Genomic DNA, 230686 nt, shown 5'->3' with positions numbered 1-230686 from the left:
GAAGTGATTTTTGATATTCACTTGTTTCTAGTGATTTAAGTTTTGTCATCAAAGGGAATTGCCCTAGACCTAATTCTATTGCAATTTCTAACTTGGCCAATATTTTTTTTACGATCGTCTCATTCTTATCCACGAATATATTTTCATATAGCTCTTCAATAGTGAGAGATAAACATTCTCCATATGAATTTATATTCTGTAAATTTCCACGGTGATGAAGTGCACTTGGGGAAACCCTTCTACCTTCACATAAGTGACAACACTTTTCACTCTGAAGTGATCTCAAAAAGATTCTAGCAGAACGCTTGTATCTTTTTTCTTCAAGGCCATAAAGAAAGTTTAAAACACCATAAAAGCGTCCACTTCCTTTCATTAAAATATCTTCGATCTCCTCTTTAACATCGCAAAAACGACTGTCAGGAGAGACGCCTACTTTTTTAATTTCTGCTACAAAGTATTTATAATGATCATTATATTTTGAGTATTCTAAGAAAGTTATTGCACCATCTGATATTTTTTTCTTTGGATATTTAACAATTTTATTAATGTCATAACTTAGTGTCGATCCATAACCCTTACACTCAGAGCAAGCACCAACACCATTGTAAGGAAGCAAGTCACTAATCTGACGTGCACTTCTCAATTCTTCTTGCGAACATTTAGGGCAATAAGCGCTAGTGTTTAAATTGAAGTGTTTTAACAAATCTTGACCTGCAAGAAAAACACTTAACTGAGATACAGCATTATTTTTTATAAGCTCAGCCCACTTTTTACGAAATTGATTCATACTCTTCGGTTTAATTCTAAAAATTTCCCATTGAGAGTCTTCTTTATCAAATTCTCGAATAGTTGAAGTTTTAGAATCAAAACTTCTAGCAGGCATACCATTAATATTCTCAAGATAATGGTCTTTGCCAATAAGAACATGAATGACTTTACAGTCATCACTCACGGATTCATTAATTTCAGTCTCAACTTGTGAAAGTCCATCAACAAACTCATCACCATGGATCAAGCATTTCGTGGAAAAAGGCTCAAAATATAATTGGGCCAATTCGTAACTAATCTCTAACTGGTCGGCCATATTTAATCGCGAACCAACTATTGGATTATTTTGTGCCAAACTCCAAACAGGAAGAACTGGTGAAATACTATCGACTTCTGCACTTGTTGGAACTCTTTCAAAAAAATTCATTGAAGAAGGAAGTGAATTTAAAAATCTTCTCTTAGACTCATTTGCCAATGTATTAAAAACTAAAGATGACTTTCCTGAACCGGATACACCTGAAACACAAGTGATCTTATTAATTGGAAATTCAACATCAATATTTTTTAAATTATTAGTTCTTACGCCTTTAAGCTGAATGGATTTTGCCATAAGGATTTATAGCATAGAAGAAAAGTTTTTGGTAGGCCCATGAATAAACAAGGCCCACAAAAGTGGGCCCCGCATATATTCGAAAATATTGTAAGATAAATCTTAACGCTTCGAGAATTGGTACTTTGCTCTTGCACCTTTCTGACCAGCTTTTTGTCTTTCAACTTTTCTTGGATCTCTTGTAAGGAATCCAGCTGATTTAAGCTCGCCTCTAAGTGCAGCATCAATCTTAAGAATTGCTCTTGCAACACCAAGACGAACAGCACCCGCTTGACCAGTAGTTCCACCACCAGTTACGTTGATTTTTAGATCATATTTGTCTGCAAGCTTAAGTAGGTTTAGAGGTTGGTTAACAACGTATCTATCTGTACCTTTTGTGAAGTACTCTTTGATATCTCTATTATTAACAACAACTTTACCAGTCCCTGCAGCCATGTAAACTCTAGCAACTGAAGATTTTCTTCTACCAACTGCCTGTGAATCCCAAGTTTTTCCTTTAGCCATAATAATAACCTCTTACTAGAATTTGTATTCTACTGGTTTTTGAGCTTCATGTGCATGCTCAGATCCAGCAAAAACCTTAAGTTTTGTTAATTGTTTTCTACCTAGAGAATTCTTAGGAAGCATACCTTTAACAGCGCTCATAAGAATCGCTTCTGGCTTTCTTTCTAATTGTTCTTTAGCAGTTCTTTCTTTAAGTCCACCAGCATACCCTGTGTGTCTGTAGTAAACTTTATCGTTCCACTTATTCCCAGTAAATCTAACTTTTTCTGCGTTAATAACAACAACAAAATCACCAGAATCTGTATGAGGAGTGTACTTTGGTGAGTTCTTCCCTCTTAATACATTAGCGATTTCAGTTGCTAAACGTCCAACTACCATATCAGTAGCATCAATTAAGTGCCATTTTTTGTCAGCGTCTGCTGGCTTCAACACAAATGATTTCTCAGTGTACATAGTAACCTTCCACTTTAATAATGTTAAAAATCAATAAAACGTAAACGCATCATCAGAATAAAATGATTTGTTTACAACACTTAAGGACCTAAAGGCCCATAATTCCGTTGTTTGTGGGGTAACGGGTTTCGGCAGATATTAAACAATTTGTCCCAATAAAACAATGGGAAATTGTTATTTTTTTGGCCATGCGTAATATTTTCTTCGGCCATAAGGCACTGAAAATACGTTTTTTATTAGAATTGGCCAATTGTGATGTGAAAACGGCCAAAAGAGTCGCCCCCGATGCGATCTAATTTCACTCCGTAGTCAAAATCTAGAGAGCCAATTGGTGTAAAAAACTTGAAGCTCATACCAACAGATTTCAGTAAGTCAAAATTATCAATTTTATCAACAAATACTCGCCCTGCATCAAAAAATACAGCAATAGCAGAATAGTCACCAATATAATATCTTGGCTCCAGTCTGAAGTTTACAAAATATGCCTCACCTCTAACTGTTGTGTCATTAATATAACTACCGTCATTAAGTCTTCCACTCTCTAGATCGCTATACCCACGCAAATAATCACGTCCAATTAAACGAAATACCTTTAATGGAGGAATATAGCCTGTAGTCATTGGTTTTCCATCTGAATCAATAATTACATTACCGCTACTATCTTTAACGATGTCACTAGAAAAGTTATGTTCATATCCAAGTGCTATTGAAGTCGCTAAAGTAATATCACCCATAGGAATATAGTTAAAATTTCTAACAACTGCCTTATGGTAATCAATCGTTAAATCTTCACTTTCTTGAGAACCTAAATAAGGATTAGCAAATTCCCAAGAAAAGTTAAACCATGAGCCCTTTTTTGGAAGTGTTTTATTGTCTCTAAAATCTAAAGTCAGCTCAGGTCTAATTGCACCAATAATATACTTATCTTCATCAATAGCATCCGTTGCATCAAATTGCCTGATATTATCAAATTCATATGTAAGACTCATCGATAAGACATCAGAGAATGTCTTTATAAGTTGAGGTGAAAAACTAATAATATCAGCGTCAAAGTCAGAATATCTTTTCCTTTCATATCGTGCAGTGGCCTTAAAAGTTACCTTCGAATTAAATAGATCGTAAAATAAATAAGGCTCTACATATTGAAACTGTACTAGCCCTTCTAAAAGCTTTCTAGAATCCTGTTTTCTACGGTCATCAAGATATGAAAAGTCAGTTCTCCAGTTAGTCTGCGCCTTGAAGATAAAAGAACGGTTCATTCCATTAAAGTTGTTATACGAAATAGTTGAAGAAAACTTTAGACCAAGATCAGTACGAAAACCTGGGGCAATTTCAGCAAGCCCAAAATCCTTTTCAGTAACTTTGATAACAAAGTTCAAATACTTTTCAGTAGGAGAAATTTCCTCTCCAACAAATGAAGAGATATTTACGTTCGAAAATAAGCCTAACTCTCTTAATCGTGCAATAAAATCATTCATCGCCTTTGGTGTAACGAGATCACCACGAACAAGAGGAAGCTCTCGTCTAATTACGACGTCCTTAGTTGCTGAATTACCTGTTACAATGACATTCCCTAAGTAAGTTTTTACACCTAGGCCAAACTTGAGATTAAGTTCAATTTCATTAGTTGCTGAGTTAACATTTACAATTTTCTTAGGTCGCTTTTCACTATAAGAACTAAAATAATAACCTCTTGTCTTTAGAGAGATTAGCGCATTTTTCAAATCTTCATCTATATGTACAACGTTGAATGGCTTACCTATTTTATTTTTTAAAACATCTTCTATAAAATATTTAGCCTCTTCATCCTCAATGCCCTCGATATTTATCTTACTTAAAATATACTGTGCACCTTCCGAGATTGAAAAAGATACTACTGCAGCATCGCCACCATCTATAAAGTCAACTTTAGGTTTTTCTATATTTACAAAAATATATCCATCTTTAACGTATAACTCTTTTATTTTTTCAGAAGCATTTTCTAGTCCTCTTTCATGAAGATAGTCTGCTTTGAGTAAGTCAGAGTCTGTTTTATAATAAATATTTCTTAGTCGTTTATTGTCTTTATAGTGATTTCCGTTAAAGTTTACTTGTGAAACTGTAACCTTTCGACCTTCATTAATCGTGAAGTATAGATTTAAAATATTATTTCCATTTAAATCAAATCCCTTCGCTTCCGTAAGTTTAGACTTTGCATAATAGTAACCATTTTCACGATAGAAATTTACAATATGTCGATTGAGAGAAATATCATCAAATCTTCCCTTATTGTTTTGTATATACTTCTTAACATGAGAAAGTAGATCATTATGATTGAGTCGGTAATTATTATGAAAATTAACACCAAATCTAGAACCAAGTTCGATATTAAAAATTAACTCATAATTCCCATTGTTCAAAACTTTAAGTTCTTCTTTTACACGCGATAACCAAAAGCCATCCCTAATAAGCAGGGTACGGTACTCCTGCAGCATTTTTTTATAATTAGTAAAATCTAGAGAAGTACCTCTTATACGATGCCAGAACTTTTCTGACTCTTTAAGCTTCACGCCAAATAAACCATTAAGCCTAATTTCTTCTAATCTTCTAATTTCATTCTTCAAAAGATTTAAAGTAAGCTTCACCCCTTCTTGATTTAACTCTTTAGTAATGGTGCCTACTTTAGAACCTTTTTTAAAGTATTCCTTACCGATTGCCTTAAGTCCCTCTTGTGCAGTAGTCTCATCATAATAGTCACCCTCTTTCAAATTAAAATCATTTTTTATACGACGATTAAGAACAGAGTCTGTTCCCTTAACATATACTGATAAAATTCGAGGCTTAGTCTCTACAACAATATTAAGTCGCCCTTTTTTAACTTCATAAAAGAATGTTTTATAGTATGGCTTTGCTAGTTCAAATTGAATCACTCTATTTAACTCCTCACGAGTTAAATCTTTGCCTTCATACTTTTTGAAGCTTTCGATAATATATAAACACTCCTCACGTCCAGTACAATCAATATCAACATTTTTGATATTAATTGATTCGGCTCCAAAAACTGGAGTGATTAGAAGAAAGAATGTGGCTATCAATCTTAGAATGACCATTTGTATTTTATATCGGCTCCTACAGAGCCATCTGTCCCTTCTTTATTGTTTGTATCATCTTCACTTTCAAAAATTCCTTCAATCGAAAGTTTGTCACTTATGCTGTAATCAACATTAATTGACTGCTTATTACTTTCACTATCAAAGGTATTGGAAAACTTTAAATTAATATTGTCATTCACTTTTTTCGTTATCTGTAGTTTAGTAGCAGTTTTAACTGATTGCTCAGATTTTGTAGCTTCTTCAATAGGACTATCCGAACTTTCAGTAAATTCAGGTAATACACTCAATTTCAACCCGAGTGCAGCATCTAAACCTTCGTTGATATTAAGTTGATCAACTAAAAAGGTTCCAATCCCAATTGTTGTTAAGTTTGTTCTTTGACTATCTTCTAAGTTCTGTGAGAAGTCTGAAGTTACACCTAAAGTTAATAATGAGAAGATATTATCTCTTGAAAGAGAAGGGGTTGATTCTAGATTAATAGAGATATCATCTACTGAACCAGTTATTCCCATTTCAATGTCATACTGACCAATTGTTGAATTCGCTAAAAGGTTTAATGTAATTGGATCCATATTCTCTTCTTTAGTAAAGTACACAACTCCTTCAGAAAGAATAAAATCATTTCCTCTAAATTTAAACTTACTAAGACCTGGAACAATGATAAGTTGACCTTGCATAGCCGGGTTTGTGAACTGGCCATCAATATGTAAGTCTCCCGCAATTAGTAAATCAGCTAAGCGGTTTCTTAAACGGACAGTTTCCTTTACACTTAAATCAATATCGAGATTAATAAGATCTGGAATTCCTCTTTGATTTTGAGTGATATACTTACTTAAACTTTTATTGAATTCAGAGGAAGATTTAAAATCATTAAATTCGTTTTCAATAAGTCCACCATTAACAAATACACTTCCTTTAATTAAATAAGGAAAACCTCTTCCACTCAGAGTTAAGTTCCCATCTGTATTAACGATAGATCGAGATTCAACTTGATAACCTACATTTGTATAATTTGAAGTTATATATACTTCAGGAAACGGAAAATTAGCCTTAATGTAACCAGAAAGATTAAAATCTCCTGAACCAATTTCGCCACTTAAATTATTTATTAGGATTTTTTGATCACGGTATGCACCAACTCCATTAGCATTTGATATTTCTAACGGAACACTTTTAAGCTTTAATCCAAAATTAGAAGTGCTAAGAGAATGTGATAGGTCATATTTTTTTCGATTACCAACAATAATCCCCTTTCCTTTGATTGATCCTAAAATCCTTTCAATCTCACTAGTAAGTAATGTTAGATAACTTAGATTAATATCTAACTCTTGAACTAATTGAAAGTTAGTATCGACATTACCACTTCCTGACAATTGATAGTATCCTCCGGATCCACTGAGAGAGAGACCTAATTGTTTAATTTCAGATTGTTCTATCTCTATTGAAGTTGGCCTTCTTAAAGTTAAGGATCTTCCATAATTACTTATATGAAACTGAGTTAAATTCATGATAGAGCTGACGGGTTTATCAGGATTGAAGTCATAAGACAGTTGACCGCTCATTTGTACAAAACCATTAAGCTCGTTGTTAAAAGAATTGTGCTCAGAAATAAATGCAAGAGATGGTTTAATATCAGGCATATCAACTGCATAATTCAAAATAACTTTAGGTTGTGATTTACTAAAATCTAGCTCACCATCAATATGTATTCCTTGATTAAGAATATTAGTATTAAAATTAATGATCTTATCAATGAATTCAAATTCTAACTCAGAAGCTCCAATTTCTTGGTTTCCGATCTTGGTTTCCGTTAAATATGCGTTACCTTTTCCTTTTAAAACACCATTTCTTTTTGCATCAATACTTGCAGAGAAATAACCATTATACCCAAGGCCAAGATCACGATATCGATATAAATCCCCTAATTTAATTGGAGTCGTAATGAATGAAATTTTTTCGAATCCATTTTTGAAATTGTAAACAAAGTCAGCGGATGCACTAGAACGATTCTTCTTTATTATTGCATCTTTTACTTCGACTTCCCTATTCGAGACAATTAGTTCTAAAGATATATTATCAATAGGCTCTTTATAGGCACTTACTTTATCTGAATCTATTTTCAACTTAGTTACTAAATTTGAAAAATTTCCAGATAGATTTACATCAGCATTAAAAACACCTTCAAGTGGTGTGGTATATACCTTAACATCTTCCCATATAGGTTTAATATTTCTATGTAGAAGACTTAGGTCAACACTCTTCATTTTAATATTTAAATCGACATTTTCTTTTTCTAAATTTACGACACCATAAATATTAGACTGTCCATTTGTTGTATTATTTAAACTATCAACATAAATGATATTTTCGTTAATTGAATACTTAAGATTTGCTTTGGATTTCTTCTCAAGCAAGAAACCAAAAACATCAACATACTCAACATCTGATGAGTTCACATCAATTACAACATTATCAGTTCCCTTTATTGTAATATCAAAGTCGCCATGTCCTTTTGCAACCCCAGCAATTTCACCACCAAGATCTGATATCGAGAAGTTCTTTGCTTTAATATCAAAGTCAACAAGATTACCTATTACTGAACCTTTCCCCATTAACAATGAATTATTAGTTTTAGCATTAACACTTATATTAAAATCACTTCCTGCTACTATATTTAAGTTCTCTAGGCTAATGTTAGAAAATTTTATAATGTTATCAGTACTTGGTTTTAAAGCTAAGTTAGTGATTGAGATAGGACTATTCTTAAAGGTATCGACTAAGACTTCACCAGAATTATTCATTCTCAATAAAACCTTTCCATTAGCTCGGCCCTTTAAAAGGACAAAATCCTCGCCTAGAAAATATAAAATATCATTGAGATGAAGATTAGTTGTTTCAACAACGACATCATTATCTATAACTTTGTCAGAATTAAAATTTAACACTAATTCATCAGCTACTTTAACTTTTCCACTATTCACTTCACCAGTGAAATTTCTAATCGTTAACTTGTTATTATGAAAAGAGTGTTTCGTTTTAAAAGAATCAAGATTTACATAATCAGAATGTATATTACTACCATTAGTAAAACCACTAACGTATATATCCTTCTTATCAACAGCACCTGTGATAGTCGATTTCCCTTCTATAACGCCATCAATATTTATATTGTATTTTCTTTTTATGTCCTCAAAACTATCAAAGTTTATTTTGTAATCGATATCGGAATGAACTTTCTTACTACTAAATTCATATTTTCCTGATCCGCTAATTTTAGAATCTTTAATGAATATATATCCATTTCTGACACGAATATTGTTTTCAACAATTTCAGCGTCAAGATAAAGATTATCGACTACAGCACCTTCCCACTTAACATTTTCAATATCAAGAAGGATGTCATAACTATACTCAAATGGACTAAGTGCTAGGTACTTGATCGGTATATTTAATTTATTTTCAGCAATATAAAAATCAGAGTTTTTAATTTCAATCTTGTTAATTTTAAAAGGTAATTGGTTAGTAACATTGGAAAGAGTATTAAAAATACTTACTTGAGAATTATCATCTTCACTCTTTTCTAATTTCTCTAGAACAACATAACCATCACTAAATTCAACAGAGTTAAATCTTATATTTGATGAGAAAAGACTTAAAAGAGAAAATGCTGCTGAAACATCCTTTACCTGTACTTCAAGTTCATCTCTTACTTTGAAATTAACATCCTCTAAAATAGTTCGAGGAGGGAAAAATCCACCCGAAACTCTAGTGAAAGAAAGAGACATATTTGAATCAATGATTACATTTTTATTAATATACTCTGTTAGTAATGTTGATACATATTTTGACTGTATAAAACGCCAGGCTCCTACCGTGAGAAGTCCAAAGACAAGAGTAAATATAATCAGAAATTTATTTACAAATCTCATCTCTTTAACATTACCTCAACATTCCTATAGCCTGGACTTAAACGATTAACAATAACTGCCATAAAGAAAGCTCGTTCATTATTTCCAAGTCGCTTATAAGCTGCAGCCATTTCAAATAGAGTATTTACATATTCAGTTTTAGACTCACAGCCATCAATTAGTTTTTCTCTTAATTCTACTAACGATAGCAACTCATCTTTCCTATTTGGAGGTAGATACAACGCCTCAACATAATCCCTGTTAAATACGTGCTCTTTCGTATTCTTAGTATGTTCTTCTATACCTGTATAATCTTTCAAATAATGATTAATCGCTCTAATCAAATCATTATCGTCTGAACGTTTAACATAGTTGTATAAAACATCTTGAAATTCTTCAGACTCAAAAAATAGAGGAATGATCTTGAATAGGGATTCAATAAACATCAAAGGATCTATTAAGTTAATATCATTCACTAACCTTTTTCTAATGGCCGATATTTGAAAATATATTTCAGGGTTTTTAACAGCAGTAATTGTTGTGATGATATTAGAGATATCTTCCTTTAACTCTTGGCCACTTATTAATTTAATGTACGATAATAAATCATTTGAATATGTAATATCAAAGTGCGTGAATATTTTTGTTAATTCATTTAAGCGATTAATTTTTTTTCTTTTTATCAAGTAAGTAGTGAGGCTACTAATTTCTAAAAATAATTTTTGAACTTTTCCAGTGGAGTGAAAAAATAAAATTTTTGAGAGTGAGTCTAGATAAAAAACATCAATTGAAGATTGCTCTTCATTATCAATACGATTTGATTCTAAAAAAATAATAAGCTCTTGAGTATTACTCATTACTTTTTCAAATTCATATTTTGTCATTTCGGTTGTGTTATTTGACACATTTCCTCTGGTATATAAATACAACTAACTATCTAAAATTATTATATCAAATAATTATTTTAATTAATGTTAAGCGTACTTTTTACCACAGAAAGACATGGATTAGAGATAAGAAAAAGGCCCTTTTAAAGGGCCTTTATATTTAAGAAATTATTTGTTTACACGCTCGACGTAATCACCAGTTCTTGTATCAATTTTTAGGATTTCCCCTTCTTTGATAAATAGTGGAACGTTTACTTGAAGACCTGTTTCCATAATTGCCTTCTTTAATCCACCTTGAGCTGTATCACCCTTAAGACCTGGGTCTGTTTCAGTTACTGATAACTCAACAAAGTTAGGAAGTTCAATCGAAATTGGTTTACCTTTATAATATAATAGTCCTACTTTAATACCTTCTTGTAGGTAGTTAGCAGCATCATCAATGTATTCAGTTGCAACGTGAATTGTTTCAAAAGACGATTGGTCCATGAAGTTAAATCCATCAGGATCATTGTATAAATACTCTACTTCTTTTTCTTCTAGATCTGGCTTAAGAGCACCAGTTGCTACACCAGACTTGAAAGTTCTTTCAATAACTGCACCTGTTTCTAGGTTTTTGATTCTTAACTTATAAAAAGCTGAACCTTTACCTGGGTTAGTGAAGTCACATTTAATACAAACATATGGTTTGCCATCGATTTCTAGTTTTAAACCTTTCCTAAAGTCGTTTGTCGATATTTCCATAAAAACCCTTTAAATTAATTGCGATAATATTGCTAGGAAGTAACCTTTTTCTTTTAAACCTTCTATCACAGCTGTTGAAGATTTTGCAGTAATTTTATTCTTTCTAAACTCCTCTCTTAGGTTTGTGTTTGAAAGATGTACTTCAATTACTGGGCATTTCATCACGCGCAAGGCGTCTAAAATAGCAATACTAGTATGAGAGAAAGCTGCTGGGTTGATAATCAGCGCTTTAATATCACTTTCTGACGCAGCATGTATTTTTTCAATGATCTCTTGCTCACCATTAGATTGGAACCATTCAACATCAACTTTATGCCCGAACTGCCCGAGTTTTTCATTGGTGTACTTTTCAATGGCATCAAGATCAAGTGTGCCATAGATAGATGGTTCTCTTTTACCTAATAAATTTAAATTAGGACCATTAATGACTAAGAATTTATCCATTTAAAACTTCGCTGCTTCTTTTCTTTAAGTATGATTCGAATAGCTCAAAGGCCATTGTCAGTTTTTCCAGTTCTACTTTTGGTTTTTGCTCTAATTTCTTAGCTGTCGATTCAAAAGCGGCCATTAAGTCTTCACGGCCCTTACTCTCACTGATCTCGTCTTGTCCCTCAAGCTCAAGTAGTCTATCTTGGATACGTTGATCTTCAGGATTTTCAGCTAGCGCACTGTTAAGAACTTCTATCGCCTTTTGTTTTGCGCCTTGTTTTAGATAAAGGTCAACTAGAGTATGGCTAAAGATTTGTCCTGGTTCACTCTTAGGTTTATCTTCAACGACTGGCTCTTCTTTAACTTGTGGAACTAAACTTAAGGTACTCCAACTTTCTATTTCATCATCTAAATTCGATATATCAAAAGTTTTTTGAGTTAGATCTTCATTTTCAATACTGTCAAAATTATCATATTTTACAATAAACTCAGTTGCTTCAGTATCCTTAGGTGAAATAAAAAGAACTCTTTTATATGTATTTAGGGCCTCAAGGATCAAATTCTGTTTAAAACAAGAATGAGCAAAAAGTTTAAGAAACTTAATATTATCGCCATTAATAGAAAGTTGTGGCTTTAATACAGTGTAAGCTTCTTCAATCTCTTCCCTCTCTAATAATAGCTGGCCATAAACAATAATAGCAGCAGAGAAGTTAGGATGATGAATTAGTCCTCTTTTAAGTAAAGCTAATGCTTCATCATTCATTCCAACTTTTCTGTATATTTCGGCCAAAGGAGCAAAGACCTTCGATCGAGGGTCTTTCTCCAATTGACTTTTATATTTTGTGATTAGATTATTGTAATTTTTCATCTACAAGCTACTTGTTAAACCTGCACGTTCTTGATTAATAACTCTCGGTGTAATGAAAATAACAAGTTCTGTTTTACTTACCTGTGGATTATACGGAGTTCTAAATAGCCAACCGACAATAGGTACATCCTTTAAATAAGGAACACCAGAATGCGATTCAATTTTAGAATAACTATAAAGTCCACCTAGAACAATTGTTGATCCATTTTCAACAAGTACATTTGTCTTTACCTGTCTTTTAGTTTTATCAGGTGGTGCTCCCGCTGCTGGTGCAGTACCAAATTGCTCTTTAGATAGTTCGACAATTAAATCAATTGCCCCATCATTAGCAACCTGAGGAGTAACGGCCAAACTTAGCTCGGCAGTTGTCTCTTTGAATGTAATTGTAATATCTTCACCAGTCCCTTCTCTTTCTTCAAAAGAAGTTGTGTCTGTCGAAATAATTTCTGCTTTTACGTTATGTTTAGTTACAACTCGAGGAGAAGCAATGATCTTACCTTTTGATTCACTTTCTAAAAGTTGTAACTGAAAATTTAAATCAAATAAGCGTCCAAATCTTGAGATTGTAACACCAAGTAAGTTCCTTGTGTTCTCACCAGTTGTTGGAGCACTTGAAAAGCTTAGCCCTGGACCAGAAATACTAGTCGAACTGGCCGAACCTGTTAAATCTGTAGAAGTTGGTATTTGTCCAATTGGGTCATATCCAAAATTGAGTCCATTCTGCAGACCAATTTGTTTTTGATAACCTTCGTTAACTTCAACAATTTTTGATTCAATAAGAACCTGTGGAGTTTGACGATCTAGAATATCAACGATCTTTGCAATTTTTTCTGTCGTCTCAAGAGTATCATTAATGATTAAATTATTAGTTCTTTCATCAGCAATTAAAGAACCTCTTGCAGGAGTAACATAGTCCTTTAAAAGAGTCGTTAAGTCTTTAGCTTTAGAATAAGAGATAGGAAGAACTTTAGTTACGAGAGGTTCTGCTACTTCTTTAATTTGCGTAGCTTCTCTTTCTTTTCTTTTCTCTTCTGTTGCTTGAGCAAGTGTCTTAATCGTTAGAATTGCACCATTTTTTTCTGCTACTAACTTATTAATAGATAAAACTGTATCGAGTGCCTGATCCCATGGAACATTTACTAAGTTAAGTGATAATGGTTTTAACTCAGCAACATCATTTGTCATAATAACGTTGAAACCTGAGGCATCCGCAATAAGATCAAGAATGTCATTGATCTTCATATCCTTAACATTCAAGGAAATCTTATTACCAACATACTTTTTTTGCCCTGAAAGAGTTAAGTTTTCTAAGATATCTTCCATGCTTTTAGATTTTGGCTTTAGAAGTCTTTGACTCTTCTTTTCTTCAGCTGTTGTTAAAGCACCTTCTTCCTCTTTAGAACTAGCAAATGCTCCGTAACGATTTTCAAATATGATACTTGCAAGGTTTCCTGAAGTTTGAAGTTTAGAGCGAACATTATCTCTTAATTGTACGACGACTCTAATATCTTGCGACTTCCCTGGAGCCTTAAAAGCAGAAACAAATACTACCGAACCTGAAAATTCAGAAGTATCAAAAGCTCTAAGAACTCTTTGAGTGGATACTGTATTTTCAATATCAATAATGACTTGTTTGTCTTTAACGACTTGGAACTTTTTAATTTTGAAATCGTTCTTATCAAAGTTGAAATTCAAATAACTTAAATCGTCTTTCTGTTGAAAATCAATTTTTGTTAAATTTGCTGATAGTGCAAGAAATGAGTATAGAATTGATACTGCAATAACTATTTTTTTCATTTTTACTCTTCCTAAGTAAAATTATTATATTTTTATGATATCACAAATTGAATTTTATAAAAGTATTATGAACTACTCTGATAAAGGAAGTATTGTTTCCAAGTACTCTTCTTCATCGTATACATTAATAATTTTCTCAACTAATACTACCCCACCAGGTAGAATTGCTTTAACCTCAACTTGATCTGGGCCGATTTTCATACCTTCTTTTATGATTACAGCTTGAGATAATCCTTCTTCTTCAACTTGTTTTATAATCGCTCGTGGATCTTTACCTAAAAAGATACCTGTAACTCTTAATCGATCAATACGAAGATGATCTGTAGTAAGCTTATTAGAGAAACCAGTAAACTTTTCTCTTCTCGCTTTTTTGTTTCCCATTTTTTTCTTATATTTAACTTTAAACGGGTCTCTAATATTTCTTCCGGAACCTAGTTCAACAGGCGCTTGTCCTATTGCTAAGAAACAAAATAAGCATGCTAATATTAATTTGCTCTGATTTTTCAATTCTTATTCCTAGTTCTTTTCTTTCTCGCAGGTTTTTTAGATTGTTCTTGTTTAAGTTTCTGCTCAATTTCTTCAATACCACGCTTTTCTCTATGGTTTTGATTATAAATATAACTCTCAATCGTAGCGTATAGATTAATTATTTCGTAACGAGACTTATTTGTTTTTGTAATTTTACTTAAATTAATATCTCTAACATTTAAAATTCTTTCTTGTTTAGAAATATTTTCTAGTAAAAGCAAGAATTGTAGATATGTCCCTTTCCCTGAAAATGTATAATATTTCGTAATATAGAATCCATTTTCTTCTTGTCCGCTTGGATTAATTTGTACATCTTTGATCTTTAAGCTTTCTCCGAGCTTTTTGATTAAGTTAATACTTTCATTATCACTAATATCTTTAGGTAGACGTCTTTGTGTCTCTTCAAGTTTTTGAGCAACTATTTCAATCTCTTCTTTCTTTTGCTCAACGTCTCTTTCGTAATCCTTAAGTTTTTTTAATTCTTTTTTCTTCTTACTAATTCTACCGTTTACAATATTAACTTCTTCTTGAAGACTTGCTCTTTCAATTTCAACTTCGTTGTACGCTTCATAAGCCTGGAATGCGCCCCAAACGATTAAGATTAAATATAGCTTATTAATTAGAGATAGCATTACTCAAGATCTCCATATGATTGGATTTTCCCTTCAATTGAAAAACTTTGTAATGTAACACTTTCACCGTAAAGCTGATCTGAAGTTTCTTTAAGTTCTTTCATACCAAATGTTTCAGAAGAGTAGCCATTTCTTGGTATGAAATACTCAAGTTCTTTAACGTTGTTAATAAAGTCCCCGACCGATGAAAAAGATATTGATTCCCCATCAATCTTGATAACTTTTTTGTCGTCAATTGTTAAAGAGTTAAACCAAATATCATCATTCAATGATCCCGAAAGTCCTCTTAGTACTTTATATGGGTTAGATTTATTAGACATAACTTGCGCTACAAGTGCTTCTCTACTTTTTAACTCTTCAATTCTTTTTGTAAAAGCATCCATAACTTCAGTTAAAGAACCAAATGAATCAACTTCTTTTTTTAGTCTGTTAAAGACTGCCTTTTGCTGAACAATCTCATCACGTACATCTTGATTTTTATTTTTAAAACCTGGAATTAGAACAGATGTAAGTCCGTAATAAACAGCATAACCAATAAGAAGCGATTTCTTATTTACCTTATTAAAATCAACACCAAGAATTACTGGTAGCTCTAAAGGTTTCTTTTTTTCTAATAAGTTTATTTCTATCATTTTGGAAACTCCCTAAGGGCCAATCCAAATGAAACAACACCTTCGTGGGCCATATCATTTAATTCATCATCATCGAAATCATTTTCATTAAATTCGATTTCATTAAATGGATTCAATACATTAACATCAACACCAAAAGATGATCGGATTTCCTCAAGTAAATTAGGTAATCGCACTGAACCGCCAGTTACTGTAATATTCTTTAAAGAATCATCAGAAGTTGCATTAATATAAAAGTCATGAGCTTTTTTTAGTTCGTTAACAAGAGTTCCATTAATCTCATTAATAATCATTAACACATCATCAGGAACACCTTCACCAGATGACATCTTCTTTAAGTCTTCCGCTTCTTGAAATGTTACCCCTAATTGTCTCTGAATCTCTTCTGTAATACTCGCGCCACCAATAATGATTTCTTTAACAAAGACTGGAATACCTTTTTTAAGGACGATAAAAACAGTTGCCTGAGAACCAATATCAATTAGCAATGTCGATGGAATTAGAATTTTATTTATATCTGTACTTGAAGTATTTTCAAATATTTCATCTTCTGACTCATCATCAATATCTGATGATAAATCCTCTTCAGAAGCTAGCTCGTAGATATTAGTAATCGCAATAGAGCACAAATCAACGACTTTTACGATCTTACCTAAGGATTCAATTATTGTTTTGAATGATTCAAGGACATCTTTCTTTACCGCACAAACAATAACATCAAGACCACCACCCATGTTTTCACCGATGACATACCAATCGATATTACAGTCCTCAACCGGAAATGGGAGGTATTGCTCTGCTTCCCAAATTACTTGATCTTCAAGTTCTTCATCATCTCCACCGGCTAATTGTAATTTTTTAATTACTGTATTAGGCCCAGATAGACCAAGGCAAATATAGGGCTCTGTGACTTTCGCTTCTTTAAAAGCTTCTTTTAAAGCTTCTTTTAGAGCTTCTTCATCTTGAATTTCATCTTCTATGATTGCAGCTTCCGGAAGTGGAACAGATGCATACTTAACTAATTTATAAGTATCATTCTTGGTAACTATTTTAGAGACTTTTACTGAGCTTTGACCAATGTCAACACCAATAAGTTCTTTAGGAACTAAACCTAAAGCTTCCCTAATTTTAAATATAACATCCTGTATATCAATATTCTTCTTCATCCGTGACCTATCAAAGTATTATTTTATTATACTCTGCACAGTCCAGTCATTTCAAGAAGTTATTTAAAACAACAATGCGCCCAGCATCATTTTAAAGGTACTTGGAAAGTAGATTTGAATAACGGCCACAATAATAATAAATGGCCCAAATGCTATTGCCTGGTCTCTTTTAATAACTTTGAAAAGTAATAAAGGCATCATTAGCAAACTTCCTAGTATACATGAAAAGAGCATATTATGAATAATTCCTAATGGACCAAGATAAATTCCGAGAACACCAAACAGCTTTATATCACCTCCACCCAGGCCGATGACACCTTTAATTTTATAAAATAGGTAAGTAATTAAGTAAGGTACTAAAAATCCAATTAATCCACCTAGAACCCAGTGCTTCCAATTATAAAAAAATACGACATGGATAAAAAAGATTATTCCCAAATATACATTAATTACATCTGGTAATATTTGATGACGTACATCAATGACAAAATGAACAAGGAGGCAACAAGCAACAGTAAAAAAGAATAAATAAGAAGTTAATCCATGAAGACTTATTTCGCCTCCAAATAGAAATAACGATATAGTTGCCGTAAGTAACTCGATAACTGGATATTGAAAACTAATATTCGTCTTACAGTTAGCACACTTCCCTCTTAAGCCAATGAAGCTTAAAATTGGAATATTGTGAAACCACTTAAGTTGAAAGCCACATTTTGGACAACGTGACCGATCGATAAAAAACTTTTCATTAGTAGGTAGTCTCAAAATGAGAACATTTAGAAAACTTCCTATCATTGCTCCAAAGATAAACGCATATATTTTAAATAGTAATATCATTAGCTAAGCTCTTTATTTTTGAATACGTATGCATTTATAAAAGAAAGCACTAAAATATAAGCAAGCCCATATAAATAACTATTCATGATATTTTGATTTGACACAAGATTTGAATTAAATACGAATGGCTTATAATTTAATAAGTTTAAATCTGGGAGTACTGCTTTATATATTCGCAGTATTAGTTCAAGTCCTTCTCTATCCTTTACAAAAGATAAACTTGAAATATGAGTTATTGCATGTCCAACAAAATAAATAACGACAGTATTGATAACACTTAGTGCACGTGAAGTTATTAAACTAAAGAAAAGCACAATCAAGAAAAGTAAAATTGACTCTAATATTCCTAGGAATAGTGAATTAATTATAACTCCATCAAGAGCACCACCACGTAATAAGTAAACTATTAACGAAGTTCCAAATATTACAAATGAGCTTAAAACAAGAATAGACGAGACTCCTAAGATTTTACCAAGTAAAAACTTAACTCTCGAAATAGGTCGAGACAAGGTTATATATATAGTTCGCGATTCAATTTCATCTGACAAAACATTTACACCAACAAAAATTGCAAGAATATTTGCTGCCAATGAAGCTCCCCCTAAACCAAAGTCTATTGAAATTCTTAAAACGTTTCCATAAGAGAATTCTGAAGTTATATAACTTAAAGTTAAGATAAAAAGAGCAATCCAAAAAGTAAGATAGAGCACTCTACTCTTAACAATATCTTTAAATGTAAACTTTGCGATTGTTAATATATTCTTCATTTGTTTAACCGATACACTATTTCTTCTAACGACGAGCTTTCTCTATTTAGTTTTGAAACATTTAATCCTGCTTCAATTAATTCTAAGATTTTTTGATCTTTCAGATCTTCATCTACCACTAATTCATGATCCTTATCTCCATCATTGTACTTAATGATAAATTTATTACTTGTATTTTGTGATACTAATTCTTTAATCGGCCCGTTATAAATGATCTTGCCACTCTCTAGAACAACAACATCGTGGCAAACTTCTTCGACATCATTCACAATATGTGAAGAAAAGAATACACCAACACCCTCTTCATTAACCTCTTTAATAACGTCTTTAAATTCTTTACGTCCGATTGGATCTAAGCCTGAAAGTGGCTCATCTAATATAATAAGTCTTGGATTATGTAAAAGTACTGAGACAAAACCTAGTCGTTGTAACATCCCTTTAGAATAGCCTTTAATCTTCCTGTCTAAAGCGAATTTAATCTCTAACTTAGTCGCCCATTTTTCAATATTTTTCTCAATCTCTTCGTTCTCAATTTCTTGTAGTTCTCCACAATAGGTTAAGAACTCATAACCTGTTAAATTCTGATAATAGTATGGTCGCTCTGGCATATAACCAATTAACTTTCTTACCTCATCTTCAGTCCAATCAATATTCAAGATTTTAACCGAACCAGTGTTCGGCTTAATGAATCCAAGAATAATTTTGATTAGAGTTGTTTTTCCTGCACCATTAGCACCAAGAAAGCCAACGATTCGTCCAGCATTCAGTTCAAAAGTTACATCTTGTAATGCTAAAAAATCTTTATTCCAAAAATCTTTCTTAAATGATTTTGATATATTTTCACAAATTAACATAGAAGCCTTTTTATTTTTTTTAATATTAGTATAATCAGATATGCTCATGAAGAAAACACAACTTACAAATAAATTGATTCCTTTGATCCTATTCATACTTTTAATAGGAATTAACTATAATCTCTCATTTAAAAAACCAGTTAATCCTGAGTTATTTACTACTTTAAATAGTGATTTTATAAAAATTGTTTCATTTGGAAACTACCGTTTTATTTCAAGCTACTATTGGACAAAAACGCTTCTTGACGCAGATATTGAACACGTAAAGAATCAAGAGAAGTCATGGCTATATTATAGGTTTAAACTAATTGCTGATTTAGATAGAGAGTTTTACGAAAATTATCTTCATGGTGGTATCTACTTATCAATCATTAAAGATGATATTTTGGGAGCGGAGATAATATTCAATAGAGGTTTAGAGGTTTTTCCTAACGATTACAGACTTATGTACAATGCCGCCTTTAACTATCACTTTCAACTCAAAGATTACGACAATTCCCTATTAATGTATCAAAAGATTCAAAAGACACCTTATGCTCTAAACTTTGTAATTCTCCCAAGATTAATTGAAGAGGCTAAGAATAAACGTAAGTCTAAACAGTCTCACCTCCAACTCCTTCAATTACAATTGAATAGAACTAAAGATATAAAAGAACGAGAAGTTTTAATTAAGAAAATAGAAGAAATAAAAAAGGCCTCAAATCAATGAGGCCTTCTATTTTCAAGATTATTAAATTAAAGATTAGTAACCTTTATTAATCTCTCTAAGTACTTTGTCTTGGTCAATTGCCCATTTACTAGCTTTAGCAGTTGTAATGTTATCTGTATCAATATAGCCGATTGCTCCAGCTACAAAGTAACCACCTTGAGCATCAACACCTGGAGCAGTTTGTGAACCATTCCCCATGTTTGAAACAGCGATCGTAGAAATGTTAGCAACAGTTGTTCTCTGTCCACCAACCTTCTTAAATGCAGGTGCCCCAAATTCGATATTCTGACAAGTTCCGCCGTTATCTCTAACAATTTGGTTTGGTGTCGAGTTAGCAGCACTAAATCCGATTGAATAATAGTTACTTCCACTAGTTGGAGTAGATGAATCCCATGCACCATTTGGAGATACATAACCAGCATCACCTAAACATGTACCGAAGGCATCATAATCAGTTTGGATAGCTGTCATCGCTGAGTAAATTGAAGCTAGCTGAAGTTTCGCTTCAGAAGTTTTCGTTTTCGCTTGATACTTTTTAAAGTTTGGAATTGCTACCGCAGATAGAATCCCGATGATGGCAACAACGACCATCAACTCAACTAGGGTAAACCCTTTTGAGTTTTTCAACTCGTTCGTAAATTTCATGTCTTTTCTCCTCGTTAATCTAATTTAGATAGATTAATTTAAATAACTTTAAGAACTTAGCTAAAATTAAGATTTAACCAGCCCTATAACTACTTTACGGCATATTTAAGTTAAAAATTAAATCCCAATAATATCAATGCCTTATCTTAAAACAATAAATAATTTTAACTACTTTTTTGCCTCTAATCTTTGTCAATTTAAGTATTTATGCCCCCGCTGACATGAACATTGGTAAGTAAATTGCTATAAGAACACCACCAATAATTCCACCAAGAACGACAAGAACTAAAGGTTCTAGCATTTTTGTTGCTGCAGTAATTGCATCATTAACTTCATCTTCAAAAACAACAGAGATCTTTGCCAGCATTTGATCAATTGCCCCTGTTGACTCACCAACCTTAATCATCTGAGCAACCATTTCTGGAAAGTAGTCAATCTTAGTTAATGGTTCAGTAAGAGTTTTACCTTCAATAACTTTCTTTCTTACTTCTTTGATATCACCAGAGATAACACTATTATCAATTGTTTCAACACAAATTTCTAAGGCATCGATGAGTGCTACACCTGAACCAAGCAGTGTTGAAAGTGTTCTTGAAAACTGTGCTAAACTCCCCTTAATAATAACAATACCAAAGCCTGGTACACTCATTGAAAACTTATCAAATACAATTTTTCCTTGAGGTGTTTTTATGAAGTAAGTTAGAAAAATTAATAAAGCTATTCCACCTAGGATCATCTTGCCAGAGTATTCACCAAAAAATTCTGAAGTATCAATTACAAATTGAGTAATCCAAGGGAGCTCTTGTCCAGTGTCCGCAAGCATTCCAGTAAACTGAGGCACAACATAAGTAATTAGTCCCCAAACTACTAAAGCACCAATACCTGAAACAATTAATGGATAACTCATAGCTGATTTAATTTGTTTTTTAATCTTCTCTTGCTTTTCTAAGTGCTCTGTTAGTTTAGAAAGAATCTCATCTAGAATCCCTCCAACCTCTCCGGCCTTAACAAGGTTACAGTAAAGGTTATCAAAGCCTTGTTGCTTACGCATACTTTCGGCTAGAGTATTACCTTCTGAAACATCAGTCGCAATATTTTTAACAGCATTCTTTAAAGAAGGATTTTTCTCTGATTTATAAATAATCTCAAGCGCCAAAATAATAGGTACACCTGCATTGATCATAATAGACAATTGCTTTGTAAAGTTCATAAGCTCGGCTGCACCGAAAGCAGAACCAATACCTTTTTCAATTAACCATGTGTTAATATCAAATTCTAAGATCGAAGGTGGAATAATTTTACGTACACGATTTCCTTGGGCGCGAAGTCTTTTCTTAGCGTCGTTTTCATCATTGGCCTGTATTTGACCGTTGGTCTTCTTTCCGTTTTTATCTAGTCCTTCCCATTTATAAATTGGCATATCTTACTCTATCTCTCCTTAAGACCTAGTTGCGGCCCAAGTTCTTCCGGATTCGTTGAATACGACATTGCTGTCTCTGCATCAATTGCCCCTGAATCAACATGTTTTTTAATTGACTGATTCATTGTCGTCATACCAGTCTTATCTTGACCAATCTGCATCTGAGAATAAATTTGATGCATCTTATCTTCACGAATTAGATTTCTAATTGCCGGTGTAGGTCTTAGAATTTCTAAACAAGCGACACGTCCTGGTTCATATGTCTTAGGTAAAAGCTGTTGTGAAACAACACCTTGTAAAACAAATGAAAGTAGCGTTCTAACTTGATCCTGTTGATCTGAAGGGAATACGTTAACGAGACGGTTAATTGTTTGCACACATGAGTTAGTGTGTAGTGTTCCAAAAACCAAGTGTCCTGTTTCCGCAATCGTTAGAGCGGCTTCAATTGTCTCAACGTCTCTCATCTCCCCGACAAGAACAATATCCGGATCTTGTCTTAAGAGACCTTTTAAAGCATTTTCAAATGAATGAGTATCTCGTCCAATTTCACGTTGGTTTACAATACTCGTTTTGTGAGGATGGACGAATTCAACAGGATCTTCCAGTGTCACAATATGCGCAGGCTCCATTTCATTTAATCGATTTATAAGAGCTGCAAGAGTCGTCGACTTACCAGAACCAGTAGGCCCAGTAACTAGAAATAAACCATTTGAAACATCAGTCATTTCCATTAAAACATTTGGTAAGTTAAGTGCTTTAAAGTCAGGAACAGCACTTGGAATCAAACGAAATACTGCCGCAACTCCACCTTTAGAATAAAAAATATTTGCTCTAAAACGTGCAAGGCCTTTTATCCCAAATGCAAGATCTAGCTCTAAATTCTTTTCAAACTCATTTCTCTGTTCTTCAGAAAGAATTTGATAGATAAGTGACTTACTTGAGGATGCATCAAGGGCCGGTAGTTTAACTCTTACAATATCCCCGTTGACTCTCATTGCAGGAGCTGTACCAGGAGTTAAGTGTAAATCGGATCCACCATTATCAACCATCAGCTTAAATAACTGTTGAATCTTCAAAGACTCCGCACTCGTGATAGCACCTGTTTTTGTTTCGGTTTTAGTTTTTGTTTGCGTATTATCGCTACTCATCTATATCACCCATTTATATTTTTATAATTTATCAACACTTGAGTTTTTAATTGCTTCCGCTAAAGTTGTGACACCCTCTGCAACCTTGGTTAATGCAGACATTCTTAGAGTTTTCATACCGTCAGCGATAGCCTGTTTTTTCAAATCATCAGAAGAACAATGCTTTAAAACGAGGTCCCTTGCAGCAGGAGTCATTTCTAGAACTTCATAGATTGCGACACGGCCCTTATATCCAGACCCATCACAAAACTCACAACCTGTACCATGATAGACTTTTAAGTTCTTTGCAGAATTAGGAGTAACTCCACATGCAACAATCTGATCAACAGTTACGCTTTCATCTATAGTCTTACAATTTTCACAAATCTTTCTACATAACCTTTGTGCAACAACAACATTCAACGCACCAGTTACAAGAAATGGTTCAATTCCCATATTTAACAATCGAGTTACCGTTGAAGGCGCATCATTGGTGTGAAGCGTAGAAAGAACCATGTGGCCAGTAAGAGCGGCCTCAATAGCAATCTCTCCAACTTCTTGATCTCTAATCTCCCCAACCATGATGATATCAGGGTCTTGTCTAAGAAAGGCCTTAAGGGCCCTTGCAAAGTCTAAACCAATATCTTTTCTAACGTTAACCTGATTGATACCTTCCAAGTTGAATTCACAAGGATCTTCTGCAGTGGAAATATTTTTTTCTATATTATTAAGTTCTGATAGTGCTGAATAAAGAGTCGTCGTTTTTCCAGACCCTGTTGGTCCAGTTACAAGACACATTCCATATGGCTGCTTAATCCCTTCTAAGAAAACTTCTAGCTGTTTCTTTTCAAAACCTAACTTAGTCATATCAAGCTGTAGATTTGATTGATCTAGCAGTCGCATTACAACCTTTTCTCCAAACAATGTTGGAAGTGTTGAAACACGGTAGTCAATTGGATTACCATCAATTTCAAGCTTAATACGCCCATCTTGTGGGATTCTTCTTTCAGAAATATCTAACTGTGAAAGAATTTTCATTCTAGAGACAAGTGGTAAAAGCATCGATTTTGGAGGTGCTGCATATTCATGTAAGGATCCATCTAAACGAAACCTAATTCTAAAATTATTTTCATAAGGTTCAACATGAATATCTGAAACCTTTTTAATATACGCTTCAGCGAGTACCTTATTTACGTAAGAAATAATATCTTCTCCGATATCTTCTTCTTTAACATTATCGTCACCAGTAGCTTGATCAGTTCTAACTTCTCTAACCGTCTCAAGTATTTCATCAATAGAGGCTTGAATATTTTGATATAAAGTTTTCCAAGCTGATAATGAAGTAAGAACAAACTCAACGTTTGATTGAATTTCTTTTTGAATCTCTGCTCTAATTTCCACAAGAGAGGGATCAAAGATTGCTAAAGATAAAGTACCGGACTGTCTTTTTAAAGGTACGATTCGAAATTTTGTTGCGACACCTTTTTTTACCAACTGAAGTGTAGAGCCAGGAACACGAGTTTCAGAGAGATCAACATATGTAAGCCCACTTAACTCTGCAATTGCTTTTGCAAATTTAATATCATCGAAGAAATTAAACTTTAACAAATCGAGTTCTGAAACAACACCTGGGTTTTTATTTGCGGCCAAAGGCACCAAATCTTTTCTTGGTACCATACCCGTTTTTGAAATGACTTCTAGAAATTCTTTTCTTATCACCTTACGTTATCCTAAGATTAGTTTCTTTAAATATTGAATACTTAGATACACTAACTATTTACTATTTATTTACTATTATAACGTAAAGTTCCAAAATTTTTTTGCTGCTACGGCTTGTAGGTAAAGAAGTTCACTTCCATCTATATAAGTGAGTTTATTGCTCAGAAAAGAGTGATGAAATGGATGGGAATAGTTCATATCCCAGAAAATAGACTTAGTTGATAACGATAAATTAAATTGAAATTGACGAGCACAACAGTTGATAATCAATAGATTATCTAGTTCTACATATTGTTCGTATTTAACTGCATTAAGGTCACCATCTTTTCGCCTAGAAAATTGATGATAGCTAATATTTAGCTCTTCAAATAAGACCTTAAACATATCCGTCATTGCGCCATCACCAAGCATGACGATATCTTTCTTATGATATGCATTATTTAATATGATCTCCTTGGCCGCTAAGAAGTCCGTATTTGTGCCATAAAATTGTGTACCATCAAATTTAATACAATTTATCGCCCCTATTTTTCGAACACTCTCTTCTAGAATTACATCATTTAAAAAGTGTTTCTTGTATGGTGCTGTAATCGAAAGGCCTTGTAACGTTTTAAATATATCTTTAAGGCAAGGAATCTTATCTTCAGAAGAGACATCTAAAAGACTATATTCTACCTGACCACTATATAATTCATCATAGATTTGTGGTGACTTTGAGTGTTGAATATCTTTTCCCAGTAAACCAAGCTTAAGCATTAAAATATTCTCGAGTCTTTTCTACATCAAGCTTTATTTGTTCAATAAGCTCATTAACTGAAGAGAATTTTTTTTCATCTCTTAGCCTCTTTACAAAAGAAACTTCTAATTCATTTCCATAGATATCATTATCGAAATCTAAAATATGTGTTTCCACAAAAACGTTATTACCGTTAGTAAATGTAGGATTGTGGCCAATATTTGTCACAGAAAACCAAGTTGATTCACCAAATTTCGTTTTAGTTATATAAACACCATTTTTAGGGTAGCGACGATAGCGATCAAGTGCTAAATTTGCAGTTGGAATTCCAATCTGACGACCTCGACCTGCTCCTTTGATTACTCGTCCGCGAATAAAGTATTCGCGCCCTAAATATTTAGCAACGCTTTCAACATCACCGATAGATAGTGCATCTCGTACGATCGTACTTGATACTTTATCCCCTTCAACATCGTAAGAGCATAGAACATTAACATCTGTTACTTTATCAGCACAAAATTTCTTAACAAACTCATGGTTCCCTTTTTTCTGAGCACCAAAGGCAAAATCATGTCCTAAGTATATTCTTTGTGGTTCAACGTGATTGAAAATATATTCGTTTAAAAAATCATCTGGTTCTTTCATTGAAAGATCTCGATTAAATTCAATTTCAAGAAGATAATCAATACTTAATTCAGATAGAAGTTCTCTTCTTTCCTCATAACTATTGATAAGATAGTGTTCTTTAGGGTTAAGAATTTCTACAGGATGTGGAGTGAAAGTGATAACAACGAGCTTTAAATTAGCTTCGCTACACTCACTATAAATTTGCTTAATAATTCTTTGATGTCCTCGATGTACACCATCAAAGTTTCCTATGGTTATAGCAAAGTTATCACATTCAATATCTTTTAAACTTTTAATTATTTTCATTATTTGCTCTAGCTAATTCTTGCCAATATTCTTTTTTATACTTAAGAGGTAACTTGGCTCCCTTGTATTCATTTTTTCCAGCATTATCAACCAAGTCATTAAAGTACTTTCGTGCCTCAGGAGAGACTCTCATCCCCTTAATACGATCATTTAAACTATCACCATGCACATCTGGTGTAAATGTCGTGATATGGTGAAAAATATTAGAATAGTTAAATTCTCTTTTAAGATTCTTAAATGGGTCTCTATCAAAGAAGCGAATGTAAGGAAATGCTGTTAGTGCAATTACAAAAGCGGCGATCCCGATTAAAGAGTAATTAATAATGTCCCACAGATTCCTCTTCTTAGAATTCGTAAAAACAGGAGCCATAATATTTCCAGAAACAACAGTCTTCACTTCGGCAGGAGCTGTCTGCTGAACTTTCTTAACAACGTCTTTAGTCTCATCAGAAGCTATATTTGAAGCCGCAGAACCGGAACCTATGATAATCAATGGATCAATTGTTAATTCTGTCGTTTCAAAATTCCCTGTTAGTGGGTTAAATGTAGATAGTTCTATTTTCCTTTCCGATACGAACTCTGCCCTCTTCGCTAGAAACGTATAATCAAAAACTTTATTTTTAACTAAAGCTGTTTGTTCAATCATTTCTGCTCTTGTTTCGAAAACTTCAAACGCATCTGATGTTATCAAGCGAGGAGCATCAAACTTCTCTAAAGCGCCATCACCACGAATTTCTAAACGTGCCTCAAGTACGTCATTTACGACAATCTTACTTTTATTCAGGCTTAGGTTGAAAGTATGTTTACCAACTAGACCAGTAAATGATTTAGGCATATTTTCAACAGGTATAGGCAATGCCTTAATCTTAACTCGATCACTCCTTAACACTTTAGTTTTTTCGGAACCAGTACTAAAGGTAAAGGACATACCAAAGGCATTTCCACGTCTACTTGTATAATCGGGATGTTGAAAACGTATTTCAACTGGATCTATCGATAAGTCACCTGCTTTTTCAGGATATAGTACACTTTTATACAAAGCGGCTCGTTTATAAATTTCTCCCTGAATACTTACACTTTCAACCGAAGATCTTGGTAATTCAAATCTTTTTAAAAAGTTCTTTTGAACAGGGAATTTTACAAATTCAGGATTTGAAATCTGCCCTTTAAAGTAAATGTAATAAACCAAGTCGATCTTTTCACCTACATATGCCTGTGTCTTATCAACTTCAGCACGTACAAAATAATCTTGCAATCTTGCTCTTTGACTAAGAACTCTAACAGTTAATGATCTGTGTTTCACAACTTGGGCACCGAAATCAACTTTAATATCTCTAATAACTGCAGAACCTGTTTTAATGGCCCTCAGCTCATAAACATAGTTATAAACTTTCTTTTGAACCATCTTACCGCCAGCAAAGTAACCCTTTATCATAAGACGGCTTGCATCGTTCGTATTATCAGATACGATTTCAGCATTATTCAATTTGAAATTAACATATGGTTCAGTCTCTCCTTGATATTCAAAATTTATTATCAACTTAAAAGAGTCTTCTAACGATACTTCTGATGAACTTACCTTAGCTGTTATCGTTTGTGCTAGCGAAGAAAATGTTAACAAAAATAAAACTATATACTTAAACATTACCAATCCTTACGATTATTACCATCTGAGGTTGAATCAAAAAGTTTCTTTTGCAACTGAGAGTCATCATTCATGATTTGTTTGAAGACACCATTTGCCTTTCTCATACGCTTCTTTTTCTTAGCTTGATCTTCAAGTTCTTTCCATTGTTGCTGCTGAGTTTTTTGTTTCTTCTTCTCATTTTTATTTTGATCACCTTCAGACTGTTGTTTATCTTTATTTTTATCTGAAGAGTCTGATTTCTTATTGTCCTTATTATTTTTAGAGTCCTTTCCTTTTTGACCCTTGTCTTTTTGATCTTTATTGTCTTGTTGACCTTCTTTTTTCTGTTGGTCATCATTATTATCTTTATTCTCGTTATTTTCCTGATTATCCTTATTTTCTTTATCTTTCTTTTCTTGTTGCTTCTTTTTTTCTTCTTCTTTCTTCTTCTGCTTGTCTTGTTTTTGCTTTTGTAGGGCAAACTTAATTTGCTCCTTAATGACTTGCTCTAATTCTTTATTGTTTGAGTTCTTCTCCAATATGTACTTATACAAATTAATAGAGTCTACGAATTGATTATCTTTCAAAAGTGCAGTTGCATAATTAAATAGATCTGCCGGTGCTTCATCTTCATAATTCTTTAATGTTTCATTATAAATTTCTGCAGCTTGCTTTTGCCCCTCTTTTTGCCTAAGAAAAAGCTCGGCCAGTTTCAACTTCTCTTCTTTAGAAATATTACCGGCCCTCATTTTATCTACAAGTTCCTGCTGTAAGGGATCAACTGGAGTTTCTTCATCGTCCTGAGCAAAAGTATTAACTTCAGGCAAAATAAAAAGACACATAAGTAAAACTAAGACAGCTGGTTTAAAAGTTCTAAAGCGCCCAAGTAATACAGAAAACACATACAACAAGATACTTGAAACAATAAGCCAATATCCTAAAACCGGCCTAGACCTCAAAGTTCCTTTTGTAAAAGAATTTAAATGTACATCCTTAAAGAAAGCCAATATTTCTTGCGTCGGTAAACTATATGATTCAACAAACCATACTTTTGCATATTTTGACTTACCGACTAAATCTTCAAAAAATTGCTTATTCATTTTTGATATAATTTCAACACCATTAAACTTTTTATATCCGAAGAAGTTTCCACGTTTTCCACGCATTGGAATTTTTCCACCTTCTTCAGTTCCTACGCCAATAATAGCAAGGCTGATTTCGTCTGGTATTTCAACATCAACACTTCCATGCTCTTCACCATCAGTGATTAAGAGGATATTTCCTTTAGAAAAACCTTCACTCGTTTTAAAAAACTGAAAAGCTTCTTTAAGAGCAAGACTCACATTAGATCCACCTTCTGGTGTTGCGCTCAGCATACTTCCTAGACGTGACTCTAAAATATCAACATCATCAGTAAAGGGTACAATTTTTCTTTGTATGTCAGAAAAGACACTTAATGCAATCTGGTGCCCATATGCATTTTTCACAAGATGTTTAGCAATAATTGCAGCTTTAGCTATACGATTAGGTCTGATATCTTCAACTAACATACTTTGCGAGTTATCAATTAGAATAAGTGTACGTTGATTAGGTATATTAGATTCAACAAGTTCCTCCGGCCCTCTTAAATCACCTAAAGATAAGGCAAAACCTAAAAATGCTAACGCATATAAGAACATAGATAGCTTAGAAATAAAACGCGAATCAAAATTCCATACTTGTTTAACAATCTTGAAAAATTTCTTTCTTAATAAGGTAAGAAAAAATATAAATATAGCGACTACTATAATAGATATAATCAATAGCTTTGTATTAACGAAATCCATTATGCTACTTCCCTTAAATATAATCTACGAGTACTTTCAATTAATATCAAAAGTAAAACGCCAGCAAGTAAGAACTTGTAATAGTCCTCTTGATAAATAATTCGCCCTTTAATTTCAAGGCCCTTTCTTTCCAATTTATTAATTTCAGAAAGTACCTCATTCAAAGATTCATTATCAGAGGCAACAAAATCTTTTCCTCCAGACATCTCAGCTATTTTTTGCAAAGTTTCAAAGTCCATACTTTGACCAGGCATATTTTGATATCTCATTCTACCAAATGCATCACGACCAACTGGTAGTTTAGCATCAGGATCACCACCAATACCAATTGTGTATATTTTAATGCCAAGCTCTTTAGCTTTTTCTGCTGCCTGCATCGGTGACATTAATCCGGCATTGGCACTACCATCAGTTAGTAAAATTATAGATTTGTTTTCAGCAACACTGGTTTCAGATCGTGCTAGTGCAAGCCCTAAGGCATCCCCAATATTTGTGCCTGAGCCTAGAAAACCAATATTAATTTGTTCTACCGATTGTTCGACTAATTTCAAATCAGTAGTCACAGGAATTAGTGTAAAAACTTTATCTCCAAACATAATAATACCGATGCGATCAACAGGAGATAGTTCAATGAACTTTCTTATTTGCCCTTTTGCCGCTTCCAAGCGGTTTGGCGGAAAGTCCTCTGCCAACATAGATCTAGAGACGTCGACTACAAAATAAATGTCATTAATCTCTTTCTTCACATTGCTTTTACCCATTGGAGTTTTTGGGCCCATTAATGAAAAGCTTATTAATGCCCAAGCACCAATGGCCATTAGAAACAGCAACCCTCTTAGAAATGACGGCTTTTTCTTTAAGCTATATTTAGGAGGTAAGATAAGTTCACCTTTTTTAAAAATGGCAAAAAAATCAGCGCACCAAAAAAGAAAGCCAATAACTCCAAAGATGAATAAGTACTTATTATGAAAGATATAGTTACTTAACAACGATATTCTCCTTTGCTTTTTCATGGAGAGCTACAATTGCTACATCATCTTCAGGTGTCCAAGCTCTTTTATATTGAACTTCATTTACTTTATTCAAATAATTTTTAAAGGCTTCACGGTTTTCAAATAATTCAAAAAAAGAATCCTTCTCACTATATATAAGTTCATGCTTTTCACGTGTATCAGCACTTTTAAAAGTTAAAACTCTTTTTTGCCAATTTTGATGCACTCTTCTTTTTTTTGAAAATTGTAGATAACCATATATAGCCAATCCAAGAAGCATAAGAACGATAAGAAGATAAATTGAATAATCTAAAATCGATTTATTTTCGTTTAGCTTTTTGTTAAATACAAAAAAATCCTGTTGTTTAATTGTAGTATCTTGAAAACCAATGTCTGAAAATGTAACCCCTAGGGCCATTCCTCGATAATCCCAGATTTTTGGAAACGAATCTTTTGGTGTAGCAATAAGTACACCACTGGCTTCAATAATATAATATTCTGGATTAGCAGCTAAGAAATACTGCTTATTAACTTTTGATATTTTAATAATATCAGCAAAATCACGTGATAATAAATGAGCCTTTATATCTTCATCTACTATGTCATTTATTGGATAAATAGTTAGCTTAAAGTCTTTAATTTCACCAACACTCCAAACATTATTCTCACTATCAATACTTATCTCAATTTTGGTGTCTAAAGCTAAGGAGCTAAATGACATACAAATTAATAAAATTGAAAAGAATGCATAAAAGAAACGTGCTTTCACTACAACATCTCCTTAACAAAGTCTTCTAAATAGCGATCCCCTACATTTATATCTTTCAAACGAAATCCAAAATCTAAAACTTCCGCCTTTCCTTTTAATCTCGTATCAACCTTACCACTACCTTTACCAGCGATACGTCCAACAATAGAGAATCGAAACTCATTAGAAGTATCGAGGGGACAGAGCAAACGAAAAGCATGAACATGTTTACGTGCAGTTAATCTCTTTAGGGTTTCTGGAGATAAGAATTCATAAAAGTCACTTAGAATAACGACTTCTCTTTTCTTATAAAATTCACGAACTAGTTCGGCATCAAATTTAGCGAAATTTCTTTCTTTTTGAGAAACCAGATATTCAACATCAATCTCTCCTGCTTGATTAATAACATTCGTTTTCCTCAAGGCGTCAACAAACGCAACGAGCCCTGCCTCTCCTCTCTTTTTTTGAACTCTTAAGACTCGATCATTCAAACAAATAATTGTTTCTATATAGTCATGTGTTTTTTCTGAGAGTAAATAAAGTAACGATATAATTTCAAAAGCTGCTGCAAGCTTAGACTTTCCGTTGTGTCCGATAACCATACCGGGACTACAATCTAAAAGGATTGTAATCTCAACATTTCTCTCTTCTTCAAAAGTCTTAATATATGGAGTATTTGTTTTTGCGACCATCTTCCAGTCAATAAAACGAACATCATCACCATGAACATACACCTGATGTTCCTTAAACTTTAATCCCGTTCCTCTGAAGTGAGATTTAAGCATACCAATAGAAAATGAGTTTGATCGTTTGAACAAACTATTTTTCATATTTTGAACAATTTGATGTACTTCAAGTGTCTTCATATTAAATCATTTTCTGAGCAATCTTAACTGCTAAGTCTCTCGGATTAATTCCATCAATGGATGCTTCATAAGTTAAAATAATTCTATGTCCTAACACTGAGGCAACGACTTTCATTACATCATCTGGTGTAACGAAATCACGTTGGGCCATAAAGGCATTAAAACGACCTAGTTTCTGTAGCCAGATTGCTGCACGCGGAGAAGCTCCTGCTTGTACAAGTCCTTTAAAATCAGGAGAAAAATGCTTATCTCCAGGTCTGGTTGCTCTAACAATTTTAATAATTAAATCTTTCATCTTATCATCGACGTATACTTTATCGATCTCTTGGCGAATCGATAGGATATCGTCGGTTGAAAGAAAAGAGCCTAGGTCTTGCTTTACATTTTCTAAATCTAAAATAGATTTTTCAGCTTCGAAGTCAGGATAATTTACACTAACTTTCATCATAAAACGGTCTAACTGCGCTTCTGGAAGCGGATAAGTTCCTTCCTGCTCAATTGGGTTTTGTGTTGCTAGTACAACAAATGGGCTCGATAACTTATGAGTAGAGTCACCAATTGTAACTTGTTTTTCGGCCATGGCCTCAAGTAAAGCTGATTGTACCTTGGCAGGAGATCGATTGATCTCATCCGCAAGTAAAAGTTGTGTAAAGATTGGACCAAACTTTGTAGAAAACTCTTCCTTTTGTTGAGAGTAGACCATCGTTCCAACTAAGTCAGAGGGAAGTAGGTCAGGCGTAAACTGAACTCTTTTGAAAGTTAAGTCACATAGCTTACTCATTGTAGAAACAGATAAAGTTTTACCCAGTCCAGGCATCCCCTCAATTAAGAGATGTCCTTCGCAGACTAAAGCCGCAATGATACTATCAAGCATTTCATCTTGACCATAAACAATACGTTTGGCCCTATCTAAAACACTATTAACCTTCTGTCTTGAACTATCAGTCATTTCTTTCCACCTTATATGCTAAATATTTTATGTAATTTGATTTTGATTCTAACTTGCTAATTGGATGATCTAGTCCTTGTATTCCTGTGTCAATTAAGCGGATTGATAAATTATTCTTCTGCGCACTACGAGCTACACATTGATCTAGTTCATTCATTGAAATATTTTGAGTACAAGATGCAGCAGCAAGAATTCCACCCTTGTTTATCATTTTGAATATTTTTGTATATAATTTTTCATAGCCACTTATAGCAGCCTTTTTGTCTTTATAACTCTTACTAAAAGCAGGAGGGTCACAGACAATTACATCGTAACTTTTCCCTTCACTTACTTTTTCATCTAAGAATTTAAATACATCATTACGAGTAAAGTTTCCTCTGCCACTGAAATTATTAATTTCAAGATGATTATGTACAACTTCACTCATATTAGCTTGGTCAACAAACTCAACACTTTCAACACCAGCTCTGAGAAGGTGTAATCCCCATGATCCCACATAGGTAAAGAGGTCTAAACCAGTCTTATAATTCTGTCCTGTTCTTTTAATTAGATCTTCAAATTTTCTTCTATTTTCTCGGTGGTCGTAATAATAACCAACCTTCTGCATTAGATCTTTCTTGATTTGATATTGAAATTCTGTTTCTTCAATTTTAATAACATCTGGTAATTCATCACTTTCAAAAACAGGGAGCTCTTCTATATCTCTATATTTCTTATTATCAAGAAGAATCACTTCTTTATCTAATAAGCTTTGGATATGTGATTTTATCTCGTTACGAAAGCCATCCATTCCAGCTGTATTGATTTGTAGAATTGCACAGTTCTGATATCCATCGAGAATAAGTCCAGGCAGTCCATCCTCATCTCCATAAATTAACCTAGCATTTTTACCATAACCAATTTCATTTCGATAACGAATCGCCTTTTCAATTGTTTTAGAGATGTAATCCCATGGCCCTAAAGTTGAATTCAAGACAACGACATTCTTTTTTCTTGTCGAGTTTGGATTCACAAAGCCAATATACTTATTTTTCAAATGATTGAAACTACACCATTCCCCCGGACGAAAAGAGCGTAGAGAATCCTCAATATCAATTTCCGATAAATGGATAACTTTACTTTCAAAGTAAAGTCTAACTTTTTTATTAATTTCTATTTGTCTCATTTATAGGCCTATAATCTTTTTGGCTTGCCCAGTATTAATTTGATAATTTTGAATCTTCAAATCTATCTTACCTAGCTCAACCTTTTTATCGCCAGTTATGGCATACGATATTGCTTCGATATTACTTGGTAATCCGAAAGTACCAAATTTTTCATATTCAATTTCAATTTCTTTGAGAATTGAAGAAGCACCTCTTCCTTCAGAAATTGATATCTGTGAAATAACACTTTTACCTTTTGCCCATGATTTTTTTGAATATGAAAAAGAAGTTTTTGTATGCAACTGTGGACTACTTGATTCAATCTCTTTAATTTGTCCACTTGAATACAATTCAATACTCAAATCTAATAATTCTGCTTGATCCTTAACTCGTATGAATCGACTATTATTTTTAGGATCCTTCTTAAATGCACTCATTTCTAAAGGAGTCGTTAGATTTTTCGCTAAAACTAATTCTACGTAAGGTTTAACTTTTGCAATCAAAGTCTGCTTTAATAAATCAAAACCTTTTTCAGGTAACCCTTCAACTCTAATTCTAATATTGTTTGGATATACCCAATAAACACGATAGTAAACATCATCAGGCTCAAGGGCCGTATTTGCTCTTACATACTTTTCAAGATTAGGTTCTCGAATATCGAAAAATAAATCTTGAATCTCCCCTTCTAATGGAGTGTAGGTTCTTAATTTGTGATCATTAAAAATACTACTATTGTTAGAAAATACAGATGTGACAGAAAGTAATAAAACAACAATTAGGGATAAGTTAAATTTTAGCATAATATGTCCTTTTAACTTATTTTAAAAGGGACACAGACCTTTACCAACTAGTTGAAATTATTTCCTTCCAATTGACTTTAGGTAAAATCAAATGCTTTTCCTTCTTATAAATAACTTTACCTGCAGAGCCCTTAACACCTTTTAAATTCTCTACCTGAGTAAATATAACAGGTATTTGATCAGCACTAAACTCACTGTAATCAGCTAGAATTGAAGCAACTACACTATATTTATCAAAATCAAAGCCTTCTAAATTCTTAACAATAACGTGAGCACTCTTATCTCCATCTATATGAAACCAAATATCACCCTTACTAGACCATTTACTTCGGATATAATCATTTCCCCTAGTATTTAGTCCAACAGCAATTGATATTTCATTCCATTTAAAAATTGAATGATCATCCGACTTATTAACTTCAGTATTTTTGGGTGCTACTTTCTTCCAAACTGGTACATTCACTTTTTCTCGAACAAATACTTCCTTCTTGGATTCAATTTCTTTAATAACATCAGCAAGACGTTTTTCAAGAAATTCCTCACCTTTTCGCAACTTCTTAATCTTCGTGAAAAGAATATTCTTCTTTTGATAGTAACTAAGGCCAAAATCAAACTTAGCTTTGAGTGATTTATATTTGAAAACGTGTTCATTTAAATCTAATTCATCGTTAATTAATTTCTTCTCAAGCTCATGTCTAACCTTACAGTTTTCAAGGTCTTTTTGAATAAAATTTTTCTTACGCAACAATTTTTTATTATAAGTTGTCTCTGCTTTTTTATTAAAAACATCTTCTTCAGCTAGAATAAGCTTTTTTTCCTTAACATCTTTTGTATCAAGTTGTTTTCTTCCTAATTCATTGAAGATGTCGAAATAATTTTCAAAATCAAAAACTTGCTTCTTATTCGATTGCCATGGAGAAAAGTGAAACTTCTTCCCCTCGTTTATATAAACATAACTAAAGAATAGTTGTCGTCCTTTCCAGAAAAGCAAAAGGTTACTCTTATCGTAAAACTTGAAATTTAAGCACTTATCTTTGGTATCAGTTTCAATTTCAATAAGTCGACTATTTCGAATATTAGATCTTAGAAATTCTAGAAACTGATCACGTGTAATTCGATATTCTGAAGGAATCGATTGAATTGAGTCCCAAATACCACAATGCTCTCCTCCTCTTCCAATTGTAATGCAAAGATTCTTTCCTCTAAGTCTAAGCTGTAATAATACGAGCTTTCCCGATGAGAAGATTTTTTGTATTCGAGGATTTGTTGAAGCGCCATTTTCAATTAATTGATCATTAATTCTATCGACATTTCGACCTAGCTCTGAGAAATTTAAATTCATGAATAATCCAACAATTTTGTCACAAACACTGAGTAATATTGACTGGAGCAAGATAGCTTCTGAAATAATCACCCACGCAAGATTTCAAGTTAATAAAAATATTATAGAACATAATCCAAAGATATTCGAATCTGAACAATTAAGTGAGCATTTTTTTGACTTAAATGAGATTATTAAGAAAATTGATGAGTCAGGTAGTTTAGGAGACTATTTTTTTAGTAATTTGAGAGATAGTGAAGAAAATCACAATGCCCTAAATTACATCTCTAAAGGTGGCGTTGCGACATTAGATCAGCTTAACTTCTTGGCAAATATAATTGAAAACCTTTTTTCAACCAAAAGAGTTCTTAATTTTAGCCACTATCGAATTTATCTAGATGAGTTAGTGAATAAAACTCAAAGGCTAAAGCAGAAATTTATCAATCCATTTAGAAAGTTTGTCGATGCAGACGGCAGTGTTCATCTTGAAAGACACCCTATTATCGCACCACTTATCCAAGAACAATTAGGATTAGAAAAAAGAATTCGAGAAACAATCAATTTTATTCTTAAGGATGAAGACATTTCCAAGCGTCTTCAAATGGATACTTTTGATATTATTAATGAAAGATTTGTCATTCCAATCAGAAGTGACTCTTATAGAAGTGATCTAGGTAGTATCGTTGCAAGGTCTTCAACAGGTAACACACTTTTTGTTGAACCAGTTGCAACGAGAAAGATGTCTAATGACCTTATCGAAATAAACTCTAAAATTGACTATGCCATATCACAAATATGTAAGAATTTTTGTGACCTAGTGAATAACGATCTTTCAACAATGCATGATGTGTATTCATTTTTTATAGAATTAGATTATACATATACATTAGCTAGTTATTCACACGCGAAAAGTTTTTGTTATCCAGAAGTTAGTTTTGATGGTTCAACAAACTTGGTCGATTTTTATCATCCACTAATTGATAATTGTGTCAGAAACACAATCGAAGTTGATAGTGAGAAAAGAGGTATTATTATCTCTGGTCCCAATACAGGTGGTAAGACAGTATCCATCAAAAGTATTGTTATTGCCCATTTATTCCTAAAACTTGGGTTATTCATTCCTGCGCAAAAAGCAAAGCTACAATATAAAAGTGATGTATTTTACTTTGACAGCGATTACCAAGATTTAGAAATGGGACTAAGCTCATTTGCGGGAGAAGTTCAGGTAATCTTATCAATGCTAGAAAATATTCAAAATGATTCACTTATTGCTGCAGATGAGATTTTTAATTCGACATCTTCAGATGAGGCATCATCACTTGCTTATTCAATTATTAATTATGTTACAAAAGAACTTGGATGTGATGTTCTTATTTCGACACACCACCAATTACTTAAAACCAAAATCCAAGAAAGTGAAGAATTTATCTCAGCCCATGTAGGTTATGATTTTGATAATAATACTCCTACATACAAACTAATCATTGGAACACCTGGTTCATCAATGGCACTAGAGATATTTAAGCGACTTAGTAAGAAACACAATATTCCTGAATTTATTTTAGATGATGCTAAAAAAATGCTTGATACTAAATACGTTACTTATGAAAGGCTTCTTCAAGATCTATCTAAGAAACAAGAAAAAATCAGCAAAACACTTAAAGAAAATATTCAGCTTAATCATGAACTTAAGAATCAAAAAAAATCTCAAGAAGGTATTCTCTTCTTAGAGAAACAGAGAGCTTATGATCAATATGAAAAAGAAATTAAAAAGATCATAAAAGGTCTTAATGATGTTAAGACTAAAAGCTTAAGTAATGAAATTTCTACCTTAAACAAGCAATATGAAAGACTTAAACCAAATAGAAATGAAAGGCCAAAAGAAGAAAGACAAATTGCGACTGAGATAAAAGTTGGTTCTCGCTATTTTTGCGACCGTCTGAATTCGACATGTATTGTTTCTGAAATAAAAGGTAAGAATTGTGTTGTTGAGGTTAATGGAAAGAAAATTTCTGTTCCAAAGGCTTCCCTTTTTGATCAACAAGGTATCAACAATAAGAAGCCACAAAAAGCAAAAAAAGTTGAAATTAATGTCTTTAAGACCATTAACTACACTACAGAGGTTAATTGTCGTGGGATGCGTTTAAGCGAATTCCAGCAGAAAGTTTTTTCATGCATTGATGATCTAAGAATGGGACATATTCCCTATTTAATCATTGTACATGGCCATGGCGATGGTACATTAAAGAAATGGCTGAGAAATGAGCTTAGAAGACAGAGAGATCTAAATTGGTCACCAGATGAAGGAAATGATGGTGCAACAAGAATCGATCTTACTCAATCGACTTAAAAATACGCTCTGATTTTATATTCATTTGACCAGTATAGCTATCTTGCATCATTGAGAACCAAACGAAGAAGGCGCGTCCTCTAATATTTTCGAATGGTACGAATCCCCATGCTCTAGAATCAGAAGAGTTGTCGCGATTATCTCCCATTACGAAATAATGGCCTTTTGGTATTTTTGTTGCGGGATAGTTTAGCTTATAGATATTATCCATATCTTTTTTAACAACAAATGTTTTCTCATTCATCTTAGTTTCAAGATAATCGTAATTATCGTTGAATCTTGTTGCAATTAATTTTTCGTTTATTGGTTTACCATTGATATAAATCTTCTTGTTTTTAATCTCAATAGTTTCACCAGGTAGTCCAACGACTCTTTTAATATAATTAATTTTTGGATCGTTTGGATATTTAAAAACAATGATGTCTCCACGTTGGACATCATTAGTTCTAAGTAGATATACAGGGTTTGAATTAACCCCACCTAGGGCAATATCAGAAAAGGGTAACTTTAGGCCATAGCTGAATTTTTCAACTAAAATAAAATCACCTATTTCTAGTGTCGGGATCATTGAACCAGAGGGAATTCGATATGGCTCATAAAAAGAAGATCTAAAAACCAAAAGAAATAATATTATTAGAAATGAGTCTCGACTCATCCTTAGAAAACTTTTCTTACGACTAGCAATTTTCTCGTCTAAAATATCACTCACTTAATTCCTCGATAATACTTTGAAATAATTTCTTGCGCCAACTTAGTCGATTTCACATACCATTTCTTATAGTTAATAATCATGACACAAACAGAGATACCCTTATCGTCTAAATTATTTTTCGGTTTAGCATAAGATGTAAACCAATCTCTTTTCCCAAACGGAAAACCACCAGTAATTGAACCAGTTTTACCGCCTATCTCGAGTTTATTAGCAATACGTCTACTCATGTATCTTCGAAAAGTTCTTCTTGCAGTACCGCGTTTAATCGTTCCTTGCATTAGTTCAGATAGTTCTTTAGCAGTATCTTGGCCAATAACCTGATCTTTACGAATTTCGTTTTGCCAAACCTTTTGATTCTGTTCATCAACTAAGTCAGTTGCCAGTCGTGGATATTGTAAAACCCCATCATTAGCAACAACACTTGATAGTACAGCACAATGAACCGGAGAGATTTGCGTACGTTTATTAAAGCCCGACGCTATTTCGGCCATTGCATAGTCTGTTTGAGGAATTTCAAATGTCGACTTGGCCAAGTCAATTTCCTTCATTAACTCGTCATTAAAGCCAAGGCGCTTTGCCATCTCCTCTAACTCTTCAGGAGTTGTATTATTAATTGCAGCCTTTCCAAAAATTACATTATTAGAATATGCAAAAGCCTTATCAAAAGATGTTGTTCGCTGCCAACGCGATTTTTTATTCTTTAACTGATATTTATAAAGAGTCGTTCCGCGACCACGATATTTAAACTTATCATGAATATTAAAATCTTCATTATTGATAAGATCTGCACTTGTAACAATCTTAAAAACACTTGCTGCCGGATGTGTCCCAGTAAAAGGAAGAAGGTAATCAAAAACCTTTCCTTCTCTTGTAAATCCAATACTGACTAATAGATTACCGTTGTTATTATCCATAACAACAATAGCTGCTTTATCAGGACGATAATAACGAAGTCGTTTTCTTACAAAGCTCTCTAATTCAGGATCTGTTGAATAGTTCACTTTGTAAGATTTCGAATTATGTGAAATTGTTTGTTTAAATGGAGTTTTAGGATCTAAAAGTTGGCTTGAGAGGTAGTGCTTCAATTGATGATTATCAATTTCACTCGCCTTTGGCTTAACTTCTATTTTCTTTTGCTCGTCTTTTCCTACTAAAAAATATCCTATTAAAGCGAGCGGAGCTAAAACTAATAAATACTTATACAAAAACCTATATTTGAACACCTTTATAGCCCTTACCAATCACAAAGAACTCCTTACTAACCGAACGTGTAGATTTCGGCTTTAGGAAATGGAATTCTTTAAAAATACTTCTTTGTGATTTTAAAAAGACTTGGGCCTCATGGCCATCAAATACTTTAATTACAAAGTTTCCATCTTTTTTTAAAAAGACATCAAGATGTGCAAAAACTTGTTCAATTAAATTTAAACTTCTTAATTGGTCTACAGAGCGTACACCAGTAGTGTTTGGGGCCATATCAGAAATAACAACATCAAATTTGCGATCAAAATCAAGCTCCTCCACAGTTGTTACATCAAAAATCGACTTTTCAAAAAGCCTGACATTCTTAACTCCTAAAAGTTTCTTATTTACTGGCTTGATATCAATACCCACTGCAAAGCCTTCTGGCCCAATCTTCTTGCTCGTATACTGCATCCAAGAGCCTGGAAAATAACCTAAGTCGAGTACATTATTACCCTTTTCGATAACCTTATACTTCTTATCAATTTCTTCTAGCTTATAAATAGAGCGGGCCAAAAAGTTCTCTTTCTTAGCCTTGTTGTAATAATAATCTTTTACTTTAAACGTCATTAACTAAACCTTATACCTGATATTAGACCAACATTATTCAAAAAACTGAAAAAGTCGCTTTTTGTAAGTCCACGACATTTTTCTTACATCTGAGCGCGAAAAAAAAATTTCTTTTGTGAAAAAACTTATTGACTCAGGTTTTTTACTAACATTATTAACAGAGTTATCCACACTTGACCATAATGCTTGGTTATTTTTCATTAATTTAACTTTTACTAATGAAATGCCTTATTTTCAACACTTTACCTTAGATGTTGCGATGTGATGACAGGTTTTGACAGGTCGCAAGTAAACTTACCAACAAAAAAAGCTAACTTATCCACATATGCACATTTCAAAGTGCTTTTAAAGCTTGTCAATAATATTTTTCGAATATCTGAAGTAAGATTTTGAGGGATGGATTTCCCTTATGCTCAAAGCACAATAATAGTTATTTCAGTAAGGTAGAGGCAGTTACTCGGAAGTAACCATGAATTCTAATTCTTCACTACCTGCTAGGATCGCTCCATACTCTTCACCATCATCATAAGTAAATGAACTAGCTATCAGCTTGATACTACTATCAGCTGGGTCGACAAATACAAATGGATGTGAAGTGGCCGCGTCTTTACGCATTTTGTAGGAATCAGAAAACTCTTCAAACAATTGTCTTGTTATATGAGACTTAAACAGATGAAACTCCCTTTCATCGTTAACGTTAATTAAATTATAAATTAATTCTCATATAAATAAATAATTTTAAGTCCTAGGATTTTAGTCAATTGCTCCGATCGTTCTTAATAGGATTTTAACTCGTCCTTCAAAGTGTGAGTCCAGTAGACAGATAATAATATAAACCGCGTATATCATATTCCTAGAGCTTCTAAGCCCTCTGATTTTCTGGAAGATAACTTCGATAAGTAAGACACTAAAAAATGCCAATAACCACAGTATAGAAAAGTCCTGAAATGTTCGCGAGCTAAAGAGAACATCAATTAGAAGGAGGCACAGAATAGAGATAGCAACCTTAATGGAAGAATCATGCGAGATATTTAGTATTTTGTGCTTCTCACTTCGCGTTTGCCCTAAAATTTTATACATAAAAACTATTAGGCCAAAAATTGAGAGAATAAAGAATGATTTACGAGACACGAGCCTCATTATCTCTGCAGAAATTATGTTTACACTTTCAATCATTTCGATTGAAACGGTACTCGTTGATAAAAAGAACAGAGAAATAGAGAGAAAGACTCCCAACAATGTATATTTGAAAAATTGTCTCTTATACCATGCAGTTTCCTCTTTGAAGAAAACAAAATGGATTAATAGGAGTTGAACTATTAATAAGATTATATTCGACTTATCAATAACTGTTCCCCAAGCACCTAGCAGACCTATAAACAGCCCTGAACGGTACGTAGAACTCTTTGTCGACCAGAGTGTAGACCATACCCACACAACAGAAAAAGTCGTTAAAAGGGTAAATCCGTAGTTATTTGCAAGTATCTTTGAAAATGACCAAGAAGAAACTAACGCGAATACTCCAAGAAGAGATAGTCTCCTTGAAACAAAATTTCGAAGAAGAGCGTAGAAGGTCATCAAAAATAGAGACATCGTTACAAAGTAAAAATGAATCGACCATGATAGATTTAAAAGCTTTGGATACTTACTAAATGGAATATAGTTAATTGATATAAAGTTCCAGAATGCTCCTGAGACTCGTTCACTTGGATCAAAGAACAGCCTTAGAGAACTTGTCGAAAATAAATTTGGCAACTGAGGTAGCGAAGTAAAGAACATAACTACTGTTAAAAATAGTACTGTCTTTTCAAACTTATCAAGATAGCGATACTCATGGAAGTTAGTCGAAACCGACTCCTTAATGATCTTTCCTCGCGTAGGCCATGAATAAAATAGCCCCATCACAATCCACGTAAGCCAAAAAATATTATAACTCCACTTGTGAGGCAAAAGGCTTAGCAAGTTGAAATAAATGGCCATAAAGAACATCCCCATAAAAAGTCGATAAACGACTCTATCGATGGATGAGTTCACTTTGAAATATATCTTTAATCGGTGGTCAATTTCCTTTCCCAGTAAGAACCACTGAGAAACAATAAACATTGAAAAGAAAATCATTGCGATAATTTGCCAAATTGGCTCGAGATTAACTTCTTTTTGCAAATAGATTGGCAATAATAAGAATGTAAAATATGTAACTAGTCGAAATAACAAGAATTTTGTCTTTTCAATGTAAATATCCGACTTTTTCTCTAAAGTTTTCACAGTAATACCCGATAAATTTAGTACAAAATCCCAATCCCAAAAAAATTACTTTCTCGAAAAGTACCCGCCCACAAGGCGGGTTTTTTATTTTCAGGGATTTATCTATTATAGCCCCTAAAACATCAAATGACGAAGAGGCCTTGCCTAGAAAATTCTTCCACTAATGATGCGACGGAAAAAAAAGCTCAAGTGTGATAAAATCAGAGTTGGAGACAAGTGTGAAAAGGATTTTCACATCTAAAATCAGGAGGATTTTTGTCGATAGCAATGGGCTCCATTAACACGGGACTTCCAAAGGATATTGTTCAGCAAATTATGAAAGCTGAACGAATTCCTATTCAAAATATGGAAATGCGTAAAGGTAAGATCTCTGACAAGAAAGCACTTGTCCAAGAGCTTACGTCCCTAGTTGAAGGTATGCGTGGAACCCTCCTCCAAAACGGTAGTGCCAGATCTCTAAGAGAATTAAGTGTTATTGGAAATGATGATATCGTAGGAATTACTGCGGATAAGAACGTTGCGGAACCAGCAACATATCAATTCGAAGTTAAACAACTTGCACAGAAGTCTTCGGCCATGACATCTGGTTTTGCTGATCCAGATGAAAGTTATATTGGTGTTGGGTTTATTCAATACTCACTACCAAGTGGCGATACAAAAGAAATATACGTAGATGCTGACAACGCTTCATTAAAGTCAGTAGCAAAACTAATTAACAAAGATGAAGAATCAGGACTAAGGGCCAGTGTTATCAATGACGGTTCGGAATCAGATACACCTTGGCGTCTAATCCTATCGCTAAAAGATACTGGTGATATTAACAAGGCAGAATTCCCACACTTCTATTTCGTAGATGGTGAACAAGATTTTTATATTGAATTTGAAAGAGAGGCCCAAGACGCTGTCGTTGCACTTGATGGTTTTGAAATCGAATTACCTGAAAACAAAGCGGCAGAACTAATACCTGGTGTAACTCTTGATCTAAAAAAGGCAAAGCCTGGTGATGAGTTCACTATAAACATTAGTGAAGATGCTGGAAAAATTGGAGAGAAAGTAAAATCTCTAATTGATCAAATTAACGGTGTATTCTCATTCATTAAACAACAAAACACAATGGATGAAACGACTGATACCTCTAGAACTCTAGGTGGAGATATTCTTCTACAATCAATCGAATCTCGATTAAGAAGTGCAATCTTTAAAGATATTCCTCTTAAAGACGGAGGGACTTCTCGTATTGGAGAACTAGGTATCCAATTTTCAAGGGAAGGTTTACTTGAGTTTGATCAGAAGAAATTTCAAACAGTAATGGAGAAAGATTACGATCATATTGCTGAAGTTCTAACTGGTCGCTACGAAGACGGTACAAAAACTAATGGATTCATCGATAACCTCAAAGAAACTGTAGGCCAGCTTCTTCAGTTTCCAAATGGTCTACTCTCTTCAAGAAAAAGATCACTAGAAAATAATATTGAAACAATTGATAGAAGGATTGCTCAAAGAGAGAACATGCTTCAACAAAAAGAAAAGAACTTAAAAGATAAATTTTCACGCTTAGAAGGAACCATGTCTAGGATTCGTTCACAAGGTGCAGGCCTTGGCGGACCTCAGCCGATGGGATAATTAAGGAGAAGTAAATGAGTTACGGTTTAGGTGCCTACAAACAAACATCTGTAAAAACAGCAAGTAAGGAGCAAATCCTACTTATGCTTTATCAAGCTGCTATTAAAAATTGTAAAAAAGCAATTGAAGCAATTGAAAAGAAGGACTTATCTGCGAAAGGACAATTTATTGGAAAGCTACAAGATATTATCATCGAGCTTAACAGTAGTTTAGACTTTGAAGTTGGTGGAGATGTGGCCAAAGAACTTTCATCTTTATATGACTTTATGCTTTTTTCAAGTACACAGGCAAATATCAAAATTGATAAGGAGCCATTAAAAGGAGTCCTTGAAGTTTTAACGACGCTATATGAAGGTTGGCAAGAAGCTGTTAAGCAACTTAGAGTTGAGCAAAAGGCTAAATAATGGACACAATAGAGATCTTTAATAAGATCACTAGACATTTAGATTTACTGGGACTTCTCGTTAACTCTACAAAGTCTATGATCACTTCATGTAACAATGGAAGATTTGACCTCGTTGATAATATCTCTGAAAATAGAGAGCGACTGATTAATATCATTCGCCTACTCCAAGATGAAATTGAAGCTGAAATTCAGAATAATAAAGTGATTTATCCACAAGAAGATATCGAAATCTTTAAATCTTGGATACAAGATGTCACGGAACTTGTTCATGAAAATCAAAAGCTTGATGATGAGTGCTTAAACCTACTATCACAAGCAAAAGAGTCAACTACTAAAGAAATCTCAACTGTCTTCAAAAAACGTCAACAATTTCAGGGCTACAACCTGAACAATGTAAAAAACAGGTAATACTAGACCAGTTTGCCCCCTTAATCGAAATTATAGTATAATATGGTGGAGCTCTAGGAAAGAGCTTCACTTTATATAAAGACCATTGGGCCTTAGGACGAGGAAATTATGGAACTAGCAAAAGAATTAGTACAAGCAATTCCTGCAAAATCACTTTCTTTCTTAGATATACATTCGTACGAAATTAAACAATCACGAAGTAATTTAAAGGTACCTGTTATTAACGGCGTACACCTACATTCGAATTACCATCCTGCAAAGGAAGCTAAAAAGCTAATCGCCAATATCGAGCATCAACTTAAAGAAAATAAGAATTTATTAATTTTAGGTTTAGGTTTTGCCTACCACGTCTATGAAGCATGTAAGCTTCTTGAGATATACCATGGTCAAGATTATAAAGTTATTGTCATTGAACCTAATGAGCAAACATACACAGAATGTATAAAGAACAATTTATTTCCAAATAAAAATATCGAAGTATATGCCACTGATGATGTGGCGAGTATCTATAAAGAAAAGAATGTCGCATCATTTCTTTCTCAAAAACCAATTATACTTACTCATGCTCCCTCATTCTCTCTTTACAATAAGTTCTACAAAGACTTTTTAGATTTTGAAGCGAGTAGCAAAATCGGTGACTGTATCGAGCATATTAAATCGAGCGAACTTAAGTCCCTACTCTATAATGCTGATCAAGACTTAACAATTGATCAACATATCGAAAGAGCAATATATCAAACAAATCAATTTAAAAATAAAAATGATTTTTTACTCCTGGCTTTTGATGCCGTAATCAAGCAAGGTTAAGAGGAATAGATGAAAGATATACTAATTATCAACTTCAAAAGACATGGTGACATTTTTCAAATGGGACGACTTGTCTCATCACTAAAGAACAAACACCCTGAAGCAAATATAACGATTTTAATTAACAAAGAATTTGAAAAGTCTGCTGAGTTACTAAATGGTGTTAAAAATATCATCACACTTGATAGAAAAAAGATTGTTAGCTACAAAAAAAATAAGATCTATTCAAACGGCTTTGCTCTCGATGAATTTGGTAAAACGATAAAAGAAATTAATAAAAGTTGGAATTTAGTAATAAACTACTCTAACGATAGAATCTCAACGAGTTTAGCATCATATATAAACAAAGAATTTAAAGGTATTCAATTTGACCTCAACTGTAATGTTAAATACTCAAACGAATGGGCAGTTGTATTTAATGATGTACTTACACAGCAAAAATATGCTCCACTAAATTTCAATGATTGCTATCATAAGATGGTTGGAATTGAAGAAAACAACTCATTCAATGCCCTACACGTTTCAAATGAATACAATAAGGTATGCCATCAAAATTTCTTAAAAATGAGAAAGGCCGAAGGAAAAATCGATCCTAAGCTGATAGCTATTCAACTAACAGCATCAAATATTAACAAAATGATTGAAAGGCAAGAACTTATCAATCTAATCAACAAACTTAATGCACAAGAAGATACGATCCCATTGCTAGTGATCGCTCCGACATCAGACGAAAGATCTTATGCTAATAAAATCAATTCAGAACTAGACAAGAAAGCTGTAACAATTGAAGCACAGTTCAGTGCTCTTCCATCAGTGTTAATCAACTGTGATCTTTTAATTACACCAGATACAGCAATAAAGCATATGGCAGATATATTAGATGTTCCAACAATTGAGCTTTCAATGGGTCCTTCACCATTTCTTAAACAAGGAACAACAAATCTAGAAAGTATGATTATCACTCCACGAATTAAAGATCGTGACTTTGCTTATGGCCCAAGTGCACACACGGAAAAACAAGTTAGAAATAATGAAATCATTAAAGCTGAAGATATTATTTATGTACTTAATAAGTATTTCCTAAATAAAGAAGAACAATATCTACAAAACACTGACATATCGATTTATCAAATCAAACACGACGAATTAGGTGGTTTCTATAAAAATATAGAAGGACGTATCGATACAGAAATAGAGCTTGAAAGGTATCTATCAAGAGATTTCTTATATCGAAAAATAGAACGAAAAACACTTTCTGGACACGGTATTGTCGAAAGTGACTTAAACTTTACGTCCAACTGGCTAGAGCAAGCTCAGGGGGAATTAATTAAATCCTCACGTCATGTGTTAGCAGCAATTAAGGCAACACTTGCACAAGACGCGCAAAAACTACAAGCAAAGTTAGCGGATATTAATTTATATATAGGTCATACATCTGATTACTGCGCACTTCCATTTTTATTCTACAGAGCAAAAATTAATAATATCGAAACACCGACTCTATCAGAAGTAGAGCATATTTTAATCGCTTTAAAAAATGATCTACAAATACAATTTGAACAAATTAAAGAAGTATCAAATTTAGTAAGAGAGAGTCGTAGTAGATTACGAGAAGAATCTACAAAGGAATTATTAAATGAATCAAGATCATAACAATTTAAGGACTGAATTCTTCAAAGAACTTGAAAGAATTCAAGAGAAACAAGTCAAAAGAGAAAACTTGAGCGAAGACGACATGGCCTTTTTATATCTATGTTCTGTCCTAGAAGAAGAATAGGAGCAATCAATGAACGCCTTAAAAAACGAAGCAGATAATAAAAAGACCATTGCAATAATTCAAACAACAAGAATTGGTGATCTTCTGCAAACATCTCATGCCGTTAAGCTACTAAAAGAAAATCATCCCGAATATAGAGTTGTCCTAGTAGCGCGTAAAAAATTTGCTACACCGATCATGTTCTTGTTAGAAAAGGTATTTGATAAAGTTGTAACAATTGAGCACAAAACAGCAATGTTTGGAGCTGACAATGTGAGAGAGGCCCTCTCTAAATTAAAGAAACAACTTAAAGAAATTAATGAACAAAATATCGATGTATCAATCAACCTCGCTTTTTCTAAATCTGCGACATATCTACATTCGCTTATTGAATCAAGTAATAAAGTAGGTCCATACTTCAACGACTTACATGAGAGAGTGATCACAGACAGATGGTCACAATACCTTTACTCAACAGTAATGAGAGGTGATCTTAACCCATTTAATCTAGTTGACCTATTCTCTTCAATCATTGGGACAACAAAGAAGCTCACTCATTTAAGTAATAAAGATTATTCAAGTGAAAAGAAAACAAATTTATTAATTCACCCATTTGCATCAAATGAAAAAAAGATGTGGAAAGCGAACCGATGGGTTGAAGTTATTTACCAAACATTAAAAAAGAATGAGAATGTAAAAGTATATATTTGCGGCTCTAATCAAGATCAAAAATCAGCAGATGAAATTTTAAATTCCGAGCTAATTAGGCCCTTTAAGGATCGTGTTAATCTATGGATTGGTTTTGATCTAAAAGAACTATATTCAAAAGTCGATAGTTCTTTTTTATTCGTGGGCCATGATTCAATGATTGGGAATCTTCTAAGTTTCAAAAACATAAAAACTTTAACAATATCCCTAGGTACTGTTAGGCCGCATGAAACAACTCCTTATGCTCTAGACAACTACAACCTAGCGCCTAAAACAGAGTGTGCTCCTTGTTTCCCAAAGGATGAGTGCACTGAGTTCAAATGTCACAACGATGTTCCATACAACATTACTCATCAATGTATTGGACAGTTATTAAATAATAACAAAATTAATATCGAGGAATTAAATAGCTCATGTTCGTCTCTCTCTTTAAGTAGAGTAAAGCTTTATCATTCTGACATGCTTGATAATGGAGACTTATATATTAGAGAATCACTACATAAGGATCAAGATGCAAAAGAAGTTATGCGAAATTTCTATCACATTGCGTGGACTAGCATTTTTACTGAAATTAACACTAGCATGGATATCCCTTCTTTTAATATTCAAACTAAAGCACAACTAAGTTCACAGTCAAAAGGTATTGAAACATTATATGAGCTGTCAGAATTTGGTAAAAAGTACTCGCGATACATAATCGAAGAAATTAGTAAGAATACACCAAGCTTAGAAGAGATAAAGAAGTTTTCAGCAAAACTAGATGAAATCGATCGTCTTAGTGATCTTGTATCGACTTCTTATCCACTATTAGCACCAGTCATAGACTTTGCAAAAGTTGCTAAAAACAATCTACAAGGAAATAATCTTGTAAAATTATCCGAAGCTGCATTCTACACGTATAACGAGATATCTCTTATGTGTAGTGTCCTTTACGAATTTTTCGAAAAATGCTCACTCATTAACAAGTCCAAACCAGAGGCAAGGGAAAATATATGATCACATTAGAACTAGGAAACGATAGCTTTTCTTTAGATGGAAATTCGATTTCCCTTAGACAGGCCATAACAGCAATTGAAACAGATGGTATATCAGATAATGAATCAATCACAGCAGTTGTCATTGAAGGCAAATCTTTTTCAATTGATGAAGTTGGAGAATTATTAGACTACACGCTCGAAGAGCTTGGCTACCCTAGTCTACAAATTAAAAACTCTTATGAATTGGCTTTTGAAGCATTGGATGATTGTAAAAGATATATTGATGAATTAGTTGATAAAATCTTAATTACTACAGATGAGTTCAATAAAGGAAATATTGATCAAGGGAACTTATTTTTTGCAGATTTAATTGAGTTACTCGATCTATATGTTCACTTAATTACGAGAATTCATGCTACGGCAAGAAAAGCAAACAAGAATTTCTTCTCAGATAAAGAAGTAATTAAGAATCTTGAGATTCACCTATTTTCAGTTATTAAAGCACTTATCCCAGCACGTGAAAACAATGATATTGTGATGCTTTCTGACTTGCTAGAATATGAACTAATAGATAATCTTAAACAGTGGAAAATCAGAGCAATACCACTCATTCAAGAGTCAAAGATAAATTTTTAAATATTTATGCAGATAAAGCTGTCTTGGATTCATTATTTCAAGACAGCAAATTTTTAACTACCTCAAAAAAAAATTCTCAACTACAGATCGTTAAATATAATAAAGATGAAATTGAATTAAAAATCAATAGTAAGAAATTCGTTCTAATGAATTCGACAGATTTTCTTTCTGATAAAATATGTGATGCAAAAGAGCTAACTCTACTGCCAAGCAAAGAATTTCAATTTAAAAAGAAAGATAGTATTCGATCATTCCTAAAGGCACTTACAAATGCAGATGAGTTAAATGGATTTAGCTCCTCTCAAATGCTCATTCACCAAAAAGGTACTACTAATATATACTCTATCACCTACAAAAATGATGAATATTATGAGACTTATCAAGAACCTACTTTTTTTAACACTTTATTCGCAAAAGTTAGAAAGAGTAAAAATAAGTCTTTTGATCAAAAAGAGTTACTTAATAAGGATATACAATTAGACGGACATTTCTTAGCAAAAGAATTATCGTTTCGTGACTTTAACTTAATTATTCTCCTATCACGTAATGACCTATTCCCTGTTTCAGATATAGACAGAACAAACTTCGACAAGTTGATCATTAAATCTATTCCTAAGTTATTTAATATAATAACTGTAGAAAGTAGCAGGCAATCAAAAATCGAAAGAGATAAAATTCTCTCTAATTTCCCTATCAATTCTTTTGTTATTGAAGATGATGGAGTTAAGATCAATCAAATCGGTATTGAAGATCATCAACAAGACACAAGCTCACTTCATCATGAAAGAATTCTACTAATGGGAGAACTCTTAAACACACTAAGGCACGAACTCAGTAACCCACTTTTTGGAATTGATCTTTCTCACAATCTTCTAATAGAACAAACTGAAGACTTCGATGTAAAAGATACACTTTCGCATATATCAAACAGCGTAAAAAGATCACAAGCTATTATTCAAGAGTTTTCAAATTTATATAAGGATGATGAAGAGTTCACTTCAACATCATTAAAAAACTTAATTGCTGAAACAATCATTTTAACAAAATCGGAATCAAGATCCCACAAAGTTAATTTTGACATGAGCAATGATATTGAAATAATGACTAACGGAACATTATTAAGTCAGGTTATATTTAATTTACTTATTAACAGCTCACAATCACTTAATGTTAACAATATTGCAAACTCAAGAATCGATATTAACGTTAGTGAAGTTAATAATAAGATTTTGATCGATATAATTGATAATGGGCCTGGAATATCTAAAGATATAGAAAACAATATATTCAATCCGTTTTTTACAACAAAAGACACTGGAACAGGACTAGGCTTAGCAATTTGTAAAAATTTAACTAAAAAGATTAATGGTGATATTTATCTCATTGAATCCGAAGAAGGCGCCCACTTCCAAATAAATATTCCCAAGGTAAATCATGAAAATACTAGTTGTTGAAGATGAGCTTCTGATACAGAAAACTATTGTAACTCTACTTAAACGAAAAGGGGTAGATGTTATGTCTACGGCCAGTGGAAAAGAAGCAATAGAACTTATCAAAGAACACAATTATGAGCGTATTATTTGTGATTTAATGCTTCAAGATATTACTGGTTTTGATATAATAGAAGAATCCAAAACTAAATATAATGAATCAGAAATTTCAAAGATTTTTTATATTATTACTGCATACAGTTCTGAGCAAATTGTTCAAAGGGCTGCAAGTTATGGTTGTAAAGTAATACAGAAACCTTTTGATGATATAAATAACTTTTTAAATGAAGTTATAATTGAGGAATAAATGGCAATAACAAACAAAGTAGCAATAATCTTAAAGCCAAAAGTAGTGACAGAATTTTCAACTGTTCTACCAAACTTAACAAATTGGCTAATAAGAAGAAAGGTCGATGTCTACTTTGAAAAATCTCAAGAATCACGCATCTTAAAAATATTCAAAAACAGCCAACCTGAAAATTTTAATTTCATTAATCGAGATGATATTGCTAAAAAATGCAAAATACTAATTACGCTTGGTGGTGATGGGACCTTAATTGGTGCTGTAAGAAGTAAAGATATTAAGAAGGTGAATATCTTTGGAATAAACATGGGTAATCTTGGATTTATCGCTGAGTTTGCAAAGCACGATTTCTATGAAGGTCTTGAAATGGCACTGAAAGGAAAATTAAAAACTCGCAAAGTTCAGATATACCAAGCTGAGATTACACGCCCTGGACACAAGAAAATTAAACTAAACTTTATGAATGATGCTGTTATTACTAAATCTGGTATTTCAAGAATGTTTAATCTTGAACTAGAGGCAAATGGCGAGAGTATATACAACCTAGCAGGAGATGGATTAATCGTGAGTACACCGATTGGGTCAACAGCATACTCACTAGCTGCGAATGGACCAATTCTACACCCTAGTGTTAAAGGAGTTGTCCTCACTCCAATTTGTCCACATGCCCTAACCCATAGACCGATGGTTCTACCAGATAATGAAACATTAAGTATTATTATTCCACGTGGGCAAGAAGACATTTATCTTACTATTGATGGACAAAAAGAATTTAAACTAGAGCCTAAAGACGAGATTCAAATAAAAAAATCTAGAAGTAGTCATGTAAACTTCTATATTAACGAAGAAAGAAATTACTTTAGAACGTTAAAAGAGAAGTTTAAATACGGAAGAAGATAAGATTAAATTAATTCTTCAAAACTATAGTCATCATTGATAATTAAAAACTTATTTGAAGCTGGTACGTATCCACAGTTATAGTATGAAAAATTCTCAGAAACGAATTCATCTTGATAATGACTATGGCCACAGATAATTATATCGACATTGTATTCTCTTGAAGCAATTTCAGCACTCTTTCTAAACTTATCGCGAATTCCATCATTCAATTGTGTTTGACCATATCGTTTTTCATTTCTTTGTCTACTTTTATGAGAAAGGTAATCCCCAATGGCCTTTACGATCTTATAATTGAATATATATTTCGAAATAAGTGCTAAAGGGTAACTCCTAATAAAGCCACGCCATACTCGGTAATTGAAATTTTCAATTTCTATCTCATCGCCATGGCAGAATAAAACTTTTCTTTCATTCACAATTTCTACAAATGGTTTAGTTTTTACAATTATTCCATTATCAGTTAGTAAGTCTTCAATATGAAAATCGTGATTTCCTTGTATATAGAAAATTGTCGCACCTATATCTTTAATTTCCTTGATACGTGTAAAGAACCAGTCGTATTGCTTTTCATACTCTTGGTAGCTTCCAACCATTAAGTCAAAAATATCACCTAGTAAATAAATACGATCATTTTCATTGAAATCAATAGATAGAAATTTTTTAAGAAATTCAGAATTTTTTTGATCCCATTTCACGTGGACATCAGAAATCACATAACAACTCATAAAGTAATCATATAGGATTAGTGCAGATAATCAAAGTAGATCTTTAATAAGATTATCACAACCCGCTTGAAGCTTTTTCACATGCTTTCGATATTCGGGGTTATTATCAATTGCAACTGCAATTCGATAAGCACCGTATGGAAATCTTGAAATCTGATAAGGTCTGATCTTCTTTTTATTTACAACATGGCCTTTCACATGAATTTTTTCTTTTGCAAATCCTACCTCAAAATTTAATACCTCATTCTTATTACTAAAGAGCTGTTCATATTGAGATGCACCCAAGACAAAAGAAATCCCTCCTTCACTTATATCGAAGATTTCATATTTTATATTTTGAAAACAACTATAAAGTGGAATCAAAGGCTCAAAGCGTTCATGTTCACGTCTCTCGAGTCTCTTCTCCTTTACTGGATACGAGATCTCTAAGCTATTACCATGTGATGCATTTAACTCGCTAATGAATATTAATTGTAAATCTGGAATATAGAACTTTAACAGTCCTGGCCCTCGAACAAAGTGGGCCAAGCTATCTCTTAAACCATCTTCTATTGTTAAAAAGATTTGTTTGGCAAAGGCATTAAGACTTTTTATTTTGGCCGGAAGTCTAACGATATTATGATCAATAACGTCCCAGACAATAACTTCACTGTTTTCATTTATTGATTCAATAATATCTTGTTCAAACTTCTTTGTGCTCATTTGTCTCTCAACCTTAGTATACTTCTTTCTCCTAAAAAGGCGGCCTTGGTCTCTCCTACACAAGGCCGCTTAATTATTTAAGAAAGGAGTGGGGGCAGGACCCCCATATTTATTAACCTACTAATCTAAGTGCTGCAGAGTTCAGATTATTAGCCTGTGCTAACGATGAGATACCTGCTTGCTTAGCAATATTAGAAGAAGCTAATTGAGATGACTCGAAGGCCACGTCAGCATCCTCAATTACAGATCTTGACGAGTCTAAGTTAGTCGCTTGAATCTCAAGGTTATTAACCGAAGATTGCAGCCTTGACTGAATCGCACCGAGATTCGCTCGTTGCTCTGATAAACTCGTAATGGCCTCATCCACGTTCTCCATTGACGATCTTGCATCATCTTTAGAAGAAACGCTTAAACCTGAAATATTCAGTGCGGATGAAGTTGCATTTGTTTGAGAAGGGTCATATTGAATTTGCCCACTATCGCCAGCAAAAGTACCAACCTGAATATCCATCTCGGAACCTGATCCATTTAATAATTCAATCGATCCATACTTTGTCGACTCAGCAATACGATCAACTTCTTTAACCAATTGCTGATATTCTTTATCAAGGAAGCCACGTTCAGTATCACCAATCGTATCCGATGCGGCCTGAACTGATAGCTCTCTCAATCTTACTAAAATATTACTTGTTTCATTCATGGCACCTTCAGCAGTCTGAACCATTGAAATACCATCATTTGCGTTTCGAGAAGCCTGACGTAAACCCTTAACTTGTGCTTCCATATTCTTAGCAATCGCTAAACCGGCAGCATCATCTGCGGACTTGTTAATCCTCTTACCACTCGATAACTTCTCCAAGGCCTCCCCGGAAGCTTTACCTGTTTGTTTAATGTTTTTCTGCACCATTTGCGCAGCGGTATTAGTTGCAATACGTAAACCCATTTTTTTCTCCTTTCCTCACGTCCTACTAAAATAGCTTTCAGACAAAATTAGTGTTCACAAATACCTGTTCGTTACACTCGGTTAAATACTTTAGTTAATCCCTCAAATATTTGGAAAAAAGTATATAAATTAACATGAATTCAATAGGTTAGAAATTAAGGTATCAATAATAAGTACTTAAAAAGTGGATGAAAATCGACATTATTTTTTGCCACTAATAAATGATTAGGATCATATTTTGAAATAAGATTTATGAATATAATTAGAAATGAGCGATTCTCTCTCCTGAGTTTCTGCTCTTTCAAGATTCTAGTGGGCCACGTGAAAACGTGGTCTATTTATTTAAGCTCAATTTTTCAAAATGAAAGTATAAGATAAATGAATAAGGGCCTTCCGAAGAAGGCCCTTACTTGTAGATGTTGCTTTCGATTTAGATTTTTACTTAACCGATCAGTCTCAGTGCAGATTGGCTCGAAGCGTTTGCTTGCGAAAGTACCGAAGTTGCAGAGTTAGTAAGGATATTCGCCTTAGCTAAGTTTGCAGACTCTGCTGCTACATCTGTATCTCTGATTCGTGAATTTGCGGCACTCATATTTTCATTAGAGATTTCTAGGTTATTAATTGTAGACTGTAGTCTATTTTGTAAAGCCCCTAGCTCCGCACGTCCACCAGACACTGATGTCATCGCCTTATCAATAGCCTCAAGGTTAGTCTGAGCGTCACCTTTTGTTGCAACAGAAAGCCCACCAATACCTAGGTCTTCTGTCTTAACTGATACTGCTGATGGCTTGTAAGCAATTCTGTCATTAGTTTCATCATTATATAAACCAATTTGGAATTCCTTATCGTCACCTTCACCATTAATTAGTGATGTTCCGTTAAACTGTACTGACTCTGCAATTCTATCAACTTCTTTAGTTAGTTGTTGGAATTCTTTATCAGTAAATTCACGTTCAGTATCACCAATTGTATCTGATGCAGATTGTACTGAAAGCTCTCTTAGACGAACTAAAATATTTGATACTTCGTTCATCCCACCTTCAGCGATCTGAATCATTGAGATACCATCACCCGCGTTTCTTGCCGCTTGTTGAGTACCTCTGATATTCGCTCTTAACTTTTCAGATATCGCAAGTCCTGCAGCATCGTCACTTGCCTTGTTAATTCTTGAACCTGATGAAAGCTTGTTTAAAGACTCATCTTGTGTTCTCTTAACTTGACCTAGACTTCTTTGTGCTGAAATTGACTGTGTGTTCGTGTTAATTCTTAATCCCATTACTATTCTCCTCGAATAAGCAACCTCCTTGTGTAATTTGCGTTGAAACTCCTTGTCTCAACAATTTTAAATCCCAAACAACCAGACCCATCTGGTTGCAATACCCATAACGGTTACTCGGAAATATTCTTGAGAGAAAAGTGGAAGATTTTTTACTTTTTTGGACGCAGTATTTGCCACGATGACAATATGATGCCGAACAGCTCCGACCGACTACTACAGGAGCTCAGGAGAATCAATTACTTAAGAAACAAATCGTTCAAATCAAGCATATACTGGAGCATTTCACTCGGTGATTTAATTTTATAATCAATAGGAAATCTATTTTTTAATGAAGTATTAATAAATGCAAAATCATTATTAGCAACATAGTGCTTACTTCTTAAATTTGATAATTTAAAATTACAATCTTGAAATTTTACAACAACGACTAATCCAGATTTGAGAGTAGCTTTAATTGTTTTTAAAATTTGCGAAAAAGGAATTTCAATACTAGATTCTTCGTTAGAAATAACAGCGTAATCTTGATGTAAATGTATATACACTTACGATCTACCTTGAATCTTTTCGATTAAATTCGTCGTAGAATAGCCGTCTTCAAAGTTTAGACTTAGCACTTGTCCACCATTGGCCGTTACAACATCATGTCCAACAATTTGCTCAATGGCCCAGTCTCCACCTTTAACTAGAGTATTTGGTAAAACAGCATTAATCAATTCATACGGCGTATCTTCATCAAAAATAAAAACCTTATCAACGGCTTTTAAATTTTCAAGCATAAATTGGCGATCATTCTCTGGATTAACAGGTCTATCTTCACCTTTCAAACGCTTAACGCTGCTATCTGAATTGAGTCCAATGATAAGTACATCACCGAGCTTCTTCGCTTCATTTAAGTACATTAAATGTCCACGATGGAGAATATCAAAGCAGCCATTTGTAAAAACAATTTTTTGCCCACTAAAGTTAGCTTCAACATAATCCTTTGCTTCTTGATATTTCATTACTTACTCTTTTTTAAACTATTTCCAAAGAACTTCTTATCAAGCCCTAGAATATACGGAAGACCTAAAAGTGGAATTGAAATGAATTCAAATAAAGTTCTTTCAATAATAGTATTAAATGCTGCTTCATTAGAAAGCTTTGGTTTTAATCCACAGATGTATTGACCAAAAGTAGGTCTATAAACTGATGTTATACGATAGATAATATGAATCAGCACAAATAAAGCAATCAAAAATCTATAATTTGAATTTTGAAGTGTGATTTCAATAAATGACTCTTGAGGTAGGCCACTTACTAAAAACATTGCAGCTAATGTGACAGCAAAAACAACTAAAGACACACTCATATCAATTATGTAAGAAGCAAAACGCCTTGCAATTGAAACATCTTGAGCTTTACTCTTAATTTCAATTTCACGATTTACTTTAGGAATCTCAGACTCAGTTCCTTTACGATAGAAAGCTTCAAGTTCTGATGGAACACTCATTTCTTTTTCACGGCCAAGAACTTTATTAAAGTTATTAACATGTGACTGAGTTGGTGTAACTTCAACTCTGGCACTTTTTAATACTTCTTTACTTGCTCTTCCATGGTGAAAGCCTAGACCTTCATTAATTGGCTTAAATGGTATATCTTCAATTTCAAAGTCTTCAAATTCTTCGAAGTCATTTAAATTTATTGGTTTCTTATTATGTTGTGTATCTAAATTCATCCCTGAGCCCTCTTATAATAGGATGACACATTTTTTATTTAACATCAAATTTTCCAAGTACATAGCCCACAATTGTCAGTACTGCACTTTCCGTTTTGAGAATAGGTGTCGCTAGCCTAAGGCCAATTACATTATTCTCTTTAAACATAAGTTCTTCTTCACGGTTAGAGAGACCACCCTCCGGTCCAATGATAATTAAAATACGTTTATCTTTGATGCTTTTAATGTCTTCGATATCATTACCATTTGCACGGGATAATGTCGTTAGGAATATATAATCATACTGATGGAAGATCTCAAAAAGAGCATCTAAACTAGCAGTTTCATGATGCACAATCGGCATATAAGGATTATTAGATTGAATTAACGAGCTTTCAATTACAGAGCTAACACGATCAAAGTTCTTTATTGACCAGTTAGAATAATCTGCTTGAAACGGAAATACTTCAGAGATACCGACTTGAGTTGCATTCTTAAGTGCGTTTTCAAAAGCCTCTCTTTTTGGAAGACCTATTGCTAAGTCGATATTTGAAAACTTATCTACTTTCTCAAAGGATTTTATTTTAAGAGAAACTTCTCTCTTGGTGCAATTTATAACTTCACTTGTATAACGACCACCTTGACCATCAAGTAGTAGTACTTCATCGCCTTTTTTAACTCTTACGACTTTAATTAAGTGGTGGCTTCGATCATCTGAAAAGCTTAGTATTCCATCAATCGATGGAGAAAGATCATCTCGAGTATAAATAGCACGCATGAACTACTCCTTTCTTAAAAGAATTGCAGACCAATCACCTTTAGATAATACATCAATTTTCTTCAAAGACTTATACTCTTCAATTACATCATTAACTTGTTCATTTAAGATTCCAGATAAAACTAAATAACCATTATCATCTAGGGAATCTAGGAGTACTTCCTTTTCTGAAACAAGAACATGCATAAGTATATTTGCAAAAACTAACTTGTACTTATCATCAAGATTAAAGCGTTTACGAGCAACTAGTCGATGTCCATTTAAGCGATCTTCATCTAAATTAAGTTTTAAGTTTTCATGACAATTATCAAGTGCTGCTGGATCAATATCAACAAAGTCTACGAGCATATTACTCTTTTTGATTGCACCAATACCTAGAATTCCAGAGCCACATCCAAAGTCTAGACACAGATCTTTATCCTTAAATGAATCCTTAACGGCCATAAAATGTTTCAAGCATAAATAAGTTGTTTCATGCTCACCTGTACCGAAGCCCATTCCAGGAATAATATAGATATTGTTATTATTTGATTTGTAATCTTCTTCTTTAAACCATTCAGGAATTACACTTAGCTCTGGAGTTACTTCAATAGGTGCATAGTGCTTTTTCCAAACTTCATTCCAATCTGAGTATTCCTCATCCTTAACTTCAATAGATAAGTCCATACCTTCAATCGCTTTAACAAAATCATGGGCCCTATTAATGTCACCTTGGAAGAAAAAGTAATTAAACTTTTTCACATCTTGGTCATCTGATATATCAACGACTTCATCAATAACAGATTCTGGAACATCTCCACCAGAATAGGCTCTTTCTCCTAAAATTTCATCAACACGAGCTTCTTCCATTGAGAATTCTTCAATCCCATCAACTTCAAAGTCATTAAGGGCGATTTTATTTACTTCTTCACACTGTGAGCTACTTTGAAACTCGATCGTAACAATTTTAAAGATTTCAGTTTTTACAGACATTCTCAATTTCCTTTAAAACTAGAAAGTTTCCATTTGGATATATCTCTTTCAGTTTTATACATTTACTCATCACCCAAATAACATGCGGGTGCCATAAACTAATATATGGGTATTGTTCGTTTACTACAATATTGGCTTTTTTATAAAGAGCAACTTCCTTCTTCTTATCAATAGTTTGCTCTGCCTTTACAATTAAATTATCGAATTCTTTATTATCAAAAAAGACACGATTTGCACCTTTTGGGGCCATATTTTCAGAGTAAAAAGCGAACTTAAGCATATCTTGACCAGTAAAGCCGATCCAACGCCCTAAATAAAGATCATATTCCCCTCTTTTGACTCCCCTAAGAAAAGTTCCCCACTCCTGAGGGACAACATTAACAACGAGACCAAATTTTTCGAATTCATTCTTGATAATTGTAACAAGTTCTTGTTGAAACTTATTACTACTAGTCTTCCAAGTTAGAGAGAATGTCTTACCTTCTGGGTCGTACCAAACACCATTCTTCCTTACAAAGCCCGCTTTTAAAAAAAGATCATAAGCGACTTTAGGATCAAACTCATCGACGGGCATGTCTATATAGAAACTCTTAAATGATTTTGCGAACAGTCCATTAGATGCAACAGCATTATTTTTAAATTTATATTCTATAATTTTGTTACGTGGAACGAGATGGCTTAACGCCTTTCTAATATTAACATTTTGTAGAACACCCTTCTTTTGATTTAGTCCTATAAAATTATAATCTGTTCCCAAAACCTTTTGAACATTCACATCACTATTCTTTTCTAAGTAGTTAACCTTACGAGGTGAAATATTAGCGACAGAAAGATCAATCTCACCTTTAATAAGCTTCAAAGAAAGGGTTGTTTCATCTTTAACGACAACAAAATTTAAATCATAATGACCTTTCTTAAGTGACTTCAAGTCGATTTGTAGTGGAGCAATTTTAGTAATCTTATAATCACCTGCACCTACAATATCGACCATTTCAACCTTATCGATAACGTCGTAATTAGGAATTTGAATAATTTTAAATAGAACTAAGTTGGGAAGATGATCAAGGCCAAAACTCTTATAAATTAATTCGAATGTTAATTTATCTATAATCTTAACTTCTGTTATATTTCCAAATGCGAATCTAAAAATTGATTTGATCTTAGCCGTTTCTGTGAAATAAAAATGAGACTTTTGAACATCTTTAGAAGTTAATTCTTCACCGTTAGAAAATTTGAGACCTGGCTTAAGTTTAAAGCGAATCTTATAATTATCCTTTGTGCGAAATTCCTTGAACGATTCACACAACTGACAAATAGGTTGCATATTACTGTCAAAGTCGATTAGTGATGCATTAATAAGACGATTGATATTTTGCGAATTTGCATCAGTTGAAAAAAATGGGCTTAAGCTATTAGGCGATGATGAGATTGCGACATTAAGACTCGCTCCGTAAACCATTGAACTTAGGAAAGAAATTAGCAAAATAGATAAAATTCTAGACATCGAATATCCCTGACGAATGACACAAATGTAATTATTATAAGATTATCACCTCTTTTATTTGATGTGAACTCAATCTGTGATAAGTTACTGAAAACATTCAAACAAAGGTCATCTATGAAGCTAATTGGAATCACTGGTGGTTCAGGTTCAGGAAAAACTACTTTTGCATCAAAGGTAATTTCTAAACTACCAAAAGAGAAAGTGTCAGTTCTATCAATGGACTCTTACTATCTACCAGAGCAACCAAAAGAGCATTATACGAAATCAGGACGACCAAATTACGACCATCCTCAAGCATTTGACTGGCCTCTTCTTCAACAACATATTACAGCACTGAAGAATGACGAGTCGATTGAAGTTCCAAATTACGATTTCAAAACGAGTAATCGTACCGCTACAACGACGACTTTAAAACCTACACCAGTTGTTCTCTTTGAAGGAATCTTCACACTTTTTGATCAAGAAATTAGAGAGAAATTAGATATACGTTGCTTTCTCCATGTTGAAGCAGATATTCGCTTCACAAGAAGACTTAATCGAGATGTTGCAGAAAGAGGTAGAAGTTTAGAAAGTGTTATCAATCAATACTACGATAGCGTACGTCCAATGTATGAAAAGTTTTTAGCACCTCAAAGACAATATGCAGACTTCATCGTTGGAGAAGAAACTGATGTTGCATCTGAGATATTAGCTGCAAGATTACTACAATTAGTTGAACACAATAAAGAATTCGAATTATTGCTGAATTCGACAAAAGGATCTTAATGTCTAACTTAAATATTTCACCTCTCGGCGGAGTTGGACAGATTGGTTCTAACGCGACTTTAGTATCATATAAAAATACAAACCTGATTATCGATAGTGGAATTCTATTTCCTTACGAAGACTGTTTTGATATCAACTACTTGATTCCAGATTTAAAAAATGTTGAAGTTGAGATTGATGCTTTAATTATTACTCACGGCCACGAAGATCATATTGGTGCGATATCTCACTATATTGAAAGATTTCCTGAAGCAGAAGTATATGCTCCAACTTTCGCAAAAGAACTAATTGAAGATAAATTATCGTATTTGAATCTTTCAAAAAAAATAAATCGCTTAGAGAGTCAATTAATCCTCAATGAAATTGAAATAGACATCGTCCATGTTAATCACTCTATTCCAAACACTAAAGGGATTCATCTTGGTATCAAAGAAATCGATACTGGAGTGCTTTTTATTTCCGATTTCAAGTGTGATTTTAATTCGGAATACGAGGAACCGATTGAATTAGAAAAGATCAATCTTCTGTCTAAGAAATTTAGTAATAGAATTGCAATGCTAGATTCTACAAATATTACAAGCAGCAATGATAGAACGACATCAGAGTCGGAACTAAAAAAAGACTTAGCTACTTTTATTTCAGACGCTAAGGGACGAGTATTCATAACTTGCTTTGCTTCTAACATTCATCGCCTACAAACTATTTTCAATATTGCTCAAGAACTCAAATTGAAAGTCGTTCCCTATGGTCGTTCATTACTTAAGTACACACAAATTGCTAGAGAATGTGAAATCTTCAATGATCATGGACTAGTGCGTGAAGTTGAGTCAGTAGCAGACTTAAAGAAAAAACATATTATTCTTTGCTCAGGTAGCCAAGGCGAGTTCAGAGGAACAGTAAAAAGAATTACAAGTACAAGTGATAAGTATTATAAACTTAATGAAACAGATACTTTCATCTTTAGTTCAAAAGCTATACCGGGAAATGAAAAAAAATTATCTCTTCTTTATAATGAAATTACAGATAAGGGTTGTGAAGTCATAACACATTACAATGGAATGATTCACGCATCTGGCCATCCTGGTAAAGCAGACCTTAAAGATGTATACGATCACTATAAACCAACGATTGCTATTCCAATTCATGGGGAAACATATTTTCTAAGAAAGCATTGCGAATTTATAAAATCAATCCTTCCTAATACACAAGCTATTGAGATTAAAAATCACGACTGCATTTCATTTACACAAGATGGTAAATTAAAAGTTAATCGTTCACAGGAGATTCCTCCAATTTTAATCCACGGCAATAGAATTGTTATTGAGCGCGAAAAAATTTCAGAAAGAAGAAAAATGGCCACCCTCGGTACAGTCTTTGTTTCTATTTCAAATAATAGTCTAAAACGTTCAAAACATAGAGTTCACGTAACAACAATGGGGATACCTGAGGATTCAGATCAAATTAGTCAACTACAAGAAATTTGCTTTGATTACTTCAACGAAAATGGAACGATCGATCAGAGAACAGAACGCATCAGGGTAGCGGTAAGAAGATATTTTCAAAATATACTAGGATATAGGCCCCTGGCCATTGTTCATATTTGCTAAGTCCATTAAACTAATAACATGGACAATTCAGTTATCATCATTGCATTACTTGTAATCATTGCTATTGCGCTATTTATGCTCATTGGGGTATTTGCATTCATTGCTTTTCGAAAAGAAATAAAGAAAGAAGAAACACAAGACGGAAAGCTAACTGATAAAATTAATAATCTCTTAGAAAAAAACAAGCCTCAAGAAAAAATTCTTGGTCTTTGTAGTATTTGTGAAAAAGAACTTGTTGAAAATGATTACTTCAATGTTGATGCTCTTCACCTATGCCGTGAACACTTCAACTTGTACTCAAAACACGAGTGGGTATCTATCACAAACGAAAGAACAACTAGTGAAACACCAGAAAAGGGTGTTTATATTTATAATTTTAAAAAGAATACTTGGAATAAACATAAAATCCCAACTTTCATCTTATGCGAGTATAAAATTGATGTTGAAAGTGACTTAATTGAAACTTATGTACAATTGCACGTTCAAAAAGAAATTGAAGATGAAATGAGGGAGAGATTGAAAATAGAAAAGTAAGGAAGTAAAAGTGAACGATCTTGAAATACTAAAAGGCCAAATTAATCAGATCATGAAAGAGAATAAACCAAATATTGTCTTTGATTCTAAACATGACCGCTTAATTAGAGAATGTGAAAAGGATTTAACATCAGCTGGTTTAAAACAAAAAGTATCTTATACTATTGATGCTTTAATGCCTGAAAAAAGAGATGTGAAATTTGGTGGTGGTCAATTTAGTCGTTGGCAATATGAATTGAGCTGGCAAGAATGGGAAGGAAACTACAGACTTGTCTTAAGAAATATTCCGCACAATAATTCAAAACTCTTAATTAAGCTTCCAGAAGATTTTAAGGCCGATACAGCAGAGCTGTTAGAATCATTCAAATCAAATATTTTAAAATCAAATTCATTATAAAAAAAAGGGCCCTTACGGGCCCTCTTTTTTGATGTTTCCATCAAATATACTTTGGGGGGAATCCTATCGCTCTACTTGGCGAAAAGTTTCAGTTCCAGAAGGTTGTTGTGTTTCTTCTTTTCTTAAGTATGAAGGAGTATCTAATTCATCTTCATCAAAATTGATAAAACCTAGTTTTTCCGCAATTGATTTTGGACGATCTGATTTCTCAGCAGTATTGTTCCCAGTTAATACTTTCTCATTGGCCCATGGGTCTACTTCAGACTTTGAAGCTTCATATTGAGATGCAGCTTCTCTAATTGAATCAGTAAGACTTGGTCTTTGAGTCGTTTCTAAGTTATCACCATCAAATGAGTGAGCTCTTGAACTTTCAACAACTGTATCTTGTACAAGTTGTTCACGTTGAGCTTCCATTTGAATCTCTCTCATTGCATCTACCTGTGGGTTAGATTGAACAGGAGCTTCATGGTAAGCAGCTTGTTGCATAGCAGGTTGAGCAACTGGTTGCTCATAAACTGGCTTTTCTTCAACAACTGGAGCAGCTGGAGCTACAGGTGCTACATATACTGGCTTAGACTCTTGAACAACTGGTCTTCTAAGTTCTTGTTGAGGAGCTACATTAACAGCTGCTTCACGACCACCAAGACCAGTAGCGATTACTGTTACTTTGATATTATCTTCAAGCTCATCATCAACTACTGAACCAAAGATTACTTCTGCATCTTCATCAGCTGCTTCCATAATTAAAGTAGCTGCTTCATTTACTTCATGCATAGTCATTGAAGAACCACCAGTGATGTTAATGATGATACCTGTTGCACCATCAATTGAAATATCTTCCAGTAGTGGTGAAGAGATAGCTTCATTAGCTGCCTTAATAGCTCTATCTGGACCTGCACAAAGACCTGTACCCATTAGAGCAAGACCTTTATTAGACATAACAGTTGAAACGTCTGCAAAGTCAGCATTGATATGACCAGTAGTATTGATAAGGTCAGAGATACCTCTAACTGCATTTAAAAGTACTTCATCAGCTTTCATGAAAGTTTCTACTAAAGATAAGCTTTCACCTGCTAATTGAAGAAGTCTTTGGTTAGGAATTGTAATTAGTGAATCAACATTTTCCTCTAGAGTTTGGATACCAGTTGATGCTTGTCTCATTCTCTTCTTACCTTCGAAGATAAATGGTTTTGTAACAACACCAACAGTAAGAGCACCAAGCTCACGTGCAAGTTTTGCAATTACAGGAGCTGCACCAGTTCCTGTTCCACCACCCATACCGGCAGTGATAAATACCATGTCAGATCCCTCTAGAACCTGGCTTAGCATTTCATACTCATCTAGAGCTGCTTTACGACCTACTTCTGGGTTGGCCCCAGCGCCAAGACCTTTAGTTAGCTCAACACCTAGTTGTACTTTTGTTGGTGCTAAGTTTACAGCAAGTGCTTGTGAGTCAGTGTTAGCAACAATATATTCAACACCAGTTAGACCGGCCTTAATCATTGTGTTTACGGCATTACAGCCACCGCCACCAACACCAACAACGCGAATCTTCGCGCCTTCAGTTAGTTTTAATTCGTTGTTGTCAGAAATTTCGAACATAAGTTCCCCCTTATTTAAAAAATTTCTCTGAATACTGATTTAATAGATCCTGATAATTTGCTTACAATATCTATTTGATTAATATCTTCTTCCTCTTCTACTTCAACTTCTCTGCCTTTTGAGGCTTCAAGTAGAAGACCTAATACAGTTGAAAATTTTGGATTTTGCATAATATTTGTCATGCCACCAAAAGCTATTGGGAAACCTATTTTAAGTGGTCTCTCTAGAAGATACTCACCAATCTCAGGCATTCCCTTAATCATGGCACCACCACCAGTAAGAACAACTCCCCCACTGATTTCATCACCAAGATTTTTTTCTTTAATAATATTTTTAATTAGATCAAATAATTCTTCCGCTCTTGCACCTAGTACATTTGCGACTGTGTGCAGTTGTACTTCTCTTGGCTTAGTTCCAGAAATCCCTTGAACTGTAATGTGAGCTGATTGATTAACTTGTTCTGGAAGAACAGATCCGTGGTTAATTTTAATTCTTTCAGCTTCTGCATGAGGAATCTTAAGTGCTACAGCTAGATCATTTGTGAAATGATTTCCACCGACTGGAATTACCTGTGTATGAACAAGAGCACCATCTTTCCATAGTGCAAGATCTGTTGTTCCACCACCGATATCAACTAGTAATGTCCCCATTTCTTTTTCTTCAGGAGAAAGAACTGATTCAGAAGAAGCAATTGGTTGAAGTGTAACGTTTTCAACTTTAACACCTGTATGCTCAACACACTTCACTAAATTTTGAATCAAAGAGATTGATCCAGTAACAATATGAACGTGTGCCTCTAGACGAGTTCCACACATACCAATTGGATTTTTAATACCAGTTGTATTATCAACTTTATACTCTTGTGCAATTACGTGAATGATTTCGCGATCACTTGGCATTACAACAGCCTTTGCTGCTTCAAGTACGCGATCAACATCATCTTGAGAAATTTCATTTCCTTTAACAGCAACAACACCAGAACTATTGAAGCTGTAGATATGACTTCCAGCGATTCCAATAGTTGCGCTATGGATATCAACTCCTGCCATTAGCCTAGCTTCTTCAAGCGAGTTATGAATTGAGCGTACTGTTTTATCGATATTTACAACACTGCCTTTCTTTAAACCATGACTTGGATGTGTACCAATACCAATGATTTCAAGCTCAGCTTTACCAGTGTTTTGATTAGAAATGTTTTGGATACCTACGATTGTGCAGACTTTAGTTGTACCAACGTCTAAACCGACAACGATGTTTTTTTCTTTCATTGAGAATCCTTTCTCTAGTTTTTCTTACAGAATCATTCTGTTAATAAAGAAATCTAACGGCAATTTTTACCGCATATAATGAAATTTTAGAATTAGTCGTTGAACTTGACAACAACTTTTTTGGAATTTGTAATATTTATCACAGATGGAATTTTCTTTTTCTTGTTCATATAACCAATGATTTGAGTCAACTTTTCAACTTTAAGAGGCCATTCATCTTTACCCATAAAGACGCTCGAAGGCTTTCCTTTAATTGAAAGAATCATCGTTAACTCTTTATCATCACTGATGATAACTTCAGAAATTAACTTTCTAAAAACAAGATCAAGATCTGCAATAATACGAGTGATATTTTTCTGAACAGTCTTATCCATTTCCCCTACTGGGATAGCAAGGTATGGTAGAGCATAATTTAATTTTTTTTCAGTTCTTAGAAGTATCTCATAAGTAGGATCAAATAGTTGACCATTATCAACAAGAATTGCTTCATAAGACTCCATCCCATTCTCTTTATAGATTTGAACTTTCATTAATGGGGATGGACATTCGTAGATAAAGTTTAGCATTCCTTCCATTGGATCATACTTAATAGCGTAATCTGATAAGAAATGTTTTTCTTTCAATTTATCTGCTGCAATAAGATTCTTCATACTTCTTAAAGAACGATTCTTTTCAAAGTCTTTCACTAGTTTCAGTGTAAGTGTTCCAGCAGCACGTGAAGGACATTTACCAAAAGCTGTCTTATATTTAATCTTCTCCGTAGGTTGAGAGACTGCTAATGCAGATCCACTCAAAAGAAGAAAAGAAATAATTGAAATAGCTTTTTTCATTAAATATCTATCCTGACTTCAGGCTCAAACTTTAAACCGTAATTGAGGTAAAGCTCATCCTGAACAATTTTAATAAGTTCTTTTACATCGCTGGCCGTGGCTTTATCGAAATTCTCCATAAAATTCCCATGGAGATTACTTACTCGTACGTCACCAACCTGTAATCCTTTCAAATTAAGTATATCAATAAATTGTCCTGCAGTGCAAGTTCGCTTATCTCCAACGATATTTTTAAAGACACTTCCACAAGTTTTTTCCTTTAATGGCTGTGACTTATTTCTCATTAGTAAGTAGTTACGAATCTTTTCTCCAAGGTATTTATCTTGCCCATTAGCAACTAGCTCGACTTTATAAACAACATCACCTGGCTTTAGAAAGTTGTTTTGACGATAAGAAAAACTATCTTTCGTTACCTCATGAAGATACTCATTCCCCTCTTTATCAATATACCAAACGCAGGCGATGATTTCACTAATCCAGCCAAGGCCTGTGCCAGCATTCATAAATACGGCCCCACCAAGAGTTGCAGGTATCCCTGTTATAACCTCCCATCCTTTGTTACCAAATTTTGAGGCATGAGAAGTTAAGCTTGATAACTTCACTGACGCAGGAAGAATATAACTTTCTCTATATTGATTAAAAATCGCACGATCATAATCAAAGTCTAAATTAATTATTGGATTTACAATTCTCTCATTTAAAAGTTGGTTAGCACCAAGACCTAAAAGCATATAAGTTATATTTTTAGATGTAAGTGTTCTTACAACTTCTTTAAGGGCAACCAAATCCTTTACAGTAATTAGGTCACCTTTAGACTGAAGTCTCATCGTTGAATATTTTGATAGATCTTTATCTATCTCAACTTCAATATTTTGAATATTACTTAGGATATCTTCAATCTTATTCATTGCGATCGTTATCTAAAACCCATTCTCTAATCACACGGCCAATAGAACCAGCTCCCAAAGTCATAATTGTCGAATTCTTATTAGACTTAATAATTGTATCTAAATCTTTAAGCTCAATATTCTTTGCAAGTCCAGGGTGAAGACGATTAATATCTTCAACTAATCTTTCTGAAGTAATTCCTGGGATAGGACTTTCACTGGCAGGATATATTGGACACATATACAATTCATCAACATCATTAAAGCAATGTAGGAATTCATTCCAACAGTCTTTAGTTCTTGAAAAACGGTGCGGTTCAAAGATTGCAATCTTCTTATGTGATCTAATTTCTTTTAAAGTATTTAGAGTGTTAGCAATTTCTGTTGGATGATGACCATAATCATCTAAGATTTCCACTTCATCTGTTTTATATAGTAACTGGAAACGACGCCCTACATTTTCAAAGCTTCGAATTGAGCTTCTAATCATGTCGACAGGAACTCCCATTTTATGTGCAATAGAGATAGCCCCTAGAGCATTTTGAACATTGTGCTTACCTGGAAGATTAATTGTGAAACGTCCAAGATTTTGCGACTCAACAATAAGATCAAACTCAGAGCAAAGGTCAGACATTTTAATATCGACGGCCCTATAATCTGCTTCTTTTTCAATTCCAAAAGTAACAATAGGTTTTTTAACCTTTGGCACGAGACTCATTAGTCTCTTATCATCTGCATTTAAAGAAGAAAGGCCATAGAATGGAACTTTATTAATAAATTCTTCAAAGCTATCCATTAATACATCTTCACTTCCATAGTGATCCATGTGATCAAGATCGATGTTTGTTACGACAGACATAATTGGATTTAGCATAAGAAATGATCCATCTGATTCGTCCGCTTCTGCAACAAGATACTCACCAGTACCAACTTTTGCATGACCAGCAAGATTGGAAACAATACCACCAATTATATATGTTGGCTCATAGTTACTGGCCTGTAAGATCGTCGCTAAAAAACTCGTTGTCGTCGTCTTGCCATGAGTACCAGCAATTGCGATTCCTCTTTTAAGTCTCATAAGTTCAGCTAACATCTCAGCTCTTCTCATAATAGGAATTTGTTTTTCACGCGCCATCTGCATTTCTGGATTTGTTTCGTTAACAGCAGATGAGTAAACCACCACAGTAGTATCCGGTGTGATATTCTCACGCTTGTGTCCAATAAATACTTCAGCTCCTAGACTTCTAAGTCTTGCAACATTTGCTGATTCACTAATATCTGAACCTGTTACTTTATAGCCAAGGCTTAGTAGAATCTCAGCGATACCGCTCATACCAATTCCACCAATTCCAATAAAATGCACGCTAATATTTTGAATATTAATATTCATACTTGTTCCTTTTCACAAGATTACTTCTTCTAAATTTAGCGCATATATTGGCTATTGTTGAGAAAAAAACGGCTTCTCATTTGATATCGATCGTTGACGTGACACACAAGAGAAGATTACACCGATTGCAATTAGATTACTCATTAGAGATGAGCCTCCATAACTAACAAAAGGAAGGTTTAAGCCTTTAGTTGGAAGAAGTCCTAAAACCACACCCATATTTAAACATGCTTGAACACCAATGATAAAAATAATGGACATGACCATTTTCTTAGCGATGTCGTCTTTTAAAGTTAAGGCAAGCTTAAAACCAATATGAGTAAAGGCAATGAAAAGTACGACAAAACCTAGAACCCCTAAGAAACCAAATTCTTCACCAATAACTGAGAAAATAAAGTCGTTATGTGCTTCTGGAAGAAAAAATAATTTTTCCAAACTATTGCCAATACCCTTTCCAAAAAAGCCACCATTAGCAAACCCAATCCATGACTGAATTACCTGAAAACCACTTCCTCTTGGATTGGCCCAAGGATCAAGAAATGCCATTAGACGCTTAACACGATAAGGCTGAGCAACGAGAATTAGCGCCGAGAGAATCGTGCCTGTTACGCCCATGATATAAAAGTACTTTCTATTGAAGTTTGAAATGAAACAAGAAAAACCCATTCCTAAAGCACAAATAAAAAATGTACCAAAATCTGGTTGTAAAAGAAGTAGTAATAAGACTAAGCCTATATTTGCAACGTACTTTAGTCGATTCTTTAAATTTAGCTTTTCATAATTTTCAAAAAAGAAAAGAGACATCATAAGGATTGTGTACTTTGCAAGCTCTCCAGGCTGAAGAGATCCAAATCCTAAGTTGATCCATCGGTTGGCACCTTTTGCAACAACCCCTAATCCAGGAATAAAAGTTAGAACTAATAGAAAAGCGACCACAAGATTTAAGTGAAATGAAAACTTAATCCAAAATTGATACTTCGTCTTTGCGACAACATAGGCCATTGCTACGCCTACTAGTGCAAAAAGTATTTGTCTTGAAAAGAAGTGAAGACTTGTACCGTAAACTTCTTTTGAAAACATATAAGATGAGGAGTAAACCATGACAATACCAACACCAACGATAATTGATGTGATAATTAAAAAGAGTTTTCCAAAACGATCCGTGTTTTCAAGAGTGTTCATATATTCATAATATATGAATTTTGAATTCGATGCAGTATAAATATAAGAAGCTGTGCGTTGGATTACTTGATGTACATCTGAGCAAATTGTCTTATTGGATCAAATCCACGCTCATCAAAACAAGTATATGCGTTGAATGGATCCAGACCTTCCCTTTGAATGATACTTAAAACACACTCTCTTTCTTTTTTATTTTTAACTAATGCCGCTACTGTTACGTGAAAACTATTCACACTACTGTGGTAATACTTGGCCACTTCACGAATACTTGCATAAGTCTCTGCGCTCTTCACATATGTACAAGCATTAAACTCAACTAGGCTTAAGGCCCTTCGATTATCTAAAATATCTGTTAAGCATTGGTACTGATACTTTGTTGTAATTTGCGAGCATTGTTTTTTAAAACGAAATTGGTTGTACTTTGTTAAGCGCTTATCAACTAGATTTTTACAGACTTTTACATAATCTGGATTAGCTTTGATTTGAGTAGAAAAAATAGAAACAAAAATAAAAAATAACAGAACCTTCATGACGAGATCATATGACTTAAAACTTGTTCTGTATTAGGCATAAAAAAAATGCCTGCATAAAGCAGGCATTTCTATAATTATTATTTCAAAAAATTACAATTGATAAACAAGTTTTTTGAAGTAGTTCCCACGCTCTTCGTAATCTCTAAAGAAATCCGTTGCAGGGTTACCTGGTGAAAGAATAATCGTGTCACCAGTTCTCGACTTTTGATAAGCAAATAGAACAGACTCTTCAAAAGATCCAACAATGAAAGTTTGTGGGTGCTCACCAAGAGCACGGTTCATTCTTTCTTTTGCCTCACCAACTAGAACAATGATTCTTGTCGTTTGGATTAGCTCATCAGTGAATGCTTCATACTCAAGTTCTTCAATGTCTTTCCCACCAGCAATTAAGATAACAGGAGTTTTAAACGCCTTAGTTGTCTCAACTAGTGTTCTCATATCAGTAGCTTTTGAATCGTTATAGAAAGATACACCGTTCTTTTCCATTAAGAATTCAATTCTGTGTGGAATTCCTGGGAATTTTGTTACACATGTTTGAATTGCTTCATCAGAAAGGTCTAGTGCCTTACATGCAGTGATAGCAGCTAGTAAGTTTTCACGGTTGTTTTGACCAATGATTCTCATTTTCTTAACAACAAATTCTGAGTGGTAATTGATATTTGAATGGATACGACGATCGTGGAAGTGCGTTCCTTGAATCTCTTCCATTACACCAAGCTTAACGAATGACCTTCTCGAGTACCAATAAGTTTGGCAATTTGCATTTCTAAAGAAGCTATTATTTGCAAGCTTATCGAAGTTAACAATTAAAGTGTCATCAGGAGATAAAGTCTTAATGATACTTAGTTTTGTTTCCATGTACTCACCCATCGACGTGAATTGTCCTTGTGGGTAAGTATCTGCGATATCAGTAAAGACAACCATCTTAGGGTGGAAGTCTGTTAGACGTCTCATTTGTACTGCTGAAACTTCAACAACTACGTAATCGATTTCATCTTTGTTTGGAAGCATTGAATACTCAATGAATGGACTTTCACTTGTTCCACCAACGAATACATTCTTTCCATCTTGTCTTAGAGTAAATCCAATCATGTGTGCTACAGTTGTACGACCATGAGATCCACAAACAGCGATGATTGGCTTACGACAAAGCTTATTACCAAGAGCGAATTCTGAGTAAACCTCTTTACCTTCACGTCTTGCAAGCTCTAGTTGTGGCATATTCGGATCAACCGATCCAGAGTACACAACAACGTCTGCATTAATAAAGTCATCGTCAAGGTGTTCACCAAAAGTCATTTCAACTGCTGGCTTAATCTTACGAAGTTTCTTAACTGCTTTATTGAGATCGAAGATAGGTTTAATATCTGTTACTCGAATATTACATTCAAGACGATTAAAGAAGTTTATGAGTCTGAAACCAGTTTTTCCAATACCTACGATTAGAATATTCTTGTTTCTAAATCTATCCATTAATTACCTCATCTTCAAAGTTGCGATTGCTAGAATCGCTAAAAATATACTTATAATCCAAAATCTAACAATTACTTTTGGCTCGGCCCAACCGAGCAGCTCAAAGTGATGATGTATCGGCGCCATCTTAAAAATTCTCTTCTTGCGAGTTTTATAAGAAGCAACCTGTAAAATTACCGAAACTGCTTCGGCAACAAAAACACCACCAATAATAACAAAAAGTAATTCACTTCTTGTCAGTACGGCCATTGTCCCTAGTGTACCACCTAAGGCAAGGGACCCCACGTCACCCATAAAAATCTGAGCTGGGTATGTGTTATACCATAAAAATCCAACGCCTGCACCGACGATTGCAGCACCAATGACAGCTAATTCACCAACATTTTCAACGTACGGCACAAAAAGGTATGATGCGATCTCTCTGTGACCTGTTGCATAAGCAATAAAGCCAAGAGTTGCTGCAGATGTGATAATTGGGCCGATGGCCAAACCATCTAGACCATCCGTTAAATTTACGGCGTTACTCGAGCCGACAATAACGATGGCACCAAAGATGACAAAGAAACTCATCAAATTAAAAACTGGCCCCTTAACAAAAGGAACGAATAGTTGTGTATCAATGACATTAAAATGGACCATTGCAAATACTGCAATAAGCGCTGTTGCAAATTGCCATATAAGCTTACCTCTGGCCGAAACACCTTTTGTATTTCCTTTAGAGATCTTTGCGTAATCATCAATAAAGCCAAGAACGAAATATGATGCTGTAACACCACAAGTGATAAGAACTGGAAGAGAATTAAAATTACCAGTTATTAACAGAGTCAACAGAATCGTACCCAAGATAAAAACACCACCCATTGTTGGAGTTCCGGCCTTTTTTAAGTGAGACTCTGGTCCATCATCACGAATCACTTGTCCAAACTGCTTTCGTTGCATGAAGCCGATAAAGTACTTACCCCAAATAACTGAGATAACTGTCGCGAGCAAGAAGGCCACAACTGTTCTAAATGTGATGTATTTAAAAATATTAAATGCGAAGAATTCATCCCTTAAGGGATAGAGGAAATGATACAGCATGTAATCACCTGGTTTTTAAATTATATTACATAGTTATATCTATTAGCCTCTCTAGTTGTAAAGAACGAGAAGCTTTTAAAAAAATATAATCGTACGAATTTAATACTGATGGCCAATTTGGGATGAAATCATCAAGATTTTTAAACGTTTTAGACTCGCCGCTATATTTATTTGCATAAAATTCTGAAAATCGTCCAATAAAGATAGCATCCTTAATCTTTAAATCATTTAAGAGCTCTGCTATTTCTTCATGATGCTCTTGGGTCTTATCCCCCAACTCATTCATGTCACCAATTACAAAGATAACATTTTTTTGAGATGGAACTTGTTTTGCAAACTCTGTGATCGCTAACTTCATAGAAGTTGGATTTGCATTGTATGCATCTAAATATATTTTTGAATCATTAACATTAATCCACTGCGCTCTTTTATTTTCTGGCAGCCTCAGTTTTTTAAGTTCATGAAATAAACTTAATGAAAAAATATTCTCTAAAATAAAACAGGCAGCTTGAACATTCCAGCGATTGTATGATTCCTTAATAAACTCACTTTCAAACTCACATACATTATCTGAAGAAACAGGAATAATCTTATCAGTAATCGCAAGTGTTGCTAGCTTTTCATCTTCCATATTTAAGAAGAATTTCTTCCCATGATCTTTTACCCAACGATAAAGAGCAGACTTCTCTTTTAACACTCCATCAAGATCAATAAGGAATTCTGTGTGGGCATGGCCAACATTTGTTATATAACCATAATCAGGTTGAGCTATTTCACAAAGAACTTCAATCTCACCAAAATGATTTGTTCCCATCTCAACAATCGCAAATTTGTGATCATCTTTAATTGAGAATATTGTGAGTGGCACTCCTATATGATTATTTAAATTTCCCTGAGTACAAATAACTGCATCATGAAGAATAGATTTTGCTAAGGAAAACAATAATTCCTTTGTCGTTGTCTTTCCATTTGAACCAGTTAGTCCAAAAACAAAACCTCCATTACACTTCCATTCAGTAATTCTATATTTTGCAGCTTCTTGGAGAAATGAAAGGCTGTCATTAACAAGAAAGAAACATGTCTCAGTGTATTTATTTGAAAGAGTTTTAATTTGTTCTTCTCTCTCAAGCGAATAAGTTAGAACAATCGATTTCGCGCCATTTTTAATAGCATCCTCTATAAAATCATATGCATCAAAGCGCTCACCTTTTAGAGCTACAAATGTATTTTTTCCATTAGGCATACGCGAGTCAGTTGATAGAAGAATTTCACTATCTAAATCCTTACCAATCTTTTTCACTAGACCAGTGATTTTATTAAAATCTGAAATTATCATAATTCACCTAATGCACTCTTTACTTCTTCTATATCACTAAAGTGGTGTTTTACACCTTTAATGTCCTGATACTCTTCATGTCCCTTACCTGCAATAATCACTGCAGTAGGACGTTTATATTCTCTTACATATTTATGAATTGCTTCTTTTCGATCAACAACAACATCGACTTCGCTTTTATTGCCCTCAAGAATATCATTAATAATATCTGCAGGTTCTTCAGTTCTTGGGTTATCACTTGTAACGACAACCTTGTCACTAAACTCAAGTGCTGCTGCAAGCATCTTTGGACGTTTTGTACGATCGCGATCGCCACCACAACCAAAAAGAGTAATAATGTCATAAGAGGCAAAATGCTTTTTTGTTTCACGACAAATATTTACAATAGCATCTGGAGTATGTGCGTAATCGACAATAAATACACTATCGCCTTTTCTAAAAAGATTAAATCTTCCTTTTGGTAAAGATAGCTTTATATTTTTATTTAACTTAATACCGCAAGCTCTTTCACATAGAGCAAAGGCAAGCTCTAAGTTATCTATGTTATAGCTGAGGTTAAATTCCTCTCCATATAAATTCTTAGTCTCTGGGGCTAAATCAAAATCTAACTTATCTTGGAATTCATTTTTTTGTGAGCGCGGTATGATAAAGTTTGTATCACAATACTTAGCAAGTTTTGCTTTGGCATTAAAGTAAGATTCCATTGTTCCATGATAGTCGAGGTGATCTTGAGTAAAATTAGTCCAACCTATCGAATCAAACTTCATTTTCTTAACACGCTCTTGCTCTAATGCGTGAGAACTAACTTCTAAACAAAAGTAAGTAATATTTTTTAACTTGAAAATTATTCTTCGTAGGTCAATGAAAGAAGGTGTAGTAGCTGATAAGCTCTCCATGATTTCACTTTCATTTTTAACGACACCTACAGTACCAATACAACAAGCATCTAAATTATTTGCATTCAAAATTAACTGACACAAATGAGCAACCGAAGATTTTCCATTCGTCCCAGTAATACCAATTAACTTCACTTCACGATTTATAGGATATAGCTCTTCTACAAGCTCTTCTTGTAATTTATAAAAATCATTATCATCTACTACGAGAGTTGTAATATCTGAGACTTCTCTATTTGTTATAACAAGTCCTGCACTTCCTTTTTGATAACGCTCACGAAAAAGGGCCATAGCCTTTTCATTGTCATGAATACGATAAAAAGCAATATCACAAGGTTTTGCTTGATCAAGATTGGCAGTTAAGTCGCTTAGACCTTTTAATATAATTTTATATTTTGAGATTAATTTATTCATATGTTGGTGGTGCGTACTTAAGCTTTACAATGACTTCTCCATCGCGAGTACTTCCGGCTTCAGGTGTTTGTTCCTTAACAACACCAACTCCGATATGACTTAAGTCGATTTCTAACTTTTGCGCCAGTGCCATTGCAGACTTTTTATCAAGGCCCACAAAATTTGGAACTGTGCCACGTCCAGTATAGCGCTTAGCTGATTGAACCCTCTTTACAGAGTCGAATGCAATATCGTTCTTATAAGCTTCATTCTCAGCTAGACCTTCAAATTCTTTATTTTTGTAAAGTAGGTATTCAGTTACTTTTCTAAAGACCGGTCCTGCGACAGAGTTTCCATAATATGATTTACCACGCGCTGGTTTATCAACATATGAGTAAACGACAAACTTCTTCTTAACTCCTACTGGAAAGCCTAGAAAACCAGGAATATAACCAGTATAACGGCCGTTATTATCAGCTCTTTGTGCTGTTGACGTTTTTGCAGCAATTTTAAAATAAGGAATTCTTCCTTTTCTCGCAGTTCCTCTCTCAACAGTATTTACCATCATATCTGTTATAGATTTTGCAATCTCTGGTGGTAGAACTCTTTTTGACTTAACTTTCTTCGGGTCATCAACTTTTAAAATTGTAGGTTGAACATAAACACCGTCATTTGAAATTGCTGCAAAGGCTGCAAGCATTTGAATTCCAGTTGTAGCAACGCCTTGTCCGAAACTGATATTACTTAATGACAGAGGCGATACATTTTTATCGTCTGTAAAAATTCCACGTGACTCAGCAGGAAGTTCAATTCCTGTCTTCTCACCTATTTTGAATTCATTTAGAGTTTTCTTTAATTTTGGAAATGTTAAATCAAAGGCAATTTTAGTTGTTCCAATATTAGATGAATACATAAGAATTTCTTCGACAGAAAGCCATTCAAATTTCTTTCTTGATTCAGCTTCTTTAATAATATGATCTTCAACTTTTAAACGGCCTTGTTCGCAGTAGTAATTAGTATCGGGACGAACAACCTTATTTTCTAAGGCAGAAGCTAATGTTAGAACTTTAAGTGTTGAACCAGGTTCAAACGGATCACTAATAAACGCCAATTTACGATCACTACTTTTTGAGTCACCAACATCATTAGGATCAAATGTAGGATAATTGGCCATTGCAATGATTTCACCTGTTTCGGCATCCATTACACCAACACCACCACGTTTCGCATCAACATTCTCTACGGCTTCTTTAATGGCCTTTTCAGCAACCGCTTGAACTTCTTTATCGATCGAAAGATAAACATCGTTTGCTCTTTCCGTTGGGATATTTTGACTTACATATCTTACTGGACGACCTTTATTATCCTTAAAGTATTTAATAATTTGTGGCTCACCTCTAAGTTCTTTATCAAATCGGTGCTCAATACCAGCAAGCCCATTATTGTCTAATCCAACAAAACCTAGTGTTTGAGCAGCTAACTCATGGTTTGGATAAATCCTCTTTGGTATCTCTTCAATATAAATACCCTTAAGTTTTTTAATCGCGGCAACCTGCTCTTCTGTTAACTTAGATTTTCTGGTAATCCAAGTAAAACGATTTCTCTCAAGAGCTTTCTCAGCTATGCCCTCTAATTCCATTTCAGGTAGAATGGCCTTCAATTTTTCATAAACTTTCTTATCTGAAATATTCTTAGGAATTGTGAAGATAGAATATGTTCTAATATTGATAGCAAGAGGATTTCCATTACGATCATAAATATGGCCACGTCTAGGAAAGACTTTTCTCTCTCTAAAGAACTGCTTCTTAGATTGTGATAATAAATGTCCGCGATCGACTACTTGAATACGAAATGCTTTCACAAGTATAGCAACAAATGCAATTGTGAAAATTACGTATATAACTTTTAATCTGTTCTTTAAATTATTATCACTCACTATAATTACTTCTTAGCTGGAACAACAATAATTTGATGCTGCTTCGGCTGTGCTAAGTTATAGTTACGGGCCATCTTTCTTAAATTCGATACAGATAGAAGTCTAGCTTTTTTAGCTTTCAACTCTTTGCCCTCAACTTTAATTCTCTCTACTTCTTTTTTAACTGTTGCGATTTCATAGTTCAGCTCTATCCCTTTCATTCTAAAAAGAACAAATAAAACTGTAATCACAACTAAACTAAGAACAATTGGTAAACCTTGTGAACTTAAAACTATTCCTTTTAGCTTTGATCCAATACCATCACTCTTAGATTTTGTTCGACTCATCCTTGAGGCCATTTAACAATCTCCTATTGTTACTCATTTTCAATCTTTGAAAACTTTTCGTATTTATTCTTCGATTTCTTACTCACGACTCTTTTAAGAATTCTAAGCTTAGCACTTCTTGATCGAGAGTTTTCAGCAATCTCTTCATCACTTGGGATAATTGGCTTTTTAACTTCATTTTCGAAAAGCATTTCTCCAAGTCCATTTTTTTCATAATCTTTAAAAAGTTTCTTCACTATTCTATCTTCTAATGAATGAAAACTTATAATTAATATTCTACCACCAATCTTTAATAATGGTAGCACCTGATTAATTACATCGGTTATTACATCAAGCTCGCGATTAACTTCGATTCTTAACGCTTGAAAACATTTTGTTGCTGGATGGATACGACCAAATTGTAATTTCTTCGGATAACAATCTTTAATCAATTCTGCTAACTGAAATGTTGTATTAATCGGGCCATTCTTGTCCCTTTCAAGGACAATTCGTTCAGCGATTCTCCAAGCGTATTTTTCCTCACCATAATCTCTAAAAAGATTTGCTAAGTCTTGGGCAGAGTATCGATTGATAATATCTTTAGCGGTTTGAATACTGTCATTATCGTAATCCATTCGCATATCAAGCGGCGCATCAACACGAAAAGAAAAACCACGTGAGCCTTCATCAAAATGGTGAGAAGAAACACCTAAATCAAGAAGGACACCATTGAGTCCGCCATTTTCTTTTACGAGATCAGCATGGTTGCCCATGACAATATTTTCAAAATGACAAAAGTTTGAATCGTGTAAGAAGAGTCTGTCCTCAACACCGTTTTTCTTAATTAATTCACGTCCATTTTTTAACGCATCAGGATCTTGGTCGAAAGAAATTAACTTGGCCTTAGTATCTCTTTTTACAATTGCTAGTGAGTGGCCTCCGGCCCCAAATGTGCAATCAGCAAAAAGTAATTGATCATGTTCTTCACTATCTAAATAAAGATAGTCGAGACATTCTTTTTTTAAGACCGAATAGTGCTCTTTATATTCATCAACCATTAAATAACCTTATTTTACAACTAGTTAGCAGTTACAATTTACACGAAAAAAAAGTGAACAAACTTTTATTATCTTTCATTTATTTGACTTGTATACACTACCAATGCCAAAATTTTACATCTAGCGCAAGGAATTTAAAAGAACTATGAGAGATACTGATTTAATTTTAAATAAATATATTGAATCAAAAGTTTTAGATTTTAAGAATCGTGTTAACGCATATAACGCTAGAAAAAATTATTCTAAAAGCTTCTTAAACTCTGCAAAAGAATTAACTAAATCAGATCTACTTGAAAGATTTAATTTAGTTAAGAATAATCTCTCACCTAATGAAGCACTTAAGCTTATGCGAAATCTTGTTACCTCAAGTGCTTGGATTAGCTTTTCAACTGCTCGTTATATTCATTCACTGACTAACTTCAAAAGCTTTGATAATAAATTTGATTTTGATAAGGTCAATTATCGTTTCTTCAACGATTTAAAGGCACGTAAACCAATAGAACTTACAGATGAAGAAATCTTTAAAATAATCTACAACGAAGTAGAATATGCAAAGTATCATCCGACATATATTTCTAACCTAGACGAGCCAAAGACGGATATTACTATTGTTCTAGTTCCAGGAGTATTCAATGAGTTATTCTCTACTCCTTCATTCGAGAGAGCATGTCAGCACCTGAAAATGAATTATAATATTAAGTATTATACTCCAGAAGTTAACGGTTTTGATAATTGCTTAAAAAACTCTAAGTCACTGCGTGATCAAATCTCTCAATATGTAAGTGAACATCCAGATGAAAAGTTGTGGTTAGTGGCATTTTCTAAAGGTGGACTAGACTCTCTTCATTACTTAACAGAATATAGTAAAGAACAAGACTCGATTATAGGACTTTCTACAATTGCTTCTCCTATCTTGGGATCGAATTCATTTAATAAGAAATTTATTAAAACGCTGAATCTTATTCATAATTTCTCTGATTCAAAACTCTATCAACTCATTGATGGTAAAAAAGATATTTTAGCAAAAGAAATGCAAAAATCTCTCTCTTCAACTTTTCGAAGGCCATGGATGAGAAATAATCACGAAAAACTAAATCCAAATTTATTTTATACATCGATTGGATTTTCTTCAAAGTGGTACGAGAGTCATCTATGGATGATGTTAATGAAAATGTTCATTAGAAGTAAAAATGACAATGACGGAGTTGTTGATACGGAAAGCTCTTTATTTCCCTACTACTTTGAACGAGGAATTAAGCTAGGTATCCTTGATGGCCACCACCTCATTGGGAGAAGATCATCTTTCTACTGCCAAGAGGCACTAATCGAAGCTCATATTCACTTTTTAAAATATAAAGGGCTACTCTTTTAAGCCGCCCTTTAAATTCATTAGTACTAATTTTGACATTACTTTTAGGGTTTCAAAGACACCCACACCCTTAACTGCAACAGCATCAAATGCTGGCCTTTCATCGGCATTGAGTGTTTGATTCATATCTTCTACTGGTGTTACGTTTGGTAGATCTCTCTTATTCCATTGAAAAACAATTGGAATTTGATCAATATCGTAACCCTGTTCAGTTAGATTCGCTTCAAGACTTTTTAATGATTCAATATTAGCTTCCATTCTCTCTAGTTGAGAATCTGCTACAAAGATCACACCATCAACACCACGAAGAATTAACTTACGTGAAGATTCATAGAAAACTTGACCAGGAACTGTATATAAGTGAAAGCGAGTTTTAAATCCTCTTATCTCACCTAGATCAAGTGGTAGGAAATCAAAGAAGATTGTTCTCTCATTTTCAGAATCGAGAGAAACCATCTCACCTTTATTTCCACCAGCAGTTTTCTGATATATGTATTGGATATTCGTTGTCTTACCGCCAAGACCTGGCCCGTAATAAACGATCTTACAATTAATTTCCTTCGTATTGTAATTTACAAAAGACATCTGGCCCCCGTTATCCTAAAACGCCTGCAAAGAGGTCATCGACTTCGTTATCACTAATATCATCAAATAGAAAAACCTCATTTGGATCACTATCCCCTGATAAGTGTGCTTCAATAAATTCTGGAAGCTTCGATTCAATACTTCTAATTCTTGATTTTAATTTGGCCGGATTATCGACATCAAAATAGATAAGGCTTAGATAAATGTCATCGAAAAGTCCTGAGAGCTTTGTTATATAAATCCCTTTTGATGAAGTCGCATAATTAAATCTAAATTCATCTTGTGTTTCTTCAGGGATAAATTGAGAAAGAACTGAACTTGCCTGCCATACACCAGCAATTAGTGCACCAGCAGTATCACTATCGAAATCAGTTTCAACGCTTTTAAATGAATAAAGTGGTATTCCATCTTGTCGACAGACAATCAATCCACTATTTACAAGAGAATCTAGTCCACTATATTCTCTAAAAAACTCTTGAATAACGACTTCAATGTTATCCATAAACCTTCCTTACATTTTGGTTTTATTTTCTAATGCCTTAGATATAGTCATTGTATCTAAGTAGTCGAGATTCCCTCCCATAGGAATCCCGAAGCCAATTCTATCAACATTAACTTCGTCTGAAAGTACTGATTTTATGTAGCTACAAGTAGCGTCGCCTTCAACAGAAGGACCAATAGCAAGAACCACTGATTTGATTTTTAACTCATCAACACGTTTTTTAAGCTTATCAATATTCAGTTCCGCTGGACCAACTCCAAGAAGAGGATTAAGAACTCCACCTAGAACATGATACAATCCGCGATATTGGCCGCTTCTTTCAATGGCCATATAATCTGTAATAGACTCAACAACACAAATCTCTGTTGATTCTTTACGATGAATATCACTACAAACTGCACAGATATCTTCATCCGCAAAAACGCCACATTGATTACATTTTTTTAATTCTGCTAATTCATTTAGTGCGATTGCAAAGTCGCCTAACTCTTCTTTAGTCCACTTGGCCAGGCTGAGAACATGTCTTAGAGCACTCTTCTCACCGATACCAGGTACTTTAGAAAATGAATCAACAAGATTATTAATTCTTTCAGGTAGTTTCATTAAGTTATAGCCTTAGAAAAGTCCTGGAATGTTTAGACCGCCAGTTACCTTACTCATTGCATTCGAAACCATATCTTGAGACTCTTTAATAGCCTGGTTAACAGCAGTTAAAACAAGATCTTCAAGAGTTTCAACATCATTCGGATCTACTGCTTCAGGATCAATTTTGATAGCTTGAATTTCTTGCTTACCAGTAATTGTAATTTTAATAGCTCCACCACCTGAAGATACTTCAAGCTCACGCTTTTCAAGTTCTTTTTGAAGTGTACTAATTTTTTGCTGCATTTGTTGAGCCTGTTTCATTAGGCCTTGCATTCCCTTTGCCATTTTATTCTCCGATTTTATTCATCTTCATTTAAGATAATTTTATCAATTTTAGAATTAAATATTGAACTGGCTAATTGAAGCATTTCATCACCTTCAATTTCCTTTCTTTGATTTTGCTTTTCAATATTTTCATTTTCTATATTAATTTCAAACTTTGATTTAAAGTCTGTCTCTTCTGCTTTTTTCTTTTCAACTAATTCAATAGAAAGATCGATATCCTGAACTTGAAAGTAACTTCTAAGATGCTCTCTTACCTTTTCAAGTGTTTCCTGATTATTCATATGATCGTAAAAAACTTTTGCGCCAATAGGATAACCAATTAGAAGTGATACCTTTTCGAGCTGAACAACAAGATCGCCAATTAAGTTACCTTGTTCCATGTTGGCACCCATTACTGGTGATGTCTTTGCCAAGTAAGCAAGAAATCCATCCCATGTTCTTGGTCCTTCAATAACAACTTCCTCAACGGCCGAAACTTCATTAATTTCTTCGGCTTCAACGACTTCTTCAGTTGATTGTTCTACTGGTTCTATAGGATCATCAAAAATAATCTTATGAGGTTTTGTAACTTCTTCAACTTTAGGCTCTTCAACTATTATTTCAGCCTCAGATTCTATAACTTCAATTTTTTCTGGTTGTGGTTGTGGCTGTGTTTGAATTTCACTAGTATTTACTTCATCAGCTTGGGCCACAACTTGGGCCTTAGGCTTTCCCGCAGTATCCTCCACTTGGGTATCTGCAATAATTTGATGTCTTAATGCTACTTTTCTCATCGCAAGCAGAGTTGCATCTGTTGGGATGATTGATTCAAGCGTCCAAGTAAAATCTTTAGCAAGAGTCTCATAAACCCAGTAAAGCTCTGCTCGTGTCGTTTTATCAAAAATTTCACCATCAACTTTTGATAAAACTCGTGATCTATCATTGAAATCTTTAGCAATAACGATTGAAAAAAGGTTTTCAAGAATTGATTTCACAATATTTTGAAGTGAGATATTCTGTGAGATCAATGCACTAAACATATTTGTTAACTCTTCTACATTACCAGAAAGAGTTGAATCAATTAGTGTTTTAATTGAGCTAAGTTTTGCTATCCCTAAGGCTTGAGCAAAAATATCTTCATTAATATCTTGGCCGTAAGAGAAACTTAAAACTTGATCAAATAGAGAAAGAGTATCTCTAAAAGATCCGTTCCCTAATTTTGCAAGTGTTTCAATTAACTCAGAATTAGCAAAAGTAATATTTTCTAGTTTTGCAATATTAACAATGTGAGACTTTAATTCCTCAACTGTTGCATTAACAAAATCAAAGCGCTGACATCTTGAAAGAACAGTTCCAAGTAACTTTTCAGGCTCTGTCGTTGCCATTAAAAATATGGCATGTTCTGGTGGTTCTTCTAATGTTTTTAAAAGTGCATTGAAAGCACTATTAGAAAGCATGTGAACTTCATCAATAATATAAACTTTATATTTTCCACTAGAAGGAAGATAAGAAATATTACTAATTAACTCTCTTACATCATCAACACTATTATTAGATGCACCATCAATTTCAATTACATTCATCGAAGCTGCAGAATCAAAATCATGACATGCATTACATTCACCACATGGATTTTGGTTTTCATCACGAGCTTCACATCTTAATGCTTTTGCAAAAATTCTTGCTATTGTTGTCTTACCAATTCCACGAGTACCAGAAAAAATATACGCATGACCAAGTCGATCTTCTCTTAAAGAATTAACTAAAGTTTTAACAATATGTTCTTGCCCAACAAAATCTTGAAATTTTGCAGGACGATATTTTCTGGCCAAGACCTGATATGACATTGAGCACCATCACTTTATATGATTTTAAAAATTTTACTTGTTAACTATAGGAAAAATTATAGGTATTGGAAAGGGGCAGCCGATACAAACACAATGCAACAAAGGTTACCGTTGCTTCGTTCCCGACCTGGCGGAGTTAGCCCCGCTGCATTTGTCTGACCGGCTACCGTCCTTGAATATAATATTTATCTTAGCACGATGTCAATGAAAGCTAGTATTTAATGATAATCGTCTCACCTTTCAGACTCACTGAGTCGGAATTAATGAACTTCATAACAAATTTTAAAACGAATTTTGTTGCTGTCATACCAGCAACACGGGCCCTATCAACTTTAATACGTACTTCTCGTTGATCAGGATGGACATCCAATTTACCAGCGGCCTTAAAATTAAATGTGAAAACAGATTTCAACTTGGCCTTCATACTAAAATGACCATTTGCAACAGTGATTTTCAAATCACGGATACGATTCTTATCTGACTCGGCCTTATCTTCACTAATCTTTTGAATACTGAAATCAGATCTTCTCAGACAGCCTTCATAAATAGAGACTGCATCAACTTCTTTATCTGTTGGCTCAATCTTCACACATCGAGCTTCTATTTTTGTGAAAGTGAACTCACCCTTCTTTGTTCTTGCCTCTAGCTGGTTAGCAATTAGACCAAGGTGTTCTCTCTCAAAATATACTTGGCCATCAAAAACATTAAACGGCATTCCTTCTCTTAATAACTTAATCTCTTTCCCGGCAATTCGTGACTCTTCTAGGCAGCCAGCAAAAATTAAATCAATATTAAAAGCATTAATATTAGGATCTTTATAACAGTTAATATTTATATTCTTAAAGTTGATCGAGCTATTTAATAAATTACCCGTAGCGCTTTGAGCGTCAATGACTATGCTATCTTCAGTAAAGGCAACTTCTTTTCCTCTAATGTTTACATTCGATTGACTCGTACTATTTTGCTTAATTTCGACAATTGCAAATTCCTTACCTTCAAGAGGTTTGATATGCATATCTTTCAAACAAATCTCATCAAGCTTAAATGTAAATTCATCACTCTGACATTTAATATCAACATCTTTGATATCAAAAAGGAATTGATCAGCACCAATGCTTAACTGAGGTCCATTAGCAAAGAATCCAGACTGTGCAAATTCAATTTTCGCTTCCCTTGCATAGATCATGTTAAGAAAATCAATTTCTGTAAACTGAGGTAGATGTGTTGTTAGGTTCAAATTATCTTTTTTGAAATTGATTCTGTTATTAAATAAGAAAGTATCAACTAAAAATAATTCCCCATTTTCAGCTAAATCAAACTCCACTGCATCATACTTAATATAAACATCTCTAGCATGGGCCTTTCCACCAAGAAAATTACTTCCAATTGCTCTATTAAGATTGATTGAATCAACCTCAAAATACATTGAATTTGCCATGCACGAAAGTGCGAATGTTGCAGGTAAGAAAAATTTAAACATATGTTATATGTTCGATAAATAACGTCAGAATGTAAATACTAGAGATTTAACTTTGACGCTTTCGATAAGTTTTTCGACGTAATTTAAAGAAATCCGATAATACTTTCGAGCATTTAAAGTGCTCGACACCACCGATGATAGAAAATTTATGATTAAATCTTTTATCTTTTTGAAAGCTATAACCAAGTGATACAGAACCAGCTTTTTGATCATAAGCACCGAAGACAACATTTTTGAAACGTGCCTGTAAAATCGCATAGAGACACATCGGACAAGGCTCAAGAGTTATATAGATAGTACAATTAAGTAATCTCCAATCCCCCATTTTTTCACTTGCTTCTTTAATGGCAATTATTTCAGCATGCGCTGTTGTATCTTTTTGCTGCTCTTTTAGATTATGGGCCCTGGCAATGACATTATCATTTTCATCAACAATAATTGCTCCAACAGGCACTTCTCCGGCCTTGAAAGCTATTTCCGCTTCTTCAAGTGCCAAATTCATATTCCATATGTGAGATTTAATATTCATGATTTAAATTTTTTGTCTTTCTTAGCTTTTCGCTCAAAGTTCCAGTACTTCTCTAATTCGCCGTATCGACGACGAGAATCTTCATCGGTATTGTGAAACCTTACCCCGTAAGTATATGGCCTACCAATTGAATGTTGTCTCTTAGATACCACCTCAACACTTAAGCGTCCATCAATGCTTGTTGTGAATGGCTCGATTTCAAGCTTTTGACCAATTTTCAAATCATCAAATAAAGTTAATCCACCTGCTTTACGTCGTAAGTCTACTAACCTTCCTTCAATCCCATCTAAGTCATCGCAATATACTTTAGTCTTTAAGTCATTACGGTATCTAAAATCGTATTCCCACCAACCAATGACAGGATAGAAAACAGGTGTATATAAAGAAAAGCAAAGCACACCTAATAGCATCAATGACATTGTATAAAGAAAGAATAGTGAAAAATCATTGTAGTAGTATAGGGATCTTAAAATATAAAAAATAATAAATAGTCCTACGACGACACTTAATGTCCAAAAAGAATAGTGAACATTTTTTTGCATGCGATAATAGAGTCTATATAAAATTACAGAAAAAATTATTCCAAATAAGGCAATAAAGTTAAATTGGAATTTGAAGAATTCATATCCTTTCGCTAAGAAGAATAAAAACATGTGTAGCGAAAATAACGCCTGAACTTTATTAAAATCACTTTTGATCGATAGCTTACTTATACTTATTAACATTGTTCTATTTTAACAAAATAGGATTATTTGATAATTAGTGGAACTATTTGCTTAGCTCCTTTTTCACGAGTAAATTTATAGCCTTTGCCATCAATCTGAAGTTCATATTCACCAGGAGCCAAATTCAAAGGATACATGTAAATATGATCATAAATACCATACCAAGATCGTAGGTCTGCCAATTCAGATTCTTGTATTGCTCGATTTCCGGCTGCATATGCTGCACTAGCTGATAAGTAAGCAATCAAGCTACCGTTGTTATAGAGACTACGATATGTTTGATAAGCAGAAGTAAGAAGCGCAATATGTTTGGCGGCAAGCCTTGCACCAACCTTGGCCTCTAATAATGCGACATCATTCTTAAGAGAACTACTTAAGACTTCCGACGTATTTGCCATGAGGATCAATTCACCACTATCTAGTTCTTCACCCTTTGAGTTTTTAATATTAATCTTTTTAGGTGTAGATATATCTTTTGAATCTATTTTAGGAAGTTCAAAGTAAATTTTTGGTTCTGCTCCTCTTGTAAGAGCAAGCATTTTTAAAGAGAAAGAGACAAAATCGTCCATACCTTCATTATTAGAAATATAAACTCCTACAGGTAAACCAAGAGGAAAATCATATACCTTGGCAGTCTTTTTAATTACATGTCCATTCATAATGATAAGATAAGTGTTATACGATTTCTTACTATTAAAAAAATCTTGTGTACGCTTATAAGTTTGCGTCTCAGTTATATATTTCGATAATTCATCTTGAGAAACTAAGTGAAGTTTCTTGTAGTCTTCCTGATATTTCTTATGAGATGAATTAAAACTTGGATAAAGACCCATCTGTTGTACTAAATCTTTTTTTCCAATCATTTTGAAATTGTTAACAATTGATCGATCCTTTGCTCTACCATAAGTATCATGAACAACAATACCCATAAGATCAATAAAGGTTGATCCTTTATAGACTGCACGACCTCTATTTTGTGCCTTGAAATTTTCAATATAGGCACTCCAATCTCTTAACGTTGAAACCATCGCCTGTTGATGAAATCTTCTTTTATTATCAGAATCAACTTCTTTGCTTTTCATATAGTGAGCAAGGATTTCATAAAATCTAATATTGGCTTGCTCAAATTGATTTGGGTAATAAATATCAGTAGCTTCACCAATGAATAGAGATTCTACTTTATTAGAGATACTAATTTTATAGAGATCATTTGCAATTTCTTTTGCATTGTTCAGATGTATAAGAGCATTGTCATAATCTTTTAAATTAAAGAAAGCAATTCCAAGCTCGGCCTGTTTTAAAAAACGATCCTCATCTCTTTTATAAACTTCACCTTTATTGATTTTTTCAACAACTGACTTGTAGTCATTCTTAGAATATAAAGAAGAGATTAGATCTCCTTCATCCCTTACTTTTCTGGCTGCACATGAGACAAATAAAATAAGGAATGAAAGAATAAGAATTCTATTAAAATAGGCTTGCTTCAACTAATTACCAACCTACTTTAGATTTCTCAGAGTATTTATTTACACGAGTTCTTGTTCTCATAACTTCAACACCTCTTGAGATATCAGTCATTCGAATATTCATCGTATACTCTTTTAGAGTTTTTCCGCTTCTAGAGCGTGGTTGCATTCTTACATTACCAAAAATCATAATATCAGCACCAGCTGCATTACCAATTTTTTTAGCTTCTGCAGGACTTACCATACCGTCATTTTGATATTGAATTTCTTTTAAAAGAGCTTCACGCGCAGACGCATCAATTAAAATATACTCACCTGACTCACTTAACTGAGTTAAGAATTCATCTGAAATATCATCTGAAGGAAAGTATGGCTCAGCAGTTTGATTACTAAATTCAGCAACAAACACCTTTGGACGACGACCTAGCTTTAATAAATAATTTTTAAAACCTTTATGTTGTTTCATTTTTTGAATTACTGTTTCAACTGAGTTTTCAGTGTCTCGAGTAACCCATGCATCTGTAATTTCTAATGACTTCTCATCTGAAGTATCACCTGAAACACGTTCTGCTTGAAATCCCCCACAAGAAGCTAGTGCGAAAAGCATTGTTAGCGTTAAAATCTTTTTCATATATCCTCCATTAAATTTTTAAATCTACAAAAATATCAGGTATATCATCTGCAAGTTCATCAACAACCTGTTTGATAATTGCATTTTCAGAACGGCCTGTCTGTGTATACCTTTTTGTAATATTCAATTTTCCTTTTCTGAAATTAATTTCTAATGTTTTCTTTACGAAACCATCAACGTTTAAGAACTCGTCGATGAGAGCTATCGCAATATTTAAACGTGTCTCACTTTTTCCAGAAAATACATTATTCTTATTCAATTCACTTATTAACAATTTATCAACTATTTCAAACTTAGGTTGTGAATAAATATGTAATGTAATGTCTTTCTTAGATCGAGAGTCATATTTTTTAATATTAGATTTATATTTATCCACTAAAGTCATCATATATAATTCTAATTTTTTAATGACACTATTATTGGCCCTAATCTTAGAAAAAACTAAATTATTACCACTATTATATAGCTCTTCATTTTCTTTCTTAAGATCTGAAATATCACTTCTCAATTTAGAGATAAACTTCTTCGTGTTCAACCCCATCAGGACACAATAATATGAATCCTCATCGACAAAGGATTCTATCATTTCAACGCCAAAAAGATTCTCTGAAACTTCTTCACTTACAAAATCAGAATATTCACCTTCATCTAATTTGCCATTAGAACTTTCTATTGAGGTAAACTTAGCTTTTACTTTAACTTGAAAATTTTTTGCTATTTCAACTCGTGCATCTTCCGTAGCTTCTTTTTCACTAAGGCCACAAGTCTTCGCACATAGGAAATCCTTTGGACAAGACTTAATTTGTCCAAATGAATATAGACTAACAAGTGATAGTAATAAAATTTTATTCTTCAAATTTCTGTCTCAGCTCTTCTTTGTGTGAATCTTTTGCAACAGCAATAGCTTTTTCTTGAGCATAACGAATCGCTCTTTGTAGCGTTTCTTCCTTAATGCCAACTAAAGAATAACAAGCATAGTATGGATCACCAATTAACTTATCATCTTTCATTTTCTGTCTCTTTTCCCAATACTGTTCCTTAACTCTAACACCAGATACTTTAGTTCTAATTGATTGAGTAAGAGTTTCAGAGAATGTTTTCACCTCTTGTGAGTCTTCATCAAGATTTGTTACTTCAGTATAATCGTTTGCAATTTCTTGAGAAATTTCAGAAGCAATTACTGCTGTCGATCTTGCTGTTGCTGACTTTACACAAAGTCTTCTATTTCTATTTTCTGATTGAGATAAGAAGTAATGATAGTCTTTATCACCTTTGTAATTGTCAGTACTTTCTAACCAATCAGGTTCAATTTTGTTTGAAGCATTTAAGATTTTATAATCAATTTCAAACTCTCTTGCCTTCTTACCAGAGGAACAAGAAAATAAAGTAATTGATATTAAAAAGAATGATAAAATTTTTGTCATGGTATCTCCCGAAAAAATAGCCTTATTAGACTTTTCTAAGTCAACTAATTTTACTTTACGTTGAGATATAATCAATGAAAAATTATTTTAATAATTCCTTAACGGCGATGTGACTGAGTAAGAAGCCTACTGTTCCTGTCATGTATGTGGCAGTACCTAGACCACCATCACAATCAAGCTTTAGTGCAGCTGAAGTATTATCTAATTCGCACTTTTTAATCTTCTTAGAAGGCTCTGGTGAATATACACATTGAACTTTTGCTTTTGAGCGGCCTAGTGGATAAAGATGTTTCTTTTTTAGCTCTTGCCTTACTTTACGATAAAGCATGTCTTGTTTTGTTTTAGATAACTCAGCGACTGTAATCATTGTAGGATCAACTTTGCCACCAATGGCCCCAGAACTTACAATTTTGACTTCACGCTTATAGCATTCGTTAATAAGAATTGCTTTCTCACGAGGGGCATCAATTGTATCAATAATAATTGATGGTGATTCTGCAAAAATCTTTTCCATATTCTTTTCATTGAAAAAGCAATAATGGCAGACGACTTCACAGTCTGGATTAATAGTAGCGATCCTCTCCTTAAGAGCATCAGCTTTCATCTTTCCATAATTTCCATCATGAGCATGTAGTTGACGATTTGTATTTGAAACACAGATATCATCAAGATCAACTAAAGTGATTTTATTAACACCAAGACGTGCGATAGATTCCACGCACCAAGTCCCCACTCCGCCAAGGCCAATAATCATAAAGTGTGAATCTTTAATAACAGAAAAAGCTTCCGTTCCCAGTAGGGCGGCTATTCCATTAAATCTTTGTTCGTGATTTGACATAGGCTTGTAAAAACAGGTGCTTAAGAACATGGCGCACTCGGCAGGAGTCGAACCTGCGACCTTCTGATCCGTAGTCAGACACTCTATCCAGCTGAGCTACGAGTGCGCATGTAGAAGTATTTATAGCCCCTAACTGCTCATATTGTCAATGCGTTCTTGCATTCAGGGAAATAATTTGTCAGAGAGGGCCAAATCATTGGACAATAGCCTCAATTTATTAATTATTTACAGCTATTTTACATGAACAAATTTCTAATTATATTTTTAATACTTCCACTTTTTTCATTCGCACAAGAAAGTAGTGAACTTCAACAATCACTCGAGAAAAGAATAAAGGAAGATGAGCATTCAAATCATACGTCTTCCCTAGTTACAGCACATAGGCCAAATTACATTTTACCAATCACCTATATGCACGATCCAAATGAGGCTCCTTATCCTGCAGATGATGAATTAAAAAATATTGAAACAAAGTTTCAACTAAGTTTTAAATTTACCGTCCTCTCGCAAATTTTTGGTTCGAAAACTGATTTAGATTTTGCCTATACTCAAAAATCTTTCTGGCAACTTTATAATAAGAAAAACTCGGCAGCTTTTAGAGATACTAATTATGAGCCTGAACTATTTATATCGTTTGAACCATTTAAAGAAGATTGGCGTATTTTTAAAAATTACTACCACTTTGGTTTTGTTCATCAATCAAATGGTAAAGACTTACCACTATCTAGAAGCTGGAACAGAGTCTTTGCTACAACATTCTTCGAATGGCAAAAAACTCTTTTTATGCTTAAGGTGTGGTATCGCTTAAATGAAGAGCCAAAATCAGGGCCAACCGATTATACAGGTGATGACAATCCAGACATTACTGATTATCTTGGCTACTTTGAACTTACAGGTATTCATAAAATAGATGGGCATACACTTTCTTGGATGGTTAGAAATAACTTAAAAAAAGATAATAAAGGTGCCTTAGAAATCGATTGGTCTTTTCCATTACCTGAAACTCGTCTTAAAGGTTATGTACAATTTTTTACTGGCTATGGTGAGACACTAATTGATTATGATTACAATATGACTCGCATTGGACTTGGGGTCGCATTTACAGATTGGTTATGATGAAAAAAATCTTAGTTACAATTTTATTATCTACTTTTACTCTTGCGAGCAACTATAAACCACAGTACTGGGGTATAGGTTTCGGTTACAGAAATGCGGACATACCATTTAAAGTAAAAGATAAAAAAGTATCTGATATTATTCCACTATTCTTTTACAAGCGTGGTGACTTTCATCTTGACGGGCTATCTGCGCACTTCACTTTCTATAGGCCATTAAAAAATCTCAATATTAATTTAATGTCACAATATCGCTTTTTTGACATACCAAAAGATAGTCAAAATACGATTAGAAATGCCGGTTTTGACTACGGTCTCGAAGCACAATATGAACACTCAAAAATGTGGAGAACAAGTGCTCAACTTCTAGCAGATCATTCAACTAGAAGTTATTTAACGTTAAAAACTGAAGCGGATTATGTATGGAAGAATGTATTCTTTCGCCCATATGCTTTTTTAACAATAAGAAGTGCTGAATTTAATAATAAGTATTATGGATTAGATGTATCAAGACCTGGGACAGGTTATGAAATTGGAACAGGTGTAAAAGCCGCCATTAGAGTACATAAAGACTTCAACATTCTTACTCATGTAAAAGTAAGTACTTTGGATAATGAAACAGCAGATGCTCCAACTATTCGCAACCAAGTAAATACTGAAACCTTTTTAGGTATTGGCTTCATGGATCCTCACTTAATTCATATGAATGGTCATGATATTTCAAAGCGCACTAAGCTAAAATCTAAAACTTTTGTTAGAGCTGCTTATGCAATGGCCACTCCATCAAACCTAAGCGATATCCTTTCTTTTCATACGGCTACTGATAAATATAATAATGACATGGTTTCTTTTGCCTATGGTATTCCAATGGCCGATAAGTTTCTTGGATCAGATATTCCCGTTTATCTACTGCCACAATATGTTGGTCACCTTAAAAGTGAAGTTCAAGAAAGAAGTAATGAATTTGCATTAGCAGTAAAGATCTTTATTCCATTTCACTGGCCGATTAACTGGCGTCTTGGTTTGGCCGAAGGTATTTCATATGCTGATCAAATTACCTATATCGAAGAATTCGATATTTCAGGAAAGGGATATCGAAGTAGTAAGTTCATGAATTACTTAGATTTTTCAATCGATTTTAGCTTAGAAAAGGCCGGCCTTAAACATACTTGGCTAGGACTTATGATTCATCATCGCTCAGCAATTTTTGAATCATCATCTATGTTTGGAAGAATCAAAGGTGGTAGTAACTACATAGGAACTTATATTCAACAAGATCTGTAGAATCCCCGAAGGTTTAAATTAAAAAAGTTGAAAAACTCAATGATTTCAATAATCTCTATAGTGGAAAATTCTTCTTTCCTGACTATTATCAGTAAAATTTCGCTCTAGAAACATGATATTCATCCGATAATGAGTGCATGAAAAATATAAACTATGTATTCACTCCATTATTTTTATCGACCACTATCACAGGACTTAGCGTTTACTATAGTCAGATTAGTCTAACTCAAGGACTTGCTTTCTTTAGTGCACTTATTCCTTTCACAATCTTTGCAGTTAAAGAAAGAAGAAAGCATCGAATTAATCTTCAATCATTTGTACAAAAGCTAGATTACTTACAACGAAATATCGTTGGAACGAATGCACAGTTTTTTGAATCATGTGAGCAACTAGACGAAAGTACAGAAGAGCAAGCAAGTGCCGTTATTCAAACAAGTGCAACGAGTGATGAAATCAGTGCCATGATTACTAAAACGACAGGATCTATTGACTCATTTGAAGCAAATATAAAAGAGATCAATGGACTAATCAGTAGAAGTGATCACTCTCTATCTAAACTTGAAAAGAATATCCAATCAAGTTTAACAACAAGTCGTGATATTACTAATTCTCTTAGTGATATCGTTGTGAATCTAAATGGATTCCTATCAACATTTACTGACGTTGAATCAAAAGCGATGCTTATTAATGATATTGTTTTCCAAACAAAACTACTTTCATTCAATGCTTCGGTTGAAGCCGCACGTGCAGGAGAACACGGAAAAGGGTTTTCAGTTGTAGCGGAAGAAATCGGTAAGCTTGCATCAACTAGTGGAGAAAGTGCTGAGGCGATCAATGCGACTCTTCATGAAGCACAATTAAAACTTAATACTCTAATTTCAAATATTCAAGAGAACAGCAAAAGCCTTAATGAAAGGCTTGATCAAACAGCTGACTCTTGTGACAACACACTTCAAGAATTTAGACACAGCTTTAATCAAACTAATGATGAAACAATGAAGATGAACGAGCAAATTCAAGAAGTAACAATTGCGGCGAAGGAACAGGAGAATGGTGTTATCGAACTTCGTGATGCAATTCACGCAATTAATAACTCGACTCAAAGAAGTGCACTTGTTGTATCGCAAACACTAAATCTAGCAAATACAATTAGTCAGTACTTAGGTGAACTTTCGGGATCTATTAATAACACTAAGAAAACACAAAATATTACAATTAATGAAAACATTGAATTAATCCCTTGGGAAGATAAGTACAACATTGGAATTTCAAAAGTAGATGGTGAACACCAAGAATTACTACGTAAAATTAATGGCCTTATTAATTCAATGAATACTGGTAGAGGTATGAAAGAAGCTTTCCAGACGCTTAAAGAATACACTGTGTTCCATTTTGATGAAGAAGAAGAATACATGTTAAGCATTAACTACCCTTCTTATGAATCACATAAAAGGGTACACGAGAAACTTCTATCTGCCGTAGCACGTTTTGAACAACAGCTACACAATGGAACGCTAGAAAAAGATAAGCTAGCAAGTTTCTTAAAGAACTGGTTATTTACACATATTATGGGTATTGATACTAAATATGCAGATCATGCGAAAAAGCAGCGAACGACAAAGTTCGCTGCCTAAGCAAAATTAGAATTCGGGATAAAAAACTTTCGCGAATCGAGAATAATTTTCAAATTGAGGCATATGCCCTAAGCCATCTAATTCAATCAATTTTAGCTTAGGGTTATTTTTCTTTATGTCTTTACCAAGTTTTTGATATTGACCAAGTTTTCTCTTCACACCTTTTTTCTTCCACCCGCGACCTGGACCAGTTCGGTCACGAGTTCCTAAAATTAAAACTGTTTTTGCTTTAATTTTTGGAAATTTAACAACAATATTATCATTGAATATTGGCCCGTAAGTTAAAGCGGCATTCCAGGCAACAACATCATAATCAGGACCATTTAGCCATCCTTTAAAAGGAGTCAGAAGCTCTTCATAAGAATCGGCCCAAGTGCCATCATAGTAGTTTTTCTTTTGATAGTTTCTCGCACCATCAACTGTTTTATTTTTTTCAATATTATAAAAGAAGTCAGGATCTTTATATTCAGCATAATCCAGATAGGCTTCAAGACCGATTGGATTTACTAGAATAATTTTTTTAATGTCTCGATACATTGAACCCATATTTACTGCAAGCATCCCTCCCATAGAGTGACCAACAAGAGTATATTTTTTTATGCCTATCGATTTTAGAAGTTCATGAGTGTTCTTGGCCAACTGAGGAAAGCTGTAGCTATAGCTCTTTGGTTTAGAGCTTTTCCCAAAGCCAATTTGATCAGGAATGATAACTCTGTAACCTTTCTTTACAAGATCATTTGCGACTCTCTCCCAATAAAATCCTGCAAAATTTTTACCGTGCAGAAGTACAGCTACTTTATGTTTCGAACTTCCTATATCCATATAGCGCATTTTTAGCTTTTGCCTTTGTGACGAAAGTTCAAAAGTCTTTACAGGAAATGGATAACTAAATTCAGTTAATTCAGCGTCAAAGCTCAATTCATTTTTTGTATTAGTGGAACAAGATACAAGAAACACCGCTAGAATTAGCGTAGTTATAATTTTCATTTTACATCCTTTGTTAGCTTTCTAAATTTTAAAAATGACTAACAAGGATGTAAACCCATCTAACAAAGAGTTAACAAATCAAATGTTTAACTCGGATATTAGATTCGGATACCAAATCCTAATGATGACTGGAGCTCTTCTTTATCATCAGTGAAGATAACATTTACACCTGCATTTAGTGTAAATACATTCATTAGATTTATCGCAAGACCTGTACCAGCGTATGGATTAACATAGGTAGCAGGCTCTACAATCGTCGTTACACCGGCTTCTGTTCTTTCGTACTTACTATCTCTAGCATGAGCACCAGCTCTCAAATACCAATTAAGTGCACGTCCAAGATTAAATGAACTTCTAAGCCCAAGCATATAATTTGTCGATGAATCACTAATATCAATACCTGAATCAAATGACTCATCTTCCTTGGCCTGAGTTACCTCTGCTTCAAGTGATAGGTACTTTGGTCCATAATTAGCTCTAAGGCCATAAAACAGACGACTAGACGTATGAGGAGTAGGAAGAATTTTTTGTACACGCTCATATCCTACAACTGGTTCAATTTCTAGATTGCCACTTTTAAAGCCACCAAAACTTCGCCCTTGAGCAAAAGTAGAAAGAGAAATAATAATTGTCAGTACTGCTAATAATAGTTGAGTCTTCATAAGCTTATTATCGCATGTCTATAGGGGCAACGTATCGAAGGGGTAAATTTGGCCTAACCTTAAATTTAGGCACAAAAAAAGATCGCTTTTGCGATCTGATAATAATTGGGAATTTTAAAATGGCGGAGAAGGCGAGATTTGAACTCGCGGTACCCGGAGGTACGACACCTTAGCAAGGTGCTGGATTCGGCCACTCTCCCACTTCTCCATTAAGAAAAAAAGTGGCGGAGGACACAGGATTCGAACCTGCGGAGCTCGCGCTCAACGGTTTTCAAAACCGCCGCTTTCGACCACTCAGCCAATCCTCCGCAAAATACAAATATTTTGCATTCGTGAGATATATTATTAAGATTCTTACACACATTTGTCAACGCTTTAATGCATTTATTAATGCAAGAATATTTTCCCTGTCTCTTGCAGCTGGGCTAAGCGTCAAATATCTCTGAAATTTATCAATCGCAAGGTTAGGTTGACCTAGCTCTTTATAGAGAAATCCCATCATCTTATTTAAGTCCGCATCGTTCGGATTAAGCCTGTTAGCGCGCTGAAAGAACTGTAGCGAGGGTACAAACTCTCGTGTTTGAAACGTTAGCTTACCCATTGAAAAGATCGCATCAAAGTAGTTCTTATTAATCTGGATTGCCTTAGATAAATTCTTTTTGGCCTCCTGAACTTTTTTGCCTATTAAATAAATTTCTCCTAGTACATAGTAACCAAATTCAGAATTAGGATGCTTTTCAATTTCAACAAGTGCTGCTTTCTCTGCTTCTTTAAACTTTCTCTGGCTGAATAAAATTTTAGAACGATAATAATTTATTCTAGGATATGTAGGTAATCTCTTTTCTAAAATATCGATATGTTGATTAGCAAGGCCAAAATTATTCATATGAATATAAGTAATAATCAACTTCTCTCTTACAAGAAGATTTCCAGGCTCATAGACAAGTAACTTAATAGCATTCTCTACAAGTTCTTTATAATTTCTTTCAATTTCTGAAACTTCTACTAAGTAAGAATAAAGTGCACCATCTTTCTTATTAAGACGATCTAGCACTTCTTTCATTTCACGATAAGCTTCATAGTTTTGATCACGATAGTAGAAGACAGCAATTTGGCCATATAACTTTGGATTATCTCTATGCTCTAATAATTCTTGGCGTAGATATCCAATAGCGGTTGTAACACCGTCTGTTTCATAAAGGACCTTACTATTTAAAATCTTATAATCAATATTAGAAGGATTCAGTCCCATCGCTTCATTAAGGAAAATCTTAGTTTGTTTGAATCTCTTATTCTTAAAAGCAATTTTGGCCATTTCAAATTGAGCAACATCACTTAATGGGTTAACTCTTATGGCTGCTTTAAATTTATCAAATGCCATTTTATCATTTGAAATAAGATTGTAGTAAAGACCAAGTAACATATGAAATTCAAAGGTCTCTCTAAACTTCTCACTTGTTGAAAGTGCCGATAATAAGCGTTTAGCCTCATCCTTCTTATAAGACATTATATTGGCCTTAATAAGTGCGTAGTTGATACGTGGGTTAACTGGATGTAATGCTCTTAGCTTTGTAAGCGTCGTGATAGCAAAGTCAAAATACCCTCTTTTAACTTGCAACTCTGCTAAGTAGAGTTTTGCATCAATACTTGTTTCATCTAATGAAACAGCTCTAAGGGCCAACTCAAATGCTCTATCCCAGTTTAGAAGAGCGACTTCGTCCTTAGATTGTCTAATTAAGACTTTTATCTTACTCGTTGAAATAACCTTCTGTGTAAGATCACTACCTGCAACATCCAAAGTTGCTAGTGTATCGCGTAGAGATTCGTCATCATATATTTTTAATGATTGTTGAAAAAGCTTAGTCGCCCCCTGGATGTCTTTATTATAAGCTTTAACAAAGCCCATAAATTTTAAACCCTGAGCAAAATTATAAGGAGATCCACCACCGTATTTTGCAATCAAAATTGATGCAATTTTATTAAGCTCCCCCATCTTTTCTAACTCTAAAAGTAAATCACCATAGATGATTAGAAATCTATAATCACTTTGAAATTTAGACTGATTCTCTGTAATAAGCTTTAAGGCCTGAGTACTATTTTCATTTAAAAGCAAATAATTAACCATCGCATCGATAGATTCGACGGTTCTAATTTTTGCGTTAAAAAGCTTATCATAGACAATCTTTGCCTTTTCAAGCTCTCCCGCCTTAAGTAGATAATTTAGATAAATTGAAAATAGCTTAATCGATGGTTTATTTGATTTTAAATAATTATATCTTTCTATTGTAAATATGGCAGTTTCATACTTTTGAAAGTAAGCATAGAATTGAGCTGCACCAATTACAACGTCAATATCAGATAAGAGCTTAGAGTCTTCGATTCTAATCAACTTCGATAATACTTGTCCCGCTTCAAACTTATTTTGAGTATCAATTAGTAAATCACTATACGAATGAATTAGTTTACTTATCGCCGGATTACCTGAGAACTTATATCGAAGTGAAAGATTAAATTTGTTTGCAGCACTGATTCTGTTTACGAATCCATCTTTTTTAAAAAATGCCAAACCTTCTGTATAAGCAATTTGAGCCTTTTGAGGCTGTGCGATTTCAGTTGCAACAGGAAAGGAGATTTTTGGAACAACTACTGTCTCAATTTCCTTCTTTTCTTCCGGCATTAAAAATATAATGGCCACGACCAAAAAGAGTGCAACAGTAAGGTTTCTTTTCTTATTACTTGTTACTATTTTTTTCTCGGCCTTCTTCTCGATAATTTTCTTTTTAGGCTTCTTTTTGAGTCTACGCTCTTCTTGCATAATCTGAAGTTCAATATCACTATAATCTTCAGTTTTTGTAGGAAGCTCTTCCCTCTTAAGTTCTGCAAGATTAAACATCTGTGTTGCAGCATCTGCATCTACGATTTCTTCAGGCTCTGGCTCAGGCTCTTTTTCTTTGGATTCACCTGATTCACCATTATCATCATCTTCGTCATCAAGATCAAATTCATCTTTGAAATTATTGATGACAACCGTCTTTGCGATATCCTCATCGTCATCTGCTTGCTGCTTTTGTTTTTTGAGACTTGAAACATTAACAAGAACTGTTTTATCAATTGCAGGAGGCTCTTCCTCTAATTCGACTTCGTCTCGTGCTTCATCTTCAAGCTCTTTTTTCGCTTTAAATTTTTCTTCAATTTCCTGATAGTCGATATCAATATCTTTATCTTTCGAAAATTTGAATTCATTAAATGCGGTTTTATCTTCGCCTATTAACGTATGATGTTTTTGCTCACTATCTGTTTGAGCATATTTCACTTCTTTTTCTGTTTTATCTTTAACTTGTGTAGGCTCTTCTATTTTTCTGAAAAGGTCACTAAGTTCTGGAATAGCATTTACAGGGGCCCAATCCCCTGTTGGAAATTTTTGGAATAGACACGAATCATCGATTGCATCTTTATGACCCAGCTCAATTAATTCGGAAAATACAAAGGGGCCCAAAACCTTATTTGCTTTGGTTTTGACACGAAACTTTATCATGCCTTTATTATCCTAAGTATATGAAATTAAATCAAATATAGGCTTTGCGTGGACTATTTTTCACAATACCAAAAATATTTTGCCTGTAAGCTAGCGAAATAATCAGGAATATCGTTGAAAGTAACTGTAAATTCGTTAAATAATCAATATGCAAATAAACGATATGCCCAATAAGAAATAGATAAGCTACATGAATAATGCTCATGAGCTTAGAAACTAGTGGCGAATAATCAACTTTATTTGCAAAAACTAACAAATATACGACTAGAAATAACTGATAAAAACTATCAAGACCAAAAGTCGGCAAATAGATAATTGCACTTGCTAAACAAATCGACATCAATTGAATCGCTTGAAAGCGAGTATCTACTTTAATAAAAGAAAAGATAACTTGCAGACTTAGAAATAGAAGATAGAAATAAGGACTAAGCTCAATATTTAAACTAATAAATCTCTCTAATACTGAAAGACAGAAAATATACTGTAGAATCGATAGATAAGGACGATTCTTCTCTTTAGGCATTAGTAGTGCCGTTGTTACGACAATCAAAATTTCGTAAAAGAAGTTACCCAACTCTACGCCTTGAAATTCTTTCACAAAGAAATAAACAACAGCAATTACAATCCAAGCAAGTATATAAAATAAACTATGCTCGCTTTTTTTATCTGTATCGAAGAAACATAAAGCCCCTAAGAGAAGAACAATATCCGTAACACCTGTAAAATTCCAAATATTAAAAAGTGAGAACCAAAGGAGCGTAAAACCTTTGAATAAAGATCGAAGATCTCCCTTACTATTAAAAAAGAAAAAAGAGAAAGTTACGGCCATTACAGCGAAGTAGCTTCTTTCTGTTGAAGAAAAAACATAGTCTTTAAATAAGAAATAGAAAACACCCAGAAATATTACTGATAGTATTGAAGTTCTCTGCTTCTCATTAATACCAGAATACTTTTCTAAAATTGAATTTAAAAAATATGTTACAGGATAAAAAAGTAGTAATGAATAAAAACTAGCTTGCATGGTTTAACTCCACACTCTTATTACAGAACTCGACAAAAATTGAGAGTAGAACAACTAACGGTATTAGCTTCGCTAGTCCAGTAAGAAATGAAAGGGATAAAATAATCGTTAGCATCGCTATATTCGATGTAATAATAAATTGTAAGCGATCCTTATATCCCTTAATAAATTCAGATAGGCCGAGTAAACTTAAAGCCGTTAATAATAACGGTAGGCCATGAACTTCATTTAATAATAAAATAGATATCGCAAGGATATTAATTGAATTAGTAACGCCTTCTCTGAAGTGAAGAAAAACTAATAAAATTACAATTAGTGGTATTACTAACAAAGACGTACTTACAACATAATCAGAATAATTAATTAAAGTTAAATATTTTAAGATGAAAAGTGATAAAAAAACACTATCGTCTTTAGAGAAAAATATGAAAATCAAAGATGATATGACAAGCGCGTAAAAAAGGTAATAAAACTTATCTTTAAAAATTAACAGTCCTAATAAATTTATAAATAAATAAGCTAAAAACTTAAAGTTATGTAACTTAGCAATTGATAGTAGCGACATTGATGCCAGTACAAATGTTGCCAAGTTTGCTGCACCAAATGTGACAAAGGACAACGGTGCCATCAGTGTTAAACTTAATGAATCTGACTTTCTCATTAAATAAAGAGTAAAAAGCGCCCCAACCACAGGAAGAAAACCAAAGTTTATCCCTAAACTTAATCCTGAAAAACCAGTGTAATACATTACGCCACTTAAGAAGAAGCACAGAAGTGTAGAAAGGATGATCGAAGTCGCAAATGTTAGATGATCTCTATTTATTCTCATTTAGTTACCACCTGAATAATTAATACTAGAAAATAAGTGGCCATAATTATCATGCTTAATGCTCGTACACTACGATATGATAGAGCAAATACGCCCAAATGCGATTTTTGAATATTAAACTGCTGCTTAGAGCTATCCTTAAGAGCAAATACTCCATCTAAAAATGCAAATCGCTTTAAGTTACCTAAATTAATTTTTGTTCCGATTAAAGAAACACTAACCGGTAATTTCGATACAAATCCAAACACTATAAGACTCAATATAAGATAAGAGCTAATCGCATAATAAATAGAAGTCTTATCAACCTCACCGATGGCCCCTTGAAATAAAATTAAACCGAATGAAATTAGGCTCATTGTTATCAAACTATAAAGAAACTCAAACCATTGTAATCCGAACTTATTGTGTATTGTTGAATCCGTATTCAGTAATAAGATTATGATGGCAATAACAAAACTCAAAATAATAATTGTTAAATTTTGAATAGAGAAAGCTAATGTGAGTAAACCAACTATCCAGATCTGATCAAAAAGCTCATAAGAAAAGTACTTTTTTAGTACTTCTGACTCTAAAACTAATAGATTCTTTGTTGTAATAAGTGACTTACTTACGTAATAAAAAACTATAATCGACATAAGTAAGGTTTCTAAATTCAATAGTACCGCTATGATTGAAGAAAGTAAGAAAACTGTTTTAAATATAGTTGCCTTACTGATTACAGTTATAAATAGTAAAATTGACAATGAAATCAGAAAAACATTAAGCGTTGGAGATATATGCTGAATATTAGAAAGCAATAACACCGACATGATCACACCGTCAGTAATTGCAAAATCTTCATCGCTTGAATGCATAAAACTTAAAACTAAATATACTGTAAATAAATACTTAAAAGATGTAGATTTATCAACCAAAGTTAAAAAGCAAATAATTGCAATCTTCAAAATATCCAAAGAGCGATATTTTAAATCAGGCTTGGCAAAATTAAATAAACTACATGCACTAAAACCAATTATCTTTAGATTTATATCAACTGGCAGAAGTAAAACTGCAAATGGAAGTACTTCATAAACCTTACGTTGCCCCTGATCAATAACTAGATATGAGAGAACGAAAGGTATAATTGTATTGAAAAAATCAAACTCGACACCGGAGAAGAAATAAATAAAGTTCAATAAAATAGGAAAAATACTAATAAATGCTTTTCCATAATTATTTATACGATTACTAAAGTGTAATCCTATTAGAGAAAGGATAAATAATGAGATATTTATATAAATCATTTTAACCCCTGCCTTACTTTAAACTCTTTAAAAATAGAATTAATGATTAAGAAGATTGGTGCAGAATAAATAAAGATCATCACACCATCTCCTAAGCTAATCGACTCTTGTACTCTTAAATCGATCAGTAGTAGAAAAATTGTGATAATAGTAAAAAGAGAAAACAGCTTCTTAGTAAATCTCTTCGTAAAAAGATAAACGCCAATATTTATAACAAATAAAATTGAAAGAAGTGAAAATGGATCGATATTATGCATTCTTATCTCCATCTAAATTTACAATTGATAAAAATGCTATAAACACAAGCAAAACACTAAATTTCAGTAATATTGTCCAATCAACATGTGTATCGACATTAAAGTTATTAATGGCCCCAATTAAACCACCAGAACTTTTAAGGTGATAAATATTAACAGAAAACACACCTAGTATAATTGTCGTAAATAAAAAGTACGGTAAGTATTCAAAACGCTTAAAGCGTACTTCTGAGGTTGGAAAGCAATATTCAATAACACTTAAGATTAATATAAAAAGTGATAAGAAAATAAATAAGAAATACAATAATACCGTTGAAGATACTCCTAGAAAATTTAGAAGTAACATCGTAAGAGATATTGGATAGATAATCATTGTATATCTCTTTCTAGAGAATGCCGCTAATAAGAAAAATATTATAATTAAGATATTAAAATACATTGAATACCTTTGTTATACATAGAATCATAACAACCACTAAGCTATAGACAGTTCTACTTCTCGCACTAAGAAGTATTGTCGAGTAATCTTTCAAAGGCTGAAATTTTAAATATGTATTACTTAAAATAATTAACACTGCCTGAAAAAAGAGTACAAATAACGTTAAGACAAAATAATATAGTGGTACTGAATCAAACTTAGCTTTAAATAAATGTGACCAATCACTATTAGTAAAAGTTAAATTGATAAAGAATAAAGTAACTAAACACTGATATAAGAGTCTAACGTAAGAACACTGTATGCTTATATACTTCTTATCTGAATAAATAGTGCCGGCCTTAATAACTTCAACTTCAGTAGTATAAAAAAGAATTAATAACGGTAAGCTGAAACAGAGTTTTAAGAGAAAGATATTTGATTGAATCAGGGAATAAACTAATAATAATATGCTTAGGATAATTGCCTGAGTAAGTACAATTTGTGTTTTTTCAATTATTTCTGAACGAATAAGTGATAGCCTAAATCTGAAAATACCTACAAAAACTGTAGTTGCAATAATTAGAGCATAAAAAGGCAAGATGTAGCGTATTTCATTAGTTAATAAGAAATATGCACTAAGTGTTTGTCCAAAAATAGCTAAAAACAAAATAACTATAAAAGAATTAAAACTTAGAGCATCAACTCTTTCAATATTGTGAGTTGAAGCTAAGTACCTCTTTAAACTTAAGATCGGTAGTATCTCTTTTGAATTAAGAAGAGAACCCATTAATTGAATAACGATAAGCCATAGTGGCAAAGTAATAATTAGTTCCAAGAACTATCCTCTTTAATTTTAGATAATTACAAAATTAGTAGTATTAAAATTGTAGCAAGACCAATCAATATTGAATACGCTTCTTTGTAAAAATCTAGGGTTTGAGCACCTAGAATCACTACTGTAATCATGGCCACAACTTGAAAGACAATAAGAAGTTTAAAAGTAGCTTTAAGTGATTTTAAATTAGATTTGGCCAGATGAGACTCGCGATTAAGTTTCTTAAATGGAGCCTGGGCCACTTTAGGTTTGAAAAACAAGGGGTAGCCTAAGACTACCCCAAGAATTAAAAAGAAAATTAAAGATGTTAGTAGTACTAATTCCATACTACTTAATTAGGAGCAATGCTCCGTTAGCAAGAGCGATAAGCTTTTGCCAGAAAATACCAAGAAGTACAACTGGAAGCGTGTAAGCACCGATTACTAGTTGGTTTACGAATCCTAGGCCACCAATTTGCTCATCAGACTCAGCATCTTTAAGAACCATTACACGAACAACTTTCATGTAGTAGTAAAGAGAGATTACAGAGTTAAGAGCTGTGATTACCGCTAGTACGTAGAATTTCTTATCAATAATTGCAGCTAGAATGTTGAACTTAGCAACGAATCCAGATAAAGGAGGAAGACCTGCTAAAGAGAACATTGTAATTGCCATAGCAATTGCCATAGCCGGATGCTTTTTAATAAGACCAGAGAAACGATCGATGTGATCATTACCGTAGTGATCTTGAATAAATGAAGCAACATAGAAAGCTACAAGTGTCATAAATAAGTAAGTTACAGAATAGAAAAGAATTGCAGTCCATCCTGATTTACCAAGTACGATCGCACCAAGCATCATTACACCAGCGTGTGAGATTGAAGAGAAAGCTAGCATTCTCTTAATTGAGCGCTGACCGATTGCTGATACGTTACCAACTGTCATTGTAAGAGCAGCTACAATACTTAGAAGAACTAACCAAGAGTCCTTAAGAACACCAACATCACCACCAAAGAATACTTGAGTAAGACGAGCAAATGCTACGATACCTGCAAACTTAGGAACTAGTGAGAAGAATGCTGTAACTGGCAGAGGTGAACCTTCGTAAACATCTGGAGACCACATGTGGAAAGGAACACAAGAAATCTTATAACCAATCCCTACAAAGAAAAGTAGAAATGAAGGAATAAGAATTGCTGTTTGCTCAGTTGAAAGAGTTGTTAGCATTGGCATAAGTTCAGAGAAGTTAATCGTTCCAAGTACACCAAAGATGTGACTCATACCAAATAACATCATACCAGCTGTTACACCACCATATAGAACATACTTAAGACCTGCTTCAGTTGAACGTTCATCGTTCTTCTTAAGAGCGGCCATTGCATATGAAAGTAGTGAAAGTGTTTCAATACCTAAGTAGAATAGAAGCATATTGTTTGCAGAAGCTAGAAGCATCCCACCGACTAAAACTCCCATTGCAAGGATTGTGTATTCAGCTTTAGTTCCTTCGTAAAGATCTTTTGAAATCTTAGAAAGATAAATAACACCAGCTGTACTTAGGATCATTACGATCTTTGCAAAACCTGAGAAGTGATCAATAACTAAAGACTTAGTAAAAATTTGTGTCGGCTCAACACCAAGTCCTTTGACTTGATAAATAAGCGCACAAAGTAGTCCAAGCATTGAACCCCAGTAAAACATGTTCTTTGAGCTACCTTTTTCATCATTTCCGTAAGTAGCTTCGATGAGGATTAAGGCCCCCATCGTGAAGCATACTAAAAGCTCCGGAATATAATGTGAGATACTCGCTAAATAATTTAAAGCCATCACTTCACCTATTGACTATTAAAAAGTCGCTAATAATGAAACTAGTTTACCTACAGAAGCCTTCATCATATCTAGTAATGGAGATGGCCAAATACCAAATAGGATTACTGCGATACATAGTGGAACCATGTAGAAGATTTCTCTAGCATTCATATCTGTATAAGATTTGTTTTCTTCAATAACTTCACCAAAGAACATTCTCTTGAACATCCATAGAAGGTAAGCAGCACCAAGAAGAAGACCAATAACTGCAAGAACAGTAATTGTTGTAAATCTATTGTAGATCCCTAGGAAAATTAGAGCTTCAGAGATGAAACCTGAAAGTCCTGGAAGACCCATTGATGCGAACATCGCAATGATGAAAACAATCGAGAATTTTGGTAATTGTGTATAAAGACCACCAAAACCTTTAGTTCCGTCTGGTCTAACGATCCATCTGTGGTGAGATCTTTCATAAAGAATACCAATAAGAAGGAACATCATAGCTGTTGAAGTACCGTGGTTGAACATCTGAAGAACAGCACCGTTCATACCTTGAACTGTCATAGCAGCAAGACCTAGCATTACGAATCCCATGTGAGAAACTGAAGAGTATGCAACAAGTTTCTTAACATCTGTTTGTGCCATTGCACAGAACGCACCGTAAATAACGTTAATTAAACCTAGCCATGCGATAGCATCTGCAAAGTAAACAGAAGCTGATGGGAAGATTGGGAATGCAATTCTTAGGAAACCATAAGTACCCATCTTAAGTAGTACACCGGCAAGGATAACTGAGATCGCTGTTGGTGCCTGTACGTGAGCGTGTGGAAGCCAAGTATGGAATGGGAAAACTGGAACCTTGATTGCAAAACCGATGAAAAGTGCTACGAAGAATACTTTTGCAAATGGAAGTGCCATACCAAAGATATTTACAGTTTCGTTTACAAATTTACCGCCTGAAAGCGCTAGAATATTGAATGAATCAACACCTTGTCCTGTTACGAAGTATAGTGCAACCATACCAACAAGCATTAGGATTGAACCAAAGAATGTATATAAGAAGAATTTAACAGCTGCATATTCTCTGTTCTCACCACCCCAAATACCGATAAGGAAGAACATTGGGATTAGCATTACTTCCCAGTAAACATAGAACAGGAAGAAATCCATTGATAAGAATACACCGTAAACAGTTGATTGAAGCATTAGTAGTAATGCAAAGTATCCCTTAACTTGCTTTTTAACTGTCCATGAAGAAAGGATACAGATCGCAAAAAGTAGCGAAGTTAAAAGAACCATTGGTAATGAAATACCATCAATTCCTAGGTGATAAAAAATGTTAAACTGTGAAATCCAAGAATGTTTAATTGTAAACATTTCTTGCATACCTGGCACAGTGTTGTCGAATTTCATGTATAGACAACCTGATAAAACCAGCGTGATCACAGTATTAATCAAAGACCATACTCTAATTGCCGTCTCTTTCGTCTTAGGTAATAAAAGTACCCCAAGAACACCGATCATAGGCATCCACAGAATCCAACTTAATAGATTAGAATGTGCGTTCACTGTAACTCCTTAATTCTCTTATAAAGCTAAAATATAACCAAATAGTACTAAAATAATCATTGCGATGTAGAACTGGATCTTCCCGTTTTGGAAAGTTCTTAAGATAACGTTAAATAAACGTACACTTGCACCAGTACCATCTACCATCATTGTGTCGACAAATAAGTTATCGAACCACGCAGAAACTCTCATAATAAACTTCGTAACTGAAGCCCAACCATCAACGGCGTATCTGTCATAGAATCCCATGTCAAACTTAGCTAATAGGTTGTTAAATGGAAGTAATCCCTTCTTGATGAATCCACCAATATAAAGATCATCCATAAAGTATTTATTCTGTAGAGTTCTGTAATAACGGTTAAACGAATTAACCCAGAATCCTGGATTCCATTTACCCCATAGGTACATCATCATCGCGATGAATACACCAGAAAAAGCAATCACAATCGACATACCAGCACCAATATAGTGAACCTGGTGGATGTGGTGTGCTTCTTCTTCAGAAAGTCCGTAAGTTGAGTCGTACTTAGAAGTTGTAAATGTACCTTTTTCACGTACATCAATTTGTCCAAGTTGCTCACGCTTATAATTTTCAAACTGACCTTTCTTAGGTTTTTGAATTAAAGTTTGGAACCACTCATATTTTCCGTTTGCTTTATCTGCAACTTTAACAAAACCTTGTCCTGTTAATGAACCAGAGAACCAAACACCAAGAGTAAATACCGCAAGGATAAGTAGAGGTACGTTTCTGTTCCAAGTAAGCTTTTCTTCATGACAGTGATCGTAAACTTCTTTGTCTCTTGGCTTACCGTGGAAAGCAAGGAACATCATACGACACATATAGAAAGCTGTAAGAAGTGCACCCATGAAACCAAGAACTGCCGGAGCAATCATTACTGGTGAGTGAAGTGCCTCAATTAAAGCATCTCCTAGAATTCTATCTTTCGATACGAAACCTGAGAAGAAAGGAATACCTGCAATTGCAAGAGTACAACACCACATTGCAATCCAAGTAAATTTCATTTTATGTCTTAGACCACCCATTCTTGGCATCTCTTGTACGTGAGCATGCGTGTGGTGATCGTGAAGTGAGTGAATTACAGAACCAGCAGCTAGGAATAAACATGCCTTGAAAACAGCGTGTGTAATCAGGTGCATGAATGCAGCATTATATGACCCAACACCAATACCAAGTACCATGTAACCTAGTTGAGAGATTGTTGAGAAAGCTAGTACCGCTTTAAAGTCTGTTTGAACTAGTGCAATTGTTGCAGCACCGAAAGCAGTAATACCACCGATATAAGCAACAAGAGTTAATAGTCCACCAGCATCAAGAAGCGGGTAAATTCTTAGTGAAAGATAAACACCAGCAGCAACCATTGTCGCAGCGTGGATAAGTGCAGAACATGGAGTTGGACCATTCATCGCATCTGGTAGCCAAACGTTTAAAGGGAATTGCGCTGACTTACCAATTGTTCCCATAAAGATACAGAAACCTGCAAATGTTGCTAGAGGGATACCAAGTACCGCCTGACCAGCTAATCCACCAGCATCGATTGCTTTATATAGGTCTACAAAACTTACTGAACCAACAACAGTCCAAAGAGCAACAATACCTAGAAGGAAGAAAACATCCCCTACTCTTGTTGTCATGAAGGCCTTAACGTTAGCAGCACCAGCAACTTCTTTCTCGTAGTAGTGACCAATTAGAGAGTATGAACAGAATCCCATAAGCTCCCAAAAGATAAATACTGAAAATAAGTTATCTGAAAGTGCAAGACCAAGCATTGCAGAAGTAAAGAGTGACATATAAGTGAAGAAACGACCGTTTCTACCGTAGTTCATGTCATCTTTCATATACCAAGTTGAGAAAACGTGGATAAGTGTAGCAACGGCCGTAACCATCATAAGAAGTACAGCAGTCATGTTATCAATATAGATACCCATGTTTACTACGAACTCTTGCCCACCACCAGTTAGGTCAAACCAAGTGAATACTTTGTGAATGTGATAATTAGCAGAGTACGTTCCGAAAACGAAGTCGCTAAAAATTCTCCACGCATAAATTGTCGAACCTGCGATTGCTGCACAACTGATTGCTACAGCTGTTCTAGTAAAACGTGAAGCGATAAACGCATTTATCACGAAAGCAAAGAACGGTAGTAGAACAATTGGAGCAATACTTGAAATCGTATAATCCATTTTTTTCCCTTATATCTCTAATTAACTTTTTAGTTCAGTTGCATCATCAATATGAATCGAATCTTTAACTTGGAAGAAACGAATCACGATTGCTAAACCAACGGCCGCTTCAGCAGCAGCAACAATAATAATGAATAGTGACATGATATTTCCGTCAATATTCTGGTTTGCGTATCTTGTGTACGCAGCAAAGTTAAGAGCAGCTGCGTTTAAAATTAGCTCAACACCAAGAAGGATCGCGATAATATTCTTTCTCGCTACCATTACTGCAATACCTGCAAGGAATAAGAAGAAAGAAATTAGTAAGTAAGAAGATAAAGTCATCATTTTTTTAATCTCCTTGGTCTAGAAATTACTGCAGCACCAACAAGTGCACCTAAAAGAAGGATTGAAGAAATTTCGAAAGCTAGTACGTGATCTGTAATTAGCTTAGTTCCGATCTCTTCTACTGTTGATTGCATATCTTCCAGTTGCACATGTTTTTGAATTTTAAGTACAGGTGCTAGGATTTTCATTAATACAAAACTGATTACAAGCATCATGATTGCTGCAATAGTGTATGTCTTAGTTGTTCCCATTGCTGCTACTTTCTTGATCCCTAGCTTATTGTAAGCTTGTTCGATCCCACCAGTTAACATGATGGCAAATAGCATGAGAATTACAACACCACCTGCATATACAACTAATTGAGTAGCAGCTAAGAAGTCAGCTCCTAAAGTTGCATAAAGACCAGCTACTCCAAAAAGAGTAAGTAGTAGGTAGATACATGCATGCATTAAATTTTTTGAAACGGCGACAAGGAATGCTCCTATAACTGTAGCCGCTGCTGAAATTAAAAACATTGTGTTAATAAACATTTCAAATATCCTTAAATATTAGTGTCCGCCCGCACCAGCAGATGCAGATGCGATAACTTTTCCAAGAATTGCCCACATAGACTTACCGTTAAATAGGTAAAGCCATACAGCACAACCAATCATATTAAATAGTGCAATTGGAGTTAGATATTTCCAACAAAGTACCATTAGAGAGTCAACTCTCATTCTTGGTAGTGTCCATCTGATCCAAATTACAACGTAATAAAGAGCAAGAGTCTTAGTTACGAAAGATCCAAGTTGTAAAAAGTTTCCAATTTGCTTACCGATCATAGGGTGAGCTGAAGGAATAAGTTTATTTACGAATTCACCTGAACCAAGACCGAAAGGAACTTGATAACCACCTAGGAATAAAGCAGCACAAACACCACAAACAACGAAAACTTCGATGTATTCTGCAAGTGCAAAGAATGCAAACTTCATACCTGTAAATTCAGTGTGGTAACCAGATACAAGTTCTGATTCCGCTTCAGGAAGATCAAAAGGAGCTCTGTTTGTTTCAGCAAGTGCACCAATAAAAAGTACGAAGAACCCAATAAAAGTAAATGGGTTATGAAGAACAAACCATTGGTGTGGTAATCCACCCTGAGCTTCTGTAATTGTTTTAAATGATAATGAACCAGTCATGATTACAATTGCTAGAATTGAAAGAGTTACTGGAACTTCGTAAGAGATGATTTGTGAAGCACCCCTCATACCACCAAGCATTGACCATTTAGAGTTAGATGCATAACCACCAAGGAAAATACCTACACCTACTAATGATGAAACACCTAGTAAGTAGAAAACACCAACATTAAGGTGAGTTAGAGTAAATCCACTTGAGAATGGTACAACAGCAAGTGACATGAAAACACCTACTAACGCTAGTAGAGGTGCAATGTTAAATAAGAACTTGTCCGCATCACGTGGAACAACGTCCTCTTTAAGAATCATCTTCACACCATCAGCTAAAAACTGAAGAATACCAAAAGGACCAACACGGTTAGGACCCTGTCTCATTTGAAGGTCAGCAGAAATCTTTCTTTCAGCATAAGTACCAAGACCACCAACTGTAGCAAGAGCTCCAACAACGATTAATGAGAAAACTAAGAAAAGTAAAAACGTTACGATTCCAGTTGCATCAGTTCCTAAAAGTTTTGATAGTGCATCCACGGCCATTGAGTAGCCTGGTGCTTGTGATAAATACGATACAATCGTTGAATTCATTATTTATCCTTTCCATTAATATTTGCTTGGAAAGATTTTACCCAATCAAGGTCACCTTTCTTCCAGCAATAAACTAAACCTAAACTTAAAATAACAATGAATAGAAGAAGTGATCCAAGAACTGCACCACCCTGTCCGATGTCGACAAAGTTTTTATAAACTGTTGCAACAGGGAACATTAAAGCTCCTTCAACATCAAAGATTAAGAATACTAGAGCGATAACATAGAAACGTACGTTAAAGTTAGACCACGCAGTACCAGTTGGTTCCTCACCACATTCATATGGCGTAAGTTTCAATTCTGTTGGATTATTTGGCCTTACAAGACGACCGACAAGTAATGTTCCAAAGAAAGCGACTACTGCTACAGCGGCTAAAATTAACACCGGCATATAGACGTCAAAGTTTTGCGACATCGATTTATCTCCATGTATAAGTAAAGTAAGTTCCCAAATATTACACGATTACTAGCACTTTGGAAATAAATTGGCCCCTCTTTTTTTGAGTAATATCTTCTATTTAGTAACGCATGGGCCAATGCATAAATTCTTTGTTCTCACTATATTTTATGTTAAAAAACGACATGGATTTATTTGCACCACTACGCACAAAACTAGAAAGCTGGTTAGACACTAGGCAACACGACCTTACCATTGACGGTATTAACAGGGAGCACTGGGCATTTGCTAAGTTCTTGTTACAAGAAAAAAATGGTAAAATTAATCCATCGAATTTATTTATTTTTGAAGATTATGATGATGCAGAACAATTCTATGAGCTAGTCAAAACAAGCTTTTCTAAAACAAAACTTGTTTTCTATCCAGGACTAGACGCGTCACCATATTCAGGAATGTTTGCGTCAGAAAGTGCACAACTTGCCCGACACTCAGCATTAGAAAAAATTATCCGTTCAGAAAATAAAGAATTAATAGTTATCACTTCAATAGAATCTCTTGGACTAAAAGTTCCACCAGCTAATTTCTTTAGCGATACAAAAATTGAAATTAATGAATCTGATATAATTTCTCCTGACGAGTTAGCAGGAAAATTAGTTCAACTTGGCTACAGTTCTTCTTTCACTATTGAGGAACAAGGGACATTTTCTAAGAAAGGTGAAATCTTTGATATTTATCCAGTTGGTCATCATCCAATTCGAATTCATTACTTCGATGAAATGATTGAAGAAATTTATGAAATTGATAAAGAAACATTAAAGACTATTAAAGATAAAAAACTTGATTCAATTATTATAGCACCTGGGCCAACTATTTTTTGTGAATCTCAGTATTCAAATAATCTAAGAAATAATATTCCGCGACCTAGAGCAAATCAAAGAGAGTTATTAGAAAAAAGAAATGATATCTTCAGTAAGCTTTCAAGTGGAATGCTTTTTGAAAATCATCCGATTTATACACCACTCTTTTTTAATACAGAAGAAACACGCACACTACTCGATTATATAGATGATAATTGGCTAGTTTCAATTTTTGATCGCGATAATGTAGAAGACTTTTATTCTAATTATTGTGATGAGCTAGCGAAAGATTTTGAAGACTGTGAAGAGCTACTTCCTGAACCAAAATATTTTTATGACTTATCAACAATTGAGCGACTGAGAGATATTGCTTGTCTAAATCTCAACCATTTAAATATTACTGTTAACCTTGATAATGACAGTAATATTGTCGATCTAGGATTTAGACCTTTTAAATCTTATATCTCTTACCACGATATTAATTACTTAGTTAAAAAGGAATTTTTAACAGGTCTTTTTAAGCATATTAAAAGTGAATTTAAATATTCTGGAAAAATAATTTTCACAATTCAAAATGAAAATTCACGCAAAGAAATTGAACACTTAATTGAAACATTTGAAGTTGATGGTGAAATTAAAAAACGAATTGAGTTTGTACCATTTAAATTAAGTGAAGGCTTCTTCTATCCTAGTGATAAATTACTTACTATTTCAGATAGTGATCTATTTTCAATTAGAAGAGATAAGGCTAAGGTTTCAAAAATTCACGACTACGATCTCTTTGCAGAACAACTTGCTTCACTAAAAGAAGGTGACTACGTCATCCACTCTAAGCACGGTATTGGAAAGTATTTAGGCTTAGAAGCAATGGATATTGGTGGTTCTAAAACAGACTATTTGGTTCTTCTTTATAAAGGTAATGATAAAGTATTCGTACCAATTTATAAGATGAATCTAATTCAAAAGCATGCTGGCGGCGAACTTAATGTTAATGTCGATAGCTTAAGAACTAATAAGTTCTCTGCCCTAACTTCTAGAGCACGTGAATCGATTAAAAAGTTAGCTTTTGATCTTTTAAAGCTTCAAGCAGAAAGAGCTTCTGCTAAGGCTTTTCAATTTTCTCCTCCTGATCATGACTATAAAGAGTTTGAGCTTTCATTCCCATTCAATGAAACGCCAGACCAGAAAAATGCCATTGATTCAGTAATTGATAAAATGCAAGCAAGTACAGCGATGGATTTTCTTGTGTGTGGAGACGTTGGTTTTGGTAAAACAGAAGTGGCCATGCGAGCGGCTTTTAAAGCAGTACTTGATGGAAAACAAGTAGCAGTATTAGTTCCAACAACGGTTCTTGCCCTTCAACATTATAATTCTTTTGTTAAACGCTTTGAAAAGTTTCCAGTTCGAATTGATTATCTTTCACGTTTTAAAACTGGAAAGGATGAGAAAGAAACAAAGGAGAAATTAGAAAAAGGCGAAATTGATATTATCGTTGGTACTCATAAACTTCTTGGTAAAACTATTCGTTATAAAGATTTAGGTCTTGTTATTGTCGATGAAGAACAACGCTTTGGTGTTGGCCATAAAAACCAACTTAAACTGCTTAAGTCATCAGTTGATTTCTTAACGTTAACAGCAACTCCAATTCCTAGAACGTTACAATTATCTTTCTTAGGACTTAAGGATCTTGCACTAATTAAGACGGCTCCTCCAAGAAGGCAGTCTATTAAAACTTATGTTATTAAAGAAGACGATCATACGATTCAATCGGCCATTAATCGTGAATTAAAGCGTGGTGGCCAGGTCTTTATCGTACACAATCGCGTTCAAGATATAGAAAATTACACTGCATATATTAGGGAGCTAGTTCCTGATGCAAAGATTGTTTTTGCTCACGGACAGATGGCCGAAAAAGAACTCGAGTCGCGAATCTCTGCTTTCTATAGTGGTGCTTACCAAATCCTTATTTCAACGACTATTATCGAATCTGGAATTGATATACCAAATGCAAACACAATGATTGTTGATCGTGCAGATCGCTATGGACTAGCGCAGCTTCATCAACTTCGTGGACGAATTGGTCGATCAGACAAGAAGGCTTACTGTTACTTTGTCGTTCCAAATAATCGCAATATAACTGAAGTAGCGGCCAAAAGACTAAAGGCACTACAAACTTATGCTGACATGGGAAGTGGCTTTCAAATTGCAAATTGTGACCTTGAAATTCGTGGTGCAGGAGATATTCTCGGTGCTCACCAATCAGGACATATCGAGGCCATTGGTCTTGAGCTTTATATGGAACTTCTTACAGAAGCAATTCAAGAACTTCGCGGTGAAAAGAAAGTTATCACGAAGGATATCGAAATCAATACTCCGTTTGCAGCATTCATTCCTGCTCACTTTATTAGTGAATCGAGTGAGCGCTTAAAATATTACAAGCAGCTATCTAACTCAAAATCGATCGATGAAATTACTGCATTGAAAGAAACAATCTTTGATATCTATGGGCCAGGCCCTGAGGAATTTAATCAGCTTATTGCTATTCTTGAGGCACGCTCTCACCTTATGCCTTGTGGTGTAAAGTCAGCGCAATTAATAGACAATACTATCGTATTTCAATTTGATCAGAATATGGTTGAAGCCAATGAACAGCTTCGAAATAATATTTTAAATAACTTCTTAGCAATGCCTCGAAAATATCGTTTCACACCGGACTTCAAGCTAATTTTTACGAATAAAACGACAATATCTCCGAGTGGATTAGTCGAGTTCTGTCAGGAAATTGCGGAAAAAATAGTTCCATCTTAGTGAAATTTATAAGTTTTTAAGAATTTTTGGTACAATTAGATATAGTTTAAGAATTTGATTTCGATAATTTGAAAAGGATATCTATATGTACGGTAAAATCATTTTAGTTTTACTACTTGCACTAGGACTAGAAGCTGCACCAAAAAAAGTTGTAGCAGAAGTTAATGGTCAGAAAATTACAAAAGAAGAGTTAGATCAAGCTTACTTATTAAATAAGTATGTTGTTTCTGATGATCCTGTAACAATGAAAAAAGTGCTTACAGACCTTATTAATAAAAAATTAGGTGTGGAAAAAGCGAAGAAAGCAAAGTTAGATCAAGATCCAATTGTTGTAAAAAAACTTGAAGAAGTTATATTCAATGCACAAGTTTCAAAAGATCTGGAAGGAGAATTCCAGAAAATTAAGGTAACTGATGCAGATGTAAAGAGATTCTATAGTGACTTCCCAGAGTACCGTACAGCTCATATCTTACTAAGAGTTAGAGTTGCTCCTTCAGAAAATGAGATCAATGCTGCTCAAAAGAAGATTTTCGAAATTCATGAACAAGTTACGCAAGAGCCATCTAAATTTGCTGAACTTGCAAACAAATTCTCACAATCACCAAATGCTCACACTGGTGGAGATGTAGGATATCAACCAGCTTTCTTTATGGCACCTGAGTATTTTGCGGCCATCAAGGGTAAGAAAGATGGATTTATCACTCGTCCAGTACGCACACAACTTGGTTATCATGTAATCAAGGTACTTGGTGTGAAAAAGTATGAAGATATCAATCTTGGCGTTTACAAAAAGTTTGTTTATGACAGGAAGCGCGATAAAATCATCGAAGATTATTTCGCAGGCTTACGTAAAAAAGCCAATATTAAAATTTTAGACAAAAATCTAAAGTAAATAAGATTAAATAATTTGCACAAGCCTCATGGGCACGATAAATTATTGTTCTATATATCGCACATATAAGAACAGTAATAAGAGGTGTTCATGAGGCTTTTTCTTTTTTTGGCCCTACTTTTTTCAACATTAAATCTACAAGCAAAAAATACAAAATTATTAGATAAAATTACAGCCGTTGTTGATGAACATGTCATAACAAAGTCGATGATCGAACGTGTTAAGAAATCGCTTCCAATTCGTCAGAATATTTCTCCTTTCATTTATAAGAAAGAAATGAAGTATACAGACAAGGAAGTTGCTGATCTTATCATTAGAAAATTTATTATTCGCTCTACTCTCGCAGAACAAGGTTATGTAATTTCAGATGCAACAGTAGAGAAAGAAATTAAAAGAAAAGAGCAAAGACTAGGACTTAGTCGTAACGATCTAATCGCATTTCTAAAAAAGTCTAATACGAATTTTGAAGAGTTCTTTGAACTCAACAAAGAAGCGATTGAATTCAATCACTTTAATTCAGTTGTTATCATTCCATTAATTTCTGTAAGTGAACAAGAAATTAAAAATGAATTCTTTAAAGAAAATGTAAACAATAAAACTGTTTCATACCGATACACATTAGTTGACTTCTCTATTGATGAATCAATCGTAACAAAGAAAGACTATGCAAGTTTTAAGAAGACAATGGAATCTTTCCAAAAAGGTGGGCCACTACCTAGCAAGTATGGATCTATTGAGACTTCAACACTTGGAGATATCACAGCAGATGGTTTAACTGCAGACTTACAAAAGCTTCTTAATAAGACACAAGAAGGGCAATTCACTCAACCAATCAATATGATGGGTGAAACACATATTTTCTATGTAAAAACACGTGACGTTGTTGAATCTTCTCTATTTCAAAATGCAAAGAATAGAATTAGAGCGCTTCTATATGAATCAAAAGCGAAAGAAGTTACACAAATGTGGTTTGAGCGTGAAAAAGCTAATCACTACGTAAAAACATTATAAAAGAAAATGATCTATGTTACTGCTGGCCATGAAAGAGGAATAGGACTTGAAGTTTTTTTAAAAGCTTGGAGCCTTCTTTCATCAAGTCAGCAGGAAGAATTTCACCTCTTTGTTGGTGATGAATTCAAAAACGATCTACCATCCGAATTAAAATATACACTTGTTCAAAAACCCTATTCTCACAACGCACTAGAACAGGCTTGTGACCGATGTGGACCAAATGACATTCTCGTAACAATGCCTACAACTAAGAATGAACTTTTCTTTGATGGCAAATCTGTTTCAGGACACACAGAATACTTTCGTAAAAGATATCAAAACGAAAATCTCGTGATGTTCTTTAAGTCATATGATGCAAATGTTTTATTAATTACCGATCATATACCGCTTAGAGAAGTCGCAACAAAAATAAATCATGAGCTTATTCACAGTAAAATTAAAATCTGTGTTGATAATTACAAAAAATATTTCGGACATTTAAACGATGTCATTATTTCTGGTATTAATCCCCATGCTGGTGAAGGTGGGATACTAGGAACAGAAGAAAAAGAAATTGTTAAAGCTATTAAAGATCTTGATCTGAGAGAGAGAATTATTGGCCCACTTCCTGCTGATGGACTTTTTCTAAATGATAGTTTTGCAAGCGATAAGCTTTACGTCTACATGTACCATGATCAGGGATTAGCGCCATTTAAAACGATGTTTAAATCAAAGGGAGCAAATATCACTCTGGGAATGCCCTACCTTCGCCTAAGTGTTGATCACGGTACGGCATTTGATCTCTTTGGAAAGGATAGCGCCAATTATATGGGCTGCTATTATGTTTTAAAGTTAGCATTAAAGGTTATTAAAAAATGAATAATGAAATTAAAGTAGTAAAAGCACGTGTTCACAATTTGAAAGACGTCACTATCAATATTCCTAAAAATCAATTAACTGTCATTACAGGTCCTTCTGGTTCAGGAAAGAGTTCACTGGCCTTTGATACAATCTATGCTGAGGGACAAAGACGCTATATTGAATCTCTCTCTTCGTATGCCAGACAATTTTTAGGTCAACAACAAGCTCCGGATGTTGAATCAATAACTGGTCTTTCACCGGCCATTGCCATTGACCAAAAGACTACAAGTAAAAACCCAAGATCAACTGTTGGAACAATTACTGAAGTTTACGATTATATGAGAGTACTCTTTGCGAGAGTTGGTGATCTTTACGATCCAAACAATGGTGAAAAAGTTATTAGCTATACTCCGGGTCAAATTACGAGAGACCTAATGGAGTTACCTGAAAAGACAAAATTACATATTACAGTTGAAATAACAGATGAAACCAAAAAAGCACTTGAGCAGCAAATGGCCAAGTATCTTTCAATGGGATTTTCACGATTTATTGTAAATGATGAAATCATGTTACTTGATAGTAGTGAAATCAAATCGCTTAAAGCAACTGACGAGATACTCGTCGTTATTGATCGAATCTTAGTTAAAGCAGATATAGAAAAACGCTTAACTGATTCAGTTGAGTTAGGACTAAAGCTAGGAAATGGAATTATTCACGTCATGATAGATGATGAATACCACACATACTCTGAAATCAATATGTCTCATGTAACCGGAGAAGTATTTCCTGATCTAGAGCCAAGGCTATTCTCTTTCAACTCACCTGTTGGAGCTTGTGGAAAATGTAATGGCCTAGGTGAATCAAAAGAATTTGTTCTAAGTGAAATTATCTTTGATGACTCACTCCCGGTTTTAAAGGGGGCGATCCCTCTTCTTACGAAGAAGAATAATTTTCTTCATAAAATGGTAGAGTGCATGCTTAAAGAAGAAGGTTTTGATTTAAAGCTTCCTCTGTCAAAAATGCCAAAGAAGATTTTTAAAATTCTTACTGAAGGTACTGATAAGGTTTATACATATAAATTTAAGTCAGAAAATTCAGTTTTTGAATTTTCCAAACCATTCCCTGGTCTTATCAACTGGCTAGATAAGAAGTATCAAGAGTCTACTTCTGAGCGAGTACGCTCAGAGCTTGAAAAAAGCATGCGTGTTCAAAAATGTTCAGAGTGTAAAGGTCGCCGCCTTAACACTATTGCTCTAAGTACTAAAGTTGGGGAAAAGAATATTATTGAATTATGTGAAGTACCTTTAAGTGAAACTTATCAATATTTCGATAATTTAAAACTAGAAGGCATTAAAGAAAAGATTGGTGCTAAGCTTCTCGTTGAAATCACATCACGCTTAAAATTTCTTAATGATGTTGGCCTGGACTATTTAACACTTAATCGCTCGGCAGGAACACTAAGTGGTGGAGAATCACAACGTATTCGCCTAGCTACTCAAATTGGTTCAGCTCTTTCTGGCGTTCTCTATGTTCTAGATGAGCCAAGCATTGGTCTTCACCAAAGAGACAACGTAAGACTTATTCATACACTTAAAGAGCTACGTGATCTCGGTAATACTGTTCTTGTCGTTGAACATGATGAAGATACAATGAAAGCTAGTGATTATATTATTGATATGGGACCAGGTGCAGGTGTTCACGGTGGAGAAATTGTTGCACATGCAACAACTAAGAACTTCTTAAAGAAGAAATCTCTGACTGCAGACTATTTAAATCATAAAGTAAAAATTGAAGTTCCAAAAGAGCGTCGCAAACTTAACGAGTTTATTAAACTTCGCGGAGCTGAACACAATAACCTCAAAAAGGTTGATGTCGACTTCCCTCTAGGTGGACTTGTTTGTATCAGTGGAGTTTCTGGTTCAGGTAAATCAACTCTTGTGCACGAAGTTTTAATTCCAGCAGTTAAGAGTAAACTAACTCGAATCAATCGCTCAATTTATGAGAAAGCAAACTACAAATCAATTACAGGACTCGATAAAATTAAATCTGTAATTGAATTAGATCAATCACCTATTGGGCGTACTCCTCACTCAAATCCGGCTACATATTCAGGTCTCTTTGATGATGTAAGAAAGCTATTTGCAGCAACAAACGAGTCACAAATCCGCGGTTATAAGCAAGGACGTTTTAGTTTTAATGTTAAAGGTGGACGTTGTGAAGAGTGTGAAGGCAATGGAACACAGAAAATTGAAATGCACTTTCTTCCTGATGTCTACGTAACTTGTAATGAATGTAACGGACGTCGCTATAATAATGAAACTCTTTCAGTTCTTTATAAAGGTAAGTCTATCGCCGATATTCTAGAAATGACGATTGAAGAAGGGTATGAATTCTTCAAAAATCATCGTAGGCTTGGAAAAATTCTAAAGACGATGAATGATGTAGGTCTTGGTTATATGACATTAGGTCAACCAGCAACCACACTTTCAGGTGGAGAAGCACAAAGGCTTAAGTTAGCTAGAGAGTTAGCAAAGTCGACGAAAGGCCACACGCTTTATGTTCTTGATGAGCCTACTACTGGTCTTCACTTTGAAGATATTAAAGTATTAATGAAAGCAATCAATGAACTTGTAGAAAGTGATAATTCTGTTCTTATCATTGAACATAACTTAGATGTACTAAAAGTAGCTGATCAAATAATTGATCTAGGACCTGAAGGTGGTCATCGAGGTGGAACAATTGTTGGAACAGGAACACCAGAAGAGATTGCAAAGATTAAAGCTTCTCATACGGGTAAATTTTTAAAGGAAATTCTGAAGTGATAAATGGTTTTGAAGAATTCTATAATTTAAAAGATAAGAATCTAATTAAAGAAGATTATTGTATCGCTGAAACAGAAAAAGTTGTGTGTAAAGCACTACGATCAAATCATGAAGTTGAAAAAATTATAGCAACTCAAGAATTTTATGATTCAAATAAAGATTTGATTGATGACAACTGCAAGCACGTTCTAATAAAAGACAAGAATGATTTAGAGGAGATTACAGGCTTTAAACTTCATCATGGAATTCTTGCTAAAGTTAAAACAAATGGACTTAAAAAAATTAATGAGCTTGGTGATCGAATACTTATCTTTAATGGAGTAACTTCTCCAGAAAATGTAGGAACGATGACGAGGGCAGCAATGGCCTTTGGTTTTGATAACATTATCTATGATGCAAAAAGTGCATCTCCTTATCTAAGACGTTGTATCAGAGTTTCAATGGGAAATGCATTTGAAGCTAATATATGTAAGTCACTTAACTTAATTGATGACATTTCTTTACTTCAAAAACTTGGCTATGCAGTTTGTGCTACTGCCAATGAAGAAGGTGCCTTATCGATTACTGACTATAAGTATCCACAAAAAGTTGCTTTAATTATTGGAAATGAGGGCAATGGTATGGATCGTGAAGTAATTGACGCTTGTGATAAGAAGCTATTTATTCCGATAACAAATTACGTTGCACACTTAAATGCAGCAAGTGCAGCTTCAATTTTTCTTTATCACTCGATCTTTTAATTAGATTTTTATTTATATTTATTAACCTGACATTGGTGATGATAGTCTATAACTTAGGCCCATAAGCTCATCACCACACACCGATAGAGTTTGTATCTTTTTCGTTTTTTTCCAATAAAAAAGGCCACTGTCGAGTGGCCTTTTCTTTTACTATATTTTCAAATTTGATTAGTCGATTGATTTAAGAAGTGTCGCCATCTCAATTGCAGACATTGCAGCTTCCCAACCTTTATTTCCAGCTTTAGTTCCTGCTCTTTCAATTGCTTGCTCAATTGTATCAACAGTTAAAACACCAAATGTTACTGGAACACCTGTTTCAAGAGATACTTTTGAAATACCTTTAGCAACTTCATTAGAAACAAAATCAAAGTGTGGAGTTGATCCACGAATAACTGCACCAAGTGTGATTACAGCATCATATTTTTTCGAAGCAGCAAGTTTTTGAGCAATTAAAGGAATTTCAAAGGCACCTGGTACCCAAGCAATATCCATTTCATCAATGTTTCCATCATGTCTTTTAATGCAATCAATTGCACCACCTAATAGTTTGCTTGTAATTAGTTCGTTAAAACGTCCTGCTACTACAGCAAATTTCTTTCCAGATGCATTTAAGTTACCTTCTAGATTTCTAGGCATGTGTTTCTCCTAAATTATCAGCACTTTCACCAAGTGCTTCTTTTCTATATTTAATTAAGTCTTTAATTGTTACAAATTTTAAACCATGTTCCTCAGCAATCTTAGAAAGCTCAGGAGCTTTTGCCATTGTCCCATCAGCGCTCATGATTTCACAAATCACACCAGCAGGGTAACAACCAGCAATTCTGGCCATATCTACAGCAGCTTCAGTGTGACCATCTCTTTCTAAAACACCACCAGATTTTGCAATAAGTGGAAAGATGTGACCTGGTCTCATAAAACTATCGGCCGTTGAATTTTTATTAGCAAGTAGTGAAATCGTTAATGCACGATCTTGGCATGAAATACCAGTACCACCATTTGCAGCATCAATTGAAACAGTAAATGCTGTGTGATGAACAGAGTCGTTTTCTTTCACCATTAGTGGAAGATCTAATTCATCTGCACGCTCTTTTGTAATAGGAGCACAAATTAATCCGCGACCAACTGTCGCCATAAAGTTAATTGCCTCAGGAGTAATTCGGTCAGCCGCCATAACAAAGTCTCCTTCATTTTCACGGTCTTCATCATCAATTACAATTACCATCTTCCCAAGACGAATATCTTCAATGGCCTCTTCAATTTTATCAAATTTAATCATTTAGGAATGACTCCAAATTTTGTGTGCTTGCTCCATTACTACGTCTAGCACCGTTAAAAAGCAAGTTTTCTATATATTTTCCCAGGATATCCACTTCAATATTCACCAAACTCTGAACACTGCGGTTTCTTAGAACTGTGTTCTGCCAAGTATGTGGAATGATTGATAGTTGAAATGACGAGTCGGCCTTAAATACATCCGCTACAGTCAGTGAAATTCCATCAATTGTTATTGAACCTTCTTTCACAATATATTTCATTTGCTTTGAGTTAACTTTAATTGTCACCAGATAGTTGTTACCGCGACTTTGAATTTGAACAATTTGACCAACGTCATTAACGTGACCTTGAACAATGTGTCCACCTAGTCGATCACTTGCACGTAGCGCAAGCTCGAGATTAACTTCATCTCCAGATCTTAAATTTCCAAGTGTCGTTTTCTCCAAACTAGTATGTACTGTTTGCACAACAAATGTAGAATCAGTAATTTTAACAGCAGTTTGGCAGGCGCCATTAATTGCAACTGAATCATCAATTTCAATTTCTGGAAGAAGCTCTTTACAGCTAACTTCTATAAGTTTCCCCTCAGCATTTGAGCGTACACTTACAACTTTTCCAATTTCTTTAACTAGTCCAGTAAACACTATGACCTCGTATCAATCTCAAACATTGCTTGAGATCCTATATTTTTAACTTCAACGTTTTTAAAATTTAAAGCATCGGCCATCGAATCAAGTTGTTCATCGTAATAACCTATGCCATTTCCTAAAATTTTAGGCGCTACAAAAATTGTCATCTTATCTGCAAGTTGCTTCTTCAAAATAGTCGAAGCGAGCATCCCACCACCTTCAACAAGAATCGAATGAACACCAATTGCTTTTAGTTGTGCCAGTGCATCTTCAATAACAATTTCATTTCTTTCACATTTCGCAAAAACAATTCGAATCTGTTTTTCAGTAAAGAATTTAACAACATCATCTGGTGCTGATTGGTAATCTGCTCCAGTTGTTACAATGATAGTCTTTTTTGTGTATTGATCATTGAATACTTTTGAAAGAGGATCCATTTTAGAAATTGACCCCATCACAATTCGATAAGGAATCTTTCCACTATCATCTAAACCAAAACGAATATTTAAACTTGGATCATCGTTATTAAGAGTTTTACGTCCAACCATAACCCCGTCGTATCTTTTTCTAAAAGAATGAACCATCTTTCGTGCAGACTCATCAGTAATCCATTTCGAGTCCCCGGTCATTGTTGAAAGCTTTCCATCTAGAGTTTGTGCTAGCTTAAGATGAACAAAAGGAAGATTACTTTTCATTGATTTAAAGAAAACGCGATTAAGCTCCATCGACTCTTGTTCAAGAACGCCTACTTCACATTCAATCCCCGCAGCTTCCAATATCTTGATTCCATTTCCTGCAACCTGAGGATTTGGATCAAGACAAGCAACAACAACACGAGCAAAACCGTGTTTTAAAAGTTCGTGTGCACATGGAGGTGTTCTTTTATTTGTATGGCAACAAGGCTCAAGAGTTACATAAATTGTGGCACCCTTAAGTTCGCCCTTTTGTTCTTCGGCTACATCAGCAATTGCTTCAGGCTCTGCATGTGGAAGCCCGGCCTTTTTATGCCAACCCTTTCCAAGTACAATTCCGTCTTTAACAATGACAGCACCTACCATTGGATTTGGAGAAGTTGTTCCTTCACCCAATTTCGCAAGATTAAGCGCCATTTGCATATAAGCAATATCTCTAGAAGCCTGATTTTCCATGCCTTTTCATAACATATCTGGCCATAAGTCGCACTCATAAATTCAGCACGTTGGTACTTTTGACACTAATGGACCTATAGGCCCGAACGACACACAAATACTCATAAAATCAGGCACTTACTACGTGTTCTACTTCTTTACACCCTATAAATAAATTTCACTAACAAACACTAATTCTCAAATATTAGATAAATTGGTTTTATGAACAAGTTAATCGCACCACTTATCTTAATTTTTGCCTTCTCTATGGCCTCGTGTTCGAAGGATACGCAAAAAATTATCAAGTCCAACACTCCAACTCAATCTCCAGTTGGGCCAGTTGTTAATGATTCAGATAAGGTCATTTTAAATGCAAAGCTTAACAATTTCTGTGAAGGACAGGATTGTCCAGAAGGCATTGTAGCGGTTAAAACACTCGATAAATCAGTAACTTGCCCAGGAATTATAAAGTCAGAAACAGAAGTATTGATCTCTCAAAACTGTGCCGACACAAATGAGACTTTTCACATACAAACAACTGATGGCGAAATCGTAAAAGTTGAATCAGTAGAAGAAGAGCTTTCAAACGAATTCAATGACAAGGTTCTTAAACTTACGACGGCCAAAGAAATTAAAAACTCGGCATCTATATCTATTCCAAACTCAGATAACAACTTTGTAGAAGTTCTAGCTTTTGATAAGTATGGAGCTCTCACAAAACAAAGCTGTGAAATCACTTACGCTTCACTCGCCTATGCCAATTCATTTGATAATGAATCACGACTCTTAAATATCAAAAACTGTGATGGTGTAAAAGACGGTTCACTAATTTCTCAAGATGGAAATATCATTGGTTTTTTAACTAAGAAGCATGAAGAGATTGCGTTGTATGAAGGGATTAGTCTTGAGGGTGAAAAGAAAGAGATTGATATCTTATCTAAAATAGATCATATAAGTCTCTCATTAGAATCAGAAGACGCATTTATATTTGGTTACCTAGCTGCATCTTATCCAATTAATGATGCTGATAATGTACAAGAAAATATATATTTCAATCAAAAGAATTTCGAATTTAGTACAAATTTAAAATGTTATAAAAATATAGATTTCGTATCAGAAGATAAAACTTATAAATTAAACTTTCAGAATGCAATTCTAGAGTTTGATGAAAAGTCATCACTTACGGAAGACTTAATTGTTTCATATTTACCTAAGTCAAAAATTCACTTCCCACTTAAAAGTGGTTTAGGGCAAATATACAAAGATTTTAATGTATTAAGATTCAAAGGAAGTATTGATAATCTTGAAGAACACTTATTAAAAAATCCATTTACAGGTGAAGTAATCAATCAAAAATACAAGTTTCCTAAAATTCAAAGCCAATTTATCAATATTGATCTATGTAAATAAATAAAAAAAGAGCGGGATAATCCCGCTCTAAAAATTAATAATTGAAATCATTAAATTTATAATCTTTAAACTTAACACCACGTTGAATTCTTTTTTCAAGCATTTTAGTTCCCATATTCCTCATACTTTTTTTAAGATTTATAGAGTAATCTAGTACTTCAATTTGCTTTTCTTGAAACTTATCAATTAATTCAATGTTTCTAACACTCAAAATTCGGCCCTTAGTTTTTAATATCCATCTATCATTTATAGAATCAAAGTCGAATTCACCAACATCTGAAAGCTTAAGTGTGTTTAAATCAATTGCATTGTTATTTAATTCAATAATATCAGTAACACGCCAATCACCAGTAGTTGATCCAGATCCTGTTCTAAGATCCCAGTCCGTCGTACTAGTCCCGCCACCACGTGCTGTAAAGTTTTGTCCCAATGCATTTAGGTTAAATAGTAATACAAATAATATAATTTTTCTCATACGAGCTCCTAAAGTAGTTTAACTAATGCAGAGTAAGCAATTAGATCTTCGCCGACATTATTCGGATCCATCATAATTTTTTTCATGTTGTAGTTATACTCAGCTGTTAATTCATTTAAAAGAGGAACAACCTTCTCTTTATTTATAGACTCTACCCATAAACAATTAGTGCATTGCTTATTTCTATTTGTAACGAGCGCTTCATCAGCCATTTCTTTATATATATTCGACTGTATTTTCGCAGATGTATAAAGACTATAGGTTGTATCCTCTAGATTTAGATAAAAACGTCCATCTTTGTTTATAAATACACCATCTGCAGCTAGCTTCATAAACACTTTATGCCCTTCTCTTCCATACTCTTGAAGAATAAAGTTTTCACTTAATCCTGCTTTAGAATTAGCTCTCAACATCATCTTGTAAGTTGCAATTTCCTGAAAATACTTATCAGTCGTTGGCAGTTGTTCTTTTAAGCTCGCCGTTTCCTGAAAATGCCCATACAAACTTTCATGCACTTCCGGGAAGTACTCACGTACAAACTCAGCTGTCTCTTTCTTTGAGCACAAGCCGTTGAGGACTGTGACACAAATATCGAGTCCAGGGTTTTTAACATCACCCATTTCTAGTCGATGAAATGTTGAAGGTGGAAGTCCAAGCCTTCTAGCAATTTGATTGCTACTTAAGCGGGAGTGCTCTTTTTTGTATTTTCTGATCTTGTCCCGCAAAACTTCGTTAACCGAAGGTCTTTCTAAAAAAACCTTGTCCATTCTGCTCTCCTCTCTCTATTAATCCCAATGTTGTTTAGTAGTTCTTCATACAACAGAATCCAATAGAATTTATGAACACTGTAAAAACTATTAATAAAACTTATTGTTAAGTATTTGATGGGACATAAATAAAATTTCGTAAGTGAAATTTCTCGATTTTTTCGAAAGTGGAATGATTTATTTCAAATTGGAATAACTGATACTGTAAGTAGCTGTAATTATGACAGGACAACTATAAAATAATTACTATTAATGGAGTATCTTACTGAATTTACTGTAATGAAAAGTATTTTTTTGCAACTAAAAGTGAGATTAGAAATTCTCTATCCTCATCCTTAAACTGCTCTACCCACTCATTTGCATTTTTAGTGATGAGCTTTGCTTCTTCTGGATGTGCTAAATAATATTCGATTTTCTCTGGTAGATCAGAGTAGTCATCTTTCACTTCTACATAGTGCTTGCCGGCCACTAATCTACCTTCCATGAACCAAGTTTCATATTTAGGTTTCGACATAATGCAAAGAGAGTTAGAAGACATGGCCCACTTTAAATTTGTAGCAACATCATTACCTTCCATACATAGTATGAATTTATAATGAAGTTGATCTTCAATACTTAGAAAATCTTTAAGCCAAGCAACATCTTTTTTAGGTGCTGTTTGTCCGATATCGCATAGTGGATGATCGTAGAACTGCTTAATGACAATATCTCGATGTGGCATTGTATTAGTTCCACGCCATACAACTTTATCAAGCTTCTCTTCAAATGAGATTTTGTCTTGTATGAAATTAAAGTGCCTCACTTTATTAAGTTTTAAAACAACAGAGTTCTCATTGTCGACAACAGGCCTACTCTTTACGATAGTTGGAATTGTTGGTGCTTCAATGACATCACCTGCTTCATAACGAAACATATAATTGCCAGAGAAGTTTCTAATGATCTCAAGAATATCAAAGTAGTATGTTGTACCATCTACTTTTTTAAAATCTTTAATTTTTAATGCGTGAGGAATATGTCTTCTATTTGTATTTTCATTTTCGAGCTCTAACTTAAATGGTTCTTTTAACTTATTATAATAGCTGACTCGATCTTCAATATATTGATCTGGCGTTTGCTCATAAGCACTTAAGATTTTACGTGCTTTGCTTTGATACCAGCATTTTGGAATCAGAAATTTAAAAGCATTTTTTATATAATAGAAGTGTTTCATTTATTTATAAAATACCAAAAATCTTTCTAAGTCTTAAATTAATTACGTTAAAGAAAGCTTCAAAAATAATTCCGCCACCCATCTTTGATTGTCCATCACGACGTTCATAGAAAATGATTGGAACTTCTTTTACTGAAAGACCTTTTGCCCAAACCTTATAATTAAGCTCTAGTTGAAAGATATATCCATTAGAAATTATTCCATCTAGATTCAGAGATGATAGAGCTTTTCGTGTAAAACACTTAAATCCACCAGTCGTATCTTGAACAGGAATACCTGTCATGAATCTCGTATAAATTGAAGCACAGTATGATAGTAATAGTCTTCTAAACGGCCAATTGATAATTCTAATTCCATCAATATAGCGTGAACCGATGACAAGATCATTTTCTTGAGCAGCAGCTAAAAGATCTTTTACTGAGTCTGGATCATGAGAAAAATCACAGTCCATTTCAAAGACAAAATCGTACTCTCTTTCAAGGGCCCACTTAAACCCTGTGATATATGCAGTTCCTAGACCAAGCTTTCCTTTTCTTTCAATGATGTGAAGATTTGAATTTGTTTCCATTTTCTTCTTCACGATATCGGCCGTTCCATCTGGTGAGCCATCTTCAATAATAAGTAGAGATACCTTTGGGTATTTTTCAAAGATAGTATCGATCATGCGCTCGATATTCATGATTTCATTATAAGTAGGAATGATAATTAACGACTTGTTCCAAGGCAGTTGATTCACTGATTTCTCCATAATTTATGAGGATTCAAGATATCGTTTATTGCACCAATTTTCCAGAGTTTTTAGCCTTAAATACGATCTCCATCTCAAGCCCACACGCCTTGGCATACTTATTTAAAGTCGATAATTTTAAATCAAGACGACTTTCAATTTTTGAAACATCCGGCTGATCAATACCAATAAGATCAGTTTGTTTCAAACCGAGTGATTTTCTTAAGGCCTTAAGGTCAATGTCATAGTAATCGTTTTGTTTGATGGCCGTCTTGGCATACTCAAAAAACTCGAGGTCTAAGTTGTCATAACTCATTAAGTTTCTCCCTGTTTCATCCGTAAAACAGATATTGATTTCTTATAATTATAACATGAATCAAATTTTGTGCGACTATTCCTTACAATGCATATCGAAGCACTCAAGTATTCACTCTAGTGAATATAAATCACGGCCTTCAATCTAATATGTACTTAAGTGCATATATCTAAGCATTATCCACAAAATATTCACTTGTGTGCATAAAACGTAAATATGAAGTTTGTATATGCACTCCAAGGAATAAAAATTATGCATTAAACTGAATATTTTTTCTTACTTATATAATTCGATATACTTTTGTGCGCTTAATTCCCAAGAAAATCTATTCAAGTTCTCTCTACACTTGGCTTCCCAAGTACTAGCGTCAAACGTCTCCATTGTAGACTTGTATAAATTCTGCATCGAATCAGCATCGAATGATTCAAAAGCAATAGCTGCATCACCACCAATTTCTGGAAGAGAAGTCTTATTACTTATAAAAACTGGTTTATTAAAATACTGAGCTTCAAGAACAGGAAGGCCAAATCCCTCAAGAAGGCTTGTCATAAAAAAGGCCTTGCAATTCTCATATAACCAAGATTTTTCACCTTCTGAAACCTTTCCGATTAGAAATACACGATCAGAGATACCTAGCTCTTTTGCTCTTTCAACTAGTTCACTAGCGTACCCAGTTGAATTATCACCTGCGATAATAAGCTTTAAATCTGGATTAGCTTCGATTAGTGGATAGATAGCGTGAATATTCTTCTTTGGGAGAAGCTTAGAAATGGTGAATAAAAAATCACCTTCAAAATTGAAATCAGGCTTCTTCGGCTCAGAACTTAAATCGAGTGTAAGCCCATTGTAAATTATATGATTTTCAATATTCGATATATCAAAATACTTTTCAAAATCTTTCTTTGTACTTTCAGAAATAAAAGTCAGAATGTCCGTATACTTCAATTTTTTTTCAATATACTTCATGTAAGACTCTACCTTATTTTTTCGGTGAGCTCTTTGATGAATATAATTTAAATCATGAACCGTTAAGATCGTCTTCTGCTTCTTACTATAAGGAAAATATGATGAATCCTGATGAGTCGAATGCCACACCTTAGCTTTAGGCAGAAACAACCCCAGTTTTTGTAAAGGATTTGTATAAAAAAGAGTGTCATCCTTTGAAAACAAATCAGCGCTAGAGCGATCAATCAGATAGCTCGCTTTAGTCATAGAAGAAATATTCTTATATAAATGATGCGAGAATTGCCCAAGGCCTGAGTGAAAATCCTTAAGTCTTTCTAAATCGATAATTACATCATTCATTAAGCTTATTCCTCGCTAGCCTATCAGTTACAAGACTCATATTAAAAGCTAGTAAAATGAAAGCAAACATTACAGTTTGATTAAAAACATCGAATTGCGCACAGACAAAAGCATTTACGACAAGTGCTAGGGTCGATTTTGTAAATGCAGAAGGACTTACTAAAGTTACGTATCCCCATGAAAAAAACCAGCCACAAAATGCTAATAAGCCGAAGATACCAATATCGGCAGCAATTTCTAAGAATGTGTGGTGGATTCTTTCTGGATAAAATAAATTTTCAATCTTGTATTCTTTGGCAACTCTAGGTACTTCGTTTACTGATTGGCGATAACCAAATCCTAACCACGGCTTTTCCTTAAAAATAACTACACCAGATTTATAAAGCGCTATTCTATGTAAAGTAGAATCGTTCTTTAATGTTAGCATTCTAACTGAATCACTATAACTAGTGTTACTAATCACAATCATTGTCCCAACCAAAATAGCTAAGAATCCAAAAATTATAAATGCAAGTTTTTTACTTTTGAAATAGATCCCCACACTCAAACTTGCCAATAGTGACAACAGTGCACCTCTAGTTTTTGATGTCAGTACTCCAACAACAGACAAAACAGAAAGAGTGATACTAAATATTTTATTCTTCTTATCTAAGTTTAATAGAAAGATAAATGAAATTGCCAAACTAGCTGTGAAAGAACTTATATATGCAAATTTTGTAATATGAATTGAGCCAGCCATTCGCACACCGCGCAATAAGGCAAAAATACTTCCTTCTATTTGATAAACTTGATAAAGACCATAAGCAAATGAAAGACCAAAACATACTACGAAAAATCGAAGATAGTATTTTTTAAAAAGGTTCTTTAAATCGTTTTTACGAGAGAAGAAAAAATAGAAAGGATAATAACTCAACGCGCCAAACAGGAAATAACGAGCTTTTTTGATAGCCTTTAAAGCTAGTGCTATGTCAGGTATAACAATCATACTTGAAATACAAGCAATGATAAAAGTTAGAATAAGGAACTTATTTGGAATTGGTAATCTAATTTTGTGCTTAACAACAAGGGGGACTGATAAAATAATTGAAAAAAAGATTAATAAATCAGCTACTCCTATTAATGTAGGTGAAAAACAAATTCCAATAGTTGTGAAAATAATACTAAAAAAAATGAGAAGATTCATAAGATGATGTTAAATCTTCCAAATTACGTTAGTAAAGCTATTATTGTTTCATTTACTAAATAGCTTCTGATAATATCTATTTCTATGAATTTAAAAGAATTTATTAAAAACTCAATTGAACTTGAATATTTTGAGGGTTTACTTTCTCAGTTAAACGAGAGAGCTGAACAGCTTACTATTGCTACTCCTGATAATGACACAGGAGTCTACCCTACTGCTATAGCTCCAAGAAAGCTTCTTCGAGATGAACTACCTTTTCATTCATATGAAGACATCAAACAACGCTACTCAACAAAGGAGATTGTTGACTGTACTCTTTGGCTTAGGAAGATGCATGGTGGACTCGGATCAAGCCTTGATCGTTCGGACTACTTAAAAAAGTATGGACGTACAACACCAGGCTCAAAGTCAACCGATCTCTATCTTGAAACTAAAGAATTTGGAGCAATTAGCCTTGCAGAAGCACAAATTATTCAGGCTTCAAAGAAAACAAGCTCATTCAAGAAAGTGGTCCTACAGGACCTAGTTAATAATGAAGTTAAACCTATTCTTGATGTACTGTGGAAGAAACACACTAGCTTACTAAACGAAAGTTTCACACGTCTTGAACCTGTTGTTCAACAAAAGCTGCCTACCATTAAAAATGGAGAGCTTACAACTGAGCATCTTGCTCCTGCTGGTCATGGAATTTTTGGTTATGAAGTTTTTAAAGGACCGCGGCCTGAAGGAGACAATCTAATTGCATGTATAGGAAATGGTGAAGACTTAAGCTCAACTCCAGATCGTGCTATCGTTAATTGGATGCTCACAGAGAATATTCCAGTTGTTATGGTTACAACGACTAAAACAGAAAGAGATATGAAGGGTGGTCAAATCGCTCTAAAGACAGAGGGCGATAAAACCTATCTTACAATTATTGAAAAAGCCCAAGCTGAACAAGCTGGCCAATTAGAATATTTTGAAAAGCTTGGACTTCGTGAAGAAGATGATGACGCTTTTTTTAATACGAATTTAGTACTCGTTAATTTTAATGCAGTTAAAGATTATAAAATAGCACTTCCTGATTTGATCAAAAATCAAAAAGGTGAGTTTTTACAACTTGAAGGTGCGATGGGTTCGGTGCTCTTGAACTCGGATCGGTTGGCCCGATTGATAGACAAGAAATTTGTCCATATTTTAAATGTTAACAGAGAGAATAGAGGAAAGTTTTTTAATCCTATAAAATCAAAAGATGACTTTGAATATATTATCTCTAACCTAAAACTAAATGAACAAATTTTTCATTTTATAAAAGAATAAAAAAGGGTTACTGACTCAACACGATAGTGAGTCACTGGTTTGTTATGATTCAATATTTTTTAATATTTTTACTCTCTTTCCTTGTATCTTATTTTACAATGCCAATCCTTATAAAATTTGCAAATCAAGCTACTATATTTGCAAATCCAAATGAGCGTTCATGTCATACACAAAAAATACCTAACCTAGGTGGAATTGGAATTTTTCTAGGTATGATGTTTTCTATAATGCTAATTACACCAAATAATGAGTTTGCAAACTTACAATATCTTCTTGTCACACAAATGATAATTTTCTTTCTAGGATTAAAGGATGACATTTTTATCCTATCTGCGAGAAATAAGTTAGCTATTCAAGCAATATGCGCAATTATTCTCATGGTATTAGCAAAAGCAAAAATTACAAACTTTTATGGAACACTGGGAATATATGAACTAGACCCTTTAGAGTCTTATATTTTTACATTTATAACAATAATTGGTCTTGTAAATGCATTTAACTTGATTGATGGTATAAATTGGCTAGCTGGTTTAATCGCAATATCTACTTGCTCTTTTTTAAGCTTCTGGTTTATAACAAATGAATTTTCACTATTTGGTTCAATTGCCTTATCTATAATTGGTTCAGTAATTGCATTTCTCATTTATAATAAAACACCAGCAAAAATATTTATGGGAGATACAGGATCCTTACTACTTGGCCTCACTATTACATATTTAATTATTAAATTCATTAATTTAAATCATTCTTCAGAGAGTTTGAACTTTTCGTTTCGATCTGCACCTACAATTGCAATAAGTTTATTTTTTATTCCAATTCTTGATACGTTAAGAGTCTTCATTATAAGGATTTCCAAAAGAAAAAGCCCATTCACTCCGGACAAGAATCATATACACCATATTCTTCTTAAGAGAGGATATAGCCATATCAAGAGTTCAATCATCTTATTTTTAGTAAATACGATATGTATTATTATTTGTGTTTTACTAAATCAAATAAGTGGAAAAATTATTATCCCTACATTATTCGTTGTTACTTATACTGCTGTTAATCTCTTACTAATTAGAAATTTTAATAAAACCAATAAATCATCAATTCTTGAAAATTGAAAAAGAGTCAACTATGAATCAATTCGAACTACTTAAAAATAATCTTCTAGAAAATCAATATACTTGGACAGTAACTGGCTGTGCAGGTTTTATTGGATCTAACATTACAGAAACACTTTTAAAACTGAATCAAAAAGTTATCGGCTTAGATAATTTCTCGACAGGTCACCAGCATAATTTAGATGAAATTAGAGATAGTATCACAAAAGAACAATGGGATAATTTCTCATTTATTAATGGTGACATAAGAAATAAAGAAACATGTATTAAGGCCGTAGAAGACTCAGACTATGTAATACACCAAGCAGCTCTTGGTTCTGTCCCACGCTCTATAGCTGATCCGATTAATACTAATGAAAATAATATTAGTGGGTTTTTAAATATGTTAAATGCATCGAAAGATGCAAAAGTAAAAAGTTTTACTTACGCTTCTAGCAGTTCAGTATATGGAGACCACCCTGATCTACCAAAAATTGAACATAAGATTGGAGAGCCTCTCTCACCTTATGCATTAACGAAGCTAACAAATGAAAAATATGCTGAAGTCTTTGCGAAAACATATGGTTTTTATGCCGCAGGATTGAGATACTTTAATGTTTTCGGAAAACGACAAGATCCAAATAGTGCATACGCTGCAGTAATTCCAAAATGGACATCTTCATTAATAAATAATGATGAACTTTTTATTAATGGAGATGGAGAGACAAGTCGAGATTTTTGCTACATAGAGAACGTGGTTCAAGCTAACTTACTGGCGGCAACAACAAAATATAAAGAGTTCCCAGGTGCATTCAATATCGCGCTTGGAGATAGGACGACATTAAATGAACTCCTCTCTCTTCTAGGAAAACATTTAAAAAACAACGATATATTAAGTCAATCAGTCATCACTAAAAGAGATTTTAGAGCAGGTGACGTACGTCATTCACAAGCTGATATAAGTAAAGCAAAAACTATTATCGGTTATGAACCATTAGTTAGAATTGATGAAGGAATTCAAGAAGCAGTTCCTTGGTACATCAAACAATTCAAAGGCTAGGAATGAAATTATTAATCGTTGGCGCAAATGGAATGCTAGGTAACACACTCTATCGTTACTTCAGCAATAAATATGAGACAATCGCGACATCACGTTCTAAGAGCTGGTCAAAAGATGCTCTTGAAGGTTATGATATAAGTGACCTTGAAAAATTTGATAAGCTTCTAAACGAATTCAAACCAGATATAGTACTTAATTGTGTTGGTATAATTAAACAACTCAAAGATTCTAAAGATAGTATTATATCAATTAGAGCGAACGCTCTTTGGCCACATCAGTTATTAGAAATATGTAAAAAACACAAAGCCAAAATGATTCATTTTAGTACAGACTGTGTTTTCACAGGAAAAGTTGGAAACTATCATGAAACAGATACGCCCGATTCAGTAGACCTTTACGGTACCACGAAAAGACTTGGTGAAGTCGTTAATGATTTAAATGCCTTAACATTGAGAACCTCTATAATAGGACATGAAATCAACACATGCGTTTCATTAGTAGATTGGTTTTTATCACAAAAAAATGAATGTAATGGATTTAGCAAGGCTATCTATTCAGGTTTCCCTACTATTTCGATAGCTAAGATAATCGACGAATACTTAATTGAGAAGCTAATGAAGAACGAAATACATGGTCTCTACCATCTATCTAGTGATCCAATTAACAAGTATGACTTATTAAACATAATTGCTAAAAAATACAATAAGAATATTACAATTCATAAAGATGAAGAATTTGAAATAGACAGAAGTCTTAACTCAGATAAGCTGAGGCAACTGATTCATTTTAAGCCTAGGAGCTGGGATGAATATGTAGCAGAAATGCATCAAGACTATCAAAACTTAAAAGACAAAAGGAAAGAGCAATGCCTTTAAAAGTCATGACTATCGTGGGAACTAGACCAGAAATTATTAAACTGAGTCGAGTAATTCCATTAATAGATAAATTTTTCGATCACATTCTTGTACATACTGGACAGAATTACGATTATGAACTTAATGAAGTATTCTTTAATGACTTAGGGATTAGACAACCTGATCACTTTCTTAACGCTGCAAAAGGTAGTGCGATAGAGTCAATAGCAGAAATTATTAAAGCAAGCGGTGAAGTTTTAGAAAAAGAAATGCCTGATGCTCTTTTACTCTATGGCGATACAAACAGCTGCCTTTCTGTACTAGCAGCAAAAAAATTGAAAATCCCAATTTTCCATATGGAAGCTGGAAATAGATGCTTTGATCAACGTGTTCCAGAAGAAATCAATAGAAAAATCGTAGACCATCTTTCAGATATTAATTTTGTACACTCAGAGCATTCTAGAAGGTATTTAATAGATGAGGGACTAAGGCCAGAGCAAATAATTAAATCAGGAAGCCCTATGACGGAAGTTTTAAATAAATTCCTACCAAGTATTAATAAAAGTAAAATTCTTGATAAACTTAAACTCTCTAAAAAGGACTACTTTTTAGTAAGCGTACACAGAGAAGAAAATCTTGATAATCCTGAAAACTTTAAAGATCTTTTAGATTCTTTAAACACAGTAGCTACAAGCTTCAATAAACGAATTATCGTCTCTACACATCCAAGAACAAGGAAAAAGCTAGAATCCCTTAATGATACTTCGTTTAACCCTCTAATAGAATTCATGAAGCCAGTTGGGTACTTCGATTACAATAATTTACAAATAAATTCCTTATGTACTATTTCTGATAGTGGTACTATAACTGAAGAATCCAGCCTTCTTAAGTTTCCTGCTATTACTATCAGGCAAGCCCATGAAAGACCAGAAGGGATGGATGCTGGAACATTAATTATGTCAGGTTTAAAACCAGATGACGTAATTAATTCAATAAATATTGCCATTGAGCAATCAAGAGAATTTAAAAACAGCGATATTGAAGATTATTCAAATCAAAATATATCGTATCAAGTAATCAAAGTAATTCAAAGCTATACTGGCTATATAAACAGAACAACTTGGAAAAAAACTCTATAATAGAGAGGACAATATGTTTAAAAATAAAACTTTATTAATTACTGGTGGAACAGGATCATTTGGTAATGCAGTTCTTGATCGCTTCTTGGATACTAATTTAAATGAAATTCGTATTTTTTCTAGAGATGAAAAAAAACAAGATGATATGCGAAAGAAGTATAATAATGAGAAAATTAAATTCTATATTGGAGATGTTAGAGATTTCCAAAGCATCAACTCTGCAATGATTGGTGTGGATTATGTTTTTCATGCAGCAGCGCTAAAACAAGTACCTTCTTGTGAATTTTATCCGCTAGAAGCAGTTAAGACAAATATACTTGGAACAGAAAATGTACTTACAGCTGCCATTAATAATGAAGTTAAAAAAGTTATTTGCCTAAGTACTGACAAGGCTGTTTATCCAATCAACGCTATGGGTATGAGCAAGGCCCTCATGGAAAAGACATTTGTAGCTAAAGCAAGAAGCATTGGAAATAACTCAAAGACTACTATCTGTGGTACTAGGTATGGAAATGTAATGGCTTCAAGGGGATCTGTAATTCCTCTTTTTATCTCTCAGATTGAGGAAGGTAAACCTATTACAATCACTGATCCAAACATGACACGTTTTATGATGTCACTGGAAGAAGCTGTAGAACTTGTAATATTTGCTTTTAAGAATGGAGAAAATGGTGACATTTTCGTTCAAAAATCTCCAGCAGCAACAATTAAGACTTTAGCGGAAGCTGTTAAGGTCTTCAAAAACTCACCTGAGACAAATATCAACATTATCGGTACACGCCACGGTGAAAAACTCTATGAAACTCTATTAACAAGAGAAGAAATGGTAAATGCTATAGAGCTAGAGCGATATTACAGAATTATCCCAGATAGTCGTAGTCTTAACTATGAAAAGTACTTTGATAATGGCCAAGAAAATATATCAGAAGCTACAGAATATAATTCTCATAATACAGAAAGACTTGATACAAATGAAATGCTAGGACTACTTAAAAGCTTGAAGGAACTAAAATAGTGTTAACAATTAAGAAATATATTATTTCTTACAGCTATTCACATATTCATTCCTCAGCAGGGACTCGTGTTAGATTACTTAACTCGAAGTATCTCAAGAATAATAACTGGAATATTGTTACAAGTAGACTTTCAACGATTTCGGAGGACAATGTTATCGTTATCCCTTCACTTGTGGATAAATTATTCAAACCTATTTCTTACAAGAATACGGAGTCTAAAAGAACTCTCAAAAAGATATTTAATAATTTACTTTGGCCTGATAGAGGGATCTTCTGGTCTATAAAAGTAATCATATATTTCGTAGGTAAATTATTATTTGAGAAAGAAAAAATAAGAATAGTTGGAGTAGGGTATCCCTTCAGTTCTATACTTTGTAGTGCCATTATTAAGTCATTTTTTAAAAACAAAGTGCACTTTACAGCGCACTTTATCGATGGTTTCTATCTAACAAGTAAAGACAGTTCTAATATTCTAAGAAGAAAAATAAATTATCTGACAGAGAAATTTGTACTAAAAAACTCAGACCACGCGATTGTTTGCGAAGATAAAATTAAAGAATTCAAAAAATGCTTCAATCAATTTGTTAACAAAACAACATTTGTACCAACAATGATAGGTATAGATACTGACTTAAGATCTTTCAATTCTCCGTACAATAACAATAAACATGATTATCATTTCTTTGGTGGTTCTCTCTATAGAAAGATAAGAAATCCAGAAAAAGTTATAGAGATATATAAACACTTGCAAAATACTATCTTTACAATTGCTGGTAATCTAAATGATTGTTCAAGTATGGTCAAAAGCAGTGGCCACTTGGAATACGTAGGAAACTTATCACAAGAAAATTTAATTAATTACATTCAACACAGTAATATTCTTATCAATATAGACAATCAAACATCTATAGAACAGTCTCCAGGGAAAATTGTTGAATACATGGCTTTTCAAAAACCTATTATAAACTACTATAAGAATTCTTCTTTAAGTAAATCTATTCTTGAAAAGTATGATTTATGTAAAGCAAGTTTAAGCATTGATATTGAAGAACCTATAGATACAAATCTTGAAAAAATCAATAACTTTATTAAATCTACTCAAAATCTTAATGGTAGACTTTATAGTACACCGGATACATTAGAGTTAACTTATAATTTGTATAATAGAGATACAAACTAGTGAAAAAAGACTTACTCTACACATTATCAGGTAATGCCACATTACAAGTTACATCCATTATATCTTCGATAATCATTTCAATCTACTATACACCTAAAGATCTAGGTAATTACTCTTTATTATTATTAATAAGCTCAATATTAGCGACACTCTATACACTAAGATCTGAAACTTTAATTATAATCGAACCTGATGATAAGCAAGCTAAGAATTTCTACCACTTTGCACAAAACTTATCATTCATAATGTTTATCATTACAACCATAGTATGCTTACTTATTGTCCTAATTTTAAATGATTATTACTTCTATATATTTTTACCTTTCTTAGCATTTGTTACTTCTAATCAATTAATAGAAAGGGAAACATATTTTCGAAACTCTGAGTTTAAGCAAGAAGCAATAATATCAGGAGTAAGAGGCTTAATTAACAATATATTACAATTGGCTTTTAAAAATATTCCAAACTCATTAATCCTGTCGAAACTTATTTCAGAAACGACTTACATTATTCAAAGTAATTTAAAAAATAAATTTAACATTAAATTTTCAATCATTAAAACGATTGAAACATACAGAGCAAACACCACTGCATTATTAAATTTAACTGCAAATAGAATTCTTCAAAACATTTCAAATAATGGCTTCTATTATATTACAACAATCTTTTTCGGATTAACCAAACTTGGTTTGGTCACTCTCGCAACAAAAGTAATACAACTGCCGGCAAACTTTATGGGCGAAGGTTTATCTAAGATATTTGAAAAGTATCAACTTAATAAAGATAAGAATGAATTCAAAAATTTCACCATTAGGTTTTATTTCACAATACTCGCTATTTCACTTATTACGGGATTTTCAATAGGTACCGTATCATATTTTAATTTTTTTAATATTTTGCCTAGTAAATGGAGCACAGTTTCAGGGATGGCCCTTATATTATCCCCTATCGTTATTGCAAATATCACTAACGCCTTTATAATTAGCTGTTTTAAAATAAAGAAAAAACTAACATTATTTAATAAAATAGAATTATCAGAAAGTTTTATTAAAGGAATTGTTTTAATCTATCTAGGTTATAATAGTGATTTTAATTATTACTTATTAAGCTACTCTATACTTAGTATTTGTTTTCATTTTATAAAAGTTATTTTTTTATATAAGGTGATAATTGAATGAAGATATTGAAAAACCCAACTTTTTATTACCTAGCATTACCAATGATTTTACCACATGGCTTAAATTTTAACCAAGAGGCACATAATACATTGGCTCCTAAGTATATTTTCATTACGACATTTATCTTCTTACTATTTACAACATTTAATAAAATTAAAGAATTTAAAACAAATGACTATATACAATTAATATCATTAATTATCATATCAATATGTAGCTATTTCTATACAGGTTTCTTTGAATTAACTTTCATATCGATATTAATGGTAACCTATTCTCTTATAGTGTTAAGAAAAACGGAAATAAATAAAGAAACAAGCTTCAAAATATTAGACTTTATTTTTCCTATCATCATTTTAAAAGGCATCTTTTATAGCTGGTATCAATCTAGAAACTTCGGATTAGGGAATCCTAATCATGCCGGATTTTCACTATGTCTCTATTATTCAATAATGCTCTTCAGAAGAAAGTATCTACATGCACTTATATTAATCTTCTGTTGTTTCTTAACATTATCTTACGGAACAATACTATCCGCTCTTATTATTACAGCTTCATACTTTCTAAATTTTTATAATCTATTTCATAAACAGAAAAAAGTAGTACAAATCCTAGTCGTCATACTAACACCAATAGTAATGACATTTGGTTATAAGTACCTAATTACATTTTCAATGGAAAAATCGAAGCTAATCCAGGGACAAAAACTAGCATTAAAACTTGAAGATAGAGAAGTAAAACACAATACAATTAAAAGAGGTAAGTTTGATATATATCATCCCTCAAAGTTAACAAGAATATATCAATTAGATAAATTCATTGAGAACATTGATAAAAATATAATATTCGGTAATGAAGTTTCATTTATTACAAAGTACAAATTTACAATACACAATGCACTTTTCGGAAATATAGTTATAATCGGAGGATTAGCAACTCTGTTTTATACATTAATTTTAATGAATTGTTTTTCGAACCAGTTATTTATTCTAGCAAGCCTATCTCCATTTTTTGCGTTCGACACACCGACTAAATTAAATAGCTACTTTATAATACAATCATGGATCATTGGATTACTAATCACTAAATATACAACACATTCATTCAGCAAAGAGTATTTTAAAAAGTTTATCGTTAATAACTTTAGTAGAAAATCTTTTAATCGCAAGTTCCCTACTACGTTCACCCATTTCATCAATTTCTTTCGTAGAAAGACTTAAAAACTTTTTCATACCTTTAAATAGAGCATCACTTGACCTTGCTTCAAAAGTAATACCATTCTTATTACTAATTACTTGACGGCACCCAGGAACATCACTTGCCAATAGTACACACTTCATTGATGCTGCCTCAATCATGACTCTAGATAACCCTTCTCTATATGATGGTAAAACAAGAGCTTTTGTATTATCTAAAATAGTTGCTACATCATCGGAAAAACCTAAATATTCGATTGAAGACCCATCTAGCATTTTCACCAGCGCACTTTTCGAAATATGCCCCTGGTTCCCAATATCTATATTTCCGACAATGCCAATTTTTGCATTGGGAAATATATTTAGAATATCCTTACTCGCATTAATAAACTCGAATATCCCTTTATCTTTTATAATTCTACCAATGAATAAAAAATCAAACTCTCTATCCGAGGTATTATTCCCAGAAGGAATTAGAGCTGTAATATCAACACCACTTCCCTCTATAAGTTGAAAATTATGAGGCCTTACCCCTTCATTTTTTATTAGTTCAAAATCATCTTCATTTTGAAAAATAATAGCCCTTGCTGAAGGGAATACTAACTTATACATCAAAACAACTAAAGATTTGACCATTCCCTTATTAATAAAAACAGTACCTAGGCCAGTAACATTATTGATATAGGGAATATTTAAAAGTTTACACACCGCGCCACTGAATACATTAGGTTTAATTGTAAAGTTCATAACTACATCTAATTTATGACAATTATAATATTTCAAATAGAACATGAGCAGTTTAAGATTTGACACAATCCCTAGAGATTTTCTCTCTAAAGAACTATTAATCACTTTAACGTTTGGTGCCAAATCCCCTAACTTCCCCTCAAAGCCATCATAACCAACAAGTACATGAACACTATCAAATCTCGAAGCTAGTTCACGAATCATTGATTTTCGGAAGTTATATACATACCAGGCATTTGATGCAACCACCCCTATATTATTAGACACACGACCTCTTTTTATTTAATATCTTGTTAAATTATTTTAAGTTTATAAAGGTAAAATATGAGAAATATTTCTGTTATTGGATTAGGATACGTGGGCCTACCGGTTGCCGTCAACTTTGCAAAAAAAACAAGCGTGATTGGTTTCGATATTAATGAAGCACGTATAAATGAATTACACGCTAAAAAAGATTCAACTAATGAAATTAATTTTGAAGATTTCGAAAATATAAACATTAAATTTACGAATAAAATTGAAGATCTTAGAACTGCTGATTTCCATATCGTGGCAGTACCAACACCTATCGACGATTCTAAAAAGCCAGATCTCAGACCAATAATTGGTGCAAGTAATACAGTAGGAAAAGCATTAAAAAAAGGTGATATCGTTGTATATGAATCAACTGTTTACCCAGGAGTCACTGAAGAAGTATGTGTTCCAATACTTGAAGAGTTATCTGGCCTCAAACATGGTACAGATTTCTGGGTGGGATACTCGCCAGAAAGGATTAATCCTGGCGACAAAGAACATACTTTTACAAAAATCACCAAAGTTGTGGCCGGTTGCTGTGAAGAATCCCTCAAAATTATTTCTGAAACTTATGCGAGTGTAGTCACTGCAGGGGTCCATGAAGCATCATCAATTAAAGTCGCCGAAGCTGCTAAAGTTATTGAAAATACTCAACGTGACGTAAATATTGCTCTTATAAATGAGCTTGCACTTATTTTTGATAAAATGGATATCAACACTTTAGAAGTCCTAGAAGCAGCAAGTACAAAATGGAACTTTCTTAACTTTAGGCCTGGCTTAGTTGGTGGTCATTGTATCGGAGTAGATCCGTATTACCTTACTCACAAAGCTGAACAACTTGGTTATCATCCAGATGTTATTTTAAGTGGCCGAAAAATTAACGACTATATTCCAAAATTTATTGCAGAAAAAGCAATTAAGTTAATGATAAAGAACAAGATTAATCTAGCTAGTACAACTATAACTATCCTTGGCCTCACTTTTAAAGAAAACTGCCCTGATTTAAGGAATTCGAAAGTTGTAGATATTATAAGCGAAATAAAATCTTATGGTATTAAAGTTCAAATTCACGAACCTGAAGCATCTGCAGAAGAAGCTCTACATGAATATGGACTTGAAATAACAAAAGACATAAGCAAACTTGAAAAAACAGATTTAATTATTGGCGCCGTAGCCCATAATATCTATTCGAAAGAATATTTAAAAAATATAATCAATGACAATACAATCATTCTAGATGTTAAAAACTTCCTTAAAGGTTTTCATAACGGAACCTATTGGAGCCTGTAAGATATGAGCATGAAAGGAATCATTCTAGCAGGTGGTACAGGGACTAGATTGTACCCTGCTACATTCTCAGTATCTAAGCAAATACTGCCAATTTATAATAAACCAATGATTTACTACCCTCTCAGCGTTTTAATGCTTGCGAATATAAGGGATATTCTAATAATTACAACAAATAGAGACTTAAATACATTTAAAGAGCTTTTAGGTGATGGATCGCAATTCGGCATCAATTTAGAGTATGCAATTCAAGATGAACCAAAAGGATTAGCTGAAGCATTTATCATTGGAGAGGAATTTATTGGCGACTCGTCTGTTTGTCTAATACTTGGTGATAATATCTTTTATGGGCAAGGAATAAGAGAAAAACTTGAGTCTGCTTCTAAGATACAATCAGGAGCAACAATTTTTGGATATTATGTTAATGACCCTGAGAGATATGGAGTAGCAGAAATTGATGACCAATACTATGTAACATCAATAGAAGAAAAACCAAAAAATCCAAAATCTAATTATGCTGTTACTGGCCTATACTTCTACGATAATAGCGTAATTGAGAAAGCTAAAAATGTTACTCCTTCAGATCGTGGAGAACTAGAAATTACATGTATAAATAATGCTTACCTTAAAGAAAAGAATATTAATATGGAAATCCTAGGTAGAGGTATAGCATGGCTTGATACTGGTACGCATGAAGCACTACTAGCAGCGAGCAATTTTGTTCATGCCATAGAAAATCGACAAGGTTTACAAATAGCATGTTTAGAAGAAATAGCTTTTTTAAAGAAATGGATTACAAAAGAAGATATTATAAACCTAATAACGAAATTGAAAGACAACACATATTCTACGTACTTAAAAAGGGTCATAAAGTATGAGTAAAAATATCCTTATCTCTGGCGGTTCAGGCTTTATTGGATCAAACTTTATCAACTATTTCATAGATAAATACAAAGATTATCAAATTATCAATGTAGATAAGCTTACCTATGCAGCGAATGAAGATAATAACCAAGCATTATCAAACAGAGATAACTACCACTTTGTTCAAGCAGATATATGTGACACTCAAAAAATATATTCAATAATTGAAAAATATAATATTACGGATATTATTCATTTTGCCGCAGAATCACACGTAGATAACTCCATCAATGGCCCTGAATCTTTCATTAAAACAAATATAAACGGAACATTTAATTTATTAGATGCTAGCTACAAATACTGGTTAAAGAATAAACAACTAGATACATCAAGGTTCCATCATATCTCAACAGATGAGGTATATGGTTCTTTAGAAAAAGATGGATATTTTACTGAATCTTCACAGTATGCACCTAATTCACCATATGCTTCATCCAAAGCTGCATCGGACATGCTTGTTAGAAGCTATCATAAAACATTTGGACTTAATACAGTCACTACAAATTGTTCAAATAATTACGGTCCTTACCAACATAGAGAAAAGCTAATTCCAAAAATTGTCTCAAATGCCTTAGAAATGAAACCGATTCCAATCTACGGAAGTGGGCAAAATGTTAGAGATTGGCTACATGTAATTGACCACTGCAGAGCAATTGACACAGTTTTTCACAACGCCAAAAACGGAGAAAAATATAATATTGGAGGAAACACGGAAATTAGTAATATTGAAATTGCAAAATTGATTTGCAATATTATTAATGAACTTTTACCAGAACGTGAAAATGATCACAACTTACTTATAACATTTGTTGAAGATAGATTAGGACATGATTTTAGGTATGCAATAGATTCTACTAAAATTAAAAATAATTTAAATTGGTCGCCTAGTATTGATTTCGAAACAGGAATTAAAGAGACAGTTAAACATTTTTTGAATCTAAATAACTCTTAATTTCACTTATTGAAGAGTTTGATAACACATCAATAATTGATAAGTAAGGAATAAATAAGTCCGTGCCTTGTTCATAAACAAAGCTTGGTAACTCTATAAATTTCAAGTCAATCCCATTATCATTAAATGGGCCATCAGAATACAAATCCCGCCCACCCGGTAAATTAAAATACTCAGTAGTTTTTAAAGCCTTACAAATTTCAATTATTCTATCTTGCCCTTTAAGTTCACTGGAGATTTTAAATTCACTCGAACGATAAAATACGGTTTTGAGATCTAATAAGCTTGTAACTTTTTTAAGTTGATTTTCTAAAAAAATAGATAATGAAGTATTTTGACAGATATCCTTAGAAAATAAATAATCGATCATTTTTATTCCATATAAAGACTTACTATATGAATGAAGAAGAGTTTTTCTTAAGTTTTCGATAGAATCAGAACAAATATCAATTTCATTAATTTTTTTATTAATGCTAGCTTTCTTCAAACTTAATGTAATCAGCTTTTTTTCTTTATTAACTATTATATTATTTCTGTTTATCCAACCTCTTTTAATGAAGTTCACATCATCAAAAATCACAAAATTATCAACACTTGCTATTAATTGTATATAACCAAGATATGGTAAAAAATATGGTTGCATAACTGCTGTTTTAATAAATACCTACTCTTTTAAAATCTTTATAATTCTATCAACATCATTATCACTTAAGTCGGCAAATAAAGGTAAACATAAAATTCTAGATGAAATATCTCTTGAAATATTACAAATATTTGAACTATTTATTAATGTATCTAGTGAAGGCATAAAGTACCTTCTAGGATATATATCCAATGCATTCAAAGACAACATTTTAGCATTCAATTCTTTTTCAGATTTGAATAATATTGGTGCATATGAATAGTTCCATTCAACTTCCATATTTAGATTTTGAAATATATATCTATCATTCAATTGATTTTTATACTTATGATAAATAAGTTTTCTTCTATTAACAGAATCTTCAAAAACATCAAGCTGTGAAATCCCCATAACAGCATGAACTTCACTCATCTTTGCATTAATACCAAATACTTTTTCGCCTTCTATATCAACTACTCCAAATGAACGAAGGCTTCTTAATTTATCAGCTAAATCAGTATCATTAGTAATAATCGCTCCACCTTCTATTGTCTGAAAAACTTTAGTTGCATGAAAACTCAAAGTGGAGGCTTTTCCATAAGAAAGTACACTTCTCCCCTCTTTCGTAACACCAAAAGCATGAGCTGCATCATATATCAAATGAACGTTATTCTCTTTAGCAATAAATTCAAACTCTTCAAGAAAACATGGTTGACCAAAAACATGGACAGGTAAAATGGCTTCAACATCTAAAAGGTCATCCTTACTAACTAAGTTAGGAGAAAGATTAAATGTTTCATAGCAAATATCAGTAAATATGGGCTCTATTCCTTCCCATTTTAAACTACTCATTGTAGCCAAAAAAGAAAAAGGTGTTGTTAATACCTTTTTACGTATTCCCAAAGCCTTATATAATAACTGTAGTGCAATTGTACCATTAGATACTAAAATAACATTTTCAACATCAAGAAAGGCCTTAAGCTTCTCCTCTAACAGTTGTACAAAAGGTCCATTGTTCGTGAAGTTATTTGATTCTAAAACTTTAGAAATCAAAGACTCATATTTTTCAATATTTGGGATATAGGGTTTTACAACATTAATATTCATTTAGAATTCCATATTTATAATTGATGATTTAATCATTAAAATATAAGATATTGCAAGGAGTATCTATGATTGAACTGAATGCAATTGAATATAACCTTAATGATTTGAAAATGAAGATAATCACTCTTGGAAAGGAAGATCATCACGATTGTCTTATTATCAGGAATGCCTTAAACAAATATAACATAGATGAATGGTCAGAGTTTTTAACAAATACCTGCAAGCTATCAAGAGATACTAGACACTATCAGATAGACTCCACTCTTGTCTCAGCAGACTGGTGGGAAATAAGCTACGACCCCTTAAACAGTCACACGTACGCGCACAGTAATACATCACAACCTTTCCATACTGACAATGCATGGTTCCAAAACCCATCTCCCATAAATTTTTTCATAATGAAAAAACAAGCTATAACAGGTGGAGAACAATTTATTATTCCACTAGATGACTTAATTGATAATTTAAAATTAAATAATCCAGAGTTATTAAATAAGCTAACATCAATCAATGTAGATATTCAAAAAGGTACTACAGATTATAAATACAGAGGCCCAATAATAAATCTAGAGAAAAAGCTTATACACTGGAACTACTATAGAACAAATAAAGAGAACAAGACTATTAATAATATGTGTGATGAGTTTTTCAATTATCTTAAAAGTTCACATGTATTAGACATAACACAAACAATAAAATTGAACACCGGTGATGCCTTATGTCTTGCAGACGTAAAATTACTACATGCAAGAAACTCATATGAAGCAAATAATAAAGGGGATAGAGTTTTATTACAATCAATGTGGAAACTAAATGCTAATTAATATACTTAAACAATCTTTAAATATAAGAAATAAAATTGGTGGAACAAACCCGTGGTTTAATATTTTTCACTTTCAGTTTTTAACGACATATCACCATAATAAATGGCTTAAAAAATATTCTAAAGATTTAAATGGATTAGTATTAGATTATGGCTGTGGCCTTTCACCATACAAATGTTTATTTAAAGATAATAGCTATATAGCTGCAGATATCTACAAAAACAACAATGAAGTACTTTTGATAAAAAATGGCTACGAATTGGAACTTGGAGATAATTCAATAGACTCTATAATATCAACTCAAGTACTTGAACACGTAGAAGACATCAATCTTGTTCTCAGCGAATTCAAAAGAGTACTAAAGCCTGGAGGAAAGGCTATTATTACAATGCCATTCATGTTTTATGCTCACGGGCAACCCTACGACTTTAGAAGATACACAATCCAAGGCTTAGTAAATAAATTAAAAGAGCACAATTTTAAAACGATCAAAAAGAATGAGTTTGGAAATATATTTACAACTTCAACTATCTTCACACTTGCATCTTTAGAAATACAAAACAGAAGATCCATACAAGTATTAAAAATTCTTTTAATACCAATATATTTTTTACTTTGCCCATTACTTAACATGCTAGCTCTTGCTCTAGGACCTATTGATAAATCTAGTTCTTGCTATTCGTCTTTTGGATTAATTATTAAAAATGAAAAATAATAAAATTGCAGTCATAGGTAATACAAATAATTATCCATATATGTTAGCTCTAGCCCTGGCTAAATATGTAGACACAGTAGATCTTTATTACGATTCTCAAGATCAACTCCATAATCCTATGAACTATGAAGACAAACCACCTAGTAATCTAAATATAATTAACATAACAGGAGTCAATAATCCTTTTCTATCATTTTGGATTCCTACAAAGAAATCTAAAGAACTATCTAAAGCCTTAAAGAAATACGATTTAATATTAGTTAACAATCTTTGGTTTAATTTTGTTAAACTAAGGAGTAACAAAAAATACTTTTGTCTTTTTACTGGTTCAGATATAGATATTTACTCAATCCCGAAAAAAATTTTTAGACTCACACAAAAAAACAACAGACCGTTTATAGGTTTTATAAAAGGCTTGATCTTAGCTCTATGCTCACTATTTCAAAGGTATGCTATAAAAAACTCAATAGGATATAATTATTTTCCAACAGGAATTATTCCGGAAGGAGACAAAACCCTAAAAGACATATCTGAAAATACAAATATTATAAAAACATGTTTTATGATGACTGACTGTGACAGGCGTATCTATATACCACCAACAAATCAAAATAAAAAAATTGTAGTAATCCACACTGCCAGACATGTATGGAAAGATTTAAATGATGATCCATCATATACGCAGTTAGACAACAAAAGAAATGACCTACTAATAAAAGCATTAAAACAATACACTGATAACTACAGCAAAGAAATTGAACTAATAGCATTTAAAAAAGGGAAAGATTGGAAGGAAACTAGAGATCTAGCAAAAAAGTTAAATGTAGATCAATACATAACATGGTTAGATACAGTTACCCAAAAGAGATTATTCGAAATGTACTATCAATCAGATATTGTTGCAGACCACTTTGGACCAGGTAGTGTAGTTGGGATGGCCGGTTTAGACGCAATGGCAATGGGACGCCCATTAATAGCTCACGCGAGACCTGAAATATTTGAAAAGGTAACAAAAACGAAATCTCCAATCTGTCATGCATCCGATGAATTTGAAATATACAATCATCTTGTTAGATTATCCAAACTGGATGAACGAATTAAAACAGCAGAAGACTCGAGAAATTATGTTTCAGAATTTTTTTCCTCTGATAGTTTTGCACATAGTATTATTAAACTATAAAGCATTCTCCCATTAAGAACTCTTTTTTCTTAAGAAAAAATACAGTACGAAAATCACTAAAACATTAATGATTGATATTGTTAATGAAATAGAAGCTATCCCCTCGGCACTTAAACTATTTCTAAAATTATAATAAACTGACAATTGCAATAAATATGAAATAATCATTGTTAGCATAATTATTCGACTTAACTCAATCGCAATTAAAATTCTACTTAATATCATCAATAAACACTGTACAGGAATATGAAGAAAATAAACTGATTGGACAATAGCTATATTAGAAAGATCTACAACAGAAAGAGCTTTATTTGAAAATATAAAATCCACTAATAAGGGTGAAATAAAAAAAAGAACTATACTAAAAAGTAGAATTGATAAACCTAAAAAAATTAACACTTTAATATGTACTCTAACTTTCTGTACAATAAAATTCAAATTTTTTCCAGAAAAGTATGGTAAGGCGACTGTCCCTAAGCACGCTACTATAACAGAGGAAATCGCAGAAGGTACTTTGTTAGAATATGAAAGTATTGACAGCTCTCCTTCTCTATTTCCAGTCAAAATCATTCCCTCTATCATCGGTACAAACGCACCAATCAAAAATCCCGCTATAATATGTTTAGATTTGACTAATAAAAATATATATTTTTTTAAGTTGTACTTACGAAAGCCAATAAGTTTTAAATCAATTGAATTATAATAAAATAAAATCAAAACCTCTAAAAACTGGCCCAACATCATTAACTTTAATATGTAATAAACATCAGGATCTTTAAAAAAATACAATAAAAGAACTACAGCAGGAGTTACACATGGAATAAGAGCGTTTTTTAAAAACTCTCTCTTATGCTGTAAGTAACCATACAAAATAATCTGCATGGAATTTAAAATTGCATAAGGAATAAAAAAATATATACTATTAAGATTTGAATTTATATTCAAAAAGTTCTTACCAATAAGAGCCCAAATGATAACAATCATTAAAACAAAAATTGTATTATATAAGAAAGTATTCGTATAAAAGAATTTTTCGTTTCTTGTCTTTGGTAATTCAGCAATAAAAGTAGCCTGAACACCATTCATCAAAATAACAACAGGAACAATAATAAATGTTAAATTATATAAATATATATCTAAGCTTCCAGTTGCACCAAAAATTGATGCAATCAATATTTCTTTTCCAAATCCTATCAATTTTGCAATAGAGCTACCTGATATACTTCGTAATAATGAATTAAAAAAGGATACTGCTAGTAAACTTCGAGCAGAATCGAGATATTTTTTTATACAGAACTCCAATTTCTAAAATACATTTTTATTATAAATATAAACAAAAAATAATATAAAGATTATATTAATAAATGTACAATTTTAAAAAAATATTAAAAAGGTAATCATTGCATGTGTGGAATCAATGGATATATTTCAAACTTAAATACAAATAACATTGTTCATATGAACAACGCAACTCACCACAGAGGCCCTGATAACCATGATTACTTTTCAATAAATAATGTAACACTTGGCCATAATCGGTTATCTATTCACGATTTATCTAATAACGGCTCACAGCCTATGCATAGTAAATCAAAAAAATGGGTAATTGTTTTCAATGGAGAAATCTACAATTTTAAAAAACTTAGGGAAAAGTATAATCTAGAAACTAAATCACAAAGTGATACTGAAGTTTTAGTCGAACTAATTGATAAAATTGGAATTAAAAATACACTCAATGAGCTAATAGGAATGTTTGCATTTGCGGCTCTTGATAAAGAAAATCAAAACCTATACCTTGCTAGGGATAGAGCCGGAGAGAAGCCTCTTTATTATTATAAAGATGATTCACAATTAATTTTCTCATCAGAATTAAAAGCTGTTTTTCCCTTATTGGACAAAATAGAAATTAAAGAAAATGCACTACGTTCTTTCTTTTATTACAATTATATTCCGGAAAGTAATTGCATTTTAAAAAATACAGAAAAAGTCAGTCCTGGTGAATTCGTAGAAATATGCTGTAAAAGCTTAACGACAAAGAAAGAGCAATACTGGCACATCAATCAAAAATATGAAAAACTTAAAAATACATACAAAGGAAGTTTTGACGATGCAGTAAGAGATCTTGATAAGATTCTTACCGAAGTAGTTGAAGAACAACTTGAGTCAGATGTACCAATCGGATGTTTTCTATCTGGTGGAGTTGATTCTTCTATCATTAGTGCTATCGCACAAAAGATCTCAAATAAACCTATTAATACTTTTAGCATTGGTTTTGATGTAGAAGGCTTTAATGAAGCTGAGTATGCAAAAGAGGTCGCAAACTCCTTAAAAACAAACCATACAGAGCTCTACGCCTCTCCCCAAGACTGTATCAATCTCATAACAGACATTGCCTATATTTACGATGAGCCCTTTGCTGATTCATCACAACTACCTACTCTATTACTCTCACGATTAACAAAAGAATATGTAACAGTATGTTTAAGTGGTGACGGAGGTGATGAAGTATTTGGTGGTTATAATCGTTATTTTTTAGGTAATAAAATTCAAAACATTTGCAGTAAAACTCCAAGTTTTATTAGAAAAATAATAGCGAACACAATTTTATCTTTTGGCACAGAAACAATTGATAAGATTTCACCAATACCTGGTGATAAACTACACAAACTTGCAAATGTTCTCAACTATAGTGATGATTATGATTTCTATGAAGGACTAATTACACACTGGAAAAATATCTCACCTTTAAAAAATAAATCCCTCATACCAGATAGATATACTTTCAATAATGGTGATTCATTTATTGAAAAAATGATGTTACTTGATTTTCAAACGTACATGTGTAGCGATATTTTCACCAAGGTAGATAGGTCATCAATGAGTACGAGCCTTGAAACAAGGGCACCATTAGTTGATCAAAGAGTTGTTGAATTCGCTATGTCACTACCTTTAAAATATAAAGTAAATGGCACTAACGGAAAATATATCTTGAAAGAAGTACTTTATAAGTACATCAATCGTGACCTTATCGAACGACCTAAAATGGGTTTTGGAATACCGATCGAAAAATGGCTTAGATACGATATAAAAGACTGGGCCGCAGAGGTGCTCGCAAGAGATAATGAATTCCTAGACCACAAATTAATTCAAAAGATGTTCAATGAACACATAGAAGGAAAAAGAAACTGGGGCTATCTATTATGGGATGTCATTATTTTTCAAGAGTGGTACAAAAACTATATTAAATAATAGATTTCCATAATGAAAATATCTTCTGAGAATTTAAGCTCTCCCTAGTATATTTTATAGAGTTTCTTGATAAAGACTCCCTTAAAAAAATATCACTTGATAATTTACCCAACGCCTTTTTAAGTTCGTTAATATTACCATTTTCTACTAGTAACAAATTTTTACCATTATCAGACAGCTCCCTAGGACCATCTGGACAATCATAACTTATAGAAGGAACACCTAACGCTAGTGATTCTACAAGAACATTCGGATAACCTTCAAACTCTGATGTCAAAACAAAGATATCAGAATTGATCATCTCATTATATATATCATTACTATTGTCATTAATATGTATATTATGGTGTTTGGTTTTAGAGTATGAAATTAAATGCTCTTTCAATTTACCGTGACCAAATATATCTAATCGCCAAGAATTATCAAACACAAGAGAGAACGCATCAATCAAATCCTCAAATCGCTTTTCTTGACTATATCTCCCTACTGCAATAATTCTCTTTCGTAATTCGTATGAAGACTTTTCTAATTTATCAATTATACTATTGTATGGATTTGGAATTATTTTAATTTTGTCCAATTTTACACAAAGTAAGTTTTTAGATAACTCTTTTTTATTCTGACTTGTTTGAACAACAATAACATCTGCTAACAAATAAAGAAATCGGCGTAATATACTTAACAGAGAGAATTTATTCAAAAAATACACACTACTTCTCTCAGACGCTATTAGCCTAACTCTTAGAAAAAGTGTCGAAAGTATCAATAAAATATTAACATTAGTTAAAAATGAAATTACACAGGTATATGAATTATTTTTTATTATCTTTCTAATAGCCAGAATCTTTGAAAAAGATGATTTATTAGCACTATAATCTTTAATAAAATGTACATTAACACGTGGATCAATATCGTAATAAAGATCTTTTGCATCAAAATAAGTTAACAAAAGACCCACATCATAACCATTTTTAATAAATTGCTTCGTTAATATTGAAACTACTCGTTCAGCTCCACCACTTCCCATTGAGCTTAAAGCAAAAAGAACCTTCTTATCCATTTATATGCTTATCCCATTTATCTAGTATTCTATGACAGTTAAAATTAATACTTCTCTCAAATGCCAACTTAGAATAATTACTATATTCTCCAGAATAAATATCTATTATATTTTTTGCCCAAATTTTATAATCAGCAGAGCTCACAGGAACATTTAAAAGAACTCCAAATTTAGAATTGTCTTTGTACAATATCTCTCTAGGCCCCGTCTTACAATCAGCAGCCACTATTGCTAAGCCACAAGCCATTGCCTCGATAATAACATTTGGAGAGCCTTCAAAATAAGAAGTAAGTAGTAAGGTACTTCCCTTATAAAAATATTTAAAAGGGTTATCTTGTTTACCACAAAATTTAACATGGTCAGAAAGGCCCATATCTAATACCAGTTTTCTAAGCCTATCCTTTTCTACACCATCACCTATTATTGTTAAGCTAAATTCTGAATCAAGTGCAATTACTGAAGAAAAAACACACAATAAGCCATCGAGGTTTTTAACAGGATCTAAACGGCCACAAAAAATTAAACTTTTATTCTTTTTGATTGTAGTAGCTTTACTTGAAATTGCATCAAGATCTAGGCCATTTTCAATTACAACAATAGTATTACAATCTAAGCCCATTTTTATCAAAATCTCTCTACAATCATTGCTATTGCATACTATTAGGTCAGAATACACATACAAATATTTGATAAGAAAAATATATAAAAAGCCTAGTTTTTTAGTAAAATAATACTCTGGATTTGTTCTAACACTTACGATTGCTTTATGTTTTGAATATAATTTACACAATATATTAATAAAATTATTAAACTCCATAAAAGATACAAGTGTATCGTTACAAGTCAGCTTTGTTGCCAAAAATAGCGGAGCAAATATTAGTAATAAAAATCTATTACATTTTAACTTAGTTAAGATTGGTATATGCTTTTCAACATTATAGAAGTTTTCTGTAGAGAATGAAAAAACAGAGCAAATGGAATTTAACCTAGCTAAGTAAGATACTTGCCTTTCAGCGCCACCCTTGGCCAATGTCCCAATTAAAATATAATTCAATATTTTACCCTACTCTAAATAACTATTAAGTAATATACACTGATATACTGTATGTGTTAAAAAAAAAAGGCAGTCTTACGACTGCCTTCCTTTTAAAATCAATTTTAGATTTTCGAATTAACCAGCAAGGAATACTGAGATAAGTACGAAAATTACAAGTGATTCCATAAGTGCAAGACCTAGAATCATTGGAGTTTGAATCTTGTCAGCAGCAGATGGGTTTCTTGCGATACCTTCTAGAGCTACAGAAGCAGCTTTTGATTGTGCAGCAGTACCACCGTATGCAGCGATAGCCATTGCTAAGAAATACGCGATGTACTTAATTGCTTGAGTGTTTTCCATAATAGTCTCCTAAAACGTTCGTTACTTTGATCAAGTAACTGTTAAATTATTAAGTTTAAGTTTTTATTAGTGTGCGTGGTGCTCATCATGATCGTGGTGAGCAGTTGCAAGACTAATATAAACCATTGATAACATTGTAAATACGTAAGCTTGAATAAAACAAACTAGAAGTCCAAGTAAGTAGAATGGAATTGCAGCACCAAACATACCAACGTTCACACCAAGAATTTCAAGGTTAAGGAAAGTTGTTAATACGTGGTGGTCACCCATCATGTTACCTCTAAGACGTAGTGCTAGAGATAGAGGACGAATAAAGTTTGAAAGAATCTCAATTGGGAAAATTAAGATTGCCATGTACCAAAGTGGACCTGCAAAGTGTGCAAGGTAGTTCATCGTACCAAGTTCTTTACAACCTTTAATGTTGTAGTAAACAAATGAAAGTACACCAAGAGCAAGAGTTGTGTTGATGTATTCAGTTGGAGGTAAGAAACCTGGAACAAGACCAATTACGTTCGCTAGGAAAATTGTAATAAATAGGAACGAAATGAACTTGAAATATTTTGGTGCATCTTCTTCACCGATTACGGCACGACATTGAGTCATGATAAAAGATCCGTACATCTCAACGATGTTTCTTAGTGAAATTCCTCTATCTGGAACTACTGTCTCTTCAAGAGTCATTTTAGAAACGCGCATTCTATAAAGAAGAGCTACAAGTAAAATGATGATTGCAACAAAAGACTTAGTGAAGATGTGATCAACGTAACCTAGGTGAAAAACATGAGAAAGTTCACCAAGCCACAGAAATCCACCTGCTGCGTATGTATTTGTCGCTAATAAAGTAGTTAAAAGAAGGGCTATTTTTTTCATTATTAGTCCTTTTTGATGCTGGCGCCCAGCACAAATATATTTAAGAAATAATTTATTACCGGTATAATTATCTTACTTTGAAGAATTTGTACACCAAATAATAGGGCCCCGATTAAAATAACAAGCTTACCTATAAATAAAAACGCTAGATACTTTCCATTGGCTTTATAACCATCGATGCGATGTGGCTTTATCAGCTCATCTACGGCCATCCAGAACATCACTAAATATAAGACAGTTGCTGCGTAACAAATAGCGAACGCTGTCCATTCCATACCTGGAGTCAATAAATATAGACACACTGCAGCCATAGGAAGTGACAGCATAAAAAAGCGAGGGAAACTAATTTTATTAGATAGATCTTTAATCATGAGAATTATCTACTTCTTACGAAGAGCATAGACAACCATCGAAATTAAAATATTTCCAATTACCGCTAGAAAAATTCCTACGGCCCAACCTTGAGTGATGACACCTTTTTTAACGAGCTCCCAAAGTCCCCAGGCCACAACTAATGCCGTTGAAGGTAGTGACATGGCAAGTGCCATTGGCTTTATCCATTTTGGGTCATAAAGGGCCATCTAACGCTTCCTCGCAACACGACGCTCATATACAGAGTTTAGTCGATCTTGAATAACCTTGTTATTTGGGTACTCACCTAAGATTGAATAGTAGAGATCGTAGGCTGTTTGAAGACGCTCCAATGTCTCATAGCAATTGGCCATAAGAAAGATGGCGCGAACTTTTAGGTCGCGGCGATCTTCACGTTTGATGTATTCACGAAAGTATTGAACAGCGCGGTTCCAATCTTGCGATTCAAAATACATGATTCCAGATTGAAAGAAGCTATCAACGAAGTACTTATGGTTTCCATTATTATGCATAGAAACTAAGTGCTCAGTCGCCTTATCATATTCCTTAAGTTTGATATAAGAACGAGCAAGACGAAATTCATATAGATCGTGATTTGAAAGTTTAGGTCTAAAGGCCGAAAGCTTGTTATAAACTTCAGCAGCCTTCGCATAATCATTAATATAAAGAAAAGCGATCTCGCCAATTCGTTCTTGTGTTTTTACAAGCCAAACAGGATCTGTCGTAAGTTTAGGAATTTTTTCGTAAAAGGCAATTCCACGATTATATTGTCCAAGAGAGACTGCGTAGAGTTCAGCAATCTGATAATTGATTTTGATTTTAATTTCATCATTTGGCGCCATCTCTAAAATCTTATGATACTGCTTCACTGCCTGAGCGTACTCTTGATTAGAGATATGATTTTGCGCAATTAGGATATCTTTGTGAATTCTTGGCGTGAAATCACAAGACGTAAGTAAAATGAGGGCCAGTAAAAAACTGGCCCTTATGAATTTATTCTTCAGAAGTTGATCCATCTTCATCATCTGCTTCAATAATTTTTGCAATTGAAACAACCTTCTCACCTTCTTTAGGCTTAATTAGACGTACACCTTGAGTCGCGCGTCCCATTAGAGAAACACCACTTACTTTCGTACGAACAACTTGCCCGCGGTCAGTAATGATCATTAGATCATCTTTGTCAGTAACAGGTTTAATTTGAACAATCTCACCATTCTTATCTGTAAGTCTCATTGCAAGAATACCTTTCCCACCACGAGTTTGCTTACGGTATTGTGAAGATTCAGTACGTTTACCGTACCCATGCTCAGTTACAGATAGGATTTCCATTTGGTCATCAATTAATTCCATACCGATAATTTTTTCTTCATCAGTATTGATGTTGATACCCTTAACACCTTGAGATACACGTCCCATTGGCCTTGCATCATTAGTATCGAAACGGATGATCTTACCAGCTGAAGAACATAGAAGGATATCTTTTGATCCATCATTAATTCTTACGTTAACAATATGGTCACCATCTTGCAGTTTAATTGCAATTAGTCCCGATTGCTTAACGTTTGAATATTCTTCAAGAGCTGTCTTCTTAACTAGACCTTTGTTAGTTGCAAAGATTAAGTACTTCTCATTAAGATCCATATCGTGTGGAACACAGATAATTTCTGTTACACGATCACCACTTGGGATTTGGATAAGGTTTGCAATATTACGTCCCTTAGAAGTTCTAGTTCCTTCAGGAATTTCGTAAACTTTCTTTGAGAATACTTGCCCACGGCTTGTAAAGAATAGAAGCTTATCGTGAGTATTTGCCGTAAAGATATTTGTGAAGAAGTCATCATCGTTTGCAGCACCCTTAACACCTTTACCACCACGCTTTTGCGCTTTGTAAGTGTCAAGTGGCATACGCTTTACGTAACCTTTGTGAGTGATTGTAACAATCATCTCTTCACTTGCTACAAGATCTTCAATTTGAATTTCGTCTGCTTTTGCAACGATTTCTGTTCTTCTCTCATCACCGTATTTTTCAATAACTTCAGTGAATTCTTCTTTAATGATTGCTTTGATTTTATCTTCAGAACCAAGGATTCCTTCTAAGCGATCAATCTCTTTCATAATTGCTTCGTAGTCAGCAATAATCTTATCTCTTTCTAGACCTGTTAGACGTTGTAGTCTCATGTCTAGAATTGCTTGAGCTTGAATCTCGCTTAATGAGAATGTACTCATTAATTTCTCACGAGCATCAGTTGGCCCGTCAGATTTCTTGATCATCTCAACTACTTCATCAATATTTTCAACAGCTACTTTCAAACCTTCTAAGATATGCGCGCGCTCACGTGCTTTCTTAAGTTCGTATACTGTACGACGAATAATGATTTCTCTTCTGTGATCAATGAAACACTCAAGCTGTTCTTTGATGTTTAGAACTTTTGGTGATGAGTTAACAATTGATAAGAAAATAATACCAAATGATGATTGTAGTGCAGTTTGCTTATAAAGCTTATTCATGATTACAGTTGCGATCTCACCTTTTTTAAGGTCGATTACAACACGAATCCCTTCACGAGATGATTCATCACGAAGGTCTGAAATACCAACAAGTGATTTAGAGTTTACAAGTTCAGCAATCTTTTCAATTAGCTTAGCTTTGTTAACTTGATATGGAAGTTCAGTAATAACAATTCTTTCACGATCTTGTTTCTTACCGTGAATTTCCACATCCATCTTTGCACGCATCTGGATAACACCCTTACCTGTTTTATAAGCAGAGCGAATACCTTCAGTTCCATGAATTGTTCCAGCAGTTGGAAAGTCTGGACCAGGGATAATCTTCATAATGTCTTCAATCGACATTTCACGATTATCTACAAGCTCAGTAAGCGCCGTCATAACTTCTGTTAAGTTATGTGGAGGAATATTTGTTGCCATACCTACAGCAATACCAGCCGAACCGTTAACTAATAAGTTAGGGATTTTTGTTGGAAGAACTGTTGGCTCTTTAAGTGAGTCGTCGTAGTTAGGTTGCCAATCAACTGTTTCTTTATCTAAGTCTTTTAGCATCTCTTCAGAAAGCTTTTGCATTCTGATCTCTGTATACCTCATGGCCGCAGCGTTATCACCATCAATTGAACCGAAGTTACCTTGACCTTGAACCATTGGATATCTCATTGAGAAATCTTGGGCCATACGTACGATTGTATTATAAACCGCAGAGTCACCGTGTGGGTGATACTTACCAATAACGTCACCAACAACACGGGCAGACTTTAGGAATGGTTTATTATGGTAGTTACCTAGAGAGTGCATTGCATACAGACAACGACGGTGAACAGGTTTCATCCCATCACGTACATCTGGAAGTGCACGACCTACGATTACCGACATTGCGTAATCGAGGTAACAGTTTTTCATTTCATCGCGAATACCAATTTGTTGAATATTCCCGTGGTTATGGTTTCCACCATCACCATTATCATTTTCATTTGTGATATTTGTTTCATCAGTCATAAATTAGTCCTATACGTCCAGATTTCTTACATTAAGTGCGTTTTCTTCAACAAATTGTCTTCTTGGTTCTACTTGGTCACCCATTAGAACAGAGAATACTGAATCTGCTTCAATAGTATCTTCAATCTTTACTTGAAGAAGAGTTCTATTTTCTGGATTCATTGTTGTTTCCCAAAGTTGTTCAGGGTTCATTTCTCCAAGACCCTTATAACGTTGGATGTACGCGCCTTGTTTAGCATCATCGATAATATAAGAAGCAAAACCTCTTAGTGATTCGAATTCTTTTGCATCACCTTTTTCACCTTTAACAATGAACTTACCAATTTTAAATTTATTGATACCATCGTAAAGGTTCATAAGATCTGCGTATTCTGAAGACTCTAGGAAGTATGAGCTAAGTTTAAATTTCTTCGTACGTGCTGTTGTTTTAACATTGATACGAATAAGATTTGATGCATGCTCTTTGTCTTCTTCAATTGAGAATGAGTAATTTCTTAATGTTTCAGACTCTTGAGTTTTAAAGTGTTCATCAAGTTTAGAAACAATACCATCAAGTTTTGAGCGATCTTTAAGATCAGCTGCAGTGATACCAATTTCTTCAATTAAGTGTCTTAGTAAGAACGTATCGAAGTGAATATCGTAAGACTTAAGAGTTTTGTCGTATTGAGTGAATTTATTAATAAGACCTTTAGCTGTCTCTTCTTCAATCATTTCACCATTGAAGTTAATTGAAGTTCCTTCAATTGCGTTTGCAACAAGGAATGTCTCAAGTGCTTTTTCGTCTTTTAGATAAATCTCTTTCTTACCTTTCTTGTATTTATATAAAGGTGGTTGAGCGATATAAACATAACCTTGCTCAATCAGCTCAGGGAACTGACGATAAAGAAGAGTTAAAATAAGTGTTCTAATGTGAGAACCATCGACGTCGGCATCTGTCATGATAACTAGTTTGTGGTAACGAAGTTTTGAAATATCAAAGTTACCTTTACCAATACCTGTACCCATCGCTTGAACGATCATCTTAATTTCGGCATTACCAAGCATTTTATCATAACGAGCTTTTTCAACGTTAAGGATCTTCCCTTTAAGAGGAAGAACTGCTTGATACTTACGATCACGTCCCTGCTTTGCAGAACCACCGGCAGAGTCACCCTCTACGATGTAGATTTCAGAAAGAGCTGGATCTTTTTCCTGACAGTCTGCCATTTTACCTGGAAGACCACCCATATCTAGAACTGACTTTCTTCTAGTTAATTCACGAGCACGTCTTGCGGCTTCACGAGCTGCAGCTGCATCAACAGACTTTCTAATAATTGTTTTTGCAGTTTGTGGGTTTTCTTCTAAATATCTCTTAAGTGCATCCCCTACTAGAGAGTTAACGATACCTTCTACTTCTGAGTTACCTAGCTTATCTTTTGTTTGACCTTCGAATTGAAGCTCAGGAAGCTTAACAGAAATAATCGCTGTTAAACCTTCTCTCATATCATCACCTGTTAAATTCGTTTTAATTCCTTTAAGCAGGTTATTATCTTTTGCATATGCATTTAGAACACGAGTTAGTGCAGTTTTAAAACCAGAAATGTGAGTCCCCCCACCTGGAGTTGTAATTGCGTTGGCATAACCAGAAAGAACTTCTGAGTATGAATCAGTCCATTGCATTGAGATTTCTACTTCGTAATCTTCTCTTGATTCTGCAATATAGATTGGATCTTTGTGTACTACTGTTTTAGCTCTGTTTAGATATTCTACGAACTGAATAAGACCACCCTCATAGTGGAAAGTTTCATTCTTATCTGTTCTCTCATCTTTAACAACGATCTTAAGACCTTTGTTAAGGAAGGCCATCTCTCTAAAACGATTTGTTAATGTATCGTAATTAAATTCGTGAACTTCAAAAATTTCATTATCTGGTTTGAAAGTAACAGAAGTACCTGTTTGAGTTTTGTCTTCTAATTCACCAACAACTTTAAGTGGCTCTTTAGTTACACCATGGTTAAATTCAACTTGGTGAATCTTTCCATGCTTTTTAATTTCAACTTTAACCCACTTAGATAGTGCGTTTACAACAGAAGCACCTACACCGTGTAGACCACCTGAAACTTTATAAGCTCCACCTTCTTCGTTAAACTTTCCACCTGCGTGAAGTTTTGTATATACAAGTTCCGCTGCCGATACACCTTCTTTCGGGTGAATATCAACTGGGATCCCTCGCCCATCATCGATAACTGTTACAGAGTTATCAACGTGAATAATAACTTTAATTTCGCTACAATAACCTGCAAGTGCTTCATCGACTGCGTTATCTACAATTTCATATACACAGTGATGTAGACCACGATTGGCAGTATCACCAATATACATCCCTGGTCTTTTTCTTACGGCCTCTAGTCCTTCAAGAACACTAATCTGGCTTGCACCATATTCCTGTCCGACCTTACCAATACTTCCTGCTTGATTTTCTTGATTTTCCAAAAGGAACCTCTCTTCCAATTTCTTGTGTCAGTGTGTTGTTTTAAAAATATAATTTTTTGGAAGACTAGTTAACGGAACCGTTCGAAATATAGATCTTATTTGCGCCATTAATTTTTTCTAATTCTTCCTTAAATTTTTCATTTGCCGTCGTGATTAAAACTTGGAACTCTCGTTGTTCCAAAAATTTAACCAGCCTACCCCATCTCGCCTTGTCTAATTCCCCTGAGACGTCGTCGATAAGTACAATTGGATAGGTGTTAAAGTTATACCTAAATAGCTCTATATAGGCAAATAAGAGGCTCAAATAAGACATTTTTTGTTGGCCTAAAGAACAAAATTCGTAAGCATTCATCCCATCAAAAAGAAGCACGTAGTCATCTTTGTGAACTTGATAAGTCGTATGGCCTACAATTAGGTCCTTTTCTAGCCTTTGTTGCATATAATCAAAGATCATCTCTGGTGAAAATCCATGAAAACGAGAATCAACTTCAATTTTAAGTGAATGATCTTCTGAAAAGATGTCACGATATGTATTTTCACAAAACGGAATTAGTTCAGTTACGAATTGATTTCTCATGGCAACTAGCTCATAAGCATAATCTGCCATCTGGCGATCAATTACATTTAACTGCTCACGAAATTGTGATGGTTTCTTAGATAAAAGAATATTTCTAAACTTAAGCGCGGAATTGTACTGATTTAATACTTTCTTATAATCGCGACTAAGCATTGATAAATGATCATCAAACCACTTTCTTCTAAAACTTGGAATATTTGAAAATGAATAAGAATCAAATGGATTGATAAAAACTAACTTTGCATCAAGTTTCTTTTTCGTATTCTTCCCATTAAGTGCCCAGGTAGATCCTTGAGGATTCATCTTTCCACTGAAAGTTACGTTATCGCCATCATCGAGAAATAGAGATGAAAATAATATCTCAGGGTTATCCCCATCAATACTTAATAGCTGTGGAAAAGTTGTATTTTTACGAAAAGATTTTCTCGTCACTAGAACGTGTAGAGCTTCTAATATATTTGTTTTTCCATTTCCGTTTTCACCTAGGATACAATTAATATTTCCATTGAAAGAAATTATATCTGGTTCTAGATTTCGAAAATTTGTTACCTGAAGTTTTACAAGTTTCAAAGCGTCTCAGTACTAGATTCTAAGTGGCATGATAATTCCAAGATAATTTTGGATATCATTTGATCTAACGATTACCGCTGAAAATTCATTGTTAAATTCGAAAGTTACATTTTCAGTATTTAAAATTGCAATTGAATCTAATAAGAAACGAGCGTTAAAACCGATTTCAATTTCCTTACCTTCGTAATCAACTGGAATCGTCTCTTTAGCATCACCAAGTGAAGGATGGTTTGCAGAGATCGTCATATGGTTTTCAGTTAGCTTAAGCTTTACTGCATTTGATTTCTCATTAGACATAATTTTAATACGTCTAATAGCGTTTTGAATTACTTCTTTATCAGCTGTTAGTGAGTAAGTAGTCTTAGCTGGAATTACAGCTTGATACTTAGGATACTCTCTAGCAATTAAACGAATACCTAATTGGTATTGCTCATTAGCTGTTACATATAAATATGAGTCATCAACAGAAATAAACAGATTTGCACCTGGATATGTTTCAGCGATTTTTCTAAGTTCTGCTACACCCTTCTTAGGAATAATAATTCCATTAATTAGAGCTTCATTATTTTGTTCAGCAATATCATTTTCGATTAGAGATAAACGATGTCCATCAGTTGAAACAGCTCTTAGCTTCCCTTCTACTTCTTGGAAATAGATTCCGTTAAAGTGAAGTCTTGTTTCATCATTTGAGATTGCATATGAAGTTTTAGTAATTAGATTTAAAAGATCATCTGAATTTAGTGTGAAAGTATTTTCGCTTCCAAAGTGAAGCTTTGGAAATTCATCTGCTTCGTAAATTAAAAGTGAATAATGAATTTCTTCACAATTTATTTTTAGTAGATTTTCACCATCTTCTAACTCGATGTTGATATCTGTGTTAGGAAGTTCTTTTAATATATCAAATAGATTCTTAGCGTTTATACAAAATGAAGCTGTTCCTTCAGTTGATGCATTAATTGAATACTTTGCTGATACCTCAAGATCTGTTGCTGAAAGATATATTTTATCATTGCTAACAGTTAGTAACGTATATGTTAATATTGGTCTTGAATTCTTCTTATCAATTACAGTTAAAATTTTATTTAATGCATCTCTTAAGTTATCTGTATCAACCCTAAGCTTCATCTTTATTCCTATCAGAAAATTATTTGTATTGTTGTATAATGGAAAACACTAGTTAGCAAGGCTGTCTAGAGCATTTAAGTGTTCTTCTTATTATATATATTTATATATATATTATATATAATCCTGTGGATAAGTTCATAAGTGGCAACTCCCCTTTTAACAGCGTCTTTTCTCAATTTGGCCATTGTTAGCAATCGTTGACTACTTTTTTTTGTGCCTTGCATTTATTCGTATATTACTTAAAACGTAACAAATATGTGGTGTTATTAGTTTTTTGCTCACGGCCTATTGTGGATAATTTTTTGGCCAAGAAAATTTCTTTAAAATTTGTTAAATTGGCCAGTCATTTACTCACAATTTACAAACATGTTGATAACTTTTTTATCCACGGCCTTAATTTGTGTCGATAATATTATTAACGGCCGTGAATAAGTTTAGAAATAATGTATAAGTAACTATTATTACAGTATTTATTAATTCACAATTAATTTTCTTGGCCGTGGATTGGCCGTCGTTGGCCGTGAATAACTAACATTTCGTAGGACCAAAAGTGACTAGTCAAATACTGGTGTGAATTTGTCGGCCTAATGACTAGTCAGATTATTAACATTCCACAAATTTTTAGTGGATAGTCTAGGGGATTGGCCACTCAATAATCCACGGCCGACTGGCCAAATGGCCGGCCAATATTGAGGATGTGAAAATATATAAGAAAGGCCGTGAATAACACGGCCTATGTATTGGTTAGTCAGTTGACTAGTCAGTAATTTAGTAGGGGATTATAACGAATTTTCAATCGTCATAATTGTCTTAGAAAGCATTGGATCTTGAGACAATTGTTTTGAAATCTTTTGTTCAGCGTGAACAACAGAGCTGTGATCACGTCCTCCAAAGAACTGTCCAATTTCTTCATGTGTTAAGCTTGCAAGTTTACGACATAAGTACATGGCAACAAAGCGTGCATTAGCGATATCTTTTACACGTGATTTAGACTTAAGATCAGCAACTGGAATTTTAAAGTATTGTGAAGTCTGCTTAGCAATTCCTTCAATTGTAATTTTCTTTTCGTCTTCGTAATCTCTGAGTCCTAGAACCTCTTTAACCATTTCTAATTCGATATCAACCTTCATGATATCAGAGTAGGCTGAAAGCTTAATTAGAGCACCCTCAAGCTCTCTAATCGAGTTTTTAACATTACATGCAATCAGGTTCACAATGTCTTCAGAAAGGAATAGGTCGAGATCATCAGCCTTAGCATTAATGATTGCAACACGAGTTTCAATATCTGGTTTTTGAATATCAACGACAAGACCCCATTGAAGGCGAGTCTTAATTCTTTCTTCAAGTCCATTGATCTCTTGTGGAGTTTTATCAGAAGTGAAGATTAGCTGTTTTCCTTTTTGATATAGCTCATTAAAGATATGGAAGAATTCTCTTTGCGTTCCTTCTTTACCTTTAAGTTCATGAACATCATCAATCATTAGAACATCAACTTTATCAGAATATTTTTGACGAAACTCTGGAAGCTGTTTATTGCGAATTGATTCAATCATTTCCTTCATGAAATCACGTGCTGTAATTAAGCAGATAACATAGTGAGGGTATTGATTGTGAATACCGTTGGCCATCGCATGTAAGAGGTGAGTCTTACCAAGTCCTGAATTAGAATGAATATAAAGCGACGGATATTTACCAGCTTTACCAGGACTTTTAGCAATCGCTACTGAAGCAGCGTAGGCCATATTATTTGATGGTCCAATAACATAATTTTTAAACGTTTTAGACTTATCAATGACGATGTTATTGTAGTCATCACTTACGTGATCAATATACTTAGACTCAACTTGTGAAAGTAGGTCTTCTTGTACAGGCTCTAGATCGAGCGAAAATGAGATTTCATTTGCTGACCTAGGTTTCGTATGACTTGGTTCTATAGGACCATTATTTAAGTGTTGAGATAGGCTAGGTTGAGATAAGTTATTGTTATTATTAGCAATAATCTCGATTTGATACGATTTACCTAACGTATTTACAATACTTTGGCTGATTTGGTTTAAATTTTTCTCGATAAATGACTTAATAAAGTTAGTCGTTGTCGAAAATATCGCTCTTTCACCGTCAATATTCTTAAGACGAAAAAAGTCTCCTTGGAAAAAAGAAGCATATTTTTGTGGATTTACTAATGATTTTAATGAGTTATGAATCTCATTATTCATCATATCCAGCTCATCAGCGCTAAAGAAATCGTCCGATAGGCTAGAGCTATTATAAGGTTGATTTAAATTTTGCTTAATATTGAAGGGATCTTCGATAATATTCTTATTGGCAAGATCTTCTATGTTATTGATTTTATTTGTTGTTGGGTTAGAATTCTTCAAAAATTCATTAAAAGGAAAATTTCCCTGCATGATCCATTCCCTTGAGTGGTTTACTCGTCAATTTTTCTTTAATTACGTGTTGTGGGGAGAATTTGTATCATGGCCCAAAATCCTAGGCCAATAAAAAAATGGGTTTTTTACGCATGGCCAAATAAATCAAATATTTTGGCCTGCACTATGTACAGGGCCATTGACCAGTGATGCGAAATGGTATAATACTAGCCCTTACAATATTAATTTTTAGTTAAACAGTTATAGTTAGGTAGGTTGAAGATGTCTAAAAGAACTTGGCAGCCAAAAAGAAAGAAAAGAATGAGAGTACACGGTTTCCTTAAAAGAATGGAAACAGCTGGTGGTCGCAACGTTATCAAAGCTCGTAGAGCTAAGGGACGTAAGCAACTTACAGTTTCTCACGGTAAGAAATAATGACATCAGTTGATAGCACTTTTGATAAAAGTTCAAGACTGCTATCAACTGAAGATTTTTCTTATTTAAGAAAAAATTCTCAAGTAATCACTGATCGTTGGCTTCGTATTTATTACAAGCCATCACGTCTTAACTCTGAAGTTTCAAGAGTAGGTTTTTCTGTAACTAAAAAAGTCGGTAAAGCTAATAAGCGTAATCTTTGTAAGAGAATTATTAGAGAATTCTTTCGTACAAGTTCGTACCGTAACAACGGTAAGGATTTTATGATTGTGGTTTCTAATCGACTTTTTAAAAGTTCACAAAATCCAAAAGAAGATCTTCGAAATTCCCTTGTGAACGCCTTTGCAAAAATTCAATAAAAGATTAACAACTCCTTTATAGCGTGTTAAAAATCTCCATACTTAAAGACTTAAGAAAATACACTTTAGGAGTATTAAAGAATGAATAATGATCAAAAACGCACTGTCTTAGCGTTTGTTCTTACTGGTGTTATTGTTTTCACATGGCAAGCACTTTTCAGTTCAAACCAACCTGTACAACAACCAGTAAAACAAGAACAAGTACAAACACAAAACGCATCTTCTAATTCATCTGAAACGAAGCCAATTGCAACACACTCGAATAAAGCAACAAACCTGACGTCTGTTACTCTTAAAGCAGGATCATTTTTCTATACAGTTAATAGTGATCTTTCTTTTAGTGAAGCAGCTGGTAATAAAACTTCAATGACTTTAAAAGAGCTTTCAGACAAGGATAACTTTTTTAATTTCAAGTTAATCGATACTAATAATAATCTACAAAACTTTAACTTTGTATTCGATGAACAAACAGTCGAAAACGAAGTAGTAGGTAATGATCTTAATAAGCAAATTTCGATTCGTTTAAAATTAGAAAATGATGGCCGTTTAACTTATGAATTAAATGGTGCTCAGGATTTTAGACTTTCATACAATATGGCAGCTACTGAAAAGCAATCTGATAACAGAACTTATCGTCAGTATGTTGTTCAAGGTATGGATACTGATCGTTATAACTTAGAATCAGATGAGAAAGGTGAGGGGAACTTAAAATGGGTTGCTCTTGATTTCAATCATCACGTTTTCTTCAACGTTTTTAATGATAAGCAAACAATCAATTATATGGCCACTGAAGGCGGAGAGATCTTCTTTCAAGCTGTTAATGGTAAGAAAAACTATAATGGTTATATTCTTTATGCTCTTAAAAATTATGATTACCTATTAGGATTTGATAATCAATTAGATCTATCAATCGACTTTGGTATCTTTGGAATTTTTGCAGTTCCAATTCTAAAAGCAATGCAAGTTCTCTACACATATGTAGGTAACTACGGTGTTGCGATTATTCTTTTAACAATTGTAATTCGTCTTGCAACTTATCCATTACAAGCTAAGTCTTTTAGATCAATGAAGAAGATGCAAGTTCTTCAACCAGAGATTGCAAAGCTAAAAGAAAAGTATGCTGACGATCCAATGAAGCAACAAAAAGAAACAATGGAATTATTTAAAAGATCAGGTGCTTCACCTTTAGGTGGATGTCTTCCAATGGTTCTTCAAATTCCAATCTTTATTGCTTTCTACCAAGCTATTTCAAACTCTGTTGAGCTAGTTGGTTCTCCATTTTACTTTTGGTTAACTGACCTTAGTGCAAAAGATCCATACTATATTCTTCCAGCAATTATGGGGATTACAATGCTAGTGCAAACTAAGCTAAATCCTTCGACATCTGCTGATCCTAATCAACAGAAGATTATGTATATTATGCCGATCGTTTTCATTTTTATTATGAAAGATCTTCCAGCAGGTTTAAATCTGTATTTTACAGTTTCAAACATCCTGGGAATTGCACAACAACTTTACGTTTATAAAACAGCAGAAGCTTAATAAACCATGATATACGAAACGGATGACCTTCCTATTGTCGCTTGCTCGACTGGCCTAAATGAGAATACGGCCATAGGGGTTATCCGTTTATCTGGTTTTTCCGACATTGGTTCTATAGGACCATTTTTCAAAAAAGATTTATCAAATCTCGAAATTCGCAAGGCCACTTTTACAAAGTTATACGACCAGGATGGAAACTTCCTAGATGAAGTCGTTATTACGTATTTTGAGGGCCCGCATAGTTACAATGGTGAAAATATATTAGAGATTGCGGCACACGGTAATACGCTTAATTTAAAGCGTATAATGAATGCATTCATTAACTCCGGTATGTTTCGTTTAGCAAAGAATGGTGAATTCACTTATCGAGCACTAAAGAATAAGAAGCTTTCCCTTGCACAGGTCGAAGGACTTGATGCACTTTTAAATGCTTCTTCTTCTCTAATGCTTGATGAAGGACTTAAACTATTAAATGGTAGCCTTTATCAAAAATACACTGATCTCTACGACAAGTTTTTAAAACTAAAAGCTGCTGTTGAAATCAATATTGATTTTGCAGAAGATGTAGGGGAGGAGCAGTCTCAGAAATTACTTGATGATGCTGTTGCAGATATCAGTGGCCATATAACTTCACTTTATAAAAGTGCAAGTGTTAATGCTAAGAGCTTAATGTCTCCAGATATTGTTCTTTGTGGTGAACCTAATGCAGGTAAGAGTTCTCTCTTTAATTTATTCTTAAATGAATCACGCTCAATAGTTTCAGACATAGCAGGAACAACTCGTGATTATATTTCAGAATATATTAGTCTAGGTAATGAAACCTTCAAACTCGTTGATACAGCAGGTCTACGTAATACGACAGATGTAATTGAAGAAGAAGGGATCAAAAGAAGTCGCAATTTAATAGAAGGTGCATTCTATAAAATTCTTCTGATCAATATTAATGAAGTTGAAAAATACCAATACCACGATATTAAAGAGACACTTTTTGATGCTTTAATCTTTACTCATTTTGATGAATTTAATGGTGAGATTAACTTAAAAGATTTACAAGAGAATCTTCCAAAAGCTATTAAATACTATAGTGCAGACACTTCAAAAGGTGAGGGAAGTCTTGTTGAAATAAGTGGTCCTATCGGACCAGATTCAGAAAGTGGTTCTATAGAACCACAAGAATCAAAACTTGGTCCTATGGGGGCAAGTCTTGATAATGGTCCTATAGAACCAGTTCATATAACTGACTTAATTACTCAGGATATTTTATCTAAGTATATGAAATTACGTAACAGTGACCCCATTTCTATTGAAAGACATCGTGTCGTAATCAATGATATTTATGGGAAATTTACTGATTTTGCTAATAATATCAAATACTTAGATGATATAGCTATCATTTCATCCGAAGTTTCTATCCTAGAAAAGAAAACTGCAGAACTAATCGGAATCATTAGCCCTGACGATACACTTACACATATCTTTACCAACTTCTGCATAGGTAAATAATATATAAACCATTGATTTTTCTGAAAAATTAGCTTAAATGTTCCACGTAGAACATTATTATTACAATTGCGCACAATTGTTCCACATGGAACATTAATCGCAGAAAGTTCCACGTGGAACAAAATGAGAAACATATGTTTGATGTAACAATTATTGGTGGGGGACATGCAGGACTAGAGGCTGCTTGGGCCGCCGCTCAGTTTGACCTAAAGGTAGCAATCGTTACTATGCCTGGTGTAAGTATAGCATCAGCTCCATGTAATCCAGCAGTTGGTGGAGTGGGCAAGGGTCAGGTTGTAAGAGAGATAGATGCCTTAGGTGGCATCATGGGGAAGCTTGCTGACAGAAGCGCTATTCAATATCGAACTCTTAATGAATCTAAAGGTTATGCTGTACAGTCAACTCGTGTACAGATTGATAAAGAAGTATATGCTAGAAATGCAGAGGCGGAAGTAGCTGCTAACGATAATATTACTGTTATTCGTGAAATGGTGGAAAGAGTAAGTAAAGATCAGGACTCTTTTCTCATTAAGACAACTGAAGGCGAGTATCTCTCAAAGAAGATTGTAGTTACTACTGGTACTTTTTTAGCAGGCAAGATGCACACTGGAGAGGAACAATCTGACGGTGGTCGTGTAGATTGTCTTAAAGCTGATTCTCTCGAGAATATCTTTGTAGGTGTAACAGCACTTAAAACTAGATTTAAAACAGGAACTCCTGCTCGTTTAAAGAGAGATACCATCGATTTTTCTAAAATGGTGGAGCAGGAAAGTGATCCTACAGCAGTAAATTTCCATTTTAATCACGGATTAACTGAACGATTTGTGGATCAGGTTTCATGTCACCTTACTAAGACCAATGAAAAGACTCTTGGAATTATTCGCGACAATAAAGAGAGAAGCCCTATATTTAACGGACAGATTAAAGGTGTTGGGCCTAGATATTGTCCATCTATTGAAGATAAAGCTTATCGCTATGAAGATAAGGACGTGCACCACGTATTTGTTGAACCAGAATCACTGGAGCTGGATACATTTTATCCAAATGGTATCTCTACATCACTTCCACGTGAGATACAGCTAGACTTTATCCGTACTATAGAAGGATTAGAAAAGGCAGAGATTGCAGTATATGGCTACGCTGTTGAATACGATGTTGTCGATACAACATGCTTGGATAGAACATTGCAATCGAAGGAAATGCCTGGATTATATTTTGCTGGTCAGGTAAACGGTACTTCGGGTTATGAAGAAGCTGCAGGACAAGGTTTAATAGCTGGTATAAATGCAGCTCGATCTGCTATTGGCGCAGATAAGTTTATATTGGATCGCGATGATTCATATATTGGTGTAATGGTAGAAGATCTTGTCTCGAATAAGAGAGATGAGCCTTATCGATTATTTACTGCACGTAACGAAAACCGTCTTTATGTACGTGAGGATAATACTATTCTACGTATGAAGAAATATCGCCAAGAATTAGGTTTGTATGCAGATATTGATCGCTATCAAGACAGCTATGAGCAGGGCTTTAATATTATCTGGCATATCGCTAAGAATTATACATATAAAGCTAATCCAAAGAATAAGGAATACTTTGAGTCGAAGGGCTATGGACCACTAAGTTCAAATATTACCTTGGCCGAATTGTCTAAGAGAGCACACTTGAATCCAGTGGATGTCTTAGTGGCAGAGTTAGCTGAGAATAATCTTCATTTTGATTTAAATGTTATTCGTACAGTAGCTATCTCACTAAAGTACGAAGGGTATATTGATCGTGCTCTAGTTGAAAATGCTAAAATCAACAGACTTAGTAAGAAGCCTGTGGATTGGCAAAAGCTAGTAGCTAGTGAGAATATCTCATTTGAGTGCAGACAACGTATTACAGAAATAAAGCCTGAAAGTTTTGGGCAGTTACAAAGAATAGTAGGAATTAGACCAGCTACCTTAGCATATGTAGCAGGAAATATATTATGATGAAAGATACAGTATTTTGTGAACGCTACCTTGAGCAAATCAATGGGCCGTTTGCTGGAATTAATCTTACAAGAATTAATACAGCAGAAGAGTTCTTCGATAAGCAATATGTAGACAGTGTTAAACCTATTGAAGACATTCCTTCTTTGAAGAAGATCTATGATCAAACTAAGATACATGTAGACATTGGTTTCGGTGGAGGATTTCCTTTATTACCATTAGCAAGCTTGAATCCTGATAAGAAATATATTGGTTTTGAAGCAAGAGGTAAGAAGTCCAAAGTTGTTAATCAAATTGCAGAAGCAATTGGTCTTGATAATGTAAAGACATACCACCAAAGATTTGAGCATGTATATTTTGATCGTGACTGTACGATAACATTCAAAGCTGTTTCAACAATACAAAACCTTCTTCCTCTTATTATTACAGATAAGACTGTAAATGTGATCTTTTATAAGGGTCCAAACTTCTACGAATTAGAAGACCTGGACTGGCTTGGTAACAAGTGGGAGATAGTAGAAGAAACATTGATCGATATTCCTAATACTGAGGGGCGTATGATGATTGCTCTTCGTAATAAGAATGTTCTACGTGGAACAGAAATCACTAGTTTTAGAAAAAATAAAAATAAACAACTTGTCACTTTGTCTTCATTTCTTTAAAAATATAGTAACAACTATATCTTTTGGGAGACATAAATGGCTAAAATTATTGCACTCATGAATCAGAAGGGTGGTGTTGGTAAAACAACAACTACAATTAACCTTGCTGCCTGCCTTGCAGTAGCCGAGAAAAAAACTCTGGTAATTGACTTAGACCCTCAGGGTAATGGTAGTGTGAGTTTAGGACTTGATTCAGCGCAGCATAATGGAAGCAATATCTATCATGCAATGATTGGTAAAACAGATATTCGTGAATGTATTTACGAAACAGAATTACCTAATCTACATATCTGTCCTTCTGATAACAATTTATCGGGAGCAGAGATTGAACTAGTAAGTGAATTTGCAAGAGAGTCGAAGTTAAAGACTGCATTCATGCCTGTTATGGACGCTTACGATTATATTCTAATTGATTGTCCACCTTCTCTTGGTCTTTTAACTGTGAACGCATTAAATGCTGCTCATAGCTTTATCGTACCGATGCAAACTGAATACCTTGCAATGGAAGGTCTGGCCCAACTAGTAAACACTGTAAAATTAATTAAAGCGAATTTAAATCCTACATTAGAAATGGACGGAATCGTCCTTACTATGTTTGATGGAAGAGCGTCTCTTCACAAGCAAGTTGCAGAAGAGATTAGAAGGCACTTTGGCGAAAAAGTATTTCAATCGGTAATACCTAGAAATGTAAAACTCGCCGAGTGTCCATCTTTTGGTAAACCAATTATCCTTTACGATATTGAATCAAAAGGTTCTGAAGCTTACTTATCACTAGCTAAGGAACTTATTATTAAAGATCGTGCACAATCAGTAGAAATTCAAAATGAGCTACCACAAGTTCCATCGGTTAATGAAATCGATAATACTTTAGCTGGTAACATTCAATAGGTAAGGGGAAGAGAGAATGGCTAAGAAAATGGCATTAGGAAAAGGAATGGGATCTTTACTTGGAGGAACACAAAATTCTTCTCAAGTATCAAAAGCTCAAGCAGCTTTTTCTGATCTACAAAAAGTTGCAGCAGATAATCCGGCAGCAGCTAAACCAGCACTTAATACAACTCCTGCTGTACAAGTAGAAACGAATCCTTCAATGCTTGATATTACTGTAATTCATGCAAACCCAAACCAACCAAGAAAAATCTTTAAAGAAGAAGAGCTTCACGAGCTTTCAAACTCAATTAAAGAAAATGGTGTTATTCAACCACTAATCGTTGTTAAGGCCGATAATGGATATGAACTTGTTGCAGGTGAAAGAAGACTTCGCGCTTCTAAACTAGCAGGTCTTACTCAAGTTCCTGTCGTAATAAAGAGAGCAACTGATCGTGAAAAAATGGTTATGTCGATCATTGAAAACGTACAAAGATCAGATCTTAACTGTGTAGAAGAAGCTCTTGCTTACTTTGCACTAATGGAAGACTTCAACTTAACTCAAGAAGAAGTTGCAAAAAAAGTTGGTAAGGAAAGATCTACAATTGCTAACTTCCTACGTATTCTTAAGCTTCCACGTGATGTAGTAGAATTAATCCAAAAGGATCAGCTTTCATTTGGTCATGCAAAAATTCTTGCTAGTATCAAAGAGAGAGAAGATTGTATTCGTATTGCAAATAAAGCAGCTCTTGATAATCTATCTGTTCGTGAAACTGAAAAATTAATTAAAGCAGCTAAGAGACCAACAAAAGTTGGCAAAGAAGATGATAACTTCGACTTTTTTAATGGAAAAATGTCTCAATATAGAGAAAAGTTAGAACAAAAAACTGGTTATCATTTCGGGATTAAAACAAATAAAAACGGTGGTGGAGAAGTTGTACTGAAATTCTCTAATGAAGCCGAATTTAATGATATTTTTGAATACTTACTTTTAAATAGATAATGTTTTTATTGGTCCTATGGGACCAGTCTTTATGGCCGGTCCTATAGAACCATTTTTCAAATCAAATATGGTCCTATAGAACCAGCCACGGAAAGGGTAGATTTATGACACAAGGAACAATGGCAGCGATTATCGAAGATGGTTGTAAGCTCGAAGGAAATATTACACTGAACGGTGTAGGACGTATTGCGGGAATTGTGAACGGAACTATTTTTTCAAATGACACGGTAATTATTTCCGAGGCCGCTGTAATTAATGCAGACATTATTGCTGATGTAATTATGATTAGTGGAATCGTTAAGGGCGACATCAAAGCGACTTCTCGCGTCGAAATTATCAAGCCTGCTCGCTTCGAGGGGACTATCACTACACCTTCGCTTATTGTGGAAGACGGCGTTATTTTCCATGGTACAACGAAGATGCATGACGAGAAATAATTAAATAAATTTGATTATTTACAACTTAATTAAATGTTAACAAACATTCAGAAAAAAGCTGTTTAGCTTGACGATAGGCCAGATAAAGTTTAATTATTAGTGAACTTTTAACCAATCTTATTACACAATTTGGGGTAGTCACTAATGGATACTATCAATACAGTATTAAACTCTCTAGGTATCAACTCTACATTTTTCATTCAATTGGCCATCGTTACAGTTCTTTATTTTGTAACAAGAAACTTAATCTGGTCTAAACTTCAAGAAGTTCTTGAAAACCGTGAAGCAAAAACTACTAAAATGGAATCAGGTGCTGATGAAAAAACTCGTCTTGCAACTGAATTAGAGAAAGAATACAAGTCTAAAATTGAAGGCGCACAATCTGAAGCTTTTAATTTAATTCAAAATAGAAAAGAAGAAGTTACTAAGCGTGAAGCTGTTAAAGTTAAAGAACTTGCTAATAAGCTTGAAGCTGAAGCTAATTCTGAAAAGGCAAAATACTCTCAAGAGTTAGAAGAGAAGAAAGTTGCAATCATGAAAGATGCTGATGAACTTTCATCACTTCTAGTTGATAAAATTGTACAGTAGTCATTAAAATTATAAGGATAATAAATGAAATTATTATTAGCTCTAGTTTTTAGTAATATCGTATTTGCAGCTGGTGGTGAATACCACGGTGGTCACTTATCTGACCTACTTGTTCCTGCAATTAACTTCACAATTGTATTTGGTTTTATGGCATGGAAGATTATTCCATTCATGAAAAATTCATTTGTAGAAAAAGCAGATTCTATTAAGGATCTTGTTGAGTATGCAGCTGAAAAAGATGCAAAAGCAGAAAAAGTATTATCAGCTTCAAAAGCTAAGCTAGATAATATCGAAGGTGAGAAAGAACAAATCATCACTAATGCGAAAAAAGATGGTGAAAAGTTCGAAGAAACTTATGTTCAAGAAATCAAAGCATCAATGGAAAAAATGGAAGTAGATTCTGCACACAAGTTAGAATCTGAAAAGAAGATGATGCTTAAACAACTTAATGAATCGCTATTAGATGAAGTTATTTCTAAAACGAAAACTAAAATTCATTCTGATAGTTCATTATCAAATAAAGCAACAAGCAATTTAATTTCAAGACTATAGTTCTAGGGTTAGTAAGATGAAAGAAAAGAATGTAGCCAAAGCGTATGCAAAAGCGATTTTCAGCCTAGGTAAAGAGTCTAATATTAATACAGCACAAGAGCTTACTGCTCTTACAGAAGTAATCAATGCAAGTAATGATCTAGAAAACGTAATGTTTTTAGATGTATTTACTGTTGAGGAAAAAGCTTCTGTTATAAGTGACGTATTAACAAAGTTAGGGCTTTCTCAAGTTGTAAAATCATTTATTAATTTCCTACTTCAAGAAAAGAGAATTGGAATTCTTCCACTCATCTTTAAAGAAGTAATCGTTATGGATGATCATGAAAGAGGTTTCATGAGAGGAACAATTGAAGGTAATGCAGATTCAATTGATACAGAGTCACTTAATAAGATTAAATCTTTTATTAAGTCACAACTTGGATCAGAGCCTGAGTTAACTTATACAAAAAACGAAAAAATTACAGCAGGTGTTCGTGTGACAGTTGAAGACTATCAAATCGATGCATCTGTAGATAAACAACTTAATACTTTAAAAGAATCAATTATAAATGGCTAATGGCCAATTATTGTAGAGGTAAATGATGTCAATGAATCCAGAAGAAATTACGAGCATTATCAAAGACAGAATTGCTAACTTCGAAACTAAACTTCAAGTAGACGAAGTAGGTACAGTTCTTACTGTTGGTGATGGTGTTGCTAGAGTTTTCGGTCTTAAAAACGTAATGGCCGGAGAGCTTGTAGAATTTGCTACAGGTACAAAAGGTATGGTTCTAAACCTAGAAACTAACAACGTTGGTGTTGCTATTCTTGGTGATGATCCAAAAATCACAGAAGGTTCAACAGTTAAAAGAACTCAAAAGATCGTTGAAGTACCAGTAGGTGACGCTCTTTTAGGTCGTGTTGTTGATGCTATTGGTAATCCAATCGACGGACAAGGTGAAATCGTTTCTGAACACTCAAGACGTGTTGAAATTAAAGCTCCAGGTATTCTAGGTAGAAAATCTGTACATGAGCCACTTCAAACAGGTATTAAAGCTATCGACGCTATGATCCCAATCGGACGTGGTCAACGTGAGCTTATCATTGGTGACAGAAAGACAGGTAAAACTGCTGTTGCAATCGATACAATCATCAACCAAAAAGGTAAAGATGTTGTATGTATCTACGTAGCTATTGGTCAAAAGAACTCAACAGTACGTCAAGTACAACAAAAACTAAAAGAAGCTGGTGCTCTTGATTATACAATCATCGTATCTGCTACTGCTTCTAACTCTGCACCTCTTCAGTACCTAGCACCATATACTGGTTGTACAATGGGTGAGTACTACAGAGATAGCGGTAAGCACGCACTAATCGTTTATGATGATTTAACAAAGCAAGCACAAGCATATCGTCAGCTTTCACTACTTCTTAGACGTCCACCAGGACGTGAAGCATTCCCAGGGGACGTTTTCTACTGTCACTCAAGACTACTTGAGCGTGCGGCGAAACTATCTGATGACCTAGGAGCTGGTTCACTAACTGCACTTCCAGTTATTGAAACTCAAGAAGGTGACGTTTCTGCATATATTCCAACAAACGTAATCTCGATTACAGATGGTCAGATCTTCCTAGAAGGTGACCTTTTCAACTCAGGTATCCGTCCAGCTGTTAACGTTGGTATTTCGGTATCACGTGTTGGTGGTTCTGCTCAGATTAAAGCAATGAAAAAAGTTGCTGGTACATTAAGACTTGATCTTGCTCAGTACCGTGAACTTCAAGCTTTCGCGGCTTTCGGTTCAGATCTAGACGAAGCTACTCAAAAACAACTTTCAAAAGGTGAGAGACTTGTTGAGCTACTTAAGCAAGCACAATATTCTCCATTTGATGTTATCGATCAAACTGTATCTGTATACGCTGGTACAAAAGGTATGTTCGATTCAGTACCTGTTGATAGAGTAAGAGATGCTGAAAAAGATCTTCTAGATCACCTAAATACTTCTCACTCAGATCTTATGAGTTCACTAAGATCAGAGAAACAAATCTCTGGTGAGAATGATGGTAAATTAGCAACTGCAATTAAAGAATTTATTGCAAGTAAGAACTACTAATTAATTGAGGAGCCATAATGGCAAATATTAAGGATCTTAAAAAGAAAATCAAAAGTACTAAGGGTACTTTAAAGATTACGGAAGCTATGAAACTTGTTTCAGCTGCAAAGCTAAACAAGGCTCAGAATGCTATTCTGAATGCGCGTCCTTATGCAAATGAATTAGAAGATTCAATTAAAACAATTTCTGCTTTAGTAGAAGGTTACAATCACTCTTTCTTAAATAATAACGAATCTAAGAAAGAAGTACTTCTTGTAATCTCTTCAAATAAAGGTCTTTGTGGTGGTTATAACTCTGGTCTTGCAAAAGCTGTTAAGGCTTATATTGCGAACCATGAAGATACAAACAACCTTGAAGTGCACTTTATTGGTACTAAGGTAAAAGAACTTGTTGTGAAACTTGTTAACGCTGGTGAATCATACGGTTTTGAAAGAACTGAACCACAATTTCATGAAGTTCAAACGATTGCTAATAAGCTTTCAGAACTTTTTGCAACTGGTGAAGTAGGAAAGGTAAGTGTTGCTTACAACATTTTCCATTCTGCAATTCAAATCGAGCCAACAGTTAAACAAGTACTTCCAATGACTCTTGATTCATCTGAAAGAGATGAGCTAAAGGAAAAGTATCCGTTTGATTTCAGATACAACCCTGGTGCGGAAAGTATTTTAGATGGCCTAATCCCAGAGGCGTACACGAGTGCAATGTGGACTGCAGTATTAGATGCTACAGCAGCAGAGCACGGATCACGTATGTCAGCAATGGATAGTGCCGTTGGAAACTGTAAAGATGCAATTAGAACACTAACTATTAAAATGAATAAATTGAGACAAGCGGCGATTACAACTGAACTTATTGAAGTTGTATCTGGTGCTGAGTCCCTCAATGGTTAAGGAGCGTAGAATGTCACAAGCAAAAGGTGTTATTCGTCAAGTTATGGGTCCTGTTGTAGACGTTGAATTTGCTGATGGAAATTTACCGGAAATCTATAACGCCCTTTTAGTTACAAACTCAACAATCAACGACAAAGAAAATAACCTTGTTCTTGAAGTTGCAACTCACCTAGGTGATAACGTTGTTAGAACGATCGCTATGGACCAAACTGAAGGTCTATCAAGAGGTTTAGTTGTATCTGACACTGGTGCTCCAATTCAAGCACCTGTAGGTCGTGAATGTCTTGGTCGTATCATCAACGTAGTTGGTGAAGCGATTGATGAAGCTGGTGAATTAGGTAATAAAAAATCTTACTCAATCCACAGAGAAGCTCCATCATTTGAAAATCAATCAACAAAACTTGAGCCATTCTTTACTGGTATTAAAGTTATTGACCTTCTTGCTCCATACTTAAAAGGTGGAAAGATTGGTCTATTCGGTGGTGCTGGTGTTGGTAAAACAGTTCTAATTATGGAACTTATCAACAACATTGCTACTCAACACGGTGGTTTCTCTGTATTCGCTGGTGTTGGTGAAAGAACTCGTGAAGGAAACGACCTTTACGAAGAAATGAAAGAGTCTGGGGTTATCGATAAAACTGCACTGGTATACGGTCAGATGAACGAGCCACCAGGTGCACGTGCTCGTGTTGCTCTTACAGGTCTTTCTCTAGCGGAATACTTCCGTGATGAAGAAAAACAAGACGTACTATTCTTCGTTGATAATATCTTCCGTTTTACTCAAGCTGGTTCAGAGGTATCTGCACTACTTGGACGTATTCCATCTGCCGTAGGTTACCAACCAACTCTTGGTACTGAGATGGGTGCTATGCAGGAGCGTATTACTTCAACTAAAGATGGTTCGATTACTTCTATCCAAGCTGTATACGTACCTGCCGATGACTATACTGATCCGGCTCCAGCAACTACATTCGCTCACTTAGATGCGACTACTGAACTTTCACGTTCAATTGCTGAAAAAGGTATCTACCCAGCGGTAGACCCACTAACATCATCTTCAACAATTCTATCTCCAGCTATCCTTGGTGACGATCACTATGATACTGCTCGTTCAGTTCAACAGATCCTTCAAAGATATAAAGAGCTTCAAGATATCATCGCGATTCTTGGTATGGACGAACTTTCTGAAGAAGATAAAATTCTAGTTGGTCGTGCAAGAAAGATTGAGAAATTCCTTTCTCAACCATTCTTCGTTGCTGAGCAGTTTACAGGTATCCCAGGTCAATTCGTTGATATCAACGATACGATCAAAGCATTCAAAGCTATCCTAGCTGGTGAGTGTGATGAAGTTCCTGAGCAAGCTTTCTACCTTGTTGGTAACCTAAACATGGTATATGAAAAGTGGGAACAACTTAAGAAGGATGCTTAATAAGTAGCAAGTTCCATGGGGTAACCCATGGAACTACGCAAAGGATTAAATGATGAGTAACTTTGTTGTAAATATTCTAACGCCTAGCTCAGTTGTTGCGAAGAACGTACCAGCAGACTCTGTTTTCGTTCCTACTCTAAAGGGTGAAATCGAAGTTCTTGCAGGTCACACTCACATTGTTGAGAAGCTAGCTACTGGTAGCGTTGCTGTACATGGTGATGATTCGGAAAGATTTTTCACTGTTACTAACGGTATCGTAAAGGTTTTAAACGACCAAATTACTATCCTATCAATGACTTCTGAAGAAGATTGTCAAATTGATGAGGAAAGAGCTACAAATGCACTAATTTACGCTCGTGAGAAGCTGAAAGGTACTTTAACTGATGAAGATCTAGTTAAATTCCGTCGTAAGCTTGATAGAGCGCAACTTAGGTTACAACTAGTTAAGCAAATTTCGAAATAATAGATTAGGCCCTGTTTCCAGGGCCTTTCTTTTTACTACTTCACTCGGCAAAATCTGCCACCTAAGTTCTAAATAACCTAATGATGCGAAAATAGAGCTAATGATTATTAGGTTTATTTGTATCTTTATTTCTTTATTAGTAGCTAATGCTTATGCATTAACAGGCGGAGATATAGTTACACTTAAGCCAAAGAAATTTGACCTTAGAGAAACATTTGAACTTCACAAAAAATTTGTTCCTCCTATTGCTTATCAGGGTGAGGTGGAAACAGATGAGATTGTATTAGCAAGCTCAGGAGTACAAAAAGGCGCTAAGGTAAGTGGCAATATTAAAGAGAGTGATGATCTCGTCTTTTTTTCCTATGGTGCTCAAGACGCTAAGAAAGATGCAACTGCAAAAACTCCACAGTTTAAAGCACCAATAGTTAAAGGTGTATCTAAACAGGCTTTAGGGCCAAAGAATTATAAGCCTGTAATTGATTTCTCAAGCTTTATTCAGTCAGCTGCTCGTAAAAAGAAAGCGGTTTCTAATTTTAAAGTTAAGTTGCGTGAGTTTGGCGAGAAGGGTATTTCGAAAAATAATCTTACAGATTTTGATTTAGTACCTACATATAATTTAAATGATTTATTTACTGATTCTGGAACTGGAGAAGTTCTAATTCCGATATCTAGTGACGATAGTTTTTCTACATTTAGGGGCTCTATTGCCGCGAGAGATATAATTAGAACAAATTTTGAACTTAGTGCTCGAAGCGAAACGACCTTCGATATCCCTGTAATCAATTCTGATTATCTACGTAAGATCTTAGAGAGAAACAAAGTAAAAGAGCATAGTGGTGCACATATTCTAGTTGATTTAGGTGATAAAATAGATACTTCTACCTTTATGGGATCCTTTAAGAAAAAAGTATATCTCGATCGAAATTTCAAAGAAGTTGATCCTGGGGATTCATTTGTTTATGAACTCTATCTTGATGTTGAATTGGGTAATCACTTAATTAAGTATATGGATTTCAAAGGCAAAGTTGCGCAAAAAATTATTCATCTTGTTCAAGATGAAATTACTTACGAAGCGCCATATTTATTAGATGCAAAGGCCATTAATTTTTCTGTTTATGAAGAAAATTTGGCGGCCAAGACCTTACAATCAATGAACTTGAACGATAGCGATATTCGCTATTTTAATCGTGAGATCACTGCTTCTAAGGTAGGACTAAATCGCTATAAAATTCTTACCCCATTGCGGGACGCTAGTTTTAAACACTATATTGAAGTTGGCAAAGAAACTTCGGTCTTTGTTGGCTTTAATGACATTAAGAAGGTGGTGATACCTTCTATTGAATATATCGATTATTTGAAGGAGCTATTTCAAAACCGGGCGGATAATGGAGCTTGTGTTATTCAAGTTAATTTGAATAAGCCACTCGTTAGTTTTGAAGCTTATATTTCTTCGATAAGTCCATCAGGATCATATGATTTTTATTATATGGATAAAGATGGAACAGTTAGTGCTGAAATTACAGGCTTAACGGAGAAGGTTTTTATTATTTCTCATGATTATGGAATTTTGAATACGAAAATAGATTCTGGGGAAGGAAGTATTCAATACACGCAAAGTTTCTGTACTGAAGGTTTATATATTATTGAAAATATCTAGTTTGAGAGAATATTACTAGATTTATCTTATGAGGAGATTGTATGAAAAAGATTTTAGTTGCAATGATGATTATGATTGCTGGTTTCCAAGCGCAAGCTGGAATTTATGTTGAGCCGTACCTAGCGTATAATATTCTAGGTGATACTGATGGTGATGATACGACTGGTACAAATATTGGTGGCCGCCTAGGTTATTCACTTCCTATGCTGGTAAGTTTTGGACTTGATTACAATATGGGTTCATATACGGCTGAAGATAATACAGGTGACACTGATTTTGATACAACAAACTTTGGACTATTCGTAGCTGTAGATTTACCAATTCTTTTAAGAGGATATGCAAGTTATTACCTATCATCTGAAATTGATGCTGGAGCTGTTACTTTTGATGGTTCGGGAGTTGCTGTTGGTGTTGGTTTTACAATGCTTCCATTTGTTTCACTTAACTTAGAGTACCGTGCATTGAGCTATGATGGTGCTGGTGGTTTCCCAGACTTTGATACAAAAGAAATCTTAGTTGGTGTTTCACTACCACTTGATCTTTAATTAATAAAAGACTTTAAATATGAAGGCCCACATTAGTGGGCCTTTTTTTATTTCATCGAATTTTTAAGATTCGTATTCTTTATTATTAAATATTTCCATCGTTCGCTTGTAGCCAGCTTCAAGCATCTTAGTCATCTTCTTCGGATTTAAGCTGAAGATATCAGCGAAGAAGAGGTTGTAGTCATCATGCTTAGGAAAGATATCGATGAGTTTTACATCAGGATTAAAGTTTAGTTTTCGCTCAATAATTGATGTTATATGACGACGTTGTTCATTACTAAATTTTTCATTGAGCATATACTGATTTACAGTATCAATAATATCCTGTGCGGCAATACGTCTTGCTCTTGAATCAACAATTTTCTTTTGAATCATTAAGTAAATAGCCTGCGTACAAATGGCAGGAAGGCCATAGTTAGCAAGGGAGCCAATTTCATCCTGATAGTGATAAGGCGTATGGGTCCAGCTTGAAATGATATATTCACAACTATTATCAACGGCAACGTGAGTTGAAAGTGTTTCACGAATTTCACCATCAATATAGAAATCTGTCGTATCTGTAACAGTGTTATGAATTGGATAAGGTGTATAGAATGGCGGTACACTCATTGAAGCAGTTGCAGCCTCAGCAATTGGAATATCAGTATAGTAGTGTGCCGTCGGATCATGGCTAGGATTAGGGTAATTATAGCGAGAAAATATTGTCTTTCGCGAATTATCTAATTGTGTTGCAATGATAAAAAGATCCGCATCATAGTCATCGAAATTGTTCGATTTTATTACGTTTTCAATTATGTAGTCGTGCAGTCCTGTTGTGGAAAATAGTCCTGAGACTGTCATGATTGGTTTCAAAAGACTTTTGATAACAAGTGGAAAGCCATCCAATGGATCGTAGAGATTCGGATGGTGAGGCTTTAGACTAGGTCTCTTTAAAGAGAGCATGTCCTTATATGTAATTGGTTTCAAACCTGTTTTGTTTTTTTGAATAAAAGCTTCAATAACTTCAAGTGGTGAGTGACCCGAGGCTAAGAAGAGACTAATTAGAGCACCTGCACTTGAGCCAACATATGTTGATATTTCGTAATCTGGATTTACATCCGAATGATTGTGCTTAAATGTGAAACCAAGATCGTGAAGGGCCCAGCTTACTCCAAGGTGCCATGCGGCAGCCTTTACGACACCGCCAGAGAGAACTAAGGCAGTCTTTTTATTCCTGAAGTTTTCTATATCAACTCTGTTCATAAAAAAATTATACTCGAAATACGAATTTATGTATTGATAATTTTTGGCAAAGCACGTCAAGTTGGTTAAAATTAAGAAATGATTTGGATGGACATAAATGACTATTCATTGTTGAAGGGAATCTCAATATCAACAATTCGTCGCTACATAAAAAGAGATAAATTAATTTGGAAATTTGATCAGGGTAAATATCTGATTCAAATGAACGAGTGGGAATATAACGATTCACTAAGTGCATCGAACGCCATCGTATACCTAAAGCGTTTACAAGAAGAACATGAACTTCTTAAAAAAGAATTAATTAAAACCAAGCAAGAAAATAATGAATATAAAATGCTCGTAGATCTCTACGAAGGTCGTCTCAATGAAAACAATCAAATTACTTATAACTAGTTTACTTCTCATTTTAGCAGTTGATACTTTAGCTGCTCCAAGTGCTCGTCGTTGTATGATCCTACCTGTTAGAGATTCTGTCGGTGGCGCTCTTGGTTATGAAGTCTTTGCTAAAATAGAAGGTTATTTGAAATCTTCTCGTTGGTGTTACTACCAGTACAACTCTGAAATTATAAATATCTTATCAAATTATAAAAAAAATCTTGATGCAGCTTTAGAGAACCCAAAGGTTTTAAAACTTGTTTCTGAAAAAACAAATGCAGGTTCATTAATCAAGGTTAAAATAGAAAGTCTTCCAAAAGGTGTTGCAGTAAATATGCAAATCTTTGGGGCCAATGGAAAAGATATCTACTTCAATGAAAAGATTGAGCTTAATAGTGATGATCCAGGACTAATTGCACAAACTGCAAATAATTGGCTTGATCAATATGAAAAACAAATCCCATATGATGCCCGAGTCTTAGGTGTTTTAGGTCAGCAATTTTCAATTGATCTCGGTAAAGATGCAGGAATTTTTACTGATTATGAAGTAAAAGTTGTTCGTCCAATGCGCCGTCGCAAGCACCCTCTTTTACAAGAGGTTGTTGATTGGGAAACGAAAACAATAGCAACTGGAAGAATTATTCACGTAGGTGAATCTTTATCACAAGTAAAAGTTTTACGTTATGAAGATAAAAGCTTAATTCAAGCTGAAGATTGGGTATTAATTTCTAAGAATACAAAAGATTCTGAAAAAAGAGACTTAAAGTATGATCCAGTCGAAGGAAATGATCGTACTTCTTCTTTTGGAAGATTAGGGGAATTTGGTCTTGCTCTAAAAATTGGGACAGGCTCAAATAATAACTCATCAATTTCAAATGGTACAAAATCAATTAATGGTGTGGACTTTGCAATTGCCTTTGACGGTGAACTCTGGGTAACGAGAAATTACTGGGTGGGCTTAGAGTTAGAAAAAGGTTTTGGAAAGTATTCTAAGGATGCTGGAAATCTTGTTTCAGATTCTAATTCAATGGATTCTTCTCGTTTTAGACTTCTATTTGGATATAAATACCTTCCGATGGGCTTTTTCTATGGGCCACAAGTCGATGTCTTTTTTGGTTATGGATCATATACTCATGGTTTTGATAATCAAGTTGCAGATGGTTTCACAGAAATTAATTTTAGTGGCCTATTAGTTGGTGCAAGAGCAAGTATGCCTCTTATTCGCGGTGTACGTGTATATTTTCAATTCGATTTCATGCTTGATCCTGGATACGAAGAAGATGTTTCGATCTTTGGTAGTGCAAAAGATACGAGTAACTTTCACGTAGCTGCAGGTGTCGAGTATAAGTACGGACCAAATATTAATCTCTATGGTGGAATTGACTACCTAAGTGATAAAGCTGAATTTGCAAGCGATGGTACGAAAGTAACTGTTAAAAACACGGCCTTAAAGGGCGGAGTGAAGTTTGCGTTCTAAAAAGACTTTCTAAAATTAGACGAGAATAAAATGAAGCGTATAAAAGAATTAGCAGATCAAATAAAGATCCATAAGGCATTATACTATGCTGGTAAACCAGAAATTTCTGATAGTGAATATGACAAATTAGAAGATGAGTTAAGAGAACTTGATCCCGAGAACTCTGTACTTAATTTAGTAGGCTCAACTATAACGTCACTTGATAAAGTGAAACATGATAAGAAAATGTTATCACTTGGTAAGACTTATAAGATGGAAGAACTGATTTCTTGGGCAAAGGAATACGAAGTTTTAGGAATCTATAAGGTTGATGGTGTTTCTTGTTCGCTTATCTATGAAGATGGTCATCTAGTTTTAGCAAAGACTAGAGGTGATGGAACTTATGGTGAGAATATCACTCAAAAAGTTCAATGGATGAAGGGTGTTCCTGGATCCATCTCTATTAAAGAAAGAATAGAAATTAGAGGTGAGATGTATTGTGATGAAGAATCATTTTTTCACCTTTCTGAAACGATGGTTGCTCAGGGATTAGAAAGGCCATCTTCTCAACGCAATATCGTAGCTGGGCTTGTTGGACGTAAAGAAAATATTAGTCTTTGTTCTTTTATAAATTTTAAAGCATTTGATTTAATCGGCATAGATTTCGATAAAGAAAGTCAAAAGTACGAGACTCTTAAAAAAGAAGATTTCGATATTCTAGAATATACACTGATGCATACAAAGAAAGATTACGAGTCTGCAATTGAAGACGCAAAAGATTTCATGGCCAATGGTGAATATCTTATTGATGGACTAGTCTTTGTATATAATGAAATTAAACTTCATGATGAACTTGGAGAAACTGCTCATCACCCTCGCTATAAAATGGCATTTAAATTTGAAGGGGAAACAGTACAAACAATTCTTAAATCGATAACGTGGCAAGTTTCTAGAAATGGAATCTTAACACCTGTTGGTGAAGTTGAACCTGTTTCAATTAGTGGAGCAGTTATATCCCGTGTGACATTACATAATTATGGAATGGTAAAACAACATAATTTAAAGGCCGGAGATAAAATTGAAATTATTAGGAGTGGAGAGGTAATTCCAAAGTTTTTACAAACTATCGAAGAATCTGAAAATGATTTCACTATTCCAGAATGTTGTCCTAGTTGTGAGTCAAAAGTAATTATCGAAGATATTCGCTTGTTTTGTAAGAATCCTGCATGTCCCGCTCAAGTAAAAGAAGCGATCTTAAATTTTATTCAAAAAATTGGAATCGATGATTTAAGCTCAAAGCGTCTTGAAGAGATGATTCGTAAGAAATTAGTTATGACAATCGAAGATCTCTATAAGTTAGAGATGGATCAGCTTTTAACTTTGGATAAAGTAAAAGATAAGTTAGCAACTAAACTTCTAACAAGTATTGAAGGATCAAAGAAAGCTGATTTGATTACATTTATATCAGCTCTCGGTATTACTGGCGGAGCCTATAATAAGTGTGAAAAAGTTGTACATGGTGGGTTTGATTCAATTGAAAAACTTTTAAATATGAATGCAGATGAACTTGCAACTTTAGAAGGGTTTGCAGAAAAATCTGCAACAACTTTTGTAAACTCACTACAAGAGAAGAGAGATTTAATTAATAATTTGCAAGAATTAGGTTTCACATTTGAAGTAATTGAAGAAGAAGTTGGTACAGGATTGGCTGGTTTAAAAATTTGTATTACTGGTTCTCTATCACGTAAACGTAGCGATATCGAAAAAGATATTAAAGCAGCTGGTGGTACACCAGTTGGTTCAGTTAGTAAGAATACAGATATTCTTCTTACAAATGAAACAGAAGCTAAATCTTCTAAGTATAAGAAGGCATTAGATTTAGGTATTTCAATTAAAACTGAAGATGAAGTAATGGGAATGATTAGCTAATGGCCAAGAAAAGTAAAAAAGTTTTTGAATGTTCGAATTGTGGATTTCAAACTGCAAAGTGGATGGGTCGTTGTACTGACTGTGGTGAGTGGAATAGTTTTGTCGAAGAAACATTTACTCCAGTACAAGAGAGTATAAAAGTAAAAGCCGTAGGTGAAACAGCACCAAAGAAACTCAAAGAAATTGAAGTTGAAACTTATAATCGAGTTAGTACTGGTATTGGTGAATTTGATAGAGTTGTCGGTGGAGGACTCGTTCCAGGATCACTTATTCTCATTGGTGGAGAGCCTGGTATTGGGAAATCGACTTTACTGACTGAAATGTTATCTAAGCTTTCAGGACAACAAAGTGATCAGAGCTTTCTTTATGTGAGTGGTGAAGAAAGTGAAGGACAGGTTGCTGGACGTGCTAAACGCATGGGCCTTAAAAATGATTCGTTTTATATTTATAATGAAACAAACTGGCAAAATATTTTAAATCAAATTAAAAAAATTAAACCACGTTTTATGGTTCTTGATTCAATCCAAACGACTACTTCTAGTGAGCTACAATCGCCTCCAGGTACTGTTTCTCAAATTCGAGAAGTTACCTATGAGTTAATGAATCATGTCAAAGCTACAGGGATAACTTGTTTTATTGTAGGTCATATTACTAAAGACGGTGCTATTGCAGGGCCAAAGATTCTTGAGCATATGGTGGATACAGTTATCTATTTTGAAGGTGATCAATTTGGTCATTATAGAATGCTTAGAGCAATCAAGAATCGTTTTGGAAATACAAATGAAGTAGGTATTTTTGAAATGCAAGAAGATGGGCTTAATGAAGTAAAAAACCCATCACAGTTTTTCTTGGATGATGATCTTGAGGATAGTTTTGGAAAAAGTTTAACTTGTATCAAAGAAGGAACAAGACCTTTATTTGTAGAAGTTCAAGCCTTAGTTGCAGAAAATAAATTTGGTAGTGGCCGTCGTACGACACAGGGACTAGATAATAATCGAGTAGCAATGATGGTTGCAATTATTGAAAAATATGCAAATATTCCAATGGGAATGAATGATATCTATGTGAATGTTGTCGGTAGCATGAAGCTTACAACACGTGAGTCAGACTTAAGTATTATCGCAGCATTACTAAGTTCTTATAAATCAAAACCAATTCCAAAAGATACTGTCTTTTTAGGGGAGGTTGGTCTTACTGGTGAAGTTAGGACTGTTCCTCATATGGAAATGCGAATTAAAGAAATGGAACAACTTAATTATAAAACGTTGGTTGCTTCACCGAAAGTAGCAAAAGACTTTGCTCAAAAATCAAAATTGAAAATTATTCCCGTAAGAAAAGTTACAGATATATTTAAAGTACTAGGGGACTAGCCCCTAGTATTTTAAAAATTAATTTGAATATATTTATCCCAAAGTTTCTTCTTGTAGTCGAAGTATTCGCTGTTAGCTGAAGAAGATTCGAAGAATGATTCTTTTTCCCATTGTTTACTAACATCATCGATTGTCATAAGACCTGCACCAATTGCAGCCGCGAGGGCCGCTCCGTAAGAAGTTGTTTCAATAACTTTTGGTCTTGTAACATTTACTCCTGAAATATCGGCTTGGATTTGCATTAGAAGATTATTTGCTACGGCACCGCCATCAACCTTAAATTCTTCGAGGTTACTACCCATGTCGCTTTTCATTGCTTTGATAAGATCATTGATACTTAAAGCGATTCCTTCAAGGGCCGCTCGACAGATATCGTTAGTGTCAGTTGCACGAGTCATTCCAATTAATGCAGCTTTTGCATGTGGTTTCCAGTATGGAGATCCAATTCCTGTGAAAAATGGAAGAAGAATGAGATCTCTGATTTGATTTAAGTCTTTGACTGCATTCGCCTTATCTTCTGTCTGAGCTGCATTATCGATAATTTGGAGATTGTCACGTAACCATTGTACACAGGCTCCAGCTATATAACATGAACCTTCAAGAGCGTAATATGTCTTACCTTGATACTTATAGGCAACAGTAGTTAATAGGCCATGTTCAGAGTACTTCTTTTCTTCCCCAGTGTTAACTAGCATGAAGGCACCTGTACCATATGTACATTTTCCTGTTCCTTTTGTGAAACATGCTTGTCCAAATAAAGCGGCTTGTTGATCACCTAATATTCCATTTATTGAAATACCATCTGGCAGAAAATCTAAACCTTTTGTTGTTCCAAAATCACATATTGATTCACATATTTCTGGTAAGTCATTTTTAGCAACGCCTAAAATTTCACAAAGGTTAGTATCCCAGTCACAAGTATCTAAAGACATCAGAAGAGTTCTAGAAGCGTTAGATACATCTGTTTTAAATGAGTCACCATTAGTTAAACGGTAAAGTAAGAAAGTATCAATAGTCCCAAAACGAAGGTCGTGATTCTTATGTGCTTCTTTTACGTACTGATTATTATTTAATAACCAATGAATCTTAGTTCCAGAAAAATATGGGTCGAGAGGCAGGCCAGTGATTTTCTTAAAACTGTCTTCGTGTGTCTTCATAGAATCGCAAAAATCTGCGGTACGACGATCTTGCCAGACAATGGCCTTTGCAAGTGCTTCACCTTTTCGATTGAATGCACATGTTGTTTCACGTTGATTTGTAATTCCAATAGAAGCAATGTTATTTGGATCAATATTATTTCTTTTAAGAACAGTTTGAACTGTACTCTTAACGCTCTTCCAGATTTCATCAAGATCGTGTTCAACCCAACCAGTGTTAGGAAAGTACTGTTTAAATTCTTGATTTTCTTTATCAACAAATTTGAAAGTTTTGGCGTCGATAATAGTAGCAGTGGTACCAGTAGTACCTTGGTCTAATGATAAAATATACATTTTTACTCCAGTATAAAGAGTTAAATAATAGTAAAAAGCTATTCAGTTAATTTTACACCGGGGTTGTGGCCTGGGTAATTACGCACGATGCTGTTAACAGCAATTTCCCATTGTTTTGCTAAAAATGAGTTACTACCCTTTAGAAGTGAAACCGATAGACCGATTAAGATAACAAGTAAAAAGATGAACTCGACAAAGGTTTGCCCAGCTTGATTAAGAATATTTTTCTCTAGCTCTTTGTCTTGTGTTTTTTGCATAGTGCAATCTTACCTAATTAAGTGTATAATACCATTCTAACTGGGGTTAAGAGTTGAGTATACAAAGAAAAAAATTTCCATATAAGATCATTCTGGTAGCTTGTGTACTGGTTTTAGGATCGTTATTTGTAACTGATGACAGTTTTACGACTGCTAAAGTTGCAGGTGTGGATGTTAAAAAGATTCAACATTATGAATCGATGCTCGTTCGACCAGATCTAAAATCAACTGAAGGCAAAACTTTTAAGAAAGAAGAACTTTCTAAAGGTGTTGTTATCCTGAACTTTTGGGCAAGTTGGTGTACTCCATGTCTTGAAGAATTTCCAAGTTTAGTTAGCCTACGTTCTGAGATCAAAGACCCTAAGCTAAAGATCATTGCAATTAATTCAGACGAAGGTCAAAAGCAGCTTAAGAAAATTAAAGATGTCGTTAAAAAGTATAAAGTTAACTTTGATGTTGTAAAAGATGGTCAAGGTAAGTTAACAGATGCATTTATGGTCTCTGCCATCCCTGTTTCTATTGTTTACAAAGATGGCCGTGTCGTTGAAGTTGCAAAGGGTTCTAAAGACTTCAATTCGGAAGAATTCAAAGAAAAAATTCGCGAATGGCTTAAATAGAATTCTTATCTACCGCTAGATTTCGTCCCCAATTATAAGTAATTTCAGAAATCGTATTTGTTTTAAATATACTAAAACGAGGCTTAAATCTTTTTATGATTGCACCTTGATCATACTTTCCAACTGCAGCAGCAGCATTTAAAGTAATTCCGGCCCACATTTGAGTCATGTTAATTTTGTACATTGGTGCACAAATTGAAGCTAATAGTAGTAGGTTATCGCAATGGCAAGATCCTGGATTATAATCAGATGCAATTGCCAACTTACACCCACCATCTGCTAATTGCTTTGCATCAGCTTTAGGTTTTCCTAAGAAAATTCCTGTTCCAGGAAGTACTGTTGCAACTGTTTTTGATGCAGCTAACTTTTTAATTCCATCTTCGGTTGTACATAGAAGGTGATCCGTACTCAGAGCACCTAGTTCGCAAGCAAGTATGGCCCCTTTATTATCATTAAATTCATCGGCATGAGTCTTTAATGGTATTCCGTACTCTTGTGCAACAAGTGCAAGTTTTTTCACATCTTCAGAATCGAAATAGCCTTGCTCATGAAAGATATCAACACAATCAATAATATTAAGAGGTGCTACTTCATGAAGTAAAGGAATTACGATTTCATCCATGTATTTTTGTGTTGAATCGTAACTCTTAGGAAGAGCATGTGCAGGCATGAATGTATTAAAGATTTGTATATCAGGTGCAAATTCTTCTTTTAGTTTTGCAATTAACTTAGTCATTCTTAATTCACCTTCAAATGAAAGTGAATAACCAGATTTTACTTCAATTGTACCTACACCGTAACTAGCGATTCGTTTGATTCTTTCTCGACAACTATCAAGAAGTTGCTCATCACTTGTATTATTTGTCCCATTTGAAGTCGCAACAATACCACCACCGGCCTTAGCAATTTCTTCGTAGTCAGCACCATTAAGTCTCATTTGGTATTCATTGGCACGATTACCACCAAAAATTAAATGAGTATGTGAATCGACTAACTCGGGAGTAACAACATAACCTTCAAGGTCTTTTACTGTCTTCGCTTTCTTTAGATACTCTACAGGAATATTTTCGCTATCTCCAACCCATACGATTTCATCTTCTTCAAATACAATTGCACCATGCTGAAGTATTGAGATATCTTCAGCAAGAAGATTGCGGCCGTCTTTTTTTTGGGCCGCTTCAAGAGTTAGGATTTCGTTAATATTCTTGTAGATGATCATTATTGTAATTTTCCTGTATGCTTCTCAACTGCACGTAGTAATTCACCATTTGCAATAAGCGCTTCGATATTATTGATATCGCGATAGAAAACTCTATCTTCAACAATTTTATCAACAGACTTTCTGATATGTGAAATTAACTCTTCAATTGCAGGTGAAGATTTAAGAGGGCGATGAAATTCAATAGCTTGCGAGTTACAAAGTAGTTCAATTGCTAAACATTTCGTAGCATTCTCAATAACTTCATGAAGCTTACGTCCTGAAGTTACACCCATTGAAACATGATCTTCTTTATCTGTTGAAGTTGGAACAGAGTCCACACTTGCAGGATGACATAGGTATTTATTTTCTGATGTTAATGCTGCTGCTGTAACGTGAGCAATCATTAACCCACTATTAAGTCCTGATTCAGGAGTTAAGAAAGCTGGTAGATCAGAGAAAGTTGGGTTCATCATTTTCTCAACACGTCTTTCACTGATATTACAAAGTTCTGCTACACCAATTGCTAGATAATCCATGGCCATTGCGATTGCTTCACCATGAAAGTTTCCACCTGAAATAACTTCATCTTCACCTAGAAAGATAAGTGGATTATCTGTAACAGCATTAAGTTCAATTCCTAAAACTTCTTTTGCATGAGAAAGAGTTTGTCTAGAAGCACCGTGGACCTGAGGTACACATCTTAGAGAATATGGATCTTGAACCTTTCCACAATCAACGTGTGAATCTAGAATTTCACTTCCAGCGATAATATTATTTACGTTAATGGCACTTGCAAGCTGACCTGGGTGTGGTTTTAAACCATGAATTTTATGGTCATATGCTCTAAGTGTTCCACGAACACCATCAAGAGTTGTTGCTGCACAAATATCAGCAATACGAACAAGGTTTTCAGTTTTCTTAATTGCTAGCGCACCAAGTGCCGCCATAACAGCTGTACCATTTATAAGAGCAAGGCCATCTTTTGGTCCAAGAACTACAGGCTCTTTCCCAATATCTCTAATAGCAAAGTCTGAGCGAACTTCTTTGCCACCGTATATAACTTCTCCTTCTCCAATTAATGCAAGTGCAATATGTGATAATGGAGCAAGGTCACCTGATGCACCAACTGAACCTTTTTCTGGAACAACTGGAATAATGTCATTATTTAAAAATGCGATTAACATATCGACAGCTTCAATTGAGACACCAGAAAAACCTGATGCAAGACAATTTGCTCTAAGAAGCATGATTGCTTTTGTGATTTCTTTTGAAAAAGGTTTTCCTACACCAGTACAGTGTGAGCGAATTAAGTTTACTTGAAGTTGAGCTAGGTCTTCCTTTTCAATATACTTATCTGATAAAGCACCAAAACCAGTGTTAATTCCATAAACAGGCTTTGCTTTATCGACAATATTTTGTACGTAGGCTTTTGACTTAACCATATTTTCACGAGCTATATCACTTAGTTTAACTTTAACAGTATCTTTTTTTGCAAATGATACTTCGTAAATATCGTCTACGCTTAAGCTGTGTCCATCAATAATAATTTCTTTCATCTTTTTATTCCTGTCTCTTATCTTAATGATTCTATTTGTGTTTGATATTGGTTTTTTTCTTTGCCAAAAATATATGATCCAGCAACGAGGTTGTGGGCACCTTTATCAAGACAAAGCTTTGCAGTGTCTTGGTTGATTCCACCATCGACTTGGATTTGTAATTTCAGGTTATGTTCTTCTTTCATTCTTTTAAGGTACGCAATTTTATCAAGTGAGTTTGGCATAAAGCTTTGGCCACCAAATCCTGGCTCTACTGACATAACAAGTAATAAATCAATTTCCTTCAGCAGTTCTAAAGGTATTGACTCAATATCTGTTGCTGGTTTTAGGGAAAGACCAATACTCTTGTAGTTATCGCGATATTTTTTGATCATTTCAAAATGATCACATTCGATTTCGTAGTGATAAGTTATATTCTCAATGCCTGAATCTTTTAACGCTTCAAAATGAAAAGCTGGATTTGTTACCATTAAATGTACATCGAGCGGGATATTTGTAATTTTCTTAATTTGTTTAATCACTGGAATTCCAAATGTTAAATTTGGTACAAAGTGACCATCCATTACATCTAAATGCAGCCAAAGATCCTTAACATCTTCTATTACTGAGATATCAGATATTAGGTTTGTAAAATCAGCTGCTAAAATGCTTGGTGAGATGATTGTTTGCATCTAAATCTCCTTAGCAAATATCGTTAAGAAATTTTGAAACTATCGTATTTGTTAGTAAGTCCGTTGACAGCATCTGTATCACGGCATGCTTTCTTACCTTCAAGTTGAATTACATCTAGTCTGATTGTTGCGTCTTTACATCCAACTAAGATCTTGTTGTCTGCAACTTTAACTTCACCAGCTTGAAGTCCCAAATTATCATATTTAGAAATTTCAATGACTTTTAGACGTTTTTCATTCAAGAAGCAGTAAGTACCTGGCCAAGGTTTAAGTGCTCTTACTTGATTGTGAATTGTATTAAAGTCACATTCATTAAATTTAATATGGCCGTCTTCTTTTTTTAGAGTAGGTGCAAAGCTTACTTTTGCTTCATCTTGCTCATATGAAGTCACTTTGTCATCTAACATATCTACGATGAAGTCGTTAAGTGTTAATGATGCTGCAAACTTTAGACGAGTATAAAGTTGTCCACCAGTCTCTTCAAAAGCAATATTGATTTTTGATTCTTTGACAATATCGCCCGCATCCATTTTCTTAACCATTCTTTGAATTGAAACACCTGTTTCAGTATCACCGTTTAAAAGCGCATATTGAATAGGAGCTGCTCCTCTATATTTTGGTAGGAGAGAAGTGTGGATATTGAAACAACCAATTTTAGGTTTATTTAAAACTTTTGATCCAAGGAATTGGGCAAAAGCTAATACGAGATAAAAGTCTGCATCAACTTCATCTAAAAGTTTAAGAAGCTCTTCATCCTTGTTTATATTTTCTGTTTGATAGAAATTGATTCTATTTTCTTTGCAATAAGTAATAACAGGAGGGGATTGAAGTTTTTGTCCTCTTCCTGCAGGTCTATCTGGCATACTAATGACAAGTTTCAGATCAATTTGTGGATGATTGGCCAGAAGTTCTAAACTTGGGCATGAGAAGTCTGGTGTACCAAAGAAAACTGCCTTAAGTTTTTTCACTATCTACCCTTAACCCTTTTCATATATCTCTTCGTTAAGAAGTTTCTTTTAAGAGTTGAAAGCCTTTCAAGAAAAACAATTCCATCGAGGTGATCATTTTCGTGTTGAATACATACTGATAGCAGTCCATCAACTTCTAGCACTTGCTCATTACCTTCGATATCTTGATAAGTTACTCGAATTTGTTCTGAACGTTTTACTTCTTCATAAATCCCAGGAACTGAAAGGCATCCTTCTTCATAAAGAATTTCACCCTGAAGTTTTTCAATTTTAGGATTGATAAAAATTCTCGGATTGAAGTTTGATAATTCTTGATCTTTTGTACCATCAGCACGAGTAATTTCTTTGCTATGAAAATCAATATCCATGACAAAGATGCGATCTGAAACACCAATTTGTGGTGCAGCTAAACCAATTCCAGGGGCATGGTACATTGTAAAAAGCATATCCTTACAAAGCTTCTTTAGCTCGTCGTCAAACTTTTCAACTGGAGATGCCACCTTCTTAAGAACAGGCGCAGGGTAAGTATAAATCTCTAGTTTTTCACCTTCTAGAGTGTAATCTTTTAAAAATTCTTCTGATTTATTCATGGAATTCTTATAGCATGTGTGCGGCGCACAAGTCCAGCTTTCCTCTATTTTTCATTTACGTTAAACGTCTGTTTTTAAAGAAGATAAGTCCGATGACTAAGGTGAATATAAAGGGAACAGAGAATGTTGCTAAGAACGGACTAATTTTCAAGTTTTTACCTAGCTCAATAAAATATGATTGCACTAGCCAATACATAATTGTGAACGCAAAAATAAATGCAACGCTTCGACCAAACGAACTATTACGTCTATTTGGATTGAATATACTCGTGGCCGCAATTAAGGCAAAGATAATGCAAATTAGTCCTTCCGAAATATGCATGTAGAACATAACAAGATATTCGTTTACATTGATTCCATTATTATTTAGCTGAGAAATATAATCATAAAGTCTTAAAAATGTGAGTGTTGAGATATCTGCTTCAATTTTAGCGAATTCTTCAATACTTTCATTCAAGGTGATTGGTAATTCTTCGATTCCAATTTTTGGAAATGATGGCGTTTCAAGCTCGTCAAAACTAGTTCCATTTGTTGGCCACCATCTCTCAGTTCGAGAGTCATAACTTAACATTTTATAAGTATCAATTTTCGTAAGTTCACGATTTTCACTATAGTGATAAATCGTTACCTCGTTTAAAGTATTGGTTTTCTTATCAAAGCTTGAAAATGCAAAGTAGTATTTAGGTGACTTGTACCAAATCTTTCCTGATTTAATTGTTGATGATGAAAGTCCTTTCTTTTTGAAAACTCTAAATTTTTCATCTGGACTGTCTAAGATACTAAATCTTCTCGAGTTAATATAAGGACTAATGTAAGCACTTAGAATAAATTGAAAAATTGCAATATAGATCGATGTTAGCAGTATATCTTTCAAGTAATTCTGACGAGAGTATCCACCAGCAAAAATTGCAACCAGTTCATTTCTACTTTTTAGTTTATTGATTGAAAATAAACTTCCTATCAGACATGAAATTGGAATTACCTTTATGAGAAAACTAGGAAGTTGGATGAAATAACTTAGTAGTACTTCTTTAGCTGTAATATTTTCGCGTAAAAATCCAGTAATCAAATTTCCCAAAGAAAGCAATAGGAGAAGAACAACTGCCGAAGCAGCAAAAAATTTTAGCCATTCTCTTGTAATTAAGTTTCTTACTACGCTCATTTTACGATTTTATAAATTAAATAAATTAGAGGTTTAATTAATAACTTATTAAAAGTGAAATCTAAAGTTTTATTCTTTTGAAATAAGCTAACTATATGTGGTGATATTTCATAGTAACGATTAATGAATACTTGTCCAAGTTTATAATGTGCTAATCCTGGCTTCAATCCTCTAAGTGTATCAAGTAGATCTTCATTATGTGGATATGCATGAGTAGCTAAATAACAATTTTTTGAACGTACATTAATCTTATCATATGCCTGTTGAAAGGCCTTCTTATTATGGGCCTGTCCTGATCTTAAAAATTTCCTAACGATTTGAGCATTTGCATGTTGATATTTGTATCCAATAGAAAATGCAATAAATTGCTGTAGACATCGAAGAGATTCACCGCGAAGTTTCGGGCTTTTATCATATGACTTAGCAAGATTCCAATAAGCTTGGCTTATCAAAAGTAGTTCAGAAATATCCTTTTGAGGATCAAACATCTTTGGAGTTAGATGCCTTTCAGTTGTTCGATTATATGCTGCTAAAATCCCAAGATAATGATTAAATTTCTCTACACTGTGTGGAATATCATTTTTTGCAACAAAGTCGAGAGCTTGTTTTAAAGTTTTCAAACGCTCAGTATAAGCATTCTTAACACCTTCATTAAGCTCTTCATCACCATCTTTAGGTTTGTTTTGGGGCTTCTTTGTTGCCATTATTTTACCCCTAGAAGCGATATGATACGGAAAAAGATGTTTCTTTGATGTCTTGTGCTACTTGTTTTAGCTCAATTGAATCTTCTAAACTAATATTTCTAATCGCGAAATTTAGTGTAAGTTTTGGTTGAATCCAGCTTAAGCCAAAACCTGATCCAGACTCCATTGCAATTTTATCGTCATACATTCCTGCACGTAAGTAAAAGTCACTAAGTACTTTGAATTGAATTGCCGCGCGCCAAAGAGAATGCTCTGAGATCTCCTCATTATAGTTTGCACCAGCATCAAGCATAAGTGAGATGTATTGTTGAAACTGGTATTGCATACCAAGCACTGCTTTCGTGTTATTTGGAGATTTTTCAAATGGATCCATTGCTACAAGTCCAAGTGAAAAGTTTTGTGTAATAGCGTGGAAAACACCAATATTTAATTGTTGATACTCAATCTTTTCCTTCACTCCTAGATATACATCTTCACGTTTCATATCCTGGTATGTGAAACCTAGTGCAGACTTTCGACCGATAGTAGAGGCGAAAGAAGTCGAGAGTTGTTTATAGTTTTCATCTCCACTCTTTGCTTTTACATAAGAGATTGAGCCCTTTAGAGCTTTTGAACTATCAGAAGCAATAACTGCGTAATTAGTTGAGTCTCCTAAAGGCGAGTCGTTCATATCGGTATTATCTGCTTTTGTTTGTTCAAGATATAATGAAGACATATTGAAAAAGGCTATTGGTGCAGGATTTAATACTGTAGCTTCATCCATTAATAAAGAAGCAACACCAGCTCCACCTGTGGACTTTAATCGTGTTGTTTTATAGTCCATTATTTTTGCAGATGTATTAAACTGAATTACTAATAAAGTTACAATTAATGAAAGTATTTTAGTCATGTAATATCCTTATTTATAGTCTAATTATAATCATATTTTCGAAATTCGTCATTTATTAGTGATTGACTAAAATACTCAATGTTTTAGTTGTTACGACGAGAATATTTTTTGGTATTATAAGGTGGTAATTTAGGAGATTTATGAAAGTAATAACTATATTGGCAACTGTATTAAGTTTAAATGTTTTCGCAGCAATTCCATCTTTAGAAGGATTAATGAGAAACTCTTCAAATAAGGAATTAGATAAAGAACTAGTTGTTGCTCACGTTGTTGTAAAACGAGTCGCAGCAGATGAAGAATTTGCAACGAGTGAAAATGTGGTTACGAATTATTTTAAATACATGTTTATTACTGCAGAAAACGAAAAAGATTATAAGAAATCTTTAGTTATTAGATATGATGATTCTTCTTATCAAGTATCGGGGGTTTCTAATGTAACTGCATATGAAAATCTTGATAGTCTGTTTGGTAAAGACACGACAAAAGATATTCTTCAAAGTTCAATCCTTAGCTACACATTCAATAGTTCTTTTGGTTTTAATAAAGTTTTTAAGGCAATAGAGCCAAGTTATAAATCTAACTCTGATTTGATTAATAAGGAAAAGGCTTCTTTAATTGAAGATTACAAAACGTTTCTTGTTAAAAAGAAAGACTATGAGAAAAAAGCCAAAGAGTATGAAGAGTCTGTTGGCGAAGCCCCTGTGTCACCACTTGAGTCTGATAATGATCAAAAACAAGCACAGTTAAAAAGTATCATGAACTCTTCTTTATATAAGGGAAGTAATAATTTAAAACTTGTTAAACGCAATAGAGAATTTGTTTGGGCAATTCAGCTTGATAATATCAAAGGTGAGTTTAAAAATGAAAACCATCAATTAATTTATTTAGATCTAAATACAGATAATGGAAGTTATTCAATTGTTCCAAAAAGTTTTGTTACTTACAATGGTCAGTATACTTTACCAAAGTACATTGAAGTTACGACATCTGATTACCGTTACGAAATAGAAATACCAACATACTATCTTCTAAACTCGACAAATAAGACGATTGCCGATCGAAATCGTGAATACGTAAAGTATCTTGAGCGAAATCAACAAAGACAAGGTACTCAAGTTAATATCGAGGGACAAGAAATTCAGGAAAATATTAATTTATTATTCTAGTTAAGTGTCTGTAATTACAGACAAGTAACTAATAGCCTTTAAGTATTTATAAAATTATCCGATATGACTTAAGCGATACTTTAAGTAGGGTAATATATGAAAAAGGCAAATCAATTAAAGTTTTTAATTTGTACACTAGCTCTGGCTTCTACACAGGCCAAGGTAGTATTTTCAGGAATGGGTTCAAGTGGAACTCGTAGTACAAATCAATCAACGGCCGGAACAGTTACAGTTTCATCATCGAGTCAGTCAACAACGATTGAATGTCGTAGAGATGATGCGGTTTCATATGGGTTTATGAAAACACTCCTTTTAGGAGATACTCCAAGTTATACAATTGCAAATGGAAAAATATTGGTAAATCTACCAACTAGAGTTTCAGCGTGTATTAAAGACATAAGTGCGCAAGCTATTACAAACCCTGTTGATAATAATGTTTACTTGAAGTTCAATGTGAAAATTGATTCTAGCCAATATCCTGCTGGTACTCAATCAATCGAAAAAGAATATGAAAAATGTATGGCCCACTTAGCTGGTGGAGACTCTTCATTTTATACTGTCGATAAACTAAGAGAAAAAGGTTATCTTGCATCACCTGTAACACTTGATACAGATCTTCCTGATATTGATACTAATAGAAATTCTGAATTAGTTATCGCCTCTACGAATAAAGATTTCGATTATAAAAATGATATGCCGTTTGGATTAGCAAATGTTGCGCAACATACATCTTTTAGTGATCCGTCATTCAATTGTATGGATTATGCAAAGCCTGCTGAACAAAAAGTAATGGCAAATAAAACTAATGAATATGAACTTCGTGAAGAGGCTATTGCTGCTTGTAACGGAAAAAATCTTACTGATATTTCGAAAAGTCTTAAGAAGCTTAGAAGTGACTCAGGTGGAAACTATGATGATCTAACTAGAATTCTTTCTGGTATTCAACATCAACTTATCAATGAAGAAGTTGAACAAATGGTTTCAAGAATGGAGCAAATTGAAAGTGATATTTCTCCTTCTGTTGAAGATGTTAAAGAAGGTGATAAGTTTGGTGTAAGCAAAGAAGCGAGAAAGAAGCTTCTTCAGGAATACGCAAATCACATGAATAAGTTTTCTAAAGAATTACTTCCAGCTATGAAAGAAGAATTAAAGCATTTAATGGAAGAATATGCAGAGCTAGGTGATAGCGAGGCAGATGAAAGACGTAAAGATCAAATTAATGAATCAATTGAAAAGATTAATGACGTTATTGCTAAGTTTAATCGTCAAAATGAAAATGGTGCTGAATATAAGAAAGTTGTTGAAGCACTTCGTGAAGGCAATATGCAAACTTCAGGTAGAAAGATTTTATCTGGAATTATTCTTGCTCAAGAGTTTTCACATGTAAAACTTGAAGGGACTAATAAAAGAAATGTTGAAGAAGCTGAAAATAATAGTGAGAGAAGTATTGCTCGTCTTAAGCAAGGTACGCTTGCTGATTGGGGTGACGAAGCTCTAATCAGAGCCGGTGACAATTCTCCAATTAAGAGACGTCAGCAAATTCTTAAAGGTATTCAACAAAGAGCTTCTAAAGATCGTCAAAATTATATGACTAAGCTAAATGCTTATGATGATTATATCCAACAGTATGCTCAAGATCTTGCAAGTAGTTATTGTACATCAGGTGGTAGCTATGAAGATTGTATGACTGTTAGAAGTACTTATCTTCCATACATCTATAACCAGTATAGTTCATGGAAGCAAAACTCTTATCAAGATTATAACCAATCTTATAATGCAAAATACGGAGCTGCCTATAATGAGCAGAAAAGCATACTAAGTCGCTTTAATGGTCTTTATAGTAATTACAAGTTAAATGCTATGCAAAACCAATTAGCAGGAGCAACAGCGAGTAGTCCGTTTGATTTATGGACAGGAGCTGACACTTCTTATTCTTCTGGTATTCCTGGATTGAATTTTGATTTCAATGGGGCCGCTGGTGGAAACTTTAACAATAATAATGGTTGGAATAATAATTTTAACTTAATGCAACCACAACAAAGAACACCTAGCAGTTCAACATGGACTAATCCATATCGATAAAAAAAAAGGCTTCCAATCGGAAGCCTTTTTTATTTCTTAAAACTTAATATCTGCACCAAGATAAATTAGGTAAGTATCATTTGTTTCGTTAGGAGTCGCAGTATTTGAGAATGCGTAGTAGTCGCCAACGAAGAAATAACCTAGGTTTGCATTTAGTGTTACTGAAGTATTCCACTTGTAAGAGAAGTTTGAATCAATTTCAAATCCTAGATCATCTGCTTGATCTGCTGCCGCAGTAAATCTCTTGTTCTTCTCATGGTTAATTGCATCTGAACCAGCTTCAGCAACTTTATCGGCCTTTGCCCAAACAACAGAGTTAGTCCAAGACCAAGTTCCTGAATCATATCTGTGAGCAAATTTTGCATAAGAAGTATTTGCAATACCCGAATTAAATACGTTTAGATCAGTATTTGCAATGGCCGCTAAGTTATAGCGAAACATGATATTTGCAATTTGAAAGTTAGGGTTAAGATACATTGCTCCATAAGTTTGGTTATCTGCATCTGAACCTGAAACCATACCAAAATCAAGATGAAATGAGTGATTTGTGTTTAACTTATAAGTGTTATTAAGTAGGAATGCTTTTGCATCAACTTCAGTATCTGTAACACCAGGGTAGATTTCACCCATATCACCAGTCATTAATGGAATTTCTGCTTCAACAGTGTATTTGCCGAAAGTCTTCTTAAGGTAAAGGTCGATCATTGTCACACTAGTTGCACCAAGGTTTGTAGCAATAGTGTCACCATCTACATCAGTTTCAATTCCAGATGCAGCTCCAGAAGTGTTCTTGTTGTAAAGAGCTCCGAAAGTGAATTCTTTATCTAGGTTTTCATAAAGTAATGAAATCCCCATCTCTTTAACACGACCAGTTTTTGTAAGGTTATTTGCTTTGATTTTTGAGTAGTAAGGAGAGAACTTAAAGTTACCGATCTTGAAATCAATTGTAATCCCATCTCTCATTGAAGCAAATCTTGATCCTGGAGCATTTCCATCATTATAAATTGCACCCATACCCCAGTTAAACTTTTGGCGACCTACTGTATAAGTTGCTGTATCAGAATAAAATACTGCATTGGCCTGAGTTAGGTTCACAGGATTACTTGTTACTGTATTGAAAGAGTAGCGAGCATTTGCATATGAGTTTAATGGATCTTGAGTCTTTGTTCTTCCATCATTTGAAGAATCACCAAAATTTCCACCGTATCCATAACCTGAAGTTAGTTCAGCATTAATCGTTGTTGAGTCATTTACAATGATTGTTGGCTGAAGCTTAAAAATATAAGTTTGAAAGTTTGATGAGTCAGGATCAGCATCTGTCATATCAAATGCTTGGTCACCATTATCAAGTGGTCCAGCACCTTGCTGAACTGAACGATTATAATCACCTAAAGAATGTAGGTCTGTTTGTAGTTCACCATGCCAGTCAATTGGTAGTGCCAGAGTAGAAGTAGCTAAAGTGGCAAGAATTGCGGCCTTATTTAAGTTGTTTAACATAAGTTGTTATTCCTTTTATAATTTAACAAAATTGTACTGAAATAATATAAGATGACTTTATATAACGTCAAAAAAATAGGTGTATTCAAAGGTGCTTAATAAACGAATAAAGATATTATTATTCTTGATGGTTGGATTATTTGGCTTGTGTGTCATTTATTCCATAAATACAATCAATGACGCAGACTTAACTCGAATTATTACTCCTAAAACACCTGATACGAATTCGAAAACCATTCTTTTTGAAGAGGGAAGTTTTGTTAAGAAACGTGACTTCTTATTTTTTAAGGCCAATTCACGTGATGAGAGATTTAACTCTGTCTTTTTTGAGAAGTTTGACGATGAAAAGAGGTCAATTCTAAGTGTGAAAGAAAGCTTCGAGTTAAATTCTATTAGAAGTAATGATTGTAATTACAACCGCTGTCTTCAATATAAAATTAACTTTTATAATATTCCTATTATCTTATCTAAAGGTCTTATTGGTATTGAAGATTTTCGTTTTCTTGATCACATAGGTATTGATTATATTTCTATCATTCGTGCGATAATTGCAGATATTAAAGCTGGTGCTCTTGTACAAGGTGGATCAACACTGACACAACAACTAGTAAAGAATATCTATTTTACAAATGAGAAGTCATTTAGCAGAAAGATTAAAGAAGCTATCCTGGCCGTTTATATTGATTTTAAATTCGATAAGTCAGCAATTCTAGAAGCTTATTTCAACGAAGTGTATTGGGGAAGTCTTGGTGGAATTAGAATAAAAGGTGTGAACACAGCAGCTGTTTTATATTTTAATAAACCTATTTCTGAGTTAGATCCTTATGAATCAGCTATATTGGTCTCAATGTTAAAAGGGCCAAGTTATTATCATCCTATCTATCGTACAGATCGTCTTAGAGGGCGTGCTGATTTTATTTTTAATAAATTACAAAGCTTAGATCTTTTTGATCAAAACACAGATTATCAGTGGTCTGATGAGAAGTGGGAAAATTGGAAAAAACAATTATCTGTTTTTCAAGATGACTCATTTTATGAAGCGATATATTTGACATCGACTCGAGTTAATAAAGATCCAATGCTTAGTGAATTTCGATTTTTTAAAACAGTCTTAGCTTCTAAAAATCTTTTAAGAGATCTGAAAGGGATCGAAGAGAACTTGGCGGTTAAAATTGCTTTTGGAAATCCAAAGCATAAAAGTTTCTACTATTCTAAATTTGAAAGAAATGTTGATAAGGCCTTCAAAGAGGAACGTCATGGTGTAGGTTCAACACTAAAGCCAATCCTGTTTCAAATATACCTTGAGCAGGGCCATAAAATAGATGATTTAGTTTCAACGGAGCCGATAACTTTAGATCTTGTTAGTGGAAAGTGGACACCCTCGGAATCTCATACACCTTCTGCGAGTGAGTACCCTATTTCTCAAGCTTTACAAGAGTCCTTAAACAATCCAGTTGTTAGACTGGCCCATGATATTGGTTTTGAAAAAGTTGAAGTTATATTGAAGGATAAGATTAAACATCTTAAAACACCGTTGGCCCAATATCCTGCCCAGCTTCTTGGTGCCATTGAATTATCAGTTGATGAGCTCTATCAATTATATGAAGACTTTATGCTTGCGCAATGTCGAGTAGGGGCCGGAGTGTACGAGTCTCTTGCAGATCCAAATCAAACGACAATTAGAAGAATGGTAAAGCCAGCGCTTAAGCAACAACATTTCTTCGGGAAAACAGGAACATCAAATAATGGTTTTGATAATCTCTTTGTCGGTTATGATGGACATGATCTTTTTACGATCTGGGTCGGTTATGAAGGTGTTCGTACAAATAAGAAAGGTTTAAGATTATACGGAAGTACGACAGCTTTCAGACTTTATCAGGAGATTATTCTGTATTCAGGCCAACGAATTGCGTCTTTGGCATGCGAATAAGTAGGCAAATTTAAAAATTTCTTGTCAAAAATAAGAAACTAGCTTATATATTACATACAAATCTACATTGCTGGGGTATCGACAAGTGGCTAAGTCAGCAGATTTTGATTCTGCCATTCGAAGGTTCGAGTCCTTCTACCCCAGCCATTTTCTCACGGATCAGAGAAAGGAATAAGATCATGAAAAGGATCGTTCTCGTATCAGGCACGTCAAATCCAAAGCTTTCTTCCGATATCTCGAAAATCTTAGATGTTCCGTTAGTTGACCCCCAAGTTATTAAATTTGCCAATGGTGAAACATTTTGTGAAATCGAACAAAACGTTCGTGGTGCTGATGTCTTCATTATTCAATCAACATGTGCGCCGGTAAATGATAATTTAATGGAGCTTCTGATTATGATCGATGCTCTTAAGAGAGCGTCAGCGTCTTCGATTACAGCAGTTATTCCTCATTACGGATACTGTCGTCAGGATAGAAAGGCATCGCCGAGAACTCCTATTTCAGCAAAGCTGGTTGCCGATCTTATTACAGTTGCAGGCGCTAGTCGTGTTATTACAATGGACCTTCACTCTGGACAGGTTCAAGGTTTCTTTAATATTCCATTCGATAATATTTTTGCTTCTCCTGTTCTTCTTAGTCATATTAAAAGAGAACTTGTGACAGAAAATACGATCTTCGTTTCACCAGATGCTGGTGGAGTTGAGCGTGCTCGCCATTACGCTAAAAAGTGTAAGTGCGATATCGCTATGATCGATAAGCGTCGTACGGGAAAGAACGTTGCAAAGGCCATGAATATTGTGGGTGATGTAAACGGTAAGGACTGTATCATCTTAGATGATATGATTGATACTGCAGGAACACTTATCGAAGCTTGTAATGCTCTAAAAGATAATGGTGCAAGAAGTGTTGTGGCATGTGCTACGCACCCTGTATTTTCTGGGCCTGCTATTGAGCGCATCAATAAAGCAGAATCTTTAAATAAGGTTCTTGTGACAAATACAATTCCTCTGAGTAAAGAGGCGCGTGAGAGTGGAAAAATAATTTCTGTCTCGGCCGCTGAAATATTGGCCAAGTCGATTCATCGCACGTTTAATAACGACTCAGTTAGTTCATTATTTTTATAAACGGGTAACCTATGAATTATTTAATTGTTGGACTTGGAAATCCAGGTTCAGAATATAAAGGTACCAGACATAATATTGGCTGGGACGTAATGAATTTTATCAAGCCAATCAAGGACTTGCCTTTTAAAGAGAAATTTAAAGGAATTTGGTCTTCGTTTGAAACGGATGAAGATAAGTTCTACGTGTTAATGCCTCAAACTTATATGAATCTAAGTGGTGAGAGTGTTATTCCTTTTGCTCAATACTTCAAAATCGAACCAGAAAATATTTTAGTTATTCACGATGAATTAGATTTACCGTGGGGAACTATTGCCTTTAAAGATGGTGGTGGCCTTGCGGGTCACAATGGTCTTAAGTCAATTGCAGGACAATTAGGTCATAACAATTTTAAGCGCTTACGTATGGGGATTGGACGTCCACAACATGGAAGTGTATCTGATTGGGTTTTGGGCCGCTATTTTGGTTCGGAGGCTGACTTTATTGACGATTACTTAGAAAAAGCTTCAAAAGCCGTTGAATGTTATGTAAAAAGTGGCTTTAAAACAGCGATTCAAAGATATAAAAAGAAACAATTACTAGATTTAAGTAAATAGATATCAGGAGAAAATAATGGCCCTAAATTGTGGGATTGTAGGACTTCCAAACGTTGGTAAATCAACGATTTTTCAGGCTCTAACTTCGGCTCCAGCTGAAGCAGCTAACTTTCCATTTTGTACAATCGAACCAAATATTGGGATTGTAAACGTTGGTGATATTCGTATGCAAAAAATTGCGGAAATCATTGGGCCACAAAAAGTTATTCCAACTATTGTTGAATTTGTTGATATTGCAGGTCTTGTAAAGGGTGCTTCAAAAGGTGAAGGTCTTGGTAACCAATTCCTTGGAAATATTCGTCAAGTAAATGCAATTGTTCACGTTGTACGTTGTTTTGATGACACTAATGTTATCCACGTTCACGGTGAAGTTAATCCAGTTGATGATATTGAAACAATTAATATGGAACTTGCTCTAGCTGACCTTGAAGTTGTTCAAAGAAAGCAAGCAAACCTTCCTAAGTTAATGAAAAACCAAAATAAAGAAATTGCATCAAAAGCAAAGATGCTTGTACCTGTTCTAGAAAAACTTACTGCTCATTTAGAGCAAGGTTTTGCTGCACGTACACTTGAGATGGATAAGGAAGATATCGAGTTAACTCGTGATCTTAACCTAATTACTCTTAAGCCAACTCTTTATCTATGTAACGTAGATGAAGAGAGTGTTGATGAAGATAATGACTATGTAAAAGCAGTAAAAGAATTTGCACAGAAAGAAGGTTCTCGTGCAATTAAGATTTGTGGAAAGCTAGAGTCTGAAATTGCGGCACTAGAAGATGAAGCAGATAAGAAAGACTTTATGGAAGCTGCTGGAATTGAAATTTCTGGTTTAGAAACGCTTACTCATGAAGCATATAATATGCTTGGTCTTCGTACATATTTTACGGCCGGTGTTAAAGAAGTTCGTGCTTGGACATTCAAAGAAGGAGCTAAAGCTCCTGAAGCTGCAGGTGTAATTCACTCAGACTTTGAAAGAGGATTCATTAAGGCAGAGATTTATCACTATGATGACTTAATTGCTAATGGATCAGAGGCGAAGGTTAAGGAAGCTGGAAAGCTTCGTATGGAAGGTAAAGAGTACATCGTAAAAGACGGTGATATTATTCACTTCCGTTTTAATGTTTAAGCACCCGCGAAATTGACTGGCCAAAGCCAGTCTATTGTTCGCGGTGCTAGCTCCCCAATACTTTAGCTAGAGAAATATATTCAACAAGCCGGGTTCAAGCCCGGCTTTGTTGTCTCTGGAGCAAAAAATCTTAGCATAAGAACTTACTTTTATATTGTTTACAACTGAGATGAAATTTCTCGTTTCGCTTCCTTCTTAGGAAAGGCATTAAAAGTAGAAGCTACACTCTTTTCTAAAATATAGTTATCTTTCATAAGATTATAAAAGAAGAAGTTACGATAGATTAGCTTCACGTACAGTCTTGTTTCTTTATATGGAATTTGTTCAATTTGAAAAATAGGATCTTCTACATCCATAAGATTCTTTGCCCACTTTGTTACCTTGTGTGGACCTGCATTATATGAAGATAATGCATAGATTATATTTCCATCAAACTTATTAAGTAGAGATTTGAAGTAGCGTACACCAGCATCGATATTTCTATGTGGAATTAAGATCTCGTCTGTTTTTCTAAAATTAGTCATCTGTCTTGCCGTAGCTGGCATAAGTTGCATTAGTCCTAGTGCGCCTACTGCTGAACGTGCGTTTGGATTGAATGCGCTTTCTTGTCTGATAATCGATAAAACTAGAAGCGGGTCAATTTCAGCATTTACATCTTTAATCTTATCAAGATGTAGAACCGGAAAGAGAGTCGTAATATCAATTTTTGAAGGCCTAATGAGATTTAAGTCAATTGTCCTTGAGACGAGTTTGAAACTCGATAAAAAATCACCACTTTCTTTGAAATGATGAAGAAAGTAATTAAATATAGCCACACGTTGTTCTTCTAATGGAAGAGAGTCTAACTTGGCCCTATTGATAATATCAGTTTCAGGATTGAAACGGATAAATTCATAAATTAACTTATCAACCTTTCCGACAAATTTTAACTCATGCCAAATATTTGATTCTTTAATATTTCTTTGTTTGGCCTGGGTGAAGTCCGCTAATTCTAGTTTGGGAAGATTAACTGTATTCTTATGGAAATAAAGTGATTTAACATAATTCTTATCAAACTCAGGAAGATAGTCCTGGGCAATAATTGAATAGAAGCTTAATGGGTTTCCATTAATCATTAATTTGAATAAGTGTTTTGCAAGGGATTCATTCCCATCTTTCATATAACTATAAGCAATCCAAAATTTTGTCTTAGTGTATAGATTAGAAAACTCATCTATTAATTTATAGTTTTGTACTGTTACGATACTTTCCTTATAGTTTTCATTTTTTATTGAATTCCAAAGTAGAAGGAAGAGTGATTCATTTTTTGATTCATCATCATAACTAATCTCATATGAGCGTGCAAAGTAACGATTGGCATTGGCAATATCATCATTATTTAAAAGAAGTTTTCCAATATAGCGAACACGTTTCCATGAAGACTTTTTATAAATATAGTCTTCATTGGCTTTTTCAAAAGTTAAAAACTTTGAAAGTTGTTCATTGATATTTGCTTTCTTTTTCTCATTATTTTTTACTAGATTTTTTAATTGGCGATATTGTTTTATAAATTCGTTCGTAATGGTTAATTTGTTCTTCTTAATTCTATGTAGATTATTTTGGAATAAAAGAGTGATATCTTTATCAAAATCTATATGTGAATAAAGCTTAGAATCAATCTTTAGCCCATTGATCAAAGTTATTTCGATAAGCTGTTTTTTAATATGTTGATAAATTTTAGATTCTTTATCAACTTCTTCTAGTTTACTAATGAAAAGTGAGTTTCGAGATGTTGCAAGATATTGAATGGCCTTAGAGAAGTTTTCATCATCAGCAATAATATCATTGTAATACTTATCGTTAATTAAATAATTAACAGTGTGAAAACAGTAATTTCTAATATTTGAAACAAATTCATCCTCAACGCGATTTGTTCTGTGACTTTTAATATTACATGAAAAATACTTATCTTTTTTTAGTGATGTTTTTAGATCACTTAAAAACTCCAAGTGAGTGAGATAATTTTTAAAGATACCACCATCTTTAATGGCCTTAATTGCATTATTGATTTTATGATTAGGTAATTTCCTTCTTTTTAAAATGCGTTCAATTTCTGAGATGTGACGTGCAGCTGTAAGCTCTTTGTCTTTAAGAGAACGAGAATCTTTAGCAAAGCTTGTAAATGACAAGCTTGCCGTTAACGATAAAAGAATAAACTTCTTACCCAATAAACTCATTGAAACGACCTTCCATACTTTTTAACTTAGTGACTACATCACTTAAGATTAATTTTTTATCGTCAGGTACAACTTGTTGTAGGTTCTTTAAATAGTTACAGATTTCATCAATATAAACAGTGTCTTCCTTAAAATGAGTTTGGAAGTACTCAACTGTTAAATTAACTTCATCTGCGACATCTTGAAAGTAATCACCTTCTCTAAATGAAAGCTTTCTTTCAAACCCTGTGTGTCTTAGTCCAGCAAGATATTGTTTTAATTTATAAAGTGGGCCTGCAACTTTGTGAGTAAAGAAAATACAAACTACAAAGATGAGGATCCCAAAAAATGCTTGGCATAAAATGAGAAAGTTTAAAAGATCACTCTTCATTGTTGCAATATGCTCAGCAGATTGTGGAAATTTTTCTGAAATATTAGTTAGCACTTGGTAAATAACAAGTGGATAGAATGCACTTAGTACTAGAATTACAATACAAATTAATGCACTGAATCTCAGCTGAAATTTAGAGTCGACTATGATTATGGAACGCTTATATGGCTTAGACACAATTTCTCCAAACTTTAATTTAGTTTCTTTAGTAATTATAACATCTTATGAATTTTGTTGTAGGGCAAAAATTTGCTTTACTCATTGAATAAGTGCCCAATATTTAATAGAATTCACGCATAAAACGATAAAAAACTGAGAGAATTAGTATGCTAAATATTGAAATAGTTAAAAGTAAATTAGTTGAGGTTAATAACCCAAACACTGGAAAATCCCTATTAGATGAGAATCGTTTCAAGGATATTGCAATCGAAGATAAGAAGCTTACGATTGTTTATAATCGTGATGGCATTACTCCTGCACAAAAACGAGATATTGAGGATTCAATTGTTAATTCTCTTTCAGCTATTGTTAGTGAAGATGATCTCTTCATTAAAACTATTTCTACTCAAGAAATGCCAGCTCAGCAACAGCAAAAGCCCCAACAACAAGGTGCGAAGTTAGAAGTCGGTCACGCTAAGGCTGCACCTCAAAAACGTGATATTCCGGGCGTGAAGAAGATTATCGCTGTTTCATCTGGAAAGGGTGGTGTTGGGAAAAGTACAGTTTCTGTAAACTTAGCTCTATCTCTTAAAAACCAAGGAAAGAAAGTAGGTCTACTAGATGCCGATATTTATGGGCCATCTATTCCGATGCTTCTGGGTCAAAGAGATGCGAAGCCTCTTGCAACTGATGATAAGAAAATTGCCCCTATAGAAGCACATGGAATTAAATTCATTAGCTTCGGTTTATTCATTGAAGAAAAAGACGCTGTAATCTGGCGTGGGCCTATGCTTGGTGGGGTTCTAAATCAATTTCTTTTTGATGTTGATTGGGGTGAGCTTGATTACCTAGTATTAGATCTGCCTCCAGGAACTGGTGATGTTCAGTTATCAATTGCTCAAACTTTAAATCTAAGTGGGATTGTTGGTGTATCAACACCACAGGATGTTGCTCTACTTGATTCTAGAAAAGGCTTCAATATGTTTGAACAGGTCAATATTCCTGTTTTAGGACTTATTGAAAATATGAGCTACTTCGCACCAGATGATATGCCTGAGAAGAAATACTATATTTTCGGTGAAAAGGGTGGAGCTGATATCGCAAATGAGCTTGGTTATCCATTCTTAGGTGAAATCCCTATTGAAATTGCTTTACGTGAATCTTGCGATAATGGTGTGCCTTACATGTCTAATAATTCATACGAAAGTAGACCAGTATGGAAAGCATATTCCGGTATTGCAAAAAAGATCATTGAAATAGAAAATAATGATGGTGAGGGGAAAGGTTTTTTCTCAAAAATTTTCAAAAGGTAGAAAATGTCCATCATACAGAAAATAGAGGAGCAATGCTCTTTTAATTTCACAGGCAGAATCAATATTCTTAAAAGGGCCGATCGTCAGTTCCTAGGCGTTATATATATTAGCGAGGGAATTGTTGTTGCGGCCCAGTTTTCTAAGAAGACAGGCCTTAAAGCCTTATACTCGTTAGTAATTTTTGAAATGGATCATATCGAGGAGTTCACTCTTGTGGCCGAGCCAGAAGTTGTTTCTGAGAGTGACTACGAATTCAAACTAAAATTTAGTGAGTTAAAGTCGAATATTGAAAATGCTTATTCTCAGCATTTAAAGGCTAAGTCCCTTCGTCCACCAGAAAATATTCACATTTTGATCAATCCTGTGTTCATAAAAAATGGAAAAAAGACTGGTGCAAATGAATTTTTACTATTAAAAACTATAGCTGAATACAGCAAGGTTAAAGATATTTATAGCAATTGCGAATTATTTGATTTTGAAGTCACCCAAGCATTAGTAAATCTAAGAAAAATGGGCGCCTTGAAGGTCGTAAAGTAGGAGTTTTAAATGAAAGATCAAACGCATAACCAAGGCAACCTTAAAGAGCTTAAAGTTATGATCGAAGAAAACGTTGTTACCTCTTTTGAGTTAATGTCTCAGAATACTGGGATTGAGCTTGAAGAGCTTATTGTAGTCGCTCTAAAGCGCTTTAGAGCTTCTCATAGTGACTATGAGAAGAAGACTTTCCAAGTTGATTAATTCTTATTCATATTAGAGTAGGCACACCCCTGGGGTGTGTTTACTTTTTCTACAGTGTTAAAAGTTTAACAGTCTAATACCTAAACAATTCAATAAATTCCATTAAATACGAACGCGTTTTCAGTAAGTTAGCAAATATACGTATTTGTTCAATTTGGCATGAGTGTTGCTTCTATATATGCATATAGGTTTTAGGAGCACTGTATGAAAGCAACAGCTATTTACAAGAAATTCATTATCGCATCAGTACTATCAGGATCATTCCTTGTATTCGGTGGTATCTATCAAGGGATTTCAGTAACTGATAACTCATTTATGCAACAGAAAGATATTTCTTTTGAAAAGAGAGTTGATGAGAGCGTTGATCGTATCGTAGCTTCATCTGATCGTGAAAAAGTATCTGTACAATACTTACCTGTTGCAGAGTATGCACAAATTATCGACGGTAAATGGGAAATTGTAAGAGTAGAGAATCACGAAGGAAATGAAATTTTTAATGAGAAGAAAGCAAACTCTAAAAGAGTAGTTGATATGAAGTTAATTGGAACTGGTCTAGTTCAACTTAACGATAATAATGAGTACACTTTTGATGTTTCTTTCCTACACGAGAATAATAAAAATATCTCAATCTTTAGAGCTTATGAAGATGGATTTGAATTAATTGAAGCAAGAAGAGTTTTAGAAGCAAATAATGAAGTAGCTACTCAAGATGTTATTGTTGATGAAGCTTTAGAAGAAGCAGCAATGATTAATGAAAATGAGAGAAAAGAATTTATTATCGAAAGAGTAGTTCTTCCTCAATTAAATAACGAGCTAATTCGTGGTGAAGATAAGATTGAAGGAAGTGTTACAGTTGGACCAAATGGTGTTCAAGGTCTTTACTTCAACGTATTCGATAAAGATATTAATGAAGTACTTGGTGATATTAAACTTAAAGATGGAAGTGCATTTGAAGTTGAACTTCAGGGACAACTTTCACACGGAGTATTTGCTAGAAATGGTGAAAATGGATACCGTCTAAGATTTACAACTGGTCCATATGCTGGTGGGTTAATTAACTTTGTAACTTACGATGAGCTAGAAAGAGTAAATGCTGAATTCGAAAGCATGGAAAGAGCAAAAGAAGAGTCACGTTTTGAAAGATCTCTGACAGAAGAAGGGTCATTTGAAAACGATATTAACTTAGCTCAAGGTAATGTTAGCGCTGAAAATAATGAAAAACAAAATGTGGAAGAAGTTGAAGAAGAAAGATACGAAGAAGAAGTTCTTGTAGACGATCCAGCTGAAAGATTTGAAGAGCAAAAAGAACTTGAATACGAAAGACAAGAAGAATTAGACAGACAAGGTTACGGATTCTAATCCATAAATATAAAGAGAGAAGAGAAGAAAAACAAAGGCCCTCAAAATTGAGGGCCTTTTTTATGTATTATATATGCGAAGTTTTTTTGCTCCTGAGACGAACCGCTCGGGCTTTATGGTTACGATGACCTGTATGTCTGCTAGAGGCAGGAGCCGAAGCAGACTGAACCCTCGCTCTCGATCAGAATGTGCTCCTTGCATGGGGAGCTAGCACCGCAGGGAGTAGATTGATTATTGCACAAACTTTCCCATAGGCCTAGAGACAACAAAGCCGGGCTTGAACCCGGCTTGTTGAATATGTAATTCATTTCATTGCACTGAGGCCTAGCACCGCAGCCAATAGTTTGCCTTTGGGCAAACAATGCTGCGGATGCTTAAAGAACTTTTTTAAGTTCTTCTTTAAGAATTGGAACGATTTGGAAAAGATCTCCAACAATTCCGTAGTCAGCTTTAGTAAAGATTGGCGCATCTGGGTCAGTGTTGATTGCAACGATAACCTTAGATGTTCTCATCCCAGCTAAGTGCTGAATAGCACCTGAAATACCACAAGCGATGTAAAGAGATGGAGCAACTGTTTTACCAGTTTGACCAACTTGCATTGCGTGTGGAGCATATCCTGAGTCTACAGCAGCACGTGAAGCACCAACTGTTGCACCAAGAACTTCTGCTAGTTCTTCAAGGATCTTGAAGTTTTCTGCAGATTTCATAGCACGACCACCAGATACGATGACATTTGCTTCTGTCAGGTCTAGCTTCTCAGAAGCACCCTTAACGATTTCTTTGATTGCAGCTTTGATGTCACCAGCGTTAGCAGCAACTTCATTTGCAGCACCTGCACCAGCAGTTGGAGCTTCTGGCATACCAAGAGCGTTAGGTCTTACAGTTACGAAACCTGGCTTAGGTCCGTCTAGTTCTACTTTAGCTAGAACTTTACCAGCAAATAGTGGTCTTGTTCCTGCAAAGTTGTCACCTTCCATTACAAAATTTGTAACTTCTGATGCCATACCTGCATCAAACATACCAGCTAGTCTTGGCATAAGGTCTTTTGCTAGAGAAGTTGCACCAGCAAATACGTAATCGTAGTTTGAACCGATAAATTCTTTAAGTGCATTAGCGTATCCTTCTGGAGAATACTTATCTAGGTTTGCACCTTTTAGGTTGTGAACATTAGCAGCACCATACTTTGCAAGATCTGCAGTTGCATTAGCACCCATGTCACCAACGATTGCTACGTCAACAGTGTGACCAGCAAGTTTTCCTAAGATTTCAAATGTAACAGACTTAACTGTTTCACCACTTGTTTCAGAAAATACTAATATCTTTGCCATTTTAATAATCTCCTTAGATAACTTTAGCTTCTTCTCTTAAAAGCTTAACAACTTCAGCTACAACACCTGCTTGAGCAGCTTCGTCCATTGCATCAAACTTCTTCCCAGCTGGTTTTTCTGGTGGAAGTTGGAAACCAGAATACTTAACACGACGATCGTCAGCAGATACACCTACATCTGAAAGTGAATGTTGAGCAAGAGGCTTTCTCTTAGCTTTCATAATCCCTGGAAGAGAAGCATAACGTGGGCTGTTTAGACCTTTGTTGGCCGCAATTAATACTGGAGCAGTTACTTCGTAAACTTCTAGTGCTCCACCTTCAACTTCTCTTTTAAGAGTATATGAACCACCTGCTTCTTCACAACCGTCTACAACAGTTACTGAAGGCATTCCTAGCATTTGAGCTAGAAGTTGTGGAACTTGAAGACAGTCGTCATCAATTGCTTGTTTTCCAGTGAAGATAACATCTGGAGTTTTTCCAGATTTTTCAATAGCACCTTTAAGTGCTTTAGCTGTCATATATGAATCTAAGTTGTCATCAGCTTCAACTAGGATTGCATCGTCAGCACCCATTGCTAGGGCAGTTCTTAGAGCTTCAGTGTCTTTAACACCACCAACTCTTACTACAGTAACAGTAGAACCACTGTTTGCAGCTTTAGTTAATAGAGCTTGCTCTACTGCAAATTCATCATATGGATTCATGATCCACTTGATAGAACTTGTTTCGATATAAGATCCATCACCATTTGGAGTAATTTTAGTTTCCGTGTCTGGAACTTGTTTAATACATACAAAAATGTTCAATTTTAGCTCCTTGTAAAAATTTCTTTAGCAATAACTAATCTTTGTATTTGTGAAGTGCCTTCATATATTTGAATGAGTTTGGCGTCTCTCATTATTTTTTCAACTGGATATTCTTTACTATAACCGTAGCCACCAAATACTTGTACAGCATCAGTTGCTACTTTCATAAACATATCAGCGGCTTTAGCTTTTGAGTATGATGAAAGTTCTGGATTTGGTTTTCCATTATCAATTGACCACGCAGCCTTTTGAACAAGTAGTCGAGCTGCTTCAATTTCAATTCCCATGTCGGCGATCATCATTTGAATGGCCTGATGACGAGATAGTGGAACACCAAATTGTACTCTCTCCCCAGCATACTTAACCGCATGATCCATAGCACATTGAGCTCCACCTACTGCGGAACTCGCAACCATAGGTCTAGAGTGATTTAATGTTGCCATTGCAATTGGCCAACCTTGACCAAGACCACCTAAAATATTCTCTTTTGGAACTTTTACGTTTGTAAAAGTCACTGCTCTAGTATCAGAACAACGATGTCCCATTTTATTTTCTTTTTCACCAAGCTCAATTCCCTCGGACTTTCCATCAATAACAAGTGCCGTAATACCTTTGTGCTTAAGTGTTGTATCAGTTGTTGCATAGACAACAAAAAGATCTGCATATCCTGCATTTGTGATCCACATCTTATTTCCATTTAATAAGTAGTGATCTCCACTTTCTTTTATAGTTGTTTTGATACCCGCTGCATCTGATCCATAGCCTGGTTCTGTTAAGCAGAAAGCTGCAATTTTATAATCTTCAGTAAAAGGAGTTAAAAATCTCTTTTTTTGTTCTTCATTCCCACCAATAACAATTGGTAGAAGTGCAAGATCATTTGCCATGATTGCGGTATTCATTCCTAGACAGCCATAGGCAAGAGCTTCAGTAATGATCATTGAATCAATAGTAGAAAAACCTGCACCACCATATTCAGCTGGAATACAAGTATTAACTAAACCAAGCTCCCAAGCTTTGCGAAGAATGTCCAAAGGCATCTGTGCCTTTTCATCATATTCGCCAGCTTTAGGCATCATCTCATTTTTTGCAAATTTCATTGCAAGTTCACGAATTTCTTTTTGCTCGGAAGTTAATTCAAAGTTGATCATGATGGAACCTATTGTTCTAAAGATAATGTGACATTATTATAGATAGTTTTTCAGTATTTAGTAAATAGGTAATAAAGGCTTAAGATAGTGTAATAAAACACCTTGGTACTATTTGAGTGGTGTTGCATCATTATGCTTCAATTCAGCAATTTCAAAATATGATTTGTATTCGCTATAGCTCGGTAAATCCTTCAAGGGCTCGAGCACAAAGCTTCTATTTCTAAATTCTTTATGGGGTATAATTAAGTTCTTTGATTCATATTTTAATTTATCAATAAAAATAATATCGATATCAATCTCTCTAGGGCCCCAGTGATAGCGTCGTTTGCGACCAAGTTTATTTTCAATTTCTTTTGCTATGTGCAAAAGAGCTTCTGGCTCTATGTTTTGGGATGTCTCAATTTCAAGAGCAATATTATAAAAATTTGGCTGATCTTGTGGCCCGTATGGTGGGGTTTCGAAAATCCTACTAATAAATGATTTGGCATCTAGGGCCAATTCGATTTCTTTAGTTGCGCTAAGAAGAATCTCTTCTTTATTATTTAAATTTGAGCCGAGACTGAAGATTATTTTCATTAGTTCGAAGACTTTTTAGATTCTTTTTTTGAATCTTCATCTGAGCTTTTAGATTTAAGCTGTGACTTAGGTCTTAGTACTTTTTTATTTTGCTCAATGAATGAAGGAAAGTTATCATTCTTTGGCTTGGGAGCAGTTTTTACACCACAAGAAGTTAGTGCAAAAGTAGTAAAAAATAATAAAAACTTAGAACTCAAGTGCAAGACCTACTCCCATTACATCTGTTCCAATATCAACCCTTAAAAACCATCCAGGTACTAATCTTTTAAATCCTGTTGCACCAAAAACAAACTCATCTTGTTCAACACTTGCAACGAGGTCAAGTTCTCTTTGGGCTTGGTCTGAACCAACTTTAGAAACGTCACCAGCACCAGGACTATCAGCAGTTGCAAATTTATATCCAACATATGGCATAAATACTGTGTATAAAGGACCTTCAAATGAGTACTTTGCTCTGAAGATATACTGATTTACTGCTGTATCTATATCATCTGCAGGGAAAGCACGAATAAGATGACGACCAATAAAGCCTTCGATCCAAATATTTTTTTCAACTTGAAAAGACCATGCGGCATTATATTGAGTATTTGTATCTTGCTTTCCGGCAGTGTTAAATCCATCCACAAGACCGATACCAACAGAGGCGATATTATCATTTTTAATGACACCTGTTTGTTGACTTTCATCACCATACAAGTCTTCCTCTAGTAATGTCGTATCATCATAAAGAGATTCTGAATCAGTGATTTTAAATTGATCATCTTGATTGTCAGCGGGCTTACCGTAAGCTGAGTCATCGCCACGTAAGATTTGAACATCTTGGTTTACAAAGAAATTTTTAAATAATTCTTCATCGTACACTTTTGTGACTTTAACAGCTGCTTGATTCTCTTCTTGTTTCGGAACAACTCCACGTGCAACAGGTACCTTATTTATTAAGATAGTAATGTAGTCACCTTTTGCGAAGCTATCTTGACTATTACTGACAAGAATAATTCTTTTGGTTCCAGAAATTTTCAATAGCTTTTCATTAGCTAGTTCAAAATTAGCTGCATTTGAGAAATCATTAACCGCACTTTGAGAAAGAGCAGTAGTTGATAAAAATAGTAAGAATAGGATCATTATATTCTTCATACGGAAAAATTGTACATCGCATGAAGAAATTAGTCTAGGCGGTTAAAATTTAAATATCTATTTAAAAGTAACCGAAGGGAATTACATATAATTGTTACTATTTAAAAGGGGTAATATACCATGAAGAAGATATTCTTATTATTATTAGTTTCGGCACTAACTTTCACTTCATGTTCAAACAATGAAAAGAAAGAAGGGGAAGTAGCAGCGGCTGAACAATCTGAAGAGATTTCAATTGATGATTCTGACTTCGTTGTTGATGCGAATGAAGATCTAAATCAACTAGAAGAAGCAACAATGCAACCGACCGATGAATCAGTTGCTGTTCTTGGAAGTGAAGCACCATCACCAACAGATGAAATTCTTCTTGAAGAAAATGTAGCTTTAGAAAAAGATGTTATTGTAACTGCATCTGATTACTATGAAGTTCAAAAAGGTGAAACACTAATGTGGATTGCTTTTAAGCTATATGGTGACTATAGAAAGTGGCGTGATATCCAAGCGATGAATCAAGAAGCTTTAGCAGATGGTCTTCAAGCAGGAGATAAAATCAAATATCAAAGTGGACAATTTAATTGGAATCCAGTTGGACTACCTCACTTAATTAGAAGAGGAGAAACACTTGGTGTTATTTCTCAAGATAAGTATGGAACACCGGCCAAGTGGAGATCAATCTGGGATAATAATAGAGATATGATTAAAGATCCAAATCTAATCTTTGCAGGTTTTACACTTTATTATGTTCCTGAGGAAAGAGATGTTGCTTCCGAGTCTATGTAATTCATGTATAATAGATTAATTATATAAAGCTCTCATAACGAGAGCTTTTTTATTTTTTACCTAATAGAAGATGAAAATTTTAATTCTACTAACACTATTTAGTTTCACGTCTTGTACTTATCTTTATAAAAAAGATAATGATTATCCATACAACTATCAGGATACGTTTACATCTCAAGATTATCTGACGCACCTTGAAGGAATAGCAGAACTTTTCATCAAAAATAATAAGGTAAGAAAGCCAAATAGAAGATCATTACGTTACTTGAATACAATTGCAAAAGAACTTTATTTAAATAATCAAGGGCTCTTTCAAAAAGACGATTTTGGTATCAATTTTTATATTGTTGATGACAATAGGAATTTCTACTTCTCCCTTCCAAAAAATAACGTTTTTATGTCTCGTGGTTTACTTAAAAATTATATGAATAGTGAGAATATTTTCGTGGCCGTTCTCTTAGGAGAATTGATAAGAAGTAAAATTGGCATCTATGAGAAGAAAAAACTGATTCCACTAAATTCTTACACTATCGATGATATGATTCGTATTAATAATTTAGACTTGAATGCTAAAAGAGACTTAAATAATTTGGTCTACGAAGTATTGATCAAATCTGGATACGATCCAGAGGCACGACTTCTTTGGCTCCAGACTCTAAACCGTCAATCGATTAGTTTTAGTGTGCAAGGTGTACACTCACATGAGCTTTCGAAAGAAGAATTTTTACTTAAAAATTATATGGTTAATAGTGGAGAGGATGAGAATTTAATTTTTGAAAAAAACTCATCTCGTCTATTCTATTATTTCAAAGAAAGTATCTAAAGAGTAAATAGGATGAATAAAGAATCAATTGTAAATAAGTTAGAAAATGTTGGTTATTATACTGAAGATAGTAAACTGCAGAAATTGTCAGGTGATGCTTCTAGCCGTGAGTACTATCGTTTAAATCACGAGAATAATACATATGTAGTGTGTGTTGAGATTTCAAATGGCCAACAAAGTTGTGACTTCAACACTGTCACAAATAATATTTTAAGTGATATTAAAACACCTAAGATTCTATTCTACGATCCAGAGTTTTCAATCCTTATTCTAGAAGATATTGGAAGTATTTCGTTAAAAGATTTTTATCTTTCTTCAGGACTTTCTAAGCATGTAGAAGCTGTAGGCGATATTAAAAAATATCAAAATATGCCACTTGAGTTTTGCATGGGAAGAGACTTTGATCGTGAAAAAATTGGTTTCGAATTTGATTTAGCATGCAATTATTTTCTACAGCAACATTTAGGAGTTGAACTAAATAATGATGAAAGTTTACTTCTTAAAGAAGTGAGAGAATACATCATTAACTATTATGAATCTCATAAGGAAGTTGTTTGTCATCGCGATTATCACTCAAATAATCTTTATGTTAAGGATGGTGTTCTATTCCATATTGACTATCAAGACATGAGGGTTGGCCCAAAAATGTATGATTTAGTTTCACTTGTGGACGACTGTTATATTAATTTCTCTGACGCCGAGAAAGAGAAGTTATTATTAAGTTATGATAATGACTTTTATAATAAGTACAAAAATGATTATCATATTGTGCAAATTCAAAGAACTTTTAAGGCCCTTGGAAGTTTCGCCTATTTAAATATCGATAAAAAGAAAGATAATTACCTACAATTCATCCCTGTAAACTTAGAGAAGCTCATTAATACTTGTAAAACGAGTACAATTGAAAAGTTTAATGATTTCGCAAAAATTTTAGAGCGAGGTTTGAATGATTAAAACTTGCTTTATTGCTAGTGCTGGTTTTGGCACACGCATGGGAAATCTAGGAAAAATAATACCTAAACCTTTATGGCCATTTTTCAATCTACGTCTGCTGGATTTACAAGTAGCTTATGCAAAAATGTTAGGTTGTAATAATATCTATATAAATTCTCACCATTGTCATGACGAAATGCTAGTTTGGGCAAAAGATAAGGATGTTGTCTTACTACATGAACCAGATATCTTAGGTAGCGGTGGCTGTATTCATAATTTGAAGAAGCATATTGATGATGAGGTTATATTCATTATTAATTCTGATCAATTTTATTTTTTTGATTTTGAGCAGATTCAAAATGATGTTGAACGAATGTTATCTGCTAATGCGATTGCTCACTTATATGCAATTGAAGTTGATAAAGATGCTTCTTACAACGAGACTAAAGTTATTGATGGAAAGCTTACAAGTATTTCACCTCATGATGCTGATAGTAATTATTTAACTTACTCAGGTGTTGGTATATTAGATTTAAGAAAGATTCCACTGGTTGAAGGTGAATCATCTTTCTTCAAAACGGTAGCGGACTATAATAATAAAACAGTCCATATGAGCCTTCCTAAAAACCCAGTGTTTCTCGACTTGGGTACACTGGACAAGTATATTGATGTAATTTCAGACCTTGAAAAGCTTCCAGCTGTGGTTAAAAAATTTGTTGCCTCTATCGAGGAACTTGAAGGAACTGATTTTAGATCGACATCGATAATGGATTGGCTTGGTGTTCGATTTGATTTCGATTCGAGAATTATTACTTATAAGGAAAAAGATTATTCTTTCTGAGTAACTTCTTTTATACAGTCGACAGGGCAAACAAGTATACATGCGTTACACAACGTACAGGCCCAAGGTTCTATTGTGTACTTACCTTT

At 34.1% G+C, this 230686-nt stretch carries 217 protein-coding genes, 4 tRNA genes, 1 other RNA gene and 1 pseudogene (2 of these 223 only partly in view); 81 read left to right on the top strand and 142 right to left on the bottom strand.

Going from position 1 to position 230686, the window contains the following annotated elements; translation table 11 throughout:
• From ACMAYL_RS10000 to ACMAYL_RS09920, 17 genes are all read right to left on the bottom strand, one after another.
• Nucleotides 1-1378: the 5' portion of a hypothetical protein gene (locus ACMAYL_RS10000; RefSeq protein ID WP_412471050.1), read on the bottom strand. It extends 1172 nt beyond the left edge of the window; the window shows 1378 of its 2550 coding nt (coding positions 1-1378); its start codon is at nt 1376-1378; the stop codon falls past the left edge of the window.
• A 102-nt stretch (nt 1379-1480) separates the two neighbouring features.
• Nucleotides 1481-1882 (bottom strand): 30S ribosomal protein S9, encoded by a 402-nt coding sequence (rpsI, locus tag ACMAYL_RS09995; protein ID WP_103218454.1) that lies wholly within the window; start codon nt 1880-1882, stop codon nt 1481-1483.
• A 15-nt stretch (nt 1883-1897) separates the two neighbouring features.
• Nucleotides 1898-2335, bottom strand: coding sequence for a 50S ribosomal protein L13 (gene rplM / locus ACMAYL_RS09990; protein ID WP_103218455.1), 438 nt, complete (start codon nt 2333-2335; stop codon nt 1898-1900).
• Nucleotides 2336-2571: 236 nt separating this feature from the next.
• Nucleotides 2572-5424: an outer membrane protein assembly factor gene (locus ACMAYL_RS09985; RefSeq protein WP_412463561.1), complete on the bottom strand. Its 2853-nt coding sequence runs from the start codon at nt 5422-5424 to the stop codon at nt 2572-2574.
• Nucleotides 5412-9356 (bottom strand): translocation/assembly module TamB domain-containing protein, encoded by a 3945-nt coding sequence (locus ACMAYL_RS09980; RefSeq protein ID WP_412471049.1) that lies wholly within the window; start codon nt 9354-9356, stop codon nt 5412-5414. Before ACMAYL_RS09980 ends, ACMAYL_RS09985 begins: the two co-directional genes overlap by 13 nt.
• Nucleotides 9353-10240 (bottom strand): hypothetical protein, encoded by an 888-nt coding sequence (locus tag ACMAYL_RS09975; protein ID WP_146037874.1) that lies wholly within the window; start codon nt 10238-10240, stop codon nt 9353-9355. The genes ACMAYL_RS09980 and ACMAYL_RS09975 overlap by 4 nt, the downstream gene beginning before the upstream one ends.
• Nucleotides 10241-10390: 150 nt before the next feature.
• The gene (efp, locus tag ACMAYL_RS09970; protein WP_103218459.1) at nt 10391-10963 is read right to left on the bottom strand and encodes an elongation factor P; all 573 of its coding nucleotides are present in this window, start codon (nt 10961-10963) and stop codon (nt 10391-10393) included.
• A gap of 9 nt (nt 10964-10972) precedes the next feature.
• A complete protein-coding gene (locus ACMAYL_RS09965; protein WP_103218460.1) occupies nt 10973-11407 on the bottom strand; it encodes a type II 3-dehydroquinate dehydratase in 435 nt (144 codons plus the stop codon).
• Nucleotides 11400-12260 (bottom strand): tetratricopeptide repeat protein, encoded by an 861-nt coding sequence (locus ACMAYL_RS09960; protein ID WP_412463558.1) that lies wholly within the window; start codon nt 12258-12260, stop codon nt 11400-11402. The genes ACMAYL_RS09965 and ACMAYL_RS09960 overlap by 8 nt, the downstream gene beginning before the upstream one ends.
• Nucleotides 12261-14057, bottom strand: a complete 1797-nt coding sequence (gene pilQ / locus ACMAYL_RS09955; protein ID WP_103218462.1) for a type IV pilus secretin PilQ — start codon at nt 14055-14057, stop codon at nt 12261-12263. It abuts the gene before it with no gap.
• Nucleotides 14058-14129: 72 nt separating this feature from the next.
• Entirely contained in the window at nt 14130-14564 is a 435-nt protein-coding gene (locus ACMAYL_RS09950; RefSeq protein WP_103218463.1) for a hypothetical protein, read from the bottom strand.
• On the bottom strand, nt 14561-15217 hold the full coding sequence (gene pilO / locus ACMAYL_RS09945) for a type 4a pilus biogenesis protein PilO (protein WP_103218464.1): 657 nt from the start codon (nt 15215-15217) through the stop codon (nt 14561-14563). Before pilO ends, ACMAYL_RS09950 begins: the two co-directional genes overlap by 4 nt.
• Nucleotides 15217-15849: a PilN domain-containing protein gene (locus ACMAYL_RS09940; protein WP_103218465.1), complete on the bottom strand. Its 633-nt coding sequence runs from the start codon at nt 15847-15849 to the stop codon at nt 15217-15219. Before ACMAYL_RS09940 ends, pilO begins: the two co-directional genes overlap by 1 nt.
• Nucleotides 15846-17015 carry a type IV pilus assembly protein PilM gene (gene pilM / locus ACMAYL_RS09935; RefSeq protein WP_392993784.1) on the bottom strand — a complete coding sequence of 390 codons (1170 nt, stop codon included), beginning with the start codon at nt 17013-17015 and terminating at the stop codon, nt 15846-15848. The genes ACMAYL_RS09940 and pilM overlap by 4 nt, the downstream gene beginning before the upstream one ends.
• Before the next feature lie 63 nt (nt 17016-17078).
• Nucleotides 17079-17852, bottom strand: coding sequence for a prepilin peptidase (locus tag ACMAYL_RS09930; protein ID WP_412470430.1), 774 nt, complete (start codon nt 17850-17852; stop codon nt 17079-17081).
• Complete coding sequence (locus ACMAYL_RS09925) at nt 17852-18619, bottom strand: ABC transporter permease (RefSeq protein ID WP_103218468.1); 768 nt, start codon at nt 18617-18619, stop codon at nt 17852-17854. The genes ACMAYL_RS09930 and ACMAYL_RS09925 overlap by 1 nt, the downstream gene beginning before the upstream one ends.
• Nucleotides 18616-19473 (bottom strand): ABC transporter ATP-binding protein, encoded by an 858-nt coding sequence (locus ACMAYL_RS09920; protein ID WP_412471048.1) that lies wholly within the window; start codon nt 19471-19473, stop codon nt 18616-18618. The genes ACMAYL_RS09925 and ACMAYL_RS09920 overlap by 4 nt, the downstream gene beginning before the upstream one ends.
• A 46-nt stretch (nt 19474-19519) precedes the next feature.
• Here ACMAYL_RS09920 and ACMAYL_RS09915 point away from each other — a divergent pair, with 46 nt between their 5' ends.
• Nucleotides 19520-20182, top strand: coding sequence for a hypothetical protein (locus tag ACMAYL_RS09915; protein WP_412470433.1), 663 nt, complete (start codon nt 19520-19522; stop codon nt 20180-20182).
• Nucleotides 20183-20215: 33 nt separating this feature from the next.
• Here the strand turns inward: ACMAYL_RS09915 and ACMAYL_RS09910 are convergent, their stop codons facing one another.
• The 15 genes from ACMAYL_RS09910 to ACMAYL_RS09840 all read right to left on the bottom strand — a co-directional run bounded on the left by ACMAYL_RS09910 (nt 20216) and on the right by ACMAYL_RS09840 (nt 37057).
• A complete protein-coding gene (locus ACMAYL_RS09910) occupies nt 20216-20827 on the bottom strand; it encodes a type IV pilin protein (protein WP_412463554.1) in 612 nt (203 codons plus the stop codon).
• 205 nt (nt 20828-21032) lie between these two features.
• Entirely contained in the window at nt 21033-22247 is a 1215-nt protein-coding gene (locus ACMAYL_RS09905; RefSeq protein WP_412471047.1) for a type II secretion system F family protein, read from the bottom strand.
• Between the two features lie 8 nt (nt 22248-22255).
• The gene (locus ACMAYL_RS09900; protein ID WP_392993792.1) at nt 22256-23395 is read right to left on the bottom strand and encodes a type IV pilus twitching motility protein PilT; all 1140 of its coding nucleotides are present in this window, start codon (nt 23393-23395) and stop codon (nt 22256-22258) included.
• Nucleotides 23396-23416: 21 nt separating this feature from the next.
• Nucleotides 23417-25093 carry a GspE/PulE family protein gene (locus tag ACMAYL_RS09895; RefSeq protein WP_199177555.1) on the bottom strand — a complete coding sequence of 559 codons (1677 nt, stop codon included), beginning with the start codon at nt 25091-25093 and terminating at the stop codon, nt 23417-23419.
• A 75-nt stretch (nt 25094-25168) separates the two neighbouring features.
• Nucleotides 25169-25849, bottom strand: a complete 681-nt coding sequence (locus ACMAYL_RS09890; RefSeq protein ID WP_412470434.1) for a hypothetical protein — start codon at nt 25847-25849, stop codon at nt 25169-25171.
• Complete coding sequence (locus ACMAYL_RS09885; protein ID WP_412470435.1) at nt 25842-26762, bottom strand: bifunctional riboflavin kinase/FAD synthetase; 921 nt, start codon at nt 26760-26762, stop codon at nt 25842-25844. The genes ACMAYL_RS09890 and ACMAYL_RS09885 overlap by 8 nt, the downstream gene beginning before the upstream one ends.
• The gene (locus ACMAYL_RS09880; protein WP_412463551.1) at nt 26749-28407 is read right to left on the bottom strand and encodes a BatD family protein; all 1659 of its coding nucleotides are present in this window, start codon (nt 28405-28407) and stop codon (nt 26749-26751) included. Before ACMAYL_RS09880 ends, ACMAYL_RS09885 begins: the two co-directional genes overlap by 14 nt.
• Nucleotides 28407-30068, bottom strand: a complete 1662-nt coding sequence (locus ACMAYL_RS09875) for a vWA domain-containing protein (protein ID WP_392993798.1) — start codon at nt 30066-30068, stop codon at nt 28407-28409. The genes ACMAYL_RS09880 and ACMAYL_RS09875 overlap by 1 nt, the downstream gene beginning before the upstream one ends.
• A 146-nt stretch (nt 30069-30214) precedes the next feature.
• Nucleotides 30215-31228 carry a VWA domain-containing protein gene (locus tag ACMAYL_RS09870; protein ID WP_392993800.1) on the bottom strand — a complete coding sequence of 338 codons (1014 nt, stop codon included), beginning with the start codon at nt 31226-31228 and terminating at the stop codon, nt 30215-30217.
• Entirely contained in the window at nt 31194-31976 is a 783-nt protein-coding gene (locus ACMAYL_RS09865; RefSeq protein WP_412470438.1) for a hypothetical protein, read from the bottom strand. The genes ACMAYL_RS09870 and ACMAYL_RS09865 overlap by 35 nt, the downstream gene beginning before the upstream one ends.
• The gene (locus ACMAYL_RS09860) at nt 31976-32821 is read right to left on the bottom strand and encodes a DUF58 domain-containing protein (RefSeq protein ID WP_103218480.1); all 846 of its coding nucleotides are present in this window, start codon (nt 32819-32821) and stop codon (nt 31976-31978) included. Before ACMAYL_RS09860 ends, ACMAYL_RS09865 begins: the two co-directional genes overlap by 1 nt.
• Before the next feature lies 1 nt (nt 32822).
• Complete coding sequence (locus ACMAYL_RS09855; RefSeq protein ID WP_103218481.1) at nt 32823-33770, bottom strand: AAA family ATPase; 948 nt, start codon at nt 33768-33770, stop codon at nt 32823-32825.
• The gene (locus ACMAYL_RS09850) at nt 33763-34935 is read right to left on the bottom strand and encodes a class I SAM-dependent rRNA methyltransferase (RefSeq protein ID WP_412471046.1); all 1173 of its coding nucleotides are present in this window, start codon (nt 34933-34935) and stop codon (nt 33763-33765) included. The genes ACMAYL_RS09855 and ACMAYL_RS09850 overlap by 8 nt, the downstream gene beginning before the upstream one ends.
• The gene (locus tag ACMAYL_RS09845) at nt 34936-35715 is read right to left on the bottom strand and encodes a hypothetical protein (RefSeq protein WP_412471045.1); all 780 of its coding nucleotides are present in this window, start codon (nt 35713-35715) and stop codon (nt 34936-34938) included.
• Between the two features lie 40 nt (nt 35716-35755).
• Nucleotides 35756-37057 carry a hypothetical protein gene (locus ACMAYL_RS09840; RefSeq protein ID WP_412471044.1) on the bottom strand — a complete coding sequence of 434 codons (1302 nt, stop codon included), beginning with the start codon at nt 37055-37057 and terminating at the stop codon, nt 35756-35758.
• On the opposite strand from ACMAYL_RS09840, the gene ACMAYL_RS09835 reads away from it, so the two are divergent.
• A complete protein-coding gene (locus ACMAYL_RS09835) occupies nt 37056-39386 on the top strand; it encodes an endonuclease MutS2 (RefSeq protein ID WP_412471043.1) in 2331 nt (776 codons plus the stop codon). The genes ACMAYL_RS09840 and ACMAYL_RS09835 overlap by 2 nt on opposite strands.
• Here the strand turns inward: ACMAYL_RS09835 and lepB are convergent.
• The 5 genes from lepB to ACMAYL_RS09810 form a co-directional block, all read right to left on the bottom strand.
• Nucleotides 39370-40095: a signal peptidase I gene (gene lepB, locus ACMAYL_RS09830; RefSeq protein ID WP_412471042.1), complete on the bottom strand. Its 726-nt coding sequence runs from the start codon at nt 40093-40095 to the stop codon at nt 39370-39372. The genes ACMAYL_RS09835 and lepB overlap by 17 nt on opposite strands.
• Complete coding sequence (locus ACMAYL_RS09825; protein ID WP_146037876.1) at nt 40092-41303, bottom strand: penicillin-binding transpeptidase domain-containing protein; 1212 nt, start codon at nt 41301-41303, stop codon at nt 40092-40094. The genes lepB and ACMAYL_RS09825 overlap by 4 nt, the downstream gene beginning before the upstream one ends.
• Nucleotides 41304-41307: 4 nt before the next feature.
• The gene (locus ACMAYL_RS09820) at nt 41308-41910 is read right to left on the bottom strand and encodes an SAM-dependent methyltransferase (RefSeq protein WP_103218488.1); all 603 of its coding nucleotides are present in this window, start codon (nt 41908-41910) and stop codon (nt 41308-41310) included.
• A 453-nt stretch (nt 41911-42363) separates the two neighbouring features.
• The gene (locus ACMAYL_RS09815) at nt 42364-42525 is read right to left on the bottom strand and encodes a hypothetical protein (RefSeq protein ID WP_158246909.1); all 162 of its coding nucleotides are present in this window, start codon (nt 42523-42525) and stop codon (nt 42364-42366) included.
• A gap of 138 nt (nt 42526-42663) precedes the next feature.
• On the bottom strand, nt 42664-44073 hold the full coding sequence (locus tag ACMAYL_RS09810; protein ID WP_146037877.1) for a hypothetical protein: 1410 nt from the start codon (nt 44071-44073) through the stop codon (nt 42664-42666).
• Nucleotides 44074-44430: 357 nt separating this feature from the next.
• On the opposite strand from ACMAYL_RS09810, the gene fliD reads away from it, so the two are divergent.
• From fliD to ACMAYL_RS09755, 11 genes are all read left to right on the top strand, one after another.
• Complete coding sequence (fliD, locus tag ACMAYL_RS09805) at nt 44431-45798, top strand: flagellar filament capping protein FliD (protein WP_392993819.1); 1368 nt, start codon at nt 44431-44433, stop codon at nt 45796-45798.
• A gap of 14 nt (nt 45799-45812) precedes the next feature.
• On the top strand, nt 45813-46202 hold the full coding sequence (gene fliS, locus ACMAYL_RS09800; RefSeq protein WP_103218492.1) for a flagellar export chaperone FliS: 390 nt from the start codon (nt 45813-45815) through the stop codon (nt 46200-46202).
• On the top strand, nt 46202-46612 hold the full coding sequence (locus tag ACMAYL_RS09795; RefSeq protein ID WP_412471041.1) for a hypothetical protein: 411 nt from the start codon (nt 46202-46204) through the stop codon (nt 46610-46612). The genes fliS and ACMAYL_RS09795 overlap by 1 nt, the downstream gene beginning before the upstream one ends.
• 108 nt (nt 46613-46720) lie before the next feature.
• Nucleotides 46721-47419, top strand: a complete 699-nt coding sequence (locus ACMAYL_RS09790; protein WP_412471040.1) for a hypothetical protein — start codon at nt 46721-46723, stop codon at nt 47417-47419.
• Between the two features lie 9 nt (nt 47420-47428).
• Nucleotides 47429-49072, top strand: coding sequence for a glycosyltransferase family 9 protein (locus ACMAYL_RS09785; protein ID WP_412470443.1), 1644 nt, complete (start codon nt 47429-47431; stop codon nt 49070-49072).
• Nucleotides 49056-49196, top strand: coding sequence for a hypothetical protein (locus tag ACMAYL_RS09780; protein WP_158246910.1), 141 nt, complete (start codon nt 49056-49058; stop codon nt 49194-49196). The genes ACMAYL_RS09785 and ACMAYL_RS09780 overlap by 17 nt, the downstream gene beginning before the upstream one ends.
• Before the next feature lie 9 nt (nt 49197-49205).
• Nucleotides 49206-50879 (top strand): glycosyltransferase family 9 protein, encoded by a 1674-nt coding sequence (locus tag ACMAYL_RS09775; protein WP_412470444.1) that lies wholly within the window; start codon nt 49206-49208, stop codon nt 50877-50879.
• A complete protein-coding gene (locus tag ACMAYL_RS09770; RefSeq protein WP_412471039.1) occupies nt 50876-51496 on the top strand; it encodes a hypothetical protein in 621 nt (206 codons plus the stop codon). The genes ACMAYL_RS09775 and ACMAYL_RS09770 overlap by 4 nt, the downstream gene beginning before the upstream one ends.
• 23 nt (nt 51497-51519) lie before the next feature.
• Nucleotides 51520-52950, top strand: a complete 1431-nt coding sequence (locus ACMAYL_RS09765; RefSeq protein WP_412471038.1) for a sensor histidine kinase — start codon at nt 51520-51522, stop codon at nt 52948-52950.
• Nucleotides 52931-53293, top strand: a complete 363-nt coding sequence (locus tag ACMAYL_RS09760; protein ID WP_103218499.1) for a response regulator — start codon at nt 52931-52933, stop codon at nt 53291-53293. The genes ACMAYL_RS09765 and ACMAYL_RS09760 overlap by 20 nt, the downstream gene beginning before the upstream one ends.
• Nucleotides 53294-54190 carry an NAD(+)/NADH kinase gene (locus tag ACMAYL_RS09755; protein ID WP_103218500.1) on the top strand — a complete coding sequence of 299 codons (897 nt, stop codon included), beginning with the start codon at nt 53294-53296 and terminating at the stop codon, nt 54188-54190.
• Between the two features lie 2 nt (nt 54191-54192).
• Here the strand turns inward: ACMAYL_RS09755 and ACMAYL_RS09750 are convergent, their stop codons facing one another.
• From ACMAYL_RS09750 to ACMAYL_RS09705, 10 genes are all read right to left on the bottom strand, one after another.
• Nucleotides 54193-54915 carry a UDP-2,3-diacylglucosamine diphosphatase gene (locus ACMAYL_RS09750; RefSeq protein WP_412471037.1) on the bottom strand — a complete coding sequence of 241 codons (723 nt, stop codon included), beginning with the start codon at nt 54913-54915 and terminating at the stop codon, nt 54193-54195.
• A gap of 30 nt (nt 54916-54945) precedes the next feature.
• Entirely contained in the window at nt 54946-55617 is a 672-nt protein-coding gene (locus tag ACMAYL_RS09745) for a PilZ domain-containing protein (protein ID WP_103218502.1), read from the bottom strand.
• 112 nt (nt 55618-55729) lie between these two features.
• Nucleotides 55730-56560 (bottom strand): flagellin, encoded by an 831-nt coding sequence (locus ACMAYL_RS09740; RefSeq protein WP_103218503.1) that lies wholly within the window; start codon nt 56558-56560, stop codon nt 55730-55732.
• A 442-nt stretch (nt 56561-57002) separates the two neighbouring features.
• Nucleotides 57003-57836 carry a flagellin gene (locus ACMAYL_RS09735; protein ID WP_103218504.1) on the bottom strand — a complete coding sequence of 278 codons (834 nt, stop codon included), beginning with the start codon at nt 57834-57836 and terminating at the stop codon, nt 57003-57005.
• A gap of 239 nt (nt 57837-58075) precedes the next feature.
• Nucleotides 58076-58381: a hypothetical protein gene (locus ACMAYL_RS09730; protein ID WP_103218505.1), complete on the bottom strand. Its 306-nt coding sequence runs from the start codon at nt 58379-58381 to the stop codon at nt 58076-58078.
• Nucleotides 58382-58840 carry a D-glycero-beta-D-manno-heptose 1-phosphate adenylyltransferase gene (rfaE2, locus tag ACMAYL_RS09725; protein WP_103218506.1) on the bottom strand — a complete coding sequence of 153 codons (459 nt, stop codon included), beginning with the start codon at nt 58838-58840 and terminating at the stop codon, nt 58382-58384.
• Entirely contained in the window at nt 58840-59553 is a 714-nt protein-coding gene (locus ACMAYL_RS09720; protein ID WP_103218507.1) for an RDD family protein, read from the bottom strand. Before ACMAYL_RS09720 ends, rfaE2 begins: the two co-directional genes overlap by 1 nt.
• Before the next feature lie 34 nt (nt 59554-59587).
• Nucleotides 59588-60310 carry an RsmE family RNA methyltransferase gene (locus ACMAYL_RS09715; protein WP_103218508.1) on the bottom strand — a complete coding sequence of 241 codons (723 nt, stop codon included), beginning with the start codon at nt 60308-60310 and terminating at the stop codon, nt 59588-59590.
• Between the two features lie 3 nt (nt 60311-60313).
• A complete protein-coding gene (locus ACMAYL_RS09710; protein ID WP_103218509.1) occupies nt 60314-61282 on the bottom strand; it encodes a 50S ribosomal protein L11 methyltransferase in 969 nt (322 codons plus the stop codon).
• Nucleotides 61266-62786: an ABC transporter substrate-binding protein gene (locus tag ACMAYL_RS09705; RefSeq protein ID WP_412471036.1), complete on the bottom strand. Its 1521-nt coding sequence runs from the start codon at nt 62784-62786 to the stop codon at nt 61266-61268. Before ACMAYL_RS09705 ends, ACMAYL_RS09710 begins: the two co-directional genes overlap by 17 nt.
• 114 nt (nt 62787-62900) lie before the next feature.
• Here ACMAYL_RS09705 and udk point away from each other — a divergent pair, with 114 nt between their 5' ends.
• The 4 genes from udk to ACMAYL_RS09685 are packed head-to-tail and all read left to right on the top strand — an operon-like array spanning nt 62901 to nt 66089.
• Nucleotides 62901-63551, top strand: coding sequence for a uridine kinase (udk, locus tag ACMAYL_RS09700; protein ID WP_103218511.1), 651 nt, complete (start codon nt 62901-62903; stop codon nt 63549-63551).
• The gene (locus tag ACMAYL_RS09695) at nt 63551-65158 is read left to right on the top strand and encodes a ribonuclease J (RefSeq protein WP_412470448.1); all 1608 of its coding nucleotides are present in this window, start codon (nt 63551-63553) and stop codon (nt 65156-65158) included. The genes udk and ACMAYL_RS09695 overlap by 1 nt, the downstream gene beginning before the upstream one ends.
• Nucleotides 65159-65176: 18 nt before the next feature.
• Nucleotides 65177-65692, top strand: coding sequence for a hypothetical protein (locus tag ACMAYL_RS09690; protein WP_103218513.1), 516 nt, complete (start codon nt 65177-65179; stop codon nt 65690-65692).
• 10 nt (nt 65693-65702) lie between these two features.
• Nucleotides 65703-66089: a hypothetical protein gene (locus ACMAYL_RS09685; RefSeq protein WP_103218514.1), complete on the top strand. Its 387-nt coding sequence runs from the start codon at nt 65703-65705 to the stop codon at nt 66087-66089.
• Nucleotides 66090-66152: 63 nt separating this feature from the next.
• Here ACMAYL_RS09685 and ftsZ read toward each other — a convergent pair whose 3' ends face one another.
• The 14 genes from ftsZ to rsmH form a co-directional block, all read right to left on the bottom strand.
• Nucleotides 66153-67691: a cell division protein FtsZ gene (gene ftsZ / locus ACMAYL_RS09680; RefSeq protein WP_392993849.1), complete on the bottom strand. Its 1539-nt coding sequence runs from the start codon at nt 67689-67691 to the stop codon at nt 66153-66155.
• Between the two features lie 14 nt (nt 67692-67705).
• The gene (gene ftsA / locus ACMAYL_RS09675) at nt 67706-68959 is read right to left on the bottom strand and encodes a cell division protein FtsA (RefSeq protein ID WP_103218516.1); all 1254 of its coding nucleotides are present in this window, start codon (nt 68957-68959) and stop codon (nt 67706-67708) included.
• 92 nt (nt 68960-69051) lie between these two features.
• A complete protein-coding gene (locus ACMAYL_RS09670; protein WP_103218517.1) occupies nt 69052-69789 on the bottom strand; it encodes a hypothetical protein in 738 nt (245 codons plus the stop codon).
• Nucleotides 69789-70697 carry a UDP-N-acetylmuramate dehydrogenase gene (gene murB / locus ACMAYL_RS09665; RefSeq protein ID WP_103218518.1) on the bottom strand — a complete coding sequence of 303 codons (909 nt, stop codon included), beginning with the start codon at nt 70695-70697 and terminating at the stop codon, nt 69789-69791. Before murB ends, ACMAYL_RS09670 begins: the two co-directional genes overlap by 1 nt.
• Nucleotides 70690-72066: a UDP-N-acetylmuramate--L-alanine ligase gene (gene murC / locus ACMAYL_RS09660; RefSeq protein WP_103218519.1), complete on the bottom strand. Its 1377-nt coding sequence runs from the start codon at nt 72064-72066 to the stop codon at nt 70690-70692. The genes murB and murC overlap by 8 nt, the downstream gene beginning before the upstream one ends.
• Nucleotides 72067-72117: 51 nt before the next feature.
• Entirely contained in the window at nt 72118-73248 is a 1131-nt protein-coding gene (gene ftsW, locus ACMAYL_RS09655; protein ID WP_103218520.1) for a putative lipid II flippase FtsW, read from the bottom strand.
• Nucleotides 73249-73310: 62 nt separating this feature from the next.
• A complete protein-coding gene (locus tag ACMAYL_RS09650) occupies nt 73311-73778 on the bottom strand; it encodes a hypothetical protein (RefSeq protein WP_412470450.1) in 468 nt (155 codons plus the stop codon).
• A 93-nt stretch (nt 73779-73871) separates the two neighbouring features.
• The gene (gene murD, locus ACMAYL_RS09645; RefSeq protein WP_103218522.1) at nt 73872-75254 is read right to left on the bottom strand and encodes a UDP-N-acetylmuramoyl-L-alanine--D-glutamate ligase; all 1383 of its coding nucleotides are present in this window, start codon (nt 75252-75254) and stop codon (nt 73872-73874) included.
• Nucleotides 75255-75257: 3 nt separating this feature from the next.
• A complete protein-coding gene (mraY, locus tag ACMAYL_RS09640) occupies nt 75258-76334 on the bottom strand; it encodes a phospho-N-acetylmuramoyl-pentapeptide-transferase (RefSeq protein WP_103218523.1) in 1077 nt (358 codons plus the stop codon).
• Between the two features lie 25 nt (nt 76335-76359).
• Entirely contained in the window at nt 76360-77670 is a 1311-nt protein-coding gene (locus tag ACMAYL_RS09635; RefSeq protein WP_412470451.1) for a UDP-N-acetylmuramoyl-tripeptide--D-alanyl-D-alanine ligase, read from the bottom strand.
• Complete coding sequence (locus ACMAYL_RS09630; RefSeq protein WP_412470452.1) at nt 77667-78980, bottom strand: Mur ligase family protein; 1314 nt, start codon at nt 78978-78980, stop codon at nt 77667-77669. Before ACMAYL_RS09630 ends, ACMAYL_RS09635 begins: the two co-directional genes overlap by 4 nt.
• Entirely contained in the window at nt 78973-80820 is a 1848-nt protein-coding gene (locus tag ACMAYL_RS09625) for a penicillin-binding transpeptidase domain-containing protein (RefSeq protein WP_412471035.1), read from the bottom strand. The genes ACMAYL_RS09630 and ACMAYL_RS09625 overlap by 8 nt, the downstream gene beginning before the upstream one ends.
• A gap of 80 nt (nt 80821-80900) precedes the next feature.
• On the bottom strand, nt 80901-81233 hold the full coding sequence (locus ACMAYL_RS09620) for a hypothetical protein (protein ID WP_103218527.1): 333 nt from the start codon (nt 81231-81233) through the stop codon (nt 80901-80903).
• A gap of 17 nt (nt 81234-81250) precedes the next feature.
• On the bottom strand, nt 81251-82258 hold the full coding sequence (rsmH, locus tag ACMAYL_RS09615; protein ID WP_412463536.1) for a 16S rRNA (cytosine(1402)-N(4))-methyltransferase RsmH: 1008 nt from the start codon (nt 82256-82258) through the stop codon (nt 81251-81253).
• A 145-nt stretch (nt 82259-82403) separates the two neighbouring features.
• Between rsmH and ACMAYL_RS09610 the strand changes: the two genes are divergently transcribed.
• Nucleotides 82404-83630: an esterase/lipase family protein gene (locus tag ACMAYL_RS09610; RefSeq protein ID WP_103218529.1), complete on the top strand. Its 1227-nt coding sequence runs from the start codon at nt 82404-82406 to the stop codon at nt 83628-83630.
• Here ACMAYL_RS09610 and ACMAYL_RS09605 read toward each other — a convergent pair.
• From ACMAYL_RS09605 to ACMAYL_RS09535, 15 genes are all read right to left on the bottom strand, one after another.
• Nucleotides 83619-84212 carry a GTP-binding protein gene (locus ACMAYL_RS09605; RefSeq protein ID WP_103218530.1) on the bottom strand — a complete coding sequence of 198 codons (594 nt, stop codon included), beginning with the start codon at nt 84210-84212 and terminating at the stop codon, nt 83619-83621. The genes ACMAYL_RS09610 and ACMAYL_RS09605 overlap by 12 nt on opposite strands.
• A 10-nt stretch (nt 84213-84222) precedes the next feature.
• A complete protein-coding gene (locus tag ACMAYL_RS09600; RefSeq protein WP_103218531.1) occupies nt 84223-84714 on the bottom strand; it encodes a hypothetical protein in 492 nt (163 codons plus the stop codon).
• A 9-nt stretch (nt 84715-84723) separates the two neighbouring features.
• Complete coding sequence (recR, locus tag ACMAYL_RS09595) at nt 84724-85317, bottom strand: recombination mediator RecR (RefSeq protein ID WP_392993869.1); 594 nt, start codon at nt 85315-85317, stop codon at nt 84724-84726.
• Nucleotides 85318-85329: 12 nt separating this feature from the next.
• Entirely contained in the window at nt 85330-85644 is a 315-nt protein-coding gene (locus ACMAYL_RS09590; RefSeq protein ID WP_103218533.1) for a YbaB/EbfC family nucleoid-associated protein, read from the bottom strand.
• 14 nt (nt 85645-85658) lie between these two features.
• A complete protein-coding gene (dnaX, locus tag ACMAYL_RS09585; protein WP_103218534.1) occupies nt 85659-87470 on the bottom strand; it encodes a DNA polymerase III subunit gamma/tau in 1812 nt (603 codons plus the stop codon).
• Nucleotides 87471-87541: 71 nt separating this feature from the next.
• An RNA gene (gene ffs / locus ACMAYL_RS09580) (signal recognition particle sRNA small type) lies at nt 87542-87638 on the bottom strand.
• A 43-nt stretch (nt 87639-87681) separates the two neighbouring features.
• Complete coding sequence (locus ACMAYL_RS09575) at nt 87682-88950, bottom strand: hypothetical protein (RefSeq protein WP_412471034.1); 1269 nt, start codon at nt 88948-88950, stop codon at nt 87682-87684.
• 46 nt (nt 88951-88996) lie between these two features.
• Nucleotides 88997-89452, bottom strand: a complete 456-nt coding sequence (locus ACMAYL_RS09570; protein ID WP_199177556.1) for a nucleoside deaminase — start codon at nt 89450-89452, stop codon at nt 88997-88999.
• Between the two features lie 23 nt (nt 89453-89475).
• Nucleotides 89476-90021 (bottom strand): PilZ domain-containing protein, encoded by a 546-nt coding sequence (locus tag ACMAYL_RS09565; RefSeq protein WP_393099625.1) that lies wholly within the window; start codon nt 90019-90021, stop codon nt 89476-89478.
• Between the two features lie 206 nt (nt 90022-90227).
• The gene (locus ACMAYL_RS09560) at nt 90228-91691 is read right to left on the bottom strand and encodes a hypothetical protein (RefSeq protein WP_412470456.1); all 1464 of its coding nucleotides are present in this window, start codon (nt 91689-91691) and stop codon (nt 90228-90230) included.
• A 4-nt stretch (nt 91692-91695) separates the two neighbouring features.
• Complete coding sequence (locus ACMAYL_RS09555; RefSeq protein WP_103218539.1) at nt 91696-92301, bottom strand: CsgG/HfaB family protein; 606 nt, start codon at nt 92299-92301, stop codon at nt 91696-91698.
• A 10-nt stretch (nt 92302-92311) separates the two neighbouring features.
• Entirely contained in the window at nt 92312-93157 is an 846-nt protein-coding gene (locus ACMAYL_RS09550; RefSeq protein ID WP_103218540.1) for an LPP20 family lipoprotein, read from the bottom strand.
• The gene (locus ACMAYL_RS09545) at nt 93147-93725 is read right to left on the bottom strand and encodes a hypothetical protein (RefSeq protein ID WP_392993881.1); all 579 of its coding nucleotides are present in this window, start codon (nt 93723-93725) and stop codon (nt 93147-93149) included. The genes ACMAYL_RS09550 and ACMAYL_RS09545 overlap by 11 nt, the downstream gene beginning before the upstream one ends.
• 82 nt (nt 93726-93807) lie before the next feature.
• A complete protein-coding gene (locus tag ACMAYL_RS09540; protein WP_158246911.1) occupies nt 93808-94563 on the bottom strand; it encodes a ThiF family adenylyltransferase in 756 nt (251 codons plus the stop codon).
• 29 nt (nt 94564-94592) lie between these two features.
• Nucleotides 94593-94669: transfer RNA gene (locus ACMAYL_RS09535), tRNA-Arg, on the bottom strand.
• Between the two features lie 134 nt (nt 94670-94803).
• Here ACMAYL_RS09535 and ACMAYL_RS09530 point away from each other — a divergent pair.
• From ACMAYL_RS09530 to ACMAYL_RS09520, 3 genes are all read left to right on the top strand, one after another.
• Nucleotides 94804-95679 carry a phospholipase A gene (locus tag ACMAYL_RS09530; protein WP_412470457.1) on the top strand — a complete coding sequence of 292 codons (876 nt, stop codon included), beginning with the start codon at nt 94804-94806 and terminating at the stop codon, nt 95677-95679.
• On the top strand, nt 95676-96962 hold the full coding sequence (locus ACMAYL_RS09525; RefSeq protein ID WP_412471033.1) for a MipA/OmpV family protein: 1287 nt from the start codon (nt 95676-95678) through the stop codon (nt 96960-96962). The genes ACMAYL_RS09530 and ACMAYL_RS09525 overlap by 4 nt, the downstream gene beginning before the upstream one ends.
• Nucleotides 96963-97099: 137 nt before the next feature.
• Nucleotides 97100-98596, top strand: coding sequence for a bacteriohemerythrin (locus tag ACMAYL_RS09520; RefSeq protein WP_103218545.1), 1497 nt, complete (start codon nt 97100-97102; stop codon nt 98594-98596).
• Between the two features lie 6 nt (nt 98597-98602).
• Here ACMAYL_RS09520 and ACMAYL_RS09515 read toward each other — a convergent pair whose 3' ends face one another.
• From ACMAYL_RS09515 to ACMAYL_RS09430, 18 genes are all read right to left on the bottom strand, one after another.
• A complete protein-coding gene (locus ACMAYL_RS09515) occupies nt 98603-99583 on the bottom strand; it encodes an alpha/beta fold hydrolase (protein WP_412471032.1) in 981 nt (326 codons plus the stop codon).
• A gap of 98 nt (nt 99584-99681) precedes the next feature.
• Complete coding sequence (locus ACMAYL_RS09510) at nt 99682-100245, bottom strand: outer membrane beta-barrel protein (RefSeq protein ID WP_103218547.1); 564 nt, start codon at nt 100243-100245, stop codon at nt 99682-99684.
• 120 nt (nt 100246-100365) lie between these two features.
• A tRNA-Ser gene (locus ACMAYL_RS09505) sits at nt 100366-100453 on the bottom strand.
• A gap of 14 nt (nt 100454-100467) precedes the next feature.
• A tRNA-Ser gene (locus ACMAYL_RS09500) sits at nt 100468-100553 on the bottom strand.
• Nucleotides 100554-100612: 59 nt separating this feature from the next.
• On the bottom strand, nt 100613-103780 hold the full coding sequence (locus ACMAYL_RS09495) for a hypothetical protein (protein WP_412471031.1): 3168 nt from the start codon (nt 103778-103780) through the stop codon (nt 100613-100615).
• 31 nt (nt 103781-103811) lie between these two features.
• The gene (locus ACMAYL_RS09490) at nt 103812-104801 is read right to left on the bottom strand and encodes a hypothetical protein (RefSeq protein ID WP_412471030.1); all 990 of its coding nucleotides are present in this window, start codon (nt 104799-104801) and stop codon (nt 103812-103814) included.
• Nucleotides 104791-105630, bottom strand: coding sequence for a hypothetical protein (locus ACMAYL_RS09485; protein WP_392993893.1), 840 nt, complete (start codon nt 105628-105630; stop codon nt 104791-104793). The genes ACMAYL_RS09490 and ACMAYL_RS09485 overlap by 11 nt, the downstream gene beginning before the upstream one ends.
• Nucleotides 105627-106913, bottom strand: a complete 1287-nt coding sequence (locus ACMAYL_RS09480) for a hypothetical protein (protein ID WP_412470461.1) — start codon at nt 106911-106913, stop codon at nt 105627-105629. Before ACMAYL_RS09480 ends, ACMAYL_RS09485 begins: the two co-directional genes overlap by 4 nt.
• The gene (locus tag ACMAYL_RS09475) at nt 106910-107170 is read right to left on the bottom strand and encodes a hypothetical protein (RefSeq protein ID WP_103218552.1); all 261 of its coding nucleotides are present in this window, start codon (nt 107168-107170) and stop codon (nt 106910-106912) included. The genes ACMAYL_RS09480 and ACMAYL_RS09475 overlap by 4 nt, the downstream gene beginning before the upstream one ends.
• Before the next feature lie 428 nt (nt 107171-107598).
• Nucleotides 107599-108423, bottom strand: a complete 825-nt coding sequence (locus ACMAYL_RS09470; RefSeq protein WP_103218554.1) for a hypothetical protein — start codon at nt 108421-108423, stop codon at nt 107599-107601.
• Nucleotides 108424-108449: 26 nt separating this feature from the next.
• On the bottom strand, nt 108450-108749 hold the full coding sequence (locus ACMAYL_RS09465) for a hypothetical protein (protein ID WP_103218555.1): 300 nt from the start codon (nt 108747-108749) through the stop codon (nt 108450-108452).
• A gap of 1 nt (nt 108750) precedes the next feature.
• On the bottom strand, nt 108751-110226 hold the full coding sequence (locus tag ACMAYL_RS09460) for an NADH-quinone oxidoreductase subunit N (RefSeq protein ID WP_412470462.1): 1476 nt from the start codon (nt 110224-110226) through the stop codon (nt 108751-108753).
• An 18-nt stretch (nt 110227-110244) separates the two neighbouring features.
• Complete coding sequence (locus tag ACMAYL_RS09455; RefSeq protein WP_233189724.1) at nt 110245-111777, bottom strand: complex I subunit 4 family protein; 1533 nt, start codon at nt 111775-111777, stop codon at nt 110245-110247.
• Between the two features lie 18 nt (nt 111778-111795).
• Nucleotides 111796-113979 (bottom strand): NADH-quinone oxidoreductase subunit L, encoded by a 2184-nt coding sequence (locus ACMAYL_RS09450; protein ID WP_103218557.1) that lies wholly within the window; start codon nt 113977-113979, stop codon nt 111796-111798.
• A 21-nt stretch (nt 113980-114000) separates the two neighbouring features.
• The gene (nuoK, locus tag ACMAYL_RS09445; protein WP_103218558.1) at nt 114001-114306 is read right to left on the bottom strand and encodes an NADH-quinone oxidoreductase subunit NuoK; all 306 of its coding nucleotides are present in this window, start codon (nt 114304-114306) and stop codon (nt 114001-114003) included.
• Complete coding sequence (locus tag ACMAYL_RS09440; RefSeq protein ID WP_393056979.1) at nt 114303-114836, bottom strand: NADH-quinone oxidoreductase subunit J; 534 nt, start codon at nt 114834-114836, stop codon at nt 114303-114305. The genes nuoK and ACMAYL_RS09440 overlap by 4 nt, the downstream gene beginning before the upstream one ends.
• Before the next feature lie 18 nt (nt 114837-114854).
• Nucleotides 114855-116063 (bottom strand): NADH-quinone oxidoreductase subunit NuoH, encoded by a 1209-nt coding sequence (gene nuoH / locus ACMAYL_RS09435; RefSeq protein WP_412471029.1) that lies wholly within the window; start codon nt 116061-116063, stop codon nt 114855-114857.
• Nucleotides 116063-116479: an NADH-quinone oxidoreductase subunit A gene (locus tag ACMAYL_RS09430; protein WP_103218560.1), complete on the bottom strand. Its 417-nt coding sequence runs from the start codon at nt 116477-116479 to the stop codon at nt 116063-116065. The genes nuoH and ACMAYL_RS09430 overlap by 1 nt, the downstream gene beginning before the upstream one ends.
• A 152-nt stretch (nt 116480-116631) precedes the next feature.
• On the opposite strand from ACMAYL_RS09430, the gene mfd reads away from it, so the two are divergent.
• The 6 genes from mfd to ACMAYL_RS09400 all read left to right on the top strand — a co-directional run bounded on the left by mfd (nt 116632) and on the right by ACMAYL_RS09400 (nt 126431).
• Nucleotides 116632-120126 (top strand): transcription-repair coupling factor, encoded by a 3495-nt coding sequence (mfd, locus tag ACMAYL_RS09425; RefSeq protein WP_412471028.1) that lies wholly within the window; start codon nt 116632-116634, stop codon nt 120124-120126.
• An 85-nt stretch (nt 120127-120211) separates the two neighbouring features.
• A complete protein-coding gene (locus tag ACMAYL_RS09420) occupies nt 120212-121018 on the top strand; it encodes a peptidylprolyl isomerase (RefSeq protein ID WP_412470465.1) in 807 nt (268 codons plus the stop codon).
• Between the two features lie 90 nt (nt 121019-121108).
• The gene (locus ACMAYL_RS09415; RefSeq protein ID WP_412470466.1) at nt 121109-122029 is read left to right on the top strand and encodes a hypothetical protein; all 921 of its coding nucleotides are present in this window, start codon (nt 121109-121111) and stop codon (nt 122027-122029) included.
• A 6-nt stretch (nt 122030-122035) separates the two neighbouring features.
• Nucleotides 122036-122887, top strand: coding sequence for a PdxA family protein (locus tag ACMAYL_RS09410; protein WP_412471027.1), 852 nt, complete (start codon nt 122036-122038; stop codon nt 122885-122887).
• A complete protein-coding gene (gene uvrA / locus ACMAYL_RS09405) occupies nt 122884-125691 on the top strand; it encodes an excinuclease ABC subunit UvrA (protein WP_412471026.1) in 2808 nt (935 codons plus the stop codon). Before ACMAYL_RS09410 ends, uvrA begins: the two co-directional genes overlap by 4 nt.
• Nucleotides 125688-126431 carry a TrmH family RNA methyltransferase gene (locus ACMAYL_RS09400; protein WP_412471025.1) on the top strand — a complete coding sequence of 248 codons (744 nt, stop codon included), beginning with the start codon at nt 125688-125690 and terminating at the stop codon, nt 126429-126431. Before uvrA ends, ACMAYL_RS09400 begins: the two co-directional genes overlap by 4 nt.
• A 168-nt stretch (nt 126432-126599) precedes the next feature.
• Here the strand turns inward: ACMAYL_RS09400 and ribE are convergent, their stop codons facing one another.
• The 4 genes and pseudogenes from ribE to ribD all read right to left on the bottom strand — a co-directional run bounded on the left by ribE (nt 126600) and on the right by ribD (nt 129483).
• Nucleotides 126600-127067: a 6,7-dimethyl-8-ribityllumazine synthase gene (ribE, locus tag ACMAYL_RS09395; RefSeq protein WP_103218567.1), complete on the bottom strand. Its 468-nt coding sequence runs from the start codon at nt 127065-127067 to the stop codon at nt 126600-126602.
• 40 nt (nt 127068-127107) lie between these two features.
• Nucleotides 127108-127707, bottom strand: a pseudogene (gene ribB / locus ACMAYL_RS09390) (3,4-dihydroxy-2-butanone-4-phosphate synthase); the annotation flags it as partial.
• Nucleotides 127700-128350 carry a riboflavin synthase gene (locus ACMAYL_RS09385; RefSeq protein ID WP_412470470.1) on the bottom strand — a complete coding sequence of 217 codons (651 nt, stop codon included), beginning with the start codon at nt 128348-128350 and terminating at the stop codon, nt 127700-127702. The pseudogene ribB and the gene ACMAYL_RS09385, both read right to left, overlap by 8 nt.
• Complete coding sequence (gene ribD / locus ACMAYL_RS09380; RefSeq protein WP_392993919.1) at nt 128350-129483, bottom strand: bifunctional diaminohydroxyphosphoribosylaminopyrimidine deaminase/5-amino-6-(5-phosphoribosylamino)uracil reductase RibD; 1134 nt, start codon at nt 129481-129483, stop codon at nt 128350-128352. The genes ACMAYL_RS09385 and ribD overlap by 1 nt, the downstream gene beginning before the upstream one ends.
• A gap of 201 nt (nt 129484-129684) precedes the next feature.
• On the opposite strand from ribD, the gene ACMAYL_RS09375 reads away from it, so the two are divergent.
• Nucleotides 129685-130872, top strand: a complete 1188-nt coding sequence (locus ACMAYL_RS09375) for a hypothetical protein (RefSeq protein ID WP_412471024.1) — start codon at nt 129685-129687, stop codon at nt 130870-130872.
• 34 nt (nt 130873-130906) lie between these two features.
• Here ACMAYL_RS09375 and ACMAYL_RS09370 read toward each other — a convergent pair whose 3' ends face one another.
• The 7 genes from ACMAYL_RS09370 to ACMAYL_RS09340 form a co-directional block, all read right to left on the bottom strand.
• Nucleotides 130907-131347 carry a hypothetical protein gene (locus ACMAYL_RS09370; protein ID WP_412471023.1) on the bottom strand — a complete coding sequence of 147 codons (441 nt, stop codon included), beginning with the start codon at nt 131345-131347 and terminating at the stop codon, nt 130907-130909.
• An 8-nt stretch (nt 131348-131355) separates the two neighbouring features.
• Entirely contained in the window at nt 131356-132114 is a 759-nt protein-coding gene (locus ACMAYL_RS09365; protein ID WP_392910837.1) for a hypothetical protein, read from the bottom strand.
• 271 nt (nt 132115-132385) lie between these two features.
• Nucleotides 132386-133324 (bottom strand): glycosyl transferase family 90, encoded by a 939-nt coding sequence (locus ACMAYL_RS09360; protein ID WP_412463521.1) that lies wholly within the window; start codon nt 133322-133324, stop codon nt 132386-132388.
• Nucleotides 133325-133328: 4 nt separating this feature from the next.
• On the bottom strand, nt 133329-134051 hold the full coding sequence (locus tag ACMAYL_RS09355) for a polyprenol monophosphomannose synthase (RefSeq protein ID WP_412471064.1): 723 nt from the start codon (nt 134049-134051) through the stop codon (nt 133329-133331).
• A gap of 46 nt (nt 134052-134097) precedes the next feature.
• Nucleotides 134098-134367, bottom strand: a complete 270-nt coding sequence (locus tag ACMAYL_RS09350) for a helix-turn-helix domain-containing protein (RefSeq protein WP_199177559.1) — start codon at nt 134365-134367, stop codon at nt 134098-134100.
• A gap of 276 nt (nt 134368-134643) precedes the next feature.
• Complete coding sequence (locus ACMAYL_RS09345) at nt 134644-135672, bottom strand: glycosyltransferase family 4 protein (RefSeq protein WP_412471022.1); 1029 nt, start codon at nt 135670-135672, stop codon at nt 134644-134646.
• Nucleotides 135665-136855: an O-antigen ligase family protein gene (locus ACMAYL_RS09340; RefSeq protein WP_412471021.1), complete on the bottom strand. Its 1191-nt coding sequence runs from the start codon at nt 136853-136855 to the stop codon at nt 135665-135667. The genes ACMAYL_RS09345 and ACMAYL_RS09340 overlap by 8 nt, the downstream gene beginning before the upstream one ends.
• A gap of 84 nt (nt 136856-136939) precedes the next feature.
• Between ACMAYL_RS09340 and ACMAYL_RS09335 the strand changes: the two genes are divergently transcribed.
• The 8 genes from ACMAYL_RS09335 to ACMAYL_RS09300 all read left to right on the top strand — a co-directional run bounded on the left by ACMAYL_RS09335 (nt 136940) and on the right by ACMAYL_RS09300 (nt 145669).
• Nucleotides 136940-138154 (top strand): UTP--glucose-1-phosphate uridylyltransferase, encoded by a 1215-nt coding sequence (locus tag ACMAYL_RS09335; protein ID WP_412471020.1) that lies wholly within the window; start codon nt 136940-136942, stop codon nt 138152-138154.
• Nucleotides 138155-138198: 44 nt separating this feature from the next.
• Nucleotides 138199-139263 (top strand): glycosyltransferase family 4 protein, encoded by a 1065-nt coding sequence (locus ACMAYL_RS09330; RefSeq protein WP_412471019.1) that lies wholly within the window; start codon nt 138199-138201, stop codon nt 139261-139263.
• A 13-nt stretch (nt 139264-139276) separates the two neighbouring features.
• The gene (locus ACMAYL_RS09325) at nt 139277-140302 is read left to right on the top strand and encodes an SDR family oxidoreductase (RefSeq protein WP_412471018.1); all 1026 of its coding nucleotides are present in this window, start codon (nt 139277-139279) and stop codon (nt 140300-140302) included.
• Nucleotides 140303-140304: 2 nt separating this feature from the next.
• On the top strand, nt 140305-141177 hold the full coding sequence (locus ACMAYL_RS09320; RefSeq protein WP_412471017.1) for a dTDP-4-dehydrorhamnose reductase family protein: 873 nt from the start codon (nt 140305-140307) through the stop codon (nt 141175-141177).
• Nucleotides 141168-142295 carry a non-hydrolyzing UDP-N-acetylglucosamine 2-epimerase gene (gene wecB / locus ACMAYL_RS09315; protein WP_412471016.1) on the top strand — a complete coding sequence of 376 codons (1128 nt, stop codon included), beginning with the start codon at nt 141168-141170 and terminating at the stop codon, nt 142293-142295. Before ACMAYL_RS09320 ends, wecB begins: the two co-directional genes overlap by 10 nt.
• Nucleotides 142296-142308: 13 nt before the next feature.
• Nucleotides 142309-143310: a polysaccharide biosynthesis protein gene (locus ACMAYL_RS09310; protein WP_412471015.1), complete on the top strand. Its 1002-nt coding sequence runs from the start codon at nt 142309-142311 to the stop codon at nt 143308-143310.
• A gap of 173 nt (nt 143311-143483) precedes the next feature.
• Entirely contained in the window at nt 143484-144491 is a 1008-nt protein-coding gene (locus tag ACMAYL_RS09305) for a hypothetical protein (protein ID WP_412471014.1), read from the top strand.
• Nucleotides 144491-145669 (top strand): hypothetical protein, encoded by a 1179-nt coding sequence (locus tag ACMAYL_RS09300; RefSeq protein ID WP_412471013.1) that lies wholly within the window; start codon nt 144491-144493, stop codon nt 145667-145669. The genes ACMAYL_RS09305 and ACMAYL_RS09300 overlap by 1 nt, the downstream gene beginning before the upstream one ends.
• Nucleotides 145670-146769: 1100 nt before the next feature.
• Here the strand turns inward: ACMAYL_RS09300 and ACMAYL_RS09295 are convergent.
• The gene (locus ACMAYL_RS09295) at nt 146770-147879 is read right to left on the bottom strand and encodes a glycosyltransferase family 4 protein (RefSeq protein ID WP_412471012.1); all 1110 of its coding nucleotides are present in this window, start codon (nt 147877-147879) and stop codon (nt 146770-146772) included.
• 57 nt (nt 147880-147936) lie between these two features.
• Here ACMAYL_RS09295 and ACMAYL_RS09290 point away from each other — a divergent pair, with 57 nt between their 5' ends.
• Genes ACMAYL_RS09290 through rfbB form a run of 3 tightly spaced genes read left to right on the top strand, consistent with a single transcriptional unit; the run spans nt 147937 to nt 151069 of the window.
• The gene (locus tag ACMAYL_RS09290) at nt 147937-149196 is read left to right on the top strand and encodes a nucleotide sugar dehydrogenase (RefSeq protein WP_412471011.1); all 1260 of its coding nucleotides are present in this window, start codon (nt 147937-147939) and stop codon (nt 149194-149196) included.
• Between the two features lie 9 nt (nt 149197-149205).
• Complete coding sequence (gene rfbA, locus ACMAYL_RS09285) at nt 149206-150075, top strand: glucose-1-phosphate thymidylyltransferase RfbA (RefSeq protein WP_412471063.1); 870 nt, start codon at nt 149206-149208, stop codon at nt 150073-150075.
• Entirely contained in the window at nt 150068-151069 is a 1002-nt protein-coding gene (rfbB, locus tag ACMAYL_RS09280) for a dTDP-glucose 4,6-dehydratase (RefSeq protein ID WP_412471010.1), read from the top strand. Before rfbA ends, rfbB begins: the two co-directional genes overlap by 8 nt.
• Here rfbB and ACMAYL_RS09275 read toward each other — a convergent pair.
• Entirely contained in the window at nt 151038-151712 is a 675-nt protein-coding gene (locus tag ACMAYL_RS09275) for a WbqC family protein (protein WP_412471009.1), read from the bottom strand. The genes rfbB and ACMAYL_RS09275 overlap by 32 nt on opposite strands.
• 21 nt (nt 151713-151733) lie before the next feature.
• Nucleotides 151734-152798 (bottom strand): DegT/DnrJ/EryC1/StrS family aminotransferase, encoded by a 1065-nt coding sequence (locus ACMAYL_RS09270; RefSeq protein ID WP_412471008.1) that lies wholly within the window; start codon nt 152796-152798, stop codon nt 151734-151736.
• Between the two features lie 65 nt (nt 152799-152863).
• Here ACMAYL_RS09270 and ACMAYL_RS09265 point away from each other — a divergent pair, with 65 nt between their 5' ends.
• Genes ACMAYL_RS09265 through ACMAYL_RS09255 form a run of 3 tightly spaced genes read left to right on the top strand, consistent with a single transcriptional unit; the run spans nt 152864 to nt 155517 of the window.
• Entirely contained in the window at nt 152864-153622 is a 759-nt protein-coding gene (locus ACMAYL_RS09265; RefSeq protein WP_412471007.1) for a TauD/TfdA family dioxygenase, read from the top strand.
• Nucleotides 153612-154337: a methyltransferase domain-containing protein gene (locus ACMAYL_RS09260; protein ID WP_412471006.1), complete on the top strand. Its 726-nt coding sequence runs from the start codon at nt 153612-153614 to the stop codon at nt 154335-154337. The genes ACMAYL_RS09265 and ACMAYL_RS09260 overlap by 11 nt, the downstream gene beginning before the upstream one ends.
• A complete protein-coding gene (locus tag ACMAYL_RS09255) occupies nt 154327-155517 on the top strand; it encodes a glycosyltransferase (RefSeq protein WP_412471005.1) in 1191 nt (396 codons plus the stop codon). The genes ACMAYL_RS09260 and ACMAYL_RS09255 overlap by 11 nt, the downstream gene beginning before the upstream one ends.
• 12 nt (nt 155518-155529) lie before the next feature.
• Here ACMAYL_RS09255 and ACMAYL_RS09250 read toward each other — a convergent pair whose 3' ends face one another.
• Nucleotides 155530-156714: a lipid II flippase MurJ gene (locus ACMAYL_RS09250; RefSeq protein ID WP_412471004.1), complete on the bottom strand. Its 1185-nt coding sequence runs from the start codon at nt 156712-156714 to the stop codon at nt 155530-155532.
• Between the two features lie 207 nt (nt 156715-156921).
• Here ACMAYL_RS09250 and asnB point away from each other — a divergent pair, with 207 nt between their 5' ends.
• Nucleotides 156922-158766 carry an asparagine synthase (glutamine-hydrolyzing) gene (asnB, locus tag ACMAYL_RS09245; RefSeq protein ID WP_392910786.1) on the top strand — a complete coding sequence of 615 codons (1845 nt, stop codon included), beginning with the start codon at nt 156922-156924 and terminating at the stop codon, nt 158764-158766.
• Here the strand turns inward: asnB and ACMAYL_RS09240 are convergent.
• The 12 genes from ACMAYL_RS09240 to dnaA all read right to left on the bottom strand — a co-directional run bounded on the left by ACMAYL_RS09240 (nt 158759) and on the right by dnaA (nt 173123).
• Nucleotides 158759-159826: a glycosyltransferase gene (locus ACMAYL_RS09240; protein ID WP_412471003.1), complete on the bottom strand. Its 1068-nt coding sequence runs from the start codon at nt 159824-159826 to the stop codon at nt 158759-158761. The two genes, asnB and ACMAYL_RS09240, sit on opposite strands and share 8 nt — an antisense overlap.
• Nucleotides 159819-160880, bottom strand: coding sequence for a glycosyltransferase (locus ACMAYL_RS09235; protein WP_412471002.1), 1062 nt, complete (start codon nt 160878-160880; stop codon nt 159819-159821). Before ACMAYL_RS09235 ends, ACMAYL_RS09240 begins: the two co-directional genes overlap by 8 nt.
• Nucleotides 160881-160997: 117 nt before the next feature.
• The gene (locus tag ACMAYL_RS09230) at nt 160998-161222 is read right to left on the bottom strand and encodes an ATP synthase F0 subunit C (protein WP_103218593.1); all 225 of its coding nucleotides are present in this window, start codon (nt 161220-161222) and stop codon (nt 160998-161000) included.
• A gap of 66 nt (nt 161223-161288) precedes the next feature.
• Nucleotides 161289-162092 (bottom strand): F0F1 ATP synthase subunit A, encoded by an 804-nt coding sequence (gene atpB, locus ACMAYL_RS09225; protein ID WP_103218594.1) that lies wholly within the window; start codon nt 162090-162092, stop codon nt 161289-161291.
• 2 nt (nt 162093-162094) lie between these two features.
• Nucleotides 162095-162463: a hypothetical protein gene (locus ACMAYL_RS09220; RefSeq protein ID WP_412470497.1), complete on the bottom strand. Its 369-nt coding sequence runs from the start codon at nt 162461-162463 to the stop codon at nt 162095-162097.
• 9 nt (nt 162464-162472) lie between these two features.
• Nucleotides 162473-162673, bottom strand: coding sequence for a hypothetical protein (locus ACMAYL_RS09215; protein WP_412470498.1), 201 nt, complete (start codon nt 162671-162673; stop codon nt 162473-162475).
• Nucleotides 162674-163510 carry a tetratricopeptide repeat protein gene (locus ACMAYL_RS09210; RefSeq protein WP_412463500.1) on the bottom strand — a complete coding sequence of 279 codons (837 nt, stop codon included), beginning with the start codon at nt 163508-163510 and terminating at the stop codon, nt 162674-162676.
• A complete protein-coding gene (gyrA, locus tag ACMAYL_RS09205) occupies nt 163458-165971 on the bottom strand; it encodes a DNA gyrase subunit A (protein ID WP_233189727.1) in 2514 nt (837 codons plus the stop codon). Before gyrA ends, ACMAYL_RS09210 begins: the two co-directional genes overlap by 53 nt.
• A gap of 9 nt (nt 165972-165980) precedes the next feature.
• Entirely contained in the window at nt 165981-168443 is a 2463-nt protein-coding gene (gene gyrB, locus ACMAYL_RS09200) for a DNA topoisomerase (ATP-hydrolyzing) subunit B (protein ID WP_412470499.1), read from the bottom strand.
• Between the two features lie 64 nt (nt 168444-168507).
• Nucleotides 168508-169590 (bottom strand): DNA replication/repair protein RecF, encoded by a 1083-nt coding sequence (gene recF, locus ACMAYL_RS09195; protein ID WP_103218600.1) that lies wholly within the window; start codon nt 169588-169590, stop codon nt 168508-168510.
• Between the two features lie 12 nt (nt 169591-169602).
• A complete protein-coding gene (gene dnaN, locus ACMAYL_RS09190) occupies nt 169603-170715 on the bottom strand; it encodes a DNA polymerase III subunit beta (RefSeq protein WP_103218601.1) in 1113 nt (370 codons plus the stop codon).
• Nucleotides 170716-171494: 779 nt separating this feature from the next.
• Nucleotides 171495-173123 (bottom strand): chromosomal replication initiator protein DnaA, encoded by a 1629-nt coding sequence (dnaA, locus tag ACMAYL_RS09185; protein ID WP_412470500.1) that lies wholly within the window; start codon nt 173121-173123, stop codon nt 171495-171497.
• 243 nt (nt 173124-173366) lie between these two features.
• Here dnaA and rpmH point away from each other — a divergent pair, with 243 nt between their 5' ends.
• The 18 genes from rpmH to ACMAYL_RS09095 all read left to right on the top strand — a co-directional run bounded on the left by rpmH (nt 173367) and on the right by ACMAYL_RS09095 (nt 190082).
• Nucleotides 173367-173519, top strand: coding sequence for a 50S ribosomal protein L34 (gene rpmH / locus ACMAYL_RS09180; protein ID WP_103218603.1), 153 nt, complete (start codon nt 173367-173369; stop codon nt 173517-173519).
• Nucleotides 173519-173878, top strand: coding sequence for a ribonuclease P protein component (gene rnpA / locus ACMAYL_RS09175; protein ID WP_103218604.1), 360 nt, complete (start codon nt 173519-173521; stop codon nt 173876-173878). The genes rpmH and rnpA overlap by 1 nt, the downstream gene beginning before the upstream one ends.
• 81 nt (nt 173879-173959) lie before the next feature.
• On the top strand, nt 173960-175420 hold the full coding sequence (gene yidC / locus ACMAYL_RS09170) for a membrane protein insertase YidC (RefSeq protein ID WP_103218605.1): 1461 nt from the start codon (nt 173960-173962) through the stop codon (nt 175418-175420).
• A gap of 6 nt (nt 175421-175426) precedes the next feature.
• Entirely contained in the window at nt 175427-176923 is a 1497-nt protein-coding gene (locus ACMAYL_RS09165) for a tRNA modification GTPase (protein WP_412471001.1), read from the top strand.
• 134 nt (nt 176924-177057) lie between these two features.
• Complete coding sequence (gene mnmG, locus ACMAYL_RS09160) at nt 177058-178899, top strand: tRNA uridine-5-carboxymethylaminomethyl(34) synthesis enzyme MnmG (RefSeq protein WP_103218607.1); 1842 nt, start codon at nt 177058-177060, stop codon at nt 178897-178899.
• Nucleotides 178896-179561, top strand: a complete 666-nt coding sequence (locus ACMAYL_RS09155) for a 16S rRNA (guanine(527)-N(7))-methyltransferase RsmG (RefSeq protein WP_103218608.1) — start codon at nt 178896-178898, stop codon at nt 179559-179561. Before mnmG ends, ACMAYL_RS09155 begins: the two co-directional genes overlap by 4 nt.
• Before the next feature lie 36 nt (nt 179562-179597).
• Complete coding sequence (locus ACMAYL_RS09150; RefSeq protein WP_103218609.1) at nt 179598-180449, top strand: ParA family protein; 852 nt, start codon at nt 179598-179600, stop codon at nt 180447-180449.
• 16 nt (nt 180450-180465) lie between these two features.
• Nucleotides 180466-181431 (top strand): ParB/RepB/Spo0J family partition protein, encoded by a 966-nt coding sequence (locus tag ACMAYL_RS09145; protein ID WP_103218610.1) that lies wholly within the window; start codon nt 180466-180468, stop codon nt 181429-181431.
• 104 nt (nt 181432-181535) lie between these two features.
• Nucleotides 181536-181868: a bactofilin family protein gene (locus tag ACMAYL_RS09140; RefSeq protein ID WP_103218611.1), complete on the top strand. Its 333-nt coding sequence runs from the start codon at nt 181536-181538 to the stop codon at nt 181866-181868.
• A gap of 144 nt (nt 181869-182012) precedes the next feature.
• On the top strand, nt 182013-182456 hold the full coding sequence (locus tag ACMAYL_RS09135) for a hypothetical protein (RefSeq protein ID WP_103218612.1): 444 nt from the start codon (nt 182013-182015) through the stop codon (nt 182454-182456).
• 24 nt (nt 182457-182480) lie between these two features.
• Nucleotides 182481-183008: an ATP synthase F0 subunit B gene (locus ACMAYL_RS09130; RefSeq protein ID WP_103218613.1), complete on the top strand. Its 528-nt coding sequence runs from the start codon at nt 182481-182483 to the stop codon at nt 183006-183008.
• 16 nt (nt 183009-183024) lie between these two features.
• On the top strand, nt 183025-183564 hold the full coding sequence (gene atpH, locus ACMAYL_RS09125) for an ATP synthase F1 subunit delta (protein ID WP_103218614.1): 540 nt from the start codon (nt 183025-183027) through the stop codon (nt 183562-183564).
• Nucleotides 183565-183589: 25 nt separating this feature from the next.
• Nucleotides 183590-185098 (top strand): F0F1 ATP synthase subunit alpha, encoded by a 1509-nt coding sequence (gene atpA, locus ACMAYL_RS09120; RefSeq protein WP_103218615.1) that lies wholly within the window; start codon nt 183590-183592, stop codon nt 185096-185098.
• A gap of 17 nt (nt 185099-185115) precedes the next feature.
• Nucleotides 185116-185988 (top strand): ATP synthase F1 subunit gamma, encoded by an 873-nt coding sequence (gene atpG, locus ACMAYL_RS09115; protein ID WP_103218616.1) that lies wholly within the window; start codon nt 185116-185118, stop codon nt 185986-185988.
• Between the two features lie 10 nt (nt 185989-185998).
• Nucleotides 185999-187417, top strand: a complete 1419-nt coding sequence (gene atpD, locus ACMAYL_RS09110) for a F0F1 ATP synthase subunit beta (RefSeq protein WP_103218617.1) — start codon at nt 185999-186001, stop codon at nt 187415-187417.
• A gap of 52 nt (nt 187418-187469) precedes the next feature.
• Nucleotides 187470-187880, top strand: a complete 411-nt coding sequence (atpC, locus tag ACMAYL_RS09105; RefSeq protein ID WP_158246914.1) for an ATP synthase F1 subunit epsilon — start codon at nt 187470-187472, stop codon at nt 187878-187880.
• 100 nt (nt 187881-187980) lie between these two features.
• The gene (locus ACMAYL_RS09100) at nt 187981-189537 is read left to right on the top strand and encodes a hypothetical protein (RefSeq protein WP_412471000.1); all 1557 of its coding nucleotides are present in this window, start codon (nt 187981-187983) and stop codon (nt 189535-189537) included.
• Nucleotides 189538-189578: 41 nt separating this feature from the next.
• Entirely contained in the window at nt 189579-190082 is a 504-nt protein-coding gene (locus tag ACMAYL_RS09095; protein WP_412470503.1) for an outer membrane beta-barrel protein, read from the top strand.
• 63 nt (nt 190083-190145) lie between these two features.
• On the opposite strand, the gene ACMAYL_RS09090 is transcribed toward ACMAYL_RS09095, so the two are convergent.
• Nucleotides 190146-191324, bottom strand: coding sequence for a patatin-like phospholipase family protein (locus tag ACMAYL_RS09090; RefSeq protein WP_103218621.1), 1179 nt, complete (start codon nt 191322-191324; stop codon nt 190146-190148).
• Between the two features lie 78 nt (nt 191325-191402).
• Between ACMAYL_RS09090 and ACMAYL_RS09085 the strand changes: the two genes are divergently transcribed.
• From ACMAYL_RS09085 to radA, 4 genes are read left to right on the top strand one after another with little or no spacing between them, the layout of a single operon-like run.
• Nucleotides 191403-191717, top strand: coding sequence for a hypothetical protein (locus tag ACMAYL_RS09085; protein ID WP_146037886.1), 315 nt, complete (start codon nt 191403-191405; stop codon nt 191715-191717).
• Nucleotides 191689-193176: a hypothetical protein gene (locus ACMAYL_RS09080; protein WP_103218622.1), complete on the top strand. Its 1488-nt coding sequence runs from the start codon at nt 191689-191691 to the stop codon at nt 193174-193176. Before ACMAYL_RS09085 ends, ACMAYL_RS09080 begins: the two co-directional genes overlap by 29 nt.
• Nucleotides 193177-193206: 30 nt before the next feature.
• Nucleotides 193207-195084, top strand: coding sequence for an NAD-dependent DNA ligase LigA (gene ligA / locus ACMAYL_RS09075; RefSeq protein ID WP_412470999.1), 1878 nt, complete (start codon nt 193207-193209; stop codon nt 195082-195084).
• A complete protein-coding gene (gene radA / locus ACMAYL_RS09070) occupies nt 195084-196454 on the top strand; it encodes a DNA repair protein RadA (RefSeq protein ID WP_103218624.1) in 1371 nt (456 codons plus the stop codon). The genes ligA and radA overlap by 1 nt, the downstream gene beginning before the upstream one ends.
• An 11-nt stretch (nt 196455-196465) precedes the next feature.
• On the opposite strand, the gene glpK is transcribed toward radA, so the two are convergent.
• Complete coding sequence (gene glpK, locus ACMAYL_RS09065; RefSeq protein ID WP_103218625.1) at nt 196466-197944, bottom strand: glycerol kinase GlpK; 1479 nt, start codon at nt 197942-197944, stop codon at nt 196466-196468.
• Nucleotides 197945-197982: 38 nt separating this feature from the next.
• Nucleotides 197983-198201 carry a hypothetical protein gene (locus ACMAYL_RS09060; protein WP_103218626.1) on the bottom strand — a complete coding sequence of 73 codons (219 nt, stop codon included), beginning with the start codon at nt 198199-198201 and terminating at the stop codon, nt 197983-197985.
• 53 nt (nt 198202-198254) lie between these two features.
• Here ACMAYL_RS09060 and ACMAYL_RS09055 point away from each other — a divergent pair, with 53 nt between their 5' ends.
• Nucleotides 198255-198818 carry a TlpA family protein disulfide reductase gene (locus tag ACMAYL_RS09055; RefSeq protein WP_103218627.1) on the top strand — a complete coding sequence of 188 codons (564 nt, stop codon included), beginning with the start codon at nt 198255-198257 and terminating at the stop codon, nt 198816-198818.
• Here the strand turns inward: ACMAYL_RS09055 and hutI are convergent.
• From hutI to ACMAYL_RS09015, 8 genes are read right to left on the bottom strand one after another with little or no spacing between them, the layout of a single operon-like run.
• Nucleotides 198811-200037 carry an imidazolonepropionase gene (gene hutI, locus ACMAYL_RS09050; RefSeq protein ID WP_412470998.1) on the bottom strand — a complete coding sequence of 409 codons (1227 nt, stop codon included), beginning with the start codon at nt 200035-200037 and terminating at the stop codon, nt 198811-198813. The two genes, ACMAYL_RS09055 and hutI, sit on opposite strands and share 8 nt — an antisense overlap.
• Entirely contained in the window at nt 200037-201575 is a 1539-nt protein-coding gene (gene hutH / locus ACMAYL_RS09045) for a histidine ammonia-lyase (RefSeq protein ID WP_103218629.1), read from the bottom strand. Before hutH ends, hutI begins: the two co-directional genes overlap by 1 nt.
• Nucleotides 201576-201592: 17 nt before the next feature.
• The gene (rpe, locus tag ACMAYL_RS09040) at nt 201593-202246 is read right to left on the bottom strand and encodes a ribulose-phosphate 3-epimerase (RefSeq protein ID WP_103218630.1); all 654 of its coding nucleotides are present in this window, start codon (nt 202244-202246) and stop codon (nt 201593-201595) included.
• Between the two features lie 23 nt (nt 202247-202269).
• Entirely contained in the window at nt 202270-203214 is a 945-nt protein-coding gene (gene fmt / locus ACMAYL_RS09035) for a methionyl-tRNA formyltransferase (protein ID WP_158246915.1), read from the bottom strand.
• Entirely contained in the window at nt 203214-203804 is a 591-nt protein-coding gene (gene def, locus ACMAYL_RS09030) for a peptide deformylase (protein ID WP_103218632.1), read from the bottom strand. Before def ends, fmt begins: the two co-directional genes overlap by 1 nt.
• A 55-nt stretch (nt 203805-203859) precedes the next feature.
• On the bottom strand, nt 203860-204966 hold the full coding sequence (locus ACMAYL_RS09025; protein ID WP_103218633.1) for an LptF/LptG family permease: 1107 nt from the start codon (nt 204964-204966) through the stop codon (nt 203860-203862).
• Entirely contained in the window at nt 204963-205670 is a 708-nt protein-coding gene (locus ACMAYL_RS09020) for a hypothetical protein (protein ID WP_412470507.1), read from the bottom strand. Before ACMAYL_RS09020 ends, ACMAYL_RS09025 begins: the two co-directional genes overlap by 4 nt.
• Nucleotides 205671-205680: 10 nt before the next feature.
• Nucleotides 205681-206559, bottom strand: a complete 879-nt coding sequence (locus tag ACMAYL_RS09015; protein ID WP_103218635.1) for a hypothetical protein — start codon at nt 206557-206559, stop codon at nt 205681-205683.
• A gap of 140 nt (nt 206560-206699) precedes the next feature.
• Here ACMAYL_RS09015 and ACMAYL_RS09010 point away from each other — a divergent pair, with 140 nt between their 5' ends.
• The gene (locus tag ACMAYL_RS09010) at nt 206700-207725 is read left to right on the top strand and encodes a hypothetical protein (RefSeq protein WP_103218636.1); all 1026 of its coding nucleotides are present in this window, start codon (nt 206700-206702) and stop codon (nt 207723-207725) included.
• A gap of 96 nt (nt 207726-207821) precedes the next feature.
• Nucleotides 207822-209807, top strand: a complete 1986-nt coding sequence (locus ACMAYL_RS09005; RefSeq protein ID WP_103218637.1) for a hypothetical protein — start codon at nt 207822-207824, stop codon at nt 209805-209807.
• Between the two features lie 36 nt (nt 209808-209843).
• On the opposite strand, the gene ACMAYL_RS09000 is transcribed toward ACMAYL_RS09005, so the two are convergent.
• Nucleotides 209844-211304: a hypothetical protein gene (locus ACMAYL_RS09000; RefSeq protein WP_412463490.1), complete on the bottom strand. Its 1461-nt coding sequence runs from the start codon at nt 211302-211304 to the stop codon at nt 209844-209846.
• Between the two features lie 127 nt (nt 211305-211431).
• On the opposite strand from ACMAYL_RS09000, the gene ACMAYL_RS08995 reads away from it, so the two are divergent.
• The 5 genes from ACMAYL_RS08995 (at nt 211432) to ychF (ending at nt 216077) form a co-directional block, all read left to right on the top strand.
• The gene (locus ACMAYL_RS08995; protein ID WP_103218639.1) at nt 211432-213234 is read left to right on the top strand and encodes a transglycosylase domain-containing protein; all 1803 of its coding nucleotides are present in this window, start codon (nt 211432-211434) and stop codon (nt 213232-213234) included.
• Between the two features lie 71 nt (nt 213235-213305).
• Nucleotides 213306-213381 (top strand) — tRNA-Gln (locus ACMAYL_RS08990).
• 29 nt (nt 213382-213410) lie between these two features.
• On the top strand, nt 213411-214358 hold the full coding sequence (locus tag ACMAYL_RS08985) for a ribose-phosphate diphosphokinase (protein WP_368667187.1): 948 nt from the start codon (nt 213411-213413) through the stop codon (nt 214356-214358).
• An 11-nt stretch (nt 214359-214369) separates the two neighbouring features.
• Nucleotides 214370-214951: an aminoacyl-tRNA hydrolase gene (pth, locus tag ACMAYL_RS08980; RefSeq protein WP_392994059.1), complete on the top strand. Its 582-nt coding sequence runs from the start codon at nt 214370-214372 to the stop codon at nt 214949-214951.
• Nucleotides 214952-214967: 16 nt separating this feature from the next.
• On the top strand, nt 214968-216077 hold the full coding sequence (gene ychF, locus ACMAYL_RS08975; RefSeq protein ID WP_103218642.1) for a redox-regulated ATPase YchF: 1110 nt from the start codon (nt 214968-214970) through the stop codon (nt 216075-216077).
• Between the two features lie 158 nt (nt 216078-216235).
• Here the strand turns inward: ychF and ACMAYL_RS08970 are convergent, their stop codons facing one another.
• Nucleotides 216236-218293 carry a transglycosylase SLT domain-containing protein gene (locus ACMAYL_RS08970; protein WP_412470997.1) on the bottom strand — a complete coding sequence of 686 codons (2058 nt, stop codon included), beginning with the start codon at nt 218291-218293 and terminating at the stop codon, nt 216236-216238.
• Nucleotides 218277-218840, bottom strand: a complete 564-nt coding sequence (locus tag ACMAYL_RS08965) for a hypothetical protein (RefSeq protein WP_103218644.1) — start codon at nt 218838-218840, stop codon at nt 218277-218279. Before ACMAYL_RS08965 ends, ACMAYL_RS08970 begins: the two co-directional genes overlap by 17 nt.
• Nucleotides 218841-218989: 149 nt before the next feature.
• On the opposite strand from ACMAYL_RS08965, the gene ACMAYL_RS08960 reads away from it, so the two are divergent.
• The 4 genes from ACMAYL_RS08960 (at nt 218990) to ACMAYL_RS08945 (ending at nt 222232) form a co-directional block, all read left to right on the top strand.
• Nucleotides 218990-220135 (top strand): Mrp/NBP35 family ATP-binding protein, encoded by a 1146-nt coding sequence (locus ACMAYL_RS08960; RefSeq protein WP_103218645.1) that lies wholly within the window; start codon nt 218990-218992, stop codon nt 220133-220135.
• A 3-nt stretch (nt 220136-220138) separates the two neighbouring features.
• Nucleotides 220139-220672 carry a hypothetical protein gene (locus tag ACMAYL_RS08955; RefSeq protein ID WP_103218646.1) on the top strand — a complete coding sequence of 178 codons (534 nt, stop codon included), beginning with the start codon at nt 220139-220141 and terminating at the stop codon, nt 220670-220672.
• 9 nt (nt 220673-220681) lie between these two features.
• Nucleotides 220682-220873: a hypothetical protein gene (locus ACMAYL_RS08950; protein WP_021267727.1), complete on the top strand. Its 192-nt coding sequence runs from the start codon at nt 220682-220684 to the stop codon at nt 220871-220873.
• A 204-nt stretch (nt 220874-221077) separates the two neighbouring features.
• Nucleotides 221078-222232, top strand: coding sequence for a hypothetical protein (locus ACMAYL_RS08945; RefSeq protein WP_103218647.1), 1155 nt, complete (start codon nt 221078-221080; stop codon nt 222230-222232).
• 374 nt (nt 222233-222606) lie between these two features.
• Here ACMAYL_RS08945 and ACMAYL_RS08940 read toward each other — a convergent pair whose 3' ends face one another.
• The 6 genes from ACMAYL_RS08940 to ACMAYL_RS08915 form a co-directional block, all read right to left on the bottom strand.
• Nucleotides 222607-223560 (bottom strand): electron transfer flavoprotein subunit alpha/FixB family protein, encoded by a 954-nt coding sequence (locus ACMAYL_RS08940; RefSeq protein ID WP_103218648.1) that lies wholly within the window; start codon nt 223558-223560, stop codon nt 222607-222609.
• A 13-nt stretch (nt 223561-223573) separates the two neighbouring features.
• Nucleotides 223574-224362 carry an electron transfer flavoprotein subunit beta/FixA family protein gene (locus ACMAYL_RS08935; RefSeq protein WP_103218649.1) on the bottom strand — a complete coding sequence of 263 codons (789 nt, stop codon included), beginning with the start codon at nt 224360-224362 and terminating at the stop codon, nt 223574-223576.
• Nucleotides 224363-224364: 2 nt separating this feature from the next.
• A complete protein-coding gene (locus ACMAYL_RS08930) occupies nt 224365-225507 on the bottom strand; it encodes an acyl-CoA dehydrogenase family protein (RefSeq protein ID WP_368667188.1) in 1143 nt (380 codons plus the stop codon).
• A 111-nt stretch (nt 225508-225618) separates the two neighbouring features.
• Nucleotides 225619-226086, bottom strand: a complete 468-nt coding sequence (gene folK, locus ACMAYL_RS08925; RefSeq protein WP_103218651.1) for a 2-amino-4-hydroxy-6-hydroxymethyldihydropteridine diphosphokinase — start codon at nt 226084-226086, stop codon at nt 225619-225621.
• Nucleotides 226086-226283 carry a hypothetical protein gene (locus tag ACMAYL_RS08920; protein WP_158246916.1) on the bottom strand — a complete coding sequence of 66 codons (198 nt, stop codon included), beginning with the start codon at nt 226281-226283 and terminating at the stop codon, nt 226086-226088. The genes folK and ACMAYL_RS08920 overlap by 1 nt, the downstream gene beginning before the upstream one ends.
• Complete coding sequence (locus ACMAYL_RS08915) at nt 226273-227220, bottom strand: hypothetical protein (RefSeq protein WP_146037887.1); 948 nt, start codon at nt 227218-227220, stop codon at nt 226273-226275. Before ACMAYL_RS08915 ends, ACMAYL_RS08920 begins: the two co-directional genes overlap by 11 nt.
• Nucleotides 227221-227340: 120 nt before the next feature.
• Between ACMAYL_RS08915 and ACMAYL_RS08910 the strand changes: the two genes are divergently transcribed.
• From ACMAYL_RS08910 to ACMAYL_RS08895, 4 genes are all read left to right on the top strand, one after another.
• On the top strand, nt 227341-228000 hold the full coding sequence (locus ACMAYL_RS08910; protein WP_103218654.1) for a LysM peptidoglycan-binding domain-containing protein: 660 nt from the start codon (nt 227341-227343) through the stop codon (nt 227998-228000).
• Between the two features lie 70 nt (nt 228001-228070).
• Nucleotides 228071-228823 carry a hypothetical protein gene (locus tag ACMAYL_RS08905; protein WP_103218655.1) on the top strand — a complete coding sequence of 251 codons (753 nt, stop codon included), beginning with the start codon at nt 228071-228073 and terminating at the stop codon, nt 228821-228823.
• A gap of 12 nt (nt 228824-228835) precedes the next feature.
• Nucleotides 228836-229777 carry a phosphotransferase gene (locus ACMAYL_RS08900; RefSeq protein ID WP_103218656.1) on the top strand — a complete coding sequence of 314 codons (942 nt, stop codon included), beginning with the start codon at nt 228836-228838 and terminating at the stop codon, nt 229775-229777.
• A complete protein-coding gene (locus ACMAYL_RS08895; RefSeq protein WP_412470511.1) occupies nt 229770-230597 on the top strand; it encodes a sugar phosphate nucleotidyltransferase in 828 nt (275 codons plus the stop codon). Before ACMAYL_RS08900 ends, ACMAYL_RS08895 begins: the two co-directional genes overlap by 8 nt.
• Here ACMAYL_RS08895 and ACMAYL_RS08890 read toward each other — a convergent pair.
• On the bottom strand, nt 230585-230686 hold the 3' portion of the coding sequence (locus ACMAYL_RS08890; protein WP_103218658.1) for a DUF362 domain-containing protein. 87 nt of this gene lie beyond the right edge of the window; only the last 102 of its 189 coding nucleotides appear in the window; its start codon lies off the right edge, out of view — the gene reads right to left on this strand; the stop codon is at nt 230585-230587. The genes ACMAYL_RS08895 and ACMAYL_RS08890 overlap by 13 nt on opposite strands.

This window comes from Halobacteriovorax sp. RT-2-4 (assembly GCF_047085445.1).
Taxonomy (GTDB): Bacteria; Bdellovibrionota; Bacteriovoracia; order Bacteriovoracales; family Bacteriovoracaceae; genus Halobacteriovorax_A.
Note: the sequence above shows the minus strand (reverse complement) of the source record. Positions and strands in the feature narration are given on the sequence as shown.

What these genes read in the sequence shown, in the direction of transcription:
- ACMAYL_RS09430 (WP_103218560.1), bottom strand. Translation starts at nt 116,479, where the DNA reads ATGTCGCAAAACTTTGACGTCTATATGCCGGTGTTAATTTTAGCCGCT.
- ACMAYL_RS09215 (WP_412470498.1), bottom strand. Translation starts at nt 162,673, where the DNA reads ATGGCCCTTTATGACCCAAAATGGATAAAGCCAATGGCACTTGCCATG.
- ACMAYL_RS09465 (WP_103218555.1), bottom strand. Translation starts at nt 108,749, where the DNA reads ATGGAATTAGTACTACTAACATCTTTAATTTTCTTTTTAATTCTTGGG.
- ACMAYL_RS08950 (WP_021267727.1), top strand. Translation starts at nt 220,682, where the DNA reads ATGAAAGATCAAACGCATAACCAAGGCAACCTTAAAGAGCTTAAAGTT.
- ACMAYL_RS09490 (WP_412471030.1), bottom strand. Translation starts at nt 104,801, where the DNA reads ATGCAAGCTAGTTTTTATTCATTACTACTTTTTTATCCTGTAACATAT.
- ACMAYL_RS09965 (WP_103218460.1), bottom strand. Translation starts at nt 11,407, where the DNA reads ATGGATAAATTCTTAGTCATTAATGGTCCTAATTTAAATTTATTAGGT.
- mfd (WP_412471028.1), top strand. Translation starts at nt 116,632, where the DNA reads ATGTTAAAAAACGACATGGATTTATTTGCACCACTACGCACAAAACTA.
- ACMAYL_RS09850 (WP_412471046.1), bottom strand. Translation starts at nt 34,935, where the DNA reads ATGAGACAAATAGAAATTAATAAAAAAGTTAGACTTTACTTTGAAAGT.
- ACMAYL_RS09275 (WP_412471009.1), bottom strand. Translation starts at nt 151,712, where the DNA reads ATGCAACCATATTTTTTACCATATCTTGGTTATATACAATTAATAGCA.
- ACMAYL_RS09610 (WP_103218529.1), top strand. Translation starts at nt 82,404, where the DNA reads ATGAGAGATACTGATTTAATTTTAAATAAATATATTGAATCAAAAGTT.
- fliS (WP_103218492.1), top strand. Translation starts at nt 45,813, where the DNA reads ATGAGTTACGGTTTAGGTGCCTACAAACAAACATCTGTAAAAACAGCA.
- rplM (WP_103218455.1), bottom strand. Translation starts at nt 2,335, where the DNA reads ATGTACACTGAGAAATCATTTGTGTTGAAGCCAGCAGACGCTGACAAA.
- ACMAYL_RS09485 (WP_392993893.1), bottom strand. Translation starts at nt 105,630, where the DNA reads ATGAGAATAAATAGAGATCATCTAACATTTGCGACTTCGATCATCCTT.
- ACMAYL_RS09720 (WP_103218507.1), bottom strand. Translation starts at nt 59,553, where the DNA reads ATGAATTTAGATACACAACATAATAAGAAACCAATAAATTTAAATGAC.
- nuoH (WP_412471029.1), bottom strand. Translation starts at nt 116,063, where the DNA reads ATGAATTCAACGATTGTATCGTATTTATCACAAGCACCAGGCTACTCA.
- ACMAYL_RS08910 (WP_103218654.1), top strand. Translation starts at nt 227,341, where the DNA reads ATGAAGAAGATATTCTTATTATTATTAGTTTCGGCACTAACTTTCACT.
- ACMAYL_RS09375 (WP_412471024.1), top strand. Translation starts at nt 129,685, where the DNA reads ATGAACAAGTTAATCGCACCACTTATCTTAATTTTTGCCTTCTCTATG.
- rfbB (WP_412471010.1), top strand. Translation starts at nt 150,068, where the DNA reads ATGAGTAAAAATATCCTTATCTCTGGCGGTTCAGGCTTTATTGGATCA.
- ACMAYL_RS09060 (WP_103218626.1), bottom strand. Translation starts at nt 198,201, where the DNA reads ATGCAAAAAACACAAGACAAAGAGCTAGAGAAAAATATTCTTAATCAA.
- ACMAYL_RS09000 (WP_412463490.1), bottom strand. Translation starts at nt 211,304, where the DNA reads ATGTTAAACAACTTAAATAAGGCCGCAATTCTTGCCACTTTAGCTACT.
- ACMAYL_RS09340 (WP_412471021.1), bottom strand. Translation starts at nt 136,855, where the DNA reads ATGAATCTTCTCATTTTTTTTAGTATTATTTTCACAACTATTGGAATT.
- pilO (WP_103218464.1), bottom strand. Translation starts at nt 15,217, where the DNA reads ATGCTATCTCTAATTAATAAGCTATATTTAATCTTAATCGTTTGGGGC.
- ACMAYL_RS09255 (WP_412471005.1), top strand. Translation starts at nt 154,327, where the DNA reads ATGAAAAATAATAAAATTGCAGTCATAGGTAATACAAATAATTATCCA.
- ACMAYL_RS09755 (WP_103218500.1), top strand. Translation starts at nt 53,294, where the DNA reads ATGGCAATAACAAACAAAGTAGCAATAATCTTAAAGCCAAAAGTAGTG.
- nuoK (WP_103218558.1), bottom strand. Translation starts at nt 114,306, where the DNA reads ATGATGACTTTATCTTCTTACTTACTAATTTCTTTCTTCTTATTCCTT.
- gyrA (WP_233189727.1), bottom strand. Translation starts at nt 165,971, where the DNA reads ATGACTGATGAAACAAATATCACAAATGAAAATGATAATGGTGATGGT.
- ACMAYL_RS09350 (WP_199177559.1), bottom strand. Translation starts at nt 134,367, where the DNA reads ATGAGTTATGACAACTTAGACCTCGAGTTTTTTGAGTATGCCAAGACG.
- murB (WP_103218518.1), bottom strand. Translation starts at nt 70,697, where the DNA reads ATGAATAAGATTGAAGATATCCTAAGTAATATTCAAAATATTGAAGTT.
- ACMAYL_RS09815 (WP_158246909.1), bottom strand. Translation starts at nt 42,525, where the DNA reads ATGCGTAAAGACGCGGCCACTTCACATCCATTTGTATTTGTCGACCCA.
- rnpA (WP_103218604.1), top strand. Translation starts at nt 173,519, where the DNA reads ATGACATCAGTTGATAGCACTTTTGATAAAAGTTCAAGACTGCTATCA.
- ACMAYL_RS09325 (WP_412471018.1), top strand. Translation starts at nt 139,277, where the DNA reads ATGAATCAATTCGAACTACTTAAAAATAATCTTCTAGAAAATCAATAT.
- ACMAYL_RS08915 (WP_146037887.1), bottom strand. Translation starts at nt 227,220, where the DNA reads ATGAAGAATATAATGATCCTATTCTTACTATTTTTATCAACTACTGCT.
- ACMAYL_RS09590 (WP_103218533.1), bottom strand. Translation starts at nt 85,644, where the DNA reads ATGGCAAAGGGAATGCAAGGCCTAATGAAACAGGCTCAACAAATGCAG.
- atpC (WP_158246914.1), top strand. Translation starts at nt 187,470, where the DNA reads ATGAGTAACTTTGTTGTAAATATTCTAACGCCTAGCTCAGTTGTTGCG.
- ACMAYL_RS09100 (WP_412471000.1), top strand. Translation starts at nt 187,981, where the DNA reads ATGATTATTAGGTTTATTTGTATCTTTATTTCTTTATTAGTAGCTAAT.
- ACMAYL_RS09780 (WP_158246910.1), top strand. Translation starts at nt 49,056, where the DNA reads ATGAATCAAGATCATAACAATTTAAGGACTGAATTCTTCAAAGAACTT.
- ACMAYL_RS09365 (WP_392910837.1), bottom strand. Translation starts at nt 132,114, where the DNA reads ATGGACAAGGTTTTTTTAGAAAGACCTTCGGTTAACGAAGTTTTGCGG.
- ACMAYL_RS09525 (WP_412471033.1), top strand. Translation starts at nt 95,676, where the DNA reads ATGATGAAAAAAATCTTAGTTACAATTTTATTATCTACTTTTACTCTT.
- udk (WP_103218511.1), top strand. Translation starts at nt 62,901, where the DNA reads ATGAAGCTAATTGGAATCACTGGTGGTTCAGGTTCAGGAAAAACTACT.
- wecB (WP_412471016.1), top strand. Translation starts at nt 141,168, where the DNA reads ATGCCTTTAAAAGTCATGACTATCGTGGGAACTAGACCAGAAATTATT.
- ACMAYL_RS09925 (WP_103218468.1), bottom strand. Translation starts at nt 18,619, where the DNA reads ATGAAGAATATATTAACAATCGCAAAGTTTACATTTAAAGATATTGTT.
- ACMAYL_RS09735 (WP_103218504.1), bottom strand. Translation starts at nt 57,836, where the DNA reads ATGGGATTAAGAATTAACACGAACACACAGTCAATTTCAGCACAAAGA.
- ACMAYL_RS09890 (WP_412470434.1), bottom strand. Translation starts at nt 25,849, where the DNA reads ATGCTTAAGCTTGGTTTACTGGGAAAAGATATTCAACACTCAAAGTCA.
- ACMAYL_RS09790 (WP_412471040.1), top strand. Translation starts at nt 46,721, where the DNA reads ATGGAACTAGCAAAAGAATTAGTACAAGCAATTCCTGCAAAATCACTT.
- pilQ (WP_103218462.1), bottom strand. Translation starts at nt 14,057, where the DNA reads ATGAAAAAAATAGTTATTGCAGTATCAATTCTATACTCATTTCTTGCA.
- ACMAYL_RS09155 (WP_103218608.1), top strand. Translation starts at nt 178,896, where the DNA reads ATGATGAAAGATACAGTATTTTGTGAACGCTACCTTGAGCAAATCAAT.
- ACMAYL_RS09495 (WP_412471031.1), bottom strand. Translation starts at nt 103,780, where the DNA reads ATGATAAAGTTTCGTGTCAAAACCAAAGCAAATAAGGTTTTGGGCCCC.
- ACMAYL_RS09025 (WP_103218633.1), bottom strand. Translation starts at nt 204,966, where the DNA reads ATGAGCGTAGTAAGAAACTTAATTACAAGAGAATGGCTAAAATTTTTT.
- ACMAYL_RS09020 (WP_412470507.1), bottom strand. Translation starts at nt 205,670, where the DNA reads ATGGCAACAAAGAAGCCCCAAAACAAACCTAAAGATGGTGATGAAGAG.
- efp (WP_103218459.1), bottom strand. Translation starts at nt 10,963, where the DNA reads ATGGAAATATCGACAAACGACTTTAGGAAAGGTTTAAAACTAGAAATC.
- ACMAYL_RS09420 (WP_412470465.1), top strand. Translation starts at nt 120,212, where the DNA reads ATGTACGGTAAAATCATTTTAGTTTTACTACTTGCACTAGGACTAGAA.
- ribD (WP_392993919.1), bottom strand. Translation starts at nt 129,483, where the DNA reads ATGGAAAATCAGGCTTCTAGAGATATTGCTTATATGCAAATGGCGCTT.
- glpK (WP_103218625.1), bottom strand. Translation starts at nt 197,944, where the DNA reads ATGTATATTTTATCATTAGACCAAGGTACTACTGGTACCACTGCTACT.
- ACMAYL_RS09475 (WP_103218552.1), bottom strand. Translation starts at nt 107,170, where the DNA reads ATGCATAATATCGATCCATTTTCACTTCTTTCAATTTTATTTGTTATA.
- ACMAYL_RS09545 (WP_392993881.1), bottom strand. Translation starts at nt 93,725, where the DNA reads ATGACAAAAATTTTATCATTCTTTTTAATATCAATTACTTTATTTTCT.
- atpH (WP_103218614.1), top strand. Translation starts at nt 183,025, where the DNA reads ATGAAAGAAAAGAATGTAGCCAAAGCGTATGCAAAAGCGATTTTCAGC.
- ACMAYL_RS09750 (WP_412471037.1), bottom strand. Translation starts at nt 54,915, where the DNA reads ATGAGTTGTTATGTGATTTCTGATGTCCACGTGAAATGGGATCAAAAA.
- ACMAYL_RS09005 (WP_103218637.1), top strand. Translation starts at nt 207,822, where the DNA reads ATGAAAAAGGCAAATCAATTAAAGTTTTTAATTTGTACACTAGCTCTG.
- ACMAYL_RS09410 (WP_412471027.1), top strand. Translation starts at nt 122,036, where the DNA reads ATGATCTATGTTACTGCTGGCCATGAAAGAGGAATAGGACTTGAAGTT.
- ACMAYL_RS09870 (WP_392993800.1), bottom strand. Translation starts at nt 31,228, where the DNA reads ATGAAAAAGCAAAGGAGAATATCGTTGTTAAGTAACTATATCTTTCAT.
- ACMAYL_RS09095 (WP_412470503.1), top strand. Translation starts at nt 189,579, where the DNA reads ATGAAAAAGATTTTAGTTGCAATGATGATTATGATTGCTGGTTTCCAA.
- ACMAYL_RS09690 (WP_103218513.1), top strand. Translation starts at nt 65,177, where the DNA reads ATGGACAATTCAGTTATCATCATTGCATTACTTGTAATCATTGCTATT.
- pth (WP_392994059.1), top strand. Translation starts at nt 214,370, where the DNA reads ATGAATTATTTAATTGTTGGACTTGGAAATCCAGGTTCAGAATATAAA.
- ACMAYL_RS09875 (WP_392993798.1), bottom strand. Translation starts at nt 30,068, where the DNA reads ATGTTCTTATATGCGTTAGCATTTTTAGGTTTTGCCTTATCTTTAGGT.
- ligA (WP_412470999.1), top strand. Translation starts at nt 193,207, where the DNA reads ATGAAGCGTATAAAAGAATTAGCAGATCAAATAAAGATCCATAAGGCA.
- ACMAYL_RS09860 (WP_103218480.1), bottom strand. Translation starts at nt 32,821, where the DNA reads ATGAAGACACTTGAAGTACATCAAATTGTTCAAAATATGAAAAATAGT.
- ftsA (WP_103218516.1), bottom strand. Translation starts at nt 68,959, where the DNA reads ATGAAAGAAAAAAACATCGTTGTCGGTTTAGACGTTGGTACAACTAAA.
- ACMAYL_RS09770 (WP_412471039.1), top strand. Translation starts at nt 50,876, where the DNA reads ATGATCACATTAGAACTAGGAAACGATAGCTTTTCTTTAGATGGAAAT.
- ACMAYL_RS08900 (WP_103218656.1), top strand. Translation starts at nt 228,836, where the DNA reads ATGAATAAAGAATCAATTGTAAATAAGTTAGAAAATGTTGGTTATTAT.
- ACMAYL_RS09705 (WP_412471036.1), bottom strand. Translation starts at nt 62,786, where the DNA reads ATGTCTAGAATTTTATCTATTTTGCTAATTTCTTTCCTAAGTTCAATG.
- ACMAYL_RS09515 (WP_412471032.1), bottom strand. Translation starts at nt 99,583, where the DNA reads ATGAAAATTATAACTACGCTAATTCTAGCGGTGTTTCTTGTATCTTGT.
- ACMAYL_RS09530 (WP_412470457.1), top strand. Translation starts at nt 94,804, where the DNA reads ATGAACAAATTTCTAATTATATTTTTAATACTTCCACTTTTTTCATTC.
- mraY (WP_103218523.1), bottom strand. Translation starts at nt 76,334, where the DNA reads ATGCTGTATCATTTCCTCTATCCCTTAAGGGATGAATTCTTCGCATTT.
- atpA (WP_103218615.1), top strand. Translation starts at nt 183,590, where the DNA reads ATGTCAATGAATCCAGAAGAAATTACGAGCATTATCAAAGACAGAATT.
- ACMAYL_RS09510 (WP_103218547.1), bottom strand. Translation starts at nt 100,245, where the DNA reads ATGAAGACTCAACTATTATTAGCAGTACTGACAATTATTATTTCTCTT.
- ACMAYL_RS08995 (WP_103218639.1), top strand. Translation starts at nt 211,432, where the DNA reads ATGGTTGGATTATTTGGCTTGTGTGTCATTTATTCCATAAATACAATC.
- rsmH (WP_412463536.1), bottom strand. Translation starts at nt 82,258, where the DNA reads ATGGTTGATGAATATAAAGAGCACTATTCGGTCTTAAAAAAAGAATGT.
- ACMAYL_RS09135 (WP_103218612.1), top strand. Translation starts at nt 182,013, where the DNA reads ATGGATACTATCAATACAGTATTAAACTCTCTAGGTATCAACTCTACA.
- rfaE2 (WP_103218506.1), bottom strand. Translation starts at nt 58,840, where the DNA reads ATGAAATATCAAGAAGCAAAGGATTATGTTGAAGCTAACTTTAGTGGG.
- rpmH (WP_103218603.1), top strand. Translation starts at nt 173,367, where the DNA reads ATGTCTAAAAGAACTTGGCAGCCAAAAAGAAAGAAAAGAATGAGAGTA.
- ACMAYL_RS09565 (WP_393099625.1), bottom strand. Translation starts at nt 90,021, where the DNA reads ATGCAAAAAAATGTTCACTATTCTTTTTGGACATTAAGTGTCGTCGTA.
- ACMAYL_RS09570 (WP_199177556.1), bottom strand. Translation starts at nt 89,452, where the DNA reads ATGAATTTGGCACTTGAAGAAGCGGAAATAGCTTTCAAGGCCGGAGAA.
- ACMAYL_RS09910 (WP_412463554.1), bottom strand. Translation starts at nt 20,827, where the DNA reads ATGAAATTTACGAACGAGTTGAAAAACTCAAAAGGGTTTACCCTAGTT.
- ACMAYL_RS08945 (WP_103218647.1), top strand. Translation starts at nt 221,078, where the DNA reads ATGAAAGCAACAGCTATTTACAAGAAATTCATTATCGCATCAGTACTA.
- ACMAYL_RS09320 (WP_412471017.1), top strand. Translation starts at nt 140,305, where the DNA reads ATGAAATTATTAATCGTTGGCGCAAATGGAATGCTAGGTAACACACTC.
- ACMAYL_RS09265 (WP_412471007.1), top strand. Translation starts at nt 152,864, where the DNA reads ATGATTGAACTGAATGCAATTGAATATAACCTTAATGATTTGAAAATG.
- ACMAYL_RS09090 (WP_103218621.1), bottom strand. Translation starts at nt 191,324, where the DNA reads ATGAACAGAGTTGATATAGAAAACTTCAGGAATAAAAAGACTGCCTTA.
- ribE (WP_103218567.1), bottom strand. Translation starts at nt 127,067, where the DNA reads ATGCCTAGAAATCTAGAAGGTAACTTAAATGCATCTGGAAAGAAATTT.
- ACMAYL_RS09985 (WP_412463561.1), bottom strand. Translation starts at nt 5,424, where the DNA reads ATGGTCATTCTAAGATTGATAGCCACATTCTTTCTTCTAATCACTCCA.
- ACMAYL_RS09415 (WP_412470466.1), top strand. Translation starts at nt 121,109, where the DNA reads ATGAGGCTTTTTCTTTTTTTGGCCCTACTTTTTTCAACATTAAATCTA.
- ACMAYL_RS08905 (WP_103218655.1), top strand. Translation starts at nt 228,071, where the DNA reads ATGAAAATTTTAATTCTACTAACACTATTTAGTTTCACGTCTTGTACT.
- atpB (WP_103218594.1), bottom strand. Translation starts at nt 162,092, where the DNA reads ATGAAAAAAATAGCCCTTCTTTTAACTACTTTATTAGCGACAAATACA.
- ACMAYL_RS09795 (WP_412471041.1), top strand. Translation starts at nt 46,202, where the DNA reads ATGGACACAATAGAGATCTTTAATAAGATCACTAGACATTTAGATTTA.
- murD (WP_103218522.1), bottom strand. Translation starts at nt 75,254, where the DNA reads ATGGATAGATTTAGAAACAAGAATATTCTAATCGTAGGTATTGGAAAA.
- ACMAYL_RS09845 (WP_412471045.1), bottom strand. Translation starts at nt 35,715, where the DNA reads ATGCTAAAATTTAACTTATCCCTAATTGTTGTTTTATTACTTTCTGTC.
- ACMAYL_RS09010 (WP_103218636.1), top strand. Translation starts at nt 206,700, where the DNA reads ATGAAAGTAATAACTATATTGGCAACTGTATTAAGTTTAAATGTTTTC.
- ACMAYL_RS09450 (WP_103218557.1), bottom strand. Translation starts at nt 113,979, where the DNA reads ATGGATTATACGATTTCAAGTATTGCTCCAATTGTTCTACTACCGTTC.
- asnB (WP_392910786.1), top strand. Translation starts at nt 156,922, where the DNA reads ATGTGTGGAATCAATGGATATATTTCAAACTTAAATACAAATAACATT.
- ACMAYL_RS09335 (WP_412471020.1), top strand. Translation starts at nt 136,940, where the DNA reads ATGAATTTAAAAGAATTTATTAAAAACTCAATTGAACTTGAATATTTT.
- ACMAYL_RS09520 (WP_103218545.1), top strand. Translation starts at nt 97,100, where the DNA reads ATGAAAAATATAAACTATGTATTCACTCCATTATTTTTATCGACCACT.
- ACMAYL_RS09930 (WP_412470430.1), bottom strand. Translation starts at nt 17,852, where the DNA reads ATGATATTACTATTTAAAATATATGCGTTTATCTTTGGAGCAATGATA.
- ACMAYL_RS09885 (WP_412470435.1), bottom strand. Translation starts at nt 26,762, where the DNA reads ATGAAAATAATTAAAAGTTTAAAAGATATTGAATGTGATAACTTTGCT.
- ACMAYL_RS09480 (WP_412470461.1), bottom strand. Translation starts at nt 106,913, where the DNA reads ATGATTTATATAAATATCTCATTATTTATCCTTTCTCTAATAGGATTA.
- ACMAYL_RS09330 (WP_412471019.1), top strand. Translation starts at nt 138,199, where the DNA reads ATGATTCAATATTTTTTAATATTTTTACTCTCTTTCCTTGTATCTTAT.
- ychF (WP_103218642.1), top strand. Translation starts at nt 214,968, where the DNA reads ATGGCCCTAAATTGTGGGATTGTAGGACTTCCAAACGTTGGTAAATCA.
- ACMAYL_RS09080 (WP_103218622.1), top strand. Translation starts at nt 191,689, where the DNA reads ATGAAAACAATCAAATTACTTATAACTAGTTTACTTCTCATTTTAGCA.
- atpG (WP_103218616.1), top strand. Translation starts at nt 185,116, where the DNA reads ATGGCAAATATTAAGGATCTTAAAAAGAAAATCAAAAGTACTAAGGGT.
- ACMAYL_RS09915 (WP_412470433.1), top strand. Translation starts at nt 19,520, where the DNA reads ATGAAGAAAACACAACTTACAAATAAATTGATTCCTTTGATCCTATTC.
- ACMAYL_RS09840 (WP_412471044.1), bottom strand. Translation starts at nt 37,057, where the DNA reads ATGAATTTAAATTTCTCAGAGCTAGGTCGAAATGTCGATAGAATTAAT.
- ACMAYL_RS09240 (WP_412471003.1), bottom strand. Translation starts at nt 159,826, where the DNA reads ATGGATAAGAAGGTTCTTTTTGCTTTAAGCTCAATGGGAAGTGGTGGA.
- ACMAYL_RS09855 (WP_103218481.1), bottom strand. Translation starts at nt 33,770, where the DNA reads ATGACTGATAGTTCAAGACAGAAGGTTAATAGTGTTTTAGATAGGGCC.
- ACMAYL_RS09650 (WP_412470450.1), bottom strand. Translation starts at nt 73,778, where the DNA reads ATGAAGGTTCTGTTATTTTTTATTTTTGTTTCTATTTTTTCTACTCAA.
- ACMAYL_RS09835 (WP_412471043.1), top strand. Translation starts at nt 37,056, where the DNA reads ATGAATAATCCAACAATTTTGTCACAAACACTGAGTAATATTGACTGG.
- ACMAYL_RS08940 (WP_103218648.1), bottom strand. Translation starts at nt 223,560, where the DNA reads ATGGCAAAGATATTAGTATTTTCTGAAACAAGTGGTGAAACAGTTAAG.
- ACMAYL_RS09540 (WP_158246911.1), bottom strand. Translation starts at nt 94,563, where the DNA reads ATGTCAAATCACGAACAAAGATTTAATGGAATAGCCGCCCTACTGGGA.
- ACMAYL_RS09555 (WP_103218539.1), bottom strand. Translation starts at nt 92,301, where the DNA reads ATGAAAAAGATTTTAACGCTAACAATGCTTTTCGCACTAGCTTCTTGT.
- ACMAYL_RS09370 (WP_412471023.1), bottom strand. Translation starts at nt 131,347, where the DNA reads ATGAGAAAAATTATATTATTTGTATTACTATTTAACCTAAATGCATTG.
- ACMAYL_RS08970 (WP_412470997.1), bottom strand. Translation starts at nt 218,293, where the DNA reads ATGAGTTTATTGGGTAAGAAGTTTATTCTTTTATCGTTAACGGCAAGC.
- ACMAYL_RS09600 (WP_103218531.1), bottom strand. Translation starts at nt 84,714, where the DNA reads ATGGATAACATTGAAGTCGTTATTCAAGAGTTTTTTAGAGAATATAGT.
- ftsZ (WP_392993849.1), bottom strand. Translation starts at nt 67,691, where the DNA reads ATGTTCGAAATTTCTGACAACAACGAATTAAAACTAACTGAAGGCGCG.
- ACMAYL_RS09900 (WP_392993792.1), bottom strand. Translation starts at nt 23,395, where the DNA reads ATGAGTAGCGATAATACGCAAACAAAAACTAAAACCGAAACAAAAACA.
- atpD (WP_103218617.1), top strand. Translation starts at nt 185,999, where the DNA reads ATGTCACAAGCAAAAGGTGTTATTCGTCAAGTTATGGGTCCTGTTGTA.
- ACMAYL_RS09360 (WP_412463521.1), bottom strand. Translation starts at nt 133,324, where the DNA reads ATGAAACACTTCTATTATATAAAAAATGCTTTTAAATTTCTGATTCCA.
- uvrA (WP_412471026.1), top strand. Translation starts at nt 122,884, where the DNA reads ATGAATAATGAAATTAAAGTAGTAAAAGCACGTGTTCACAATTTGAAA.
- ACMAYL_RS09345 (WP_412471022.1), bottom strand. Translation starts at nt 135,672, where the DNA reads ATGAATGATGTAATTATCGATTTAGAAAGACTTAAGGATTTTCACTCA.
- pilM (WP_392993784.1), bottom strand. Translation starts at nt 17,015, where the DNA reads ATGAAGAAGAATATTGATATACAGGATGTTATATTTAAAATTAGGGAA.
- ACMAYL_RS09260 (WP_412471006.1), top strand. Translation starts at nt 153,612, where the DNA reads ATGCTAATTAATATACTTAAACAATCTTTAAATATAAGAAATAAAATT.
- ACMAYL_RS09145 (WP_103218610.1), top strand. Translation starts at nt 180,466, where the DNA reads ATGGCTAAGAAAATGGCATTAGGAAAAGGAATGGGATCTTTACTTGGA.
- ACMAYL_RS09980 (WP_412471049.1), bottom strand. Translation starts at nt 9,356, where the DNA reads ATGAGATTTGTAAATAAATTTCTGATTATATTTACTCTTGTCTTTGGA.
- ACMAYL_RS09085 (WP_146037886.1), top strand. Translation starts at nt 191,403, where the DNA reads ATGATTTGGATGGACATAAATGACTATTCATTGTTGAAGGGAATCTCA.
- hutH (WP_103218629.1), bottom strand. Translation starts at nt 201,575, where the DNA reads ATGAAAGAAATTATTATTGATGGACACAGCTTAAGCGTAGACGATATT.
- ACMAYL_RS09775 (WP_412470444.1), top strand. Translation starts at nt 49,206, where the DNA reads ATGAACGCCTTAAAAAACGAAGCAGATAATAAAAAGACCATTGCAATA.
- ACMAYL_RS09140 (WP_103218611.1), top strand. Translation starts at nt 181,536, where the DNA reads ATGACACAAGGAACAATGGCAGCGATTATCGAAGATGGTTGTAAGCTC.
- ACMAYL_RS09940 (WP_103218465.1), bottom strand. Translation starts at nt 15,849, where the DNA reads ATGATAGAAATAAACTTATTAGAAAAAAAGAAACCTTTAGAGCTACCA.
- ACMAYL_RS09740 (WP_103218503.1), bottom strand. Translation starts at nt 56,560, where the DNA reads ATGGGTTTACGTATTGCAACTAATACCGCTGCGCAAATGGTGCAGAAA.
- yidC (WP_103218605.1), top strand. Translation starts at nt 173,960, where the DNA reads ATGAATAATGATCAAAAACGCACTGTCTTAGCGTTTGTTCTTACTGGT.
- ACMAYL_RS09130 (WP_103218613.1), top strand. Translation starts at nt 182,481, where the DNA reads ATGAAATTATTATTAGCTCTAGTTTTTAGTAATATCGTATTTGCAGCT.
- ACMAYL_RS08955 (WP_103218646.1), top strand. Translation starts at nt 220,139, where the DNA reads ATGTCCATCATACAGAAAATAGAGGAGCAATGCTCTTTTAATTTCACA.
- ACMAYL_RS09605 (WP_103218530.1), bottom strand. Translation starts at nt 84,212, where the DNA reads ATGTCTTTTGTAAATTACAATACGAAGGAAATTAATTGTAAGATCGTT.
- ACMAYL_RS09270 (WP_412471008.1), bottom strand. Translation starts at nt 152,798, where the DNA reads ATGAATATTAATGTTGTAAAACCCTATATCCCAAATATTGAAAAATAT.
- ACMAYL_RS09670 (WP_103218517.1), bottom strand. Translation starts at nt 69,789, where the DNA reads ATGAAAAAAGCTATTTCAATTATTTCTTTTCTTCTTTTGAGTGGATCT.
- rfbA (WP_412471063.1), top strand. Translation starts at nt 149,206, where the DNA reads ATGAAAGGAATCATTCTAGCAGGTGGTACAGGGACTAGATTGTACCCT.
- ACMAYL_RS09220 (WP_412470497.1), bottom strand. Translation starts at nt 162,463, where the DNA reads ATGATTAAAGATCTATCTAATAAAATTAGTTTCCCTCGCTTTTTTATG.
- recR (WP_392993869.1), bottom strand. Translation starts at nt 85,317, where the DNA reads ATGAAACTACCTGAAAGAATTAATAATCTTGTTGATTCATTTTCTAAA.
- ACMAYL_RS09960 (WP_412463558.1), bottom strand. Translation starts at nt 12,260, where the DNA reads ATGAAAAATTACAATAATCTAATCACAAAATATAAAAGTCAATTGGAG.
- ACMAYL_RS09630 (WP_412470452.1), bottom strand. Translation starts at nt 78,980, where the DNA reads ATGAATAAATTAATCTCAAAATATAAAATTATATTAAAAGGTCTAAGC.
- dnaA (WP_412470500.1), bottom strand. Translation starts at nt 173,123, where the DNA reads ATGCAGGGAAATTTTCCTTTTAATGAATTTTTGAAGAATTCTAACCCA.
- rpsI (WP_103218454.1), bottom strand. Translation starts at nt 1,882, where the DNA reads ATGGCTAAAGGAAAAACTTGGGATTCACAGGCAGTTGGTAGAAGAAAA.
- ACMAYL_RS09150 (WP_103218609.1), top strand. Translation starts at nt 179,598, where the DNA reads ATGGCTAAAATTATTGCACTCATGAATCAGAAGGGTGGTGTTGGTAAA.
- ACMAYL_RS09015 (WP_103218635.1), bottom strand. Translation starts at nt 206,559, where the DNA reads ATGACTAAAATACTTTCATTAATTGTAACTTTATTAGTAATTCAGTTT.
- ACMAYL_RS09310 (WP_412471015.1), top strand. Translation starts at nt 142,309, where the DNA reads ATGTTTAAAAATAAAACTTTATTAATTACTGGTGGAACAGGATCATTT.
- ACMAYL_RS09290 (WP_412471011.1), top strand. Translation starts at nt 147,937, where the DNA reads ATGAGAAATATTTCTGTTATTGGATTAGGATACGTGGGCCTACCGGTT.
- ftsW (WP_103218520.1), bottom strand. Translation starts at nt 73,248, where the DNA reads ATGAACACTCTTGAAAACACGGATCGTTTTGGAAAACTCTTTTTAATT.
- mnmG (WP_103218607.1), top strand. Translation starts at nt 177,058, where the DNA reads ATGTTTGATGTAACAATTATTGGTGGGGGACATGCAGGACTAGAGGCT.
- ACMAYL_RS09905 (WP_412471047.1), bottom strand. Translation starts at nt 22,247, where the DNA reads ATGCCAATTTATAAATGGGAAGGACTAGATAAAAACGGAAAGAAGACC.
- dnaN (WP_103218601.1), bottom strand. Translation starts at nt 170,715, where the DNA reads ATGAAGCTTAGGGTTGATACAGATAACTTAAGAGATGCATTAAATAAA.
- def (WP_103218632.1), bottom strand. Translation starts at nt 203,804, where the DNA reads ATGAATAAATCAGAAGAATTTTTAAAAGATTACACTCTAGAAGGTGAA.
- ACMAYL_RS09880 (WP_412463551.1), bottom strand. Translation starts at nt 28,407, where the DNA reads ATGTTTAAGTATATAGTTTTATTTTTGTTAACATTTTCTTCGCTAGCA.
- ACMAYL_RS09575 (WP_412471034.1), bottom strand. Translation starts at nt 88,950, where the DNA reads ATGTTTAAATTTTTCTTACCTGCAACATTCGCACTTTCGTGCATGGCA.
- ACMAYL_RS09745 (WP_103218502.1), bottom strand. Translation starts at nt 55,617, where the DNA reads ATGAGCACAAAGAAGTTTGAACAAGATATTATTGAATCAATAAATGAA.
- ACMAYL_RS08895 (WP_412470511.1), top strand. Translation starts at nt 229,770, where the DNA reads ATGATTAAAACTTGCTTTATTGCTAGTGCTGGTTTTGGCACACGCATG.
- ACMAYL_RS09695 (WP_412470448.1), top strand. Translation starts at nt 63,551, where the DNA reads ATGTCTAACTTAAATATTTCACCTCTCGGCGGAGTTGGACAGATTGGT.
- ACMAYL_RS09620 (WP_103218527.1), bottom strand. Translation starts at nt 81,233, where the DNA reads ATGGCCTCAAGGATGAGTCGAACAAAATCTAAGAGTGATGGTATTGGA.
- radA (WP_103218624.1), top strand. Translation starts at nt 195,084, where the DNA reads ATGGCCAAGAAAAGTAAAAAAGTTTTTGAATGTTCGAATTGTGGATTT.
- ACMAYL_RS09460 (WP_412470462.1), bottom strand. Translation starts at nt 110,226, where the DNA reads ATGGCTTTAAATTATTTAGCGAGTATCTCACATTATATTCCGGAGCTT.
- ACMAYL_RS08960 (WP_103218645.1), top strand. Translation starts at nt 218,990, where the DNA reads ATGCTAAATATTGAAATAGTTAAAAGTAAATTAGTTGAGGTTAATAAC.
- ACMAYL_RS09760 (WP_103218499.1), top strand. Translation starts at nt 52,931, where the DNA reads ATGAAAATACTAGTTGTTGAAGATGAGCTTCTGATACAGAAAACTATT.
- ACMAYL_RS09635 (WP_412470451.1), bottom strand. Translation starts at nt 77,670, where the DNA reads ATGATAATTTCAGATTTTAATAAAATCACTGGTCTAGTGAAAAAGATT.
- ACMAYL_RS09165 (WP_412471001.1), top strand. Translation starts at nt 175,427, where the DNA reads ATGATATACGAAACGGATGACCTTCCTATTGTCGCTTGCTCGACTGGC.
- folK (WP_103218651.1), bottom strand. Translation starts at nt 226,086, where the DNA reads ATGAAAATAATCTTCAGTCTCGGCTCAAATTTAAATAATAAAGAAGAG.
- murC (WP_103218519.1), bottom strand. Translation starts at nt 72,066, where the DNA reads ATGAATATTAATATTCAAAATATTAGCGTGCATTTTATTGGAATTGGT.
- ACMAYL_RS09440 (WP_393056979.1), bottom strand. Translation starts at nt 114,836, where the DNA reads ATGTTTATTAACACAATGTTTTTAATTTCAGCAGCGGCTACAGTTATA.
- ACMAYL_RS09710 (WP_103218509.1), bottom strand. Translation starts at nt 61,282, where the DNA reads ATGTCTGTAAAAACTGAAATCTTTAAAATTGTTACGATCGAGTTTCAA.
- ACMAYL_RS09230 (WP_103218593.1), bottom strand. Translation starts at nt 161,222, where the DNA reads ATGGAAAACACTCAAGCAATTAAGTACATCGCGTATTTCTTAGCAATG.
- ACMAYL_RS09715 (WP_103218508.1), bottom strand. Translation starts at nt 60,310, where the DNA reads ATGCGTGCTATTTATACTCGAGATGATCTTTCTCCATCGATTGATGGA.
- ACMAYL_RS09820 (WP_103218488.1), bottom strand. Translation starts at nt 41,910, where the DNA reads ATGACGTTTAAAGTAAAAGATTATTATTACAACAAGGCTAAGAAAGAG.
- hutI (WP_412470998.1), bottom strand. Translation starts at nt 200,037, where the DNA reads ATGATCATCTACAAGAATATTAACGAAATCCTAACTCTTGAAGCGGCC.
- ACMAYL_RS09920 (WP_412471048.1), bottom strand. Translation starts at nt 19,473, where the DNA reads ATGTTAATTTGTGAAAATATATCAAAATCATTTAAGAAAGATTTTTGG.
- rpe (WP_103218630.1), bottom strand. Translation starts at nt 202,246, where the DNA reads ATGCAAACAATCATCTCACCAAGCATTTTAGCAGCTGATTTTACAAAC.
- dnaX (WP_103218534.1), bottom strand. Translation starts at nt 87,470, where the DNA reads ATGTCATATCAGGTCTTGGCCAGAAAATATCGTCCTGCAAAATTTCAA.
- ACMAYL_RS09785 (WP_412470443.1), top strand. Translation starts at nt 47,429, where the DNA reads ATGAAAGATATACTAATTATCAACTTCAAAAGACATGGTGACATTTTT.